This window comes from Allobosea sp. (assembly GCF_035944895.1).
GTDB lineage: Bacteria > Pseudomonadota > Alphaproteobacteria > Rhizobiales > Beijerinckiaceae > Allobosea.
In genome coordinates this window covers 905,171-1,127,767 of record NZ_DASZAT010000005.1, presented here as the reverse complement: position 1 = coordinate 1,127,767, position 222,597 = coordinate 905,171, and the positions used below count along the sequence as shown (strand labels likewise).

The window sequence follows — 222,597 nt, the reverse complement described above, 5'->3', positions numbered from 1 at the left end:
CATCGGCGAGATCGGCACCGCCGGCGGCACCGGCTCGGTGATCGAGTATGCGGGCGAGGCCATTCGCGGCCTCACCATGGAAGGCCGCATGACCGTCTGCAACATGTCGATCGAGGGCGGCGCCCGCGCCGGCATGGTCGCGCCGGACGAGAAGGCCTACGCCTATCTCAAGGACCGCCCGAAGGCGCCGAAGGGTGCCGCCTGGGACGAGGCGCTGCGCTATTGGGAGACGCTGCGCAGCGACGAGGGCGCGCATTTCGACCGCATCGTCAGGCTCGACGCCGCCAACCTGCCGCCGATCGTCTCCTGGGGCACCAGCCCCGAGGACGTGATCTCGGTCACCGGCGCGGTGCCTGATCCCGAGCAGATCGAGGACGAGGTCAAGCGCGCCTCGAAGAAGCGGGCGCTCGAATACATGGGCCTGACCGCCGGCACCAAGATGACAGAGATCCCGCTCGACGTGATCTGGATCGGCTCCTGCACCAATGGCCGCATCGAGGACCTGCGCACCGTCGCCAAGATCGTCGAGGGCAAGAAGATCCATGAGAGCCTGGACTACGCCATGATCGTCCCTGGCTCCGGCCTGGTGAAGCAGCAGGCGGAGGCCGAGGGGCTCGACAAGATCTTCCTCGCCGCCGGCTTCGAATGGCGCGAGCCGGGCTGCTCGATGTGCCTCGGCATGAACCCCGACCAGCTCAAGCCGGGTCAGCGCGCCGCCTCGACCTCGAACCGCAACTTCGAGGGTCGCCAGGGCTATCGCGGCCGCACCCACCTCGTCTCGCCGGCGATGGCGGCGGCGGCGTCCCTGATCGGCCACTTCGTCGACGTGCGCACGCTGGGCTGAGGCGGGTCGGGTTCGCGGGAGGATGTCATGAGCACCGATCCCCGCGAAGCTGCTCGCGCCAAGGAGGCCAAGGAAGCGCTCGATCGCGTCAAGCGCGATGATGAGAGCTTCCTTGGCTCGTCCATGGGGCGCGCGGCCGACCACTTCTCCGGCAAGGACGCGCCGGAAGGCGACAACATCGAGCTCTGGGGCCGCAGGATCGGCCGCGGACTCTCGCTGATCGCCTTCGTCGGCCTGTCCTGGTGGCTCGGGCATCAACTGAAGATCTGGTGATGGGCTCCGTTCCCTCGATCAAGACAGGCGCTTCGGCGCCGCCCTCGCAGGGTCTCGACTGGGACGGCGTGCGCGCGCCCTCGGGCGCCGAGTTCGAGATCCTGGCGCAGGCGGCCTATGACCGTCTGCCCGAGGATTTCCGCAAGCTCTGCGCCGATCTCGTCATCAACGTCACCGAGTTCCCCGAGGACGACGTGCTGAAGGAGCTCGAGGCCGAGAGCCCCTTCGATCTGCTCGGCCTGTTCTCGGGAATCGGCCTGCCGCAGCAGGGCTATGCCCCGCAGACCGGGCAGATGCCCAACACCATCCATCTCTATCGCCGGCCGATCCTCGACTACTGGGCCGAGCACGACGAGAGCCTGGGCGCCATCGTCACCCATGTGCTCGTCCACGAGATCGGCCACCATTTCGGCTTCGACGACGACGACATGGACGCGATCGAGAAGGCGGCGGGATAAAAACGATGCTCGATGATCTGATCCGCCACCTGCCGGACCTGGCCCTGGTCTTCTCGGCCTTCTTCATCGCCGTCGCCAGCCCTGGACCGAGCAATCTCCAGGTGATGGCGACCTCGATGGAGCATGGCCGCAAGGCCGGGATGACGCTGGCGCTCGGCGTCACCACGGGATCGCTGACCTGGGGCATCCTCGCCGCCGTCGGCGTCACCGCGCTGATCGTTGCCCATCCCGGCGCGCTCTACGCCATCAAGATCGTCGGCGGACTCTATCTGCTGTTCCTGGCCTGGCGCTCGGCCCGCTCGGCCATGCAGGCGGAGATGCCGCCGCCGAAGGCCAGCGGCTCGGGCCGCCGCCTCTATCTGCGCGGCTACCTGATGCACCTCACCAACCCGAAGGCGATCCTGAGCTGGACGGCGATCATCGCGCTCGGCCTCAGGCCCGAGACGCCGGCGGTGGTGCTCTATGCCATCATCCTCGGCTGCCTGACGATCTCGCTCGCGATCAACCAGACCTATGCCTACCTGTTCTCGACCGCCTCGATGGTGGCGGGCTACCGCAGGATCCGCCGCCGGGCGGAAGCCTGCCTCGCCGCCTTCTTCACCTTCGCCAGCTTCAAGCTCCTGACGGCGCAGCTCTGACTTCGCCGTCGCTCCAACCTTAACAGACAAGACCTGCCGGAGTACCCGCCATGCAGCCCTTCACCACCCTGACCTCGACCCCCGCCCCGCTGAAGGTGATCAATGTCGACACCGACATGATCATTCCCAAGCAGTATCTGAAGACGATCAAGCGCACCGGGCTCGGCACCGCGCTGTTCTCGGAGATGCGCTACAAGGAGGACGGCTCGGAGAACCCGGACTTCGTCCTCAACCAGCCGGCCTATCGCAAGTCGGAGATCCTGGTCGCCGGCGACAATTTCGGCTGCGGCTCGTCGCGCGAGCACGCGCCCTGGGCCCTGCTCGACTTCGGCATCCGCTGCGTGATCTCCACCAGCTTCGCCGACATCTTCTACAATAATTGCTTCAAGAACGGCATCCTGCCGATCGTGGTCAGCCAGGAAGACCTGGAAAAGCTGTTCGACGACGCCGATCGCGGCTCGAACGCGACGCTGACCGTCGATCTCGTCAACCAGAGCATCAAGGGCCCGGATGGCGGCGAGGTCCGCTTCGAGATCGATCCGTTCCGCAAGCACTGCCTGCTCAACGGCCTCGACGACATCGGCCTCACCATGGAGAAGTCGACCAAGATCGACGCCTATGAGGAGAAGCTGAAGGGCCGCGCCTGGGCTTGAGCCCTACGTCGTCCTTCTCCCCTCGGGGGAGAAGGTGGCAGCGCGTAGCGCTGACGGATGAGGGAAGGGCTGCGAGAGCGGCCCTTTTCTTGTCTCACCCAGTCGGACCGCCCTCATCCCCTGCCGGACCTTCTCCCCCGAGGGGAGAAGGAGGCTAAACGACCAACCCCTGCATCGGCGCCAACCCGCCGGTGCCGGGGAACACCTTCTCCGCCAGCACCGGCCCGGACAGCCCGAAGAGATCCGCGACGACGCCCTTGGCAACCGCACGGATGTCGGTCGTCGGCTTCAGGTCGCGCTGCTCGTGGAGTTGTTCCGGCTTCAGCCCGGGCCAATCGACGATCATCCGCTTGCCCCTGACCGCGCCGCCGACGAGGAAGGCAACCGTGCCGGTGCCGTGATCGGTGCCAACCGTGCCGTTGACGCGGGCGGTGCGGCCGAACTCGGTGACGACCATCACCACCGTATCCTTCCAGACGGGTTTCAGCCCATTCTCGAAGGTCGCGAGCGCGCCGTCGAGGCCGCCGAGCAGCGTCGCGAGCCGGCCCTTGGCGCCGCCCTCGTTGGCATGCGTGTCCCAGCCCTCGAAGGCGAGCGCAGCGATGCGCGGGCCATCCTCGGCGCCGACCAGTCTTGCCGCGCCCTCGGCGATGCGCTTCATGCCCTCGGCGCTATCGGGCCCGCCGCCACCCCGCGGCTGCTCGGCACCCTGCCTGGACGCGATCAGCTCGGTCTCGATCGCCCGCTTCAGCACCAGCGCCAGGGCGGGATCGCGCTCGCCATAGAGATCGCCGAGGCGCTGGACGAGATCGGCGCCGGCCCGCGCCATGCGCGGCGGCGCCCAGCCGAGCACCGGCGCCGCGCCGCGCACCACCAGAGGCGGGACGACACCGACACCGAGCGCGCCATGGCGTGAGACCGCCTCGCCCGCCGGCAGGCTGGCGATCAGCCGGTTGAGCCAGCCGCTCTCGGTCTTGCCCGGGCCGCCCTGCCCGCTCTCGAGCACGTCCTGCCCGTCGAAATGCGAGCGCTCGCGATAGCCGGTGGCGCTGGCATGGACGATCGCCGCCTGCCCGCCGGCATAAAGCCGCGCCAGGTTCGGCATCGCCGGATGCAGGTAGAAGAAGCCGTCGAGCGGCAACGCCGCCTCCGGCCCGTCCTTAGCCAGTGCGATGCCTTCGCGCAGATCGGCATAACCGGGATCGCCGAGCGGTGGCACGGCGGAAAGTCCGTCGAGCGCGCCGCGCAGCACCACCAGCAGGAAGCGGGAATCGCGCGAACCGGCCGCCGCATGGGCGAATTTCGGCATATAGGACCAGGCGAAGAGTGCGCTGGCCGCCCCGAGCACGGCCCGGCGCGAGGGCGTCATCCGTTCGCAATCGTCGTCGTCGGCGGCCATGCTCACCTCCGCTGGAATTCGGGCGACATCAGCAGCAGCGCCAGCGCCTGCGGCTTGCTCTCGGCCCGCGCCACGGCCTGCCGGGTCTGAGCCGAGGCGAGCGGGCCGAGCACCTCTTCGACCAAAGCGCGCGGATCGGCGACCGCGCCTGCCGCCTGGCGGCCGAGCTGGGCGGCGACGTCGATGCGGGTCTTGATGCCCTCCGGCGTCGCCCAGGCTGCGTTCGTATCGGGATAGCCGTCCGGGCCGGAAGGCTGCCAGAGCGGCTGGCCCATCACGCCGAGCGGCCCGGCGACCTGGCCGAAATCCGGCTTGCGGCCGAGCGCCCGGAACGAGGCGACCAGGAACTCCTGCGGCGTGCGCAGCTTGGTCGCGGGTGCGGTCGCGGCAAGCTCCGAGGTCACCAGCGTTCGCGACAGCGCGGCAAGATCGCCCCCGGTCTCGCGGAAGCTGCGGGCGAGCTCGGCGGCCAGCGCCTGCGGCGGATCGTCGGCGACGAAGTGGCGGGCGAGCTTGCGGGCGATGAAGCTCGCCGTGCTCGGATGGCGGGCGAGATCGGCGAGCGCCGCCATGCCCATCTCCTTGCCCTCCTGCCGGTAGACCTTGCCGAGCAGTCTCTGGCCGCCGGGATCGTGCAGGCCAGGGTTGAAGGCGAAGGAGCCGGGGAAGCCGAGGCGGGCATCGCGCCCGACCACCGTCCAGCCGGTGATGATCCGCGCCAGCGAAGTGACGTCGGCCTGCGTATAGCCGCCGGAGACGCCGAGCGTATGCAGCTCCATGATCTCGCGGGCGAGGTTCTCGTTGAGACCGCGGCCACGGCGCTTGCCGGCGCGCGAATCCGGGCCGATCGAGAGCTGGTTGTCGAGGAAGTTGAGCATGGCCGGATGGCTCTCGACCGCGATCAGCAGGTCCTCGAAGCGGCCGAAGATGTTGGGGCGGATCGCCTCGCGCTCGAAGGCGCCGGCCATGGCGCGGACGAAATTGCCCTTGGCGACCGAGACGCAGAAGTGGTTCGACCAGAACTGCACCAGCCGCTCGGCGAAACCGGTCTCAGCCTCGAGCGCGCCTTGGACGCGGGCGACCGCTTCCTCGCGATAGACCTTGGCCGGAAAGGGCGGCTCCGGCGCGGGCTGTTTCGCCATCGGGCCTTGCGGCTGCCCGGGCATGGGCGATGCGGCCGCGACCTGCACGCCTTGCCCCATGGCTTGCCGCCCACCACCCTGCTGGGTGGCGACGCGCTTTGCCTCGCGCGCGGCGCGCTCCCCATCCTCGAAGGCATAGAGCGCCCGGCCGATCGGCGCCGCGCCGGAAAAGCTGACACGCGGCTGGGCAGCGCCATCAGAGCGAATCTCCCCGAGCAAGCGCTCGCGGACATCTGCAATCGCTCCGCCCTGCCCCGGCTTCAGGCCGAGGCCGAAGCGTTGCAGGGCCAGCATCTTCAAGCGCGGGTCTGACCAATCCGCCATGCCCTCGCCTCCGCCATCTGCGTCGCCAGCTGCAGACTCCACTGCAACTATGGCGAAAGCCCGGCCATCTCCGCAACGCGAAAGGCCGCCGCTCCCTGGGGAATGGCGACCTCCCGTAGGTCGAAGGATGCGTTCGGGTCACATCGCCGGCAGCGCCGCGACATCGCGCACCGGCGCGGCGAGCCCGCCGATCTTGCCGACCATCGCGGCCTTGCCGGTGGCGATGTCCAGCTTGTAGAGGCCGCCATCGGCGACCAGCCAGCCGGTGTTGCTGCCGTCGGCTGCCGTCTCGATGTCGAAGGCGATCGCCTTGGGCGTGATGCCGAGCTTGCCGATGGCGCCGAGCACGCCGTCATTCGGCGGCGCCTGCTTCAGCAGCCCTCCGATCTTGCCATCGATGTCGTAGAGCGCCGTCTCCTTGGTGCCCTTGACCGAGTTGCTGTAGGCGCCGGCGACGACCATCGGCGTCTCGCCCTTGTGCATATCGGTTTCGGCGAATTTCAGCTTGCCGTCGACCGTGGTCTTGCCGTCGTCGACATTGACGCGAAGGTTGGTGCCGTCAGCGCCGATGACACGTAAACGGTCCGCAGCCGGGTTGAAGTCGACAGTCGCCATGGTGCTGGCCGAGAGCACCGTGTCCATCTTCGACTTCATCGTCGCCTTGCCGGCCTTGTCGACCGTGTAGATCGTGCCGTCGACACCAAGCGCATAGAGCATGCCGTCAGCGGGGCGGACGTCTATGCCGGCGATCTTGCCGTTGATGCCGCTGACCTTCATCGACTTGCCGGCCTTCTGGGTGGCGGTGTCGACCATGGTCAGCGTATCGTCGCCGGTCAGCACCGCGAGCGTGCCGGCCTGGGCAGCGCTGGTAGCAAGGGCTGCGCCGAGAATGGTGGAAGCGAGAAGCAGGTTGCGAGCCTTGGTCATGTGATGTCCTCCGGTTCGTGTCGCGATCTCAATCTCAAAGGGGCTGGCCGACGCCTCCTGCGGCGCGGCACCCATGGCGGATAGCGGCGAGTTTCCGGGGCGGATGCGGATGAAAAAATAAATGCCGTGGTCTGCATCCGAGGGCGCTGGGGCCGCGTAAGAATGGGCTTGCCTCGCCTTGGGAGGCTGCCGACCGGAGCGAGGGATGGCGACGTACGCAACGCAACCGCGGCACGCAGGCGAGATCGAGACCGCGCTGCTCGCCTGCGCCGCCGGCGACAAAACCGCGCTCCGGCGCATCTACGAAGCGGAGTCGCCGCGTATGCTCGGTGTGGCGCAGCGTTTGCTGAAGCGCCGGGCCTTGGCGGAGGAAGCAGTGCAGGACGCGTTCGTGCTGATCTTCCGGCATGCCGGCCGCTTCGACCCGGAGCGCGGCGCCGGCCTGACCTGGATCTACGCGATCCTGCGCAACCGCGCCCTCTCGATCCTGCGCGACGAGAAGCGCACCGAGACGAGCGACACGCCGATCGCCGAGGAGACGGCGAGCGAGGAGGACGATCCGGAGACCGTGATGGCGAAGCTGTCGGACGCCTCGGCGCTGCGCGCCTGCCTGGAGCTGCTGCCACCGCAGCGGCGCGGCCTCGTGCTGCTCGCCTTCGTCCAGGGGCTGACGCATGGCGAGATCGCCGGGCGGATGAAGCTACCGCTCGGGACCGTCAAATCCTGGATCCGCCGTTCGCTGCTCTCTTTGAAGGAGTGCCTCGGATGAGCGCTCTGCACGATGCCTCCCTGACACCGCCCGAGCGTGACGCGCTCGCTGGCGAATATGTCCTCGGACTGCTCGACGGTGCGGATTGCGAGGCCGCCGGACACCGTCTCGACACGGACTGCGATTTCGCCGCTTCGGTCGAGCGCTGGCGCCGGCACTTCTTTGCGCTCGACGCGGCAGCGACGCCGATCGTCCCCTCGGCGAGCCTGTGGAGCCAGATCGAGGCGAGCCTGACGAGCGCGGCCGCACCGGCCAGAACCGTTCCGTCATCCGCTGCCACGGCCAGCCGCCTCGCCGAGTGGTGGAACAGCCTGTTCGTTTGGCGCGGCGCGGCCTTCGCCGGCGCGCTGGCGACCATATTGCTGGCGGCCGGGCTTTTCGGCGCGCTCGATCGCGCCGGGCGCCAGCCGTTGATGGTCGCGGTGCTGCTGACCGAGGGCAACGCTGCCGCCGCCGTGGTCAACACCTTCGCCGACGGGCGCGTCGAGATGCTGCCTTTGCAGAGCATCGACGTGCCGGCCGGCAAGGCGCTGGAGATCTGGACCTTGTGGGACCGCGCCGTCGGCCCGCGTTCGGTCGGCCTGATCGACCGCGCCCGCTCGACGCCCTTGCGGCTCGACAACCTGCCGCTCGGCAATGGCCAGCTCTTCGAGATCACGCTGGAGCCGGCGAGCGGCTCGCCGACCGGCCGCCCGACCGGCCCGATCATCGCCAAGGGCACGACCTCGCAGCGGCTGTGATGGACCGATCCGGTGCTGACGCGATAGGACGTCGCGAATGGCAGGTTCCGCGGATCTGCAGGGCTGACGGCGAGAGGCGATGACTGATCTGAACGGACAAACGGCTCTGGTCACCGGGGCCGGCAAGGGCCTCGGCCTCGCGATCGCCAAGGGGCTCGCCGCGCGCGGCGCCCATGTAGCGATCCACGGCCGCAGCCAGGACGTGCTCGACATTGCCGCGGCCGAATTGGCGGCGAAAGGCCTCGCGGTCTCGACCTTTGCGGCAGACCTCGCCGATGAGGATGCGACTGCGCAGGCGCTCGATGCGCTCGTCATGCGCCATCCCCGCATCGACATCCTCGTCAACAATGCCGGTCTGCGCGATCGCCGGCCGCTCGACGCGCTCGACCGTACCGCCTTCCGCGCGCTGCTGGAGGTCAATCTCGTCGCGCCGTTCGATCTGGTGCGGCGGCTCGCCCGGCACATCCCGGATGGCGGGCGCATCGTCAACATCACCTCGATCGCCGGCTCGATCGCGCGTGCCGGCGACCCCGGCTACATCGCGACCAAGGGCGGGCTGGAAGCGCTCACCCGCGCGCTTGCGGCCGAGCTCGGCCCGCGCGGCATCACGGTCAACGCCGTAGCCCCCGGCTTCTTCGCCACCGAGGCCAATGCCGGCCTGGTCGCCGACCCCGGCATCGCCGGCATGCTGGCGCAGCGCACCTCGATCGGGCGCTGGGGCGTTCCCAACGAGCTGGTCGGCGCCGTCGCCTTCCTGTGCTCGCCCGAAGCGGCCTATGTCACCGGCGTGACGCTACCGGTCGACGGCGGCTATCTCGCGCATTTCTGAGTCGAAGCCGCCTTTACTGCAGATCGGCGAAGGCCTGCTTCAGGCGCTCGGTTGCCTCGACCACGACAGCGCGTGGGGTCGCGAGGTTGAAGCGCAGGAAATTGTCGCCGCCGGCGCCGAAGCTGTTGCCATGATTCACCGCGATCTTCGCCTGCTTCTCGACGCGGGCGATGAAGTCCTTCGGCTCCATGCCGGTGCCTGAGAAATCGACCCAGGCGAGGTAGGTCGCCTCCAGCGGCATCGAACGCAGGCCGGGGATGGCATTGATGGCCACGTCGAAGACCCGGCGATTGCCGTCGAGATAGGCAGTGAGCGCATCGACCCAGGCGGCGCCCTCCTTGCTGTAGGCCGCCGTCGACATCTCCATGCCGAAGGAGTTCGGGGAGATGCCCAGCGCGTTCATCCGGGCGCGGAACGGCGCGCGCAGCTTCTCGTCGGGGATGATGACGTTGCCGACATGGGCGCCGGCGATGTTGAAGGTCTTGGTCGTCGCCGTCATCATCACCAGGCGATCGATGATCTCCGGCGCAGCCAGCGGCATGACCATGTGCTTATAGCCGGGCATGACGAGGTCGTGATGAATCTCGTCCGAGACCAGGATCAGGTCGTGGCGGACGCAGAAATCGGCGATCTGCTTGAGTTCGCCCTGGCTCCAGACCCGCCCGCCCGGATTATGCGGCGAGCACAGGACCAGCATCTTCTCCTTGCCGGTCATCTGCGCATCCCAGCCGGGGATGTCGAGGACGTAGCGGCCATCCTCCTGCGCCAGCCGGCACTCGACGACCTCGCGGCCGGCGGCCTTAATGACGCGGGCGAAGGCGTGATAGACAGGCGTCATCAGCACGACGCCATCGCCCGGCCTGGTATAGGCGTCGACGCAGAGCGCGGTGCCGTTCACCAGACCATGGGTGGTGAAGATCGCGTCCGGCGCGACCTCCCAGCCATGGCGCTCCTGCATCCACCAGCGGATGGCATCGCTGTTCGTCTTCTCGTGGCCGAAATAGCCGTAGATGCCATGGGCGGCCATCGCCTCGACCGCGGCCTGGACGCAGGCCGGCGGCCGGAAATCCATGTCGGCGACCCACATGGCGATGCCATCGGAGGCAGGCACGCCGTAGATGGCCTCCATCTTGTCCCATTTGGCGCAATTGCTGCCGCGGCGGTCGATGTGCAAGTCAAAGGTCGAAGCTGCGATCATCTCGGATTCCGATGCGTTGCCGGGCCAGCACGAGACCATCGCATACCAAGAAAATTCTTCTCCGCCAGCAGCGTTTCGCGCAATTCCAATCTACCGTGACGGTCTGGCACGGGCTCGCCGCAGAACCCCAAGGGCTGCTATAGGCCGCTCATGACCCTGCCTGCGCCCCTGATCGAGACCCTCGGTTCCGTCGCAGCGATCATGGCGGCGGCGCGCGATCCCTGGTGGATCATCGCCAGCGCTGCCGCGGCCCTGCATGGCGCGAGGCCGATCACCGTCGCCGATGTCGATGTCCTGCTCGGTGTCGAGGATATCGGCCGCATCCTGCCGCTCATCGGCGTCGAACCCCATCCGGCGCCGCCCAACCCGCTGTTCAGGTCGAAGGTCCTGGCCAAATGGCCGGCCCTGCCCGTCCCGGTCGATCTGATGGCCGGCTTCGAGCATCGCGTCGGTGACGCCTGGCATCCGGTCCAGCCGGCGACGCGCCAGGCAATCAGCATCGGCGCGGCAACAGTCTATGTCCCTGAGCGGGATGAGCTCGGGCACATCATCGCAGGCTTCGGGCGCCCCAAGGACCTCGAACGCGCCCGCTTGCTGGCAGCGCTCACATCACTACCGTGATCGTCTCCGCCGCACGGGTCAGGCCGGTATAGAGCCAGCGCGCCCGGTGCTCGCGGAAGGCGAAGGCCTCGTCGAACATGACGATGTTGTCCCATTGCGAGCCCTGCGCCTTGTGCACCGTCAGCGCGTAGCCGAAGGTGAATTCGTCGGTGTGGCGGCGCAGTTCCCAGGGCACCTCGTCCTCGGTGCCGTCGAAGAAATTGGGCATGACCGAGACCTTGACCGGCTTGCCGCCGGTATCGTCCTCCGGCGTCACCCGCATGGTGACCAGCCCCTTCTTCGAGGTCTTCAGCTCCTGCACGATCCAGGCGCCGCCATTGAGCAGGCCCTTGCTCTTGTCGTTGCGCAGGCAGACCAGCTTCTCGCCGACCGCCGGGACGTTGGCGGTATGGCCCATGAGCTGGCGCATGCGGGCATTGTATTGTCGGCGCGTCTTGTTGAGGCCGACCAACACCTGGTCGGCCGAGAGCACGATTTCCGGCGTGATCTCGGCGCGCCTGATGATCCGGCTCGCGCCATAGTCACCGATTTCGAGCCGCCCGCCCTCGCGCACGATCATCGACATGCGCACGATCGGGTTGTCGGCCGCCTGGCGATGGACCTCGGTCAGCATCACGTCGGGCTCGGCCTCGGTGAAGAAACCGCCGCCCTTGACCGGCGGCAATTGCGCGGGATCGCCGAGCACCAGCACCGGCGTGCCGAAGGAGAGCAGGTCGCGCCCGAGTTCCTCGTCGACCATCGAGCACTCGTCGATGATGATCAGCTTGGCCTTGGCGGCGGTGCTCTCGCGATTGAGCACGAAGGTCGGGCTCTCCTCGTCGACGCCGCGCGAGCGGTAGATCAAGGAATGGATGGTCTGCGCGCCCTCGCAGCCCTTGTTGCGCAGGACCAACGCCGCCTTGCCGGTGAAGGCGGCGAAGACGACGGTGCCGTCGACGCCCTCGGCGATATGACGGGCGAGCGTGGTCTTGCCCGTGCCGGCATAGCCGAACAGGCGGAAGAGCTGCGGCGAGCCGACCTTCAGCCAATCGGCCACGGCGGCGAGCGCCGCGTCCTGCTGCGGCGACCAGCTCATAGGTGAATGCGGATGCTGTTGGGCATGGCGCACAAGGCCGCGAGTCGGGCGGCCAAGGCAAGCCGGTTCAGGCGGCGCGCAAGCGCCGGGCGAATTCGTCGGCCTCCGCCTGCAAGGCCGAGATGCGTTCGTCGAGCTGGCGAGCGCCGCTCGCTCCCTGCTCGGCATGGGCTGTGGTCTGGACACCGGCACCGGCGATCGTCGTCACGGCGCTGGCTGCCTGTCCGGTGACCACCGAGATGCGCGCGATGGTCTCGCCAAGCCCCTGCAGCAGGCCGGTATGCGAGGCGACCATGGTCGAGATCTCGGTGCTCGCCTGCTCAACCGCACCGGCGCGGCTGGCGATGCCGGTGATCGCCTGCGCCGCCTGCGACAGCGCCGTGTCCACGGTCGCGATCCGGGCCGAGATCTGCGCCGTGGCGTCAGCGGTCTGGGTCGCGAGCGCCTTCACCTCGCTGGCGACAATGGCGAAGCCGCGGCCATGCGTGCCGGCGCGGGCAGCCTCGATCGTGGCGTTGAGCGCGAGCAGATTGGTCTGGCGGGCGATCGCCTCGATCAGCTGGACGACATCGCGGATCTTGCCGGCGTTCTCGGTCAGGCGGCCGACGAGCCCGACCGTTCCCGCGGCGTCGCGGGTCGCGAGGCTCGCAGTCTCGGAGACGCGCCTGACCTCGCGATTGATCTGCTCGACCACCTCTTCCAGCCGCAAAGCGGCATCAGCGATGCTTATCGCCTCCTCACCGGCTCCGGCGACGGCCTGGGCGGCTGCGTTGCCGCTATGCGAAATCTGGCCGGCACGGAGGGCGGATGCAGCGAGCGCCGCGCGAAGGCCTTCGCTCAGCCGGCCGATATCGGCGAGCAGACGGCCGATGCGCGCCTCGAACTCCTGGGCGATGCGATGCAGCTCCCCGGTCCGGCGCTGCTGGTGCTGCTGCGCCAGATCGGCCTCGGCATCGCGAGTGACGAGCGTGGCGCGAACCTCGCTCAGCGCACGCACCGTGCGGGCGAGCTGGCCGATCTCGTCGCGCCGCTTGCCATAGGGCACATCGACGACCCGGTTTGAGGACGTCACGCTCGCGATGGTCTCCATCAGCACGCGCAGGGGCCGGGTCAGATAGGTCCGCAACAGCAGGATCGCGATCAGGCCGCCCGCCAGCGGCAAACCGGCAGCGATCAGGATGACGCGCAGCCGGACCTCTTGCGCCAGGTCGCCGGCGCGGCTGGCCGCGTGTCCGGCCTGACGGTCGAGATCGTCGCGCAGCCGCGCCGTCGCGGCGATGATCTGGCGGACGTTCTCGCGCGCCTCGATTGCCGAGGCTTCGATCAACGCGGCCTTGGGCGAAACGCGTCGGCCTATATCGACGATGTCGCGCTGGAAGGCGATGAAGGTCTTGATGCGCGGGTCGAGCGCAGCATTGGCCTGCTGCAATCCGGCGGGCAGCGACGACATCAGATTGGCGCGCGCCGAATCGACCAGTTCGACCGCCTCGTCGAGCTGATCGAGCGCGGTGGCGACCGCCCCCGGCTCCGTCGCATCGTCGAAGCGGCTGAGGAGCGAAGCTTGCGCGACCCGGCTCGACAGCAGCGCCGCCTTGTTGGCCAGCTGCTGTCCGGCGAAGGCCTCGCGATCGATCCCATGGACAGAATCGAGACCGCTGACCGCGCTGGTGAGGCCGAGCGCAGCGGCGATCCCGAAGACCGCAAACAGGACTGTGATCTTGGCTGTAAGCCCGAACGGCCGCATCGTCTTCACCGCCTCGTCAGCGGGCAGACCTTTCGCAAATGCGAGACGAACAGATCCTTAACGGAGCCAGCTAAGCATCTAAAATAATTGAAATATTCCGCTTGACAGCGCTTCACGCATGAATCTGCGCTCAGAACGCGAACCGCATCAGCGGGCGGCCAGGCTTCCGTGTGGCGACCACGGCAAAGCCGGCACGCTGGAAGACGCTCTCGGGACCGACATAGAGTCCGTCGGCGCTGCGCCTGGCCTCATTGTCCATCGGCGCGGCCTCGACCAGGCGCGCGCCGCTTTCCCAAGCGAAGTCGAGCCCGCCAGCCAGCAGCGCCGCCGCGACGCCCTGGCCGCGAAAGCCCTTGCGGACGAAGAAGCAGGAGGCCGCCCAGTTGCGCTCATCCTCGGCGGGTGCATCCGGCAGCGCCGTCGAGGCACGGCGCGGATTGTTCCACTCGGGCACATGGGCGCGGGGCCCGATCTGCAGCCAACCGACCGGGAGATCGCCGGCGAAGGCGAGCACGCCCGGCGGCGGCCCCCTCTTCACCCGCTCCTCGAAGAGTTGCCGCGCCCCCTCGCCGAGCAGCGGCTTGCGCAGCTTCGGCGGCATGCGGAAATGATTGCACCAGCAGCCATAGCAGGGCCCTTGCGGGCCAAAGAGATCCTCCAGCGCCGGCCAATGCTCCGGCGTCAGTGGGATGACCTGAAAACCAGCCTTCGTCACGTCCGTCCCCCCTCTCGACAGACCCCAGCAAACAGGAGAGGAATGACGCGCCGTCTTCAAGGCGGCCGCCAAGCCCGCCGGGAGGCTCCCTCCATGTCACTCGAACTCTTCGCCGCCTATCTCGTCGCCTGCCTGGTCATCATCATCGTGCCCGGGCCGACGGTAACGCTGATCATCGCCAACAGCCTGAAGCATGGTAGCCGCGCCGGGCTCCTCAACATGGCGGGAACGCAAGCGGGGCTCGCGATCATGATCGCGATCGTCGGCATCGGCCTGAGCTCGGTGATCGCCGCGATGGGGCACTGGTTCGACTGGGTCAGGCTCGCAGGCGCGGCCTATCTGATCTGGCTGGGCTGGAAGATGTATCGCAGCGCCGGGGCAGCCGCCGAGGGCGAGAGCGAAGCACGCCCGCCGCGCGGCGGCTTCTTCCTGCAAGGGCTGCTGGTGGCGCTGAGCAATCCGAAGACACTGGTCTTCTTCGGCGCCTTCTTCCCGCAATTCCTCGACCCGACGCGCGACTACGCCACGCAGATCATGATCATGGGCGCGACAACGATGCTGTTCGCCGCGCTCAGCGACGGTGCCTATGCGATCCTTTCCGGCCGGGCCGGCCGCTTCCTGTCGCAGCGGCGCGTGCGGCTGATGTCAAAGGTCAGCGGCGGTTTCCTGATCGGCGGCGGGCTCTGGCTCGCCTCAACCCGCGGCAGCTGATCCCCTACCAGGGGATCTCCTCGCCCTTCCAATTGCGGAAGCTGTTGGTCTCGCGCATGCCGGAGGCGTCGATCGTTGCGATCAGCCCGGCGGCGCTTTCCGTCGGCGGGATATCGGCGCCGCCGCCGCCCATGTCGGTGCGAACCCAGCCGGGATGGAAGAGCAGCACCGCCACCTCGCTGTCCCGCACCGCATTGCCGAAGCCGACCATCGCCATGTTCACCGCCGCCTTCGAGGAGCGATAGGCGATGGCGCCGGACGGGTTGGAGCCGATCGAGCCCATGCGGCTGCTGATGGTGACGATCTTGCGGCCGGTGCCCGCCTCGACATTGGGCAGGAAGGCCTGCGCCACCCGCAAGGGGGCGTAGACGTTGACCTCGAAGACCTCGCGCCAGGCCTTGAAATCCATGTCGAGCGCCGACTGGCGATCACGCGGGCCGTAGACACCGGCATTGTTGACGAGCACGTCGATCGGCCGGCCGTCGAAGGCCCGCTTGGCGGCGGCGACGCTCTGGTCGGAGGTGACGTCGAGCTCGAGCGGGGTCAACTGCCCGACATGGACGCCGGCGAGCTCCGCCAGCGCCCCGCCCCAGGGATCACGCGCCGCGGCGACGACATGGTCGCCCCGCCGCAGCAATTCCATCGTCAAAGCCAGGCCGATGCCGCGATTGGCACCGGTGATCATCCAGGTCTGGGGCATGGTCGGTCTCCGTCTTGAAGACCAGACCTAAGCCTCAGCCCTTCGGCTTTCCATAGCCGCCAGCGGTCGGCGTGATCACGGTGACCGCCTCGCCGGCCTGGAGCAGGGTCTGATCGCTCGGCTTGAGCTCCTCGACTGCACCTGAAAGCCGCCGCACCAGCGTCCGGCCGAGCTCGCCAGGCTCGCCGCCCTTCATGCCGAAGGGACGGACCTTGCGGTGCGAGGCGAGGATGGCGCAGTCCATCGTCTTGAGGAAACGGATGGTACGGCTGGTGCCGTCGCCGGCATTCCACTCGCCCTTGCCGCCGGAGCCGGCGCGGATGTGGAAATCCTCCAGCACGACCGGGAAGCGCGTCTCCAGGATCTCCGGATCGGTCAGGCGCGAATTGGTCATGTGGACGTGGACGCCCGAGGTGCCGTTGAAGCCCGGCCCCGCCGGCGAGCCCGAGCAGATCGTCTCGTAGTACTGGTACTGGTCGTTGCCGAAGGTCAGGTTGTTCATCGTACCCTGCGAGGACGACATCGCCTCCAGCGCGCCGAACAGCGTGTTGGTGACCGCCTGCGAGACCTCGACATTGCCGGCGACGACGGCGGCCGGATAGCGCGGCGCCAGCATCGAGCCCTCCGGCACGATCACCTTGATCGGCCGCAGGCACCCGGCATTCATCGGAATCGCATCGTCGACCATGACGCGGAAGACATAGAGCACGGCGGCACGGGTGACGGGCGCCGGCGCGTTGAAATTGTCGGGCCGCTGCGGCGAGGTGCCGGTGAAGTCGACCGTCGCCTCGCGCCTGTCGCGATCGATGGTGATCTTCACCTTGATCGCGCAGCCCTGGTCCATCGGATAGGTGAATTCCGAGTCGTGCAGGCGGGTCAGCAGGCGCGCGACGCTCTCGGCAGCGTTGTCCTGGACATGGCCCATATAGGCCTGGACGACGTCGAGGCCGAAGGAGCGGATCATCTTGCGCAGCTCGGCCACGCCCTTCTCATTGGCGGCGATCTGCGCCTTCAGGTCGTTGACGTTCTGGACGACATTGCGGACCGGATAGCGCGCGCCGGTGAGGAGCTTGACCAGCTCCTCCTCGCAGAAGCGGCCCTGATCGACGATCTTGAAGTTGTCGATATAGACGCCCTCTTCCTCGATATTGGTCGCGAGCGGCGACATCGAGCCCGGCGCGGTGCCGCCGACATCGGCATGGTGGCCGCGGCTCGCCACCCAGAACAGGATGTTCTTGTCCTCATTGTCGAAGACCGGGGTGCAGACCGTGATGTCGGGCAGGTGCGTGCCGCCGTTATAGGGCGCGTTCAGGCAATAGACGTCGCCCGGGCGGATCACCGGGTTGTTCGAGATCACCGTCTCGACCGAGCGGTCCATCGAGCCGAGATGCACCGGCATGTGCGGGGCGTTCGCCACCAGCGCGCCGGTCTGGTCGAAGACGGCGCAGGAGAAATCGAGCCGCTCCTTGATGTTCACGGAATAGGCAGTGTTCTGCAGCGTCACGCCCATCTGCTCGGCGATCGACATGAACAGGTTGTTGAAGATCTCGAGCATGACCGGATCAGCCCTGGTGCCGATCGCCGCCTGCTGCACCAGCGCCTTGCTGCGGGTGAGGACGAGATGGTCCTTGGCGGTCAGCCTGGCGGTCCAGCCATCCTCGACCACGACGGTCTGGTTCGGCTCGATCACGATCGCCGGGCCGGCGATGCCCTGCCCGCGCGCCATCGCCTCGCGCCGGACGATCGCCGCCTCGTGCCACTGGCCCTTCGAGAAGAAGCGGGTGCGCTCGGCGACCTCTGGCTCGCCGGCGTTCTCGGCAGCCGCGGCCTCCTCGAAGCGGGCGCCGCCGCCGACGGCCTCGACCTCTACGGCCTCGACGACCAGCGCCTTGGTCTCGTCCATGAAGCCGAAGCGGGCCTTGTGCGCCGCCTGGAAGGCGTCCTGCATCTCGGCGCGGCTGCCGAAGGGCGTCGCGATCGCGGTGTCGGTGCCGGCATAGCGGATATGGGCGCGCACATGGATGGCGATGTCGCCCTCGGCAACGCCCTGCCCGGCGACTTCGCCCTTCGCCTCGGCGCCCAGCCTGTCGGCAAGCGTGCCGATCGCGGCCTTGGCCTCGGCATCCAGCGGCACGTCGAGCGCCGCGGTGCGGGTGGCGCGGATCTCGGCGAGGCCCATGCCATAGGCCGAGAGCAGGCCGGAGAACGGATGCAGCAGCACGGTCTTGATGCCGAGTGCGTCGGCGACGAGGCAGGCATGCTGGCCGCCCGCGCCGCCGAAGGAATTCAGCGCATAGCGGGTGATGTCGTAACCGCGCTGGACCGAGATCTTCTTGATCGCCTCGGCCATGTTGGCGACGGCGATCTGGACGAAGCCATCGGCGACCTCCTCGGGTGAGCGGCCATCGCCGACCTCACTGGCGAGCGCCGCGAACTTCTCGCGCACCGTCCCGACATCGAGCGGCTGGTCCTGCCCGGGGCCGAAGATCGCCGGGAAATAGGATGGGATCAGCTTGCCGACCATGACGTTCGCGTCGGTCACGGCGAGCGGCCCGCCACGGCGATAGGCGGCCGGGCCAGGATTGGCGCCAGCAGAATCGGGGCCGACGCGGAAGCGCGAGCCGTCGAAGTGGAGGATCGAGCCGCCGCCAGCCGCGACCGTATGGATCAGCATCATTGGCGCACGCATGCGCACGCCGGCGACCTCGGTCTCGAAGGCGCGCTCATACTCGCCGTCGAAATGGGCGACGTCGGTCGAGGTGCCGCCCATATCGAAGCCGATGACCTTGTCGAAGCCGGCCGAGCGGCCGGTCTCGGCGAGGCCGACGACACCACCGGCCGGGCCCGACAGGATCGCGTCCTTGCCCTGGAAGAGTTCGGCGGCGGTGAGACCGCCCGAAGACATCATGAACATCAGCCGCGCGCCGGTGCGGGCGATGTCGAGCTCTTCCGAGACCTGCGCGACATAGCGAGCGAGGATCGGCGAGAGATAGGCGTCGACCACGGCGGTATCGCCGCGCCCGACCAGTTTGATCAGCGGCGACACCTCATGGCTGACCGAGACCTGCGGGAAGCCGATTTCGCGAGCCACCTTCGCTGCGAGTTGCTCATGCGCCGGATAGCGGTAGCCGTGCATGAAGGCGATCGCGACGGCGCGGAAACCGGCTTCGTACTGCGCCTGCAAGGCGGCGCGGATCGCGGCCTCGTCGGCGGCCTTCTCGACCGAGCCGTCGGCGAGCACGCGCTCCTCGACCTCGACCACGGCGTCGTAGAGCTGCTCCGGCTTGATGATCTCCTTGGCGAAGATGTCGGGCCGGGCCTGGTAGCCGATGCGCAGCGCGTCCCGGAAACCCTTGGTGGTGACGAGCAGGGTCCGGTCGCCCTTGCGCTCGAGCAGCGCATTGGTCGCGACCGTCGTGCCCATGCGGACCTCGCCGACCGTGCCGGCCGGGATCGGCTCGCCGCTCTTCAGGCTCAGATGATCGCGGATGCCCTGGACGGCGGCGTCGCGATAGGCGCCGGGATTCTCGGAGAGCAGCTTGCGGGCATGAAGCTTGCCTGCAGGATCACGGCCGATCACGTCGGTGAAGGTGCCGCCACGGTCGATCCAGAAGTCCCAACGGCCGCTCATCTGATCCCCCTGATTATTGGCCAACAAGGCTCTTTGACGTTTCATCGATAAATCGTCGATGAAACGTTGACAAGCTCATTTCGCCGACTAGGATCGACATCAGCGATCGGGACATGGCTGAGGGGCCGGACCGATCTTTAGGGGAGGCTTTCATGACAGGACCGGTCCTGGCAACCGCCGCTTCGCGCATGGCCGAGCGGCCCTGCACGGCGACGCAGCGTCACGAGGCGCGCGCATGATCCGCCGTTTCCTCGACACGCTCTATCTGGTTTCCGGCTGGCTCTCCGGTATCAGCCTGGTCGCGATCTTCCTGCTGATGATGTTCATGTCGATCGGCCGCGAGATCAATTTCAACATCCCCTCCGGCGACGATTTCGCCTCCTGGGCCTTGGTTGGAATGGCCTTTTTCGGCCTCGCCCACACTTTCAAGCGCGGCGAGATGATCCGCGTCGGGCTGCTGATCGAGCGGCTGCACGGCAGGAGCCGGCAGGTCGCCGAACTGGTCTCGCTGACAGTCGCATCGGCCTTCATCGGCTATTTCACCTGGCAGACCGGGCGTCTCGCCTATGATTCCTGGCGCTTCGACGACATGTCGACCGGCGTCGTCTCGGTTCCGCTCTGGCTCCCACAGCTCGCCATGGTGATCGGGCTCGGCATCCTGCTGGTCGCGCTGCTCGACGAGTTCATCATCGTCGCCCGCGGCGGACGGCCGACCTACCAGCCCGAGCCGCCGAAATCCGTCGAGGAACTGGTCGAGCGCGTCGCGCAGGGTGGAGGCGTCTGATGTCCCTGCCCGAACTCTCGCTCGTCCTGCTGCTTTTCCTCGTCGGCATCCTGGCGAGCGGCGTCTGGATCTCCGTCGGCCTCGGCCTGGTCGGCCTCCTGGCGATGAACCTCGTCACCAACGTCCCGATCGGCCAGGTGCTGGCGACCACCGTCTGGAGCGCGACCGCGTCCTGGACGCTCGCCGCCCTGCCGCTGTTCATCTGGATGGGCGAGATCCTGTTCCGGACGAGGCTGTCCGAGCAGATGTTCCAGGGCCTGTCGCCCTGGCTGCAATGGCTGCCCGGCCGTTTGATCCACACCAACATCGTCGGCTGCGGCATCTTTGCGGCGGTCTCCGGCTCCTCCGCCGCGACGGTCGCCACCATCGGCAAGATCGCCCTGCCCGAGCTGGCGAAGCGCGGCTATGACGAGCGCCTGAGCCTCGGCACGCTCGCCGGTTCCGGCACGCTCGGCCTGCTGATCCCGCCATCGATTCCGATGGTGGTCTACGCGGTCACCGCCAATGTCTCGGTGCTGCAAGTCTTCCTCGGCGGCTTCCTGCCCGGCCTGCTCGTGATGGCGCTCTATATGGGCTATGTCATCATCTGGTCCTGGCTCAACCCGGGCAAGACGCCTCCGCGCGACCCTTCCATGCCGTTCCGCGAGAAGCTGCGGCAATCGGCCAAGCTCGCGCCCTGCCTCCTGCTGATCGCCGCCGTCTTCCTTTCGCTGATCCTCGGCTTCGCGACCGCGACCGAATGCGCCGCCTTCGGCGTCACCGGCGCGCTCTTCCTCGCCTGGTGGAGCGGCACGCTGACCTGGGCGGCGCTGCTCGAAAGCATCATGAGTGCGACCCGCCTCACCTGCATGATCATGCTGATCCTGGCGGGCGCGGCCTTCTGCACGGCGGCGATGGGCTTCACCGGCATCCCGGCGGCGCTGGCCGAGTGGGTCAAGGGCCAGCAGCTCTCGCCGCACATGCTCGTGCTGGCGCTGACCTGCATGTACATCATCCTGGGCTGCCTGATCGACGGCATCTCGATGATCGTCCTGACGGCGGTGATCGTGCTGCCGATGGTGAAGGAAGCCGGCTTCGACCTGGTCTGGTTCGGCGTCTACCTCGTCATCCATGTCGAGATGGCGCAGATCACCCCGCCGGTCGGCTTCAACCTGTTCGTGCTGCAGAACATGAGCGGCAAGGACACCTGGACGGTTGCTAAAGCCGCTTTTCCATTCTTCATTCTGCTCAACGTCGCAGTGGTGATCATCACGACCTTCCCGCAGATCGTGCTCTACTTGCCCAAGCTCGCTTTCCCGGACTGAGTTCAAGACCAAGCAAAAGAGAGGGACAACGCATGCTCAACCGCAGAACCGTCATCGCCGCCTTCGCTCTGGGCTGCAGCGCCTTCGCGCTCGCCGCCCCGGCCTCCGCGCAGACCAAGTGGAACCTGCCGGCGGCTTACCCGTCCGACAATCCGCATTCGGAAAACCTCGTCCTCTTCGCCAAGGACGTCGAGACCGCAACCGGCGGCAAGTTGCAGATCACCGTCCATCCCGGCGCGGCGCTGTTCAAGGCGCCGGAGATCAAGCGCGCCGTCGCCAGCGGCCAGGCCCAGATGGGCGAGGTGCTGATCTCGCTGCATGAGAACGAAGACCCGGTCTTCGGCATCGACGTCGTGCCGTTCCTGGCGACCTCGTTCGCCGACTCGATGAAGCTCTACAAGGCTTCGAAGGCGGCGGTCGAGAAGAAGCTCGAGAGCCAGGGCGTCAAGCTGCTGTTCATGGTCCCCTGGGCGCCGCAGGGCGTCTACACCAAGAAGGAGCTCAACACGATCGAGGACATGAAGGGCCTGAAATGGCGCGCCTATAATGTCGGCACCGCCCGTCTCGGCGAGCTCCTCGGCATGCAGTCGGTGACGATCCAGGCGGCGGAGCTGCCGCAGGCGCTGGCGACCGGCGTGGTCAACTCCTTCATGTCGTCGGGCGGCACCGGCTACGATTCCAAGGCCTGGGAGACGCTGACCCACTTCTACGACGTCCAGGCCTGGATCCCGAAGGACGCGACCTTCGTCAACAAGGCTGCCTTCGACGCGCTCGACAAGTCGACCCAGGAGGCGATCCTGAAGGCCGCCGCCACCGCCGAGGCCCGCGGCTGGAAGATGTGGGAAGAGAAGACCAACTGGTATCTCGACCAGCTCAAGGCCAAGGGCATGAAGGTGCAGGCCCCGTCGGCCGCGCTCGCCGCCGGCTTCAAGAAGGCTGGCGAGACGCTCACCGCCGACTGGCTGAAGAAGGCCGGCGCCGACGGCCAGGCGATCGTCGACGCCTACAAGAAGATGTGAGGCGTCACGCTTTCCTTCTCCCTCCAGGGGAGAAGGTGGCAGCGCGAAGCGCTGACGGATGAGGAAGGACAGGCTAAACCTGTCTCGCCCTCATCCGGTCGCGCCGCCCTCATCCGTCTGCTTTGCAGACACCTTCTCCCCCGAGGGGAGAAGGATTGCCTTCCCCGTCGCGCCTCTTTCGGCAAGAGACAGCATGCACCCCTCCGACGACCTCGGCCCGATCGTCTCCTCCGGCCATCTCGCCTCCGGCGCGATGCCGGCGCTGTCGGAATTCGAGTTCGCGCTGACGATGACGGTGCATGCCTTCCAGCGCTGGATGCTGCGCTGCATGACGGCGGCGGGGGTGCCGGAGCTGACGCCGATGGACGTGCTCGTCCTGCACAACGTCAATCATCGCGGCAAGGCCAAGCGCCTCGCCGACATCTGCCTCGTCCTCAACATCGAGGACACGCATCTGGTCAATTATTCGCTGAAGAAGCTCGAGCGCCTGAAGCTCCTGAAGAGCGGACGCAAGGGCAAGGAAAAGACCGTCGCCATTACCCCGGCCGGCGAGGACGCCTGCAAGCGCTACGCCCAGATCCGCGAGCAGCTCCTGGTCAAATCCGTGCTGGCGACGGGCATCGACCCGGCTCGCCTCTCGGAGATCGCCGCCGCGATGCGCTCGCTGTCTGGCCAGTACGACCAGGCGGCGCGGGCGGCAGCGAGCCTCTAGAAACGCGAGGGCCACGGCATGTTGCGGAGGACACTGACTTACGCGTCGGCGTCCGGCGATATCGCCATTCCCATCACCATCGACAACCCGCGCCAGGGCGAGCGCGATTGGTCCTGTGCCTACGAGATCGGCTGGCCGGACGGCCCGCGTCGCGGCTTCGGCTACGGCATCGATGCGACACAAGCAATGCTACTGGCGTTGAAAGCGGTCGGGACAGACCTCTACACCAGCGATCATCACCGCTCCGGCCGACTCAGATGGGTCGAACCGGGCGACGGTTACGGCTATCCGGTGCCGAAGGTCATCCGGGACCTTCTTATCGGCAACGACGCCGAGTACGACAGCTAGACTTCCCTCACCCCTCCACCAACCTCCGCGCGATCACCTGCGCCTGGATCTCGGCAGCACCCTCGAAAATGTTGAGGATGCGGGCGTCGCAGAGCACGCGGCTGACCGGATATTCCAGCGCAAAGCCGTTGCCGCCATGGATCTGTAGCGCGTTGTCGGCCGCCGCCCAGGCAACACGGGCGCCCAAGAGCTTGGCCATGCCCGCTTCCAGATCGCAGCGCCGGTCGGCATCCTTCTCGCGAGCGGCGAAATAGGTCAGCTGGCGGGCGATGACGAGTTCGGCCGCCATCATGGCGAGCTTGTCGGCGACACGCGGGAAGGCGATCAACGGCTTGCCAAACTGGATGCGCTCCTGAGCATAGCGCAGGCCGAGATCGAAGGCCGATTGTGCGACGCCGAGCGCGCGCGCCGCGGTCTGGATGCGGGCCGCCTCGAAGGTCTGCATCAGCTGCTTGAAGCCCTGGCCCTCGACGCCGCCGAGCAGGTTCTCCCCCTTCACCTCGAAGCCGTCGAAGGCGAGCTCGTATTCTTTCATGCCGCGATAGCCGAGCACCTCGATCTCGCCGCCGGTCAGGCCCTCGACCGGGAACGGCTCGGCATCGGTGCCGCGCGGCTTCTCGGCGATCAGCATGGAGAGGCCGCGATATCCCGGCGCATCCGAATCGGTGCGGACGAGCAGCGTCATGATGTCGGCGCGGACAGGATGGGTGATCCAGGTCTTGTTGCCATAGACCTTCCAGACGTCACCATCCTTCACCGCCTTGGTGCGCAGCGAGGCGAGGTCGGAGCCGGTGTTCGGCTCGGTGAAGACCGCGGTCGGCAGGATCTCGCCCGAGGCGATCTTCGGCAGCCAATAAGCCTTCTGCTCGTCGGTGCCGCCGTTCAGGATCAGCTCGGCAGCGATCTCGGAGCGGGTTCCGAGCGAGCCGACGCCGATATAGCCGCGCGAGAGCTCCTCCGAGACGACGCACATCGAGACCTTCGACAGGCCCATGCCGCCGAACTCCTCGGGGATGGTCAGGCCGAAGACGCCGAGCTCGGCCATCTGCTCGACCACCGGCAGCGGGATGTATTCGTTCTGCAGGTGCCATTCATGCGCATGCGGCGTCACCTGCGCCTCGCAGAAGCGGCGCATCTCCGTGCGGATCGCTTCCAACGTCTCGTCGAGGCCGGGATCGCCAACGCTGGCGAGCCCCTGGCTCTGGCTGAACAGCGCGACGAAACGGGCGCGGTTCTCTGGCGTATTGCCCTCGGCGATCAGTTGCTCGGCGGCATCAGAGCAAGCGGCGGCGACCGCCTTGACGGAGAGACCGAGCGCCGGCAGGCGGACGATCTCGCCCTGACTCATCGGGATGCCGCCGAAGATCTGGGCGGCATATTCGCCGGCGCCGATCCGGATCGCGTAGTCCTCGATCGCGCCGTAGCGATCCTCGGCCTGCAGGCGCTCGCCATAGGCCTTGAGCTCGCGCAGCGCCATCACATAGGTGGCGAGCCAGGAGAGACCGTGGGCTGCGTGCTGCTCCTGCTCCAGCTTCGCCGAGGAAATCCGGCCGTCGACCAGCACCTTCTGCCTGACGGCGGCCACCGCCTCCTCCAGCAAGGTCTCGAAACCCGGCAAGGCGGCAGCGATCAACGCGACGGCATTGGCCTCGGAATCGGCCTTGAGGGCGGTGGCATTCATGTCTCTCTCCCTTTGTTGCGGCGCAGCATAAGGGAAGAATCGCCGATCGCGAAAGCCGTCTTTTGGCGGAGAGCTTGGCGTGCCGAGCCGGTGGCCGTTAACCCCCCTTCAACCCTGACAAGGGATTATCCAACTGTCGCGAATTTGCATCATCGGATTCGCGGCCACTCGTCTTTCGTCTTCTCCATGCGAGGGCTTTCGTCAGTTGCGTCTGCGTCGGCGATCGAAGCGAATGGGCTGGCAGAAGCTGCGCTGGGCGCTGGCGACGGTCGCTCCCTGGGCGCTCTCGGCCGGCATGCTGGTCTCCTTCACCGCCTCGGCCGGGCAGAAGCCCGATGTCCTCGGCCCTCCGGGCTCGCTGATCCCCCGCACCGCGCCCGGCGCGCTCTCCGACCTCGCGGAAGGCCCGTCCCTGCTCGTCGCGGCCAGCGCCTTCCATATGCCGGAGCGCGCCTATGCCCGCCTGATCCAGCCGGCGCGCCTCTCCTTCGAGACACCCGAGCGGACCTTCGCAGTCGATCCACGCCGGCCGCGCGAGGATATGAAGCGCACCGCCAGCGCCTTCCCGCAGGTCGACCGCAGCAGCAAGGGCGATCCGATCGTGTCCCTGCGCCCGACGCTGACCCGAAACGGCCCGCCCGGCGAGCTGGAGCAGGTCGTTTTCGGCGACACCCAGCCCGGGCTGATCTCGGGCGGTTTCTCCCTGGAAGCGCAGGAAAGCCCGGAGGAGCCACCGCTCGGCTTCGAGCCCTTCCTGCGCGACGAGGGCGTGACCGACCCGGCCTTGTCCGATTCCTCGCCGACGGCGGTTCCGAAGAGCATCGGCTCGCCGCGCCATGGCGAACTCTCCCCGGACAACCTCGATGGCTCGACGCCATCAGTCCCGGCCGCGCTCGGCCAGTCATCCGGCACGCCGACGGCCACGGGCATCGCCGGAGGCGCTTCCGCCACGCCGATGCAGATGGCGCCCGTCGCGGCCGAGCCGAAATCGCGCAGCCGGATCGCCAAGTCGGAACGCGGGGCGACCACGGACCTGCGCACCGTCGATCCCAGCGAAAAGCAGATCTACACCAGCCTGATCGCGCCCGAGAACATGGCCAAGGAGCAGCGCTGCCTGGCCGAAGCCGTCTATTTCGAGGCGCGTTCGGAGGGCGAGCAGGGCCGCGCCGCGGTGGCGCAGGTGGTGCTCAACCGCGTCAAGAGCGGGCTCTATCCGAATACCGTCTGCGGCGCAGTCTACCAGAACGCCAGCCGCCACCTCGCCTGCCAATTCACCTTCGCCTGCGAGGGCAAGTCGCTGCGCATCACCGAGCCCGGCCCCTGGCGTGACGCTGTCCGCATCGCCCGCGAGGTCTATGACGGCACGACCTATCTGGCTGAGGTCGGCGCCTCCACCCACTACCACGCCGACTATGTCCGGCCGTACTGGGCGCGGAAGCTGAAGAAGATGGACACGATCGGCCGGCACGTCTTCTACAAGCTGCGGCCGGGTCAGACATAGCTGACAGCTTGTCTAACCGCCCGGCCCGGCAATAATCGACTGTTGCCCCGGCCGGCAATTGCACTCATTGATCTACACATCGATGATATCGATGCGACAGATGTGAATTCCGTCTCATCAAGCAACCACTCGCCAATCCTTGCAGGCCGATTCATAACTATCTGTAGGTCATACCTGATTTTGGTAAGAAACATGCTTAATGTGCAAGACGGCCATTGCTGGAACTTCGCTATTAACGCTGCCAGCAACATGCAGTGGTGCTTTGTCAACCAAGTAGTAAAGTGAGATCAAAGGCAACAAGCAGCCGCGCCACGGCAGTTCGACACTTCCGATTTCGGTCTGTGCATCCAAAAGCCCGCTTGGACAGTAATTTGTTCCAAGCCGCTCAGGCGCGCGTGATCACTTCCGCGATCGGAGCGTTTTCGGCCCTGACGGGCGCAAGTTGCATGGTGAACTGGTGTGGGAGCGTCGCCATGGACTACGACAGAGTTCGGCAGGCTCAGGCCCTGCGCGTGAAGGCGTTGATGTGCCGCCGCTGGGCCGATACGGCCCGTGACAGCGAGGGCGCGGCCCGCCTGACCGAGATGGCGAGCGACTATGACGGCCAGGCGGCAGTTCTCGAACAGGACGCCGCGACGCCCTGCTGCGCGCAGCAGGGGCGATAAGCGCCCAGCCTCTACCCTGCGCGCCTACTCGCCGTAGAGCGCCGAATGCCGCGCTGCCGCAAGGCGATCGACCTCGTCCCTAGCGACCATATCGGGATTGTAGAGCCAGCAGATCGACTCGCCCTCGTTCATCATCCGGCCTTGGGCCAGCTCCGCGCCGGCATAGCCGGCTTCGCGCAGGTCGCGCTTCAGCCGGCGGGCGTCCCATCTGATCGCGGCATAGCCGAAGGCGTCATTGTCGAGGACGAAGCCATCCTCCTTGATCCTCAGGAGGGCGTTCGTGATGTCTTGCGCTGAGTATGTCATGGCCTGTTCTGGGCTGTGATGGTCCTCCCTAGCCTGCCGCCCCTTGGCCGACTGATACGGATTTTGCTCGCATTTTAGCGGCTTGCCGATTTTCGCGACATCGGGACGATTCCGCCCCAAAATGCGCGAGGCCGGAACCGATCCCGGCCTCGCTCATCATCCAGAGATAACGGCCTCTAGTCCTGGAAGGCCCAAGCGGCCGGCAGCCAGCGATACTGACCCTGCTCGGCAACGACGCGGCCGAGGCCCGGGAACGGCATATGGGTCGCGGCGATCAGGGCGCCCTCCGCGGCCGCGTGCTGGAAGAAGCGGGCACGCATCGCCTGCGCGGCCGGGCGGTCCTGCTCGAACAGGAAGTTCACATCGAGACCCGCCGGGTGGACCACCGGGAAGAGCATGTCGCCGGCCATGATCAGGCTCTGGCCGGCATCGGCGATGCGAATGCCGACATGGCCGGGGGTGTGACCCGAGAGGTCGACGATCGAGACGCCAGGGACGATCTCGCGTTCGCCGTCGATGGCCTGCAGCTTGGGATAGAGCCGCGACACCTCGCCAGCGAGCTTGATACCGTTCTGAAGATAGGCCGGAGAACCCGAACGGATCGCCGGGTTGGTCCAGTGCGCGAGTTCGCGGCGGTCGACATAAATCTCGGCCTTGGCGAAGTTGGCCTGCTCACCGGCGACGAGGCCGCCGATATGGTCCTGGTGCATATGGGTGACGATCACGGCGTCGATCCTGCCACGGTCGAGGCCGAGCGCGTTTAAGCCTGCCAGCAGCTTCCCGGACTGACCGATCGTGCCGCCGGGGCCGGCATCGATCAGGATGCGCTGGCTACCGTCCTCGATCAGGTACTGGTTGAACATCATCCTGATGCCGCCGAGCCGCGCCGAAAACTGCGCCTTGGCCAGCGCCTCGACCTCGGCGGCGGAGCGGCCGGGGAAATATTCATAGGGCATGTCCACATAGCCATCGCTCAGCGCCGTCACCTTGAAGCGGCCGATCCTGAGCTGCGCCACCGGCGGCGGGGCACGCTCGGCGGTAGCCGGCGCCTGCGCCAGGCTGGCCAAGGACAGACCGGCACCTGCCGCCGCCAGGGCCGGGAGGCCGAGTGAAAATCCCCTGCGTGAAAGACCGGTCATTGTGAACTCCTGGGCTCATCCGAGCGCGGGGCGCCAAGAGCGGCGCCTCAGTAAGGATCGACGTAGTCCTCTCGATCACCGGGTGCTATGGACAGATCGTGGAGATACCCTCTCGAATTACGGAAGGCTGATGGATCGTCTCGATGCCATGGCGGTGCTACTCTCGGTCGTGGAGGCCGGGAGCCTGTCGGCGGCGGCGCGCAAGCTGCGCATGCCGCTCGCGACCGTCAGCCGCAAGATCGCCGATCTCGAAACGCATCTGCGGGCAAAGCTGATGCTGCGCACGCGGCGCGGGACCGAGCTGACCGAGGCCGGCTTGGCCTATCTCGAAGCCAGCAAGCGCATCCTCGAACAGGTCGAGGAGGCTGAGCGCATCGCCGCCGGCGAATACAGCGCGCCCCGGGGGGAACTGCGCCTCACCGCGCCGACATTGTTCGGCCAGCGCCATGTCATGCCGGTCACCCTCGCCTTCCTGGAGCAAAATCCGGAGATCTCGCTCAAGCTCCATCTCGAAGACCGGCAGATAAACCTCGCCGACGAGCATATCGACGTCGCCGTGCGGATCGGCCATCTCGACTCCGGGGAGCTGATTGCGGTGAAGGTCGGAGAGGTCAGGCGCGTCATCTGCGCCAGCCCGGCCTATCTCGACCGCCGCGGCAGGCCGCGGACTCCGGGCGACCTCAGCGACCATGACGGCATCTCGTTCCGCGGCTTTTCAGTCACGCCGGAATGGCGCTATCGCGGCGACAACCCTGCCCTCGGCGACGAGCCCAAGGCGCGGCTCTCGGTGAACTCGACGATCGCAGCCATAGATGCGGCGCTTGCCGGCTTCGGCCTGGTGCGCGTGCTGTCCTACCAGGTCGAGGACGAACTGCGGCAAGGCACCCTCGAAGCCGTGCTGGAGGAGTTCGCCCCGGCGCGGCTGCCGGTCAGTCTCGCCTATGCCGAGGGAGGCTTGCGCAGCCTGAAGGTCCGCGCCTTCCTGGACTGGGCGACGCCACGCCTGCGCGCGCGTCTCGCAGGGCGTGCGCAGAGCCATTCCTAGGCGAGAGGGTCAGTTTTCACAGAGAAAACGAGTCTTTGCGCCGAACAATCGCACCGCCCGCGCGTTCCTTCAGCATACCCATCACGAACACGAGGAGCGTCCAATGGACTGGAACCGCGTCGAAGGAAACTGGAAGCAGCTCAAGGGCAAGGTCAAGGAGCAGTGGGGCAAGCTGACCGATGACGATCTCGACGTCATCGCCGGCAAGCGCGACCAGCTCGAAGGCAAGATCCAGGAACGTTACGGGATCGAGAAGGACAAGGTCCGGACCGATGTCGACGATTGGTACGGCCGCCAGACCTGGCATTAACGCGCCGCTGGCGATCCGTTACTCCATCTGGCCCGCCGGCTTGCGCCGGCGGGCCTTGCCTATGGGGCCGGAAGACGACGCTCAGCTTCCGTTCATCGCCGTCCTCTATCCTTCCCTGACGATCCCGCCCTTGGCTTTGGCCTCGCGCAGAACAGGAGTACAGGCACGATGTTCAAGACGCTCGCCATCGTGGCCCTCATCGGAGCGGCCATCTCGTCCGCGACCAGCGCGAACGCCCAGTATTACGACCCCTACCGGCCGCCGCCGCCGCGCTACGATTACGATCGGCCGCCGCCGCCCTATGGCTACGACCGCCCGCGCCATGGCTATGAGCGGCCCTATCGCCAGCGTTTCGGCGATACCTGCATAACCTCGCGCGGCTCCTGCGCAGCCAGGCCGGCGCCAGCCAATTCGTCCTGCAGCTGCTATATCGAAGGCTTCGGCATGAAGCGCGGCGCCATCGACTGAGGGCCGAACGCAAAGCTGCTTCCAGACGGGCCAGTGGCACTGGCCGGCTCCTGCGCCGGCCAGTGCTGAAACCCTTGAATACTGGGTAGCGTACCGGACGCGACAGTCATGACGGGGCTGTTTCCGTTCCGGTAGAATTGGTTAATTTTACCTTGTTTTGCAGTTAACCTTGTCTTCATAGATCGTCTCAGGCTTTCTTACCTCAACGACGCAGCCGGAGCGCTGCGCAACGCAGGGTTGGGGTCAGCTATGACGTTCAGGCTTCTTTCGCTTTCGGCTCTCGCCACCACGGCGCTGATGAGCCTCGCCGCTCCGGCGCTCGCCGGCGGTTGCAGCAGCTCCTCCTGCTACCGGGCGCCGGTCAGCAATTGCGGCGGCGGCTCCTGCTACAAGCTGGTCTCGACCCCTCCGGTCTACGGCACCGTCGACGAGAGCTATGTCGTGCGGCCCGAGCGCACCTTCTCGCGGGTCGTCCCGGCTCAGTACGACACCGTCACCGAGCAGGTGGTGATCCAGCCGGAGCGCCGCGTCGCCCGCCATATCCCGGCCCAGTACAAGACCGTCTCCGAGAAAGTCCTGATCTCGCCGGCGACCAAGCGCTGGGAAGTCACCCGCGACGCCTATGGCCAGACCACCGGCTGCTGGGTCCATGTCCCCGCACAGTACGGCTATCAGCAGCGCACCGTCGAAGTCTCGCCGGCCTCGGTCGACTACGACGTCATTCCGGCCGTGTACGGCCAGCGCAGCCGCCGCGTCATGGTCAGCGCCTCGCGGGTCGAGCACCAGACCGTGCCGGCCGAATATGCGACGCGGCAGCGCCAGGTTCTGGTCAGCCCCGGCTCGCAGTACTGGGCCAAGAGCGGCTACTGAGTTTTCGCGTTTTCTTCGTAGTACCTGTCACCACGTAACAAGCACCTCACGCCCCGGCTTCGGCCGGGGCTTTTTTCTTGCTTGGGATCAACATTGGAGCGGCGCGCGAGCCGCCCTCACCCGTCATGGTCGGGCTTGTCCCGACCATCCGTGCCTTCCTTCATCGAAGGTGGTGTTCAAGGCGTGGATGCTCGCCACAAGGGCGAGCATGACGTTGATGGATCAACGTCGCGCTTGAAAGGTCACTGTCGGTTCAGGCCAAGCCGCCGGTCAGCAGGATCAGCACGCCGACGCCGAGCGCGAAGGCGAGGATGCGGGCGGGCATCGAGAACAGGGTGCCTGGCGGCTGCTTCGTCGCGAAGCCGGCGACGACCTCGACCAGCGCGAGCGCCAGCAGCACGTAGACGAAAGGCGGGAAGGTGCCGCCTCTTGCGATCCAGCCATTGTTGACCGCGAGCGAGGCGAGCGCGCCTAGCCCGACGCCGGCAGCGACAAAGAATTGCTCGGGCCGGCTGAAGCGCATCGCAGGCTCAGCGCCGGCGGAAGTTCTGCGGCCGCGGCGGCATCGGGCCGGGGCTGGCGGTCTTCTGGCGGAAGTTGATCCGGCCCCGGTCGAGGTCGTAAGGCGACATCTCCACGACCACGCGGTCGCCGGCGATGGTGCGGATGCGGTTCTTCTTCATCTTACCGGCGGCATAGGCCAGGATGACGTGGTCATTGTCGAGCTTGACCCGGTAGTTGCCGTCCGGGAGCACCTCGACCACGGTGCCGTCGAATTCGAGCAGTTCTTCTTTCGCCATTCGCTGATCCTTCGTCTTGTCCTCGGCGCGGGGCCAGGCCTCATGAGCCTGGCCCCAGCGATTACGGCGCCTGTCAGTTCGGGCGCCGCCCGCCGCCGCCGGTGCGTCGTTGTCCCGTTCTTTGCTGCAAGAACGCGACGCCGCCAAGCCCTTCCTTGCCGGAAACCGCTTCTTTTCGTGTACCGCCGGTGTCCTGGCGCTGGGCCGGACGCTCATGGCGCTGCTGCTCCGGACGCGCCTGGTGCTGGCGCGGCTGGCTCGGGCGGGACTGCTCGCGATGCGGCTGCCCCTGGCGCTCGCCCTGCTCAGGACGCTGGCCGCCGCGGCCATGGGACGGAGCGCCCCGGCCGTCGCGACGCTGCCCCTGCCCGGGCTGCTGCCCGTTCTGCGGACGGCCCTGGCCACGGCCGCCACGGTTCTGCGGCGGCTTCTTCGGGGTGCGGCCATCCCAATACGGCACGTCGCCGACCGGGGTGAGCGCGACCTTGGTCAGCTTCTCGATCGCGGCGAGATCGCCGCGCTCTTCCGGCGTGCAGAAAGCGATGGCAAGGCCTGACGCCCCGGCGCGCGCGGTGCGGCCGATGCGATGGACATAGGTCTCCGGCACGTTCGGCAGGTCGAAATTGACGACATGGCTGATGCCGTCGACATCGATGCCGCGCGCAGCGATGTCGGTCGCGACCAGGATGCGCAATTCGCCGTCACGGAAGGCGCCAAGGGCACGCTCGCGCTGGCCCTGGCTCTTGTTGCCATGGATCGCGGCAGACTTGATGCCGGCCTGCTCGAGCTGACGAACGACCTTGTCGGCGCCGTGCTTGGTGCGGGTGAAGACGATGGCGCGCTCCATTTCCGGAACGCTCAAAGTCTTCGCCAGCAGGGCCGGCTTCTGGCCAGCTTCCGTGAAGATGACGCGCTGGTCGATCTTCTCGGCGGTAGTGGCGACGGGCGCGACCGCGACCTCGACCGGGTCGGTCAGATAGGCCTGGGCGATCTCGCGGATCGCCTTCGGCATGGTCGCCGAGAACAGCAGGGTCTGGCGCTGCTTCGGGATCAGCGTCGCGATCTTGCGCAGCGCATGGATGAAGCCGAGGTCGAGCATCTGGTCGGCTTCGTCCAGCACCAGGAACTCGATCTCGCGCAGCGAGACAGCGCGCTGGTCGACGAGGTCGAGCAGACGGCCCGGGGTCGCGACGAGGATATCGACATGCTGGCCGAGCGCACGGATCTGCTTGCCGACCGGAACGCCGCCGAAGATCACCGTCGACTTCAGCGAGGTGAACTGGGCGTAGGTGCGGATGCTGGCCTCGATCTGGGCCGAGAGCTCGCGCGTCGGTGACAGAATGAGCGCGCGCACCGAGCGCGGCTGCATGCGCCGCGGCTGGTTCAGCAGCCGGTGCAGCATGGGCAGCGAGAACGCAGCCGTCTTGCCGGTGCCGGTCTGGGCGGCTCCGAGCAGGTCACGGCCATCGCGAATCGAAGGGATCGCCTGCGCCTGGATCGGCGTCGGCGTCTCATAACCTTCGGCGGCGAGCGCTTTGAGAAGCGGCTCGGCCAGGCCGAGGTCGGTAAATTTAGTCAAATCAGGTCTTTCTGAGCCGAACGACATGGGGCGCACGTGGTGAACGGAAGCGCCTCGACATGCCGTCTCGGTCTACGCATGGTCTCTTTCCGCCCGGCGAACCGCTAGCCACTGCGCCGGGGGATGTCGTGTATCGCAGGCTATGGCCTGCGTCTGGAAACGGGCGGACACTGATGTCCGCCCGAAAAATGCCTTCAGTTGGCGACGAGGTTGCCAGCCGAGGACTTGCCGGTCTTGCGATCGGCGATCAGCTCGTAGGAGACGACCTGACCTTCGCGCAGCTCGCGCAGGCCAGCGCGCTCGACGGCGCTGATGTGGACGAAAACGTCCGGGCCGCCGGCCTCAGGGGTGATGAAGCCGTAGCCCTTGGTGGCGTTGAACCACTTGACGGTGCCCTTGTTCATAGCGGGACTAATCCTTGCACTTCAGATCCGCGTATTCATGGAACCCAGGTCCGGCGCGCGGACGCCCGCCCTGGTCTTGTATCGACGTGTGGTGGATCTGAAGTGGCCCGCCGGTCGGAATACCCGCGCGGAGGATTGGCCAGAACCGGCCGCATCTCGTCTTACATCGGGGGACCTAGCATAAATTGCAAGCTCGGTCCAGCAAGGCCCATTGCTGGAACTCGAAGGCTTGCACTAGGGGGTCAAGATAGTGGTCGGCGCATTGACCCAGCCGTACTGGTGCATGCACCCGTTATACAAGCCCCGCTCGGCCACTTGATCTGCGCAAAGTGTCTGGGCCTCAGCCAATGGCTTGGGTGTCTGGGGGCCGAGCCCGATGTTTCCCTGTTGCCACTCCCGGCCGCAGCTCGCCAGCAACAGGACGACAGCGCAGCTCCAGACTACGCGCTTAGGTCGCTTCATCGGATACCCACTTCGCATAGCGGCCGCGAGTCCACGCATGGCCAATTGCCCAGCTTCGCACAAGCGGCCGGCGCGCCGTCAATCGAGCGCGATATCGAACGTCACCGGGTAATGGTCCGAGCCGTGACTGTCGGCGCCGTAGCGTACACTGACCGCCCTGACCTCGGGACTGGCCAGCAGATTATCGAGCAAGACGACAGGCATGAAACGGACGGCAGGCCACGAGGCGCCCAATGTCGCGTGGCGACGCAGGTTCGCCTTGAATGCCAGTGAGTTGAGCTTGAGAGAAAAAGGGGTGAGGTTGAAATCGCCGACCAGCATCTGTGTGTCTTGCGCCTTTCGCAGGCGATCGGCGAGCCAATCGATGTGGTCGACCTGCATCTCCGGTTGAAACGGGTAGGCCAGATGCAGGCCCGTGATCACATAGGGCTTGCCGCTTCCAGCAAAGCGCGCCCACACCACTGGCGGGCTGGCATGCGTTCGATCCGAAAAACCGGCATCGAGCCACGCCGTCTTCGACAGCAGGACGAGTCCGCAATTGCGCCGGGCGCAAGACATGACATGCGGATACTTGTCCTTGAGCGGCGGAACGATCTCCTGTTCTAGCCTGCTGCCGACCTCCTGCAGGACGACGACGTCGGCATCTTCCTCGCGCAGGAAGTTGACGACAGCTTGCGGCTCACGATTGCCGATCCAGACATTGAACGTCGTCACGCGCAGCGTCGGTCGCGCAGCCGACGAAGCCTGCGACATCAGCGGCACGGCCGCCAGCAGCGCATTGACGGCCAGCACCACGATGCCGAGGCGGACAAGCACCCGTCCGCCGGCCCAGAACGCCGCCAATGCCACGATGGCCGAGCCGCCGAGCAGCACCCATCTGAAGTGATTGATCAGTTCCAGATACGGGAAAAGCCCGGCCATCGCGCCGAGCGCGGTAGCAAGCAGGGCGGCGGCCACGGCAAGTGCAGCGACGTATCCAGCAACGCGACGGAGCGTCATCGCATCAAGCGTCGATGTCGCGGAGCACCGCCGCCAACCCTGCGAGATCGGGCAGTGCCCGATAGCGCTCGTGCCCGGTCGGCTCCTCGGCATGCTCCAGAGCCCAGGTCAACGCGTGCGGCACGTGCACAGCCCAGGCGCCGGCGGCGAGCGCCGGGACGATGTCGGATTTCAGCGAGTTGCCGACCATCATGGCTCGCCCCGGCCCGTCGCCATGGCGGGCGAAGAGCTTCTCATAGGTCGCGGCGCTCTTGTCGCTGACGATCTCGACCGCGTCGAAGAAATCGCCGAGCCCTGACTGGGCCAGCTTGCGCTCCTGGTCGAAGAGATCGCCCTTGGTGATCAGCACCAGCCGGTAGCGGCCGGCGAGCGCCGCGAGCGCATCCTGTGCATGCGGCAGCGTCTCGACCGGATGGCGGAGCATCTCGCGGCCGGCGGCGAGAATCTCGCCGATCACCGCCGGCGGCACCTGCCCGCGCGTGACCTCCAGCGCGGTCTCGATCATCGAGAGGGTGAAGCCCTTGATGCCGAAACCGTAGAAGGCAAGGTTGCGCTTCTCGGCCTCGAGCAGCTTGCCGGAGATCTCGGCCGCCTCGCCATGCTCGCCGAGCAACGCGACGAAGCGGTCTTCCGTCAACCGGAAGAACTGCTCATTCTGCCAGAGCGTGTCGTCGGCATCGAAGCCGATGGTGGTGAGGGCACGTGCCGCCATGATGGATCGCGCCCTCCCCGACTTCTCAGGCGTCCTTGGCCTTGATCGCTCCCAGAGCCGCCTGCGCAGCAGCGAGGCGCGCGATCGGCACGCGGAAGGGCGAGCAGGAGACGTAATCCAGGCCGACACTCTCGCAGAAGCCGATCGAGGCGGGATCGCCGCCATGCTCGCCGCAGATGCCGAGCTTGATGTTCGGCCGCGCCTTGCGGCCGCGCTCGACGGCGATCCTGACCAGTTCACCGACGCCGTCCTGGTCGATCGTCACGAAGGGATCGGATTCGAGCAGGCCGCGCGCCGTATAGGAGCCGAGGAAGGAGCCAGCGTCGTCACGGCTGATGCCGAGCGTGGTCTGCGTCAGGTCGTTGGTGCCGAAGGAGAAGAACTCGGCACTCCCCGCGATCTCCTCCGCCCGCAGCGCAGCGCGCGGCAGTTCGATCATGGTACCGACCTGATAGGTGAACTGCGTGCCGCTCTCCGTCTTCACGGCGTCCGCCATCGCGTCGATCCGGCCCTTGACCAGGTCGAGCTCGGGCGAGCCCATGACGAGCGGCACCATCACCTCCGGCATGACCGGGTGGCCGGTCTCCTTGGCGGCGATCACCGCCGCCTCGAAGATCGCGCGCGCCTGCATCTCGGCGATCTCGGGATAGGCGACGGCGAGGCGCACGCCGCGGAAGCCGAGCATCGGGTTGAATTCGTGCAGCTCGGTGGCGCGACGCTTCAGCTTGTCAGTGGTCGTGCCCATCGCCGCCGCGACCTCGGCGATCTCCTCGTCCGTGTGCGGCAGGAACTCGTGCAGCGGCGGATCGAGCAGGCGGATCGTGACCGGCAGGCCCTGCATGATGGTGAAGAGCTCGACGAAGTCCTGACGCTGCATCGGCAGGAGCTTGGCGAGCGCGGCCCGCCGGCCCTTCTCCTCATCGGCCAGGATCATCTCGCGCACGGCGAGGATGCGGCCGGCATCGAAGAACATGTGCTCGGTGCGGCAGAGGCCGATGCCCTCGGCGCCGAATTCGCGGGCCGCCTTGGCGTCGCGTGGCGTCTCGGCATTGGCGCGGATCTTGAGACGGCGAACCTTGTCGGCCCAACCCATCAGCGTCCGGAAGTCGCCGGAGAGCTCGGGCTGCTGCATCTTGACCTCGCCGAGCAGCACCTGGCCGTTGCTGCCGTCGATGGTGACGAAGTCGCCGGCCTTCAGCGTGGTTGCGCCCACGGTCATCGTGCCCTTGGCGTAATCGACCCGAATCTGGCCAGCACCGGAGACGCAGGGCTTGCCCATGCCGCGCGCCACGACCGCCGCATGCGAGGTCATGCCGCCGCGCGTGGTCAGGATGCCCTCGGCGGCGTGCATGCCGTGAATGTCCTCAGGCGAGGTCTCGACGCGGACGAGAATGACCTTCCTGCCCGCCTTCTTGCCGGCCTCGGCGGCCTCGGAGGTGAAGACGATCTCGCCGGCTGCGGCGCCGGGTGAGGCCGGCAGGCCGGCGGTCAGCACGCGGCGCTCGGCCTTGGTGTCGATGGTCGGATGCAGGAGCTGGTCGAGCGCGCCGGGCTCGACGCGACCGACCGCTTCGGTCTCGGTGATCAGGCCTTCGCGGGCGAGCTCGACCGCGATCCTGAGCGCCGCCTTGGCGGTGCGCTTGCCGGAACGGGTCTGCAGCATCCAGAGCTTGCCCTCCTGGATGGTGAACTCCATGTCCTGCATATCGCGGTAATGCTTCTCGAGGATGCCGTAGATGCGGCAGAGCTCGGCATAGGCCTCCGGCATCGCCTTCTCCATCGAAGGCTTGTCGGATTTGGCGGCGGCCTTGGCCGCCTCGGTAATGTCCTGCGGCGTGCGGATGCCGGCGACGACGTCCTCGCCCTGGGCGTTGATCAGGAACTCGCCATAGAGCGCGTTCTCGCCGGTCGAGGGATTGCGGGTGAAGGCGACGCCGGTCGCCGAGGTCTCGCCCATATTGCCGAAGACCATCGACTGGACGTTGACCGCCGTGCCCCAGGAAGCCGGGATACTGTTGAGCTCGCGGTACTTGATGGCGCGGGCATTCATCCAGGACGAGAAGACGGCGCCGACCGCGCCCCAGAGCTGCTGCTGCGGGTCCTGCGGGAAGTCGGAGCCGAGCTCCTTCCTGACGATGTCCTTGTACTTGCCAACCAGAATCTTCCAGTCATCGGCCGAGAGGTCGGTGTCGAGATGGAGACCTTTGCGCTCCTTGTAGTCCTCGAGCGCCTCCTCGAAATGGCCGTGATCGATGTCGAGCACGACGTTCGAGTACATGGTGATGAAGCGGCGATAGCTGTCATAGGCGAAACGGGCATCGCCCGAGGCCTTGGCGACCGCCTCGACGGTGACGTCGTTGAGGCCGAGATTGAGGACGGTGTCCATCATGCCCGGCATCGAGGCGCGAGCACCGGAGCGGACCGAGACCAGCAGCGGATTGGCCGGGTCGCCGAAGGTCTTGCCGGTGAGCTTCGCCATGCCGGCGAGCGCATCCTTGACCTCACCATCGAGTTCGGCCGGGAAGCTCTTGCCGTTGTCGTAATACCAGGTGCAGACCTGCGTGGTGATGGTAAAGCCCGGAGGCACCGGAAGCCCCAGATTGCTCATCTCGGCCAGGTTCGCGCCCTTGCCGCCGAGCAGGTTCTTCATGCCCGCCTCGCCTTCGGCCTTGCCGTCGCCGAAGGTGTAGACCCACTTCTGCCCTGCCATAGCCTGCCTTTCCCAACGTTGTCGCCGACATCAACGCCGGCGGGTCCGCCTGGTTTCGCATTTGCGGCGCCCGCTTGTTGCAGCGCACCGGGTGCGGCGTGGTCATGCCGAAAACCGGATGAACAATCAATGATCATGCGACGGAGCCAGCCACTGCCCGGCAATCCCGAGCCGCGCACAGTGCCGCGCAATATGGCCAAGGCCGGCGCTGCGCGATAGAGTGCCGCTCCCGCCTCCGGACAGCAACGACGGCAGCCGATCCAATGGTCGCCGGCACATGCTCGCCTTGCCAGAACGACGCCGAAGCAAACGATGCGCCTGAACGACTGCCACAACTTCCACGACTTCCGCACTCTCGCCAGGAAGCGGCTGCCGGGCCCGATCTTCAACTACATCGATGGCGGCGCCGATGACGAGGTCACCCTCCGGCGCAATTCCGAGAGCTTCGAGCGCTGCGACCTCGTTCCGAGCGTCCTGCGCGGCGTCAGCAGCCTCGACACCTCCGTCACGGTGATGGGTCAGAAGCTCGCCGTGCCGTTCTACTGCTCGCCGACGGCCTTGCAGCGGCTCTTCCATCATCAGGGCGAGCGAGCGGTCGCAGCGGCCGCGGCGCGCTATGGCACCATGTTCGGCGTGTCCTCGCTCGGCACGATCAGCCTCGAGGAATTGCGCAAGGCCCATAGCGGGCCGCAGGTCTACCAGTTCTACTTCCACAAGGATCGCGGCCTGAACCGGGCGATGATGGAGCGCGCCAAGAGCGCCGGCGTCAACGTCATGATGCTGACCGTCGACAGCATCACCGGCGGCAATCGCGAGCGCGACCTGCGCACCGGCTTCTCGATCCCGTTCCGGCTCAACCTCGCCGGCATCACCCAGTTCGCGATCAAGCCGCAATGGGCGCTGAACTACCTCACCCATGAGAAATTCAGCCTGCCGCAGCTCGACAGCCATGTCGACATGGGCAGCGGCGTGATGTCGATCAGCCGCTATTTCACTGAGATGCTCGACCCGTCGATGACCTGGGACGACGTCGCCGAGATGGTCAAACTCTGGTCCGGGCAGTTCTGCCTCAAGGGGATCATGTCGGTCGCCGACGCGAAGCGCGCCGCCGAGATCGGCTGCACCGGCATCATCCTCTCCAACCATGGCGGCCGGCAGCTCGACGGCTCGCGCGCCGCCTTCGACCAGCTCGCCGAGATCGTCGATGCGGTCGGCGACAAGATCGACGTGATCATGGACGGCGGCATCCAGCGCGGCACGCATGTGCTGAAGGCCCTGTCGCTCGGGGCCAAGGCCGTCGGCATCGGGCGCTACTATCTCTATCCGCTCGCGGCGGCTGGGCAGCCCGGCGTCGAACGCGCCCTCGGCCAGCTCAAGACGGAAGTCGAGCGCAGCATGAAGCTGATGGGCGTCACCAGTCTCGACCAGCTGTCGCGCGAGAATCTGCGGTTCAGATAGAGTCGGCCCAAGTTCCAAGGCTTCAGATTTGATCTGTTGCGTCCGGAGCGATCAGCGGCAAGCCGGGGAAATATGTCCGATAGCGGGACGCATCGCGCGTGATCAGCGTGTAGCCGGCGACCGCTGCATGTGCGCCGATGAAGAAATCGGGGAGCGGTGATTGCTTCACACCGCCTCGACTCTTGTAGGCAAGGAAGCACTTGCCGGCCAGGAATGCAGCTGCGAATGGAACCGGCTCCCGCTCCAGCATCGTCGTCGGGAGGGCCGCATCCAAATCCTCGACCCGTGAATAATGGGTCGAGATTTCGGCATAGACTATCGCGTTGATCACAAGCCGCTGCCGATCAGCGGCCTCGGATAGGGCTCGCGCCGACCAGGCACACCAGCGGGCGTCCTGCGTCAGAATGTCGAGCAGGACATTGCTGTCGACGAGGACTGCGCTCATTCGGGCTCGCGCGTCAGCGCCATGATCTCATCGGTCGTCATGGCGATATCGCCCTTGCTCCGACGCAGATGCGCGACGAGCCTGTCGCCGCGTCCCATCTTACGGCGCGCCACGGCTGGCACAATCCGCACGACCTTGCCGTCGAACTCGAAATCCACCTCGGTCTCGGGCAGGAGCCCGGCCCGTTCGCGAATATCGGCGGGAATAGTCACCTGGCCCTTGGACGTGATCCGCATCGGCACCTCCTTACTCTTACCTGTAAGAGTAAGACTTTGGCCGTGGCGCTACAAGTTGCCCTGACGCGCACCTAGCGCTGTGGCCCTCGCGCCGCCTTCGGCCAGCGCAGCGGCCAGGCGACGATGCGCTCGACGATCTCCTCCTCGGCGACCTCGTCCTCGTTCGCGTGGACCTTGCCCCGGACAGACACGCCCGCGGCGATGACAGTCTGAGGATCGCCGGAAACCAAAGGATGCCACCAGGGCAGGTCCCGGCCCTCCCCGATCAGCCGATAGGCGCAGGTCGGCGGCAGCCAAGGCAGGGTGCGCACCGCCTCCGGCGTCAGCGTGACGCAGTCGGGCACCGTCTTCGAGCGATTGGCGTAGTCATGGCAACGGCAGGTCGCCGCGTCGAACAGGCGGCAACCGATGTCGGTGGCGTGAATGCGCCCGCTATCCTCGTCCTCGAGCTTGACCAGGCAGCAGCGGCCGCAGCCGTCGCAGAGCGATTCCCACTCCGCCTCGGTCATCTCCTCGAGCGTCTTGCTGCGCCAGAAAGGCGTGCTGTCGGTTATCGCATCGGCCATGGCCGCTTATGCCCCGACTAAGCCGTGGAGGGAAGCGCGCGAGCGGCGCAGCGAGGCGCCATTCGACCCCGTATCTTACATTCATTCTAATCTTTGTTTAGAGGGATTATAATCTATGAAAATTGACCCAATACTCGGATCGGCCTAACGGGAGAAAGAATTCCCTCGCATATGAGCTTTCCGATGCTGACCCGTCGCCACCTGCTGCGCGCCCTTGCCGTCACTGCAGGCCTCGCCACCACGGCCCTGCCCGCACTGGCCGACAAGGTCACGGTCACCGACATCGTCGGCCGCAAGGTCGAGGTCGAGGCGCCGGTGAAGCGGATCATCCTCGGCGAAGGCCGGCAGATGTATTTCGTCGGCGCGCTCGACAAGGACGAGCCGTTCAAGCGTGTCGTGGGCTGGCGCGACGATCTCGGCAAGGCCGATCCCGAGACCTTCCGCGCCTATGAGAAGCGCTATCCCGGAATCGCCAAGCTGCCGACTTTCGGCGGCATGAAGGAAGGCGCCTTCGACGTCGAACAAGCGATCGCGCTGAAGCCCGACGTGCTCTTCCTCAACATCGAGGCCAAGATCGCCAGCGACGAGGCCAAGCTGGTCGAGAAGCTCGCCTCGGTCGGCATCCCCGTCGTCTATGTCGACTTCCGCGAGAAGCCGTTCGAGCACACCGAGCCGTCGATGCGCCTGATCGGCAAGCTTTTCGGCAAGGAGCAGGTCGCCGAGGACTTCATCAAGTTCCGCGCCGAGCAAATCAAGGTCGTGACCGACCGTCTCGCCGGCGCCAAGGACCTGAAGCGTCCCCTCGTCATGGTCGAGCGCGCCGGCGGCTATTCCGATGATTGCTGCATGTCCTTCGGTAACGAGAACTTCGGCAAGATGGTCGACTTCGCCGGCGGCCGGAACCTGGCGACGCCGCTGATCCCCGGCACCTTCGGCACGGTCAATGCCGAGCAGATCGTCGCCTCCAATCCCGATGTCGTGATCGTCACCGGCAGCAACTGGGACGGCTATGTGCCCGGCGGCAACTGGGTCGGCCTCGGCTACGGCGCCGACATGACCGAGGCCCGCCGCAAGCTGACCAATCTGATGAAGCGCCCGGCCTTCACCCAGACCGCCGCCGTCAAGAACGGCCGTGTCCACGGCATCTGGCACCAGTTCTACAACAGCCCCTACCAGTTCGTGGCGATCCAGGAGATCGCGAAGTGGTTGCATCCGGAGCTGTTCAAGGATGTCGACCCGGGCGCGACCATGAAGGTGCTGCACGAGCGCTTCCTGCCGCTGCCCTATGAGCCCGGCCTTTGGGTCTCGCTCGAGGCGGGCAAGTGAGTCTTGCCCCCGCCAGCGCGGACGAGGTCGTGACCCAGCAAGCGGAGGCTCCGCGCAGTGCCCAGGGCCGCGACGCCTACCGGGCGCTGGCGCTGCGCCGCAAGCTGATCCTCGCCGGCTTCGCCGCCGTGCTGCTGGTCTGCCTGATCGTCGACCTGATGCTCGGGCCGGCCCGCTACAGCGTGACCGAGGTGGTCAATGCGCTGATCTCGCCTTCGACCGCACCGGCCGCCGTCCGGGTGGTGATCTGGGACATCCGCCTGCCGGTCGCGCTGATGGCGGTCGTCACCGGCGCCGCGCTCGCCATCGCCGGCGCGCAGATGCAGACCGTGCTGAACAACCCGCTCGCCAGCCCGTTCACGCTCGGCATCTCGGCGGCGGCGAGCTTCGGGGCGGCGCTGGCGCTGGTCTTCGGCGTCTCGATCGTACCGCTCGCCATCGACTATGTCGTGCCGCTCAACGCCTTCGTGATGGCGATGGGCGCCTCGCTGCTGATCCACCTGCTCAGCCAACGCCGTGGCGTCACCACCGAGACGGTGGTGCTGCTCGGCATCGCGCTGGTCTTCACCTTCAACGCCCTGCTGGCGCTGCTGCAATTCTTCGCCTCGGAACAGGCGCTGGGCGCGGTCGTGTTCTGGATGATGGGCTCGCTGACCAAGGCGAACTGGCACAAGCTCGCCATCACCTCGGCCGTGCTGCTCATCTGCATCCCGCTGTTCGCACGCCAGGCCTGGGCGCTGACGACGCTGCGGCTCGGTGACGAGAAGGCGGCGAGCTTCGGCATCAACGTCAGGCACCTGCGGCTCGAGACCATGCTGCTCGTCGCCCTGCTCGCATCGGTCCCCGTCGCCTTCGTCGGCACGATCGGCTTCATCGGCCTGGTCGGCCCGCACATCGCCCGCATGGTGATCGGCGAGGACCAGCGCTTCTTCATGCCGGCCTCGGCGCTCGCCGGAGCCGCCGTGCTCTCGGCCTCCTCGGTGGTCAGCAAGTCGCTGATCCCCGGGCTGATCTTCCCGATCAGCATCGTCACCGCACTGGTCGGCGTGCCGTTCTTCTTCAGCCTGATCCTGACCAGCCGGAAACGCTCATGGTGAAGCGCCTTGCACTCAGCGATGTCGGCGTCGCCTATGGCAAGCGCCAGATCCTTTCGGGGATCACGACGCCGACCATGACCGGCGGCGAGGTCGTCGCCGTGATCGGCCCCAACGCCGCCGGCAAGTCGAGCCTGTTCCGCCGCATCGCCGGGCTGATCCCGGGCGCTGGTTCCGTCCAGGTCGAGAGCACCACCGGCAAGACGCCCTGCTACCTGCCGCAGGATACCGCGGTCAACGCAGTGCTGACCGTCTACGAATCGATCCTGCTCGCCCGCAAGCAGGGCGGCTCCTGGGGCGTCGGCGACGACGAGCTCGCCGCGATCGACGAGGCCCTACATGCGCTCGACATCGCCGACCTCGCCTTCCGCGGCCTCGGCGAGCTCTCGGGTGGCCAGCGCCAGCTCGTCTCGATCGCCCAGACGCTGGTGCGCCGGCCCGAGATCATGCTGCTCGACGAGCCGACCAGCGCGCTCGACCTGCACCGCCAGTTCGAGGTGCTCAGCCTCGTCGGCCGGCTGGCGCGCGAGCGGCAGATCTGCGTGCTGATCGCGATCCACGATCTCAACCAGGCGCTGCGCATTGCCGACAAGGTGATGGTGCTGTCGCAAGGGCGGCTCGCCGCCTTCGGCGCTCCGCGCGAGATCATCACGCCGGCTTTGCTGGAAGAGGTCTACGGCGTCGTCGCGCGGGTCGAGGCGAACGAGGGCGAGACGCCCTTTATCGTCGTCCACGGCTCGGCCCGCAGGCGCAGCCGCGGCGATGCCGGGCTTGCGCACGCCCGGGCAGCGGAATAACACCCTCGCAAGTTTAGCCTGGCGAACCGCCGATGTCAGACAGCAGCCTTCCTAGCGGCCTTTCCGCCCCCGGTGCCAACTACTCCCTCAAGGAGGAGATCCGGACCTATTGGTCCGGCCGGGCCGCCAGCTTCGACAGCCAAGTCGGCCACGCCATCAAGTCGGACGCCGAACTCGCCGCCTTCCAGTCGCTGCTGCGGCAATCCTTCGGCGCGGAGCCGCGCGAGGTGCTCGACCTCGCCTGCGGCACTGGCGAGATCACCCGCGCTTTGCTCTCGCTGGGCCACAAGGTCACGGCGCTCGACTTCTCCGAGGAGATGCTGGTCCGCGCCCGTGCCAAGCACGGCAGCAAGGCCCGTATCCTCGCTGGTGATGCCGAGCGCCTGCTCGACGACGACGGGACCTATGATGCGCTGGTGACCCGCCATCTGGTCTGGACCCTGACCGATCCGGAAGCGGCCTTCGCCGAATGGTTCCGGGTGCTCAAGCCCGGCGGCAAGCTGCTCGTCATCGATGGCGACTGGATCAACCGCTCCTGGCTGCAGGGCCTGATCAACCGCGCCGCGACCTTCCTGCGCGAGCGCTCCGGCGCCGCCCCGCACGCCGCCGACCGCGACGCCTTCGACTCGATCACCAAGCGCTTCTTCTTCCGCGATGGGCTGAGCTTCGAGCGGCTGGGCACGATGCTGCGCCAGGCCGGTTTCGCTCGAATCGAGGCGGCCGACTATGCGCAGGTGGTCAGGGCCCAGCAGCGCAACGCCGCCCTGCACGACGCGCTTCGCCTCGCCTCCTCCACGCGCTTCGCGGTGCTGGCGACCAAGGGCTGATTGCTGGGCAATCCGACCATTTTGTCGGGTAACCACACCTTCGCATACTTCCGTTCCGAGCCGCGAGCCCTTACCTTCTGAGATCGGACCCGGCCTTCGCCGGCAGGTCCGGGACACCGCGGACGCGCACCCGCGGCAGGCTCAGGATGCCGCACAACCGTGATCGAGTTCCGGAAAGCGAGCTGGACGACCCGCCTGAAGCGCCTCGCGCTGAGCGCCGACTCGTGGATCGACGCCTCGCTCTACGCGGCCGGCCATCGCGCCGGCGAGATCTATGAGCGCATTCGCAGCGCGACCGATCGGCTGACAGTCAGCGGCCCGAAACGGCTCGCCGCCGAGTTCGCCAGTGAGGGGCTGAATGTCGGCATCGCCGGTGCGATCGTGATGCTGATGCTGGCGATCCCCGCTTTTCGTGAGGGGCGTGAGGAAGCGCTGAAGAACCAGGTCTTCGCCGTCACCTTCCTCGACCGCTACGGCTCCGAGATCGGCCATCGCGGCGCCCGCCATGACGACTCGCTGAAGCTCGAGGAATTCCCCGACCATCTGCTCAAGGCCGTGCTGGCGACCGAAGACCGGCGCTTCTACGACCATTTCGGCATCGATGTGATCGGCACCTTCCGAGCGATCACCGTCAACGCCCGCGCCTCGGGCGTGGTCCAGGGCGGCTCGTCGCTGACCCAGCAATTGGCCAAGAACCTCTTCCTCAACAATGAGCGCTCGCTCGACCGCAAGATCAAGGAGGCCTTCCTCTCGCTCTGGCTGGAATACCGGCTGACCAAGAACGAAATCCTGAAGCTCTACCTCGACCGCGCCTATATGGGCGGCGGCACCTTCGGCGTCGCGGCGGCGGCCGAATACTATTTCGGCAAGTCGGTGAAGAACGTCACGCTGGCGGAGGCGGCGATGCTCGCCGGCCTGTTCAAGGCACCGACCAAGTTCGCGCCGCACGTCAACCTGCCGGCCGCGCGAGCGCGCGCCAACGATGTGCTGAACGCCATGGTCGATGCCGGCTTCATGACCGCCGGCCAGGTCGACTCCGCCAAGCGCAATCCGGCGACGCCGATCGATCGCAAGCGCGAATCCAGCCCGGACTATTATCTCGACTGGGCCTTCGACGAGATCCGCAAGCTCGCAGATGACGGCAAGCTCGGTCCGGAGCGGGTGCTCACGGTCAAGACCCCGCATGACCCGGCGATCCAGAAGCGCGCCGACGAGGCCGTCGAGTCGATCCTGCGCCAGCACGGGCCAGCCTATCGCGCCAGGCAGGCGGCGGCGGTGATCATGGATCCGGACGGAGCGGTGCGCGCCATCGTCGGCGGGCGCGACTACGGCGCGAGCCAGTTCAACCGGGCGACATCGAGCCTGCGCCAGCCCGGCTCCTCCTTCAAACCATACGTCTATGCGGCTGCGATGAGCGCCGGGCTCTACAAGCCGACCACGATCGTCACCGATCGGCCGGTCTGCATCGGCAACTGGTGCCCGAACAATTACGGGCGCTCCTATGCCGGCTCGATGCCGCTGACGGTGGCACTGGCGAAGTCGATCAACACGATCCCCGTGCAGATGTCGATCGCGATCGGCAAGGCCACCGGCGAGACGCATGAAGCCCGCGCCGCCCGCATCGGCCGGATGAAGATCGTCGAGACCTGCCGCGCCATGGGCCTGACCACGCCGCTGACCGACACGGTCTCGTTGCCGATCGGCGCCGGCGAGGTCACCGTGATCGAGCAGGCTGCCGGCTACGCCGTCTTCGCCAGTGGCGGCAAGCGAGCCAAGCCCTATGCCGCCTTCGACATCCGCAACTCGGCCGGCGAGGAGATCTATCGCCACGACCGCGACGAGCCGGCGCCTGCGCAGGTGCTGAGCACGCAGGTCGCCTTCGAGATGAACCAGATGCTCTCGACCGTGCCGACCGCCGGCACCGGCCGGCGCGCCGCGCTCGACGGCGTCGTCAGTGCCGGCAAGACCGGCACGACCAATGGCTACAAGGACGCCTGGTATGTCGGCTACACTGGCAACCTCGTCGGCGCGATCTGGTTCGGCAACGACGATTCCTCCGAGACCAACAACATGACCGGCGGCTCGCTGCCGGCGATGACCTGGAAGGAGATCATGGCCTTCGCGCATCAGGGCATCGAGCTGAAGCCGATCCCGGGCGTGACGCCGCAGCCGGGCGACGCCAAGGCGGCGGTGGCAAAGGCCACCGACCCTGCGGCACGCGCCAGCGCCGGCCATATGCCACGCAAATCCTTCGAGGTCCTCTCCTCGGTCGGCGCGATGTTCAAGGCTGTCGAGATGCCGCGGACGGCCCGGGCTTCCGTCCAGGTCGGAGCTCGCGAGGCCGCGTCCGGCCTCACCGCGATACGCTAGCATGCCACCCATGCGGAGCCGGACCGTTCCATGCGTGTCCTTCCACTGGCCTATGTGATCGCACTCGGAGCCGGCCTCGGCCTGACCTCCGCCCGCTATGCGGTGGCGGAGCGGCCCTGGTTCGGCCGTGCCCAGGTCGGCGCCTGGACCAGCTGGCCGAACAGCGGCGCGCGCGACATCGATCCCTATATGCGGGCCTATCTGGCGCGCGGCGTGCACCTGCCGCTCGGCGCCGGCGAGGGGCTGGAGCTGATCGCTGGGGCAGATGACGCCGGCCAGGCGCTGGATGCGCGCTGCCGCTATCTCGTCAGCGGGGCGACACCGCCGGCGCGCGGCTGGTCGCTCGGCATTGCCGATCCGAGAGGCCGGCCCCTGCAACTGCCCATCGAGCGCGAAAGCTTCACCGATGCCGAGATCGTCCGCGGCGAGCGCGGCGGCATGCGCATCGTGCTGGCGACGACGCCCGAGACCGGCAATTGGCTGCCGCTGCCGGCAGGAGGGCGCTTCCAGCTGCGCCTGCGCCTCTACGACACGCCGATCTCGAGCCATGCCGGTGAGCTCAGGCCCGACACCCTGCCCCGCATCACCAGGGTCGATTGCCGGTGAGCGCGATCGACGACGGCCAGGCCGTGCCGGCCGCGAAGCACCCGTCGGCCAGCCACGCGGATGCGCCGCACCGTTTTCTGGCGCGCCTGGGCAGCGGCCTGCTGCGCTTCGTGCTGCTGACCCTGGCCGGCCTGCTGCTCGCCGGCATCGTCCACATCGTCACCGTGCTGCGCATCCCCACCCTTGCCACGCATGATGCCGCTACCGTCTATGCCGCGCTGGGCGCGAACGGCCGCGCCGAGCTGGTGACGCCGCCACCTGCGGGCCTGCCGGCGATCCTCGACGGCGATCCCAACAGCGTCGCGGCAGTGTGCAGCTACGATCTTGCGGCCGGGCCGCTGCGGGTCGTGGCGCGCACCGGCTCGCTGCCGCTCGGCCTGACCGTCCATCGCCGCGGCGGCGGCGTCGCCTATGCGATCACCGACCGGGCCGCGATCCGCGGCGTGCTCGAATTCGTGGTGATGACGCAGGAACAGCTCGACGAGCGGCTGGCCAATGACGAGGAAGGCGAGACGTCGCGGGAGCTGCGGGTGGTCTCGCCATCGCTGCAGGGGCTCGTCGTCGCCAGGGTGGTGGTCCGCCGCGCCTTCGACCGCAGCGAGGCGGAGGCGCAGGCGACCGGGGTCGCCTGCGGGTTGGCGGACTAGTCTTCAGCTTCATGCAATTCCGGACGCAGAACCGCTGCGCCCTTTTGCTCGAATTGCTCAGTCCGGCTTCGCGCTCAGCGTACCGAAGATGGACTCGAGCTGCGCGCTCATCGGCAGGCGCAGGCGCTCTCCGCCCGGCAGCTTGTGCATGAACCAGCGATTATAGCTGTGCTCGAGCTCACGGCTTTCGGCGATGGTGCGGAACATCTTGTCGACCAGGACAGCCATCGCCGGATCGTCGCGCCGGAACATGATGCCGTAAGGATCGTAGGAGAGAAAATCGCCGACCACCATCACCTTGTCCTCGGCCTTGGCGCGCGCGATCATGCCGTAGAGCAGGATGTCGTCGCCGGCATAGGCATCGGCCTTGCCGGCCATGAACTGCGCGAAGGACTGGTCATGGTCCGGCGTGGTGACGATGGTGGCGCCGGTCTTGAAGCGCGCCTGCAGGTCGTTCATCGCCTTCTCGTTGGTGGTGCCGGCGGTCACGACCACGGTCTTCCCATTCAGGTCGCGGAAGGAGCGGATGCCGGCATCCTTGCGGACCATGAGCTTGGTGCCAGCGACGAAGGTCACCGGCGAGAAGGCGGCGACCGCCTGCCGCTCGCGATTCTGAGTGGTCGAGCCGCATTCGAGATCGATCTCGCCCTTGGTGAGCGCGTCGAAGCGCGAGGCCGACGTCACCGGAACCCATTTGAGCTGAAGTTCGCGGCCGAGCTCGTCGCTCATGGCATCGACGATCAATCGGCAGAGGTCGATCGAATAGCCGATCGGCTCGCGCCTGGCGTCGAGATAGGAAAAGGGGAACGAGGCCTCGCGATAGCCGATGGTCACAGCCCCGGCATCGCGCGCCTTCTTCAGCGTACCGGTGAGCGCATTCGACTGGGTCTGCGCCGAGGCTGCAGCCCCAATGAGGCACCCGAATACGGCGATCAGGCCGACAAAGAGCCGTCGCATCGTCGCTCCTTTCGGGCGGCCACGGCGGCCGCCCCGTGATCCCAGGATGAGCGGCGGCCGGATCAGGCGGCCTGCCCCGCGAGAGCGTCCGAAGTGCCGGCGGCAGCCGGATCGTCGACCGGCTCGCCGAGCTGCCCCTCCCATTTGGCGACACTCGCCACCGCGATCGAATTACCGACAGCGTTGGTGGCGGAGCGGCCCATGTCGAGGAACTGGTCGACGCCCATGATCAGCAGCAACCCGGCCTCGGGGATGTTGTACTGGTTCAGGGTCGCGGCGATGACGACCAGCGAGGCACGCGGCACACCGGCCATGCCCTTCGAGGTCAGCATGAGCAGCAGCATCATCGATATCTGCGTGCCCCAGGACAATTCGATCCCGTAGGCCTGGGCGATGAACAGCACCGCGAAGGTGCAGTACATCATGCTGCCGTCGAGATTGAAGGAATAGCCCATCGGCAGCATGAAGCTGGAGATCTTGCGGCTGACGCCGAAGCGGTCGAGTGCCTCCAGCATCTTCGGATAGGCCGCCTCGGAGCTTGCCGTGGAGAAGGAGATCAGGAACGGCTCCTTGACCAGGCTGACGAGCCTGGCAACGCTCGGCCCCAGGATCAGGAAACCGACGAGGATCATCAGCCCCCAGAGCAGGAACAGGCCGAGATAGAACGAGCCCATGAACTTGGCGAAGGTGACGAGGATGCCGAGCCCCTGGGTGGTGATGGTCGAGGCCACGGCGGCGAACACCGCGATCGGCGCGAAATACATCACCATGCCGGTGATCTTCAGCATCAGATGGGCCATCTGATCGATCATCTCGGTCAGAGCCTTGCCGGTCTCGCCCATCGAGGCGAGCGCGATGCCGGCGAAGAGCGAGAACACCACGATCTGCAGGATCTCGTTGGTGGCGAGCGCCTCGGCCACCGATTTCGGCACGAGGTGGGTGATGAAGTCCTTCAGCGTGAAGGAGGAGGTCTTGAGATTGGTCGCGGCACCGACATCGGGCAGCGGCAGGCCGATATTGTGACCGGGCTGGAGGATGTTCGCCAGGATCAGCCCGAGCGCCAGCGAAATCAGCGAGGCGACCATGAACCAGCCCAGCGCCTTGATGCCGACACGGCCGATCGATGAGGTGTCACCCATATGAGCGATGCCGACGATCAGGGTCGTGAGCACCAGCGGGCCGATGATCATCTTGATCAGCCGCAGGAACACCGTGGTGATGATGTTGATGTTGTCGGCGATCTGCCCGGCGACCTTCGGATCCGGGTAGTTGGTGTTGCACATATAGCCGACGATGACGCCGAGGATCATGCCGATCAGCACATACATGGTGATCGGTGGTCGTTTCTTGGTTTCCGCCGCGGCCGCCATTGTCTCGCTCCCTCATGCTCAAGGTCAACAATGCAGTGCCCGCCGGCGCGCCTATCGGCGTGGCCGGCCGATCACAACCAGAAGGTTCAACTTGCCGTATCCGATGTCAATGACGCGCATCTCGGCGCGTCGTCCGGCCGGGCCATCGAAAGGGCGCGATATCGCCGCCATCAGAGCCAGCCATTGCGCTTGAAGCGCCAGAAGAGCGTCAGGCAGGCGGTGACGATGAAGCCGAGGACGATGTAGTAGCCGTAATGCATCTCCAGTTCCGGCATGTTCTTGAAGTTCATGCCGTAGATGCCGGCGACCGCCGTCGGCACCGCGAGAATGGCCGCCCAGGAAGCAAGCCGCTTGGTGATGGAATTCTCCTGGCTCTGGCCGACGAGCAGGCTCGCCTCGAAGGCGAAGGCGAGCACCTCACGCAGGCTGTCGATCTTCTCCTGCACGGTGCGGATATGGTCGGTCACGTCGCGGAACATCGGCGCCAACGTCGGGCGGACCTGCGATACGCTGCCATTGGTCAGGCGCTGGCAGACGTCGACCAGCGGACCGGCTGCATTGCGCAGGCGCAAGAGGTCGCGTCGGAGCATGTAGAGGCGCTCGATGTCGGCACGCGTCATCGGCCTGGCGAGAACCTTGTCCTCGATCTCCTCGACCTCGTCATGGATCGCCTCGAGCACCGGCATGTAATTGTCCACGATGAAATCGAGGATGGCGTAGAGGATGAAGTCCTCGCCCTTGGCCAGCGAGGTCGGGCAGGTCTCCCAATGCTGCCGGACCGATGTGTACGAGGTCGAGGCGCCGTGCCGGACACTGACGATATAGCCGCGGCCGATGAAGATGTGCGTCTCGCCAAAGGCGATGCGCTTGTCGACCATCTGGGCGGTGCGGGCGACGACGAAGAGCGCGTCGCCATATTGCTCGAGCTTCGGCCGCTGGTGGGCGTTGGTCGCGTCCTCGACGGCGAGCGGATGCAGGTTGAACTGCTGCTGCACGCATTTGAGCAGCGCGGCCTCCGGCTCGAACAGCCCGATCCAGACGACATGGCCGTCCTTGCGGGACCATTCTCCGGCTTCCTCGACCGGGATGTCGGCGACGCGCACGCCATGGGCATAGACGCTCGACGCGATGACCCCGGCCTCATGGCGATGACCATGATCGACGGGCGGATCGGAAGGCGCTTCCGCGGCGGCCGAAGCTGCGAACCTGATTTGCGTCACTGACATGCGATCACCCCACCGATCGCCGGCTCATGATCGGCAGGCTAGACCCAATCCGGGGGAGATGGGAACCGTTTTTCGCAACGCGGGACGACGAGGCCTTCGACCTATCGAAGGGCAGGCCTCCGGCGACCGGCCACTAGCCCTTGTAGACGACGGGTGGGCGCGGCGGCGCCTCCCCGCCCTTGCCCCCGAAGACGCCGATCAGCGGCAGATTGCAGGCCGTGCCGAGCTCGCTCTCCAGCCCCATGATGGCGCGTTCGGCCTTGACCGCCTCGCGCGAAGGCATCTCGACGACCAGATTGTCGAGCGAGAAGCGATAGCTCTTCAGCCTGAAACGGGCCCGCTCGCAGACCCAGAGGATCAGCCCCTCATTCTCGGCGACGCGCTGGGTGGCCGGGTCGCGCTGCTCGGGCGGTACCTGCTGCGAGGCATCGAGCACCCGCAGTCGCGCGCGATCGGCATTGATCACCCGCAAGGCATTGGCGCGGAACTGGCCGAGCAGCAGCCGGTCGCCATTGGCATCCTCGCTGAGCCGGTTGTAGCGCGAGGCCTGCGAGGCGAAGGAGCCGGAGGTCAAAGCGCGATGATAGGCCAAGACATCGTTCGACTGGGCCTCGACCGGCAGGATGCGGACATAAGCCAGCTTGGAGACCTCGCGATCAAAATCACTGCGCTCATGCGCCGGGAGGACGATACGCCAGGCGCGGGCCCGCAACTGCTCCTCGTCGTCGGTCAGATGGAACCAGGAAGAGGCTTCGCCGCGAAAGCGCGCGCTCCAGTCGCCGATGGCCGGCGCAATCTTGTCGGCGATGATGTTGGGGCGGGGCCGGCCAAGATCTCCGGTGGTCTGGCAGCCGGCGAGCGGAAGGCAGGACAGCGCCGCTATAGCGACGACAACTCTCACCCCGGACGCCTGCGCCGGGTCTCGCGCTCGCCACGGCCGGCGGGACGTGGGCGCCGAGGCGGCTTGCTCGTGGCTGGCTCGTGCTGGCGCTCGTAGCGCACGCCCGTGAAAAACAGGATCTGGCCGAACGGGCCCGCCGCTGCGGTCCCCTGGCTGGCTGAGCGCCTGCGCGGCGCAAAAGGAATGACGTCTGCCATGATGCGCCTCCCTTGCTGGCGCCTGCGCCCAATTCGCTGACAACTCGGAAGCCGGATAGCCGCTCGCACAAATCACGCCAGCGATTCTCAAGACCATCAAGCGCCATCATGGTTAACGCCGTGCTAACGCATCGCGGATAAGTTTCACAAAAGTGCAGTTCGCCGACGAGATTCGCCCATGCCGTCCCGCATCGCTACAGACCTTGCCGAACTCGCCAGGCTGGCCAGCGATGGCGGCCTCGACCTGCGCCAGGTCGCATTGCGGGTGAAGACCGACCTGCTCCTGGCGACGCCGCGCCCCTCACAGGAGGACATGGAGGCCTTCCGCGCCATGGCGGAGGCCTTGATCCCGGTGGTCGACGAGGCCACGGCGACGATCCTCGCCCGGAAGCTCGCGAGCTGGCCGCATGCACCGCGCGAGGTGCTCGCCGCCTTGCGCGACCGCGGCGGCGAGGTGCTGGCCGCGCTGATCGAGCATGACATGCCGCTCAGCGCGACCGAGATCGAGGAGATCGCGGACGAGGGCGATGACGAGGCCAGAGCCGCCCTCGCCGGCCGGCAAGACCTGACCAGCAGCGCCAGCATCGCACTCGCCGGCTGCGGGAGCGCGAAGATCGATGCGGCACTGGTCGCGAATGGAGCTGCATCGCTGCCTCATGCCGCGCTCGACCTGTTGCTGCCGCGCGCCGTCGGCACGCCGGCTCTCGGCGCCGCCTTGCTGGCACGGGCCGACCTGCCCGCCTCCGAGCTGACGCCTCTCTTCCTGCAGGCGAGCCTGGAAAGGCGCCTCGCCATGATCGACGCCGCCGCGGCCCGCGAGGCGCTGGCGCCCTCGCCACGCCCGGCGACTCTTCCCGGCGAGCGGCTCTCCGGCTTGATCGCGACAGCGCTGTCCGACCGCAACGGCGCCTTCGCCGCACTGGCGGATGCCTTCGGTGGCGATGCCCGCTTCGCTGCGGCGATGGCGAACGATGCATCCCGTCAGCTGGCGGCCTTGGCGCTGATCGGCTGCGGAGCGACCCCCGAAGATGCGACGCGCTTCCTGATCGGGCTCGGCGACGATGCGGCCCGCTCGGTCGAGCGCATCTTCGGGCTGGTCGAGCTGATGCGGGCACTGCAGCCGGCGGTGGCGCGCCGGCTCGCCCAGCAGATCGGCGGGATCGCGCCACGCAGTGCCCGCCCCGGCGCCTTGCAGCCCACCATGGATCCGAGCGGAACGCCGGCACGCCCCGGCGCGGAGCGGACGCCGTCCCGCGGCATCGTTCAGGAGGTCAGGCGCAGGCTCGGCGGTGGAAGCAGCGACTGAACGCTAGCTCTCGACGACGTCCAGCCTCGCATCGCCGGCGCGGTTCTCGATCTCGACCAGCCAGAGATCGCTGTCGAAACGCACCTCACGCGCGACCCGGTCCTCGACGGCGAGCGGGTCGGCATCGAGGATGAGCTGGAAGCGCCGTTCGCCCGTCTCGTCCGCCAGCGCCTGCGGCGCCGGGCCATAGAGCGCCGCGGTACCATTCAATCGGTCAAGCTTGACGAAGATCGCACCGGCCTCGCGTGCGCCACGCCGGCGGAGCACCGCGACGAGCCCATCAAACGCGGCCTGGCGCAAATAAGCCGAAACCCAGAAATCGCTGGTCAGCCGTGGCAAGGCCAACCCTCGCCCCTCAACGCCGCGGCCCGCGGATATCGGCCGGCGGGCGGATGTCGGAGCCGTTGATCAGGTCTGCGATCGGATCGCGAGCCGCCGGCTGGGCGGCGGGGGCCTGGCGAGCCGGTGCCGCCTGGGCCTGGCGCTGCTGGGCGGGCGCAACCGGTGCCGGCGGGCGCGGCGCCGCATCGCGAGCGGCCGGTGCCAGGGTGCCGGGCCGTGCCGGCGGCATCACCGCCTGCGGGGCGGGCGCGGGCTCGGCGACCACCGGCGCCTCGACGCGGCGCTGTTCGGCCGGCCGCGCCGCGGACTGCGAAGGCGGCGACAGCATCGGGGCGGGATGGCGGCCCTTCTGGAACAGCACCGCGTTCAGGACGATCAGCACCGACACCGCCGCGAACAGCAGCACGATGAGGCCGCGGCCCGGGCGGCGGGCGAACCAGCGCAGCAGCCGCGCCGGCAACGACGGCGCGGCACGGCGACCAGCCGGGCGGCGAACAGGCATCGACAGCGTCGCATCGGAACGGGCACGGGCGGCAAGCGTGGCTGACATGGGTCTTGAACTCTCGGGTCAGGCGGTCAGGCGAACGGGTTGCTTGGTTTCGAGGCCGCGGCGCGGGGCGCGGGCGAAGGTCGCGATACGGGCCGGCTCACTCGTGGCGGCGACGCCGCCGATCGGCAGGCGCACGCCAACGCGGGTGCCGATGCCCGGCGCGCTCTCGATGGTGAGCGTACCGCCATGCAGGCCGACCAGGCCACGCACCACCGACAGGCCGAGGCCGGTGCCGTCATGAGCGCGGTCGTAAGAAGACTTGGCCTGGAAGAAGGGATCACCCAGCCGCGGCAGATCGGCGGCGGCGATGCCGATGCCGGTATCGGAGACCGAGAGGTCGATCATCCCGCCATCGCGCACCAGGGCAAGCGTGACGCGCCCGCCGGGCGGCGTGAACTTGATCGCGTTCGAGAGCAGGTTGAGCATCACCTGCTTGAGGGCGCGCCGGTCGCCGAGCAGCTGCGGCAGGTCCGGACCGATGACGCGTTCGAGCGCGACCGTGCCGCTGCCAGCCTTGAGCGCGACGACATTGCAGCAATCGGCGGCGAGCTCGGCCATGTCGAGCGAGTCCTGCTCGACCGTCATCGCCCCACTCTCGATCTTCGAGACGTCGAGCAGCGTATTGACGACGTCGAGCAGATGCTGCCCGGAATCATGGATGATCCTGGCGTATTCCTGGCGCTGCGCCGGGCTGAAGGAAGCTCCGAGCTCGCCACCCAGCATTTCCGAGAAGCCGATGATGGCGTTGAGCGGCGTGCGCAGCTCATGGCTGACCGTCGCCAGGAACTGGCCCTTGACGTCGCTCGCCTTGACCGCCTCAGCGTGATCGCGCGCGCGCTCCTCGTCGATCGCGCGCCGGTCTGTGACGTCGCGGCTGACGCAGACGACGGCGACGGTGCCATGCGGACCTGACTGCTCGATGCGCCGGGCGCTGAGGTCGAGCCAGCGGACGACCGGGCTGGCATTGGCGCGCCCATCGGCTCCCGCCGGGACGAACAGGACGCGAAAGCAGGCGCTGGCCCGGCCGCTGCCATGAGCGGCATCGTTCAGCGCCTTCAGGAAGAGCGGCCTGTCGGCGATGTGGACGCGCTCGAACAGGCCGCGGCCGAAGAGCCCCGCAGGCTCGGCTCCGGTCAGGTTGCGCGCGGCCTCGTTGGCGAAGACGACGGCGCCAGCCGCATCATGCCAGGTGACGAGATCACCGACATGCTCGAGCATCAATTGAGCCCGCGCATCGGAGGCCCGGTGCTCACGCAATTCGTCGTCGCGGCGATAGAGGAAACCGACCGTGATCAGTGCGGCGTGCAGGATCGCGACGGCCGCGAAGGCGGGCATCGCCTGCCAGGTCCAGGATGCCGGCTCCGCGATCATCCCGGTTCCCTGCAGGGCGACGACGGCACCGAGGCCGATCACCGCGAGCGCGCTGGCGCGGGCCACATAAGGCCGCGAGCCGAAGAACATCGCCTCGGCCGGCACGGCGGCGAGCCAGAGCAGCAGCGGGGAAGCAGCCCCACCGGTCAGGCAGGCGAGCGTGGTGACCAGCAAGGTCAGGGCGGCGCCGGACAGGCAATGTGCGAGATCGAGCCGCCCGGTGCGCGAGAGCAGGAATACGGCGAGCAACGGCAGCGCCATGGCAACGAGCACGAGCAGCTCGAGCGCACCAATGCGACCGCGCCAGGCGATATAGGCCGGCATCAGGCTGAGTGCCGCGACCGAAGCGGCCAGCCTGCTCAGCATGAAGCGCTCATGACGCATGCGCTCGAGCGAATCAGCCAGCGCCGATGGATGGACCATCGCCGCGACCTGCGCCCTCACCGCCGTCATTAAACTGAAAAACCGCAAACGCGCACCTCTGCCGGCCGTCGGCGCTTTCGCCTCGCCTTGTTGAGCCGATCCTCGCGGCTGCCGTTTAAGCGGGGCTTAAAGCGCCAGCGCCCGAAACCGGGCGCTTCTGTGGCAAACTCAGAAATAGCTTTTTGTTTTCAATGAATTGAACAACCCGCCACGTGCTTCGGTCGACCCGGTTGTTGTTCGCGGCAAGGTGAACGGAAGCTGAAGACAGTGCTCCGTCTTTGATTCAAATCGATGCTGTCGCCGACACCTGATCTTTCGAAGGAGGCGCTATGGTTCACTCATCCGCGGGCTGGGGAGCCTGGAACCGGATGGGGACCAAGATGGCTTATCTTCTGCGCAGCCTGGCGATCGTCGGCGTGATCGCGCTGAACTCGCCCGTGTACGGCACGAAGAGCGAGCCCGATGCGCTCATGGTCGATGCGAAGGCGGCGATCGCCATCCTCGCCAAGATCGATCCCAAGGCAGCGCTGCAAGGCGCTGCCAGCATACGCGAAGCCGCGGAAGTCCTGGCGGGACTCGAGCCGGAGACCCGCGCCCGGGTGCTCGCTTTGGCGGCAAACGCCGCGACCCGCAGCAACGAGACGCCGCCGCGACACCGCTGAGGCTTGACCTCGCCACGCGACAGGCCGAAGAGCTTCGCCGTCATCGCCCCAGAACCGGTGGGGTGAGCCGGAGGCCGACAGCGGAATTCATGAGCGAGAGCCTCGACGAGATCGTCGCCAATTTCGAGCTGCTCGACGAGTGGGATGATCGCTATCGCTACCTGATCGAGCTCGGGCGCACGCTCGCGCCACTGCCTGAAGACGCGCACAACGATGCCAACAAGGTGCGCGGCTGCGCCAGCCAGGTCTGGCTAGAGACCAAGAGCGAGGGCGGCCCCGGCGAGGCGACGCGCCTCTCCTTCCGGGGCGACAGCGACGCCCATATCGTGCGGGGGCTGGTCGCGCTCGCCATCGCCATCCATTCCGGCCATACGGCGCAGGAGATCCTGGCGACCGACGCCTTCGCGATCTATGAGCGCCTCGGCCTCGCCGCCCATTTGACGCCGCAGCGCTCGAACGGCGTGCGCGCCATGATGGAGCGGATCAAGAACGACGCCCGCGCGGCGCTCGCTTAGCCGCAACTCTCCGGCGGAGCCTGGATCGTCGGGCGCGCACCCTGCGTGCGCCAGGCATGGCTCACCGCTCGTTCCTGTTTTGCGCCGAGCCCGTAGTGCTCGACCAGCGCCGACAATGCCAGCCGGAGCACGACCTTGGCCGAGCGCGCCGGCCATTTGCGCTCGCGCTCGACCTGGTCGAGCCCCTTGAGGAAACCGCAGACATCGATCGCCAGGCCCGACAATTCGGGGCCGAGCCGCTTGCAGGCGAGGCGCACGCGCTGACGCGCCGCAAGGCTGGAATCGGAGGCTTCTGCCGGCCCACGCGCCGGGGCGTGGGTGCCGGCAGCAAGGGCCGCATCCCAGTTGACCGTCACTCGCGGCAGCATCTGCGCCAGGGTCAGATCGGCACGGAGGCGCTCGCCGGCCGCAAATTCCGCAGCCGAGATTTGCGGCGCCCCATCCTTGCCGGGACGGCGATGGAGCCAGAGCAGCGGGCTCTCGCGCTCGTCCAGCACGACCTGCTGCGCTTCCCCGTCCACCATCACCGTCAGGGTCGCGCGCGGCCTGTCAGGCTCCGCACCGACAAGGCGCAACCGCCGCTTGCCCGCCTCCGTGATCCAGCCGGCGAAACCGGCCGCAACAAGAGCCTCCGCCTCGGTGGCCTCGACATAGCCGGCCCCGAGCGTCGCTCCGCCGGAGCCGCGACGGTAGAGCGCGATCCGGCCACAGCCGAGCGGGGAGTCGATGCCATAGGCGCCCGGCTCGCTCAGATGCCGCAGCAGGCGGGACGGTGACTGATCGCGATCGTCAGCGCTCATCATGCGGCCTCCTGGACGAAACCCAGCCGCAGGCCGAAGGCGAGGTGCGCCAGGCCGGTCTCGAGCGCTGATACGGCGAGGTCGAAGGCCGGCTGATCACGCCGGTCCTCCACCAGGGCGCAGGCATGGCGCACGGTGGTACGGTCGCGCTCGAAGCAGGCGCCGACCTCGGTCAAGGTCAGGCCGAAGCCGACATGCGTCAGATACATCGCGAGCTGGCGGGCGAAAGCGATCCGGCGCTGACCGCGCCCGGTCCGCAATGCCCCGGCGGGCAGGCTCATCGCGCCGCAGACGGCGGCTTCGACCAACCTCGCCGGCGCGCTGCACCGCATCATGCCTGGCCGCTTGGCAATCATAATGTTCATGATATGTTCCATTGCGGGCATCGCCTCCCCGAATTCAATCGCGACGACTTCAGGTATATATTCCTAAAATCTTTCACCACAAGCACGAAGTCGGCCATGCCGACAGGCTCCTGACAATTCTGGGCTTGCGACGATCGCCCTGGAACCGCAGCAAGCGGGAGAAGCTTGGGGAGCCCCTCTTCTGGGAAGAGGGGTAGAGGTGAAGATTTCGGGCTGAAAAGCTGGCCTGAACCCGACCGTGCGGTAAGCGTCGGCGGAACTGGTCAAGCCGCCCATACTCACCCTGCCGTCTCACTGATCTCGGGCTTGCCCGGGATCAGCGCTCAAAGTCTCGAGGTCGGGTTACCCGGCTGCGATGCAGGAGAGGGTTGCCCGCGCATGACAAGCTTCTTGCAATCTATCGGGGCTTTCAGCGCATCGTTCCGACCGAACCATCTACCGCGCCGCCAAATGCTCGTGAGGGGAGATGCCCAAAAGAAAAAGCCGCCGGGCAATCCGGCGGCTTCACTGCATAGGCGATGATACAGTTTGGTCTGCTGTGACTTAGCGGCGCTTGCGGCGCTGCTGGCCCAGACCCATCTTCTTCGCAAGCTGCGAGCGCGCCTCGGCATAGTTCGGCGCGACCATCGGATAATCGGGCGGCAAGCCCCACTTCTCGCGATACTGCTCAGGCGACATGTTGTACTGCGTGCGCAGGTGCCGCTTCAGCGACTTGAACTTCTTTCCGTCCTCCAGGCAGATCAGATAGTCGGCCGTGATCGACTTCTTCACCGCGATGGCAGGCTTCGGCGCCTCGACCGGAGCAATCGGGGCGGCACCGCCGACAACACGATTGAGGGCGGCGTGCACGTCGCTGATCAGCGACGGCAAGTCCGATGCCGGGACAGAATTGTTCGACACGTAGGCGGAAACGATATCTGCCGTGAGCTCGATGAAATCGGAACCGTCTTGGTCAGCCATGATGGCGTTGCTCCATTGTTATATTGACCGGTCATAGCGTTGACTGCGCCCAGCTCTGTTTCCAGGCGCAAGCGCCCTCTCTGATCGCCGCCGACGAACGGTCGAATTTCCGCCGGAATAGAATCATGCAAAAACGAACCAGCCGGCACTCGTCTAAGCCATGCAGTTCAATATCGCAAGTGGCCTGACAAGGATTCGAATACATTCATTGAGACATATTATTGCTTATTTCGTAAGCGCAGATCGTAACCAGGACGCTTTGCGTTGCAGCATTTGCGCCAAAAGGTTGTCCTTGTCAGTGTCCACCCCTACCTCTACCTGTCGTCACCGCAAAGATGGAACGATCCCTATCCGGATCGCCTTCTTGAAAATGATCAAACCGAGCCCGGAGACCAAGCATGACTAGCCAAGGCAAGGTCGCCTCACCGCCGGTTGCCGCAGCCCGCCCCCAGAGCCGCTCCGTCCATGGCGTCACCTTGAACGACGATTATGCCTGGTTGCGCGCCAAGAACTGGCGCGACGTGCTGCGCGACCCTGATGCCCTGCCGGCCGAGATCCGCAAGCATATCGAAGCAGAGAACGCCTGGTGCGATACACTGATGGCGCCGACGAAGGCGCTCCAGCGCGAATTGATCAAGGAAATGCGCGGACGCATCAAGGAAGACGACAGCGAGCCGCCGCAGCCGGACGGGCCGTTCCTCTATTACAGCCGCTATCGGCGTGGCGGCGAACATCCGCTGATCTGCCGCAAGCCGCACGCGAACGAAGGCGGCAAGCCCGGCCGCGAACAGGTCATGCTCGACACTGACGCGCTGGCCGAGGGCAAGGAGTTCTTCGATCTCGGCGACGCCGAACACAGCCCCGACCATCGCCTGCTGGCCTGGAGCGCCGACGAAGCCGGTTCGGAGCTGTTCCTGATCCGGGTTCGCGATCTCGCTACCGGCAAGGACCTGCCTGACGCGATCGCCGATACCTCCGGCGAGATGATCTGGGCGGCCGATTCCAGCGCTTTCGTCTATGTCGCGCTCGATGACGACCACCGCCCGACGCGTGTGCTGCGCCATCGGCTTGGCACGCCGCAGAGCCAGGACGAACTGCTCTATGAGGAGACAGATCCCGGCCTGTTCGCCGATATCGACCAGACCCAGTCGCGGCGCTTCCTGCTGATCTCCAGCAGCGACCACGAAACCTCGGAGGTGCGCCTGGTCGATCTCGCCGACAAGGCGGGCAAGCCCAGGCTGATCGCGCCGCGACTGGCGGGGCGCCAGTATAGCGTCGAGCATCACGGCGACGCGTTGCTGATCCTGACCAATGCCGACGGTGCCGAAGACTTCAAGATCGTGCGTGCGCCGCTCAGCGATCCCTCGCCGTCCAACTGGGTCGATCTCGTGCCGCACAAGCGCGGCCGGCTCATCCTCAGCCATATCTGCCTCGCCGGCCGGCTGGTCCGCCTGGAGCGCGAAGAGGGGCTGCCCCGCATCGTCATTCGCGACCTCGAGAGCGGGACGGAAAGCAGCATCGCCTTCGACGAAGAGGCCTATGGGCTCGGCGTCGACGCCGGCTACGAGTTCGAGACCGACCGTTTGCGCTTCATCTACGCCTCGATGGCGCGGCCGGCCGAGACCTATGACTACGACCTGACAACCGGCGAGCGCACTCTGGTGAAGCGCCAGGAGGTGCCGTCCGGCCACGATTCCGAAGCCTATGTCGTGCGCCGCATCTTCGCGACGGCCAAGGACGGCGCCAGGGTGCCGGTCTCGCTGCTGCATCGGCGCGACCTGAAGCTCGACGGCTCTGCGCCCTGCCTGCTCTACGGCTACGGCTCCTATGGCGCGGCGATGTCGGCCTCGTTCCGGACGCGTCCGCTCAGCCTGGTCGATCGCGGCTTCGTCTACGCCATCGCCCATATCCGCGGCGGCACCGACAAGGGCTGGGGCTGGTATCTCGACGGCAAGCGCCAGAACAAGCCCAACAGCTTCAGCGACTTCATCGCTGCCGGCGAGATGCTGGCGGCCGAGGGCTTCACCAGCCGCGGCCGCATCGTCGCCGAAGGCGGCAGCGCCGGTGGCATGCTGATGGGTGCGGTCGCCAATCTCGCGCCGGAGCTGTTCGCCGGCATCATCGCCGAGGTGCCCTTCGTCGACGTGCTCAACACCATCCTCGACGAGAGCCTGCCGCTGACGCCGATGGAATGGCCGGAATGGGGCGACCCGATCAGGGACGTCGCCGCCTTCCGGACGATCCTCAGCTATTCGCCCTATGACAACGTCAAGGCGCAGGCCTATCCGCCGATCCTGGCGACGGGCGGCCTCGCCGACCCGCGCGTGACCTATTGGGAGCCGGCGAAATGGGTGGCGCGCCTGCGCGCGACCATGACCGGCGGCGGCCCGATCATGCTGCACACCAATATGGACGCCGGCCATGCCGGCGCTGCCGGACGCTTCGACTCGTTGAAGGAGACCGCCCTCGCCTATGCCTTCGCCATCACGGCGGCGGGCGAAGGCTGGGGCGAGGCCGGCGAGGCGGCAAGCTCGACCTAGGCGCCGAGCTTGTCCTTCTCGCTGGCGAGATAAGCCTTCAGCTCATCCATCGAGGCGAAGACGTAGTCGCCATCCGGCGTGCGGGCATGGATCGAGCCGTCGGCGAACATGGTGAACTGCGTCTCGCCGACCTGATAGGCGCCGATCACGCCCTCCTCGGACGCCGCGGGCTCTTCGTCTGCCTTGGCTTCGGCCGACTTGGCCTCGGCTGCTAACGGCTCGGCCTTCTCGGCAGGCGACGCATCTTCCGCTGCGAGAGCAGGCTCGGCGGCCGGCTCCAGCTCGGGTAGCGAAGGCTCGTCCACCAGCGGAGCAGGCTCGACCTTCGCCTCCTCGGGCGCCCCCTTGTCCGCGGCCTCGGCCTCGACCTCGCTCAGGGCACCAGGGTCGCGTGGCTGCGTCACCGGCGGCCAGGGCCGCGGCGCTACCCAGCTCTCGGTTGTATCGAAGTTATCACGGTCGCGCCGCTGCGGCTCGACTTCAGGCGCATTGACGACACCGGCGAGCTGATCGCGCAGCGCGTTGAACTCGTCATCGACCGACGAAGACGATGCCGACGGCGCCGGCCGATCGATGCGCGGCCACCACAGCCGGTCCTCGGCGTTCGTCGCAGGCGCGGCCTCCGGCTCGGAGCTATCGTCGCGCTCGTCCTCGTCCTGCCCGGCTTCGGGCTCGTCCACCGCGGCATCAGGTTCGGCTGCGTCAGTTTCGGCGGTATCATCGACCGCCTTGTCGGTCGGATGCGAGGCCTCGTCGCTATCGTCGGAGGCCAGATGACCCGGCTTGTCCTGCGTGTCCTCGGCCTTCTCCTTCGCCCCGCTGTCCCCGTCTCGCTCGTCCGGGCGAACATCCGCGGGAGCGACATCGAGCACCGGCGAGACCGGAGGCAGCAGCCAATCATCGATGTCGCCGGCCGTGGCGATGGGCGCTTGCGACGGCTCGGCGACGATAGCCTCGGGTAGCTCGGAGCGAACATTGTCGCCCTTGTCCGCCTTGTCGTCTGCATCCGTGTCGCCGGCGGTCTTTTCGTCAGGCTTGTCCCCGGTCTTCGCCAGGCCGGTGAGCACGCCAGCCACGGCAGTTGCGCCTGCGCCGACGGCCAATGTGGTCGCGATGTCGACAGGCTTCGCTTCGGGCTCAGGTGCCTTTTCAACCGACGGCTCCGGGCGCGCGGGCACCTCGCTCGGCACCGGACGCTCGGCGACACGTGGCTCGGCCAGAGCCACCGCCGCCATGGCGCCGCTGACCAGCCCCTTGAGGCGGCGAACTTCCGCGAGCACCGCCGCGAGAGAAAGCAGGATCAAGCCGGCGACCAGCGACAGTCCTCCGAGGATGACTTCAGTGAAGCCCCGCTCCAGGACACGATATGGCCAGCCATCGACGATGGCATAGGCGCCGCCCGCCAGCAGGGCGAACCCGAGAACCACGAAAAGCCTGACCAACGCTTGCTCCTTTGGGGCGAGACGAGCTGCGACAGCTTGCCGCCTCGCCGGTTAACCTATCGATACCATCCGGTATTGCCAACCAAACGGCCGGCGCCGGCCCTTCCAACGGAACGCAGGTCGGCCGTGCCGGAATTCTCGGTCAACGGCGGTTGCCGCTGCCGGCCTGGGGGCTTAACTAACAGGCGAATGGCGGGTGTTCCGCCGGGCAATCATTGCCCAAGCGTTGCGTCATTGCAGCCATTCTCACGTCGCGATTTCGACAGCCCAAGGAGAGGCCCCATGTCCTTTACCCTGCCCGATCTTCCCTATGCGCATGACGCCCTCCAGCCCTTTATGTCGAAGGAGACGCTGGAGTACCACCACGACAAGCACCACCTCGCCTATGTCAACAACGGCAACAACGCGATCAAGGGCACGGAATTCGAGGGCAAGTCGCTCGAGGAGATCGTCAAGGGCTCCTATGGCAAGAACCCGGCCGTGTTCAACAATGCCGGCCAGCACTACAACCACCTCCACTTCTGGAAGTGGATGAAGCCGAATGGCGGCGGCAAGCTGCCGGGCGCGCTGGAGAAGGCGATCGTCGATTCCTTCGGCTCGGTCGACAAGTTCAAGGAAGACTTCGTCGCCGCAGGCGTCGGCCAGTTCGGTTCCGGCTGGGCCTGGCTCGAGGTCAAGGGCGGCAAGCTCGCCGTCAGCAAGACCCCGAACGGCGAGAGCCCGCTGGTCCATGGCGGCACGCCGATCCTCGGCGTCGACGTCTGGGAACACTCCTACTACATCGACTACCGCAATCGCCGCCCGGACTATCTCAAGGCTTTCCTCGACAGCCTGGTGAACTGGGACTACGTCGCCGAGCTCTATGACGGCGCCAAGGCCTGATCGTCACAGTCGATCAATCAAGACGGACGGGGCCCTGCGGGGCCCCGTTTCGTTTGGCCAACGCTCAGGCCGCGACGCGCTTGAGGAACTGGTCGACGGTCGAATCGAGCCGCATCGCCTGGGCCGAGACCTCGCCGGCGGCCTGGCGGACCTGCTCGGCAGAACGGCCGGTCTCCTCGACGCTGTCGGCCAGCACGCTGAGATCACTCGACACGGAGAGGGCCGAGGTGCTCGCCATCGCGACGCCGCTAGCGATCTCGCCGGTGGCGATCGCCTGCTGCTCGATCGAGGTCGCAACCGAATTGGCAAAGCTCTCGATTGCGCCCATGCGGGTGGCGATGTTCTGGATCGCGTCGACGACCTCGGTGGTCGCGCCCTGGATCGCCCCGACCTGGCTGACGATCCGGTCGGTGGCATCAGCGGTCTGGGAAGCCAGGCTCTTCACCTCCGCCGCGACCACCGCGAAGCCGCGACCTGCCTCGCCGGCGCGCGCCGCCTCGATCGTCGCGTTGAGCGCCAGGAGATTGGTCTGGGCCGCGATGTCGCGGATGAGGTTGACGACTTCGCCGATCGCCCGCGCCGTCTCGTCCAGCGCCTGGACCGAGCCCGCGGTGTCGCGTGAGGCGGAGGCCGCCTCGACGATCTCGGTGCGGACGCGGCGGATCTGGAACTCGACCTCGCGGATCGCCGCGCCCATCTCCTCGGCCGCCTGGGCGGCGTTCTCGACATTGGCCGACGCGCCATGCGAGTTCTGGGCGGCGCGAGCAGCGCGTTCCGACGACTCCGCCGCGACCCGCGCCAGACCGTCCGATGCCTCGCCCATCCGGTCGGCATTGCTCTTGAAGGCCTCGAGCGCGACGCCGACCTCGCCGCGGAACAGCGCGATCGCCTCCTCGACATGCTTCTGGTGGCGATGGCGGTCCGCCTCGGTCGTCAATTGCTGCTGCTGCAGGCTCGCCCGCTCGGCGAGGCGCAGCTTGAGCACGCCGAGCGCCCTGGCGATCGCCCCGATCTCGTCCTGGCGACCGGCCGCGTCGATCGGCGTGTCGAGCTTGCCGTCGGAGATGCCGACGATCGCGCGGGTCATGCTCTTCAGCGGCCGCATGGTCCGCGACAGCGAGATCCAGAGCAGGGGCCCGAGCACGACGAGCAGGGCGATGCCGATCCCGATGGTCAGGAACTGCTCCCATGTCGAGCGGGCAATGAGCCGGGTCTTGTCGAAGCGCAGGGCGACATAGCCGATCTGCTTCTTGAAGCCGCCGACCTTCACCGAGAGCAATTGCGTCACGTAGGTCTTGTCCTCGAGCCGCAGCGTGTCCTGCTCGCCGAGGAGATCCCAGGCCTCCCGCCCGAGTTGCCGGCCGAGCTTGTTCGGGGTCAGCGACAGCCGAGCCTCGTCAGTGCGGCCAGCCGAAGCAAGCGCGACGAGGTCATCGGCGACGAAACCCGCGTCAAAATCGGGATCGCGCTTCAGCGATTCCAGGATGTAGCTCAAGGTGACGGTGTCGCGCGCCAGGATCAGCGGCGGAGAGGCATGGACGATCATCGCTGTCAGCGACATCATCTTCTGCTCGAGATCGCCGCGTGTCTTGGCTTCGTTGTAGCGGGCGGCGGCGATGACGACGAAGACGATCGCGACGGCGACGATGGCGACCGCAGCCCCCGCGATCTGGCTGCTGAGCGAGCGCATCACCCTCTCGACCTGGCCGAGCTGCGGCGCGGCCACATGCGATCGCGGCGCCCGCGACTGAAACCAGGCCATCACGCTCATCTTCCGCGGACTCCAGACAGCGACATCCCAGAGCTGTCGGGACTGCCACTGCGCAGGGTGAGCGAACGGCGTAAATTTTCGATTGCACTCGACGCATCCTGCACGCGCGGCGACTGGAGCTGAGATCAAGCGGCGGCGGCGAAACGGCCGATCCGCAGACCCGGAGGCGCGAACGTCATCAGCGCCGCATGTTCGAGCGGACGCGTCGCGACGACCGGATCGAGCGCGACGAGCTCGTCGTCGACATGGCCGGGATGGCACATCACCAGATGCGCCGGCCCCGGCCGGATGAGAAAACGCGCGAGGTCGGTCGCGAAATCGCGCTGGGGGTCGAAGGGCGAGAAGCCCGAGAAGCCGCGATTGGTCGGGATGCCGCGCCGGAGAGCGGCGCCGCGCAGGCCCATGGCGAGCCCGGCGACCGTCAGTGCCTTGCCGACAGCGACGCCGCGCGCCCGGATCGCCGCGATCGAGTCGCTGGGGTCGCGCAGATAGACCGAGCCAGCCGGATAGCGGGCCGCCACCGCATCGAGCACCTGATGGCGGATGCCGGGCAGGACATGAACATGCTGGTGGCCGTCGACGAAATCGGGCGCCCGGCCGAGATGCTGCTCGAAGGCGTCGAGCTGGCGAGCGATCTCGGCGGCGATCTCGGTGCGCGCCGCGGGGGAGCGCAGCGCCAGCGGCGCGAGCTCGCCGAGCTTCGGCAACGCGCCCGATGGCGCGACGGTCGGCATGGCCGAGAGCGGGGCGGCGCAAGTCAGGTTGAGGTGGAGGCCGAGATCGGCCCGGCCGGAGAAGGCCGCGAGCTCACCGGCCAGGCGCGGCCAATGCGGCCGGTTGGTCATCGCCCCGGTGGCCGAGAGCCTGCCGGCCGCCAGCAGTTCCAGGATCGAGCGGCTGACGCCCTCGGTCATGGCGAAATCATCGGCGCAAAGCACGAAGCTGCGGGTCATGCCGGCTGTTACCCCCTATTCATCAGCGCTGGTGTATGGAGCCTGCGGCTGGTTCCATGCATTCAGCCCTAGCCGAGCAATGAAGGTCCTGAAAGCCTTGTCCGCGATTGCGCCCAGCTCCGCCTCCAACGCGATGCCGACCCCGGCTCCGCGACCGGAACTCTCGATCGTGGTGCCGGTCTACAACGAGGCCGAGAATCTCGCGCCGCTGATCGCCCGGCTCGAGCCGATCCTCGATGCCCACGCCGCTTCCTGGGAGATCGTCTGCGTCGATGACGGCAGCCGCGACGGGACGCTGGCGGCGCTGCGTGCCCTCAATGCGCAGGACAGCCGGATCCACGCCATTTCCTTCAGCCGCAATTTCGGCAAGGAAGTCGCGATCGCCGCCGGGCTCGACCATGCCAGTGGCAATGCTGTGGTGATCATGGATGCCGACCTGCAGCATCCGCCGGAGGTGATCCCCGCCTTCCTGGCGAAATGGCGCGAGGGCTTCCTCAACGTCTACGGCCAGCGCACCGACCGCGAAGGCGAAAGCCCGCTGAAGCGCAATTTCGCCAAGGCCTTCTACAAGCTCTTCGCCAGCTTCGGCGAGACCGAGCTGCCGGAGGGCGCCGGCGATTTCCGCCTGCTCGACCGACGCGTGGTCGAGGCGCTGCGGGCCCTGCCCGAACGGGCGCGCTTCTCGAAAGGCCTCTATGCCTGGGTCGGCTTCCGAGCGACGGGTGTGCCCTTCGCAGTTGCCGACCGCGCTCATGGCGAGAGCAAGTTCCGCTTCCGCAAGCTGTTCAGCTTCGCTTTCGATGGAATTTCCTCCTTCTCGACCGTGCCGCTGAAGATTGCGACCTGGCTCGGCGTGCTGATCGCGATCGTGGCCACCCTGACCGGCCTGTATTTCATGGTCCGGACGCTGCTCTTCGGCACCGACCTGCCCGGCTTTCCCTCGCTGATCGTCTCGATCATGTTCTTCTCCGGCATCCAGCTGATCTCGCTTGGGATGATCGGCGAATATGTCGGGCGCATCTTCGCCGAGGTGAAGCGCCGGCCGCTTTACCTGGTCGGCGAGCGGGTCGGATTCGACAAGCAAGACAACGCCCATCCGCGCGGCAATGTGCTGCCGCCGGGGATCGGCTAGGCGCGACAGCGAGCCCGGTGCTGGACCATCTCCCGCGACGCAGCTATGCGGCTACCTGCAAAGGGGACTGCCGACCGTGGCGGGCCCGAGTGGCGCGATGCTGAGAAAAATCCTCTCCGTCAGCGGCTTCACGCTGCTCTCGCGGTTGTCCGGCTTCCTCCGCGACACCGTGCTGGCGGCAACGCTCGGCGTGAGCGGGCTGATGGACGCCTTCTCGGTCGCCCTGCGCCTGCCCAATCATTTCCGCGCGATCTTCGGCGAAGGCGCCTTCAACCAGGCCTATATCCCGGCCTATAGCCGCATCCGCGAGCAATCGGGCGAGGCCGCTGCGGCACAGTTCTCGAACCGCGTCTTCTCGCTCAACCTCCTCGTCCAGATTGTCCTGGCCGGGCTCGCCATCCCGTTCATGCCGGAGCTGGTGCGGCTGCTGGCGCCCGGCTTCGCTGGCGATCCCGTGCGCTTCGATCTCGCGGTGACGCTGACGCGGATCACCTTCCCCTATCTGCTCTTCGTCACGCTGGTGACGCTGCTCTCGGCCAACCTCAATGCCGTCGACCGCTTTGCGGCGGCAGCCGCCGCGCCGATCCTGCTGAATGTCTGCCTGATCGGGGCACTCTTCGTCGCCTTCCTGTTCCCGAGCGCGGCCCATGCCGCCGCCTGGGGCGTGGCCATAGCCGGCGTGCTGGAATGGCTGCTGCTCTGGATCGCGGCGCGGCAGGCAGGCGTCTCGGCGGCGCTGACCCGGCCGCGCCTCGATGGCGAGGTCAGGGGTTTCTTCAAGGCCTTCGGGCCGGCAGTGATCGGCTCGGCCGGCGTGCAGATCGCGCTCTTCGCCGACACGATCATCGCTTCGCTGCTGCCGGCCGGTGCCTATTCGGCGCTGTATTACGCCGAGCGCCTCTACCAGCTGCCGCTCGGTGTGATCGCGATCGGCGTCGGCACCGTGCTGCTGCCGACGATGAGCCGCGCCATCGCCAACGGCAACGAAGCCAAGGCGGAAGCGGCGCAGAACCGCGCGATCGCGCTGACCCTCGTCGCCGCTGCGCCCTTCGCCGCCGCCTTCCTCGCCATTCCCGAGCTGATCGTCGCGGCGCTGTTCGAGCGCGGCCGCTTCGACGATGCGGCGACACAGGCTGCCGGCGCCGTGTTGTTCGCCTATGCGATCGGCCTGCCGGCGATCGTGCTGATCCGCGCCCAGGTCTCGAGCTTCCAGGCGCGCGGCGACACGACCACGCCGATGCTGGTCTCGCTCGCCGCCATCGCCGCCAATGTCGGGCTGAAGCTCTTGCTCTGGCGCAGCCATGGTGCGCCGGGTCTCGCCTTCGCCACCGCTTGCGGCGCCTGGATCAATCTCGGCGCGCTCTACGGGCTGGCGCTGAAGCGCGGCTGGACCAATCCCGATCGCGCCCTGCCGCTGCTGATCGTGATCGTCGGCGTCGCTGCCGGTTTCGCCGCGCTCGTCGCGCGGCTGCTGGCCGAGCCGCTCTATGGATTGCTGATCAGGTTCCCCTACGAGCCGCGCCTGATCGCGCTCGCCATCCTCAGCCTCGCCGCCGCCGGCATCTATGGCGTGATCGCGCTTGGGGGATTGAGATCGGCAGGGCTCTGGCGGCTACTGCGCTAGCTCAGCCAGCGATCAGCCGGGCGCCAGACTTCAAGCGCTCAGCTGCCTCATCCACCATGCGCGCCACGATCTCGCCGGCGGCAGGAACGTCCGAGATCAGGCCCGCAGCCTCGCCGAAGACCACCGCCGCCTTATCGGGATCGCCGGCCATGAAAGCCTCGCGATAAGCCGGCGCCTCCGCTTCGATTGCGGCACGGAGCTCGGCCTCGCGGCCGCGCCACTTGGCGATGAAGGCGTTGTCGCTGACGCGGATGTCGAAGGGTTTCGGCCAGTCGAGCCGGCGGGCGATGTCGGGAAGCGCCGAGCGCACCGTCTGGTCGCCGCTCGCCGCCACCGCGACGGCATGATGGTTCGGATGGACCAGCGCCTCGCGGCTCGCCCAGAAGCGCGTGCCGACCAGGACGCCATCCGCTCCCAGCATCAGCGCCGCGGCGAGGCCACGTCCGTCGGCGATGCCACCGGCGGCGAGCAGAAGCGTGTCCGGGCTTTCACGCGCCAGCAGATCAGCAACCTCCGGCACGAGCGGGAGAGTGCCTCGGCTATGGCCATGGCCGCCGGCCTCGGCGCCCTGCGCCACGATGATCTCAGCGCCCGCCTCAAGCGCAGTCCGGACATGGGTAAGGTTCTGGCATTGGCAGATCAGCGGCACGCCGGCCGCGGCGATCTCGCCGGCGAAAGGCATGGGATCGCCGAAGGAAAGCATCAGCGCCGCCGGCCGATGCGCCAGCACCTCGCCGAGCAGATGCGGCTGCTTCGCCAGCGACCAGGTGATGAAGCCGCAGCCGGTGCGGGTATTGCCGGCAGCGGCATATTGCGTGGCGAGCCAGCCGCCATCGCCATAACCGCCCCCGATCAGGCCGAGGCCGCCGGCGCGCGTCACGGCGGCAGCAAGCGCCCCGCCGCCCGCCAGGGCCATCGGCGCCGAGAGGATCGGATGCTCGATCCCCAGGCGTTCGGTCAGCCGGGTGGCGAGCCGGGCCATCTGGCCTCAGGCGCCCTTGCTGTGGGCGAAGTCCATGTAGAGCTCGCGCGCCTTGCGGAACATCGGACCGGGCTGCAGCTCGCGATCATCGATCTTGTAGATCGGGATCACCTTCGAGTAGTTGCCGGTCGAGAAGATCTCGTCGGACTGCTCGAAGTCCTCATAGCGCAGGGTCGTCTCCTCGACGGTGACGCCAGCCTGGCGCAACAGGCCGATGGTGCGCTGGCGGGTGATGCCGTTCAGGAAGGTGCCGTTCGGGGCCGGCGTCTTCACCACGCCGTCCTTGGCGAGGAAGATGTTGGAGGTGCCGGTCTCCGCGACATTGCCGAGCATGTCGAGCACCAGCGCGTTGTCGAAGCCCCTGCCCTTCGCCTCGCGCAGGACGCGGGCATTGTTGGGATAGAGGCAGCCGGCCTTGGCGTCAGTCGGCGCGTTCTCGAGAGACGGGCGGCGGAAAGCGCCCTTGGTCACCGAGAAACCCTTGCCGGGGTCGCCCATCGCCGCCTCGAACAGGCAGAGCGCGAACTGGGTCGACTCGGGGTCACCGATGATGGTCGAGGGGCCATCGGCCTCGGCCCAGTACATCGGCTTGATGTACAGCGCGGCGCCGCCCGTGAATTTCTTCACGCCCTCGGCTGCCTTGGCGACGATTTCCTCGGCCGACATGGTCGGCTTCAGGCCGAGCGCCAGAGCGGAGCGGTTCACACGGGCGGCATGCCGGTCGAGATCCGGCGAAACGCCGTCGAAATGGCGGGCGCCGTCGAAGACCTGGGAGGCCTGCCAGGCGGCATGGGTGCGCGGCCCCATGATACCGGGATTGCCCTCGCGCCACTCGCCGTCGAACCAGGTCCATGTCTGCGAATACCAGGCCATCATGCGCTCCAATCGCCAGTGTTTCTGGCCGGCACCGTCTGCCGCAGGCAGGACGACGTCAACATGCCGGCCACATGCCGACGAACGATTGCTGTGATGGATGCGATCGTAGCCGGTGATGGATCGCGGCGGCAGGCGCAGCTTCGCTCACAGGCCTGCGCGATCGCGCCCAGGCCTCAAAAGCCCGCTGCCCGCATTAGCGAGACCACGACCATGCCGGTCACGAGCGCCAGCAGCTCGCTGCGCCTGATCACCATGCTCGCGATCGCCGCAAGCAAGGCGAGACCGGCAGCGAGGCCAAGCCGCTCGATCAGCGGCAGCACGGTCGCGACCACGATCGAGCCCGGCAAGGCCGCAAGCCCACGCCGCACGCGCGGCGTCAGCGGGATGAAGCTCATCAGCACGACGCCGGAGATGCGGCAGAGATAGGTCGCCAGCGCCATGCCGAGGATGGCGAGATAGGGGCCCCAGCTTCCGGGTTCAGGAGGGGTCATCGAGCAAGGCTCCCGCCACGGCGCCGGAGAGCGCGCCGACGATGATGAAGGCATAGCCGTCGACCAGCCGCGCGGTGATAAGCGCGACGATCCCGGCGATGATCCAGGGCAGCGCCGCGCGCTTGCCGCGCCAGAGGGGCACGATCATCGCCGCGAAGAAGATCGGCATGACCATGTCGATGCCGTATCTGCGGGGGTCGGCGACGAGGGTGCCGAGCAGGTAGCCCGGGATCGTCATGGCGACCCAGAGGACCCAGAGCGCGAGGCCCGCACCGAGCACGACACCGACGTCACGTCCGCCCTCGCCATGATAGCGCGTGCCGACCAGCCAGTTGGCATCGGTGAAGAAGGAGAGCTGGAAGGCGGTCACGAACCAGGGATAGCGCGAGAACCAGGGCTGGAGCGACGCAGCCTGCAGGATCGTGCGGGCATTGACCGTCGCCGTCACGAAGGCGAGTGCGACGATCGCGCCCCAGGTCCATTCCGGCCGCCAGAGCTCCATGGCGACGAGCTGCGAGACGCCGGCATAGACCAGCGCGCTCATCAGCACCGCCTCGAACAGGCTGAGGCCCTTGGCCGAGGCGGCGGCGCCGAAGGCGACGGCGAAGACGATCACGCCCGGCATCAGCACGGAAACGCGGCGCAGGCCGAGCCGCATGCCGGCAAGAGTGAGCTGGGCCGCGGGGTGTGGTTCGGATTTTGTTTCGGAAGGCATGTGTCCTCGAACCGGTTTCCCCATGTTGCGTCAACGCCTTGCAAGCTCCGGGCCTCCATGAGCGTGGCGCAGGGCTGGCCGGGCCGTCCGCTTCCGTGCTGGCGCGCGCTGCACTAGAACCGCGACATGCTCTGGCTCTCCTGCGTCGACGAGACCGCCCCTGCCCTGCCGGCCGCATGGCTGATCGCGACCGACGCGCAGCCCGCGAACCTGCCGGAGCGCTCGGCCTTGCGACGCTCTTTGGCGTGCAAGGTGCTGGCGCGGCAGTTCGGCCTGCCGGACGCTGCCGTCGAGATCGGGCATGAGCCGGCAGGCAGGCCGCTGATCCTCGCCCCGCAGGGCTCCGGCCTGCATCTGTCGCTGGCGACACGCTCGGGCCTCGTCGCGATCGCGCTGGCGCCTCGGCCTGTTGGTGTCGATGTCGAGCAGGTCGCCCCCGCCAGCGAGCCGCCGCTGGCCATGCTGCATCCCGAAGAGCGGCGCTGGCTGGCGAGCCTGCCCGCCTCGGCCCGCCCCGAGACCTTTGCCCAGCTCTGGAGCGCCAAGGAAGCCTATGTGAAGGCGCTCGGCATCGGCTTCGCCCGCGCGCCCGAGAGCTTCGCAGTCCGCCTCGATGGCGCCGGGCGTTTCGTTGTCGACGGCGCGCGAAACGGAGGCCCCGCGAGCGGTTTCGTCCGGCTCACGAAAAACGGCGGCCATGAGAGCATGGCCGCCGCATTCATTGTTCTCGATCAGGCCTGAGATATCAGCCCGGCTGGTCGACGGGCTTCTTCTTCAGGAGGTAGCCGACGACGACCACCACCAGCGCACCGAGCGTCGCCGCCGTATAGAACGGCACCTTGGCCGGCAGGAGGCCGATCGGGTTGACGTCCGAGACCGGCGTGCTCACCACCCAGTTCGGCATGTTCGCCTGCAGCCACTGCAGCACTGCCAGATCACCAAGCAGCATCTCGCCGGCGATCCAGCCGAGCAGCGCAGCGCCGAGCCAGATCAGGATCGGGAAGCGCTCGAGAACCGTGGAGAGCAGGCGGGCGCCGTAGACGATCAGCGGGATGGTCAGCAGCAGGCCGAAGATGAAGAGCTCGAAATGCCCCCGCGCTGCCGCAGCGATGGCGAGCACGTTGTCGAGGCTCATCACCGCATCGGCGATGGCGATGGTGCGGACCGCTTTCCAGAGATTGTCGCTGGCCGCGATGTCGCCATGCGCCTCCTCCTCGCCCTTGGCGAGCTTGATCGCGATCCAGAACAGCAGCAGCGCGCCGACGACCTTCAGGAAGGGCACGGCGAGCAGGTAGGTCACGACCACCGCGAAGATGATGCGCAGGCCGACGGCTGCGCCGGCGCCAAGCAGAATGCCGACCTTGCGCTGCTTCTCCGGCAGCGAGCGCACCGCCAGCGCGATGACGACCGCGTTGTCTCCGGAGAGCAGGAGGTCGATCCAGATGATCTGGAGCAACGATGTCCAGAAGGCGGAAGATGCGAAATCCATAGGTCGGTCGGCCCCTTGTTCTTAATGCGCCGGGTCTGGCCGGCGCTGCTTGAGGAAATAGCCGAGACCAAGCACCAGAAGGGCGCCCAGGATCGCGGCCGGATATTCGAGCTGATGGGTGAGCGTCTCGCCGAGTTTGCCGATCAGCCAGGGATCGGTCTCGAACATCTCGCCCGCGACCCAGCCGAGCAGGCCGGCGCCGGCCCAGACCAGGATCGGGAAGCGGGTCAGCAGCGAGGTGATCAGCGAAGCTCCGAGCACGATCAGCGGAATCGAGATGATCAGGCCGCCGACCAGCAGCGGGATCGAATCCTTGGCCACGGCCGCGATGGCGAGCACGTTGTCGAGGCTCATGACGATGTCGGCGATGGCGACGGTCTGCACCGCCTTCCAGAGCTTGCTGCTGGCGGCGACCGCATTCTCGTCGCTCTCGCCGTCTTCGATGATCAGCTTGACCGCGATCCAGACCAGCAGGATCGCGCCGACGATGTGCAGGAACGGCATGTTGAGGAGGGAGGCGATCAGCACGGTGAAGACGACGCGCAACAGCACGGCGACGCCCGCGCCGAGCGCGATGCCCTTGGCGCGCTGCTCGGGGGCCAGCGCCCGGCAGGCGAGCGCGATCACCACCGCATTGTCACCCGACAGCACGATGTTGAGCGCGATGATCTCGAAGAGCTTGCCCCAGAGTGTCGGGTCGAGCAGCGAAAACGTCAGATCGGGCACCTTGTTCCTCCTCCTTTAGTCTTACGTCTTTTCGGCGCCGACCACTGCTTGTGGTCAGCGCCAGCGTTATCGTCAAGCCAGCGCCTGCTCGATCGCCTTGCCGGCAGCCTCAGTCTTTAGGCTACCGCCGAGATCGCGCGTGCGGGTGCGTGCATCGCCGAGCGTGCGCTCGATCGCGGCTTCGATCGCCTTGGCGGCCTCATGCTCGCCGAGGTGATCCAGCATCATCGCCCCCGACCAGATTTGGCCGACCGGATTGGCGATGCCCTGCCCGGCGATGTCCGGGGCCGAGCCGTGCACCGGCTCGAACAGGGACGGGAATTCGCCGGTCGGGTTGATGTTGCCGGATGGCGCGATGCCGATCGTGCCGGTGCAGGCCGGGCCGAGGTCCGAGAGGATGTCGCCGAACAGGTTGGAGGCGACGACCACGTCGAAACGGTCGGGGTTGAGCACGAAATGCGCGGTCAGGATGTCGATATGGTACTGGTCGACCGCGACGTCGGGATAGTTCTTGGCCATCTCCTTCACCCGTTCGTCCCAGTACGGCATGGTGATCGAGATGCCGTTCGACTTGGTCGCCGAGGTCAGCTTCTTGCGCGGCCGGCGCTGGGCCAGCTCGAAGGCGTATTTGAGCACGCGATCGACGCCGACGCGGCTCATCACCGTCTCCTGGATGACGATCTCGCGCTCGGTGCCGCCATACATGCGCCCGCCGACCGAGGAGTACTCGCCCTCGGTGTTCTCACGCACGACGAAGAAGTCGATATCGCCGGGCTTGCGGCCGACCAGCGGGCCGGGCACGCCCGGCATCAGCCTGACGGGGCGCAGGTTGACGTACTGGTCGAACTCGCGCCGGAACAGCAGCAGCGAGCCCCAGAGCGAGATATGGTCAGGCACCTGGGCGGGCATGCCGACGGCGCCGAAGAAGATGGCGTCATGGCCGCCGATCTTCTCCTTCCAGTCGTCCGGCAGCATCTTGCCATGCTTGGCGTAGTAGTCGCAGGAGGAGAAATCGAACTCGTCGAGCTGGAGTTCGAAGCCGTACTTCTTCGCGGCAGCCTCGAGCACGCGCAGGCCCTCGGGCATGACTTCCTTGCCGATGCCGTCACCGGCGATGGCGGCGATGCGGTAGACGCGATTGGTGCGGCTCATGTGTTCTCTCCGAAGAAGGCCGAGAATTCGGCGGTGACGAGATCGGGGATCTCTTCCGCCAGATAATGCCCGCCCGGCAGGGCCCGGCCTTGGACGTTTTCCGCGCGCTCGCGCCAGAGCGCCAGCACATCGAAGCATTTTCCCACGGCGCCGCGATCGCCCCACAGCACCAGCAACGGGCAGGCGAGCTTCCTGCCGGCATCGGCATCGTCATGGGCGATATCGATCGTCGCGGCAGCGCGATAATCCTCGCAACTGGCATGAATCATCGCCGGATCGCGGAAACAACGTAGATATTCGTTCAGCGCCGCCGGCTCGAACAGCCGCATGTCGGAGGCGCGCCGGCTGGTCCAGTAGAACTCCGGATCGGCGCCGATCATCCGCTCGGGCATCGGCGCCGGCTGGATCAGGAAGAACCAGTGCCAATAAGCGCGGGCGAAGATGTCGCCGGTGTCGCGATACATCTCGCGCGTCGGCGCGATGTCGAGCGTCGCCAGTTTCAGCACGCGCTCGCTGTGGTCCAGTGCCAGCCGGTGCCCGACGCGGGCACCGCGATCATGCGAACCGACGAAGAAGCGCTCATGGCCGAGCGCGCTCATGACCTCGGCCATGTCCTGCGCCATGGCGCGCTTGGAGTAAGGTGCATGATCGGCCGTGCTCGCCGGCTTCCCGGAATCGCCGTAGCCGCGCAGGTCCGGGCAGACCAAAGTGAAGCGCTGCGCCAGCTGCGGCGCGACCCGCCGCCACATGATGTGGGTCTGGGGATAACCGTGCAGCAGGAGGAGCGGAGGGCCCTCCCCGCCGGTGCGGACGCGAATGCGCGCCCCTGACGTGGTGACGTCGAGCAGCCGGAAACCGGGAAACAGATCGTCCGCGACAGGGAGCTCGGTCAGCGACATCAGGCCTCTCGGATTGCAACAATCAGAGCCGATACCCGGATTTTCAAACGATTTCGTGCGCCGATTATTTCATAATTCTGGTCAATAACGGGAGCGAGGCTGAGCCCACTCAGCCGTCATTCTCAGGCGGAGCGAAGCGCAGACCCGAGAATCTCATAACAAAAAAGGCGCCGGTTGGCGCCTTTTCCGGCCTGAGATGGTCGGCTCAAGGCCGACCATGACGCCAAGTCCTACCCGCGCAGCACGGCGCCGTAGCGCTTGGCCATCTCGGCGACGATCTTTGCGGCAACGGCCTCGATCTCGGCGTCGGTCAGCGTCTTCTGCGTCGGCTGCAAGGTCACCGCCAGCGCGACCGACTTCTTGCCCGGCTCGACGCCCGTGCCCTCGTAGAGGTCGAAGACCCCGACATCGGACACCAATGCACGGTCGGCATTCTGGGCGCTCTTGGCCATCTCGCCGGCCGCCACCGCCTTGTCGACGATGAAGGCGAAGTCGCGCGTCACCGGCTGGAAGTCGGAGAGCGCCAGCTTCGGCTTGACCTTGGTCGGCTTGTATTTCGGCAGCGGCAGCGCATCGAGATGGATCTCGAAGGCGACCAGCGGACCCTTGACGTCGAGCGCTTTCAGCACGCGCGGATGCACTTCACCAAAGGCGCCGATCACGCCCTTGGGGCCGAATTGCAGCGTTGCCGAGCGGCCGGGATGGGCCCAGGCCGGACCGCCGGCGACGATCTGCAGGCCCCCCACGGGAACGCCGAGCCCGGAGAGCAGGCCGAGCACGTCGGCCTTGGCGTCGAAGGCATCGACGCTCTTGAGAGCGCCATCCCAGTGACGGCCAGCGCCTTCAAGCTTCGCCGTGCCGCGGCGCAGGCCGGCGGCGGCGATGAGCTGGCCTTCCGGCTCGTCGCTCTGGAAGATTTGTCCGACCTCGAACAGGGCGGCATCGCCGAACCCGCGATCGGCATTGGCCTGGCCCGCGCGGATCAGCCCCGGCAGCAAGGACGGCCGCATGTCGGAGAGATCCGCCGCAATCGGATTGGCGAGCACGAGCTTGCTCGAGCCGCCGCCGAAGAGCTTGGCCTGATCATGCGAGATGAACGACCAGGTCACCGCCTCGGTGAGCCCGCGGCTGGCGAGCAGGCGCTTGGCCGCGCGGGTGCGCTTCTGCAGCACGGTCAGGACCGGCTTGATCACCTCGCCCTTGATCCGCGGCAGCGGCGCCGGGGCAACGCGATCGAGCCCGGCGATGCGCAGGATCTCCTCGACCAGATCGGCCTTGCCTTCGACATCGGCGCGCCAGGACGGCGGCGCGACCTTGACGCGGTCGCCGGCGCCGGAGACGTGGAAGCCGAGCGAGGTCAGCGCCAGCTTCATCTCGACTTGAGGCAGATCGAGCCCCGTCAAGCGCTTGACCTCGGACCAGGGGAAGTCGATGGCGCGCGGGCTCTCGGGCAACTCGCCGGCAAAGACGACCTCGGACGGTTCGCCGCCGCAGAGCGAGATGACCATCTGCGTCGCCATGTCGAGGCCGGGCCGAGTGAAGTCCGGATCGATGCCGCGCTCGTTGCGATAGCGCGCGTCGGAGCTGATGCCGAGCGCACGGCCGGTGCGGGCGATGTTGAGCGTGTTCCAGACCGCGCTCTCGATCAGCACGTCGGTGGTGCTCTCGTCGCAGCCGGAATGCTCGCCGCCCATCACGCCGGCGATCGATTCGACGCCGTTATCGTCACAGATCGCAACCATCTCGGAGGTCAGCGCATAGGTCCGCCCGTCGAGCGCCAGCACCTCCTCGCCGTCCTTGGCGCGGCGCACGACGAGATCGCCCTTGACCTTGGCGGCATCGAAGACGTGCAGCGGCCGGTTGCGGTCGAAGGTCATGAAGTTGGTGATGTCGACCAGCGCGTTGATGGGGCGCAGGCCGATGGCGCGCAGGCGCGCCTGCAGCCATTCCGGCGACGGGCCGTTCTTGACGCCGCGCACCAGCCTGAGCGCGAAGACCGGGCAGAGATTGCGGTCTTCCTCGGCGAAATCGAGCTTGAGCGCGACCGGGCACGGGAAGGCGCCGCGCACCGGCTGGACCGGCGCGGTCTTGATCGTGCCGAGGCCGGCGGCGGCAAGGTCGCGGGCGATACCGGACACACCGAGCGCATCAGCGCGGTTCGGCGTCACCGCGATCTCGATCACGGCGTCGTCGAGGCCGGCATAGGTCGCGTAGGGCTGGCCGATCGGAGCATCCTGCGGCAGGTCGATGATGCCGTCATGATCCTCGGAGATCTGCAGCTCGGCAGCCGAGCAGAGCATGCCGTTCGACTCGACGCCGCGGATCACCCCCTTGCCGAGGGTGATGTCCTTGCCCGGGATATAGGTGCCCGGCGGCGAGAAGACGCTCTTCATGCCGGTACGGGCATTGGGCGCGCCGCAGACGACCTGGACCGGATCGCCCGAACCAGTGTCGACCATGCAGACGCGCAGCCGGTCGGCGTTCGGGTGCTGCTTCGCCTCGATGACATAGGCGATGGTGAAGGCGGCGAGCGCCTTGGCCTTGTCCTCGACGCCTTCGACCTCAAGACCGACACGCGTGAGCGTCTCGGTGATGGTGTCGAGCGTGTCGGTGGTGTCGAGATGCTCTTTGAGCCAGGAGAGGGTGAACTTCATGGTCTTCCGTCGCTACGCATATTGACCGCCGAGAGCGCCGGGACGGCTTGATTGAGCTCGTCCTCGCCATCGGCCTTGATCTTCATGGCATTGCCGCGCCAGCTGACTTCGCGCGCGACGAAGGCATAGGCCCAGATGCCGGGGAAAGCGAGATCGCGCGCCAGATAGGCCAGCGGCGTCCGCCAGTTGACGAACCAGCCGACGCTCTTGGCCAGCACGATCTCGCCGGCATACCAGAGCGCCAGCACGGCGAGCACGCCCTGCCAAGCGGACAAGCCGAAGGCCGGCGCACCGAAGGCGGCGAGCACGGCCGGTACCAGCGGCCCGACCAGGATCTCGGGCGCGAAGAAGGGCAGGAAGGTGACGCGGCGCAGGCGCGCCCAGCGGAACTGGCGCTGCACGACATCGCGCAGATTGCGCGGTCCGAGCGGCTGCTCGAAGGGCTGGCCGACGAGATGGACGTGGCAGCCGGCCTTGCGCACGAGCTTGGTCGCCGCCGCATCCTCGGCGATCTCGGCGGCGAGCGCGGCGATGCCGCCATTGGCGTCGAGAAAGGGCTTGTTCCAGAGCATCGACTTGCCCTGGGCGAAGCCGAAGCCAAGCGCCTCGCCGGCATATTGCCAGCGCGCCTGGAAGGTATTGAGGAAGGCGCACTCGACCTCGGCGCCGAAGCAGCCTGGCCGCGAGCCGGCCGGGGTCGAGCAGACGAGGCCGGTGTCTTCGCGCCAGGAGGCCATCAGCCGCTGAACATAGTCCTTCGGCATCAGGACGTTGGAATCGGCGAGGATCACCCAGTCATGGCGCGCCGCCTCCCAGCCCTTGACGCAGTTGTTGAGCTTGGGATTGGCGCTGACGGCGACGTCTCCGACGATCAGGCGGACGCGCTCGGCGCCATAGACCCCGATCAGTTCCTCGATCAGCGGCACGATCGGATCATGGCCGTTGGCGACGCAGAAGATCGTCTCGTACTGGGGATAGTCGAGTTCCAGCCCCGAGGTCAGCGTCTCCCGGCTGAAGGTCTCGATGCCGCAAACCGGACGCACGATCGTCACCGGCGGCGCCAGCTTCTGCAGCCGCGATGGCGCCTGCTTGCGGCGCAAGCGCACGAAGGCGACGGCCAAGCACAGCAGATTGGCGGCGACCATCAGCGCCGCGATCAGCCCAGCCCATTGCGCGCCGTTCATGCGTCTCCCCTTGCGGTGAGGTTTAAGAAGTCAGACCGCCGGTCAGGGTCGGCAGGTCGAGTGGGCGGAAGCCGTAATGCGACAGCCAGCGGATATCCGCCTCGAAGAACGGGCGCAGGTCCGGCATGCCGTATTTCAGCATGGCGATGCGGTCGATGCCCATGCCCCAGGCAAAGCCCTGGTAGACATCGGGGTCGAGCCCGCAGTTCCTGAGCACGTTCGGATGGACCATGCCGCAGCCGAGGATTTCGAGCCAATCCTCGCCCTCGCCGAAGCGGATCTCGCCGTCCTTGCGCGAGCACTGGATGTCGACCTCGGCCGACGGCTCGGTGAACGGGAAGAAGGACGGGCGGAAGCGCATCTTGACGCCGTCGACCTCGAAGAACGCCTTGCAGAACTCCTCCAGCACCCATTTCATGTGGCCGAAATGGGTCTTCTTGTCGATGACGAGGCCCTCGACCTGATGGAACATCGGCGTGTGGGTCTGGTCGGAGTCCATGCGATAGGTCCGGCCCGGGCAGATCACCCGGATCGGCGGCTCCTGCGACATCATCGTGCGCACCTGGACCGGCGAGGTATGGGTGCGCAGCAGCTTGCGCTCGCCATTGGCATCCGGCGCAAAGAAGAAGGTGTCGTGCATCTCGCGGGCGGGGTGACCGACCGGGAAGTTCAGCTTGGTGAAATTGAGGTCGTCGGTCTCGACGTCCGGGCCTTCGGCGACCGAGAAACCCATGTCGCCGAAGATCGCGGTGATCTCGTCGATGACCTGGCTGATCGGGTGAATGCGCCCGCGCGCTTCCGGCCCCTCGCGCACCGGCAGCGAGATGTCGAGCCGCTCGCTCGCCAGCCGCGCTTCCAGCGCCGCCTCGCCGAGCGCGTCCTTGCGGGCGGAGAGCGCCTGCTGGACGATGTCGCGCAGGCCGTTGATGCGCGGCCCCTGCTCCTTGCGCTCCTCCGGCGTCATCGTGCCGAGAGTCTTGAGCAGGCCCGAGACCGAGCCGGCCTTGCCGAGCGCCGCGATGCGCAGCTGTTCAAGCGCTGCCTCGTCGCCGGCCGCCTCGATCTCCCCGACCAGGGAATCGCGAAGGGTGTTGATGTCGTTCATGCCAATTCAGCCTGTTTGCGAGCCACCTTCTAGGGGGTCAGGCAAGCGGATGCCAGTCCAATCACGCTGGCAAAGCATCCCGTTCACGCAGTTCTCGACGCTGTCGCCACTCTAGCCACGGCTTCATGACAATCCCGTCGCAATCGTCCTTACCTTGGACGCGAGGGGCGACAGGAGTGGCTCGGCGCAGCTATGCAGTGCCGATGACGGAGACGACGAGCATGCCCGACAATACCGCCCAGAAGAATTCGCCCTCCTACCGGATCGCCGCACTCGACCAGGACTTCCTTCTCGGCGATTCGACACGCGGCGCGCGCTTCATGCTCGAATACCAGAAGGCCGAGGATGCCTTGCGCGCCCGCGGCATCGTCTCGACCATCGTCGTCTTCGGCTCGGCACGGGTGCGCGAGGGCAATCCCTGGTACGAGGCCGCGCGGCAGTTCGGCAGGATCGCCTCCGAGCGCGGCGGCGCGCTAGACGGCAAGGACGGCGGCAAGCGCCATGTCATCGCCACCGGCGGCGGGCCCGGCATCATGGAGGCGGCCAATCGCGGCGCCACCGAGGCCGGTGCGGTCTCGATCGGCCTCAACATCACCCTGCCGCACGAGCAGGAGCCGAACGCCTGGTCGACGCCGGACCTGACCTTCCGCTTCCACTATTTCGCGATGCGCAAGATGCACCTCGCCATGCGGGCGGCGGCGCTGGTGGTGTTTCCCGGCGGCTTCGGCACGCTCGACGAGCTCTTCGAGATCATGACGCTGGTGCAGACCGGCAAGATGCCGCCGGTGCCGATCGTGCTCTATGACAGCGCCTATTGGCAGGGGCTGATCAATCTCGAGCGGATGCGCGATGCCGGCTTCATCCGCCCGGAGGATCTCAAGCTGTTCTGCTATGCCGACAGCCCGGAAGAGGCCTATCAGCGCATCCTCGACGGCGCTGGCGAGAGCTGGACGCCGAAGGCGGTGGACAAGGTACAGACGTAGGCGGCCTCGCCCCTCCGCGTCATGGTCGGGCTTGTCCCGACCATCCACGCCTTTGCTTCATTGATAGAACGCGGTGTTCAAGACGTGGATGCTCGGCACAAGGCCGAGCATGACGGTGAGCCAAACAAAAAGGCCGGCGTTTCCGCCGGCCTTTCGTATTCCGATCGGGCAAGTCCGCTCAGGCGGCCTTGGCTTCCGCGCCCAGCGCGCCCTTGACCGTGTCGACCACCGCGGCGAAGGCAGCGGCGTCGTCGATGGCCATCGCCGACAGGGTCTTGCGGTCGAGCTCGAGGCCCGCCTTGACGAGACCGCCGATGAAGACCGAATAGGTCAGGCCGTGCTCGCGCACAGCAGCGTTCAGGCGCTGGATCCAGAGCGCACGGAAGGTGCGCTTCTTGTTCTTGCGGTCGCGATAGGCGTACTGCATCGACCGATCGACGGCCGCCTTGGCGGCGCGGATCGTGTTCTTGCGGCGGCCATAAAAGCCCTTCGCAGCCTTGAATGTCTTCTTGTGCTTGGCGTGGGACGTAACGCCCCGTTTCACGCGAGCCATGTTTGATCTCCGGGAAAGTTAGGGGACGTCAGCCGTTGGGGAGGAAGTACTTCTTCACGTTGGCGGCATCGCCTTCGAAAAGAACGTTCGTCCCACGGTGATTGCGGAGCTGCTTGTTGGTCCGCTTGATCATCCCGTGACGCTTGCCGGCCTGGGCGTAGAGCACCTTGCCGGTTCCGGTGACCTTGAACCGCTTCTTGGCGGCCGATTTAGTCTTCATCTTGGGCATTTCAGCTCCTCATAGGTCGCGAGCGCGAACAATGCGCCGCTTCGATTTTGCTTTGGGAAGCAAAGTACGACCGCCACGGCAGCCCTTATCAGCCGGGCGATCGAAGGTGGGGCCTATGACAGAAAAGCCTGTAGCTGGCAAGAGCCTGCAGTTCCGGGAAAAGCCGCCCTGGATGAGTGAACCCGGCGCCGGCCGCCTTCGCAGCCATTTGAAATTCGTCATATAACTGTAACGGTTTCCAACCATCGCAGCCGCATTCCCGCCGGAGACAATCACCGTGAAGACACCCCTCCTCAGCCTGGCTGCGGGCCTTGCGCTCGTGGCCGCCTCCGCCGTCTCCGCCTTCGCCCAGGGCGGCAGCCAGTCGACCCTCGACCGGATCAAGGCACGCGGCCATATCGTCTGCGGAACCAGCGAAGGCGTGCCGGGCTTCTCGCTGCAGGACAACAAGGGCGTCTGGAACGGCTTCGACACCGATGTCTGCCGCGCGCTCGCGGCCGCGATCTTCAACGACCAGGACAAGGCGCAATATCTGTCGCTGTCGAGCAAGAACCGCCTGGTTTCCTTGCAATCGGGCGAGATCGACGTGCTGGCGCGCACCACGACCTGGACGCTGAGCCGCGACATCGGCCAGGGCCTCAGCTTCACGGCGGTGAACTATTACGACGGCCAGGGCTTCATCCTGCGCAAGAAGCTCGGCGTGAACACGGTCAGGGAGCTGAACGGCGCCTCGGTCTGCGTCGCCCAGGGCACCACCACCGAGCTCAACCTCGCCGACTACGGCCGCACCAACAACATCAAGTTCGAGACCGTCGCCTTCGCCACATTGGAAGAGACGGTCGCCGCCTATGAAGCCGGGCGCTGCGATGCCTACACCACCGACCTCTCCTCGCTCGCCGGCACGCGCAACAAGCTGCAGAAGCCGGACGAGCACATCCTGCTGCAGGAGGTGATCTCCAAGGAGCCGCTCGGTCCCTGGGTCCGCAAGAACGACCAGGCCTGGTTCGACATCGTGCGCTGGACCGTGTTCGCGCTGATCAATGCCGAGGAGCTCGGCGTCACCCAGGCCAATGTCGAGGAGCTGGCGAAGACCTCGCAGAACCCGGAAGTGCGCCGCATGCTCGGCGCCGAGAGCAAGTTCGGCGAGTCGCTCGGCCTGACCAATGACTGGGTGGTGCGGATCGTCAAGGCAGTCGGCAATTACGGCGAGAGCTTCGAGCGGCATTTCGGCGCCCAGAGCCGCAACCCGCTGCCGCGCGGCGTCAACAAGCTCTGGTCGCAGGGCGGGCTGCAATACGCGCCGCCGATCCGCTGAGCCACCCTTAAACAGATCGGGCGGCCTCCTCCGGGAGGCCGCCCTTTTTCATGGGCCGGGGCTTCAGGCGCAGTTCGCCTTCAGCCCGCCCATCTCTTCACCGACAGCCCGGCGCGGCTCGGTGAGCAGGCAGTACCCGGCTGCGACGATCGCCAGCGCCGAGAAGCCGCCGGCGACCGAGACATAGAAGCCGCTGCGCGCGCCGTAGACGTCGATCAGCCAGCCCGACAAGGCCGAACCCAGCGCCATGCCGACGCCCATACCGGTCATCACCCAGGTGATGCCCTCGGTCAGCTTCGAGGGCGGCGCGTGCCGCTCGACCAGCGCCATCGCGACGATCACGGTCGGCGAGATCGAGGCACCGGCGATGAAGAGCACGACGCCCAGCATCCAGAGCGAGGACACGATCAGCAACGGCAGCGTCGTCGCCGCGGCAAGCACGATCGCGAGCAGCAACTGCGTCGTCAGAGGCAGGCGCAGGCGCAGCGCACCGAAGACGAGGCCGGTGATGAAGGAGCCGGCGGCATAGGCCGCGAGCGCGAGACTCGCCGCCGCCTTGTTGCCCTGCGCCTCGGCGAAGGCGACCGCCGTGACCTCGGCCGTGCCGAAGACCGCGCCGAGCGCGACCATCAGCAGCGCGATGATCTGCACCGGGACGAGCCGGATCGCCGAGCCACCGCTGTCGGCGCCCTGTGGATGCACCGGCGGCTCGGTTGCACGCTGCGCCACGAACAGGGCCATGCCGACGGCGAGCAGGATCGTCGCCGCGAGCGGCCCCGCTTCCGGGAACCAGACCACGCTGAGGCCGATCGCCAGCACCGGGCCGACCATGAAGACCATCTCGTCGACGACCGATTCGAAGGCGAAGGCGGTGCGCAGATGCGGCGTGTCGCGATAGATTTCGGTCCAGCGGGCACGCACCATCGCCATCATGCTCGGCTCCAGCCCGGCAAGGCCGGCGAATAGGAAGAGCACCCAGATCGGCGCCTCGAAGCGGGTCGCCAACATCAGGCCGATCAACGCGACGATGGTCGCGAGCGTTGCGGGGATCAGCACCCTGCTCTGGCCATGACGATCGACCAGCCGCGAGATCTGCGGCGCGATCAGCGCATTGGACAGCGCGAAGGTCGCGGCGACACCGCCGGCGAGCCAGTATTCGCCACGCGCCTGGGACAGCATGGTGACGATGCCGATAGTGACCATCGACAGCGGCAGACGGGCGACGAAGCCGGCCGCCGAGAAGCCGATCGTGCCGGGGGCCCGGAAAATCTCGCGATAGGGGTTAGGCATGGACGTCTCCGTCACATCGAATGCGTAATTGACATACGTTGCGTATGTGACATGAGTAATTACATACGAACCGTATGTCAATTCACATACGCACCGTATGCGAAAGGGATATGGACGATGCGCAAACCGCGCAGCCAGATGATCGCCGAGACGCGGACCAAGCTGATCGCCGCGGCGCGCGCCGCTTTCGGCACGGTCGGCTATGCGCAGACCTCGATGGATGATCTCACCGCTTCGGCCGGACTGACCCGCGGGGCGCTCTACCATCATTTCGGTGACAAGAAGGGCCTGCTGGTCGCGGTTATCGCTGAGATCGATGGCGAGATGAACGCGCATATGCAGGCGGTCTCGGCGAAGGCGTCCGATCCCTGGATCGGATTTCGCGACGAATGCACCGCCTATATCGAACTGGCGCTCGACCCCGAAATCCAGCGCATCATGCTGCGCGACGGCCCGGCCGTTCTCGGCGATCCCTGGGACTGGCCGACGCTGAGCGAGTGCATTCGCTCGATGACCGAGAGCCTGACGAAGCTGGCCGAGAGTGGTGTGATCACCGCTATCGACCCCGAAGCGGCTGCACGACTGATCGCGGGGGCGACGCAATATGCGGCGCAGTGGATCGCGAACGCGCCAGAGCCGGAAACGACCTCGCGCAAGGCGATCGACGCCTTCAACCTGATGCTGAACGGGCTGCTCGTGCGGAGCTGAACAAGGCTCGGCAGCGGATTTCGAATTACGCACCAATCTGAAACAAATGTTTCATATCTAATCAAACAAGGAATCTGTTTCATATCCTATCTCACGCTGCTAAGGTCCGGCGCATGGACAAGCCCGGCCTGACGGCAAGCCTCACCGAGAGCTTCGAGCAGTTGCCGCAGCAATTGCAGGCGGCGGCGCGCTGGGTGCTCGACCATCCGGCCGATGTCGCGCTGCTGACGACGCGCGAGCAGGCCAAGCGCGCCGGCCTGTCGCCGGCCACCCTCACCCGCCTTGCGCAGCGCTTCGGTCTCAAGGGCTATGACGAGTTGCGCGCCGTTCATGCAGCAGCCTTGCGGCGGCGGCCGGAAGGCTTTGCCGGCCGCGCCGGCGAGTTGATGCAGCGCCATGGCGAGGAGGGTCCGGGCGCGATCGCGCAGGACATGTTCGCGGCGCTCGCCGAGCATCTGAAAGCGCTGCGCGAGCCGCAAGCCCTCGCCTGCCTCGAACAGGCGGCCGACCTGCTGAGCGAGGCGCAGACCGTATTCTGCTTCGGCCTGCGCTCGGCCTTCCCGGCCGCCTTCATGCTCGACTATATCCGCGACTTGATCGGCGCGAGCTCCGTGCTGGCCGATGGCGCCGGCGGGCGCGGCATCGATGCGCTGCGCCGGATCGGCTCGAGCGATGCGCTCTTCGCCGTCTCGGTCGCCCCCTATACGCGCCTGACCGTGGAGGCAGCCGAGATCGCCAGGGAGCGCGGCGCAAAGGTCGTGGCACTGACCGACAGCGCGCTCTCCCCTCTTGCCGCCGTTGCCGATGTGGCGCTCCTGGTCCGGACCGAGACGCCGTCTTTCTTCCATACGATGACGCCGGCCTTCGCCGCGGTCGAATGCCTGGCGGCGCTGATGACCGCGCGCAAGGGCCAGGCAGCGCTCGACGCGATCGCCCGCCACGAGGCCGCGCTCGATGCGGCCGGCACCTTCCTCACCCCCAAATCCCTCAGGCGAGGCCATCGATGAGCCACATCCTGCATCGCATGCTGAACAAGACCTATCCGGCCGCGACCGGCGGCGAGGGGATGGTGCTACGCGATCGCGACGGGCGCGAGCATATCGACGCCTCCGGTGGCGCCGCGGTTTCCTGCCTTGGCCATGGCCATCCCGACGTGCTGGCGGCGATGCATGCCCAGATCGACAAGCTCGCCTATGCCCATACCAGCTTCTTCACCACCGACGCGGCCGAAGAACTCGCCGACCATCTGATCGCACGGGCGCCCGCTGGCATGGAGAGTGTCTACTTCTGCAGCTCGGGCTCGGAGGCGATCGAGGCCTGCCTGAAGATGGCCCGGCACTATTTCGTCGAGAAGGGCGAGAGACGCCGAGTCAACTTCATCTCGCGGCAGCAGAGTTATCACGGCATCACGCTGGGCGCGCTCTCGGTCGGCGGGCGCATGAAGGACCGCGCGCCCTTCGCTGAGATGCTGATGCAGGGCCACCATATCTCGCCCTGCTATGAGTATCGCGGCCGCCGGGCCGACGAGACCAGTGAGGAATACGGCTTGCGCGTCGCCGACGAGCTCGAGGCGAAGATCCTCGAGCTCGGACCGGAGACCGTCTGCGCCTTCGTCGCCGAGACGGTGGTCGGTGCGACGCTCGGCGCCGTGCCGGCCGCACCCGGCTATTTCAAGCGCATCCGCGAGATCTGCGACCGCCATGGCGTGCTCCTGATCCTCGACGAAGTCATGAGCGGCATGGGCCGCACCGGCACGCTGCATGCCTGCGAGCAGGAAGGCATCGCGCCCGACCTGATGGCGATCGCCAAGGGGCTCGGCGGCGGCTATGCCCCGATCGGCGCGATGCTGGCCTCGAAGCGGGTCGTCGAAGCCGTCAGGCAGGGCTCGGGCATCTTCCCGCACAGCCAGACCTATGTGGGCCATCCCCTCGCCTGCGCCACCGCGCTCGCGGTGCAGAAGGTGATCGAGCGCGACGACCTCATCGCCAATGTCCGCAAGCAGGGCGCGCGGCTGGAGCAGCGCCTGCGCGAGCGCTTCGGCAACCATCACCATGTCGGCGACATCCGCGGGCGCGGCCATTTCTGGGGCGTCGAGATCGTCGCCGACCGCTCGACCAAGGCGCCCTTCGACCCGGCGCTCAAGCTCAACGCCAAAATCAAGCAGGCGGCGCAGGAGCGCGGCCTCTTGATCTACCCGATGGGCGGAACCGCCGACGGCACCGCCGGCGACCATGTCCTGCTGGCGCCGCCCTTCATCATCGACGCCGCGACGGTCGACACCATCGTCGAGCGGCTGGGCGATGCGCTCGACGCAAGCTTGGCCTCGGTCCGACCGGCCTGAGGCCCAACCACGATCCGGGCCGGCAAGAGCCCGGTGCTTCCACAACAGGGGAACGATCATGAAACGACTGAAACATGTGGCTTTGGCCGGGCTCGCCGCCCTCGGCCTCACCAACGCAGCCAACGCCCAGACCGGCACGCTCGACCGGGTCAAGGCGCGCGGCGAACTGATCTGTGGCAACCATATCGCTTTGCCCGGCTTCGGCATCCAGGGACCGGATGGGCGCTGGGACGGGCTCGACATCGACCTCTGCCGCGCCGTCGCCGCAGCGATCTTCAACGACCCGAACAAGGTCAAGTTCGTGCCGACGACGCCGCAGATGCGCTTCGTCGTGGTGCAATCGGGCGAGGTCGACATGCTCGCCCGCAACGCGACCTATACGATGTCGCGCGACACCTCGGCCGGCATGTCCTGGCCGATCATCAACTATTTCGACGGCCAGGGCTTCATGGTGCGCAAGTCGCTCGGGGTCACCGAGGCCAAGGGGCTGGAAGGCGCCTCGATCTGCGTGACGCAAGGCACGACGACCGAGCTCAACCTCGCTGACTTCTTCCGCGCCAACAAGCTGAAATACGAGATCATCGGCTTCGCCACCAATGAAGAGGGCGTGAAGGCGCTGGAGGCCGGGCGCTGCGACGCTTTCACCACCGACACCTCCGGCCTCGCCGCCGAGCGGCTGAAGTTCTCCAAGCCCGACGACTTCGTCGTCCTGCCGACTCTGATCTCGCGCGAGCCGCTCGGCCCGGCGGTGAAGCGCGGCGACGAGAGCTGGGTCGCGCTGGTGAAATGGGTGCACTACGCCATGCTCAACGCCGAAGAGTTCGGTGTCACCAAGGCCAATGTCGACGAGCAGCTGAAGTCGGGCAATCCCGAGATCAAGCGGCTGCTCGGCGTCGAGGGCAAATTCGGCGAGGGCCTCGGCCTGAGCAATGACTGGGCCTATCGCGTGATCAAGCATATCGGCAATTACGGCGAGAGCTTCGAGCGCAATGTCGGCGCTGGATCGAAGCTGCAATTGAAGCGCGGGCTGAACGACCTCGCCTCGCGTGGCGGCCTGCAATATCCGCATCCCATTCGCTGATGCGGATCGCTCTGATCCATGCGCTGCGCCATTCGCCGCCTCCGATAGAGGCGGCGTTCGCACGGCTGTGGCCTGAGGCCACGCTGATGAACCTGCTCGACGACAGCCTCTCGGCCGATCTCTCCCGCGACGGGCGGATCACCGAGGCGATGACCGGGCGCTTCCTCGGCCTCGCCAGCTATGCGCGGGCCACCGGCGCCGACGGCATCCTCTTCACCTGCTCGGCCTTCGGCCCCTGCATCGAAGCAGTGCAGCGTGCGCTGTCTCCCCTGCCCGTGCTGAAGCCGAACGAGGCGATGATCGAGGAAGCCATGGCGATCGGCGGCCGGATCGGCCTGCTCGCCAGTTTCGGCCCGACGCTGCAGTCGATGCCGCCGGAGTTTCCGGGCTCGCTCGCGGTCACGCCGAAGCTGGCGGAAGGCGCGCTCGCCGCGCTCGACCGCGGCGACGGATCCGAGCATGACCGGCTGGCGGCGCTAGCAGCGCGCGATCTGGCCGAGTGCGACGCGATCGCGCTGGCGCAGTTCAGCCTGGCACGAGCCGCATCGGCCATTGCCGTGGCAACGGGCAAGCCGGTGCTGACGACACCGGACAGCGCGGTGCGCAAGCTCAAGCGCCTGCTCGGCTGAACGAAAAAGGGCGCGCCAGCGGCGCGCCCTTTTTCACGTCTTCGTGACACTCGCGCCTTATCGGGGCGCGAGCACCATGACCATCTGGCGGCCTTCGAGCTGCCAGTCGCTCTCGACCTTGGCGACGTCGACGGTATCGACCTTGACGCGCTCCAGCACCTTCACGCCGAGGTCCTGGTGCGCCATCTCGCGGCCACGGAAGCGCAGGGTGACCTTCACCTTGTCGCCTTCCTCGAAGAAGCCGTGCATCGCCTTCATCTTCACGTCGTAGTCGTGCTTGTCGATGCCGGGGCGAAGCTTGATTTCCTTGATTTCGATGGTGCGCTGCTTCTTGCGCGCCTCGGACGCTTTCTTCTGCTCGAGAAAGCGGAAGCGGCCGTAATCGAGGATCTTGCAGACCGGAGGCACAGAATTGGGGGCGATCTCGACCAGATCGAGACCGGCGTCCTCGGCAATCTTGAGCGCCTCGAAGAACGAGACCACGCCACGGTTGGCGCCGGTATCGTCGATGAGCTGGACGTCGCGGACGCCACGAATGTCACGGTTGGCGCGGGGACCGTCCTTGACGGGGGCTGGTGCGGCACGGAAGGGACGACGAATGGCTGTATTCTCCTGTGAATGGCGCGCATCGCGCCGTTGGTGAGACACATTGCACAACGCGAAGCGTTGTCAATGGATCAGGCTGTTTCAGCGCCCGAGCAGGGCGCAATAGACATCGAGTGTGTCATTGACCATCGAGGCCAATGAGAAGTGGCGCTCGACATGCAACCGGGCGCGGCGCGCCAGCGCATCGCGGGCTGAGGGGCGCAGCGTCAGCGCTTCGCGCAGCGCCTCAGCCAGTGCCGCCGCGTCATCGGGCGGAACATGCCAGCCGGAGCGCTCCTGTGGCGCGACCTGCGGCGGCGCCAGCACCGTTTCCGGCACGGCACCGAGATTGGAGACGACGACCGGCGTGCCCATGGCCTGCGCCTCCACAGCGACACGGCCGAAGGCTTCCGGCTCCGTCGAGGGCACCGCCACGACCGCCGCCGCCAGGAAGGCCGCCGGCATGTCCGAGCAATGGCCGACACGGCGGACCCGGCCTTCGAGGCCCGCCCTGGCAATGGCGTCGTCGAGCTCGCGGACATAACCGTCGCGGCCCTGAGCGTCGCCGGCGAGGATGAAAGCAGTGTCCTCGTCGCCGCCATCGCGCAATCGGCGCGCCGCCTCGATCAGCACCTTCTGGCCTTTCCAGCCGGTGAGACGGCCTGGCAGCAGCACGATGCGCTGATGCGGCTCGACGCCCCAGGCGCTGCGCAGGGCGCTGATCCGCTCCGGACTGACCGCCGACGGCGCGAAAGCCGAGAAATCGGTGCCGCGATGGACGACGCGGATGCGGTCGCGGGCGAAGGGATGGCGGGCGCGGATCAGGTCGGCGGTGTAGCCGGAATTGGCGATGACGACGTCGCTGCGCGCCATCACCGAATTGTACAGGTTCTTCACCGTCGAGCGGGCGTTGTAGGAGCCGTGATAGGTGGTGACGAAGGGCAGCTTCAGCGCCCGCGTCGCCGCCAGCGCGACCCAGGCCGGCGCCCGCGAGCGGGCGTGGACAAGCTCGACCCGCTCGCGCTTGCAGAGCAGCGCGAAGGTGCGGACGTTGAGCAGCATCGAGACCGGGTTCTTGGCCGCCGCCGGGAACGGCAGCCAGATGCCGCCCTTGGCCTGCAGTTCGGCGACGAGCCGCCCGCCCTCCGTCGCGACCAGCGCCCGCGCGCCGACCTCGGTCAACCCGGCGGCGATGTCGACCGCGGTGCGCTCGGCCCCGCCGGCCTCCAGCTCCGGGATGATCTGCAGCACGGTGCGCCCGGCCAGCGGATGCGTCTCGGTCGACGGCAGGGAGAGTTGCGCGCCGGAACGCAGGGAGGTGTTCACTGCTCGAAAGGGCCTTCTGCTTGGCGACTCGCCGATGCTATCGGGTTCTGATGATCACAAAATCGGGCGGGAATGCAGCACGCAATGGCTGCTTTCGCCCGGTTCATCACAGGAGAGAATAGGGTGATGAAGCCTGAGCCGCAATTTCTGAGCGTCGGCACCGGTGCAGAACGCCGCGAGATCGCGGTGCTGGCGCAGGCCGGCAAGGGCCCGCCAGTGGTCTGGCTCGGCGGCCTGCGTTCGGACATGCGCGCCACCAAGGCCGAGGCGCTCGCCGCCTGGGCGGAGCGTTCGGGCCGGGCTTTCATCCGCTTCGACTATGCCGGCCATGGCGAATCGAGCGGCGACTTCGCTCAGTGGACGATGTCGCACTGGATCGAGGACGCGCAGGCGGTCCTCGCCGCCCATACGCAAGGTCCCGCCGTCCTGGTCGGCTCGTCCATGGGCGGCTGGGTCGCGCTGCTGACGACGCTGAAGCTGCGCAAGGTCGCGCCGCAGTTGCAACCCGCCGGCCTCGTGCTGATCGCTCCGGCGGTCGATTTCACCGAAGAGCTGATGTGGGCGCAGATGCCGGAGGCCATTCGCGAGACGATCATCAGGGACGGCGTCTGGCAGCGGCCTTCGGAATACTCGCCGGAACCGATGCCCATCACCCGGGCGCTGATCGAGGACGGCAGGCGCCATCTCCTGTTCGGGCAATCGCTGGAGACCGGTTGCCCCGTCCACATCCTGCAGGGAATGAAGGATCCCGACGTGCCCTATGGCCAGGCATTGAAGCTGGTCGAGCACCTGCCGCACGATCCGGTCGTGCTGACCCTGATCAAGGACGGCGACCATCGCCTGTCGACGCCGGACGACATCGCGCGCCTGGTCGCCGCCGTCGAGGGCATCGCGCCCACGACGGCATAGACAGTTCGGGTCAGTGCAGGCTGACCATCCGCAGATCGTGCTCCCAGGCGTTGGCCGTCGCGGCCTCCAGGGAATCGGTCACCAGGATCGGCGCGCCATCGGCCGCGAGCAGCGCGAAGAGCTGCAGGCCGGGCTCGATCTCGGGCGCCTGCGGAAAGATGCGGGCCAACTCATCCGACATGATCGGCTTGAGATAGGCGACCTGGCCGTTGCCGAGTGCGGCGAATTCAGCCGTGGTCAGAGGGTTGTTTCTGGTCTCAGTCATCGCGCCCTCCTTCAGAGCAGTGCGAGGCGGTTTGATTGTGCATCCTTGATCATGAACGGAAGGCAAACCGCATGCCTTTCTCGTAAAGACCTTCTGTAGCCCTCAGGGGCCTAGTCGCGGCTCATGATATCGATACGCCGGATGAGCCGTTCCGGTTCCGGACGGGCCAGATCGATCGCGAGCAGCCCGTTCGAGAGATCAGCCCCCAGGACCTGCATGCCGTCGGCGAGCAGGAAGGAGCGCTGGAACTGCCGCGCGGCGATGCCGCGATGCAGGAAATGCCGCGTCTTGTCGTCGACCTGCCGGCCGCGGATGGTCAGCTGGTTTTCTTCCAGCGTGATCTCGAGCTGGTCGCGCGAGAATCCGGCCACCGCGAGCGTGATCCTGAGCTTGTCGGGCTCGTCCTCCGTGCGCGGCATGCGCTCGATATTGTAGGGCGGATAGCCATCGCCGGCGCCTTTGGCGACACGGTCGAGTGCCCGCTCGATATCGTCGAAGCCGAGCAGGAAGGGATGCGACAGGCTAGGCGGACGCGTCATCACGAAGCCCTTGAAAAGGCGCCTCTGGAACTATCGGAGCCCGCTTGCGCAGCGCCCCGCACGCGAAAGGCGAACCCAACCGCGTGACTAAGATATGGCGAGCGGCGCGCCCTGCCGCAAGTCCTGCGGACGACGCCTCAATCCAGCGCCGCGATCGCCTCGATCTCGATCAGCAGGCGCGGATCGACGAGCGCGGTGACGCCGACCATGGTGCTTGCGGGATAAGGGCCATCGCCGAGATACTTCATCCGCACCTTGCGCACGGCGACCGCCTTCTCGAGGGAGAGGTCGACGACATAGGTCACCAGCTTGAACACTTTCGTGAAGTCGGTGCCGGCAGCGGCCAATGCCGCAGCGAGGTTGGCGTAGACCTGTTCGGCCTGGGCGGCGATATCGCCCTCCCCCACCACCTTGCCCATCGGGTCGTAAGCGACCTGACCGGAGACGTGAACCTGCCGCTCCGCCTTGACGATGGCGAGGTGCGAGTAGCCGGTCGGCGGAGAGAGCGAGGCGGGATTGAGGAGATCGATCTTGCTGGGCATGGCGGACTCCGAGGCTGGCGGCTCGAGGCCGCGTGGCGCGGCAAGCTAGGCCAGCACGGAGCTCACGCGCAATCTCGGGAAGAACCGAAATGGAGGGGGAAGATGGTACAGCCACCCCGGCTTGAACGGGGGACCTCTAGATCCACAATCTAGCGCTCTAACCAACTGAGCTATGGCTGCACGGCTTGCGCCTGATGTCGCGGCGCTCGGAAGCGGTCCGGCGACGGCGCGGAACCTAGTGCCACGCCTCGCCGAATGCAACGGCAAATGCATGCCGGCGCGTGGAAAACCGCGCCGGCTTTCGAAATCAGCGGCGCGGCAGTTCCTGGCGAGCCGTCGCGGCGAGATCTCCGAGATGGGCCGCGAAGGATTCGTAGCTGCGGCGGAAGGCCTTGGCCTGGAGCGCGACTGCGTCCGCAGTGCTCTGCGTGCGCGCCAGCGTCTCGACCTCGCCCAGCGTCGCCTTCAGCTCGGCGCAGGCATGATCGAGCACCTTGGCCTGGACGGCGCCGAAGGCTCGTGTCAGCGCCAGGGTCGGCTGGAGCCAGGCGATGGCCGGGAATGCCGGGACCGCGACCGGCTTCGCGGTGACGGGCGCAACGATGGCAGGGGTAGCAACCGGCTTGACGGCCTCGACCACCTTGGCCGGAGCGGGAGCGGGCTTTGCCGCGACAGGAGCCGCCGGCTTCACCGCAACAGGCTCGACCTTCGCAGGAGCGGGCTGCGCCTTGACCGGAGCCGGAGCGGCGACCGGCTTGGCGGAGACAGGCTTGGCGGAGACAGGCTTCACAGCTGCTGCCTTAACGGCCTCAACCTTCGCGACCGGAGCGGCGGCCACCTTGGCGGCCGGCTTCGCAATCCTGGTTTTCTGCGGGGCGACGCGCTTGGCGGGCTCGACAGCGACCTTTGCGACAGGCTTCGCCGCCGGCGCGGCGACAGCGACCACGGCGGGCTTCGCCACGGGCTGGACGACGGGTTGCGGGACAGCGAGCTTGAGAGCAGCGGCAGCGGGCTTGGCCTCGACCCTGGCGATAGGCGCCTCGACCTTGGGAGCCGGCGCAACAGCAACCGGAGCGGCGGCGGGCTTCACCTCGACCACGGGCTTGGCTTCTAGCGGCTTGGCCTCCACGGGCTTGGCCTCCGGAGCCTTGACAGGCACAGCCGGCACGACCGGTGCGACCAGCTTCGCCTCGCTCAGCGCCTTGACCGGCGCGAGGCTGACCGGCGCCTTGCCGGGGGTAGTCTGCTTAGCCATCGGATCTCTCCTTCACGGTTTCGGCAGGCCATGCCTGCGCGATAGACGCAACCGGGCACGAGCGAACTCCGGCGAGGCGAGTCTCACCCCATCAAAGAGCCACGCATCGGCCCGGCCGCTTGGTCGTGAAAGCCTGCTCCGCGCCCGCGGCGCTCAAGGCTTCACTTCAGCTTGGTCGCCTTGGCGGCGGTCTCGGCCGTCTTCTTGGCTGCGTCCTGCACGCTCGCGCCGACTTCCTTGAGCTGCGCCTGCAGCGCGGCGACCTGCGCCTTCAGGAATTCGGACTGGTGCTGGAGCACCTCGTTCATGTCCTTGGACTTGACCAGCTTGTCGGCGAGGTCGAACGCCGCGGCGATGTTGTTCTCGGCGTAGGACATCGCCTTCTTGGTCATGTCCTGGACGTTGACGCGAGCCGACTCGGCCGAGCCATGAGCGCTGTCGACAGCCTTCTGGGCGGCGCCGATGAAGCCGTCGAAGGCCTTGCGAGCCTGGTCGACGCTCTTTTCGGCGAAATCGCGCATCTCGGTGGGAACTTCGTAGGGAAGCTTGCCGTCCATGGTAGGTCCTCCTGCGACCGAGCCAAGCGTCCGCGCCGTCTGTAGCGCCGCGCCTCTATTGTGCACTGCAATATCATTATTGCAGTGCAATGACAATGCCGCCACCGAGACGGCGGCGGGGGCATATTAACGCTGTTTTGAAACGTCAGGGGAGAGGCCGGGTTCCCGCATGGATTCACCCCGCTCGCGCGGTTATTAAAGATTTGTTAGGCATATTCGCGCGGGCTGGAGTCGCCAGCAGGCAGAGCGGAGCAGGATGAGCGAATCCGGACAGGATTGGAACGGTGCAACCGGCGCGCTCGCGCAGGACCCCGCGCTCGCGGGCTTTGCCCGTGACGGCGCGCTGCTGCTCTGGCCAGCCGGCGGCGACGCCCCGGCCTTCGCCAATGCCGGCGGCCGGGCGCTGCTCGACGCATTCGGTGGAGCCGTCAAGCTTCCCGCTGCAACGCGCGAGCGTTTGCGGCTGCTTGCCGGCGGGCTTGCCTCGCCGACGGCGCTGCGACTCGAAAGATTGCGGCTCGGCGCCTCTCTCACGGGGCTCGTGACCTGCGGCTGCAAGCGCATCGAGACCGGCTCCGGCCCGGCGCTGGCCATCGGCGTCACCGCCACCGAATTGCGCCGCCTCGGCATCACCGTGCCGAAGGACGAGCCGGCGGCGGTTGCCGCGCCGCCCCCGGCCGCGCCCCCAACGACAGCTGTCATGGCGGACAGCGCCACCGAATCACCCGAGCAGCCACGCCGCGCCAATCTGCGCTTCCTCTGGGAAAGCGGCCTCGACGGGACGCTGGTCAGTCTGTCGCAGGACTTCGCCGCGCTGGTCGGCCAGAAGGTCGCGAGCGCGACGCAGGGACGTAACTGGTCCGCGCTGCTCGCCAGCGACATCGTCGATCTCGAGGGCGACCTGGCGGCACGCCTCGCGACGTCCTCGACCTGGAGCGGCCGGGCCGTGCTCTGGCGTGTGTCGCCGGGCGAAGGCGCGCGCGTCGAGCTGTCCGGCTTTCCGCTGTTTGACGGCGAGCGCAATCCCGCCGGCTTCCGCGGCTTTGGCCTCGCCCGCTCACCGGTCAACGAGACTTTTCCGGAGCGGGAAGCGCCTGAAGAGGATGTCGCCTCCGTAGCTCCGGAAGCTGATATCCTGGCGGCAGAACCGCCGGTCGCGGCTCTCGGGGAAGACACCACGCCCGCAGCTCCCTCGACCGAAACTGCCGAGGCGCTGCCGCTTGAGCCGGCGCGAGCAGAAGCCGGCGAGGACGAGACTGACGGCGCGCCGATTGATCCAGACGCGCCCGCTGAAGCGTCCTCCGAGCCGGAAGAAGCCGTAGAAGCGCAAGACGCGCCGGCCGAGCCCAGGGCTTCGGATGACGATGCCACGACGGAGGCAGCCGAAGGCAGCGACGATCCGGCGGAAGCCCGCGAACCGCCGCAGCCAGCCTCCGAAGCGCCGCCGGCGAATGTCGTGCCGCTGCGCAACGGCCATCTTGCGGCCGTCCGCCCGGTGCTCGAACCGTCCAAGGCCCTGCTCTCCTCGGCCGAACGCAACGCCTTCCGCGAAATCGCCAAGGCGCTCGGCGCCCGCATCGCCGGCGAGGAGGACGAGCCAGGGGGACCGCGCCTGCCGGCAGCCACCCCGTTGCGCGTGCGCGAGAAGGAACTGGGCAACGCCAAGGACGAGCCTGCCGTCGCAACACCTGCGACGCCGGCTTCTCCACCCGCTCCCGAGCAGCGCCCACGCGTCGCCAATGCCCATGCCGAGATCCTCGACCGGCTGCCGATCGCTGTGCTGGTCAATCGCGACGAAACGGCGCTCTACGCCAACCGCACTCTGCTCGACCTGCTTGATTATGCCGACCTCGACGATCTCACTGCGGCCGGCGGCGTCAGCAAGCTGATCAGGGGGCTGAATCACAACAGCGACGGCGCGATGATCCTGGTCGACCGCAAGGGCGGGCTGATCAGCGTCGACGGCCGGCTCTCCAGCGTGAGCTGGCAGGGCGAAGCGGCGACGCTGATGGCCTTCCGCAACAGCGTGCCGGGCGGCGACCTCAAGATGCTGACGCCCGAGGAGGCCGAAGAGCAGGAGCTCGCGGCCGAGTTCGAAGCGGAAGAGGAAGAGGCCGCCTCCCGCGTCCAGCAGCTGCGACTGGAGGGGCAGGCCAACGACGCCCGCGTCTCCGAGCTGTCTGCGATGCTCGACACCGCGACCGACGGCGTCGTCACCGTCGACGGGCGCGGGCGCATCCTGTCGCTCAACAAGAGCGCCGAGGCGCTGTTCGGCTACGACCAGCGCGAGGTCGCCGGCGAGCTCTTCACACTGCTCTTTGCCCCCGAAAGCCATTCGCCGGCGCTCGACTATCTCGACGGGCTGATCGGCGGCGGCGTCGCATCGCTGATGAACGATGGCCGCGAGGTCATCGGCCGCGTGCGCCAGGGCGGGCGCATCCCGCTGTTCATGACCATGGGCCGCATCGCCGAAGGGCCGGACAGCAAGTTCTGCGCGGTGTTGCGCGACATCACCGCCTGGAAGAAGACCGAGGGCGAGCTGGTCGAGGCGCGCAAGAGCGCCGAGAAGGCGAGCGCGCAGAAATCGGACGTGCTCGCCAAGATCAGCCACGAGATCCGCACGCCGCTCAACGCGATCATCGGCTTCGCCGAGGTGATGGCGGAGGAGCGCTTCGGCCCGATCGAGAACGAGCGCTACAAGGAATATCTGCGCGACATCCACCAGTCGGGCGGCTACGTCATCAGCCTGGTCAACGACCTGCTCGACCTCGCCAAGATCGAGGCCGGCAAGCTCGACCTCGACTTCGGCAGCGTCAACCTCAACGACATCGCGCTGTCCGCCGTGAACCTGCTGCAGCCGGAAGCACAGCGCGGCCGCGTCGTCCTGCGCTCCGGTCTCGCGCCGAAGCTCCCGCCGGTCGTCGCCGACGAGCGCTCGCTGCGCCAGATCGTGATCAACCTGCTCTCCAATGCGGTGAAGTTCACCGATGCTGGCGGGCAGGTGATCGTCTCGACCGCGCTCGGCGACCAGGGCGAGGCGATCCTGCGGGTCCGCGACACCGGCATCGGCATGGACGACGACGAGATCAAGCTGGCACTGGAGCCGTTCCGCCAGGTGCCGACGACGCGCAAAGCGGGCGGCACCGGCCTCGGCCTGCCCCTGACCAAGGCGCTGGTCGAAGCCAACCGGGCGGCGCTCTCGATCACCAGCGTCAAGAAGGAAGGCACGCTGGTCGAGGTCACCTTCCCGCCACAGCGGGTGCTGGCGAGCTGAGGCTTGCTGCGCCGATAACGCCTCAATGCGCACGCCGAGGAAAGCGAGGCCGCACATTGGCGGACGCAGCGGCCCGCTCTAGAGTTGCCGTCCGGCCCCCGATCGGCGAGCATCCGCATGCAATTCGCATTCAGCGAAGAAGAAGAACTCATCCGCGAAAGCGCGCGCAAGCTCGCTGCGGACCGGCTGGCGCCATTGGCCGAGCGGCTCGACCGTGGCGAAGGCCGGCAGGAGTTCCTCGCCAACCTCAAGCTGCTCGCCGAAAACGGCTTCATGGCGCTCAACGTCAAGGGGTTGTTCGGCGGAACCGAAGCCGGCACCGTCGCCTTCGCCCTGGCGCTGGAGGAGCTCGCCGCCGCCTGCGCCTCGACGGCGGTCACGACCTCGGTGACCAACATGGTCGGCGAAGTCATCCAGGCCGTCGGCAACGAGGCGCAGAAATCGACCTATCTGCCGAAACTGGCGGACGGGAGCTATCCCGCCGGCGCCTTCTGCCTGACCGAAGCCGGGGCGGGCTCCGACCCTGCCGGCATGAAGCTGCGCGCCCGGCGCGACGGCGACGCCTACGTTCTCGACGGCCAGAAGATCTTCATCACCTCCGGCGAGTATGCCGGGCTCTTCGTCGTCTGGGGCGTGACCAATCCCGACGCGCCGAAGGGCAAGGGCATCTCGGTCTTCCTGGTGCCCGCCGATACGCCCGGCGTCAGCATCGGCAAGGCCGAAACCAAGATGGGTCAGACCGGCTCGGCGACGAACACCATCCATTTCGACGGCGCGCGCGTTCCTGCCGCCAGTCTGATGGGCAAGGAGAATGACGGCTTCCGCGTCGCGGTCGGCGAGCTCGCCGGCGGGCGCATCGGCGTCGCCTCGGTCTCGCTCGGCATCGCCCGCGCCGCGATGGACGCCGCGAAATCCTATGCCCGCGAGCGCAAGCAGTTCGGCCAGGCGATCTCCGAGTTCCAGGGCCTGCAATGGATGATCGCCGATCGCGAGCTTGACCTGCACGCGGCGCGCCTGCTGATCCTCAATGCCGCCGCGAAGAAGGATCGCGGCGAGCCCTTCGCCAAGGAAGCCTCGATGGCCAAGCTCTTCGCCTCGGAGGCCGCACACCGCTGCACAGATACGGCGATCCAGATCCATGGCGGCGCCGGCTATTGCCGCGATTTCCCGGTCGAGCGCTATGCGCGCGACGCCCGCATCACCCGAATCTACGAGGGTACCTCCGAGATCCAGCGGCTGATCATCGCACGCGAGACCTTGCGCCAGCTCGGCTGAGCTTCCCAGATCATCGCGCATCCAAGCGGATGTGGTCACGATCATCTAGCACATTGTTATCGCATCGGATTTGTCCGAAAAGCAGATTCCACTTTTCGGTCCGATGCTATAGAATTTTCTTCTCCGCATCCGCCGGATTCGGAGCCCCCTTCCCGCTCGCCGGAATCCTGCTGATGTCCCTGACCATCTATGGCTGCTATCGCTCGCGCGCGACGCGCAATGTCTGGCTCGCAAACGAGCTCGGCATCACCTTCAAGCATGTGCCGGTGATCCAGGTCTATCGCGTGCCTGACCCGAACGCGCCGGGCGCACCGATCCATACGCGCAGCGCCGAGTTCATGGCGGTCAACCCGAACGGCCATGTTCCCTCGATCGACGATGACGGCTTCGTGCTGCACGAGTCGCTGGCGATCAATCTCTACCTCGCCCGCAAGCATGGCGGGCCGGTCGCACCGAAGGACGTGCAGGAGGAAGGGCTCGCCGCGATGTGGGCGCTCTGGGCCGCGACCGAATGCGAGACGAACGCGCTCAACCTGACCTACCATCTCGCCGCCTATCCGCCCGAGAAGCGCGACCCCGCCCTCGTCAGCAAGGCGCTCGAGGCGCTTGCCGCACCGTTCGCCGTGCTCGACAAGGCGCTGGCCGATGGTGGCGGCTACGTCATGGGCGGGCGCTTCACCGTCGCCGACATCAACGTCGCCGAGGTCATCCGCTACGCCAAGCCGGCGTCGCAGCTCTTCGACGCCGCCCCGAACGTCAAGGCCTGGCTCGACAAGCTGCACCAGCGCCCCGCTTTCAAGGCGATGTGGGCCGCACGCGAGGCGGAGCCGGCCTGAGCAGCATCACGGAAATCGGGTGGCCGGGTTCGGCCCGGCCACCTACTGACGCAGGATGACCCGCCTTGCGAGGACAGATTGCGTCATGACACAGCCAACTCCCGCTTCCTCGCTTCGCATGGGCCCCACCGAGTGGCTCCTGCTGATCGCCCTCTCGATCCTGTGGGGCGGCTCGTTCTTCTTCAACAAGATCACCGTGGCGGAATGGCCGCCCTTCGCCGTCGTGCAGGTGCGCGTCGGGTTGGCGGCGCTGGCGCTGCTGCTGGTGGTGCGGATCACCGGGCACTCGATGGCGGTCGGCCGCAGCGTCTGGCTGGCTTTCTTCGGCATGGGCATCCTCAACAACCTGATCCCGTTCAGCCTGTTCCTCTGGGGCCAGCAGCAGATCGCCAGCGGCCTCGCCTCGATCCTGAACGCGACCACGCCGGTCTTTGCCGTGCTGGTGATGCATTGCTTCGCCAATGAGAAGGCGACCGGGTTGAAGCTCGGCGGCGTACTCGCCGGCCTGATCGGCGTCGGCATCCTGATGGGCCCGGATGTGCTCGGCGGCCTCGGCTCCAACCTCGCGGCGCAGCTCGCCTGCATCCTCGCCGCGGTCTCCTATGCCTTCTCCGGCCTGTTCGGGCGGCGCTTCCGCGGCATGCCGCCGCTCGTCGCGGCGACGGGACAGCTCACGGCCTCGACGGTGATGATCGTCCCGATCGTCTTTTTCCTGCATCCCCCCTGGACGCTGCCGGTCCCCTCGCAGCAGGCGATCCTCGCCGCGGTTGGCCTGGCGCTGATCTCGACGGCGCTGGCCTACATCATCTTCTTCCGGATCATGCGCGCCGCCGGGCCGAGCAACGTCATGCTGGTGACCTTCCTGATCCCGGTCAGCGCCATCTTGCTCGGCTCCGGGCTGTTGGGCGAGGAGCTGCTGCCGCGCCATTTCGCCGGCATGGCCGCGATCTTCGTCGGGCTCGCGCTGATCGACGGCCGCGTCGCGGGGCTGTGGAATGCAAGGCGAGCAGACGTGCCAACAGCCTGACGAGGTCGCGGCCGGGCGCGCACAAAGCGCCGAGCCATCAAGCCATTATTGCATCATCAGGCCGGGAGCGGCGTTCACCTCTGTGGACGCCGCTCTTTCAGCAGTGAGCTTTGTTGCCAAAAAATTATGAATTGCTCTAGGGTCGCAAAACTGGCGGACGGCGCTAAAGGGCATAACCGAAACAACTGGCAGATATCACAAAAAGCGATACGCCAGAGGGGAGCGCAACAACCATGGACCTGCGGCAGCTGCGATGTTTCATCGCGGTGGCGGAAGAGCTGCACTTCGGCCGGGCGGCCGAGCGGCTCGGCCTCGCACCACCAGCCCTTTCACGCCAGATCAGCGCGCTCGAGGACGAGCTCGGCGTCAGCCTGCTGACGCGCACCACCCGGCAGGTCGCGCTCACGCGTGCCGGGCTGATCATGCTGGAAGAGGCCAAGGCCATCCTCGTCCGGATGGAGCGCGCCTCGCGCTCGGTGCGCGAGGCCTCGCTGGCCTCGAGCAAGGTCTTGCGGGTCGGCGCGATCGACGCGGCCTCGTCGAGCTTCGTACCGGAGGCGCTGGTGACGTTCCGCTCGCGCCATCCCGGCATCGAGATCAAGTTCGTCGAGGCGATGACGGCGCCGCTGGTGCAGATGCTGGAGGCCGGCAAGCTCGACCTCGCTTTGCTGCGCCCGCCGCGCAAGCCGACCGACTGCGCTTTCGAGATCCTGCGCGTCGAGCGGCCGATCGTGGTGCTGAGCGAGAGCCACCCGCTCGCGGCGCGTGAATTCCTGACCATGCAGGACCTGGTCGGCGAGCCCTTCGTCGTGCCGTCGAAGCGGATCCGCCCCTTCGCCTACGACCTCGTCATGGCCTATTTCGAGAGCGTCGGGGCGGTGCCCAACGTCACCATCGAGGCGACCGAGAAGCCGGCGATGATGTCCGCTGTCGCGGCCGGCCTCGGCATGGCGCTGGCGCCGGACTGGGTCTCGCGGCTGAGCTTCCCCGGGGTCACCATGCGGCGCCTGCGCGGCGCGCTGCTCGACCCGCCGCCGCCCGGGGCGCTCGTCGGCGTCGCCTGGCGGCCGCACCAGAAGCTCGCCGCCCGCGACGACTTCCTCGCCATCCTGCGCGAGAGCGTGACCCTGATCGACGAGGGCCACGTCCTGCCGTTCAGCGTCAACGGGCGTGGCAGGAAACCTGCCATCCGCACAGCAACCACCCGAGCCGGAGGACATTGATGAGTCTGAACAAGATCGAGGCCGCGCGAGGTTGGCGCGTCCGTTCGACACAGGACCTGGCCGCCGGCCTGTTCATGATCGCGCTCGCTGGGCTGGCGCTGTTCCTGTCGAGCGACCTTCCGACCGGGACGCTGCGCCAGATCGGCCCGGGCATGCTGCCCAAGGCCTTCGCCTGGATCTGCGCCGCGCTCGGCGCAATGCTCGCCTTCAACTCGCTGCGCTACAATGGCGAGAAGCTTTCCGGCTGGTCCTGGCGCGGCGTCATCTTCGTGCTCGGCGCGGCAGTCGTCTTCGGCCTGACCATCCGCGGCTTCGAGATCGGCCCGCTCAAGGTGCCGCAGCTCGGCATGCTCGTCTCCGGCCCGCTGGTCGTGATCATCTCCGGCCTCGCGGCAACCGACGTGAAGATCAAGGAACTCCTGATCTTCGCCGTGGCCATGACGATCGGCTGCGCGCTCCTGTTCAAATACGCACTCAGCCTGCCGATCCCATTGGCGCCCTGGCTGCTGGGGATCTGAACCATGAATGAAATGCTTTCCCATCTGGGCCTCGGCTTCTCGACCGTCTGGAAAATCGTCTGGTGGTCCCCCGCCTTCCTTCAGGGTGCCATCACCGTCCCCGTGCCGATCAACATCGCGCTCTGCTTCGTCGGCTGCTTGGTCGGCACGCTGATCGGCGTGCTGCCCGGCGTCGGACCGGTCGCCACCATCGCTATGCTGCTGCCGATCACTTTCGGTCTCGATCCTGTCGGCGCGCTGATCATGCTCGCCGGCATCTATTACGGTGCGCAATATGGCGGCTCGACCACCGCGATCCTGGTCAACATCCCCGGCGAGGCGACTGCCGTCGTCACCACCCTCGACGGCCACCAGATGGCCAAGCAGGGCCGCGCCGGCGTCGCGCTCGGCACCGCCGCGATCGGCTCCTTCGTCGCCGGCTGCGTCGCGACCGTGATCATCGCCGCGCTCGGTGCGCCGCTGACCCGGCTCGCCTTGCTCTTCGGCCCGGCCGAGTACTTCTCGCTGATGGTGATGGGCCTGTGCTTCGCGGTCGTGCTGGCGCGCGGCTCGATCCTCAAGGCCTTCTGCATGATCATGCTCGGCCTCCTGCTCTCGACCGTCGGAACCGACCTTGAGACCGGCCAGGAGCGCATGACCTTCGGCTTCCCGCCGCTGTCTGATGGCATCGACTTCGCCGTGCTGGCGATGGGCGTGTTCGGCTTCGCCGAGGTGCTGCGCAACCTGGAGAATCCGGAGGCGCGCGATGTCGTTCGTGCCAAGATCGGCCGCCTGCTGCCGAGCTGGGAGGACATCAAGCAATCGACGGCGCCCTGCCTGCGCGGCACCTTCATCGGTGGCATCCTCGGCATCCTGCCCGGCAACGGCGCGGTTCTCGGCCCGTTCGCCAGCTACACGCTGGAGAAGAAGATCGCCAAGGACCCGTCGCGCTTCGGCAAGGGCGCGATCGAGGGCGTCGCAGGCCCGGAATCGGCCAACAATGCCGGCGCGCAGACCGCCTTCATCCCGCTGCTCACCCTCGGCATCCCGCCGAATGCGGTGATGGCGCTGATGGTCGGCGCGATGACGATCCACGGCATCATCCCCGGCCCGCAGGTCATGACCAAGAACCCCGATTTGTTCTGGGGCATGATCGCCTCGATGTGGATCGGCAACCTGATGCTGCTGATCATCAACCTGCCGCTGGTCGGCGTCTGGGTGAAGCTGCTGCAGGTGCCCTACCGCCTGATGTTCCCGGCGATCCTGATCTTCTGCTCGATCGGCATCTATTCGGTGAACAACCAGCCGGTCGACGTCGCCTTCACCGCGCTGTTCGGCCTGTTCGGCTACCTGCTGATCAAGCTCGGCTTCGAGCCAGCCCCGATGCTGCTCGGCTTCGTGCTCGGCAAGCTGATGGAGGAGAAGCTCCGGCAGGCGCTGATCATCTCGCGCGGCTCGTTCATGACCTTCCTCGAGCGGCCGATCTCGGCCGGCCTGCTGCTGGTCGCCGTCGTGATCCTCGTGATCGCGCTCCTGCCGTCGATGTCGAAGAAGCGCGACGAGGTCTTCACCGAATGACGGGGTTGCCTGCCGGCCCCGTCAAGGCATCCTCGCCATATCATTTCAAGGGAGAGAGATTGATCATGAAGAAGCTCGTACTCGGTCTTGCTGCAGCGCTCGCCTTCACGCTGCCGGCGCAGGCCCAGTCCAAATATCCGGAGCGGCCGATCACCATGATCGTGCCCTTCGCCGCCGGCGGGCCGACCGACATCATCGCCCGCATCGTCAGCGAGAACATGTCGAAGACGCTCGGCCAGCAGATCGTGGTCGAGAACGTCGCCGGCGCCGGTGGCACCACCGGCATCACCCGCGCGGTCACCGCGGCGCCGGACGGCTACACCATCGCGATGGGGCATCTGGGCACCTTCTCGGCTGCGCCTGCGACCTATCCTGGCCTGAAATACGACCCGATCAACGGCATGCAGACGATCGGCCTCGCCGGCGGCACGCCGATCCTGATCGTCGCCAAGAAGGCCTTCGCACCGAAGGACCTCAAGGAGTTCGTCTCCTATGTGAAGGCGAACACCGACAAGGTGAACGAGGCGCATGCCGGCGTCGGCTCGGTGTCGTGGACGACCTGCACCCTGCTCAAGGGCCAGCTCGGCGTGCCCAAGCTGAACTCGGTCGCCTATCGCGGCACCGGCCCGGCGCTGAACGACCTGGTCTCCGGCCAGGTCGACTTCATGTGCGACCAGATCGTCAGCGTCGCCGAGCAGATCAAGGCCGGCACGATCAAGGCTTATGCGATCGCCTCGGCCGAACGCTCGCCCGCCCTGCCGGACATCCCGACCACCAAGGAAGCCGGGCTGCCCGAATACCAGATCGAGGCCTGGAACGGGATCGCTGGACCGAAGGGCATGCCGAAGGAGGCCGTCGACAAGCTGGTCGACGCACTCGACAAGGCGCTGAACGACGAGGCCGTCAAGAAGCGCCTGCTCGACCTCGGTACCGTGCTGCCGACGAAGGAAGAGCGTACGCCTGCCGGCTTCGCCGCGCTCATCAAGCGCGACGCCGACAAGCTCTCGCCGGTGCTCGCCGCCGCGCCGAAGCAGTAAGCGCCAAACGCATATGACTATGGACGGCGGGCTTCAGGCCCGCCGTTTTCTTTTGGCGACGACACACTACGATGCGGACATGCGCCGCATCACCTTGCCTGTCTCGCCGATCTCGCCCGAAGCCTTCGCGCCCTATGGCCGCGTACTCCGAGCCGCAGGCAAACGCGATGCCGGCCGCGAAGGCTACGACATCTGGATCCAGCCTTTCGCCGCCGAGAGCCGGCCGCGGCTGCAGATCGTGCGCTACCATGCGCGGCCGTTCACCGTCGTGCTGATCGAGCGGCACCTGCACGTCACCGAGGCACGCCAGCCGCTCGGTGGCCCACCGGCCATCATCGTGGTCGCCGAGCCCTCCGACACCCCGCCGACGCCCGAAGCGCTGCGCGCCTTCCGGCTCGATGGCGAAGGCGTGCTGTTCCATCGCGGCACTTGGCACGCGATCGACGCCTATCCCGAGCACGGCAGCCACGCCGACTTCCTGTTCCTGTCGGAGGAAGCAACCGTAAACGAGCTGTTCGACAATCCCGGCCGTGCGCCCCAGCGCACCCAGGTTCACGATTTCCATGCCGCCGGGATCGAGCTCGTGATCGATTCCAACGCCTTGTTTGAAAAGCCGAATCCGTAACCCCCGTTCACGATCGTTCACAGCTTGTGACCGATTTGGCGGAACCGGGCCCGACACTTGCCCGTTTCCTTTCCCGAGGTTCCCACTCTGGAAGGAGAACGGACATGTTCAAGAAGCTTGCTCTCGTCACCGCCCTCGCCATCGTCCCGGCGGCGGCCTTCGCCCAGAATCCTGACGGCGCCCAGGGCGGCGCGGCCAGCGGCATCGTCGGCGGCGCGACCGCGGGTGCTGTCGGTGGCGCCGTGGTCGGCGGCCCGGTCGGTGCGGTCGTCGGCGGCGTCGGTGGCGCTGTAGTCGGCGGCTTCACCGGCGCGGTGATCGGCGACAATGCCCCGCGCTTCCGCACCTATGTGGTCGAGCAGCGCGTGCCGTCCTACGCCTATGCCGAGCCGGTAGCGGTCGGCACAGTTCTGCCGCAGCAGGGCGTGGTCTATCGCGAGGTGCCCGCCGAGTTCGGCGAGCGCGCCAGCGGCTATCGCTATACGGTGGTGAACAATCGCGCCGTTCTGGTCGAGCCGCAGACCCGCCGCGTGGTGCAGATCATCGAATGACCCAGGCAGATCCGCTGGTCGCTCGCGTCATCACGACCTGAATGACCATCCGGATCGCAAGGCCCGCCCCGGGAACGGGGCGGGCCTTTTTGTCATGTCAGCTCGTCAGCGGCAGCCATAGCCGCCGGTCGAAAGAGAAGGGCTGCCGCGAGACGATACTGATTGTGGCAGCGCCGAGGTGGGCGGGATTGACGAGGTAGTTGAAGCTCTGTGGCGCGATGAAGGACGGAACCTTCAGGACCGCTTCCTCGGCCCGGATAAGCCAGGCATCGCCGAAAGCGGCGGGGTCAGCGGGCGCCTGCTCAACTGCAGCGGCCGGCGCGTCGCCAAACTCCATCTCGATCAGCACATAATCGTCGGGGACGAGATCTGGCTCGAGGTCGAGATGGACGCGGACCTCGAGGATCGCGAGTGCCGGGTTCTCGGCCGTGTAGACCATCGCCCGGCCCGGCAAGTTCCAGCGCCCGCCATAGAGGCGAGCGCCCTCGCCGGTCAGATCGGCAAAGGGCGCGCGCGCAACGCGCCAAGCGCGCATCAGACGGCGATGCCGTGCGCGATCCTGCCGAGCAGCGCCTCGACCGCATTTGCGCCCTCGCCGGTGTCGAGCAAGGCCAGCGGCTTCTGCCCGTCGAGCACGCTGGTCGGGCGGCGCAGCCAGCGGCCGGCCTTTTCCTGTGAGCCGAAGGTTTCCTCGGCCTCGGCGATGACGCGGGCGGCACGGACCAGCCGATCGGACTGCTCGCTGGTCAGCGTCCCGATCTTGCGGCGATGGCTCAAGGTCTTGCGCGGCAGCACGACCTCATCGATCTCGGCCAGGGTCATCCGGCCGGTGGCGATGACATGCTCGACCGTCCCGACCGGAAAACCGCGGCGCACGGCCGCGATCAGCTCGAGACTGGTGTCGACGGGAGCGCCGATCACCTTGGTACCGCCGACGACCTCGATGGCGCGCAGCGCAGTCATGACACCCTCCTGGCGATATGCCCCTAAGATAGGCGCATATCGCCAGAACTTCAATGGAGTGCGTCAGCGCGTGCCGAACATCCGGTCGCCGGCATCGCCGAGGCCAGGCACGATATAGCCGTGATCGTTGAGCCGCTCGTCGATCGCCGCCGTCCAGATGCGGACGTCCGGATGGGAATCGCGCATGCGGGCGATGCCCTCGGGCGCGGCCAGCAGGCAGACGAAGCGAAGGTCCTTGGCGCCGCGTTCCTTCAGCCGGTCGACCGCCGCGACCGCCGAGTTCGCCGTCGCCAGCATCGGGTCCATCACCACGATCATGCGGTCGGCGATGTCGGACGGCGCCTTGAAATAGTATTCCACCGCCTGCAGCGTCTGCGGATCGCGGTAGAGGCCGATATGGGCGACGCGGGCGGCCGGCACGAGTTCCAGCATGCCGTCGAGGAAGCCGACGCCGGCGCGCAGGATCGGCGCGAAGACGAGCTTCTTGCCGGAGATCACCGGCTGCATCGATTTTTGCAGCGGCGTCTCGATCTCTATCATCTCGGTCGGAAGGTCGCGCGTGACCTCATAGCAGAGCAACATGCCGATCTCGTTCAGCAGCTGACGGAAGCTCTTGGTCGAGCGGTCCTTCTCGCGCATCAGCGTCAGCTTGTGCTGCACCAGCGGGTGGTCGACGACGGTGACGCCGTTAGCGCTCGTGGCCATGCAATCCTGATCCCCTTCGTCTTGTCGTTATCGTCTAGAATACCGTGCCGTCGCTGACGATGGTCAAGGGCGGCCCGCCACCATCGCGCTTCTCACGGGCGATGCGGCGGCCGGCGGCCCAGGTCCCGCCCTCCAGCACCTTGGCGAGCGGCAACTGCTCGGCGCTCAGGCCGAGCTCGGCGCGGACCAGTTCGCCGATCCGATCGAGCAGCGCAACCGTCAGCGCCCGCCACTCCACGACCAGTTGCGAGCCGACCTCATGGCCGCGCACGGCATCAGCCGGATCCTTCAGCGCGAGCACGCCGAGATCGAGCAGGAGCCCGCCATTGCGGTATTCGGGCAGGCCGGTGAGATCGTCGATGCCGACGACCTGGATGCCGGCCCATTGCAGCGGCTCGATCAGCGAATAGCTCAGCCATTGCGAGAGCTTGTGGAAGGGCACGATGCCAGCCGTCGCCTCGCCAGGTGCGATCAGTGGATGCTTCCAGCTGTCGCCGAGCGCGATGCCGGCATAGTTCAGGCGCGAGGGCCAGATGCCGCCGAGCACCTCCAGCACCTGCGACAGGATATAGGCGGCGCGGATCGAGCGGCCCTCGGCCGCCTCGACCAGACGGTCGAACAGGTCACCCGGCCGAGCGAGCCCGTGTTTCTCCAGCTCCTCGCCGAGGCGGTTCAGCAAGGCCGCGCGGCCTTCGAGACCGACCAGAGGGTTGTCCGGAGAGACCTGGAAGCCGGCCGCCAGCGCCTCGGCGTCGAGATGCTCAAGCGCAGAGACGTCCACCCGCAGCGGCTCGGCGGGATCGCTGGAGAAGGCGCCGGCGGCGAACATGTCGAGCGAGGCCAGGGCCAGCCCTTCCGAGCGGCCGATGCTCTGGCCGGAGACCGCGTCGCGATAGCGCCAGTCGGCGCCGGCGCCGGCATCGAGCAGGACGCTGACGACGGCGAGGTCGTAGGCGGCGCGGCCTCTCGCCCGGGCGTCGGCGAAATGCGCCTTGGCGTCGAGAACCTGCCAGCGATCCATGCCGGCGATGACGAAATGGCGCCAGCGGGCATGGAAGGGGATGTCGAGCGCCGGATAGTTCTGGCGGATCGTCTCCAGCACATAGGCCGCGCAGGCCGGCAGCCGCTCAGGATGGACGCTGAAATGCGCCAGCCGGCCCTCGAGGCCGAGCCGCAGCATCTCCTGGGCGCGCTCGCGGACGGCAGCCGGCTTGAGCAGCTGGCGGACGGCTTCGGGATTGGTGTCGGGCATAGGCGGATCAGAACTTCTCGAGGTCGCGGCCGACGGTGGACTTCAGCGCGTTATCGCCGGGCGGGCCGTCAGGCGAATAATAGCCAGCCGCCTTCTTGGCCTCGATCTCGACCGAGGCGTCCGGCGGGACCAGTTCAGGCGGGATGGCGACGCGCTCGCCGATCTCGATGCCGCTCTCGACCATGGCGTCGTATTTCATGTTCGACATCGACATCAGCCGGTCGATCCGCTTCACGCCGAGCCAGTGCAGCACGTCCGGCATCAATTGCTGGAAGCGGGCATCCTGCACGCCCGCGACACATTCGGTGCGTTCGAAATAGGTCGCGGCGGAATCGCCGCCCTCCTGGCGCTTGCGGGCGTTGTAAACGAGGAACTTGGTGACCTCGCCCAGCGCCCTGCCCTCCTTGCGGTTGTAGACGATCAGGCCGACGCCGCCATTCTGCGCCTCCTTCACCGCTTCCTCGATGCCGTGCACGAGATAGGGCCGGCAAGTGCAGATGTCGGAGCCGAACACGTCGGAGCCGTTGCACTCGTCATGGACGCGGCAGGCCAGCGTCTTCCTGGGGTCGGCAATCGCCGAGACCTCACCGATGACATAAGCCGTAATCGAGCCGATCGGCGGCAGGAAGACCTTGAGGTCAGGCCGCGTCACCAGCTCCGGATACATGCCGCCGGTCTGTTCGAACAAGGTGCGGCGCAGTTCGTTCTCGCTGGTGCCGAAACGGTCGGCGATGCCCGGCAGGTGCCAGACCGGATCGACCGCGATCTTGGTGACGCTGATGTCGCCGGAGCCGTGCAGGATGGCGCCATCGGCTGCGAGGCGATGGCCGGCCATGGCGGCGAGGATCTCGGGCAGGTTGAGCCGTGCCTTGGTGACCGCGATGGTCGGGCGGATGTCGATGCCCTCGCCGATCCACTTGCCGAAATCCTGGGCGACGCGATGGCCGAACGGATCGAGCGAGACGATCCTGCCCGGCTCGAACCATTGCGCCTGCGGCAGGATGTCGGAGGTCGGATGGGTGTTGGTCAGGTCCGGGCGCTGCGACGGGTTCATGGCGCGAGCGGAAATCGCGAGCGCGCGATAGACCGAATACGAGCCGCCATGGGCGCCGATGACGTTGCGGTCGGCAGGGTTGGTGGTCGAGGCGATGACCGGCCCTCGCTCCTGCGGTGTGCCGGCGCCCCATTGGATCGGGAAGCGGGCGGCGGCGCTGCCGGGCTCGGGATGCGAGGTCAGGCGGATATGGCTGGTACGGTTCTGCGAAGTCATCGCGGCGATCGCTCGGTCTCGAACGGGAAAGGGCCCCGGGACGGGTCGCGTCCGGGGCCCTCTGGACCGCTGAGATTCTGGATCAGCGCGGCATTTTCGTCAATTGCCGGTTGAAAACGCCACCACCGCCATGGCCGGGCCTTGTCCCGACCATCCATGTGCTCGCCGGTCACGGGCGATGTTCGCATGGACACCCGCCACGGGGCGGGCATGACGGCGGCCCCTTTGGCTAGAAGACCGCCAAATAACGCAGCAGCGAGATGATGCCGATGATGATGACAATGATCTGGATGATGTTCTTGACGTTGCCATCGACCGGCAGCATCCGCACCAGATAAAGCACGAGAACGATCACCAGGACGGTAATCAAAAGCGAAATCAGAATGCCCATGGCTCAAATCCTCTTGTCGCGGCCGAAAGCCGGCCCCCCGAGGCGCTGGCTGCGACGCGTTCGCAGAGAGCTGTCTCGGGCAAGAGAACGTGGAGCCCTGGGAAAAGGTTCCGGAAGGGTAGCTGGCTGAGGACGAGCCAACCTTGCGAACGAGGGGCGCGGGGAACCCTTCTCCCGAGTGGGAGAAAGGCAGGGATGAGGGCCTGCCCTCACCGATTGAGGTACAACGGTGCCGGAGCGCCCTTACAATCAGCGGCGGTCCCTCACCCCTGCCCCTCTCCCATCCGAGAGAGGGGTTCTGCGTCGAGCGTCAGCCCGCGATCCGCCCGAAATCCGCCACCGCGCGCGTCGCCTCGCGCAACTGGTTGAGCAGCTTGAGCCGATTGGCGCGCAGGGCGGGATCGGGATCGTTGACCGTGACCTTGTCGAAGAAGGCGTCGACCGCCGGCCGGAGCTCGGCGAGCGCTGCCATCGCGCCCTCATAGTCCTCGGCGGTGATGGCGGCCTCCGCCTTTGGCGTTGCCTGGGCGAGTGCGACCGCGAGCGCCTTCTCCTCGATCAGCCCGGCATCGGCGATGAGCTGGAGATCGGCCTTGCCGGCGAAAGCGCCCTCGCCGTCCTTCTTCTCCTCGGCCTTGAGGATGTTGGCGGCGCGGCGATAGCCGGCGAGCAGGTTCTTGCCGTCCTCGGTGTCGAGGAAGCGGCCGAGCGCGGCGACGCGGCGGGTGATCAGCAGGAGGTCGTCATTGGCGGACGCGCCCTCGCCCAGCACCGCATCGACCAGATCATGCCGCGCGCCCTGGTCGCGCAGCATGACCTTCAGGCGGTCGTGGAAGAAGGAAAGGAGGTCGCTGTCCTTCGCGAGCCTGGAGAGCCCCAGCCGCACCCCGTTCTCGACCACCAGTCGGATCACGCCCAGCGCCGCACGGCGCAGCGCGTAGGGGTCCTTGCTGCCGGTCGGCTTCTCGTCGATCGCCCAGAAGCCGACCAGCGTGTCGAGCTTGTCGGCGAGCGCCACCGCCACCGAGACCGGATCGGCCGGGACGCGGTCGGAGGGGCCGAGCGGCTTGTAATGCTCCTCGATCGCGGCGGCGACGCTCGGGTTCTCACCCTGCAACTCCGCGTATTTGCGGCCCATCAGCCCCTGCAGCTCAGGGAACTCGCCGACCATCTCGGTCGGCAGGTCGGCCTTGGCGAGGCTGGCGGCGCGCTCGGCCAGAGCCGGATCGGCGCCGACGATCGGCGCCAGCTCCTTCGCCAGCGCGGCGATGCGCTGGACGCGCTCGCCTTGCGTGCCGAGCTTGGCGTGGAAGACGACGCCGAGCCTGTCGAGCTTGGCCATGCGCTGGTCGAGCGGCTTGGCGAGGTCGAGCCCAAGCTTCTTGGCACTGTCCTCAAACGTATCGAGATCGGGCAGCGGGCTGCGATCGGTCTGCCAGAAGTAAGCTGCGTCGGAGAGGCGCGCCCGCACCACGCGGCCATTGCCGGCGGTGATCGCCAGGCCGCCATCGCTCGCCATCAGGTTCGAGACCGGGATGAAGCGGTTGGCGAGCTCGCCCGTCGCGGGGTCGCGCAGGACGAAGCATTTCTGGTTGGCGCGGATGGTGGCGCGGATCGCCTCGCCGGGGATGTCGAGGAAGCGCTCCTCGAAATCGCCCATCAGCACGACCGGCCATTCGACGAGGCCGGCGACCTCCTCGAGCAACCCCTCGTCCTCGACCAGCTCCAGCCCAGCAGCGAAGGCAAGATTCCTGGCGTCGGCCAGAATGATCTCCTTGCGGCGATCGGCGTCGAGCACGACCTTGGCCCGCTCCAGGCTGGGGACGTAATCGTCGAAGCGCTTCACCGTGATCGGGCCAGGCGCATGGAAGCGATGGCCATAGGTGACGTTGCCCGACTTGATGCCGTCGACCTCGAAGGGCACGACCTCCGGGTCCTCGGTCTCGGCGCCGAAGGTGCAGAGGATCGAGTGCAGCGGGCGGACCCAGCGCAGCGAGCCGCTCTCGGCGGAAGCCTTGCCCCAGCGCATCGATTTCGGCCAGGGGAAGGCGCGGATGACGGCCGGCACGATCTCGGCGATGGCCGCAACCGTCTCCTGGCCGGGCTTCTCGATCACTGCGATGTAGGAATCGCCCTTCTTGGGATCGCTGACGATGGTCGCCTGGTCGAGCGAAGTCAGCCCGGCAGCCTTGAGGAAGCCTTGCACGGCCGCATCGGGCGCGCCGACGCGCGGCCCCTTGCGCTCCTCGCGGACATCGCGGCCGCGCACCGGCAGGCCGGCAATGGTGAGCGCAAGGCGGCGCGGCGTGGCAAAGGCCTTGGCGCCCTCATAGGTCAGGCCGCGTTCGACCAGCGCATCGGTGACGAGCTTCTTCAGGTCCTCCGCCGCCTTGCGCTGCATGCGGGCGGGAATCTCTTCCGAGAAGAGTTCGAGCAGGAGATCAGGCATCAGTTCGCTCCCCCGCCGGCGGTCTTCAGCCAGGCGGCGCCGCAGGCCTTGGCGAGCTCGCGCACCCGCAGGATGTAGCTCTGGCGCTCGGTGACCGAGATCACGCCGCGCGCATCGAGCAGGTTGAAGACATGGCTCGCCTTGATGCACTGGTCATAGGCCGGCAGGGCAAGCTTGTGGCTAGGATCATTGCTGGCGGCATCGGCCTCGCCAGCCGCAAGCAGCGCCTTGCACTCGGCCTCGGCGTCGTCGAAATGGCGAAAGAGCGTCTGCGTATTGGCGTGCTCGAAATTATGCCGCGAGAACTCCTGCTCGGCCTGCAGGAAGACGTCGCCATAGGAAATGCGATCCTCGCCTTCGAGGCCATTGAAGTTGAGGTCGTAGACGTTCTCGACGCCTTGGACATACATGGCGAGGCGCTCGAGCCCATAGGTGAGCTCGCCTGCCACGGGCGCGCATTCGACGCCGGCGACCTGCTGGAAATAGGTGAACTGGCTGACCTCCATGCCGTCGCACCAGCATTCCCAGCCAAGGCCCCAGGCGCCGAGCGTCGGGCTCTCCCAGTCGTCCTCGACGAAGCGGACATCGTGCAGGGCCAGGTCGACGCCGATCGCCTTGAGCGAGTCGAGATAGAGCTGCTGCAGATCCGGCGGCGACGGCTTCAGGATCACCTGGAACTGGTAATAATGCTGCAGCCGGTTCGGGTTCTCGCCATAGCGGCCGTCCTTGGGCCGGCGCGAAGGCTGGACATAGGCCGCCTTCCAGGGCTTGGGCCCCAGCGCACGCAGGGTCGTCGCCGGATGAAAGGTGCCGGCGCCGACCTCCATGTCGTAGGGCTGGAGGATGACGCAGCCGCGCTCGGCCCAGAAGCGCTGCAAGGTCAGCAGCAACCCCTGGAAGGAGCGGGTCGGGTTCATGGGATCGGAGGACGCGGCCAAGGGCATCAGCCTTTTAAACTGCCAGAAAACGTGCGGCGTGATTAGGGGCTGGCAGTGCTCATGGTCAAGCGTCGGGCCATGAACGATGCATGAACCCTTCGGCAAGCATCGCGTTCATATAGAGGCGGCTATTGTCGCCCTATCGAACGGACCGCGGTGCTCGGGGCGAGCACTTGAGCCGGGCCGACGCGACAAGCAGGAGTACAAGATGCTGTCGAATCGTATTGCCGCCGCCCTGTTCGGTGCCGGCGCCCTCCTCTTCACCGGCCTCGCCATTGCCCCGGCCAATGCCGCGCCGATCGCGGCAGGCAGCGTCCCGGCCGCCACCGGCCAGATCGAGCAGGTCCAGTATTACGGCCGGCCCCATTATGGCCCGCGCCGTTACTATGGCCGCCCGGTCTATCGCCCGCGCTGCTATTTCGTCGATCGCCGTGTCTGGAACGGCTGGCGCTGGGTGATCCGCCCGGTCCGTGTCTGCCGCTGACGCAGCCCCACCTCGAAGGGCCTGGCGGCACGCTCCGTCAGGCTCCGAGGCCAGCCGGCAGCCATAATGACGCCCGATCGCCACGGCACAGGCCGGCACCGTTGATGAAGAAGGATACGACATGTTCCGCAAGCTTTTCCTCGGCCTCTCGGCCGCTGCTGCCCTCGGCGTTGCCTCGCTCGGCATGAGCGCCATCACGGCGGCCCCCGCCGACGCCCAGGCCCTGAGCGGCGGCTACGGCTATCCCGGCAGCGGCAGCCGGCATCCGTCGGCGCCGCGCTACAGCAATCCCGGCTGGGGCGGCGGTCCGCACGTCCGCCCGGGATACGGCCATGGCCGCCCGCATTACGGATCGCGCTGCCGCATCGTCGACCAGCGCGTCTGGAACGGCCGGCGCTGGGTGATCCGTTCGACGCGCGTCTGCCGCTGACGGGCGCCTGAGCTGATGAAGAGAGGCTGAACGGCGCGGCCACGCTCCGTTCAGCCCCGCGACCGCAAGCTGGCCGCCACGATGACGCCCGATTGCCTCGGCACAGGCCGAGGATATCAGCGAAGGAGGTAACCATGCTTCGCAAACTCGTTCTTGGACTTTCCGCCGCTGCCGCGCTCGGCGTGGCCGGCCTCGGCATGGGCGCGATCACCGCGACCCCGGCCGAGGCGCAGGCGCTGAGCGGCGGCTACGGCTATCCCGGTGGCGGCAGCCGCCATCCCTACGCGCCGCGCTACAGCAATCCAGGCTGGGGCGGTGGCGGCTACTATGGACGCCCTCGCTACGGCTATGGCGGACCTCGCTATGGCTATGGCGGGCCACGCTACGGCTGGGGCGGCGGTTATTACGGCCCGCGCTGCTATAGCCGGCCAGTCCGCTATTGGGATGGCTGGGGCTGGGTGGTGCGCGAGCGTCGCATCTGCCGCTGAGGCACGGCTCTAGGCGAGCACAGCCTCGCCGCGATGGAGTGCTTCGCTGAAAGCGGTGAAGCGTCCATCCGCACCGTTGAGAATCAGAGCCGGCAGCAGCGCTGCCGGCTTTTTGCTGCCGAGACGGGCCGAGACGATCACCCGGATCGCTGCCCGCTCCGCCTGACTATAGACAGGACGGATCTCGATCGCGCCGAAGCCCGTCTCCAGCCCAGCGAGGATCGCCCCCAATGCCTCGGCGCGGTGGATGATACTGACACCACCGCCCGGCTTCAGCGCATGGCGCGCCGTCTTCAGCCAGTCGTCCAGGGATTGTCCGGCGACATGCGCCGCACGGCGATTGGCCACGGGCGAGGCGCGCACCTCTCCAGCTTCAAAAAAAGGTGGGTTCATTGCGACCCAGGCCATGGATGCCGCCGCCAATCCTCCGCGAGCAAGATCGCCACTGCGCTCACCGATCATCCCGACCACCGCGCGCACGCGCGCTTCGAGGCCGTTGAGCCCGGCATTGCGGGCCGCGAGGGTCGCGAGTTCCGGATCGCGCTCGACCAGAACGACCTCCAGCGCCGACTGGCGCAGCGCGACGGCGAGCCCGATCGTACCGACTCCGGCGCCGAAATCGGCGAGCGGCCCGTTGCCGAGCTCGGGAATCGCCGCTGCCAGCAGGATCGCGTCGGAGCCGGCGCGATGACCTTTCACCGGCTGCAGCAGGCGCAGGCGCCCGCCGAGCAGCCGATCCTCGCCGATCTCACCGAGACCGGGGGCCTCAGCGTTGTTCATGGCGCAGTTCGCCGCCATAGCCGGCCTCGACCAGCAAGGCGCGGGCGCGCTTGCTGTCCTGCTCGCGCACCAGCAGGCGCCGCGGAAAGGCACCGATCATGCCTTCGAGCGAGCTGATGTGCTGGTCGGCGATCAGGCAATCGAGATTGGCCGAGGCCAGCAACGCCTCGATGGCGCCGAGCAGGACGAGATCATTGGAGCGAACCAGTTCGTGCATGCGCTCATGGAGCCCGCCAGGCCGGCCTTGCGCAAGCGCAAAGATCGCCGGCGGGGACCGGCAGGCTCGCAGTGCAGCGTCAAACTGCTGCGTCGCGAAAGGATTGCCGGGGCTGGCCACGCATGCGACGTTTGTGGCAAGGGCATGGGCGCGCGGATGCGCGAGAATGAGGCCGGAGTTTGCGCGTGGGCGTCGTCGTAGCTTTCGAAGACAAGGACACCAGCCAGGGCGGCATCGAGCCACTGGTCGGGCTGACGCGCGCCGACATGGAGCGCGTCAATGCGATGATCCTGTCGCGCACCGGCTCCGAGGTCACGATGATCCCGGAAGTCGCGAACCATCTGATCTCCTCCGGCGGCAAGCGCCTGCGGCCGATGCTGACGCTGGCGACAGCGGCGCTCTGCGGCTATCGCGGCGAGGGCCATGTCAAGCTCGCGGCCAGCGTCGAGTTCATGCACACGGCGACGCTGCTGCACGACGACGTCGTCGACGAGAGCGACATGCGCCGCGGCAAGGCGGCCGCCCGCATGCTCTGGGGTAATGAGGCCAGCGTGCTGGTCGGCGACTTCCTGCTCGGCCAGGCCTTCAAGATGATGGTCGAGGTCGGCTCGCTGCGCGCGCTCGACATCCTCTCGACGGCAGCGGCCGTCATCGCCGAGGGTGAGGTGATGCAGCTCGCCGCCGCCAAGAACACCGAGACGACCGAGGACGAGTACCTCGCCGTGATCCGCGGCAAGACCGCCGAGCTCTTCGCCGCGGCCTGCGAGGTCGGGCCGGTGATCGCCAGCTCGTCCAAGGGCGAAGCCGCCGCCTGCCGCAGCTACGGGCTCAATCTCGGCATCGCCTTCCAGCTCGTCGACGACGCGCTCGACTATGGCGGCTCCGCCGGCCAGCTCGGCAAGAATGTCGGCGACGACTTCCGCGAGGGCAAGATCACGCTGCCGGTGGTGCTCTCCTTCCGCCGCGGCAACGAGGAGGAGCGTGCCTTCTGGCGCCGGACCCTGCAGGAGGGCGAGGTGCGCGAGGGCGATCTCGCCGAGGCGCAGGCGCTGATGCGCAAGCACGGCGCCTTGGCCGACACGATCGAGCGTGCCCGCCACTACGCCAAGATGGCGAAGGACGCGCTCGGCCTCTTCCCGTCATCGCCGATGAAGCAGGCGCTCAACGACGCCGTCGACTTCTGCGTGGCGCGGGCGCACTGAGGCAAGAGTCACCGCAACACGGTCGGCTTCATCCACCAGCCGGGCTGCTGACGCGAAAGCCGCCTTGCCGCCGCGACGCTGGCGCGACAGTCGTCGAACAAGGCGAAGCAGGTCGCGCCCGAGCCGGACATCCGTGCCAGCCGGCAGCCGGGCAAGGCCGATAGCGCCGACAGCACCTCCCCGATCACCGGAGCTACCGCACGAGCCGGCGCTTCGAGATCGTTGCCGGTAAGAGCCAGGGCGGCGACCAGCGCCGCCGCTGTCTCCGGCAAAGGCTCTTCCGCGCTGAAAGCCTGCACGCCGCTCGCATGCCCCTGCCCTGCCTGAAGGCCGAGCGCACGAAACACCGGCGCCGTCTCGACAGCCTCCCCCGGATTGACCAGCAGCGCGAACAACTGCGGCAGCCGCAGCACCGGGCCGAGCCGCTCGCCGATGCCGCGCATCACGCGGGCGCGCGGTTCGAGGCAGACCGGGACATCGGCGCCGATCCGGCCGGCGGCAGCGAGCAATGCCGGGTGTGAAAGCGGCAGGCCGTTGATTCGCGCCAGCAGGCGCAGTGCCGCAGCAGCATCGGCCGAGCCGCCGCCGATGCCCGAGGCAACCGGCAAGCGCTTGACGAGATGGAAGCGGCCGGAGCGCAGCCCGGCGATCTCCTCGCGGAACACGCGCTCGGCCTTGAGGACGAGATTATCGGCGCCCGTCGACAGCCCGGCCGAGAACGGGCCGGAGATTTGCAGCTCTCCGGCTTCGCCCGGGGCCAGGCTCAGCTCGTCGCCGACTCCGGCAAAGGCGACGAGGCTGTCGAGTTCATGATAGCCATCGGCGCGGCGGCCGAGGACGCGTAAGGAGAGGTTGACCTTGGCCGGGGCGCGGGTCGCCGATCTGGCAAACAAGGATCAGCCGCCATCCTTCTTCGGCTCGGCCGCATTGGCCGAGGGCGCGGGATCCTCGAGGCCCTTGTCGATCTTGCGCAGGATCCGGGTCAGGTCCTCCGGCTCCGGCCCGAGGTCGCGGGCATAGTTCCACTGGTAGCGCGCCTCGAGATAGCGCCCGGTCTTCCAGTAGACGTCACCGAGATGGTCGTTGATCACCGGGTCCGAGGGACGCAGCTCCATCGCCTTCTCCAGCTCGGTCACCGCCTCTTCATAGCGGCCGAGCCGGTAATGCGCCCAGCCGAGCGAGTCGATGATGTAGCCGTCGCGCGGCCGAAGCTCCACGGCCCGGCGCAGCATGCCGAGCGCCTCTTCGAGCTTGAGGTTCTGGTCGACCAGCGAATAGCCGAGATAGTTGAGGACCAGAGCGCGCTCGCGGCCGAGCGCCTCCGGCATCAGCTCCAGCGACTTGCGCAGATCGGCCTCGGCCTGCGGCCATTTCTTGATGCGCTCATAGGCGATGCCGCGCGAATAGAAGATGTCCCAGTTGGCGCGGCTCGGCGTGCCGAGCTTGGCGACCGCCTTGTCATAGGTCGCGGCCGCCTCGTCGAAGCGCTTGCGCGAACGGTAGATGTTGCCGAGCGCGGAGATCGCCTCGATATCGTCGGGGCGAGCCGTAATGATGCTTTCGAGATGCTTGGTCGCCTCGTCGGTCTTGCCGAGCTGCTCAAGGCCGAGCCCGATCTGGATGTCGGCGACCGGGCGCAGCGGCGAGTTCTCCGGCATGCGCCGATAGACCTGCACCGCGTCTTCGGTCTGCTTGGCCCGTTCCAGAATGTCGGCCAGCGTCAGCACGGCGAGGTCGTGGCCGGGATCGAGATAGACGGCGAAGCGCAGGTAGAGCAGCGCGGTCGCCTCGTCGCCCTGAAGAATGCCCGCGCTGGCGAGGCCGTAGAGCACTTCGGCGGCGCCCTGCTGGGTGTTGCCGACGATGCGCTGCAGCGGCTCCTTGCTGCCGATCTTGGCGATGGCGTCACGCACCACCGGATGGTTCGGGCGGACGCTCCGCTCGAAATCGTTCAGCGTCGCCAGCGCCGCCTCGCTGTCGCCGGCGCGCGCCTGCTGACGCGCCCAGAGGTCGACGAGGCGCAGATTGGTCTTCTCGGCGTCATAGGCCGCCTTGAGCCGGCGATTCGCCTCGTTGCGGCGTCCGGCGATGTCGAGGATCAGGCCGGCATGGAAATCGCGGAAGCGATCGAAGGTCGATTCGCCCTTGAGACGCTCCAGGGTGTCGATGGCGCGGTTCGTCTCGCCCGAGCCCGAGTAAGCCCAGGCGGCAAGCAGGGTCGCGGTAATGTCGGCCGAGCGGCCGCGACCGCCGCGTTGCAGCTGGGCGCGGGCGGCGCCATAGTTCTTCTGCTTCAGCGCACGCACGCCAAGCGCGAGCTGGGCGAGGCCGTTGGTAGCGTCGCGCTGGATCAGCTTCTCGGCGGCGCGGAAGGTCTCGTTCATCGCGCCGTCGGCGAGGAAGGCGACAAAGCCGCGCTCGAGCAGCTCGCTGTTCTGCGGATCGTTCCGAATCGCCTCGCGCAGATAGATCGAGGCAGCGCCAAGATCACGGGCCGAGCCAGCCACGACGGCCGCCAGGTAATTGCCTTCGAGGCTCTCGGCCGGCTCGAACTTCTCGACCGGCCGCGCCTGCGCGAGCGCCGGCATGCCGACATGCAAACCTGCGACAAATGCCAGCGCTAAAGCGGCGCTACGGCCGTTGATCTGAAACGTCACGTTCGACATTCTCCCTCGGTCCGCCCCGGCCGCCGGGGACTGGTCCGTGGACGGGACCGTGACCTGAACGATTAGGCCGCCAACATGGCCGTTTCCGGGCCTGCCGACAAGTGCAGCATCGCCACAGCGCCTGCGGCGTCACGCTGACGTGAAAAGCCGATCCGCGGTCCCGGAAGCCGTTGAAACATTAGCTTTCCGCAAAGCAAATCGGCATAGAATCCAACCGTCGCGGATATTCGCGACGATTCGTTTAGGACACTTCAAATGAAGAAGGTCTCACTCGCCCTCGCTGCGGTCCTGACGCTCGCCGGCATTGCCGGTGGTTGCGCCACCAAGGAGCCAGAGAAGCCTGCTCCGATCGTCCGCAAGGGCTGATTCGTCGCCTTATCCGGCACCAAGACAAAGGCCGCGCCGGACAGATCGGCGCGGCCTTTATTATTCGCCGTTGCTACCAAACACTGTCACATGTTCGAGTAATTCGGGCCGCCCGCCCCTTCCGGCACCGTCCAGGTGATGTTCTGGGCGGGGTCCTTGATGTCGCAGGTCTTGCAGTGCACGCAGTTCTGCGCGTTGATCACGAAGCGCGGCAGCGACTGCTTCTCCGGATCGGCATAGACCACCTCGTAGACGCCGGCCGGGCAATAGAGCCGCGCCGGCTCGCCATAGATCGGCAGGTTCTGCAGCACCGGCACGTTCGGGTCGGTCAGCTTCAGATGCGCCGGCTGATCCTCCTCATGATTGGTCGCCGAGAGGAAGACCGAGGAGAGCTTGTCGAACGAGATCTTGCCGTCGGGCCTGGGATAGACGATCGGCTTGACCATGCCGATCGGCTTCAGCGTCGCATGGTCGGGCTTGCCGTGCTTCAGCGTGCCGAAGGGCGACCAGCCGAAGAGCTGGTTCAGCCACATGTCGATGCCGCCGAGCATGACGCCGCCGATCGTGCCGAGCTTCGACCAGAGCGGCTTGACGTTGCGCACCAGCTTCAAGTCGCGGCCGATCTCGGAAGCGCGCCAGCTCTCCTCGATGCCATCGACCATGTCATGGGAGCGGCCGGCCGCGAGCGCCGGCACGAGATGCTCGGCCGCCAGCATGCCTGACAGGATGGCGTTGTGGCTGCCCTTGATGCGCGGCACGTTGACGAAACCGGCCGAGCAGCCGATCAGCGCTCCGCCCGGGAAAGTCAGCTTCGGCACCGACTGCCAGCCGCCCTCGGTGATGGCGCGCGAGCCGTAGGAGAGGCGCTTGGCGCCCTCGAAGACGTCGCGGATCATCGGATGGGTCTTGAAGCGCTGGAACTCGTCGAAGGGCGAGAGCGTCGGGTTCGTATAGTTGAGGTGGACGACGAAGCCGACCGAGACCAGGTTGTCGTCGAAATGGTAGAGGAAGGAGCCGCCGCCGGTCGACATGTCGAGCGGCCAGCCGAAGGAGTGCTGGACCAGCCCCTTCCTGAACTTCTCCGGCTTGACCTGCCAGATCTCCTTGAGGCCGATGCCGTATTTCTGCGGCTCGCGGCCTTCATCCAGGGCAAAGCGCCTGATCGCGATCTTGGAGAGCGAGCCGCGAGCGCCCTCACCCAGAAGCGTGTAGCGGCCGCGCAGCTCCATGCCGCGGGTGAAGCGGTCGGAGACGGTGCCGTCCTTGGCGATGCCCATGTCGCCGGTGGCGATGCCGGCAACCGAGCCATCTTCGTTATAGAGCAGTTCGGCGGCGGCGAAGCCCGGGTAGATCTCGACGCCGAGCGCCTCGGCCCGCGCCGCAAGGTATTTTGCGACAAGGCCGAGCGAGCCGACGAAGTTGCCGTGATTGTTCATCAGCTTCGGCATGGCGAAGTTGGGCAGGCGCGCCCCGCCGGCCGGGCCGAGGAAATAGAAGACGTCCTCGCTCACCTGTGTATGCAGCGGGCGGGCCTCGTCCTCGCGCCAGTCGGGCAGAAGCCTGTCGAGACCGATCGGATCGATGACCGCGCCGGAGAGAATATGCGCGCCGACCTCGGAACCCTTCTCGACCACGACGACCGAGATGGCTTCGTCGAGCTGCTTCAGCCGGATCGCGGCGGAAAGCCCGGCGGGACCGGCACCGACGATGACGACGTCATAGTCCATGCTCTCGCGCGGCGTGCTCTGCGCTTCCTTCAGGTCCATGCTGCCCTCCACCCCGCGTCGGCTATGTCTCGTTAGATAGTTTATATATGAACTATCTTGATCAACCCGCCAAGCGCTGCCGCTGGGCTGATTGGAATTCCTCTATCCGGGGCTCCCGTTCATTTTGCAACAGCGAAGGGGCTCGCTTCGTTCCGAACGCCGCTCTATTCTCCGGCTCATGTCGCTCGACGCCGTCTCCGCAGCCGAATTGATCGCCTGGTACGCCGAAATGGGCGTGACCGAGGCGCTCGACGAGACACCGCACGACCATTTCGCAGCCGCACCCGAGCCGGCGCGACAGCCTGTCGCACGCCCCGTCGCCGCTGCGCAGCCAGCGGCGAGGCGCCCAACGGCGGTGGCAGCCGCGACCCCGCCCGACGAGGCGGCGCTGTCGGCCCGCGCGCTGGCGCGCGAGGCGACGACGCTGGATGAGCTCAAGACAGCACTTGCCGGCTTCGAGGGCTGCCCGCTGAAGGCGACCGCGAAGAACCTCGTCTTCGCCGACGGCAATCCGGCCGGGAAAGTCATGGTCGTCGGCGAGGCACCCGGCGCCGATGAGGACCGCGCCGGCCTGCCCTTCGTCGGGCGTTCGGGGCAATTGCTCGACCGGATGCTCGGCGCGATCGGCCTCACCCGTCAGGACCATGTCTACATCGCCAACACCGTGCCCTGGCGGCCGCCCGGCAACCGCACGCCGACGCCGCAGGAGGTCGCGATCTGCCTGCCCTTCATCCAGCGCCAGATCGAACTGGTCGACCCCGACATCCTGGTCTGCATCGGCGCCCCTTCGGCACAGGCGCTGCTCGGCGTCACCGGCATCCTGGCCTCGCGCGGGCGCTGGATGGAATACGACACCGGCAGGCGGATGATCCGGGCTATCGCGACGCTGCACCCGGCCTATCTCCTGCGCCAGCCCTTGCAGAAGCGCCTGGCCTGGCGCGACCTGCGCGCGCTCAAGGCCGCCCTCGCCGCGCATTGACGCAGCGGCGCGATGCCACTGCGGCATCGACACCGGCTGCCCAGTCGCATCGCCTTGATTATTCCGAGTGCAAAGTAGACGCTGCAACCAGCAGGGTCATTCGGCCATGAGCTTCGTGGCCGGCACGCCGGAGCGATGCGATGGAAATCGACGCCTTTCTGCTGTCACGCATCCAGTTCGCGTTCACGATCTCCTTCCACATCGTCTTCCCGGCCTTCACGATCGGGCTCTCTGCCTATATCGCAACGCTGCTCGGCCTCTGGCTGAAGACCGGCGACCAGAAGTTCCATCTGCTCGCGCGGTTCTGGACCAAGATCTTCGCCGTTTCCTTCGCGATGGGCGTCGTCTCCGGCATCGTGCTGTCCTATCAGATCGGCACCAACTGGAGCCGCTTCTCGGCCGTGACCGGCAATGTCGTCGGCCCGCTGATCGGCTACGAAGTGCTCAGCGCCTTCTTCCTCGAAGCATCCTTCCTCGGTGTGCTGCTGTTCGGCTGGAAGCGGGTGCCGCCCTGGCTGCACTTCCTCTCGGCGGTGATCGTCGCCGGCGGCACCGCGCTCTCCGGCTTCTGGATCCTCTCGGCCAATAGCTGGATGCAGTACCCGGCCGGGCATGAGGTCCGCGACGGCATCGCCTATCCCGTCGACTGGTTGAAGATCGTCTTCAACCCGACCTTCCCGCTGCGCTACGCGCATATGATGACGGCGGCCTATCTCACCACCGCCTTCGTCGTGCTGGCGACCGGTGCGCGCCACCTTCTCGCCGGGCACCGCACCGAATCGGCCAGGACGATGGTGCGCATGGCGATCCTGATGATCGCGCTGACCGCCCCGTTGCAGGCTGTCATCGGCGACTTCCACGGCAAGCAGACGGCGATCTACCAGCCAGCCAAGCTCGCCGCGATCGAGGCGCACTGGGATTCCTCCAAGCCCGGCGCACTGGTCCTGTTCGCCTGGCCGGACGAGAAGGCCGAGCTCAACCGCTTCGAGATCGCGATCCCCGGCGTCGCCAGCCTGCTCACCCATGGCAGCATGGATGCGTTGTTCCCGAGCCTGAAGGACTTCGCCGTGCGGGATCGCCCGCCGGTCCTCATCCCGTTCTTCGGCTTCCGGCTGATGGTCGGCCTCGGCACGCTGATGATCGTCTTCGGTTGGGTCGGGGCCTGGCTCTGGTGGCGCGGCCGCATCTTCGAGTCGAAAGGATGGCTCTGGATCGCCCAGTACACCTGGCCCGCCGGCTTCGTCGCGATTCTCGCTGGCTGGTTCGTCACCGAGGTCGGGCGCCAGCCCTGGCTCGCCACCGGCATCCTGCGCTCGAAGGATGCGGTCTCGCCGATCACCACCGCGGAGGTCGCGATCTCGCTGGCGCTGTTCGTCTTCGTCTACTGCGTCGTCTTCGCCGCCGGCATCACGCTGATCAACCGCCTGGTCGCCAAGGGGCCGGACGAGATCAGCCATGAGGACCCGCCCGAACAGCCGTCGAAGCGGCCGCTCAAGGCGGTGCAGGCGCCGGCCTCCGCCATCTTCGGCGACGGCCATCCCGGCGACGACAAGATCCAGCCGGCAAGCTGAGGAGACCCAGGATGGAATGGTATCTCCCCGTGATCTGGGCCGGGCTGATCGGCACCGCCGTGATCTTCTATGTCGTGCTCGACGGGTTCGACCTCGGCATCGCCATCCTGTTCCCGACGACGGGAGACGAAAGCGAGCGCGACCAGATGATGAACTCGGTCGCGCCGTTCTGGGACGGCAACGAGACCTGGCTGGTGCTCGGCGGCGCCGGCCTGCTGGTTGCCTTCCCGGTCGCCTATGCGGTGATCATGCCGGCCCTGTACCTGCCGGTGACGCTGATGCTGCTGTCGCTGATCTTCCGCGGCGTCGCCTTCGAGTTCCGCTGGGTGGCGAAGCCGAAGCACCGCATCTGGGACCTGGCCTTCTGGCTCGGCTCGACCTGCGCAGCCTTCTCGCAGGGCGTCATCCTCGGTGGGCTGCTGCAGGGCATCAAGGTCGTCGACAAGCAGTTCGCCGGCGGTCCCTTCGACTGGCTGACCCCGTTCACGCTGATGTGCGGCGTCGGCGTCGTCATCGGCTACGCCACGCTGGGGGCGACCTGGCTGGTCTACAAGACCGAAGGGCCAGTGGCCGAGCGCGCCCGCCGGCAGGCGAAGACCCTGCTTATCGGCCTGCTCGCCTTCGCCGTGCTGGTCTCGCTGTGGACGCCCTATGCGCATCCGCGCATCGCCGAGCGCTGGTTCACCCCGTCCAACCTGATGCTGCTCTGGCCATTCCCGCTGCTGACCGCCTTCTGCGGCTATAAGGCCTGGAAGCGGCTCAACGGCGCGCATGAGTTCACGCCCTTCGCCTTCACCATCGCGATCTTCGTGCTCTGCTTCCTCGGCCTCGCGATCTCGAACTATCCCTATCTCGTGCCGCCCGGCCTGACGATCTGGGATACGGCAGCAGCACCGAGCTCGCACATCTTCGTGCTGATCGGGGTCAGCTTCCTCCTGCCGATGATCCTGTTCTACACAGCCTTCGTGTACTGGACCTTCCGCGGCAAGGTGAAAGCCGATAGCGGCTATCATTGAGGCCATGCGCGACGGGGCTTGAGTTCCAGCGCCGCCTCGCGGACATTGGCGGCGCTGCAACAAGGGTTCGCACATGCGTTGGGAAGATTACCGCCAGTCCGAAAACGTCGAGGATCGGCGCGGCGGCGGTGGTGGCGAATATGCCGGCCTTCCCGGCGGGCGTGGCGGCATCGGCATCGGCACCATGGTCGTGCTCGGCCTGCTCGGCTGGGCGCTCGGCATCGATCCGCGCCTTCTGATCGGCGGCGCCGAGATGATCGGCGGCATCGGCGGCCGCAGCGCCCCGACGCAGGAGCAGCGCAAATCGGCCGGCCCGCCTCAGGACGAGATGGGCAAGTTCATCGCGGCCGTGCTGGCGCAGAACGAGGACATCTGGACGAAGGTGCTGCCGCAGCAGGCCAACCGGAAATACGTACCGCCCAAGCTGGTGCTGTTCAGCGGCGTCGACCGCTCGGGCTGCGGCACGGCCCAGTCGGCGATGGGGCCGTTCTATTGCCCCAACGACCAGCGGGTCTATCTCGACCTCTCCTTCTTCCAGGAGATGCAGCGCAAGCTCGGCGGCGGCGGCGACTTCGCCTATGCCTATGTCGTCGGCCACGAGATCGGCCATCACATCCAGAACCTGCTCGGCATCCTGCCCAAGGTGAACGAGCTGCGCCAACGAATCTCCGAGCGCGAATCGAATGCGCTGTCGGTGCGCGTCGAATTGCAGGCCGACTGCTTCGCCGGCGTCTGGGCCTACAATCTCCAGGCGATGGACCGGATCGAGTCGGGCGACATCGACGAGGCGATGCGGACAGCTTCGGCGATCGGCGACGACAAGCTGCAGCAGCAGGGCCGCGGCGTGGTCGTGCCGGACTCCTTCACACACGGATCGTCGGCGCAACGTACCCGCTGGTTCAACACCGGCTTCAAATCGGGCTCCATGCAGAGCTGCGACACCTTCCGCACCAATCAGCTCTGAATCTCAGAGCTCGGCGCGCTCGCGGCGGACCGTCAGCCGGCGCGGCGCGCGCGCCAGCCGGCCGGAGAGGATTTGCTTCTTCGGCGCGAGTAGCCCCGCCCTGACGCCGCGCGAGCGCAGCGAGACCGCGCCCCATTCGCGCAGCGCCGCAGCCATGCCACGCAGCGGCATCAGCGCCGGCCGGGCTGCTGCGGTCAGCAGATGCCGCTCGATGCTGGGCGTCCATTGCGGCTCCGGCAGGTCGCCGGCCTCGAGCAGGATCACCCAGTCGCCGCGCGCCTGCGCGACTCCCGACGACCAGGCCTCGCCGGCCTTGGCCTTGACGTAGCTCGCCCCCGTCTCGTCGGCGAGCCGCGCGATCGCGGCATCGTCGCCATCGTCGCCATCGTCGACCACCACGGCATGGCCGATCACGCCCTTGGCGACCGCTGGAATCAGCACGGACAAGGTCGCGGCGAGCGCCTCGGCGTCACGATTGGCCCAGATGACAGCAGTGATCATGAGCGATCAGTTTATGACGCAGTGCAACATGTCGCAATCCTGTCACTTGCCTTTTGTTCTCGATATGTTCACATTCCTTGGTCTCGGATCGCCCGATTCCGCCGAGGAGACGAAGCCATGCTGCAGGCCAGACCCTCAGCCAGAACGCAACCGCTCAAGCGCCGCGACAGCGAGCCAGGCACGGTCTCGGCACCTGCTGATCCCCTTGCCTATGTCGGCAGCCAGATCGACCCGGAACGGCGGCGCGGACGCGGCGCGACGATCAATCCCGGCGGCCGCTACGAGGCCGAGCAACGCATCAGCGAGGATGACGGCTGGGGCTCGCTCGGCGAATTGCCGGCGTTCAAGACCGAGATCTCGGTCGAGAAGCCGCGCACGATCATTACACGCAACGACTCCCCGGATATTTCGTTCGACCGTTCGATCAACCCTTATCGCGGCTGCGAGCATGGCTGCGTCTACTGCTTCGCGCGGCCGAGCCATGCCTATCTCGGTCTGTCGCCCGGGCTCGACTTCGAGAGCAAGCTGACCGCCAAGCCCGACGCTGCGCTGCTCCTGGAGAAGGAACTGTCCTCGCCGAGCTACCAGCCGCGCACGATCGCGATCGGCACCAATACCGACGCCTACCAGCCGATCGAAAAGAAACTCCGGATCATGCGCGGGATCCTCGAAGTGCTGGCGAAGTTCAACCACCCGGTCGGCATCGTCACCAAATCGGCGCTGGTGCAGCGCGACATCGACATCCTCGCGCCGATGGCGGCGAGGGGTCTGGTCAAGGTCGCGCTCTCGGTGACGACGCTCGATCCCAAGCTTGCCCGCAACATGGAGCCGCGCGCCGCCGCTCCCGCCAAGCGCATCGAGACGATCCGCAAGCTCTCGGAAGCCGGCATTCCGGTGACGGTGCTGGTCGCGCCGATCGTGCCGGCGATCAACGAGCACGAGATCGAGCGCATCCTGGATGCAGCGAAAGCGGCGGGCGCGCGCGAGGCCGGCTATGTGCTGCTGCGCCTGCCGCTCGAGGTGAAGGACATCGTGCAGGACTGGCTGGTGACGCATCATCCCGACAAGATGCGCCATGTCGTCTCGCTGATCCGCTCGACCCGCGGCGGCAAGGACTATGACGCCGCCTGGGGCCAGCGCCAGGTCGGCTCCGGCCCCTATGCCTGGATGATCGGCCGGCGCTTCGAGATGGCGGCCGAGCGGCTCGGCTTCAACAGCGCCCGGCTCAGGCTGCGAACCGACCTCTTCGTCAAGCCGGAGAAGGAGAAGGCGCAATTGAGCTTGTTCTGAGAGGCATGCGACCTCCATTCAGGTCGTCTCGGTCAAGCTGCATCAGCGGAGCCGCCTCGGGACGACAAGTCGAGGTGGGAGCTGGCAAGTGGACAAGATTCAATTCCCGCAGACCTTCGCATCACGATCTGGCATAGCGGGGCCATGACCGCCGATTTCAGCCGCGAGCAGGCCGCGATGATTGCCGGGCGCGCCCGCGTCGCCGGCGTGGACGAGGTCGGGCGCGGCCCGCTCGCCGGACCGGTCGTCGCGGCCGCCGTCATCCTCGATCCCCTGGCGATTCCGGACGGACTAGCCGATTCGAAGGAGCTCAGCGCCCGGCGTCGCGAGGAGCTCTGCGTCCTGATCCTCGCCAGCGCGCTGGCCGTCGGTGTCGGCAGCGCCTCGGCGCCCGAGATCGACAGGATCAACATCCGGCAGGCGACGCTGCTGTCCATGCGGCGCGCGGTCGGCGCACTACGGCTCTCGCCCGATCTCGTCCTGGTCGATGGCAATGATCCGCCGGCGCTGGCCTGCGGCTGCGAGGCGATCATCGGCGGCGACGGGCTGATCGCCTCGATCGCAGCGGCCTCGATCATCGCCAAGGTGATGCGGGACCGGATGATGGCGCGGCTTTCGCTGACCTATCCGGCCTATGGCTTCGCCGGCCATGCCGGCTACGGAACTGCGGCGCATCGCGCGGCGATCAAGGAGCACGGCCCCTGCCCCGCGCATCGCTATTCCTTCGCTCCGATCAAGGGCGTCTGGGCGCGGATGAGCTGACGAGCTCTCGGCTGTCATTCCGGGGCGGCCCAGAGGGCCGAGCCCGGAATCCAGAACCGATGCCGTTTCCAGATGGCCTCTCGATTGTCGTGCCCACGTAATCAAGCGCATCGGTTCTGGGTTCCGGCCCACCGCTGCGCGGCGACCTGGAATGACGGCCAAAGCTGCCCCAACGGCAGGTTCCAGCCGCTTACCCTTCCTTAACTTCCGTTACGAATTTCCAAACATATTCAATAGGCTAGGCAAAATCTGCAGCCCCAGAATGGGACGCATTTTTTTCAAGCTGGAAACCCGACCTTTACCCTGACCGGCCAGGATCGCGAGCGTCGAAGTTGCGTAACGGTCTTGGCGTCATGAGTACCTCGCGTACCGGGACCGCCAGCGCTCCCGTCCGGATTCAGGTTTCGCGTACCGGACGGCCCGCGCTGGGGGCCCGGATGAAGGCCAAGAGCCTTCTTCCCACTCAGATCCTCCCACCTCGCGAGCTTCCGCTCGACCAGGTGATCGTCGGCGATTGCGTCGCCGCGATCGAGGCGCTGCCGCCGGGCAGCGTCGACATGGTCTTCGCTGACCCGCCCTATAATCTCCAGCTCGGCGGCGACCTGCGCCGGCCCGACGACAGCCTCGTCGACGCCGTCGACGACGACTGGGACAAGTTCGCCTCCTTCGCCGATTACGATGCCTTCACCCGCGCCTGGCTCACCGCCTGCCGCCGGGCGCTGAAGCCGGACGGCGCGCTCTGGGTGATCGGCTCCTATCACAACATCTTCCGCGTCGGTTCGATCCTGCAGGATCTCGGCTTCTGGATGCTGAACGACATCGTCTGGCGCAAGGCCAACCCGATGCCGAACTTCCGCGGCCGGCGCTTCACCAATGCGCATGAGACGCTGATCTGGGCGGCGCGCGGCGAGCAGTCGAAATACACTTTCCATTACGAGGCGTTGAAGGGCGGCAATGACGACCTGCAGATGCGCTCGGACTGGTACCTGCCGCTGTGCACCGGCGACGAACGCCTGAAGGACGAGAAGGGCGCCAAGGTCCACCCGACCCAGAAGCCCGAGTCACTGCTCGCCCGTGTGCTGCTCTCGGCCAGCAATCCCGGCGACGTCGTGCTCGACCCCTTCTTCGGCACCGGCACGACCGGCGCAGTCGCAAAGGCGCTCGGCCGCCATTTCATCGGCGTCGAGCGCGAAGAGACCTACGCCAAGGCGGCGCGCGAGCGCATCGCCGCGGTGCAGCCGCTGCCGCCGGAAGCCTTCTCGACCGCGCCCTCGAAGCGCAGCGAGCCACGCGTGCCCTTCCTCAGCCTGGTCGAGGCCGGACTGGTCAAGGCCGGCGAGCGCGTCTTCGACGAGAAGCGCCGCCACAGCGCCACCATCCGTGCCGACGGCACGCTGGTGCTCGGCCCCGCTGTCGGCTCGATCCACAAGGTCGGCGCATTGGCGCAGGGGCTGCCGGCCTGCAATGGCTGGACCTTCTGGCATGTCGAGCGCGAGGGCAAAGCCATGCTGCTCGATGTCCTGCGCGGCGAGATCAGGGCGCAGCTGGCGGCGGCCTAAAGCCGCTGCAGCTCCTCAAGCCCGGCTTCGAGCGCCTTCAGGAAGACGTTCGGAAAAGCCTCTTCCTTCAGCCGGTTGAACGGCGTGAAGCGCATGCCCTCCGGCGCCTGCGTCTCCAGCGGCACGCGCCCGGCGAAGACCGTCAGCTCCAGCGGAAAATGCGTGAAGACATGGCGGACCGGCAGCATCAGCCGGCGCCAGCGCGCCGACACAGGCTGATCGCGCAGGGCATCGCCCAGTTCATAGTCCGCCCGCCAATCGCTGCCGGGCACCTCGACCATGCCCCCGAGCAAGCCCTTGGCCGGCCGGGTGCGGACCAGCACGGCGCCATCCTCGCGCATCGCGACGAAGGCCACGCCATAGCGGGTCTTGCCGGCCTTCTTGGCAGCCTTGCGCGGAAAGCTCTCCTGCGTGCCGTCGATGCGGGCCTGGCAAGGCTCGCGCCAGGGGCAGAGGCCGCAAGCCGGCGAGCGTGGCGTGCAGATCGTCGCGCCGAGATCCATCAGCGCCTGCGCGAAATCGCCGGGCCGGCCATGCGACAGCAACGCCAGCACCCGCTCGCGGATCAGCGGCTTGGCGCCGGGCATCTCGTCCTCGATGGCAAAGAGCCGGGTGATCACCCGCTCGACATTGCCGTCGACCGCGACGGCCGGCCGGTCGAAGGCGATCGCGGCGACGGCGCCCGACGTATAGGCGCCGATGCCCGGCAGCGCCCGCAACCCCTCCTCGGTGTCGGGAAAGCGGCCGCCATGCTGATCCGCAACAGCCTTGGCACAGGCGTGGAGATTGCGGGCGCGCGAATAATAGCCAAGCCCGGCCCAGGCCTGCATCACGCTCTCCGACGGCGCGGCGGCAAGCGCCTCCACGCTCGGGAAACGCGCCATGAAGCGCTCGAAATAGGGTTTCACCGCCGCGATCGTGGTCTGCTGCAGCATGATCTCGGAGACCCAGACGCGATAGGGATCGGCCCGCTCGCCCGGCAGCGCCCGCCAGGGCAGGACCCGGCGATGGCGGTCATACCAGGCGAGGAGATCGGTGGCGCGGGGCTGGGAAGCAGAGGCGTCCATGACCTCCGATGTAACGCGGCAGCCAAGCTAAGCAAGCACCCCGTTCGCCGGCGCAAACGGCTGTTTGTCGGGAGGAGCTGCCGCTATAGGATGCCCGCATGGCCGCCAAACCTCTCGCCGAGCTGATCGACGACTGCCTCGCGCCCGCGCTCGCCGCGCAGGGCTTTGCGGGGCGCTCGGTCGTCGCCTTCTGGCCGGAGATCGTCGGCGAGCGCCTTGCGCAGCGCACGCGGCCGCTCAAGATCGACTGGCCGCGGCGCCGCGGCGCGCCCGGAGAACTCTCGGACCCGGCGACGCTGGTGGTGCGGGTCGAGGGCGCCTTCGCCCTGGAGATGCAGCAGCTTGGCCCGCTGGTGCTGGAACGCGTCAACAGCCATCTCGGCTGGCGCGCCGTCGGCAAGCTGGTGCTGAAGCAGGGGCCGGTCGCATTGCCCGCCGCACCCAAGCCGGCCCCGCCGCCGGATCCAGCCGCGCTGGCGCGGATCGAGGCGCAGGTCGCAGGCGTCGAGAATACCGAGTTGCGTGAAGCTTTGGCGCGGCTAGGACGCGGCATCGCGCAGCGGCGCCAGGTCGCGGGCGACGACACGGCTTCGTGAGCGGGACACAACGAACCGATCTTGCCACAATCCTGCTGGTGACTATGGTCCGCAGCGACCAACTCGCCATAGGATTTTTCGCATGACCAGCCGCCGCCAGGTGTTGATCGGCTCCGCCGCCTTGGCCCTCTCGCCGCTTCTCGCCAGCCAGGGCGCCTCGGCCCAGACGCTTCCGGGCGTCGCCAACCCGCTCGGCGACGTCTGGCTCGGCAACGCCGACGCCAAGGTCTCGATCATCGAGTACGCCTCGCTGACCTGCAGCCACTGCGCCAACTTCCACAAGGACACCTGGCCGGCCCTGAAGGCGAAGTACATCGACACCGGCAAGGTGCGCTTCGTGCTGCGCGAATTCCCGCTCGATCCGCTGGCCACGGCGGGCTTCATGCTGGCGCGCTGCAACGGCACCGACAAATACTATCCGCTGACCGACCTGCTGTTCGCGCAGCAGCGCAACTGGGCTTTCACCGAGAAACCGGTCGATGCGCTCTCGAACCTGGTCAAGCAGGCCGGTTTCACACAGGAATCTTTCGAGGCCTGCCTGAAACGTCAGGACATTTACGACGCTGTCACGCAGGTTAAGGAAGGTGGGTCCAAGGCTGGCGTGGACTCCACCCCGACCTTCTTCATCAACGGGCAGAAGCGCTCCGGTGCACTCAGCCTCGCCGAATTCGACAAGATCCTCGAGCCGCTGCTCGGCAGCTGAGCGGCGCGATAGCCTGATGGCGCGTCGATGCATCTGACGCGCCTCAAGCTCGCCGGCTTCAAGACCTTCGTCGAGCCGACCGAGTTCCAGATCGAGCCGGGGCTGACCGGCGTCGTCGGCCCCAATGGTTGCGGCAAGTCCAATCTCGTCGAAGCCCTGCGCTGGGTGATGGGCGAAAGCTCGTTCAAGAACATGCGCGGCTCGGGGATGGACGACGTCATCTTCGGCGGCTCGTCCGAGCGCCCGGCCCGCAACATGGCCGAGGTCGCCCTCACCCTCGACAACAGCGACCGAAAGGCCCCCGCTGCCTTCAACGAGGCCGAGGTGCTCGAGGTCACGCGCCGGATCGAGCGCGAGGAAGGCTCGACCTACCGGATCAACGGCAAGGAGGTGCGCGCCCGCGACGTGCAGCTCCTTTTCGCCGACGCGGCCACCGGCGCGCGCTCGCCGGCTCTGGTGCGCCAGGGCCAGATCAGCGAGATCATCTCGGCCAAGCCGCAATCGCGCCGGCGCATCCTGGAGGACGCCGCCGGCATCGCCGGGCTTCATAGCCGCCGGCACGAGGCGGAGCTGCGTCTCAAGGGCGCGGAGGACAATCTCAATCGGCTCGAAGACGTGCTCGCCGAGATCGACGGGCAGGTCGAGGCCTTGCAGCGCCAGGCGCGCCAGGCGACGCGCTATCGCAACCTCGCCAGCGACATCCGCAAGGCCGAGGCCGTGCTGGCGCTGATCGCCCATCACGAGGCGCGCATGCAGGAAGCGGCAGCCGAACGCGCCCTCGAAGCGGCCGTGCGCGAAGTCGCCGACAAGACCGGCATGCAAGCGGAAGCGGCGCGACTGCAGGCGATCGCGGCGCATGCGCTGCCGGCACTACGCGAAAGCGAGGCCGCCGCGGCGGCCGCACTCGTGCGCTTGAAGCGCGGCCTCGACGAGATCGAGGCCGAGAACCGGCGCGCCAAACAGCGCACAGAAGAATTGGCGAAGCGGCTCGCCGAACTGCAAGGCGATCTCGCCCGGCAGAACAGCCTCGGCAAAGATGCGAGCGACAGCCTGTCGCGCCTGAGCGCCGAGGATGAGAGCCTGCGGCTGGAGGCCGAGGCGGCGGCCGACGGCAGCAAGGCCGCGGCGAGCGAACTCGCCGACGCAGAGAAGGCGCTGGCAGCGGCGGAAGCCGAACATGCCGCCGTGCAGGCAAGGCTGTCCGAATTGACCGCTCGACGCGGTGCGCTCGAACGGGCCCTGCACGAGGCGAAAGAGCGTGAAGCTCGCCACGCCAGCGAGCGCGAGCGCCTGCAACGCGACCAGGCGGCGCTCGATGCCGACGGGACCGCCGCCTCGCTCGACGGATTGCGCGCGACGGTCGCGACTGCGGAAGCGGCGATGCGAAATGCGGACGCTGCCGCCGGCGCGGCGCGCAGCGCGCTCGCCGCAAGCCGCGAGGACGAGGCACGGCTGCGTGGGCCGGTCGCGGAAGCCGACCGCAAGGCGCAGCGTCTCGAAACAGAAGTCCGCACCTTGCAGAAGCTGCTTGCTCCGGCGACCGGCGGGCGCTGGCCGGCGATCCTCGATTCGATTGCGGCGGCCAAGGGCTATGAAACGGCGCTCGGAGCGGCGCTGGGCGACGATCTCGATGCCTCGGCCGATCCGGCCGCGCCGGCGCACTGGTCAGAGAGTGGTAGTGGCGAGAGCGACCCTGCCCTTCCCGATGGCGCCGAGCCGCTCGCCAGGCATGTGCGCGGGCCGGAGGCGCTCGCCCGGCGCCTGCGCCAGATCGGTGTCGTCGCCCGAGCCGAAGGCGCCGGATTGCGGCCGAAGCTGCTGCCGGGCCAACGGCTGGTCTCGCGCGAAGGCGATATCTGGCGCTGGGACGGCTTCACCAGCGCAGCCGAAGCGCCCTCGCCTGCCGCCCGCCGGCTCGCCGAGAAGAACCGGCTCGGCGATCTCGAACGCGAGGCGCAGGCAGCGCGCGAAGCCTCCGAAGCCGCGCGCGACGGGCTCGACCAGGCGAGCGAGCGAACGAAATCTGCGACTCAGACCGAGGCGAAGGCGCTGGAGGCAGTCCGCGAGACGCGCCGCAATCTCGATCAGGCACGCGAACGATTGGCTCAGGCCGAGCGCAAGGCCGGCGAGACGGCGGCGCGCCGCTCGGCCCTGACCGAGGCGATCGGCCGGCTCGGTCAGAACATCGCCGATGCGCAGGCGCAAGCCGAGGCCACGAATCAGGATCTGGGGGGCCTCGCCCCGGCGCCCGAACTGGAAAGCGCCCTGCTCGCCGCGCGGGCCGAACTGGGCGAGCGGCGCGCCTCGGCATCAGAGGCGCGGGCGCGGGTGCAGACGCAAGGACGCGAGGCCGAACTGCGCAGCCGCCGGCGCGAGGCGATCGCAGGGGATCTGCGCGCCTGGCGCGAGCGGGCTGCCACCAGCGAGCAGAGCGCGACCGATACGCGCAAGCGAATCGAGACGACGGCGGCCGAGCACAAGGCGCTGCTGGAGGCGCCGGACACCTTCCTGGTCGAGCGTCGTCGGCTGCTGGCCGAGATCGAGACGGCCGAAGGCGCTCGCCGCGAAGCAGCCGACAAGCTCGCCGCCGGCGAAGTCGCGCAGGCAGAGGCCGATCGGCAGGCCCGCGCGGCGCTGGAAGCGCTGTCGGCGACTCGCGAGGCTCGGGCGAGCGCCGAGGCCCGGCTGGAAGCGGCGCGGCAACGCCTCGCCGATGTCGTGCGCCAGATCGTCGACGGGCTGGAGACCGAAGTCGCAAGCCTGCATCAACTCGCCGGGCTGAAGGTCGGTGACACCCCGCCGGATGCAGAGGATGTCGAGCGCCGCCTCGGCGGGCTCAAGGCCGAGCGCGAGCGGCTGGGCGCGGTCAACCTGCGCGCCGACGACGAACTGACCGAGGTCCAGGGCAAGCGCAGCGGCCTTGCGACCGAGCGCGACGACCTGACCGAAGCGATCCGGCGCCTGCGCCAGGCGATCGGTGCGCTCAACCGTGAAGGCAGGGAGCGGCTTCTTGCCGCATTCGAGATCGTCAACGGCCATTTCCAGCACCTGTTCGGGGTGCTGTTCGGTGGCGGCACGGCCGATCTCACGCTGGTCGATTCGGAAGACCCGCTCGAAGCCGGGCTCGAGATCATCGCGCGCCCCCCGGGCAAAAAGCCGCAGGTGATGACGCTGCTCTCCGGCGGCGAACAGGCGTTGACCGCGACGGCGCTGATCTTCGCGGTGTTCCTGACCAACCCCTCGCCGATCTGCGTGCTCGACGAGGTCGACGCTCCGCTCGATGACTCCAATGTCGAGCGCTATTGCGACCTGCTCGAGGAGATGGCGCGCAACACCTCGACGCGCTTCATCCTGATCACCCACAACCCGATCACCATGGCGCGCATGGACCGCCTCTTCGGCGTCACCATGGCCGAGCGCGGGGTCAGCCAGATGGTCTCGGTCGACCTCGCCACGGCCGAGCGCATCCGCGAGGCGGTCTGACATTATTGCCGCGACGCACAAGAATCGTCCCCAACGCCCTACGGCAGTCTAAAATCATTTTATTTTTCAATGCATTAATGACCTCTCACTCGGCTTGACACCATATGACCCCGTCAATATGGTGCGCCCGATTTTTCCGGGTGGCGGGGCTTTTTTCATCGCCCGGAACGATCGGCAATCCGATGAGCGCACACCACGACGATCCGGATCCGGATCGGCTGGTCAGGCAGCGCAAATCAGCGACAATTCCGGTATTGTCCGGTTCTTGCGGGGACCGAGCACGGAGGGGTCGTGTCATGACGGCGGTCGAGCGGCAATGACGGGCCAGGACGGAAAGAGTTCGGGCCCGGGGCGGCCTGCGGATGAGGATACGAGCCTGGAAAGCCGGCTCAAATCCCTCGATGCGGGCCTGAAGCGTGCGACCAACCAGACGGAAGCCGAAATCCGGCGCGAGAGCACATCCGCCGATTCCAGCGGAATCGGGCAGGCGATGCGGCTTTCCACGGAATTCGTTGCCGGCATCATCGTCGGCGGCGGGCTCGGCTGGGCCGTCGACAAGTGGCTGGGGACGGCGCCCTTCGGGATGATCGTCCTGTTGATGCTCGGCTTCGGCGCTGGCGTGATGAACGTCGTGCGCGCAGCGGGCTTGATGAAATCGCGCACTGACGATAAGTCGGGCGCGCAGAACTGAGGCGCGGCTCCGAAAGGGGCCGTCTTATGGCAGGAACAAGGGCGACAGATGGCTGGTCCGATCGAACAATTCGAGATCAAGACGATCGTCCCGCTCGGCAAGATCGGCGGGAGCGAGATCGCTTTCACCAATTCCGCCCTGTTCATGGTCGCCGCCGTCGCCATCATCGTGCTGCTTTTCGTCTACGGCACGCGCAACCGCTCGCTGGTTCCAGGCCGGCTGCAATCGCTGGCGGAGATGGGCTACGAGTTTGTCGCCAACACAGTGAAAGACTCGGCCGGCCATGACGGCATGAAGTTCATGCCGCTGGTGTTCTCGCTCTTCATGTTCGTGCTGGTCTGCAACATGCTCGGCATGATCCCGGGCTCGTTCACCGTCACCAGCCACCTGATCGTCACCGCCGCGCTCGCCGCGCTCGTGATCCTCACCGTCATCATCTATGGCATCGCCAAGCACGGCTCGCATTTCTTCGGCCTGTTCGTGCCCAAAGGCGTGCATCCGCTGATGCTGATCATCCTGGTGCCGATCGAGGTGATCTCCTTCGTCTCGCGCCCGATCAGCCTGTCGGTCCGCCTCTTCGCCAACATGCTGGCCGGCCACATCGCGCTGAAGATCTTCGCCGGCTTCGTGGCGACGCTGCTCTTCGCCGGCGGCTGGGCCATCCTTTCGCCGCTGCCGCTCGTGCTGACCATCGCGCTGATCGCGCTGGAATTCCTGGTCGCCGGACTGCAGGCCTATGTCTTCGCCGTGCTGACCTGCATCTACCTGCACGACGCCCTGCATCCGGGCCACTGATCGGCCCTGATCCGCAAGTTCACCCCTCGATTGTCACAACTATCCCCCTAAGGAGCATTTCCATGGATCCCGTCGCAGCCAAGTACATCGGCGCTGGTCTCGCTTGCCTCGGCATGGCCGGCGCGGGCATCGGCCTCGGCAACCTCTTCGGCCAGTTCCTCTCGGGCGCCCTGCGCAACCCGTCGGCGGCCGATGGCCAGCGCGGCACCCTGCTGCTCGGCTTCGCGCTGACCGAAGCGCTCGGCATCTTCTCGCTGCTGATCGCGCTGCTGCTGCTCTTCGCGGTCTGATCGCGAACGCTACCCGAGCCTGCCGCAGGCGGCGCCTCTCATAGGGCGTCATGCGGCGGGCTCTCGCCTCCCTTCCCATATCGCCGTGCGAACCGTCCGGGCTCGCGCGGCCGGATGAGGTTCAGTGATGGCAGCGCCAGCCACGACCACCGGAACGACCGCCCATGGCGGCGCGGCTCCCGCCCATGGCGGCGGCTTCCCGCCTTTCCAGGGCGAAACCTTCGCCTCGCAGCTGCTCTGGCTGGCGATTACCTTCGGCTTCCTCTACTGGCTCGCCGCTAAGGTCATCGTGCCGCGTCTCGGCGGCATCCTCGAGGACCGCGCCAACAAGATCGGCAACGATCTCGACGAAGCGGCCGCGATGAAGGCCAAGGCCGAAGAGGCCGGCCAAGCCTATGAGAAGTCCCTTGCCGAAGCCCGCGCCAAGTCGCAGGCCATCGCGCAGGAGACGCGTGAGAAGGTCAACGCCGACAGCGCCACGCGGCGCAAGGGCGTCGAGGCCGATCTCGCCGCCAAGCTCGCCGAGGCCGAGGCCAAGATCGTCGCCACCAAGACCGAGGCGATGAGCCATGTCGATGCGATCGCCGCCGACGCGGCCGGCGCCATCGTCAGCCACCTGACCGGAACGGCACCGGCTCCGGCCGACGCCGCCAAGGCGGTCAAGACCGCGCTGGGAGGCTGAGCACCATGTTGAGCAATCCGACCTTCTGGGTCCTCGTCTCGACCGTCATCTTCCTCGCCATGGCGGTGAAGATGGGCGCTCTCAAGAGCCTCACCGGCGCGCTCGACGCCCGCGGCGAGCTCGTCGCCCGCGAACTCGCCGAGGCCCGCCGCCTGCGTCATGAGGCCGAGCTGCTGCTCGCCGAGTTCGAAGGCAAGCGCAAGGCCGCCGAGGCCGAGGCCGAGGCGATCGTCGCCAACGCCAAGGACGAGGCCCAGCGCCTCGCCAAGGACGCCGAGGAGAAGCTGGCGGAGTTCGTCACCCGGCGGACCAAGTCGGCCGAGGACAAGATCGCCCAGGCCGAGACGCAGGCCACCGCCGAAGTCCGCGCCGCCGCCGCCGAGGCTGCGACCCGCGCCGCCGAGGTCATCCTGCGCGGCCAGGTCGCCGGCAAGGCCGGTGCAGACCTGATCGCCGCCGGTCTCAAGGATGTTCGCGCCAAGCTCAACTGAGCCGACAGCGCCATCACGAGAAACGAAAACGCCGCGGTCTTCGGACCGCGGCGTTTTTCATTTGATCTCCCGGAACGGAAAAGGCTGCGCACGACCCTACTGGATGGCGACGGCCGTCGAAGGCGCCGGACGCGGCGCGACGAGGGGAGCCGCAGCAGCTTTCGGCGCAGCCGGCCGGACGACGGGCTGAGGCAGCTTCGCCGTCGCCGGAGCCGCCGTCGGCACGGCAGCCGGCTTTGGCTTGGGCCGGCGCGGCTGGATCGTCGAGGTGACGATGCCCTGCGGCGTGTCGAGCCCATAGATGTCGTCGCGGAACTGCACGAGACCCTCGGCATCCTGCCAGCCGGTCATGTAGACCCAAGCGACCGGCACTGCCTTTTTCAGCGTGATGTTCTTGCGCTCGCCCTTGGCGATCTCGGCCTCGATCGCGGCTTCTGTCCATTCTGTGCCTTCGAGCAGCCAGGCGGCGAGGTCGCGCACGCCCTCGATGCGGGCGCAGCCCGAGGAGTTGAAGCGGACGTCGTTGCGGAACAGCGACTTCTTCGGCGTGTCGTGCATGTAGACCGCCTCGCTGTTCGGCATGTCGATCTTGAGCTGGCCGAGCGAGTTGGTCGGACCCGGCTCCTGCCGGACGTAGAAATAGGGGTTGCTCAGGCTCGCCCAGTTGACGCTGGCCGGATCGATCTCACGGTTCTCGGCGCCGAGCAGCTTCATGTTGGACTTGGCGATGAAGCCGGGATCCTTGCGCATATGCGGGATGATGTCGGCCTTCACGATCGACATCGGCACCGTCCAGTACGGATTGAGGTTGACCGAGCTGATATTGGCCTGGAGCACCGGCGAGGGGCGGTCTGGCCGACCGACGATGGCAAGATGGCGACGCTGCACCACGCCGCCTTCCACCGCCTCGGCGCTGGCGCCGGGGATGTTCACCACGACATAACGGCCGGTGAAGCTGAAGCCGTTGCCCTTGAGCCGTTCCAGCGTCGCGGTCAGTTGGTTGAGGCGGGTCTCGACGGGTACGTTCAGCGCCTTCAGCGTGAGGCGACCGACCGTGCCGAGATCGGACAGGCCATGGCGGCGCTGGAAGCGCTTCACCGCGCTGACGACGGCCACGTCATAGACGTCGCCCGGCAGAGCATCGGGCGGCAGGTCGCCGCTCAGCATCAGGCGCTGCTTCAGCAGCGCGACATCCGGCCCTTGCGAATCGGGCTTGAGCGCGCTCGCTGAACTGGGAATCTTCGGCCAGCCGCCGCGGCCCGCGATGTCCTCATGCGTGATCAACGCCTCGAGGGTGCGGTCATAGGTCTTGGGGCCATAGCCCGGCTCCTCGGCGCGGGAGGCCGAGAGCATCGCCGCGAAGGAGACCGCGGCGGTGAGCACATGGCGAAGGCGAACGCGATACATGGGCCAGCTTCCAAGGCGCGAACATACACGCCGTCGGAAGCATCCCTCGCATATGGTCAAGGAAGCCTTAAGGCAGCCGGCTCAGGTGACGAAAGGGCAGGAGCTACCGCCCCTGCCCCGTCGAGAAGCGCTACTCCGCCGCGTCCTTCACCGGCGCGGGCTTTTCCCATTTCAGCACCGGCTGGCGCGCGGCCCTCGTTTCGTCGAGGCGGCGCATCGGGGCATGGTGCGGAGCTGCGGTGAAGCGGCTCTTGTCGTTGCCCTTGGCGGCGATGGCGAGGTCGCGCAGCGTCGCGATGAACAGGTCGAGCGAGGCCTTCGATTCGGACTCGGTCGGCTCGATCAGCATGGCGCCGTGGACGACGAGCGGGAAGTAGACCGTCATCGGGTGGTAGCCCTCGTCGATCATCGCCTTAGCGAAGTCGAGCGTGGTGACGCCGGTGCCCTTCAGCCATTCATCGTCGAACAGCGCCTCGTGCATCGAGGGGTGGTCGGGGAAGGGCAGCGACATCAGGTCGGCGAGGCCGGCACGGATGTAGTTGGCATTGAGCACCGCGTCTTCCGAAGCCTGCTTCATGCCGTCGGCGCCGTGGCTGAGCATGTAGGCGAGCGCCCGGACATACATACCCATCTGGCCATGGAAGGCGGTCATGCGGCCGAAGGGATCATTGCCCGCCGGCGCATCGGCCTTGTGCTCGACGAGGTGCGTCTTGCCCCCCTCGACATGGATGAACGGCACCGGCGCGTAAGGCGCCAGCCGCTCCGACAGCACGACCGGGCCAGCGCCCGGACCGCCACCGCCATGCGGGGTCGAGAAGGTCTTGTGCAGGTTGATGTGCATGGCGTCGACGCCGAGATCGCCCGGACGCGCCTTGCCGACGATCGCGTTGAAGTTGGCGCCGTCGCAGTAGAAATAGGCGCCCGCCTCGTGCATCGCCGCGGCGATCTCGACGATCTGAGGCTCGAAGATGCCGCAGGTGTTCGGGTTGGTCAGCATGATCGCGGCGACCTCGGGGCCCAGCAGCGCCTTGACGTCCTCGACCGCGACGGTGCCATCCGGACGGGCCGGGACCGCCTTCACCGAGAAGCCGATCAGGGCGGCCGTCGCCGGGTTGGTGCCGTGAGCCGATTCAGGGACCAGCACGACATTGCGGGTCGCGCCCTCGCCCTTGGCGGCGATCGCAGCCTTGATCGCCATCATGCCACAGGCCTCGCCATGGGCGCCGGCCTTGGGCGAGAGCGCCACCGCCGGCATGCCGGTCAGTGTCATCAGATAGCGGGCGAGTTCCAGCATGACGTCGAGCGCACCCGGCACGGACGAGACCGGCTGCAGCGGGTGGACATCGGAGAAGCCGGGCAGGCGCGCCACCTTCTCGTTGAGGCGGGCATTGTGCTTCATCGTGCAGGAGCCGAGCGGGAAGAGCCCGGTGTCGATGCCGTAGTTCTTCTGGCTGAGGCGCACATAATGGCGCATCGCCTCCGGCTCGGAGAGGCCGGGCAACCCGATCTCGCCCTGGCGGGCATGCTTGCCGAGGCGGCTCTTGAACGGCGCCGGCTTGTCGATGTCGACGCCGGTCGTCTCATGATGGCCGATCTCGAAGATCAGCGGCTCGATCTGCTGGAGAGCACGGTTGCCGGTGAAGGTCTCATGGCGCTCGCTCGCGCCTTCGCCAGCCTGGCTGGGACGTCCCTGACGGTTCAGCATCACAGCACCTCCGCGAGCGCCGCCACGAAGGCCGCCCGATCGTCATCCGTGTTCACTTCGGTATTGGCGACGATCAGGAGATCGTCGAGCCCGGCGCCCGGCAACAGGCGCGAGGCCGGCACGCCGGCGAGGATCCCCTTGGCGGCAAGCGCTTCGACCACCTCGGCAGCCGGCTTGGACAGCTTCAGGGTGAACTCGTTGAAGAAGCTCTCGTTGAGGACTTCCGCGCCCTTCACGCCGGCGAGCGCGTCGGCGAGCTTCACCGCATTGGCGTGGTTGACCTCGGCGAGCCGGGTCAGGCCGGCCTGGCCGAGCAGCGTCATATGGATGGTAAAGGCCAGCACGCAGAGGCCGGAATTGGTGCAGATGTTCGAGGTCGCCTTGTCGCGGCGGATGTGCTGCTCGCGGGTCGAGAGCGTCAGCACGAAGCCACGGCGGCCATCGGCGTCGACCGTCTCGCCGCAGAGCCGGCCCGGCATCTGGCGGATATATTTCGACTTGGCGGCAAAGAGGCCGACATAGGGGCCCCCGAAGTTCAGCGCATTGCCGATCGACTGGCCCTCGCCGACGACGATGTCGGCGTCCTGCGCACCCGGCGGCGTCACCGCGCCGAGCGAGACGACTTCGGTGAAGACCGCGATCAGCAGCGCGCCATGGGCGTGTGCCTTCTCGGCGATCGGCTTCAGATCACGCAGATTGCCGAAGACGTCGGGCGACTGCACGACGACGCAGGAGACGCTGTCGTCGATCGCAGCGAGAATGTCCTCGGTGGCGCGGACGTCGGCTTTAAGCGCCACGACCTCGTCATTGGCCATCTCGGAGAGGGTCTCGACGACCTGGGTGTAATGCGGGTGCAGGCCGCCGGAGAGAACCGCCTTGCGCCGGCGGGTGACGCGGTGAGCCATCAGCACCGCCTCGGCCGTACCGGTCGAGCCGTCATACATCGAGGCGTTGGCGACCTCCATGCCGGTCAGGGCCGCGACCTGCGTCTGGAACTCGAACAGGTATTGCAGCGTGCCCTGGGCGATCTCGGGCTGGTAGGGTGTGTAGCTGGTCAGGAATTCCGAGCGCTGGATCAGATGATCGACCGTCGCGGGAACATGGTGCTTGTAGGCCCCTGCCCCGACGAAGAACGGCACCGAGCCGGCCGCCGTGTTCTTCGCCGACATCCTGCCGAGGATACGCTCGACCTCGAGCTCGCCCTTGGCGCGCGGCAGATCGAGCGGCTGCTTCAGCAGCTTGCCGTTCGGTACGTCGGAGAAGAGTGCATCGACATCGGCGACGCCGATGCGCGCGAGCATGTCCTCGCGATCGGTCTCGGTCAGGGGGAGATAGCGCATGGAGGTTCCTTGAATGGCGTCATGCCCGGGCCTGACCCGAGCATCTCTTCGACCAATGCCCTCGGTCCGGAGATTTGGGTCTCCGGACCAGAGTGATGGCGTCAGAGCGACTTGACGTAGTCCTGGTACTCGGCCTCGCTCAGCAGGCCGTCGAGTTCGCCGGCGTTCGCCAGCTTGATCTTGACGAACCAGCCCTTGCCGGCCGGATCCTCGTTGACCGTGCCAGGGGCAGCCTCGAGCTCGCTGTTGACGGCGACGACCTCGCCGGAAACCGGCGCGTAGACTTCCGAGGCTGCCTTGACGCTCTCGACGACGGCGGCTTCGCCGCCCTTGGCGAGCGCCTTGCCGATGGTCGGCAGCTCGACGAAGACGACGTCGCCGAGCTGGCCCTGGGCGTAGTCGGTGATGCCGACCGTGCCGGTGTCGCCCTCGATGCGGATGTATTCGTGGTCCTTGGTGTAGCGGGTCTCGGCCATGGTTTCCTCCGGCAAAATGGGTAAAGCTCAGCGCTTGTAGCGGTTAGGGACGAAAGGCATCGCGGCGACGGTCGCAGGCAGCGGCTTGCCGCGCACGATCAGGTCGAGCTTCGTGCCGGGAGCCGAATGCTCCCTGGCGACATAGCCCATGGCGCAGGGACCGTTCAGCGTCGGGCCGAAGCCACCCGAGGTGACCTTGCCGACGATGGTGCCGTCGGCCGTCGCGATATCGGCGCCCTCGCGCGCCGGAGCCCGGCCTTCCGGCAGCAGGCCGACGCGGATGCGGGCCGGCTTCTCGGCGAATTCGCGCTGGATGCGGGCCGCGCCCGGAAAGCCGCCCTCCTCGCGCCGACGCTTCTGGATCGACCAATTGAGCGCCGCCTCGACCGGCGAGGTCGTGGTGTCGATGTCATGGCCGTAGAGGCACAGGCCCGCTTCGAGACGCAGCGAATCGCGGGCGCCAAGCCCGATCGGCTTGACACGTGCGTCGAGCAGGAGCGCATCCCAGATCTCGCCGATGCGGTCGGCCGCGGCGGAGATCTCGTAGCCGTCCTCGCCGGTATAGCCGGAGCGGCTGACATTGGCCTTGACGCCGCCGAGCTTCAGCGTGCGCAAGGTCATGAAGCCCATCTCGGCGGCCTCGGGATTGAGCGCAGCCAGCGCCTCCTCCGCCTTCGGCCCCTGCAGGGCGATCAGGCCGCGATGCTCGGCCTTGACCAGCTTCACATTGGCCGGCAGCCGTGCCTCGATATGGGCGTAGTCCTCAGTCTTGCAGGCGGCGTTGACGACGAGCAGCAGCGCCCCGTCCTCATCCGGATCGGCCGAGCGCGTCACCATCAGATCGTCGAGGATGCCGCCCTCCTCGTTCAGCAGCTGCGAATAGCGCTGCTTGCCCGGCGGCAGGTTGACGATGTCGGCCGGGATCAGCGCTTCGAGGGCGCGGGCCGTGGTCTCGTGGTCGGGACCGACGAGAAAGGCCTGGCCCATATGCGAGACATCGAACAGACCGGCGCTCTCGCGCGTCCAGTTGTGCTCGGCCATGATCCCGGCGGGATACTGCACCGGCATGTCATAGCCGGCGAACGGCACCATGCGCGCGCCGAGCGTGACGTGGCGGGCGTGCAGCGGCGTCTTGAGCAGCGGCTCGGTGCTTGCAGTCTCGGCTTCGGCAGCCATGGCATCCCCTCAACAGAATCGAGCGCGAGCCCCGGACGGATTCGTCCGGAGCGCGCCCCCTCTGTCTCGGGACCTGAGAGATTTCCCCGCCGGGCCGAAGCCTGAGGCGGGTTACCCCCGTCGGTGGGCGAGCTTCAAAAGCCCGCCGCTTTCCAGAGCGCCAATTCCCACGCGGTCCGTTTGCCTGAGCGTTTCCGGGGCGGTTGCGCCTTCGGCGCCGGGTCCGGACAAGTCCGGCCCCGGTCTCTCCCGCGGGGATGATGCGGCTGAGCCAGCAATAGACGAGCGGGGAGCCGAGTCAATCGGCCCACCCGCGTGAATTTACGGCAGTATGCCGCTTACCTGCGTCGACGCCGCGCCGGCTCGCCGCCGCCACCCGGATTAAGGCCGACGACGATCTCGACCTCGCCGGCCCCTGCGGGAACCGAGATGTTGCTCTCGACATGCGAGAAGTCGGCGCCGGTCTGGCCGCTGGGGATGGCACCGCCGACGCGGGACGCGCGGCGCGCGATCACCTGATTGTTGCGCATCACCTGCGTGTACAGCGTCGCGCCATAGTTGCCGGGGCTGCCGGCGGGCCCGATCAGGATACGCCCTTCGACACCGACCTTGAGGGTGAAGGCGCCGTCCTTGCCGGTCGGCGTGCATTCGCGCGCGACGGTGTTGATCGAGACCTGGCTGCGCAGGCTGCCGCTGTCCTGACCCGACTGGGCGCGGATCGCCGCGCCGCCATCGGAGATGATCACCTGCGGGCAGATGAAGTTCGCCTCGTCGTCCTGGGGCAGCTGATCGACCGGCGGCGGCGTGGTCGACTGGAACATCAGGATATTGCCGAGCTTCTGCGTGGCGCTGGGCTCACCCGTGCCCGACGAGCCGGAGGAACCGCAGCCGGCGAGCGCCAGCGCCAGAGCGGCAGGCAGAGCGAACCGGCCGAAGCGGCCAGCAAAGCGATCAATCACGGCAAAGCCTCCACACCAGGGCCGAATCCGTTGAGCGAAACCGGAATTCCGACCCCCTCCTCCGGCGTCTGAAACACGATGAATGTGGCGCTCTTACCAGTCTTGAGCTGGCCGAGCAGCGTATCGTCCATCACCACCTCGGCGACGCAGCCCGTGGTCAGGCAGCGCACGAAGCCGGCGCGGCCGATATCCTTGTCGTCGATCTTGAGGCCGAGGCCGGAGGGGAGCAGCACGCCGAGCGGGGCGACAACGCGCAGCAGGCGGCTCTTCTGGTCGGCCGTCTTCAGCACGATGACGAGCAGCGTCAGATTCGGCCGGTCCTCGGCGGCGACGTTCTGCACGAGCGCGCATTGCTCGGCCTTGGCACCCGGCGGCGTCTCGCAGCGCATCTGCCAATCGCCATGGGTGGAACGTACCGCGCCTTGCGCATGGGCTGGCGTGGCCGAGAGCCAGCCGCAGCCGATGACGGCAAGCGCCGCGGCCACGGGACCGATCAATGAGCGCATCCCTGTCATCCTCTCCTTACAAGTGTGGGAATGTGCGCACACCCACACGTAAACGGCGCCCCCGCCACGCGAGAATGCGTTCCGACCATGCGTCCCGATTCCTGTCAAGGCGAAGGATCACGCGCGTCCGCGCGGCAGACTCGCGGCAGACTCCCTGCAAACGGCGCAGATCGGCCGCCCGGCGCCCATGCGCTCGTCGCGTACTTATGCCGCACGGGCTGCGTCACAGCCTGTCATTGCCCCACTGGCGCAAGCGTGATCTTTGATTTATCGCAATGCCGAAGAACCGGGCCGGTCAGACGTGACCTCCCCGGCGCGCGCCTGTCTTAAGCTGACGAAGGCGGATCGCGCGGCATCAAAGGAGCTATGTCGGACCGATGCGATTTGTGACCACTCCTCTCAGGAACGCGCTGGCGGCCCTTGCTGCTGCCCTGGTAGCGTTTTCGCCGGCCGTCGCATCGGCCCAGAACGGCATGCCGCAGCCTTGGGAGATCAATCTCCAGCCGGCCAATTCCGAGGTCATGACGTTCATCCACTGGTTCCATGACTGGGTGAACGTCCTGATCTTCATCATCACGCTCTTCGTGCTGGGGCTGCTGATCTATGTCGCCTGGCGCTTCAACGAGAAGCGCAACCCGGTCGCCTCGAAGACGACGCACCACGCCTTGCTCGAGGTCGCCTGGACGATCGTCCCGGTCCTGATCCTGGTCGTGATCGCCATTCCCTCGTTCCGCCTGCTCAAGCTGCAGCTCGAAATTCCGCAGGCCGACATGACCGTGAAGGTCACCGGCAAGCAGTGGTACTGGTCCTATGAGTACCCGCAGGAAGGCGGCAGCTTCGGCTTCGATTCGCTGATGCTCGACGAGAAGCAGCGCGCCGAGGCGATCTCGTCGAAGAAGATCGCCGAGGCCGAGGCGCCGCGCCTGCTCGCAGTCGACAACGAGGCGGTCGTGCCGGTCGGCAAGATCGTCCGCCTGCAGATCACCGGCGCCGACGTCATCCACAAGTTCGCGCTGCCGGCCTTCGGCGTGAAGATCGACGCCATCCCCGGCCGCCTGAACGAAACCTGGTTCAAGGCCGATCGCGAAGGCATCTTCTACGGCCAGTGCTCGTTCATCTGCGGCCAGAACCACGCCTTCATGCCGATCGCCATCCGCGTCGTCAGCCAGGAGCGCTACACGGCCTGGCTCGCGGAAGCGAAGCAGAAGTTCGCCAATGCCGCCGACGCCACCAGCAAGGTCGCCGAAGCGGCCCGCTGAACCCGACATCTTGAAAGAACTCACGCGAACCGCATTCGCAGGAGGAGACGAATTCCATGGCTACCGCGGCTCCCCACGCCCACGGGCATGACGACGCCCACGCCCACGAGCACCACACCCCGACGGGCTGGCGCCGCTGGCTGCTCTCGACCAACCATAAAGACATCGGCACGCTCTATCTGATCTTCTCGATCATCGCAGGCCTGATCGGCGGCTTCCTGTCGATCATGATGCGCATCGAGCTGCAGCAGCCGGGCCTGCAGATCTTCGCCAACGGCCAGAGCTACAACGTCTTCGTCACCGGTCACGGCCTGATCATGATCTTCTTCATGGTCATGCCCGCCGTCATCGGCGGCTTCGGCAACTGGTTCGTGCCGCTGATGATCGGCGCGCCGGACATGGCCTTCCCGCGCATGAACAACATCTCGTTCTGGCTGACGGTCGCGGGTCTGATCCTGCTGCTGATCTCGATGTTCGTCGAAGGCGCCCCCGGCGCGCACGGCGTCGGCACCGGCTGGACGATCTATCCGCCGTTCTCCTCGACAGGCCATCCCGGCCCGTCGGTCGATTTCGGCATCCTGTCGCTGCACGTTGCCGGTGCGGCCTCGATCCTGGGTGCGATCAACTTCATCACGACCATCCTGAACATGCGCGCGCCTGGTATGACCATGCACAAGATGCCGCTGTTCGCCTGGGGCGTGCTGGTCACCGCCTTCCTGCTGCTGCTGGCGCTCCCGGTCCTCGCCGGCGCGATCACCATGCTGCTGACCGACCGCAACTTCGGCACGACCTTCTATGACCCGGCCGGCGGCGGTGACCCGGTGCTCTACCAGCACCTGTTCTGGTTCTTCGGCCACCCCGAAGTGTACATCATGATCCTGCCGGCCTTCGGCATCGTCAGCCACATCATCTCGACCTTCTCGAAGAAGCCGATCTTCGGCTATCTCGGCATGGCCTACGCCATGGTCGCGATCGGCGTGGTCGGCTTCATCGTCTGGGCCCACCACATGTACACGGTCGGCCTGTCGCTCAACACGCAGCGCTATTTCGTCTTCGCGACGATGGTGATCGCGGTTCCGACGGGCGTGAAGATCTTCTCCTGGATCGCGACGATGTGGGGCGGCTCGCTCCGCTTCACCGCGCCGATGGTCTGGGCGATCGGCTTCATCTTCCTGTTCACCGTCGGCGGCGTCACCGGCGTGGTGCTGGCCAATGCCGGCCTCGACCGCTCGCTGCACGCGACCTACTACGTGGTGGCGCACTTCCACTACGTGCTGTCGCTCGGCGCGGTGTTCGGCATCTTCGCGGGCTTCTACTACTGGTTCCCGAAGATGAGCGGCTACATCATCCCGGACTGGATCGGCCGCCTGCACTTCTGGGTCGCCTTCATCGGCGCGAACCTGCTGTTCTTCCCGCAGCACTTCCTCGGCCTGTCCGGCATGCCGCGGCACTATGTCGACTATCCCGACGCCTTCGCCCACTGGCATTTCTGGTCGTCGATCGGTTCGTACATCTTCGCGGCCGGCCTGCTGGTGTGGCTCTACGGCATCGTCGTCGCCTTCACCCGGAAGGAACTCGCCGGCAACAATCCGTGGGGCGAAGGCGCGACCACGCTGGAATGGACCCTGTCCTCGCCGCCGCCCTTCCACCAGTTCGAGACGCTGCCGCGCATCACCGGCTCGGACCACTGAACACACCGGCGGCGGGCCAAAAGCCCGCCGCCGCCCCTCCCCCGAGCGCCTGATCCAAGGCGTTCCGGAGACGGGCGAATCCCGCAAGCGACACCCGATTGAGGTGTCTTCGAACGTTGAAGTGAACGAGTTTCGATGTCTGCTGCCTTCGATCAGATCACCCAGGCTGACGACGGCGTCTCGCTGAGTTCCCCCGGCGAGGCGCAGGACTTCTTCGCGCTGCTCAAGCCGCGGGTGATGTTCCTCGTGATCGTGACGGCGCTCGGCGGCATGGTCGCAGCGCCGGGAGCGGTCAATCCGGTCATCGGCTTCGCCGCGCTGCTGGCGATCTCGGTTGGCGCCGGCGCCTCGGGCTGCCTCAACATGTGGTGGGACGCCGACATCGACGCGGTGATGGCGCGCACCGCCAACCGGCCGATCCCCGCCGGCCGCATCCTGCCCTCCGAGGCCCTCGCCTTCGGCCTGACGCTCTCGATCGGCTCCGTGCTGGTGCTCGGCCTCATCGCCAACCTGCTCTCGGCGGCGATGCTGGCCTTCACGATCTTCTTCTACGCCGTCGTCTACTCGATGTGGCTGAAGCGGGCGACGCCGCAGAACATCGTCATCGGCGGCGCTGCCGGCGCCTTCCCGCCGATGATCGGCGAAGCCGTGGTCACCGGCGATTTCGGCCTGACCTCGATCGTCCTGTTCGCCATCATCTTCCTGTGGACGCCGCCGCATTTCTGGGCGCTCGCTCTGGTGAAATCCGGCGACTACGCCCGCGCCGGCATCCCGATGCTGCCGAACGTCGCCGGCCCGGCCGCGACTCGTCGCCAGATCGTCGCCTATACGCTGGTGCTGGCTCCGGTCGCGGTGCTGCCGGCCCTGATGGGCTTCGGCGGCCTCATCTACCTGGTCGTCTCGGTCGTCACCGGCCTCGCCATGATCGGCCTGTCGCTGCGCGTGCTGAAGGTCACCGAAGGCGAGGCGGCCAACAAGGCGGCCTATGCCCTGTTCGGCTTCTCGATCCTCTATCTCTTCCTGCTCTTCGCCGTGCTGCTGGCAGAGAATGGCCTCGGCCTGATGTGGGCCCTGCCCAAGGTGCTGGGATGAGCCAGGACCCGCAGAACCGCAAACAGCCCCCGGCGGCGTTCTCGCCGGAGGACATGGCCAGGCGCAATCGCCGCTCGATCGCGCTCGCGCTCGTCCTCGGCGGCCTGGTGGTCTTCTTCTTCATCGTGACGCTGGCCAAGACCGGGCCGGCGATTCTCAACCGGCCGCTGTGACGCGATGAGCGCTGCTTCCCGCAACCGTCGCACCGTCCTCGCCTGCAGCGCCGCCGTGCTCGCCATGACCGGGCTCTCCTTCGCCGCCGTGCCGCTCTACAACCTGTTCTGCAAGGTCACGGGCTTCGCCGGTACGCCGATGGTCGGCACCGCGGCCACCGGCAAGACCAGCGAGCGGATCGTCCAGGTCTCGTTCGACGCCAATGTCGCTCCAGCGCTGGGCTGGCGCTTCGAGGCGGAGAAGACGGAGATCAGGGCGCAGGTCGGCGTGACGCAGACGGTGTTCTACAAGATCACCAACACGTCCTCGCGGCCGATGACCGGGATCGCGACCTACAACGTCCAGCCGAACCAGTCGGGCGCCTATTTCGTCAAGATCCAGTGCTTCTGCTTCACCGAGACGACGCTGCAGCCCGGCGAGACCCTGGAAGCGCCCGTGGTGTTCTACATCGATCCCGAGATCGAGTTGAACCGCGAGCTCGCCAGCCTGAAATCGATCACCCTGTCCTACACCTACTTCCCGTCGAAGAACGGGCAGCCGGTGGCGGAAAGCAAGGGTGACGGCAACCAATCGAAACTATAAAGCTGCGCGAGAAGCGCTGCACTTGATACGGACGCGGAGACTTAAGCACGATGGCCGGGGCTCATACCAAGAACCACGACTACCACCTCGTCGATCCGAGCCCGTGGCCGATCGTCGGCGCCGCCAGCGCGACCATCATGGCCATCGGCGCGGTGATGTGGATGAAGGCGCTGCCGATCGCCGGCATGACCGTCGGCCCGCTGGTCTTCGGCGTCGGCCTGCTCGGCGTGCTCTACACCATGCTCGCCTGGTGGATGGACGTGACCCGTGAAGCCGAGCGCGAGGGGCATCACACCCGCGTGGTGCAGCTGCACCATCGCTACGGCATGATGATGTTCATCGCCTCCGAGGTGATGTTCTTCGTCGCCTGGTTCTGGGCTTATTTCGATGCGAGCCTGTTCACCGGCGAGCACATCCAGTTCGCCCGCGCCGAATTCACCGGCGGGCACTGGCCGCCGAAGGGCATCGAGACCTTCGACCCCTGGCACCTGCCGCTGCTCAACACGCTGATCCTGCTGACCTCCGGCACGACCGTGACCTGGGCGCATTACGCGCTGATCCAGGGCGACCGGAAGAGCCTGAAGCAGGCCCTGTGGCTCACCGTGATCCTCGGCATCCTGTTCACGCTGTGCCAGGCCTACGAGTACTCGCACGCCGCGTTCGCCTTCAAAGGCAACATCTACGGCGCGACGTTCTTCATGGCGACCGGCTTCCACGGCTTCCACGTCATCATCGGCACGATCTTCCTGGCGATCTGCCTGTGGCGCGTCTATCTCGGCCACTTCAAGCCGGACCAGCATCTCGGCTTCGAGTTCGCCGCCTGGTACTGGCACTTCGTCGACGTGGTCTGGCTGTTCCTCTTCGCCTCGATCTATGTCTGGGGCGCCGGAGCGCCGGCAGCACACTGAGTTTCAGGCCGGAAGCGGCCGCGAACCTTCAAAGGGGCGGCCGCGAGGCCGCCCTTTCCATTTGAGGAGCCCGCCATGGCGCAGCCGCAGATCACCCCGCCCTCGCCCTATTCGACGGGCTTGACCGGCCGCTGCCCGCGCTGCGGCGAGGGCAAGCTGTTCGACGGCTATCTCAAGCTGAAGCCGCGCTGCGCCGCCTGCGGGCTGGACTTCGCCTTCGCCGATTCGGCCGACGGGCCGGCGGTGTTCATCATGCTGATCGCCGGCTTCTTCGTGCTCGGCCTCGCGCTCTATGTCGAGATCGCCTACACCCCGCCGATCTGGCTGCATCTCCTGCTCTGGCTGCCGCTGGCGCTGATCACCTGCCTCGGGCTGCTCAGGCCGATGAAGGGGCTCGCCGTCGCCTTGCAATATGCCCACAAGGCCGAGGAAGGCAGGTTGAAGAAGTGAGCGGACAGCCTTCCCCTGTCTCCCGGCCGAACCTCCTGCTGCCGGCCGTGCTGACCGTCATCGGTGTCGGCGTGCTCTTCACACTCGGCGCCTGGCAATGGCATCGCATGGACGAGAAGCGCGCCTTCATCACGCGGCTGGAAACGCAGGCGCAGGGCCCTGCTGCGCCACTACCGCCAGCTGGCGACTGGCAAAAGCTCGATCCGGCAGCGTTGGACCTGACGCGGTCGACCGCCACCGGAACCTATCTCGACGGCATCGCCGGTGTGCGCACCACCATCGCCGCCGGACCGCCCGGCTCGCGCCAGCTCTCCGGCTTCGGCCGCTGGGTCTTCCAGGGACTTCGGCTGGCGGACGGCGCGACGATCCTGGTCAATCGCGGCTTCGTGCCGGAAAGCCGCTTCGCGGCGATCACGCCAGCCTCTGGTCAGGCGACGGTGACAGGCTTCCTGCGCGCGCCGGAGGCCCGCAACAGCTTCACCCCGGCCGATCTGCCACAGCAGCGCGAGTTCTATACGCGCGATCCCGCCGGCATCGCCGCAGCACTGGGCATCGGGGCAGCCGCTCCCTTCTATCTCGAGGCCGAGCGCCAGGGTGACGGGTTGACGCCGCCGGCCGGCGTCGACGCCAAGGAACTGATCGCCCGCATCCCGGACAACCATCTGCAATATGCCCTGACCTGGTGGGGGCTCGCACTGACGCTGATCGGCGTGTTTGCGGCCTATGCCTGGCAGGCGCGCAAGAGATCTGATCCGGAAAGCTGAGGCGCACCGATTTGCGCCCGAGCATCGAGGAAACCTGCAAGGCAAGGCAGGTTTGCGCAGCCGGACTTTGCCCTCCCCCGCCAACGGGCCTATAGGATCAGCACGACATCAGAGATCATCACCGTGCTGCATATTTCGACCCGCGGCGAAGCGCCGTCGCTCTCCTTTGCCGATGCACTGCTCGCCGGACTCGCCCGTGACGGCGGCCTCTATCTGCCGCAGGCCCTGCCGCGCTTCAGTGCGCAGGAGATCGCCGGCTTCGCCGGCAAACCCTATGCCCAAGTCGCCGAGCGCGTCCTCGGTGCGCTGGCCGATGGCGACATCGCCGCTGATGCGCTGAAGGCCATGATCGGCGAGGCCTATGGCACCTTCCGCCATCCGGCCGTCTGCCCGCTCGTCCAGCTCGGCGACAACCTGTTCTCGCTCGAGCTCTTCCACGGTCCGACGCTCGCCTTCAAGGACGTGGCGATGCAGCTGCTCGGCCGGCTGATGGACCATGTCCTGGCCCAGCGCGGCGAGCGCGCCACCATCGTCGGTGCGACCTCGGGCGACACCGGCGGCGCCGCCATCGACGCCTTCAAGGGGCTGGAACGCGTCGACGTCTTCATCCTCTACCCGCATGGCCGCGTCTCCGACGTGCAGCGCCGGCAGATGACCACGGTCGAGGCTGACAACGTCCATGCCATCGCGGTCGAGGGCACCTTCGACGACTGCCAGAACCTGGTGAAGGCGCTGTTCAACCACCACGCCTTCCGCGACGAATTGCGCCTCTCCGGCGTCAACTCGATCAACTGGGCAAGGATCGCGGCGCAGGTCGTCTACTACTTCACCGCGGCGGTCGCGCTCGGCTCGCCGCACCGGCCGGTCTCCTTCGCGGTCCCGACCGGCAATTTCGGCGACATCCTCGCCGGCTGGATCGCCAAGCAGATGGGGCTGCCGATCGGCCGCCTGATGGTCGGCACCAACAGCAACGACATCCTCGCCCGCACGCTGGAGACCGGCGTCTACGAGATGCGCGGCGTCGCGGCGACGACCTCGCCGTCGATGGACATCCAGATCTCCTCGAATTTCGAGCGGCTGCTGTTCGAGGCACATGGCCGCGACGGCGCCGCCGTGCGCCGGCTGATGCAGTCGCTGGCGCAGTCCGGCCGCTTCGAGATCGCGCCTGAGCCGCTCGCCCGCATCCGCGCCGATTTCGATGCAGTCTCGCAGGACGAGGCCGTGATCGCGGCCGAGATCGGCACGACCTGGCGCGAGGCCGGCTACCTGCTCGACCCGCATAGCGCCATCGGCGTCGCCGCCGCCCGCAAGCTGCTCGCGGCCGATCCAGCCACGCCGGTCGTTGCGCTCGGCACCGCCCATCCCGCCAAGTTCCCGGCGGCCGTCGCAGCGGCGAGCGGCGTCACGCCCGCCCTGCCCGCGCATCTTTCCGACCTGATGGAGCGCAAGGAGCGCTTCAGCCTGCTGCCGAACGACCAAGGCAAGCTCGAACGCTTCATCGCCGAGCGGGCCCGGGCGGTCAGGAGTGCCGCGGCATGACGGCAGGCAAGACACTCAAGGCCAAGATCGAGAAGCCGGTGAAGCCGGGCGAAGCCGGCCATGACCCGGCCGTCAGCCTGACGACGCTGCCGTCGGGCCTGCGCATCGTCTCCGAGCGCATGGCCCATGCCTCGACCGTCTCGCTCGGCATCTGGATCGGCGCCGGCGCGCGCGACGAGCTGCCGCACGAGCACGGCCTCGCCCATCTGCTCGAGCACATGGCGTTCAAGGGCACGGCGCGGCGCACCGCCTTGCAGATCGCCGAGGAGATCGAGAGTGTCGGCGGCGACCTCAATGCCGCGACATCGGTCGAATACACCTGCTACACCGCCCGCGTGCTCGGCCAGGACCTGCCGCTGGCAGTCGACATCCTCGCCGACATCCTGACCGCCCCCGCCCTCAGCGCGGAGGAACTGGCGCGCGAGAAGGGCGTGATCCTGCAGGAGATCGGCGCCGTGCAGGATACGCCGGACGATCTGGTCTATGACCGCTTCCTGCAGGCAGCCTTCCCGGAGCAGCCGCTCGGCCGGCCGATCCTCGGCACGGCGGAAACCGTGAAGAGCTTCACGCCGGAGGCGATCCGCGCCTATCTCGGCCGGCATTACCACGCCGGCAACATGGTGCTGGCCGCCGCCGGCGCCGTCGACCATGACGAATTGGTCGCCCTGGCGGAACAGGCGCTCGCAGCGCTGCCGGCACGGCCCGCCGCCACGCCCGCGCCGCGCATGCCGGCCGCCTATCAAGGTGGCGAAGCGCGCATCGACGGCGACGAGGAACAGGTCCATATCGTCCTCGGCTTCCCCGGCAAGCCGTTCACCAACGGCGTCCACTATCCGCTGCAGATCTTCTCGGCCGTGCTCGGTGGCGGCCTGTCGTCGCGCCTGTTCCAGGAGGTGCGCGAGCGCCGCGGCCTCGCCTATGCGGTCGACGCCTTCCACTGGCCCTTCTCCGATTGCGGCGTCTTCGGCATCAGCGCCGGCACCGCGCCGGACGATGTCGGCGAACTGGTCGAGGTCGCGCTCGACTGCCTGAGCCAGGCCGCTCGCGATGTCAGCGAAGCCGAGGTCGCCCGGGCAAGGGCGCAGATGAAGGTCGGCCTGCTGGCCTCGCTCGAAAGCCCTGGCGGCAAGCTCGAGCAGATGGCGCGGCAGGTGCTGGTCTTCGGCCGGGCGATCCCGCGCGAGGAGCTGGCGCGCCGGCTGGACGCGGTCAGCCTCGCCGATGTGCGGGCTGCCGGTGAAGGCCTGCTCGGCGGCGTGGTCACGGTCGCGGCTGTCGGCCCGCTCGACGGCCTTGCTCCGGCGACGGCCGTGCGCGCGCTGCTGGCGCGAGCCGCCTGACGGCCATGGCTCTCTTCCGCTTCGCCACCGATCCGCCGGCGCGGCCGCTGATCAGGACGCAGAACCTGATCCTGCGTGCCCCGCTCGCCGGCGACTATTCGGCCTGGGCGAATCTGCGGATGGAGAGCCGCGACTTCCTCACCCCCTGGGAGCCGGTCTGGACCGAGGATGATCTGTCCCGCGCCTCGTTCCGCCTGCGGGTGAAGCGCGCGGCCCGCGAGATCGCGACCGACGAAGCCTATTCCCTGTTCGTCCTCGACGCCCGCTCGGAGACGCTGCTCGGCGGACTGACGCTGGGCCTCGTCAGGCGCGGCGTCGCCCAGGCCTGCACGCTCGGCTACTGGATGGGCCAGCGCCATGCCGGCAAGGGCCACATGACCGAAGCGGTGCGCGGCGCGCTCGTCTTCGCCTTCTCCGAACTCGCTCTTCACCGCGTCGAAGCCGCCTGCCTGCCGCATAACGAGCCCTCGCGCCGACTGCTGGAGCGCATCGGCTTTGCCCGCGAGGGCGAGGCGCGCGGCTATCTGCGCATCAACGGCGTCTGGGCCGACCATCTGCTCTACGGCATCCTCGCCTCCGAGCTGCGCCGCCCCGCCGAAACCGATCGCAAGCTGTGAACAGGCCGGCATTGCCTTGCCCTCGCCACTCCGCGCCGATACCACTGACCGTCACGCCTGAAGAGTTTCCCGCAGAGCCCATCTTGTCAGCGACACCACGTTTCCTCCGGTCCGGCATCGCCGTCCTCGGCCTCCTGATGCTGGCGCTGCTTTCACTGCTGCGACCGGCACTGGCCGTCGAGGCTCAGCGCGTGCCGCTCGACGTGCCCGTGCTCGACCTCACCGACGTGGTCGAACGCAACAAGGCCGATGGCGACGTCATCCAGATCTCGACCGCGCCGGGTACCGACGGCATCGTCCGGCGCATCGCTGTCCGGGCGCGCGAATCCGGAGCGAGGCCGGACTGGATCGTCTTTGCGCTGACCAATGATTCCGACGAGCAGATCGACCGGCTGCTGGTCGCGCCCTTCCATCGCCTGATCGGCTCGGGTGTGGTCTGGCCCGATCTCGGCGACCGCCGCATCGAGGCCATCACCGCGAGCCAGGGCCTGCGGCCCGAGCGCGAGGAAGCGCCCGACGCCGACATCTTCCAGATCACGCTCGACCCCGGCACCACCGTCACCTTCGTGGCCGAGCTGAAATCGCCGAACCTGCCGCAGCTTTATCTGTTCGAGCCGGAGGCCTATCGCCAGAAGACCAACGGGCTGACGCTCTACAAGGGCATCATCATCGGCATTGCCGGCCTGCTGGCGCTGTTCCTGACCATCATCTTCGTGGTCAAGGGCGCGGTGATCTTCCCCGCCGCAGCGGCACTGGCCTGGGCGGTGCTGGCCTATGCGGGCCTGGATTTCGGCTTCTTCCAGCGCATCTTCCCACTGACGCCGGCAATCGAGCGAATCTACCGCGCCGGCGCCGAGGTGGTGCTGGCGGCGACGCTGGTCGTCTTCCTCTTCGCCTATCTCAACCTGTCGCGCTGGCATGTGCGCTACAGCCATATCACCATCATCTGGATCCTCGGCCTTGCCGGGCTTGTCGGACTTGCGGTGTTCGATGCGCCGATGGCGGCCGGCATCGCCCGCATCTCGATCGCGGCCGTCGCGACGATCGGCTTCGTGCTGATCCTGCACCTCGCCACCCATGGCTATGAACGGGCGGTGATGCTGATCCCGACCTGGTTCCTGCTGCTGGTCTGGGTGACGGCGGCCGGTTTCACCGTGATCGGCCAGGTCACCCGCGACCTCGTGCCGCCCGCCCTGATCGGCGGCCTGGTGCTGATCGTGCTGCTGATCGGCTTCACCGTGGTGCAGCACGCCTTCGCCGGCGGCGCGCTGGCGCAGGGGCTGGTCTCCGATACCGAACGGCGCGCGCTCGCGCTCTCCGGCTCGGGCGACCTCGTCTTCGACTGGGACGTCTCGGCCGACAAGATCTTCGTCTCGCCGCAGGCCGAGATCCTGCTCGGCCTGTCCAAGGGCGCGCTCGAAGGCTCGGCCGCGCGCTGGCTCGAACACATGCACGTCGCCGACCGCGACCGCTACCGGGTCTCGCTCGACGCGGTGATCGAGCAGCGCCGCGGCAAGCTGCAGCTCGATTTCCGCCTGCGCGCCGCCAACGGCGCCTATCATTGGTTCAGCCTGAAGGCCCGGCCGGTGATCGGCTCCGACGGCGAGGTCATCCGCGTCATCGGCACGCTCGCCGATGTCACCGAGCAGCGTACCGCCCAGGAGCGCATGCTGCACGATGCCGTGCACGACAACCTGACCGGCCTGCCCAATCGCGAGCTCTTCCAGGACCGGCTCACCGCCGTGTTCGGCTTCAGCCGCGCCGATGACGCCATCCGCCCGACCGTCATCGTCATCGATATCGACCGCTTCAAGCAGGTCAACGAATCGGTCGGCTTCTCGGCCGGCGATTCGATCCTGCTGACGCTGGCGCGCCGGCTCGGCCGGCTGCTGCGGACACAGGACACGCTGGCGCGAATCGGCGGCGACATCTTCGCGATGATCATCGTCTCGGAGAGCGATCCCGAGCGCATCCTGGCGCTGGCCGAGCTGATCCGCCGCGCCGTCTCCACGCCGATCACCTTCGCCGAGCGTGAAATCGTATTGACGCCCTCGATCGGGCTCACCCTCTTCGACGGCACGCCGACGGCACGCAAGGACGACGCGCTGAAGAATGCCGAGCTCGCCATGGCACATGCCAAGAACCAGGGCGGCAATCTCGTCGAGGTCTTCGTCCCGGCGATGCGCAGCGACCGCAACGACCGGCTCGCGCTCGAAAGCGACTTGCGCCGGGCGATCGAGCGCGGCGAGATCCAGGTGATGTACCAGCCGATCGTCAGGCTGGAGGACCGGACCATTGCCGGCTTCGAGGCGCTGATGCGCTGGGACCATCCGCGCGAGGGCCGGCTCTTGCCGCAGGACTTCCTCGCGATCGCCGAGGAGAGCGGACTGATCGTCGATCTCGGCGTCTATGTGATGGACCGCACCGCGCGCGAGCTCGCCGCCTGGCAGGCGGCGCTCGAAGTCGAGCCGCCGATCTTCGCCAGCGTCAACGTCTCCAGCCGCCAGCTTCTGCGCCACGACCTGCTGAAGGACGTCAAGGCCGTGCTGGCGCGCCGGCGCGTACTGCCGGGCACGCTCAAGCTCGAGATCACCGAAAGCCTGGTGATGGAGAACCCGGAATATGCGGCGCAGATGCTCAGCCGCATCCGCGACCTCGGCGCCGGCCTGTCGCTCGACGATTTCGGAACGGGGTATTCCTCGCTGTCCTATCTGCAGCGCTTCCCGTTCGACACGATCAAGATCGACCAGAGCTTCGTGCGCCAGATGGGCAACGGCAAGCCGCCGGTGATCCTGCGCTCGATCGTCCAGCTCGCGGCCGACCTGCAGATGGATGTGGTCGCGGAAGGCGCCGAGACCGAATCGGACGCGATCGAGCTCTACCAGCTCGGCTGCCAGTACGCGCAGGGCTACACCTTCGGCCAGCCGATGACGGCGGCGGAAGCGCGCCGGCTGGTGGGAGCGTCGAGCTCGTCCTTCGAGGCGGCGTAAACGTCGCGCGTCATTCTCGGGCGAAGCGAAGCGCAGACCCGATAATCTCCTGACGAGGACGTTCTATCGGCGCCTTCCACGGCCTGAGATGCTCGGGTCCAGCCCGAGCATGACGCATGTCAGGCGTGCCCGGCATCCTTCGACAGGAAAGCCTGATCGATGCCGAGCTTGCCGAGCGCGCGGGCATATTTGGTGTCGAGCGCGTCGTCGAAGAGCAGCGCCTCATCGGCGGCGCAATGCAGCCAGCCATTGGACTGGATCTCGGATTCGAGCTGCCCCGCTCCCCAGCCGGCATAGCCGAGCGCCAGCACCGCATTCTCCGGCCCGGTGCCGACGGCGATGGCGCGCAGGATATCGAGCGTCGCGGTCAGGCAGATGCCGTCATCGATCGGCAGCGTCGCGGATTCCAGGAAGAAATCGGCGCTGTGCAGGACGAAACCACGCTTGGTCTCGACCGGCCCGCCGCGCAGCACCTTCATCCTCTCGGCCTGGCTCGGCAGACGGATCGCCTGGTCGGACGGGATGACGTCGAGCTGGACGAGCAGTTCCGGAAAGCGCGTATCGGCGGCAGGCTTATTGACGATGATGCCCATCGCGCCGTCTTCGGAATGGGCGCAGAGATAGACGACGCTGCGGACGAAGCGCTGGTCGCTCATGCCCGGCATGGCGATCAGGCACTGCCCGTCGAGATAGCTGCGGCCGCTGATGCGCTGGTTCGATCCGAGATTCATGGTGCCCATGCTACGGCATGTTCGGCCGGTGTGGGAACATTTTTGGCTCGCCGGCAAGCCGAGGATATTCAGGCTTAGCCGGATGGCTCTCCGGGATGCTTCTCCGCCCCCGCCGCAATGCTGGCGCAAAGCTGGCCATGCTTGGCTGCAATGCCGATCCCGGATCACAGCGCCGGTACCGGCCTCGCAAAACGCGGCTGGATCACCTAAATCAGACCACGTGAAAACGGTCACGACCCTCTCCTTCCTCGCCGCGCTGGCGCTCGGCACCCCGGCTTCCGCCCAGGACGCCGCGGTTTCGCCGTGGTCGAAAGCCGCATACTCGTCGATGCGCCTGATCGCGGGCGCGACTGCGCCTTCGGGCAAGCAGCGCGTCGGCGTCGAGATCACGATGTCGCAAGGCTTCAAGACCTATTGGCGCAGTCCCGGCGATGCCGGCGTGCCCCCGGTCTTCGACTGGAGCGGCTCGGAGAATGTCGGCGGGCTCGATGTGCGCTGGCCGACCCCGGAGCGCTTCGAGGACGGCGCCGGCTCCGGCATCGGCTATGTCGGCGAGGTGGTGGTGCCGGTCTCGGTCCAGCCGATCGATCCGGCGCGGCCGGTTACCGTGGTGCTGAAGCTCGACTACGCGGTCTGCGACAAGATCTGCGTTCCCGCCAAGGGCGAGGCGCGGCTGTGGCTGGAACCGGGCGTCACCTCGGTGACCTCGCCGCGGCTGGAGCAGTTCGAGGCGCGGATTCCGCACGCGGTCAAGCTGGGCGCGACGGATGACCGCCTATCGATCCTGGAGGTCACCCATAGCGACGCCGCGGTGAAGCTGCTGCTGAAGGCCCCCGATGGCGGTTCGGTCGACGACGTCTTCGTCGAGGGCGCCGGCATGTGGTCCTTCGGCCGGCCGATGCTCACGCCGCAGCCGGACGGGACCGTCGCCGCGAAGCTCAAGATCGTCGAACGCCCCAAGGGCGCGACCGGTCCCACCCCCCTGATCATCACCGTGCGCGGCAAGCCGCAGGCGGTCGAGACGCGGCTCGAACTCGACATCGGCAGCGCGAAGCCGTAACCCTGCCCGTCGAAGCGGCACGACGCCGCGCTCGTATTGGCGCGAATTCTGATCGTTCGACCATTCTGGCCGAACGGAAAGCGCGCAGGAGACATGGCGATGGCGATCAAGGTCGGTGACAAGCTTCCGCAGGCGACGTTTCGCGTGATGACGGCCGACGGGCCAGCAGCCAAGACCACGGACGACCTGTTCAAGGGCCGCAAGATCGTGCTCTTCGCCGTGCCGGGCGCCTTCACCCCGACCTGCCACAAGAACCATCTGCCGGGCTATGTGAACAAGGCGGCCGAGATCAAGGCCAAGGGCGTCGAGGAGATCTTCGTCACCGGCGTCAACGACGTCTTCGTCATGGACGCCTGGTCGAAGGCGACCGGCGGGGCCGGCGTCATCACCTTCCTCTCCGATGGCAATGCCGACTTCGCCAAGGAGATCGGCCTGTCGATGGACGGCTCGGGCTTCGGCCTCGGCACCCGCTCGCAGCGCTATTCGATGGTGGTCGAGGACGGCGTCGTCACCGCGCTGAACGTCGAGGATGCGCCGGGTAAGGCCGATCTCTCCGGAGCCGAGGCGATGCTGAACCAGCTCTGAGCTGCTTCGGCACACGGTCTTCGAGCCCGCGCCTCCGGCGCGGGCTTTTTCATGTCCAGCACCAAATCCGATCGATCCGATCTGCGCTTGTCATGAGACAGCGCCCAAAGCCGCCGCTAGCCTCCCGAGAAAATCGAGGAGACACCGCGCCATGTCAGAGATCAGCATCCGCCCGCTCACGGCCAATGATCGCGCCGCCTGGGAGCCGCTCTGGCAGGGCTATCTCACCTTCTACAAGGCCTCGCTGACGCCGGAGACGAGCGACACGACCTTCGCGCGCCTGACCGGCGGGCAGGAGCCGATGGGCGGCTTCATCGCCGAGCGCGACGGCAAGGCGCTCGGCATCGTCAACTACGTGCTGCACCGCACGACCTGGAGCCAGAAGGAGATCTGCTATCTGCAGGATCTCTTCACCAGCGAGGAGGCGCGCGGGCATGGCGTCGGCCGCAAGCTGATCGAGGCCGTCCGGCAGATGGCGGAAACGAAGGGCCTGTTCCGCGTCTACTGGCAGACGCATGAGAGCAACCTGCAGGCGCAGGAACTCTACGACAAGGTCGCGCAGAAATCCGGCTTCATCGTCTACCGCCAGCCGCTGGGCTGAGCGACGGGGCCGCCCTGCTCTCGATCCGCTCGAACAGTCGCCTTGTCGCGAATCCACGGCAAATCCGCCACACTCGATCGATTTGCCGGGTTGTGAACGGCTGTTCATTGCCTTGCCGGTGCCCTGGCGTAAGCCTTCCGCAGCGGCCGGGGGACAAGACGTGGCTCTACCGATTTTCGACGGACGATGGGGCGGCCTGGCCCTGCGGCTGGCGCTGCTCGCCGGCACGGCGCTCGTCGCGCCTGCCCACGCTCAGAATGCGACCTGGCACACGGCGCCGATCTCGACCAATTTCAATGCCGGCCTAAACTGGGACACCGGATTTCGGCCGACCGGCACGGCCTTCTTCGGCACGTCGACGATTACGAACCTGTCGTTCGCGAACGATGTGACCATCGGCGAATGGACGTTCAACGCCAATGCCGCGAACTACAGCTTCAACAACAACCGGGCGCTCGAGTTCACCGGAGCGGGTATCGTCGTCAACGGCGGCAGCGCGACCATCAGCAACAGCGGAGACCTCTATTTTCGGAACGCCAGCTCTGCGGGCAGCGCCTCGATCACGAACAGCTTCTTCACGGAGTTCCACGACACCAGCACGGCCGGCAACGCCACCATCACCAACATGGCTTACCTGCTGTTCTATGACGACAGCACAGCCGGCAGCGCGACAATCGTCAACACTGGTGCCGGCCTGCTCAACTTCCACACGTCGAGCACGGCTGGAAACGCGTCCATCACCAACAATGGCAGCCTGAGCTTCTACGACACGAGCAGCGCCGGCAGCGCCACCATCACCAACAAGAACAGCCTGATCTTCTATGACAGCAGCTCGGCCGACAGCGCGACCATCGTCAATGAGAGCAGCCTGATCTTTCGCGGCTTCAGCACGGCTGGCACGGCGACGATCACCACGGCTGCCGGGGCGACGACCCAGTTCATCGCCGCCGGCAGCAGCGCCGGGGCGCGCTTCATCACCCAGGCCGGCGGCACGGTCGATATCTCGGATCCCGCCGGATTGGCCGCGATGACGGCAGGCTCGATCGAGGGCGCCGGCAACTACGTGATTGGCGCCAAGCAGTTCACGGTCGGCTCGAACAATCTCTCGACCGAGGTGAGCGGCGTCATCTCCGGCAGCGGCTCCTTGGTCAAGACGGGCACGGGCACGCTGACCTTATCGGGGGTCAGCACCTATAGCGGCGCGACCACGGTGAGCGGCGGAACGCTCCTGATTACCGGAAGCATTGCATCGGGCACGGTCACCAACGCGGCTACGCTGTACTACGCAGACCACGCCAGCGCCGGCAGCGCCACCATCATTAACAGCTATGTCCTTAGCTTCATCAACGACAGTACGGCCGGCAGCGCCACCATCACCAACAACAGCATCACCGGCTTCAGCGACGCCGCCACGGCCGGCAGCGCCATTATCACCAACAACGACCGCCTTCAGTTCTCCTTCAGCAGCACGGCCGGAAACTCCACCATTACCAACGCCGGCTCCCTAATTTTCTACAGCATGAGCACGGCCGGGAGCGCCAACATTACGAACAACAACAATTTCTGGATCTTGTTTCGCGACTTCAGCACGGCGGGGAACGCCACCATTACCAACAACAGCGGTGGGGATCTGATTTTCGACCACGCCAGCACGGCAGGCGATGCCGCCGTCACCAACAGCGGCAATCTGCGATTCTACGGCACCAGCACGGCGAGCAGCGCGACCATCACCAATAATCGGGTTGTGGGCTTCTACGATACCAGCACGGCGGGCAATGCCACCATCACCAACAGCAACCACCTGAGCTTCGACAACGCCAGCACAGCTGGCAGCGCCACCATCACCGGCAGCGGCGGAATGGCATTCTTAGGCAGCAGCACAGCCGGCAGCGCCATCATCACCACCAGCGGCGGAATGGCATTCTTAGGCAGCAGCACAGCCGGCAGCGCCACCATCACCAGCAACTACAGCCTTATTTTCTTCAACGTCAGTACGGCGGGCGGCGCCACCATCACCAACAACAGCGATCTGTATTTCTACGATACCAGCACGGCGGGCAACGCCGCGATCACCAACAATGCCGGTAGAACGGTCGATTTCTCGGGCAGCACCGGCCCGAACGGCGACCGCAAGCTGAGCGCGGGGTCGATCGCAGGCGCCGGCAATTACGTCCTCGGCGCCAATGAGCTGACGATCGGCTCGAACAATCTCTCGACCGAGGTGAGCGGCGACATCTCCGGCGCCGGCGGCTCGCTGGTCAAGACCGGCACGGGCACGCTGATCCTGACCGGAGCCAAGACCTATACCGGCGGCACGACGATCTCGGCCGGCACGCTCCAGTTCGGCAACGGCGTGTCGAGCGGCAGCATCAATCTGGCCGGCAGCGTCAACGTCACCGGCGGCACGCTGGCGATCCAGGCGCCGACGACCCTGAGCGTCGCCCAGACCGTGACGTTCGGCGATAGCACCACGCTGTCCATCGCCGCCGGCACGGGCAGCCCCGCGCTCTCCGCCAACAGCATGACGATCGGCAACGGCGTCACCTTCAACCTCGGCGGCATCAGCGATGCGAGTCAGCTCGACATGGTGCTGATCGACACCGCATCCGGCATCAGCGGCGACTTTGCCAGCATCAGCGTCGGCGGCTTCAGCGGCACGGTGGACTACCTCACCCTCTCCACCCGCAAATCCGATAACGGCCTGCAATATCTCGCCAGCTATGGCCTGGCCTGGAGCGCCCACAACAATCTCGCTCACGGCACCTTCACGCTGACCAACGCCACCGACAGTTTCACGGTCGGGGCGGTGCTGGCCGATCAGGCGGCGAACCCTGCGACCGGCTGGAACGGCACCTCGCTGACCAAGGCCGGCGCCGGCACGCTGATCCTGACCGGAACCAATACCTATACCGGCGGAACGACGATCGCGGGCGGCACGCTCCAGATCGGCAATGGCGGCACGACCGGCTCGATCCTCGGCGACGTCGTCAACAATGGCCAGCTCGTCTTCAATCGCAGCGGCTCGCTCGGCTTCAGCGGCGCCATCAGTGGCACGGGCGGGCTGACCAAGACCGGGACCGGCACGCTGACCCTGTCCGGCACCAACACCTATTCCGGCGCGACCTCGATCGAGGCCGGCGCGCTCTTCATCGACGCTGCACGGGCGATGTCAGCGGCGTCGGACTACGCGGTGGCCTCCGGCGCGACGCTGCAGATCAGCGATGGGCTGGGTAGCGTGACCGCCGCATCGATCGCTGGCGCGGGCAATATCCAGATCGGTACCGGCACGACATTGAAGGCCGGCGGCAGCAACGCCTCGACGACCTTCTCCGGGTCAATCAGCGGCAATGGCGGGCTCGACAAGACCGGCACCGGCACGCTGACGCTGACCGGAACCAACACCTATACCGGCAGCACGAAGGTCTCCGGCGGCAAGCTGGTGGTGAACGGCTCGATCGCGAGCTCGGTGACACTGGACGGCGGCACACTCGGCGGCTCCGGCACCATTGGCGGCGTGAGCGTCGGCAGCGGCGGCACGATTTCGCCCGGCAACTCGATCGGGTCGCTGACCATCTCCGGCAATGTCGCCTTCGCCTCGGGCTCGACCTATCAGGTCGAGGTCAACGCCGCCGGCCAGAGCGACAGGATCGTGGCCTCCGGCTCGGCGAGCATTACTGGCGGCACGGTGCAGGTGCTGGCCGAGAACGGCAATTACGCGGCCGCGACCAGCTACACCATCCTGACCGCCTCGGGCGGGGTCAGCGGAACCTTCACCAGCGTCACCTCGAATCTCGCCTTCCTGACGCCGTCGCTGGCTTACGACAGCCAGAACGTGACGCTGACCATGACCCGCAACGGCAACTCCTTCGGCCCCGACAATGGCGGCGGCACAGCGGGCAACGCGGTCGCCGCCACCCGCAACCAGGGCTTCATCGCGATCGCGGCGGAGCGGCTGGGCGTGGGCAACCCGGTCTATGATGCGCTGATCTCGGCGACGGCGGCAGAAGCCCGCGCCGGCTTCGACCTGCTTTCGGGCGAGGCGCATGCGCAGGCGGTCGCGGTGATGATCGATGAGAGCCGGCTAGTGCGCGACACCATCCTCGGCCATCTGCGCGGGCCGCTGCTGACCGCGCCGGGTCAGCAGGTCGCGGGCGCCTTCACTGCCGACCTGCCGGGCCGCAAGGGCGGGGTCGTGATGCCCACCCCGGTGCCGCAGCCGCGCTATGCACTCTGGGGCACGGCCTTCGGCAGCACCGGCAACACCGACGCCGACGGCAATGCCGCCAGCATGAGCCGCCGCAGCGGCGGTGCGCTGCTCGGCGCCGATGTCATGGTCTACGACGCACCGGGCTCGTCGCTGAAGCTCGGCGTCGCCGGCGGCTACAGCCAGTCGCGCTTCGATCTCGATGCAAGGTTCTCCACCGGCAAGCTCGAGAGCGGCCACGCCGCGCTCTATGCCGGTGCCCGCTTCGGCAACCTGCGCTTCGACGCCGGCGCCGCCTACACCTGGTCCGAGAGCGACATCCGCCGCCAGGTCCAGATCCGCGGCTTCGGCGATCTGCTGCGGCTGCAGCGCCCGGGTTCGGTGACGCAAGGCTTTGCCGAGCTCGGCTATGCCTTCGCTTTCAGCGGCGTTGCGCTCGAACCCTTCGCGCAATTGGCGCTGATCCGGGTCAGCACGGACTCCGGCAGCGAGCGAGGCGGGGCTGCGGCCTTGCGCGTCCTCTCCAGCGACCAGACGCTCGGCTTCACCACACTGGGCCTGCGGGCCGAGGCGCAGCTCGGGGCGATGCCGCTGTTCGCGCGGGCCATGCTCGGCTGGCGCCACGGTTTTGGCGATCTCACGCCGCAGGCCCGCACCGCCTTCGTTGCCGGCACGACCCCGGCCCAGGTCTTCGCTGCCAAAATCGACCGCGAGGCCCTCGTCGCCGAAGCCGGGCTCGACTGGCGCATCTCGCAGGCCACCGCCCTCGGCCTGACCTACTCGGCCGCCATCGGCGAACGCTCCCGCGACCATGCCCTCAAGGGCAGGGTCGAAATGCAGTTCTAAAACGGCGGGTGGAGGAGTCATCGCTGGGCTGCCGCTGGTCATGCAAGCGGATGACCCAACGGTTGCGACCAGGATTGCATTGCGGCATTGGCTCCTGTGCACGGACGCCGCGGCAACCCGACGAATCCTCCCTATATGGTGACGAAGCACGCCCGGCGGCGATGGCCGCTCGGGCGTTTTCCTGTCGCGGATAGGCTCCGCGCTCTCGGTGGTTCACAGGCGTCATGCGATGAAAAAGATCGGCTTCCTGTCCTTCGGACACTGGACTCCCTCGCCGCAATCCCAGACCCGCTCGGCGGGCGATACGCTGCTGCAGTCGATCGATCTCGCCGTTGCCGCTGAAGAGTTGGGCGCGGACGGCGCCTATTTCCGGGTGCATCATTTCGCCCGCCAGCTCGCCTCGCCCTTCCCGCTGCTGGCCGCCATCGGCGCAAGGACCAGGCGCATTGAGATCGGCACCGCCGTCATCGACATGCGCTACGAGAACCCGCTCTACATGGCTGAGGATGCGGGGTCGGCCGACCTGATCGCCGGCGGGCGGCTGCAGCTCGGCATCAGCCGCGGCTCGCCCGAACAGGTCATCGATGGCTGGCGCCATTTCGGCTACCAGCCGGCCGAGGGGCAGAGCGACGCCGACATGGCGCGCCGCCACACCGAGGTCTTCCTCGACGTGCTACGCGGCGAGGGTTTTGCGCAGCCCAATCCGCGCCCGATGTTCCCCAATCCGCCCGGCCTGCTGCGACTGGAGCCCCATTCCGAGGGCCTGCGCGAGCGCATCTGGTGGGGCGCCTCCTCCGACGCCACCGCCGTCTGGGCGGCGAAAGCTGGCATGAACCTGCAGAGTTCGACGCTGAAGACCGACGAGAGCGGCGAGCCCTTCCACATCCAGCAGGCCAAGCAGATCCGCGGCTACAGGCAGGCCTGGAAAGAGGCCGGTCACACGCGCGAGCCGCGCGTCTCGGTCAGCCGCAGCATCTTCGCCTTGGTCGACGACCGCGACCGCGCCTATTTCGGCCGCGGCAATGAGAGTGACGACTCGATCGGCTACATCGACGACAGCACGCGCGCGATCTTCGGGCGCAGCTATGCGGCCGAACCCGACAAGCTGATCGACGAGCTGAAGCGGGACGAGGCGATCGCCGAGGCGGACACGCTGCTATTGACGGTGCCGAACCAGCTCGGCGTCGCCTACAACGCCCATGTCATCGAGGCGATCCTGAAGCACGTCGCGCCAGGGCTCGGCTGGCGCTGAGCGTGCGCCTCACCGCCCCGGCTTGAACGGCGCCATCCCTGCCCGCGCCAGCGCGTCGGCGCGCTCGTTCATCTCGTCGCCGGCGTGGCCCTTGACCCATTTCCACTCGATCTTGTGCTGCTTCAGCGCGGCATCGAGGCGCTTCCAGAGCTCCTCGTTCTTGACCGGCTTGCGATCGGCGGTCTTCCAGCCGTTCTTCTTCCAGCCATGGATCCAGCTGGTGATGCCCTGGCGCAGATACTGGCTGTCGGTGTGGAGCGCGACGGTGCAGGGCCGGGTCAGCGTCTCCAGCGCCGAGATCGCACCCATCAGCTCCATGCGGTTGTTGGTGGTCAGCGCCTCGCCGCCGGAAAGCTCACGCTCCTTGCCCTTGTAGGACAGGATCGCGCCCCAGCCGCCGGGGCCCGGATTGCCCGAGCAGGCGCCGTCAGTCCAGACTTCAACTGGATCAGTCATCGGCGCAGCCCATATTCTCTGGTGTCGCTCACGCGCTGGTGGAAGACGAGCTTGCGGTCGTATTCGAGCGGATCATGCGGCTTGACCAGCGCGCCTGGCGGCACGTTGAGCCAGTCGACCAGCCGGGTCAGCAGGAAGCGCAGCGCCGAGCCGCGGCAGAGCGCCGGCAGGGCCGCGACCTCGGCTTCATTCAGCGGGCGAACGCTCTCATAGCCGGCCAGCATCGCCTGGCCCTTGGTCAGGTTGAACGAGGAATCGGTCTCGAAGCACCAGGAATTCAGGCAGATGGCGAGGTCGTAGGCATAGGCGTCAGTGCAGGCGAAATAGAAGTCGATGACGCCCGACAGCTTCTCGCCGATGAAGAACACGTTGTTCGGGAAGAGATCGGCATGGATAACCCCGCCGGGCAGGTCCTTCGGCCAACCGGCCTCATGCACCGCGATCTCGGCCATGACCCGCCGCGCCAGCCCGGGCGAAACCTTGTCGGCATCGGCCCCGGCCTGCTCGGCGAGCGGACGCCAGCCCGGCACCGAGAGCGCGTTGACGCGCTTCATCGAAAAATCTTCGCCGGCGCGGTGCAGCAAAGCGAGCGCGCGCCCGACCTCGCCGCAATGGCCGGCGCCGGGGCGGCGCACCGAGAGGCCGTCGAGGAAGCTGACGATCGCGGCCGGGCGGCCAGCGAGCGTGCCGAGCGCCTGGCCCGAGGCGTCGAGCACCGGCACCGGGCAATTGAGCCCGCGCCCGGCGAGGTGCTGCATCAGCTCGATGAAGAACGGCAGGTCGGCCGGTTTCACCCGCTTCTCGTAGAGGGTGAGGATGTAGAAGCCCCGCGTCGTGTGGACGAGGTAGTTCGAGTTCTCGACCCCCTCGGCGATGCCCTTGGCGGAGAGGAGGTCGCCGATGCCGTAGCGCGCCACGAAGGCGGCCATCTCGTCATCGGGCACTTCGGTATAGACGGCCACGCTGGATACTCAGCTCACTCGGCTGCGTTGGGGGCAGGCTCGCGCAGTTCGCGCGGCAGCGGGAAGAAGACGCTCTCGTCGGCGGTCGAGACCGTCTCGACCGTGACCTCGTAGCGCTCGGCGAAGGCGTCGATGATCTCCTCGACCAGCACCTCCGGCGCACTGGCGCCGGCGGTGATGCCGAGGCGGCGGATGTCGCCGAAGAGCGACCAGTCGATCTCGTTGGTACGCAGCACGAGGCGCGAAACCGGGCAACCGGCACGCTCGGCGACCTCGCGCAGGCGCTGCGAGTTGGAGGAATTCGGCGAGCCGACCACGATCAGCCCGTCGACCAGCGGCGCGACGCGCTTGACCGCCTCCTGGCGGTTGGTGGTGGCGTAGCAGATGTCTTCCTTGTGCGGGGCGATCAAGGCTGGGAAACGCGCCTGCAGCGCCTGCACGATCTCGCGGGTATCGTCGACCGAGAGCGTTGTCTGCGTGACATAGGCGAGGTCCCTGCCCTCGGGCGGGGTCAGTCTCGCGACATCGTCGAGCGTCTCGATCAGCGTGATCGCGCCTTCGGGCAGCTGCCCCATCGTGCCGATCACCTCGGGATGGCCGGCGTGGCCGACCAGGAGGATGTGCCGGCCGCGCTTGTGATGGACCTCGGCCTCGCGATGCACCTTGGTGACCAGCGGACAGGTCGCGTCGATGTGAAAGAGATTGCGGGCCTGTGCCTGCGCCGGCACCGATTTCGGCACGCCATGGGCGGAGAAGATCACCGGCCGGGTCGCATCCGGCACCTCGGAAAGTTCGGCGACGAAGACCGCGCCCTTCCGCTTCAGCGACTCGACCACGTATTTGTTGTGCACGATCTCGTGGCGCACGAAGACCGGCGCGCCATGCAGGGCCAGCGCCTTCTCGACGGCGTCGATCGCCCTGACCACGCCGGCGCAGAAGCCGCGCGGGGCGCAGAGCAGGATGTCGAGCGGCGGCTTGGCGGTCACTGGGGCGCTGGTTCCAAAGGGATCGCGCCTTCTTTTCTGTCTGGCGCCGGCGATGTCAAGGAAGCCTGGCGACGCACAGCCTTGTGCCATGCGCGGCAGCCCCTCGCAGGATACGAGGATAAGCCCTACATTGCTCGCATCCGGCCACCTGCCTCCGCACGGCCCCTTCATTTCAGCACGAGTTCCTGCATGGCCGATGCCGCCTCGCATGCCAGCTATCTGCCCTCAATCCTGACCTTCTGCGCGGGTGCAGTGGTAGCGGTGCCGCTGTTCCGGCGCTTCGGCCTATCGGCCGTGCTCGGCTATCTCGCCGCCGGCGTCGTGATCGGCCCCTCGGTACTGGCGGTGATCAAGGACCCCGACACGATCCGCAGCACCGCCGAGATCGGCGTCGTGCTGCTACTCTTCCTGGTCGGGCTCGAATTGCAGCCGGCGCGGCTCTATTCGATGCGCAAGGACATCCTGGGCGCCGGCTTCGCGCAGATGCTGCTGAGTGCGGTGGTGATCGGCGTCGTCGCCTGGAAGCTCGGGCTCAGTCCCGGCGGGGCTCTGGCGGTCGGGCTGGCACTTGCGCTCTCCGCCACTTCGATCGCGCTGCAACTGCTCGAGGAACGCGGCGACGGCACCGAGCCCTATGGCCGGCGCTGCTTCTCCGTCCTGCTGTTCCAGGACATCTCGATCGCGCCGATGCTGGCCTTGCTGCCGCTGCTGGCGACGACGGAGGCCGCCCATGGAGGCGGCTCGACCAAGGCACTGACGGGCCTGGGGCTCGCCTTGCTTGCCGTCGCCGCGGTCGTGCTCGCCGGCCGCTATGCGCTCAACCCCTTCTTCCGGCTGCTCGCCAAGGCCGGCGCCAAGGAGGTGATGACGGCCGCCGCGCTGCTGGTCGTGCTCGGCGCGGCCCTGCTGATGGAGCAGGTCGGGCTCTCCATGGCGATGGGCGCCTTCCTCGCCGGCGTCCTGCTGGCGGATTCGCATTTCCGGCACGAGCTCGAAGCCGATGTCGAGCCGTTCCGCGGCGTGCTGCTCGGCCTGTTCTTCATGGCGGTCGGCATGTCCATCGACCTGAAGCTGGTTGCCGAGAACGCGCTGCTGCTGGCGCTGGCGGCCCCGCTGCTGGTGCTGTTCAAGATCGCGGCGGCAGCAGCGATCCTGCGGGCGTCCTGCTCCTCGACCACCGAGGCGATCCGCGCCGGCGCCCTGCTCTCCCCTGCCGGCGAATTCGCCTTCGTGCTGCTGCCGCTCGCCGCCTCGCTCGGCCTGCTCGACGAGAAGCAGGGCGCGCTGGCGACGGCGATCGCCGCGCTCAGCATGCTGATCGGCCCGATCGCCGCCAAGCTGATCGACCTCTGGCTCGCCGCTCATGCACCGCCGCCCGAGGAGATCGAGGAGATTTTCGACGGTGCGGCCCCCTCGGTGCTGGTGATCGGCTTCGGCCGCTTTGGACAGGTGGTGACGCAGGCGCTGCTGCTGCAGCATCTCGACGTCACCATCATCGATTCCGACATCGAGCGGATCCGCTCCGCCGCCAAGTTCGGCTTCAAGATCTATTACGGCGACGGCACGCGGCTGGACGTGCTGCGGGCTGCCGGCGCCGGCAAGGCCAAGGTGCTCTGCGTCTGCATCGACGACCGGCAGGCAGTGTTGCGCATTGCCGAGATGGCCAAGGTCGAATTCCCCGCCGTGCGCATCCATGCCCGTGCCTATGATCGCGTCCACGCGATGGACCTGATGCGCGCCGACGTCGACTACCAGATGCGCGAGACCTTCGAATCGGCGCTCGGCTTCGGCCGGGTGACGCTGGAGGCGCTCGGTCTGAGCTATGAGGAAGCGGGTTTCGTGATCGAGCATGTGCGCGATCGCGACGCCCAGCGCATGGAGATCCAGTTCAGCGAAGGCATCGCCGCCGGCCTCGACAAGGTGCCGCGCGTCACGCCGGAGCCGCTGGTCGCGCCCAAGGGCAAGTCGAAGGCGCTCACCAAGGAGACGCAGGACGTCATCGAGGACGGCGGCGCCGAAGTCTCCGTCGGCGGGGTCGGGGAGCCGGCCGAGTGAACGCACCGGCCAAGCCACATCAGGCCGTCTTCGTCAGCGGCTCGACACTACGCCATGTCGCGGTAATGACCTCGACCGCCTCGGTCGGCCTGATCGCGATCTTCGTCGTCGACTTCCTGTCGCTGCTCTATGTCTCGCGCCTCGGCCGGCCCGAAGCGACGGCGGGCGTCGGCTACGCCACGATCGTGCTCTACCTGATGGTCTCCATCAATGTCGGGCTGATGATCGCCGTCGCAGCGCTGACGGCGCGAGCGCTCGGCGCCGGCGACCGCGAGGGCGCGCGCCGCATGGCCGGCTCGACGCTGACGGCCATGACGATCTGCGGCCTGGCCGTCAGCCTGCTGATACTGCCGTTCTTGCCCTGGCTGCTGCCGAAGCTCGGCGCGCACGGCGAATCGCTGGCCGTCGCGACCTCCTTCCTGTGGATCACCCTGCCCTCGAATGCGCTGATGGCGCTCGGCATGGGGCTCTCCGGCATCCTGCGCGCGGTCGGCGACGCCAAGCGGGCGATGTACGTCACCCTGGCCGGCGGCATCGTTACCGCCGGGCTCGACCCGCTGCTGATCTTCGGCCTCGGTCTCGGTCCCGACGGCGCCGCCTGGGCGACCGTGTTCTCGCGCATCGTCTTCCTCGTCATCGGCTTCCAGGGCGTGCTCGGCGTGCACAGGATGATCGCGCGACCGAGTTTCGCGGCGCTGCGCCGTGACGTCGGGCCGACCTTTGCGATCGCAGCACCGGCGATCCTGACCAATCTCGCCAACCCGATCGCCAATGCCTGCTTCTTCGGCATCGTCGCCCGCTTCGGCGACCAGGTGATCGCGGCGAGCGCGATCATCGACAGGCTGGTGCCGGTCGCTTTCGGCGTGCTGTTCGCGCTTTCGGGAGCGATCGGGCCGATCCTGGCGCAGAACTGGGGCGCGCAACGCTATGACCGGATGCGCCGCGCCCTGACCGATGCGGTCGGCTTCGCCGCGGCCTATGTCGCGGTCGCCGCCCTGCTGCTGGCGCTGCTGCGCCACCAGATCGCCGCGCTGTTCGGTACCGGCGGCGAGACCGCCGAGCTCGTCACCTTCTTCTGCCTGATCGCCGGACCGATGTGGCTCTTCGTCGGCGCGCTCTTCGTCGCCAATGCCGCCTTCAACAATCTCGGCATGCCGTTCTACTCGACGCTGTTCAGCTGGGGCCGGGCCACGCTCGGCACGGTGCCGCTCGCTTGGCTGGGCGCGCAGTATGCAGGGCCCAAGGGCGCGCTCGCCGGCGCGGCGCTGGGCGCGGTGCTGTTCGGCATCGTCGCGCTCGTTGCCGCCTATCGCGGCATCGACCGGCTCGAAAGCGCGGCGCAAGCCGCTGCAAGGTCGTCGCTTGCCTGACGAGAACCTGCTGCTATCGTCGATGTCGTGAGTTAGCGGGCTCGTCCCGCGGGGAGCGCGCCATGATGAACCTGTTCGAGATGATGCAGTCGGCCCAGAACGGCCAGGCCATGCAGAACCTGGCGCGGCAATACGGGCTCTCGATGCAGCAGACGCAGGCGGCACTCGACGCGCTGCTGCCGGCCTTCTCGATGGGACTGCAGCGCCAGACCCAGAACCCCTACGCCTTCGGCAACCTCGCCCAGATGATGACGGCGACGCCCTTCGGCCAGATGTATGACAGCGACGGCGATGGCATCCCCGACCGGGCGATGCCGATGGGCCAGGACGTGATGAGCCAGCTCTTCGGCTCGAAGGAGGTCGCCAATGCCGTCGCGGCGCAGGCGGCCGCGACCAGCGGCGTCGGCCAGGCGATCCTGAAGCAGATGCTGCCGGTGATCGCCTCGATCCTGATGGGCGGGCTGTTCAAATCGGTGAACAATCAGGGGCTTGGCGGCATTCTCGGTCAGTTCGCCGAGATGATGCGCGGCCAGATGCCGGGCATGCAGCCCCAGGCGCAGCAGCCGAACGCGGCGAATCCTTGGGGACAGATCCTCGGCGGTCTCTTCGGCGGACAGAACCCCCAGGCCGGCCAGGCGCAAGGCGGCGGCCCCTTCGGCGGCGGAATGCCCGGCATGCCCGCCGACATGGGCAACATCTTCGGCCAGATCCTCGGCGGCATGTTCGGCGGACAGGGACAGGCCCCGCAGGCCAGCCCGCAGCCGGCGCCGCGATCGCGCCGTCCGGCGCCAGAGCCGGAGCCGGAACAGGCTCCCCAGCCGACGGGCGAGGCCAGCCCCGGCTCGATCGGCCTCGATGCGCTCAACCAGATGTTCGAGCACGGCCGCCAGGTCCAGGCGAGCCAGCAGGACGCGCTGCGCTCGATCTTCGAGACCATGCTCGGCGGCGGTCAGCGCAAGGCCTGAGCCGGCAATCGTGTTCACGATTTCAATCGAACCGTCATTCCGGACAAGCGGAGAAGCCGCGCAACTCCGGAATGGCGGCGCAAGGTGATCGTACGGGGCTCAGAAGACTGCTGCCGATCAATTTTCGTGATGCTGCGCTTTCTTCCGCGAGCGCCGCTATCGCGCGGGGTCGCATGCCCCGGCACAAAAAAGGGCGGTAGCCGAAGCCACCGCCCGCAGGGACGCGTCACGCCAAGGGGTCAGGCGTTGCACGCGATCTTGATCTCCTTCGCGCCCGGCCGCACCGCGGACTGGATCACCACGGGCCGTCGAAGCCCGGCCTCTCGCCGGCTCGCGGCAGCCGACTGCTGCTGGTTCGAGCGGGCCTGCAGCACGCTCGACGGGTCGCTCAGCCAGGAGACCGCAAGCGCGCCGTCGATATCGGAACGAACGAGGCCAATATCCTTCAGCCCACGCTCGTCGAGCTCGCTGAGGCGCATCACTTCGCGACGGTGCAGGAAGGCGCGCACCAGGTTTTTCGTGCCCGTGACCGAATGAGCGGCAGCACGCGCCGCGCCGCCGGAAACGGCAGACAAGGTCTTCGTGACGAAGGTCATGACCAGCATGACGGCCTCCTCGGGGTTGGACATGAAAACTCGGCTCCCGCCCGAACCGGCGGCTGGCCGGCATCAGCGGGAGAGTGCCCAAACGATAACTCCGCGCTGGCCATCAGCCAAACGAATGGTTATGATGCTAAACACAACCGATCTTGATGAACCTCTGGAAGGAGCCGGCCATGGCCCATGTGCTCGACGCCGATCAGCTCAAGACCTTCGTCGCCATCGCCGACACCGGTTCCTTCACCCGCGCCGCCGAGATCGTCTTCAAGACTCAATCGGCCGTTTCGATGCAGATGAAGCGGCTGGAGGAGCGCGTCGGCCGCCCGCTCTTCGGCCGCGACGGACGCCATGCCAAGCTGACCGAGGATGGCGAGCGCCTGCTCGACTATGCCCGCCGCATCGTCCGCCTGAACCTCGAATGCGTCGCGAGCTTCACCGAGGCAGACCTGAAGGGCCGCATCCGGCTCGGCGTACCCGACGACTATGCCGACCGCTATCTGCCGGAGATCCTGGCGCGCTTCGCCCGCTCCAACCCGCGCACCGAAGTCACCGTCGTCTGCGAGCCGACGCCGATGCTGGCGGAACGGATCGGTGGCGGCGACATCGACCTTGCGATCATCACCCATGTCGAAGGCCGCGGCCAGGGCGAGATCATCCGGATCGAGCCGCTGCTCTGGGTGACTTCGGCCCGCCATTGCGTACACGAGGAAGACCCGCTGCCGCTGGCGCTGGGCCGCCCGACCTGCAATTGGCGCCAGGCGGCTGTCGAGGCGCTGGAAAGCAAGGGCAGGCGCTTCCGCGTGCTCTATGCCAGCTGGAACTCGACCGCGGTCGGCGCAGCGGTGGTAGCGGGGCTTGCCGTCTCGGTGCTGCCGGAGAGCGCGGTCCGACCCGGCATGCGCATCCTGGGGCCGGCGGAAGGCTTCTCCACCCTGCCCTCCTGCAAGATCGGCCTGCTGCGCACGCGGCACGATCCCTCGATCCTGTCGAACGCGCTCGCCGAGCACATCATCCAGAGCCTGGACAATCTGCAGAGCTTCAAGGTGGCGGCGGAATAAGCGATGGCCTGGGGGCTGACGTTTAGGGGCGAGCGGCGAGAACGATACTCCTGGCGGTGAAATTCTTGGTGGTGAAGCCCCAGTCATTGGCGAGACCGAGGATGATCGGCTGGTGAGTATAGGTCACGAGCACCGCCACTCCCTTGTCACCGTTCGCCATCATCGCCAATGCTTGGGTTTTCATGTCGGCCGGTAGATAGGTCATCGTGCCGATGATGTTCTCGATATTGGTGCTGGTCCGATCGAAATTCGCGATGCCAAGCTGCATCGCCCCGAGCTTGGGCGCGATGCTGGCCTGCCGGGCCCGGATCGTCTCCATGGCCGTGCCGAAACAGCTCGCGCCCCCCTTGCAAGCGCTGGCAAGCGCCTGCGCGACCTCCGCCGCGAAGCGGTTCAAGTCACGCTGAATGGTGATCGCCTGGGTGACGTCGACGGCGCCCGAAAGCAAGGCGAACATGACGGTGCTGATCAGGGCGAATTCGATCGCCGCGACGCCGCGCTGATCGCGGAGCAGTCCGCGCCGCTGCGATAGCCTGAACAGTCCGAAGGAGCGTCTCATTACGGCCTCGTGTAGAGTGCGGCTCCGGTGACGTGCAACGTCGGCAGCCCCGGCACGAAGGTGATCACCGGCGCCTTTGCCCGGATCAGCATCATCGTCCCGGATGTGCCGGCGACGAAGGTCGCGCCGGTGACCGGTTGCGACCCAGCTGCATAATTCGCCAGCGGCTGCGTTTCGACCAGAATATTGCCGGCGCAATTATCGATCGCGATCATCCGCCCGCAGATCTGCGTCTTCACCTGCGTTTGATTTCCCGCATAAGTGCCGGCGGTCCGGCCGGTTGCCGCGTCGGATACCGCGTCATGGATGTACATCTGCGCTATGAAGGCGAGTGCGAACTGGAGGATGCCGAGCAGCAGGACGACGAACGCCATCCCGATGAAGGCAAACTCGATCGCCGTCGAGCCTGCGACATCGCGACGGAATGCGCGGAAGCGCGCCTTGCCGAGCAGTGGAGTATCACCGCTGATATGGTCAGGCACTCTCACGGGCAGCTACCGCTGCAGAAGCGGATGTAATCGATCAGGCCGCCATAGGTATCCTCGCGACCTGCCGCCTGGAAGAAGATGCGATAAGTACCCTTTGTCGTGACCTTCAGTGGAATCTTGCGCTCGGTCCATTTGTCGGTATGCACACAGACATCAACCAGATCTGCCGCGTTATTATTATTGATCGCAGGCGTGGTGTATGCGCCTGATTTCTTTTGCTGAAAAAACACTTCAATTCGATTGGTATAACCTTCCCAATTCGCATTGACCAAATCGTCCCACTTTGCCTTGGGATCGGTCTTGAGGGCACAAAGGGTCTTGCCGGCATAAGCCGCGTTGCGGACACGAGAAATGTACCAGTAGCTCAGCTCATAGTCGCCGGGCTCAAGTTGCGGGCTCGTCCCGAATTCGCGCCACATGCTCGAATTGGTCTTGCAGCCTGAGGTGTAGCAGTGTGAGTCCAGCTCGGCGAAGAAGTTGCCGAAGCGGATGGTGTTGGCCGCGAGTTCCGGGATGCCGTTGATCTCGATGCCACCCTGGCTGCTCTGGGTTGTCCAGCCGTTCCAGTTCTTCAGAACGGTCCAGCTGTTCGACGCGACATTGTGCCCGGTCTCGAAGGATTCAACGAACAGGACCTTGCCCGTGGCCGTCGGCGTCCCGGGCGTACCCACTACATAGTTGCAGTTCCGTTCGACGCGGAGCGCTACCGTGTCGTAGCCCAGTATGCCGCCGAAGGCGTTGGCACTGGCGGCCGTCGCGACGGCCGTGATGATGTTGTTGGCGAGCGTGGCGGTCACAGTGAGACCCGTCACGCCAGGCTGAGACAACCCGTTAACACTGTCCTGAATCTTCGCATTCGCGACCGAAGTATAGTCCTTCTTCGGGTCAGCCCCCGTCTGCCGCGACTGGAAATTGATCTCCAGGGAAGCCGCCCGGCAACCGATCTCCATGGCGCTGGCGATACGCTGACGCCGCGCCGCAGCCTGGCTGAAATCGATGCCTCCGCCGACCGCAAGCGCGATCGCGGGCGCGGCCAGGCCGAATATCAACGCGCTGACGCCGCGAGCATCCTTCAGGAACGATCGGAACAGGCCGGACATCGGAGGGCCTCGCAAACGGGACAGGCGTGCAACAGGATGATTGCCTGAACGTTAGGTGCGGGGCGATTGAGAAAACCTTTCCGGAACTCGTGAATGTCGCTGGTATCGCTGGGAAAACCCGCCTGATCACATGATCTTCCGGCGACATGGTAAAATACGCTTAAAACTGAATGGAGAGTCACGGTGCAGGCGCGCGAGATCCCCGCGCCGCGAGCGGCGAGCGCAAGACTATCTTACTGGAGACCTGGCAGAATGCTGGCGTATTTCGCGTTCACCAGCGGGCCGATCTGCCGGATCGTCGCGATCGCCGCGATCGAGACGAAGAACGCGACAAGGCCGTATTCGAGCGCAGTCGCGCCGCGGCGGTCGCGCAGGAATTCCAGAGCCAGGGCGGAAATGCGTTCCATGCGCCCCAGATTAGCGCAAAACTCCGGACGATTGGTTAATCCGAAGCGCAAAACACCCGATCACCGGCGAATGTCTCGTTCGACATCAGCACCTATAGCGCGAGTTCCGGGAAGACCGGTTCGACCTTACCACTCCAGGCCCCCTGCTCACGCACCGCCAGACGTTCGGCGAGCGTGCGGCCGCTCTGGGCGATGGCGACGATCGGCTCGAGATAGATCGTCTCGTCGCGGCCCTTGTCATCGAGCCGAGCCCGGCGGGCGAGACCGGCGCGCGACAGCTCGATCACCTCGCGGCCGAGATCGCGCAGCGGACGGTTCGCGATCCTGGTGTTGAGCCCGGCCTTCGGCACGGTGTCGCGCAGCTGCTGGCGTTCCTCGGCGCTCCAGCCCTTGACGAGGTCCCAGGCGGCAGCGAGCACGGCGTCGTCATAGAGCAGGCCGACCCAGAAGGCCGGCAGCGCGTTCAGCATCTCGACAGGGCCGGCATCGGCGCCGCGCATCTCGATATAGCGCTTCAGCCGCACCTCCGGGAACAGGGTCCCGAGATGGTTGACCCAGTCCGACATGGTGGCACGCTCGCCCGGCAATTGCGGCAGCTTGCCGGCGAGCAGGTCGCGGAAAGAGGCGCCGGCGACGTCGTGATAGGTGTCGCCACGCTTGACGAAGTACATGGGAACGTCGAGCGCCCAGTCGACATAGGCCTCGTAGGACATGCCTTCGTCGAAGGCGAAAGGCAGCATGCCGGAGCGGGCATTGTCGGTGTCGCGCCAGATCTCGGAACGCATCGACTGGAAGCCGTTGAGCTTGCCTTCGCTGAAGGGCGAGGCGGCGAAGAGCGCCGCGGCCAGTGGCTGCAAGGCGAGCGAGACGCGCAACTTGCGCACCATGTCGGCTTCATCCGCGAAATCGAGGTTCACCTGCACCGTGCAGGTCCGGAACATCATGTCGAGGCCGCGCGTGCCGACCTTCGGCATGTAGTTCTTCATGATCTGATAGCGCCGCTTCGGCATCATCGGCGTCTGCTCGCGCGTCCAGAGCGGCGAATGCCCGAGCGGCAGAAAACCGATGCCGTGCGGCTCCGCCACCGCCTTCAGATCGGCGAGGTGCTGGTCCAGCTCGCGCGCGGTCTCATGCACATTTGCAAGCGGCGCGCCGGAAAGCTCGAACTGGCCGCCGGGCTCCAGCGAGATCGCACCGCCGCCATCGGGGCCGGCCAGGCCGATGATGTGGCCGGCATCGAGGATCGGTTCCCAGCCAACACGGTCCTGCATGCCTTCGAGCAGCTGCCGGATGCCGCCGCTACGGCCGACCACAGCGCCTTCATAGGGAACCGGGCTGAGATCGTCGCGATAGAACGGGAACTTCTCGTGCTCGGTGCCGAGCCTGAATTCGGAAGCCGGTTTTTCACCCTGCGCGATCCAGCCGACGAGTTCGGCCTTCGAGCTGATCGGAGTCGAATCGGATACGTCGCGGGCCATGGGCGCTCCGGCATGCATGCACCGGCGCGTCGCCTGCCTTGTCAGGCAGTCGAACAGCACGCCGGATCGAACGGTGCGACACGCCGGGCAGAGCGAATGCTCCGCCACGTCATGCGCTGAGGAGCGCCAGCAATAGGCGAGCGGCGACCATACGACAACGACCGCAAACGCGTGCGAGCGCGCACCGACCTTGCATCAATGCATGATCACGAAGCGGTCAGGCAGCGCCGCGCAGCAGATTTGCACCCCTCGGCACGAACCGGTCGTCATCGGCATCGTCGGCGCGCGTTTGCGCCGCGATCCAGTCGGTGACCGCGACGAGCCCGGCGCTCTGGCCGCCTGTCCCGGCACGCGCCTCTTCGAAGATCGCAAGCTGCATGTCGGCGCTGGTCCCGCCGGCGACGATGGTGCGGCAATGAGCGAGATCGAGACCGCAGCCGAGCGCGACGGCGTCCTCGTCCAGGATATCCAACACCTCGTCGAGCACCTGCCCGACCGGCAGCATGGCGCTGCGCTTCTCGCAGACGAAGCCCCCATGAACGCCATAGCGCTGGGCGCGCCAGATGTTCTCGCCGGCGAGCGCGCGCGAGGCGGCGGTGAGGTCGGCGTTGAGCCCGGGCTTGCGCGCGAGATGGCGCACCAGGCAGCGATAGAGCGCGGTGATGGCAAGCGTGTCGTCGAGCCGCGTGCAACTGTCGGCGACGCGCAGCTCCAGCGTCGGATGCTGATGCGATGGCCGGATCGCCCACCAGACGAAGCTGGAATCGCGCATCGCGCCGGCGGCGACCATGGTGTCGACATAGGCGCGATAATCCGCGGCACTGGCGAAGAGCTCCGGCAGGCCGGTACGCGGCAACTCGGCATAGGCGCAGAGCCGGTAGCCCATCAGCCCGGTCCGTCGCCCCTGCCAGAACGGCGAAGAGGTCGAGAGCGCCAGCAGCAGCGGCAGAAAAGGCAGCATCCGGACCATGATCGAGATGCGCTGGTCTTCGTCCGGCACCTCGACATGGACATGCAGGCCGCAGAGCTGGTTGCGGCTGCCCAGCATCTGCAGGTCGCGCATGATGCCGTCATAGCGCTTGGCCTCAGTGGCGCGCTGGCGAGCCCAGACCGCGCTCGGATGGGTACCGCAGGCGAGCAGCAGCATGTCGTGCTCGCGCGCGATCCTGGCCAGCCCCGAGCGGAGCCGCCGCAGCGAATGGCGGGCCTGGGTCATGCTCTCGCAGACCGGAGTCGCCACCTCGATCTGCGACTGCAGCATCTCGCGCTGCAGCTCGTCCGGGAAGGCGACCTGCGCCGCCTCGATGAAACGCGGTGCGATCTTGCGCACGGCGCCGCGGCTTTCGGCATCGGACAGGAAATATTCTTCCTCGATGCCGAAGCGGTAGGCGCTGCTCACCATGATGTCTCTCCCCCGTGGCGGGCCGCTCCAGAGCGAAGCAGCGGCGCCAGACTGCCCGTCAATGAGTCGGAACTGCGACCGGCCGCGCAGTATCCACGCCTAAACGCGGAACCGGTCGTCACGTTCCAACCGGCAACGAGGGAGCCGGTTCCATCCAAATTGCGGAGCTAATGGGCGGACCAGTCGCCCAAGGTCGCCTGCACGACGGCAAGCGCCGCGACCGCCGCGGTGTCGGCCCGCAGGATGCGCGGGCCGAGCGACAGGCGCAGCACCCGCCCGCGCTGGAGGATCAGGGCGCGCTCCGATTCGTCGAAGCCGCCTTCGGGGCCGATCAGCACGGCCAGCGGCCCGCGCGGCACCCCTTGCAAGGCCGCGATCGGACTTTCGGGCTCCTGAGCCTCGTCACAGAAGACCAGCAGCCGCTCCGGCTCGAGCGCGGCGAGCGCCGCCGCAAGCGACTGTTCCGTTCTGATCTCCGGCAGAGCGAGGATGCCGCATTGCTCGGCCGCCTCGACTGCATTGGCGGCGAGCCGGTCGAGATTGAGCCGCGAGACCTGGGTGAAGCGGGTCAGCACCGGCTGAAGCACGCCTGCTCCCATCTCGACCGCCTTCTGCGCCATATAGTCGAGCCGCGCATGCTTCAGCGGCGCGAAGAGATAGAGAAGATCGGGCGCCGGTGGTTGCGGGCGGGTCAGCTCCAGCGCCTCCAGGCTCGCCTGCTTGCGTCCTTCCGCCCGGATCGCGCAGAGCCATTCGCCGTCGCGGCCGTTGAAGGCGAGGATGGTGTCGCCGCTGCGCAACCGCAGCACGTTGAGCAGGTAATTGGCCTGGTCACGCGCGAGTTCCAGTACCGCCCCCGCCACCAACGGCGCCTCGCTGTACAGCCGATGCTTGGTGAAATCCCGCATGCTCTTCGAATCCGATCCCGTCATAATGGCGCGAAAGTCGCCACAATCCCACGCTATCAGCAAGCAATCTCGGTGAATTGCGAGCCGGCGCTTGTTGGCGCACGGCTCTGGCTGTTATGGAAAGGCCCGCGACGCCGGGACGGGCGTGGGTAACGGGACAAGAGCGGAGCGGATGATGCGGCGATACGCGACCCTGAAGCTGGCAGTAGCGCTGGCTGGGCTGGGCCTGGCCGAGCCGGCATTGGCGCAGGTGCCATCGGGCTGCGAGAACATCCAGAAACTCATGCAGGAGCGCCAATCGATCATCGGGCAGCTCAATGCGAATGCGAAGGCCAAGCGCAAGATGACGCCGCAGCAGGCCTGCGGCGTCCTCGGCCGTCTGGTCGGCAACGGCAATGCCTTGATCAAGTTCGCCTCCGCCAACCAGGACTGGTGCCAGATTCCGGCGAGCTTCGTCGACGGCATGAAGACCGACAATGAGAAGGCCGGTACCATCCGCGGCCAGGCCTGCAACGCCGTGAAGCAGCAGGCGCAGATGCAGCGGCGCGCCCAGCAGCAGGCGCAGCAGCAACAAGGCGCCAACCCGTTCGGCGGCGCCGATTCCATCACCGGCGGCCCGATGCGCGTGCCGCAAGGCGCTCTCTGATACGACAGGTGCCGACATGGCGCCCTCGCCTCCGCTCGCCGACGCGCCACTTCCCGACGCCCTGAAAGGGCATTGGGTCGACACGAAGGCGCCTCCGGGACTACGGCCCTACCTCAAGCTCGCCCGGATCGAGCGCCCGATCGGTTGGCAGCTTCTGCTGCTGCCATGCTGGTGGGCGGCCGGACTCGCGGCCATCGCGGCCGAGCTGCCTTTCCCGAACCTCTGGCATTGCCTGCTCTTCCTGGTCGGCGCGATCGTGATGCGCGGCGCCGGCTCGACCTTCAACGACATCGTCGACCGCAAGCTCGACGCGCAGGTGGCGCGCACCCGTGGCCGGCCTTTGCCCTCCGGCCAGGTCAGCGCAAAGCAGGCGGCCATCTTCATGGTCGGGCTGTCGCTGGTCGGCCTCGTCATCCTGCTGCAGTTCAACCGTTTCACGGTGCTCGCCGGCATCGCCTCGCTGGCGATCGTCGCGATCTATCCGTTCATGAAGCGGATCACCAACATGCCGCAATTCGTGCTCGGACTCGCCTTCTCCTGGGGCGGGCTCGTCGGCTGGAGCGCGGTGTTCGGCCAGCTCGATACGCCGGCCTATCTGATCTATGCAGCCGCAGTGTTCTGGACGATCGGCTACGACACGATCTACGCGATGCAGGACATCGAGGACGACGTCATCGCCGGGATCAAGTCGAGCGCGCGCTATTTCGGCGCCTTCACCCAGCAGGCGGTCGGACTCTGCTACGGCATGACGATCGCACTTGCCGGCGTCGCAGCCTGGTTCTCGGGAGCGGGACCGGTCGCCTTCATCGGTCTGGCGCTGTTCGCGCTGCACCTTGGCTGGCAGGTCCACAGCATCGCCGGCGCCGACGGACCGACGGCGTTGAAGCTGTTCCGGTCCAACTGGCATGCCGGCCTCCTGCTGGCGGCCGGCTTCGCGCTCGATGCCCTGGTGAAATTCGCCTTCTAGGACAGGGTTTCGCCGCGGATCACCACCGGGCGCTCCGGCAGGCGGCCGGTCTTGCGCCGCGTCAGGAAGCGCGGGCGGCGGCCGGCGAGCAAAGCATGCCGGCGGCGGATGCGGATCGCGCCGAGCGCGACCCGGCCGAGCTGCGGATAGGGTTCGGTGATCGCACCGTCACTGGTTTCGAGCAGCAACGGCAGGCCACTGGTGCGGCCGGCATCGCGCCAGACGGCGATGGCATCGTCCTGGTCGAGCACGGCAACCACGACCGAACGGCCATCGCCCGCGGTCAAAGCAAGCTGGAAACGATCATCGTCAGCGATCGCGGCGCCGGCCAGGCGCAAGGCGATGCCACGCCAACCGGCACCGCCGCGCAGGATGCGCACCGGCCCGACGCGCTCGATGCGTGGAGCAATTTGCTGCTGCGGCGCTTGCGCCGGCTGCGAGGGCTGTCCGCTCTGGTTATGTGCGCTGCCGAGGAAAACGGGCACAAGCCCGGCCTCCCCGGCAGCCGGCGTGACGCTGGCCATCGGTTTTAACGCCTCTCTTCTAATCCCTGCTGCCCGGAACCCTCTGTCGATGCGGGGTTCTCGTGCTCTGCAGGGAGGAGATTGGCCGGAAGGATTGTCCGAGCGCTTAAGCCGGAGGGTTAAACAAAGGTGATGAGGCAGTTTTCCGCCCTCTTCCGGTCGGTTTCCCGGTTGATGCTTGACGGAATCTTTCTCCCGATGGTGGCTTTTTCCTTGTTCAGCCGCCCTGCAAGGCCGTAACGAAGCGCGATGACATCGACATCTCTACCAATCTCCGGGGATCTGTTGCCCGCCGTCGAGGCTGCTTGCCACGAGGCCGGCCGGCTCGCGCTCGACCTCTTCCGTCCCGGGGCGCAGACCGCCGCCAAGACCTGGTCGAAGGCCGGCGGCTCGCCGGTGACCGAAGCCGATATCGGCGTCGACACCTTCCTGCATGTGCGCCTCGCGGCGTTGCTGCCGGAGGCCGCCTGGCTTTCGGAGGAAACCGCCGACGACACGATCCGCCTGTCGCGCCGCTTCGTCTGGGTCGTCGACCCGATCGACGGCACCCGCGCCTACATGGCGGGCTCGCCCGATTGGGCGGTCTGCGTCGCCCTGCTCGACGAAGGACGCCCCGTCCTCGGCGTGGTGCACGCGCCGGCGGGGGCGACGACTTATACGGCGATCAGCGGCGCTGGAGCGGAGAGCAACGGCAAGCCGATCCGGACGACCGGGCGCACGACGCTCGCCGGCGCCCGCATCGCCGGGCCGAAACCGATGCTCGACGCCCTCGCCCGCCAGGAGAAGTTCGTCGCCGCGGACAAGATTCCGTCGCTGGCGCTGCGGCTGACCCGTATCGCCGACGGCACGATCGATGCCGGGCTGGTCTCGCCGGATGCGCGCGACTGGGATCTCGCCGCCGCCGATCTCGTGCTCAGGGAAGCTGGCGGGCAGGTCACGACATCCGATGGCGCGGCCCTCAGCTATAACCGCGAGATACCGGTCCATGGCATGCTGATGGCGTCGGGAACCGGCCTCGCAACACCACTCGCGCAGGCGCTGCACCGGCTGCGAGAGAGCCAGCCGCAGCGGAGCTGAAGCGCGGCGCGACGCCGCTGCCGCAGCGGCAGAGCGAAAGCTGCCGGAAATAACCGCAATTTGTTGACAATCGGCCCTCGCGCGCGCGCGGCTGATGGCTTATCTGATCGCACGGCAAAAGCGCAGGCGAGGCAGGTCGGAGCGAGTCCGACGGTATTCCAGCTTGCTTTCAACGCAGACCTCAGGACACCGGTCGGAGACGAACGATGAGCACGAGCCAGGACAACAAGCAGCTGCTGCACCTCGTGATCGGCGGCGAGTTGAGCTCGCTCGACGGGGTCGAGTTCAAGGATCTTTCCAAGCTCGACATCGTCGGCGTGTACCCGAACTACGCCGCCGCCCATACCGCCTGGAAGGCGAAGGCGCAGCAGACCGTCGACCAGGCGCAGACCCGCTATTTCGTCGTCCATCTGCATCGCCTGCTCGATCCCTCGACGGCTCAGAACTGATCTGAAAGACGTCGCAGTCCGGTTCCATGGGATTTTCGCTGCTCAAGACGAAGTTCGCGCAGGAGGCGCTCGGGCGCAGCCTCGCCTATTATCTGCGCCTGGTCCGGCGCACGAACCGTTTCGTCGTCGAGCCGGCAGATGTTTATGAACGCGTGCGCGGCGAGCTGCCGCTGATCATCGCGATGTGGCATGGCCAGCACGTCATGATCCCGTTCGCCCGGCCGGAGTGGATGCCGTCCTGCTCGCTGGTCTCGCGCCATGGCGACGGCGGTTTCAACGCGGTGGCGCTGCGCGAGCTCGGCATCGGTGCGATCCGCGGCTCGGGCGCCTCGGGCAAGAAGGTCCGCGAGAAGGGCGGCGCGCCGGCCTTCCTCGCCATGGTCCGCAGGCTCGCCGCCGGCGACACCATGGTGCTGACCGCCGACATCCCCAAGCGCGCCCGCATCTGCGGCCCCGGCATCGTCCAATTGGCACGCGCATCGGGCCGACCGATCCATCCGATCGCGGTGGTGACCAGCCGGCGCATCGACTTCAACAGCTGGGACCGCGCCTCGATCGGCCTGCCCTTCGGGCGGGGGGCCATCGTCGTCGGCGATCCCGTCTGGGTTGCGCGCGAGGCGGACGAGGCGACCTGCGAGGCGGCGCGGCTGGCCGTCCAGGCCGGGCTCGACGCCGTGCATGAGCGCGCCTATGCGCTGATCGGCGCGCGCGATCCCGGCGCCGACCTGCGTGAAATCCAGGCCGCCAAGGCTGCTGCCAAGGCCAGCGCCGCATGATCGGCCGCAGCTTCATCATCCAGGCCTATCGGACGCTCACCGCCCTGCTCGAGCCGGCGGCCGCCGGCCTGCTGCTCTGGCGACGCCGGCGCGGCAAGGAGGATCCGGCACGCCTGTCCGAACGGCGCGGCCATCCGAGCGTCGAGCGGCCGGCGAAGACGCTGGTCTGGCTGCACGGCGCCAGTGTCGGCGAGACAGTGACGCTGCTGCCCCTGATCGAGCGGCTGCAGCGGCGTGGGCTTGCGGTGCTGGTGACCTCGGGAACCGTGACCTCGGCGCGGCTCCTGGCGCAGCGTTTGCCGGCCGGGGCGATCCATCAGTTCCTGCCGCTCGACGTTCCCCGCTATATGCGCCGTTTCCTCGAGCATTGGCGCCCTGATCTCGGCCTGATCTGCGAGTCCGAAATCTGGCCGAACCTGATGATCGAGTCCGGCAAGCGTGGCGTACCGCTCGTCCTCGTCAATGCGCGCATGTCGGAGCGCTCCTTCCGGCGCTGGTACAAGTTCCCGCAGACCTCGCGCTATCTGCTCTCCGGCTTCGATCGCTGCCTGGCGCAGTCGCAGGAGGACGGGCAGCGCCTCGCCCAGCTCGGCGCGCCGCGCGTCAGCATCGCCGGCAACCTGAAATTCGACGTCCCCGCCCCACCGGCCGATCCCAATACGCTGGCCCTGCTCGATGGCCTCGCCGCCGGCCGGCCGGTCTGGGTCGCCGCCTCGACCCATCCGGGTGAGGAGGAGGACGTGCTCGCCGCCCATCTCGGCGTCCGGGCCCATCTGCCCAAGCTCCTCACCATCGTCGTGCCCCGCCATCCCGATCGCGGCGGCGAGGTCGAGGCCCTGGCGCAGGCCAATGACGTCGCCAGCGCCCGCCGCTCGCTCGGCCGCCTGCCCGAGCGCGACATCGACTTCTACATCGCCGACACGCTCGGCGATCTCGGCCTGTTCTACCGGCTGGCGCCTGTCGCCTTCATCGGCGGCTCGCTCGCCCCCATCGGCGGCCACAACCCGATCGAGCCGGCCAAGCTCGGCTGCGCCCTGCTGCACGGCCCGCTCGTGCATAAATCCGCCGAGCTCTTCGCCGCCTTCGACGCCGGCGGTGGCGCAATCCAGGTCGCCGACCGGCAGGAGCTGGCCCAGGCAGTGCATCGCTGGCTCAGCGACCCCGCCGCGGCGCGCCAGGCCGCGCGGGCCGCCGCCCGCACCAGCACGGAGCTCAGCGGCGCGCTCGACCGCACGGTCCAGGCGATCGAGCCGCTGCTGCTGCGCGCCACGATCGGCCAGCGCGAGAGCGTGGACTGATGCGCGCCCCGGGGTTCTGGTGGCGCGCGCCGCCATCCGCCCTTGCCCGGCTGCTGCAACCGCTCGGGATGCTCTATGGCGCGATCACGCTGAAGCGCATGCGCCGTCCGGGTGCCGAAGCCGGCATACCGGTGATCTGCGTCGGCAATTTCGTCGCCGGCGGCGCGGGGAAGACGCCCACAACATTGGCGCTCGCAGAGCGGCTGGCCGCGATGGCCGAGACGCCCTTCGCCCTGACGCGCGGCTACGGCGGCAAGCTCTCCGGCCCGCTGCGCGTCGATCCGACCCGGCATGATGCGGCGGATGTCGGCGACGAGCCGCTGCTGCTGGCCGCCCGCCTGCCGACTGTCGTGGCGCGAGAACGGCCGGCCGGAGCAGCGCTGGCGCGCGAGGCCGGCGCCAGCCTCGTCCTGATGGATGACGGATTGCAGAATCCCTCGCTGCACAAGGACCTGCGATTGGCGGTCGTCGATGGTGCCGTCGGCGTCGGCAACGGGCTTTGCCTGCCGGCCGGGCCACTGCGCGCACCGCTCGCAGGGCAGCTCGGGCAGGTCGATGCCCTCGTCATCATCGGAGAGGGAGCGGCCGGCGACCATGTCGCCACGCAGGCGCTGAGCGTCGGCAAGCGCGTTCTGCGGGCCAGGCTCGTGCCGCCGGTCGACATTCAGGCGGAGCTCGCCGGCCTGCCGGTGCTGGCGGTCTCGGGGATCGGCCGGCCGGGGAAATTCGCAGCAACACTGCGCGCCGCCGGTGCGAGGCTTGGCGGCGAGCACGCTTATGGCGACCACCATGCCTATTCGGATGCTGACGTCGCGGCGCTGATCGCCGACGCCAAGGCGAAGGCCTGCCGCATCGCCGTCACCGAGAAGGACATGGTCAAGCTCGCGCCACTCTGGCCGGCAGCCGAGCGCTCGCTCCTTCTCTGCGTGCCGGTCACGCTCGTCTTCGAGGATGAAGCAGCGCTCGACGCGCTGCTGCGTAATGCCGTCGTAAGGGCCCGCTCAGGCGCGGCCGGCGCGGCGCACGCGCAATAGCACCGCCTCGGGCGAGGCATAGGCCTCCTGCCAGTCGACCGACCAGTAGCGCAGATCCTCGAGCCGGATCGCGGCGCCAGTGACGGCGCAGCGGACGAAGGCGCCGGGGCGCACGACCCGGAACTCGCCATGGCCGTAATCGACCAGCGCTTCGGATCCGGAAGGGGGCAGACGTTCGTTGATGTTCATCACGGGGCCGGGCGATCGAGCGGCGGAGAGCTAGCGCAAGGGTTGCAGTAGGACGCAACCATCTCTGAATCAACGCATTGTTCCAGCATGGTCTTTCTGTGATAGCGTCAGTTGCGATGATGTCCAGCCTGACCCGCGCCACTTTGCTGGCGATTGGTCTTGTTTCCCTGCTCGCGGTGCCCGCGATGGCGGGCGGCTATGAACGCGTCCGTATCCCGCATGACGATTACCAGCTCGACGCGGTGATGTTCCGCCCGACGGGCCCGGGGCCGTTTCCGGCCGTGGTCGCGCTGCACGGTTGCGGCGGCCTCTGGCGCGAACCCGAAAAGCTCTCGATGCGGCACAGCGACTGGGGCGAGCGCCTGGCCGAAGCCGGTCTCATCGTGCTGATGCCGGACAGCTACGGCTCGCGCGGGCTCGGCTCGCAATGCGGCGTCAAGGACGGCACCATCCGCGCCAGCCGCGAACGCGTCGGCGACGCGATGGCGGCGCGGCGCTGGCTGCAGGACCGCTCCGATGTCCGCCGCGATGCGATCGCGCTGCTCGGCTGGTCCGGTGGCGGCTCCACCGTCCTGGCTGCAATCCGAAGGGATCGCCGGCCGGCCGACCGCCAGCCGGACTTCGCCCGCGCCGTGGCATTCTATCCCGGTTGTCGCGCCCAGTCGGAATCGGGCAGCTTCGAAGCCCGTCTGCCGACCCTGATCCTGATGGGCGACGCCGACGACTGGACGCCGCCCGCCCCGTGCGACTTCCTTGCCAAGGCCGCCCGTGCCCGTGGCGAGCCGGTCGAGCTCGTGCTCTATCCCGGAGCGGTGCATGATTTCGACCATCCGCGCCTCGACCGGCGCGAGAAGAATGGCGTCGCCTATTCGGCCTCCGGAACCGGCAGGGTCACGGTCGGTACCGACCCGGCGGCGCGCGACGACGCGATCAAGCGGGTCAAGGCCTTCCTGATGGGCAAATGAAAGCGGCGGCGAAGCAGCGGCCTGTCCAGCCGTCAGCGCGCCGAAGCCGCGAGCGTCACCGCCGGCTTGTCGCCGAGGAGCGAGCGGGCGATGTCCTGGGCCAGGCAGCCATAGCCTGCATCGCTCATATGGAAACGGTCGCCGGCGAGCGCAGCCATGAAGCCCTCCGCGTCGCGCTGATACCAGCTCAGCATCGCCTGGTAGCGCGACAGCACCGGAACGGCCCGTGCCTTGGCCACTTCGGCGATAGCGTCGACATAAGCGCGATAGCGCGCCGTCTCCTTGATCCCGGGATAGAACTGCGGATCGAGGATGACGAGCCGGGTGCGGGCCTGCTTGCCGGCGGCGATCCCGTCGGCGACGAGATTGCGGAAGGTGCCGAGATCGCCGCCGGTCACGGCGTCGTTGGTGCCGACCTGCCAGATCACCAGATCGTAGCGGCCTTCCGACAACGCGGCCTTCAGGCGCGACAAAGTCTGCGGCGCAGTCTCACCGCCGATGCCGGCATTGACCATCTCGATGGAACGGCCCGCAAGGCCCGCGCGCAGCAGAGCGCCGAGCCGGGCTGGATAGGTCTTGTCCTTGCCGCTGGCGCCGATCCCCTCGGTCGATGACGAGCCGATGGCAAGAATGCGCAAGGGTGCGTTGCCCTTGCTCCAGGTCGAAGCGAGATCGGCAGCATCGTGGGTGAGCGTCGACGGCTTGCAGACGAACTCGGTCGCATTCGCCTGCTGAACTTGCAGGGCCAGAGGCGCAAGCATGGCAAAGGCACAAGCAAGGCCTGTCCGGAAACCGGCGAGCATCTAGGAGCATCCCCCAACCGCTATCAGGCAGCGATTAGCCAGCGCTAGCTGAACGCTATCTGAACGGGAGCCAGCTCATCCAGATTGGTGGTGAATGACCGGTTTTCGGAATGTCAGAACAGATCGCCCTGCCCGCCTCCGCCAGCCGGCTTGCGCGAGGCTTGTCGCGGTGCCTGGGGCGGCGAGGCGCCACCGCCCGGAACCACGGCCCCGAAGCTGCCGTCGGCGAGGGTAACCTGGAGAGCCAATCCCGGCCGCGCCGCCGCAGCGCTGCGCAGCAGATTGCCATCGCCGTCGCGTACCAGCGCATAGCCGCGCGCCAGCACCGCTTGCGGCCCGAGCGAGGCGGCGAGCGTCCAGACGCTGTCGAGCCGATCGCGGCGGCGCTGGATCTGGCGGCTGAAGGCTGGCAGCACCCTCGCGTGGACAGAATGCAGATTATCTCGGGCTCTGGCGATCCTGTTACGTTCGATCAGAAATATCTTGCTGCGCGCGGCGGCGAGCAGCTTGGCGAGGCCCTCAAGCTTCGCAGCATGGGTCTTGAGCTTTGCCGCTGGCGATTCTGCATGCAGTCGCCGGTCGAGCTGGGCGAGGCGCTGCTCATAGGCGCGGGCATTGCGCGCCAAAGCCGGGCCGAGTTTGGCTGCCGCGAGATCGAGCCGCTGGCGCGGCGCCGCCAGCAGGGTCTCGGGCGTCGGCAAAGCGCGGGCGAGCGCGCGCAGATCGTTGCGGCGGCGCTCGGACAGGCGCAGCGTCGCACCTGAAAGCCGGCGCGACAGGTCGGTTACCTGCGCCAGCAATTCGGCCCGTACCGGCACCACCTTTTCGGCCGCGCCTGTCGGCGTAGGGCTGCGCAGATCGGCGGCATGGTCGATCAGCGTCACGTCCGTCTCGTGGCCGACCGCCGAAACCAGCGGGATCAGCGAGGCGGCGGCGGCACGGACCACCACTTCCTCGTTGAAGCCCATCAGGTCTTCCAGCGAGCCGCCGCCGCGCGCGACGATGATCACGTCCGGACGCGGGATGCGACCGCCTTCGGGCAGCGCGTTGAAGCCAGCGATCGCATTGGCGACCTCGGCCGCGCTGCTCTCGCCCTGGACGCGCACCGGCCAGACCAGGACATGGCGCGGAAAACGCTCCTCCAGCCGGTGCAGGATGTCACGGATGACCGCGCCGGTCGGTGACGTCACGACGCCGACGACTCGGGGCAGGAACGGGATCAGCTGCTTGCGGCCGGCATCGAACAGGCCCTCGGCGGCGAGCTTCTTGCGGCGCTCCTCCAGCAGCGCCATCAGCGCGCCGATGCCGGCCGGCTCCAGCGAATCGATGATGATCTGGTAGCTCGACTTGCCGGCGAAAGTGGTGATCTTGCCAGTCGCGATCACCTCGAGCCCTTCCTGGGGCTTGGTCTTCAGGCGGCCGAAGACACCTTTCCAGATCACCGCATCGATCTTGGCGTTGGCGTCCTTCAGCGAGAAATAGACATGGCCGGAGCCGACCGGGCCGCGATAGCCGGAAATTTCGCCCCGGACGCGCACGAAGCCGAAGGCGTCTTCCAGCGTGCGCTTGAGCGCGCCGGAGAGGTCGGAGACCGACCATTCGGGGGCATTGCCGGCGGGCGGAGGCGATTCGCTGTCCATGGATGGTATTTAACGACACGAGGACGCGAGCAGAAGCGTTGCTCCGTCAGCCCGCGGCAGCTATTGCGCCCTGAGCAAGCGGAGAGATGCGATGAACATTCTTCTGATCGGGTCCGGCGGGCGCGAGCATGCCTTGGCCTGGGCGATCTCGGCCTCCCCGCTCTGCGACAAGCTCTTCATCGCCCCCGGCAATCCCGGCACCGCCCAATGCGGCGACAATGTCGTGCTCGACATTGCCGACCACCGCGCCGTCGCCGATTTCTGCAAACTGCAGGGCGTTGGCCTCGTCGTGGTCGGGCCGGAAGGCCCGCTGGTCGACGGTATCATCGATGACCTCGAAGCTGCGGGTATCAAGACCTTCGGCCCGTCGAAGGCCGCGGCGCAGCTCGAAGGCTCGAAGGCCTTCACCAAGGAGCTCTGCGCCGAATTCGGCATCCCGACTGCGGGTTTCGCCCGCTTCACCGACGAAGCCGCAGCCAGGGCCTATGTCGCCAAGACCGGTGCGCCGCTGGTGATCAAGGCCGACGGGCTCGCCGCCGGCAAGGGCGTCGTCATGGCCGAGACGATCGAACAGGCCAATGATGCCCTGGCGATGATGTTCTCCGGTGGGCTCGGCGCAGCCGGCGCCGAGGTCGTGATCGAGGAATGGATGATCGGCGAGGAGGCCAGCTTCTTCGCTCTCTGCGACGGCACACATGCCCTGCCGCTCGCCTCGGCCCAAGACCATAAGCGCGTCGGCGATGGCGATACCGGCCCGAACACCGGTGGCATGGGCGCCTATTCGCCGGCCCCGGTCATGACGAAGGCCCTGGAAGCGCAGGTCATGGCTGAGATCATCCAGCCCACGCTGGCGGGCATGAACCAGCGCGGCGCACCGTTCAAGGGTATCCTCTATGCCGGGCTGATGATCACGGCCGATGGCCCCAAGCTGATCGAGTACAACACCCGCTTCGGCGATCCCGAATGCGAGGTGCTGATGCCGCGGCTGAAGAGCGATATCGTCCCGGCCCTGCTGGCAGCCCGCGACGGCGTGCTGAATGCGGTCGATCTGCGCTGGTCCGACGATGTCGCGCTGACCGTGGTGATGGCCGCGAAGGGCTACCCCGGCACGCCGGAGAAAGGCAGCGTCATCAAGGGCATCGAGAGGGCTGCGGCCGAGAAGGACGTGCTGGTCTTCCATGCCGGCACGCAGACGAAGGATGGCGAGATCGTCGCGAGCGGCGGGCGCGTGCTCAACGTCGTAGCGCTCGGCAAGAGCGTCAGCGAGGCGCAGGCCAAGGCCTATGCCGCCGTCGATCTGATCGACTGGCCGGGCGGGTTCTGCCGCCGCGATATCGGCTGGCAGGCGGTGAAGCGCGAGCGCGAAGGCTGACAGGATCAGGCAGCCTGCCTAGATAGTGTGGCCGACGCGAAAACAGCGGAGAGCCACATCATGACCAATATCGACAGCCTCTTCCCCGGTTTCGAAGCGCGCTGGATCGACGGGCCTATCGGCAAGATCTTCGCGCGCGTCGGCGGCGAGGGGCCGCCGGTGGTGCTGATTCACGGCTTCCCCCAGACCCATGCCGAATGGCACGAGATGGTGGGGGAGCTCGCCAGGACGCACACTGTCGTCTGCCCGGACCTCCGCGGCTATGGTTGGTCGGCCGCCCCGCATGGCGACGGCGGCAAGGCGCTCTACAGCAAGCGCGGCATGGGCGAGGACATCGTCGCCGCGATGAGCGCACTCGGCTTCAACCGCTTCGCGGTGATCGGCCATGACCGCGGCGCCCGCGTCGCCTATCGCCTCGCGCTCGACCATCCCGGCCGGGTCGAGCGGCTCGTCCTGCTCGACATCCTGCCGACCGTGTCGATGTGGGAAGGCATGAACGCAGCGCGCGCCATGCAGGTCTATCACTGGACCTTCCTGGCCCAGCCCGAGCCGGTGCCGGAGAAGTTGATCCAGGCCGACCCGGCCGGCTGGCTCGATCATACGATCGCAAGCTGGACGCGGGCCAAGAAGATCGAGGCCTTCCACCCGCTTGCGCTGGCCGCCTACGCCGAATCCTTCAACGATCCCTCGCGCATCCATGCCGCCTGCGAGGACTATCGGGCGGGGGCCACGACCGATCTCGACCACGACAAGGCCGATCTCGGGGCTGGCAAAAAGATTCTCTGCCCGGTGCTGGTGCTCTGGGGCGAGGCCGGCATCCCGGCCAAGGGCGCAAGCCCGCTCGAGATCTGGCGCGAGACTTTCGCGCCGCAGGCGGAGGGACAGGCGATCGCCAGCGGCCATTTCCTGCCGGAGGAGAATCCGCAGGACACGCTCGCGGCAGTGAAACCTTTCCTTGCAAGGGAGGTTGCCTGAGCGGCTCCCGCACCGCAACATCAGGCCATGACCAGCGCCTCCAGCCCTCTCGCCCGCCTGCCCAACCCGTCCGGGCCCGAGCTCGTCCTCGTGCTCGGCTCGGGTGGCGCGCGCGGGCTCAGCCATATCCCGGTGCTGGAGGCGCTCGACGAGCTCGGCCTGAAGCCGGCGCTGATCGCGGGATCGTCGATGGGGGCGATCGTCGGCGCGGCCTATGCCGCCGGCCTCTCCGGCCGCGACCTGCGCGCCCATGTCGAAGCGAGCTTCCGCGATCGGGCCCGGGTGATCGCCAGGCTGCTCGAAGCGCGCATCGGCAAGATCGCCGATCTCTGGCGTGGTGGGCTCGGCAATCCCGTGCTGATCGACGGTGAGCGCCTGCTTGACCTGTTCTGGCCGCAGGCGGTGCCCGATCGCTTCGAGGAGCTCGGCATCCCCTTCCTCTCGGTCGCGACCGACTACCACCTGCATGACGAGGTCATCCTCGGCAGCGGCCCGCTGACGCCGGCGGTCGCCGCCTCGCTGGCGATCCCCGGCCTGATCAAGCCGGTGACGATCGGTGGGCGCGTGCTGATCGACGGCGGCGCGATCAATCCCCTGCCCTATGACCGCCTGCTCGGACCAGGGCGCCTCGTGCTCGCAGTCGACACCAGTGCGCCGGCAACGGTCAGCGACAGCCGCGTGCCGGAGCCGTTGGAGGCGATGGTCGGCGTCTCGCAGATCCTGACGCGGGCGCTGGTCCAGCGCATGATCGAGCGCCAGCCGCCGGACATCCTGATCCGCGCCGGCGGCGAGGGCTTCGGCGGGCTCGACTTCTTCCGCTGGCAGGCGATCCTCGAGGCTGCCGAGCCGGCGAAGGAAGAGGTCAAGCGGAGGCTGTCAGAGGCGCTCGAACGGGCGGCGTAAGCGCCTCCGGCTCGTCGCAGCGGAAGCCCGGCAGGCCGGCCTCCAGCGCCGCACGCCCCTTCTCCGTCAGGACCACCGCGCGACTGTCCTTGATCCGCGTCACCCAGCCGGCCTCGAAGCAGCGGCAGGCCAATGCCGCCGCGAGCGAACCGGCGAGATGCGGCCGACGTTCGCTCCAGTCGAGGCAGGGCCGCAGCGCAGCGCGCTTGTCCTTGCTTGCAGCAGCGGGGTCGATCCCAAGCTCGGCGAACAGCGCGACGCCGGAACGAGTCAGCCCATAGCCACCATCGGCGACGGTGAGATGCCCGCCGGCGACGAGCGCGTCATGGATGGCTATGCCGAGACGGCCGGCGAAATGGTCATAGCAGGTGCGGGCGCGGGCAAGGTCGGCACCGACGCGCGGCGGCAGGCGCCGCCCGTTCGTCTGCCCCCCGGAGAGCACCATCAACCCCTCCAGCGCGGCAGCAACCTCCGGACCGGCGAGTCGATAGTAGCGATGACGGCCTTGCACGGCGACGCCGAGCAAACCGCCCTGCATCAGCTTGGCGAGATGGCCGCTCGCGGTCTGCGGCGCGACGCCAGCCAGGAAGGCGAGCTCCTTCGCCGTCAGGGCGCGGCCATCCATCAGCGCGTGCAGCATGTTGGCGCGGGCGGGGTCACCCATCAGATGGGCGATCTCGGCGAGATAGGGTCCATGCATGGCCATGGCTCGACGCCTCCATTGTGGCTGCCATGATGACGTCCCAGCCAATCCAGGCAAGCGAGGACGCTACGGCGGGGACCGTAGTATCGAAGAGCGACAGCGCTGGTCAGGACTGTCAGAAGTCGCGACATCGCAAATCGGGATCGGCAGGGCCATGGACCAGACGACACTCCTCACCTTCATCGCCGCGACCTTCGTGCTTGCCGGCTTCGTCAAGGGCGTGATCGGGCTCGGCCTGCCGACGATCGCGGTCGGCGTGCTCGGCGTGGTGATGGCGCCGGCGCAGGCGGCGGCGCTGCTCGTCATCCCCAACCTCGTCACCAATAGCTGGCAACTGACCGGCCCGAAGCTCAAGGCGATCGCGATCCGACTCTGGCCGATGCTGGCCGGGACTTGCGTCGGCACCTGGGCCGGCGCCGGACTGCTGGAAAAAGCCAAGGACGGTTCGGCGACGCTTTGGCTCGGTATCGCGCTGGTGCTCTATGCGCTGGTCGGGCTGAAGGCGGCCAAGCTGCGCGTGCCGGAAAAGGCCGAGATCTGGCTCGGCCCGCTGGTCGGCGTCATCACCGGCGCCGCCACCGCGGCGACCGGCGTCTTCGTGCTGCCGGCGGTGCCCTATCTGCAGGCACTCGGCTTCGACAAGGACGAATTGGTGCAGGCGCTCGGCCTCTCCTTCATCGTCTCGACGATCGCCCTGTCCTTCGGGCTGGTCGGCGCCGGCGCGCTCGATCTCAAGGTCGCCGGAGCGTCATTGCTAGCGCTGCTGCCGGCGCTGGCCGGGATGTGGTTCGGCCAGGCGATCCGCCAGCGCATCTCGGCTGCGACGTTCAAGCTCTGCTTCTTCGCCGGATTGCTGGCGCTGGGCGGCTATCTCGTCGCCCGGACCTTGCTCTGAACTGAGCTGAGCTCAGCGGCCACGCCCCGCATAAGCCAGCCGGCGGCTACGCTTGTAACCGTACCAGGCGATCTCGCGGTCGCCGACATCGACATGGACGAGGCCGTTCGAATAGGATCCGACACCGCCGACGCTCTGGATTTTCTTGGCAACGGCTGCGGCGTTCCGCGGCGAGGTGGCGAGCGGACGGAAGTCGATGGCGTTGCCGCGATAGTGCTGGGAGTTGCGTGCGTGGCGACCGCCGCAGGTCGAGGTGATCTGGATCGGACCGATCTTCGCGGTGAGTTCCTTGATCATGCCGAGGGTTTCCGGCTTCAGGCAGTTCAGCCCCTTCACCTGCGGCTGGAACGAGATCTTCGCGAGATGGGTATCGGCGGCGAAGGAGGGGGACACAGACCAACAGGCCGCGGACAGCGCAGCCAACGCAACTTTACGCATAATGAAGATTTACCGACTTTGGGGAATGGAAGGCTCAAGCCACCATTCCTTGGTCTGGCTGAGCAGTGCAGCGGCGACCTACGGGCGATAAAAGGCAAAAACAAGGCAGTTTACGACAGGATTTCGGAAACCGATCAGCTCGGGATTTTCCTTACATCACCTGGACTAAGTCGATCGAACTAACTGAACGGCTAAATACTTGGCTGCACATCTATCAGATAATTCACTCTATACGATCTGAAATTGAATTATTACCTACAAGTGCAGTTTTGGCCGAATCCCCTCAAGCATTCGCCCAGCCGGCCGGGCATTCGCCTCGACCGCGCAGCCCTCGGATCGTCTTTCGCGGCTACAGCCCGAATGCGGAGGGGTAGCTGACCGAGCCCCGCTGTCCCGCCAATGCTCCCGGCACGAGCTCCAGCGCCATGAAGGCTTCGCCGGAGAAGGGTGAGGCCAGGGGCCGCGCCAGCGCCGCCGAGAAGCCGAAGCGCGGATAATAATCGGGATGGCCGAGCACGATCACGGCCTCCGCTCCTACAGCCCGCGCCTCACCGAGCGCCGCCGCGATCAGCCGGCCGCCGATGCCCTGCTTCTGCAGCCCCGGCCGCACCGCCATCGGCGCCAGTGCCAGAGCCTTCACGCTGCGGCCGTCGAGCATCGTCGGCAGCCAGCTCAGCAGGATATGGCCCCTGATCGTGCCCTCCCGTTCCGCTACAAGCTCGACTGCCACGAGGCCATCGCGGCGCAGGCGCTCGACAATATCGACTTCCTCCTCGCCGCCGAAGGCTGCACGGTTGAGCGCAGCGATGGCTTCCGCATCGGCCGGCTGCGCGGCTCGGATCGTCTCCGCCATCAGCGCCGCTCCCGGAAGAAATCGCGCAGCAGCTCGGCCGCCTCGCGCTCGCTCAGACCGCCATAGACCTCCGGCGCATGATGGCAGCTCGGGCTGCCATAGAGCCTGACGCCATTCTCGACCGCCCCGCCCTTCGGATCGGAGGCAGCGAAGTAGAGCCGCCTGATCCGGGCGAAGGAGATCGCCGCGGCGCACATCGGGCAGGGCTCGAGCGTGACATAGAGATCGCAATCGATCAGCCGCTCCGACTGGATGGCTTCGCAGGCGATCCGGATCGCCAGCGTCTCAGCATGGGCGGTCGGATCCTTCAGCTCGAGCGTGCGATTGCCGGCGCTGGCCAGCACCTGCCCGTCACGGACGATCACCGCCCCGACCGGCACCTCGCCGCGCTCCGCCGCGGCGCGCGCCTCTGCCAACGCCAGCGCCATCGGCGCCACCTCGACCTGCTTTGCGTCGATCGATCCCATCAAACCTTCATCTTTGACGTCGCAGCGCACGAAAACGCCTGCTACAAGCGCCGGCTAATACCAGATTCAAGAGCCGCTGCCGTCCCGGATCGCTTCGCAACCCGGTCCGCAATGATCCGGCTTCAGGAGCCACCATGAGCGACGACAACAACCAGAAAAGCCGCGGCCCGCGCAAGGGCGGCGGAACCGGCGGCCGCGGCGGCGGGCGCGACGGCGGCCCGGGACGCGGAGGCCCCGGCGGCCGGCCGCCCGGACGTGGCGGCAAGCCGCCCTTCCGCTCGCGCGATGGCGAGGAGCGGCCCCGGCGCGCACCGACCGAGGGTGCCGAACGCCGCAGCGAGGGCGAGCGCCCGGCGCGGCGCTTCGAGAAGAAGCCGTTCGGCGATCGGCCGCCACGCGAGGGCGGTGAACGGCCATTCCGTGACCGTGGCGGTGACGAACGCCGGACCAGCCGGCCGCCACGCGATGGCGACAGGCCAAGCCGCGAGAGGACTGGCGGCGATAGGCCCGGCGGCTTCGGGCGTCCTTCTCGCGACGGTGCACCGTCCCGTCCACCCCGCGATGGAGACCGTCCCCTCCGTGGGCGTGGTGACGACGAGCGTCGTGCGGCGCGCCCCGCCCGCGAAGGCGGCGAACGTCCCTTCCGCTCGCGTGACGGTGAAGAGCGCCGGCCGCCGCGGGACCGCGGCGATCAACCGGGCCGCAGCGAGCGCCCCTTCCGCGAGCGCAGCGGCAGCGGCGAGCGCCCTGCCCGGCCGCCACGCCGCGACGACCGCGGTGAGGGCCGCAGCTTCGGCGGCGGCAAGCGCTTCGACGCGCCGCACGGCAGCAATCCGACGCGCAGCCGGCCCGATCGGGCGCATCGCAACGCCGCCGAGATCGCCGAGGCCGTCTCGGTCCCGGCCGCGCCGCAGGAACCCGAGCGCATCGCCAAGGTAATGGCTCGCGCCGGCGTCGCCTCGCGCCGCGACAGCGAGGCGCTGATCGCGGAAGGCCGCGTCAGCGTCAACGGCAAGGTGATCGAGAGCCCGGCGCTCGATGTCGGCCCGAACGATGTCGTGCTGGTCGATGGCGAGCCCTTGCCGGCGCGCGAGCGCACAAGGCTGTGGTTCTACCACAAGCCGCGTGGCCTTGTGACGACCAACCATGATCCGGAAGGCCGCCCGACCGTGTTCGACGCGCTGCCGGAAGACCTGCCGCGCGTGCTCTCGGTCGGCCGGCTCGACATCAACACCGAAGGCCTGCTGCTGCTGACCAATGACGGCGGGCTGGCGCGGATGCTGGAGCTGCCAGAGACCGGCTGGCTTCGGCGCTATCGCGTGCGCGCCTTCGGCCAGGTCAACCAGGCGCAGCTCGACACGCTCCGGGGCGGCGTCACCATCGACGGCGTGCAGTACGGTCCGGTCATCGCCCAGTTCGAGCGCGAGCAGGGTTCGAACACCTGGCTGACCGTCGACCTGCGCGAGGGCAAGAACCGCGAGGTCAAGACGGTGCTGGAGCACCTCGGCCTGCAGGTGAACCGGCTGATCCGGGTCTCCTTCGGCCCGTTCCAGCTCGGCGACTTGCCGGAGGGCGAGGCCGAGGAGGTGCGCTCGCGCGTGCTGAAGGACCAGCTCGGCGCCGAATTGATGGCCAAGGCCGGCGTCGATTTCGACTCGCCGCGCCGCGACGAGATCCGATCGGACGAACGGCCCGCACGCGGCAGGCCCGCGCCCGCCGGCGACGACCGGCCGCGCCGGCGCCCGCGCGAGGAGCAGGCCGAGGAGGCTCGCCCTCTGCGCGGCGACAAGCCGTGGACGCGCGGCGTCTGGCGCGATGTCGAGGCCGAGCCGCAGCGCGAGCGCAAGGCGCCGCCGCGCCGCGGTGCCGACCCGAAGGAGGAACGGCAGGCGCGCGAGGCGACCGGCGCCGTCACGCGCGTGCGCGACAAGGCGATCGCCGATCCCAAGGGCCGGCGCGTCAAGGTCGAGCGCATCAGTGCCAAGCCGAAAGACGAGCCGCGCGAGGACAGGCCGGCACGGGCTCCCCGCGGCGAGCGCCCGGCGCGGACGCCCCGCGAGGAAAGCTTCGGTCGCGATCGCGGCGGTGAATCACCTTGGCGCGGCAGCGGCGACTGGGCCGACAAGCCGCCGCGCGGCAAGCGCCCGCCTAGTGGCGGTCCTGGCACTGACGAGCGCCCTGCCCGCCCGTTCCGCGGCAAGCCGTCCGGCGACCGGCCGGGTGGCGATCGCCCCGGCGGGCGCGGTCCGCGTCCCGGTGGCGGACGACCGCCGCGCTCCGGCCCGCCGCGTTCGGGCGGTGGGCGCGACCGTCGCGGCTGAGGCCTGAGCCATGCGCATCGTCGGGGGCCGCTTCGGCGGCCGGCCCCTCGCCAGCCCGAAGCCGGGAATCGGCGCGATCCGGCCGACCTCGGATCGCCTGCGGGAATCGCTGTTCAACGTGCTGGCGCATGGCCATGGCGATGCGGCCGACGGCGCGCGCGTGCTCGATCTCTTCGCCGGCACCGGCGCGATGGCGTTCGAGGCGCTCTCGCGCGGCGCCGCCTTCGCGCTGCTGGTCGATGACGGGGCCGAGGCACGCGGGCTGATCCGCGAGAACCAGATGGCGCTCGGGCTCGCCGGCTACAGCCGCATCTTCCGACGCGACGCGACCAGGCTCGGCCCGATCACCGGCATGCCTCCGTTCGACCTCGTCTTCTGCGATCCGCCCTATCGCAAGGGCCTGGGCGAGAAGGCCCTCGCCTCGGCCCGCGAAGGCGGCTGGCTGGCGAGCGAGGCGCTGATCGTGTTGGAAGAAGCCGCCGATGCAGAGATCGCGCTGCCGGCCGGGTTCGAGGAGCTCGACCGGCGGGATTATGGCGAGACGCAAGTGCGGTTTCTAAGGGCAGGTTGAAGCGAGGACAGTTCACGCTGCGGAAGCCACTACGCGCCTCAAGACAATTTCGGTTCGACGCAGACGGGGTCGCCGAGCCGAGTGAAGTACGCGTTCAGCGGATACATGCGTCGTGGCAGGAACGTCGCGCCGGTGTGCCCGAGCATCCACAGGACAGCAGCGCTGCCTTGGCTCTGAAGCGTCGCGCCGACCGCATAAGGCTCTGCCTCGGCGATCACCTCGAGCCGGCCGGTAAAGCCGACCATGGGTCCCGTGGCCTCGCGGGCAATGTCGAGACGCAGCGCCGTACGTCCGCATCTTGCGCCCTCGATTACTTCGGTGCCGCACCAACCCTCGCCGCAGCGGACGATATCGAGGGTCAGCTTCGGGCGTGACGCAGACCAGCGGCCGGTCAGGTCGGGCGCATCCGCGGCCCGCACCTCGCTCAACGCCACGCTGGCGACAAGAATCGCGGCCAGCGTACTGGCGCGACGGGAGAAGGCATGGATGCGCGATCGCAGCTTGACCGGGCGGATGCGCCCCAGAGCCATTGTCGCCGGACTGATCATCGCCATCCTCGTCACTCCGACAGCCGGGACCGCGATTGCGGTTGGAAGCGGGTTGCTACCCCTGCCCGACGTCCTGCTACTGGTGCGCCAGAAGCTGCCATTGGCGTTCCCACTCCACATGATCGCGTCGGGGCTGGCGCTGATTTTCATAGCGATCGCGGCGGCCGCGAGGCATCGGCGTGGCGTTCATCGGGCCATAGGCCGCATAGCAACGCTCTGCGTGCTGATTGGTGGATTGACCGCCCTGCCCGTGGCGCTGGCGAGCGAAGCAGGCCCCGTCGCGCGGGCCGGCTTCTTCGTGCAGGGCATCATCTGGCTGGCCCTGCTGATCGCGGCGGTGGTCGCGATCCGGCGCGGCGATACAAAGCGGCATGCGCGGCTGATGATAGCGATGGCGGCGGTGGCGTCCGGTGCGATCTGGCTGCGGCTGGCCCTCTGGCTGGCGATCGCATTGCAGCTCCCGTTCGAGGAGAGTTATGCATTCGCCGCTTGGGCCGCCTGGCTTCTGCCGCTGGGTTTCGTCCTGCTGCTCGGCAGGCCTGGCGTCAGAGAGAGCCGGCTTGAGGGGCACGCGGCGCAGGCACTGCCGCTGCGCACCTGAGCAAGGGGCCTCTACCTTCTCCCGAACAGCTTCTCGATATCGCTGAGCTTCAGCTCGACATAGGTCGGCCGGCCGTGATTGCACTGGCCGGAATTCGGCGTCGCTTCCATCTCGCGCAAGAGCGCGTCCATCTCCTCCGGGCGCAGGCGCCGGCCGGCGCGGACCGAGTTGTGGCAGGCCATCGTCGCCAGGACATGGTCGAGCCGGCGCTCCAGCGAGCCGGCGTCGCCATGCTCGGCGAGCGCGTCGGCGACGTCGCGGACGATGCCTTGCAGGTCGCCGCCGGCGACCGCGGCCGGCGCTTCGCGCACCAGCACGGCGCCGGGACCAAAGCTCTCGATGACGAGGCCGAGCGAGGCGAGATCGGGAGCCGCAGCATTCAGCCGGTCGGCGTCGACGGGATCGAGTTCGACCACCTCGGGCAGGAGCATGGGCTGGCGGGCAATACCGGCCTTGGCCCGCTCGGCCTTGAGGCGCTCATAGACCAGCCGCTCATGCGCGGCGTGCTGATCGACGATGACCATGCCGTCGCGGGTCTGGGCGACGATATAGGTGCCGTGGACCTGGGCGCGGGCCGCGCCGAGCGGCCTGTCGAGCGCGTCCTGCGGCGGTTCGGCGAGATGGGCTCTCGCATCGGCCGAGGGCATGGCGAGATCGGCGAAACCGGCCTGCATCGGCTGGGCTGGGGCTTCGGGAATGCGCCAGTCGGCAACACTGCCGAAATTCGGGCGCTGGATCGTGGCTGGCCCGCCGCCACCAAAGCCGCTGCCTGAGAAGACCGCGCGGAAGGCATCGAGCGTGCGGGCGCCGCCGGTGGTGGTGGCGCGGTGGCCGGCGCCGGCGAGCGCGGCCTTGAGGCTGGAGACGACGAGGCCCCGCACCAAAGCCGGATCGCGGAAGCGGACCTCGCTCTTGGCCGGGTGGACGTTGACGTCGACCACGGCGGGATCGCAGAGCACGTCGAGATAGAGAACCGGATGCCGATCAGAGGGCACAACGTCGGCATAGGCGCCGCGCACCGCCGAGAGCAGCAGCTTGTCGCGCACCGGGCGGCCGTTCACCGCCATGTGGACGCCGGCCAAGGTGCCGCGATGGAAGGTCGGCAGGCCGGCGAAGCCGGAGAGCCGGACGCCCTCGCGCTCGGTCTCGACGGTGAGCGCGTTCTCCGGGAAGTCACGCCCGAGCGCCCGGCCGAGGCGGCGCAGATGGCCGTCGGCGCCGATCGGCTCGGCCGGCCAGTCGAAGGCGCCGGCATGCTCGCCCTCGAGCGAGAAGCGGACCTCGGGATGGGCGATGGCGAGCCGCCGCAGCATGTCGGAGACGGCCTGCGCCTCGGCCCGGTCGCTCTTCAGGAATTTCAGGCGAGCCGGCGTGAAGATGAAGAGATCGCTGACCTCGATGCGGGTGCCGGGCGCCGCGGCCGCCGGCCTGACCGCCCCCTTGGCGCCGGCCTCGACGACGAGGGCACAGCCCTGCGCCGCATCGCGCTGGCGCGTGGTGATCGAGAGCCGCGCGACCGAGCCGATCGAAGGCAGCGCCTCGCCGCGGAAGCCGAGCGAACGGATGGCGAAGAGGTCGCCGTCGGGGAGCTTGGAGGTGGCGTGGCGCTCGACGCTGAGCGCGAGGTCGTCGGGGCTCATGCCGATGCCGTCGTCGACGACGCGGATCAGCTCGCGCCCACCGGCCCGGATGGTAACGGCTATGCTGGTGGCGCCGGCATCGATCGCGTTCTCGACCAGCTCCTTTACCGCCGCTGCCGGCCGCTCGATCACCTCGCCGGCAGCGATGCGATCGACCAGGACGGGATCGAGGCGGCGGATGCTCATGAGAGCTCCTCGGCTGGGAGCGTCAGACCAGACCGACCGGCCGGCCGACGGCCTGGACGAGCAGCTTGCCCTCGCCGAACAGGCGCTGGGCGACGCGGCGGACATCGGCCAGGGTCACCGCGGTGAAGTGCTGGTTGCGGGTCTCGACGAAATCGGGCTGTTCGCCGCGAATTGCGAGGCCAAGCAATTCACCGGCGATCTTCGGCGAGGTGTCGAAACGCAGCGAATAGGAGCCAATGAGGTAGCGCTTGGCCTCCTCGACCTCGTGCTCGCTCGGCCCTTCAGTAACGAGCTTGGCGATCTCCTCGCGGATCACCGCCATGGATTCGGCGACGCGGTCATTGCGGGTCGAGGTGCCGCCGACGAGGAAGCCGCTCTGGCGCAAGGGGATCAGGCTGGAGGAGACGCCATAGGCGAGGCCGCGCTTCTCGCGGACTTCCATGAACAGGCGCGAGGTGAAGGCCGAACCGCCGAGGATATGGTTCAGCACCGTCGCAGCGATGAAGTCGGGATCGCCCCACATCAGGCCGGGGCCGACGAAGCGCAGCACGGTCTGCGGCACGTCGAGATCGACGATACGGGTCTCACCGAGCCCAGCGACCGGCAAAGGCGCGGCGGGCTCGACGCGCGGCGCTCCGGCCGGCAGGGCGCCGAACAGGGCATCCAGCCGCGCGGACAATTCGCTGGCGGTGATGTCGCCGACCGCGACGACCTTGAGACCACCGCGAGTGAAGAGGCCCTGCGTCAGCGCCTTCAGCGCCGCAGGCTCGATGCCACTGACGCTGGCGACGTCACCGCGCTCCGGCCGGCCATAGGGATGGCCGGGAAAGGCGGCGGCGAAGAGCGCGTTGCGGCACATCACGTCCGGATTCTGCGCCTGGCGCTGCAGGCCGGCGATCACCTGTGCCTTGACCCGAGCCACCGCATCGGCGTCGAAGCGTGGCGCGTTGAGGGCGAGGCCGAGCAGTTCGAAGGCGACCTCGCGATGCTGCGACAGGGTCTGGAGCTGGCCGTGGAAATCGTCGCGGCGGGCATCGAAGGAGAGGTTGATGGCGTGGTCGGCAAGCCGCCCCTGGAAGGCCTCGGCGTCGAGATCACCGGCGCCCTCGTCGAGCAGACCGGAGACGAGGTTGGCGCTGCCGGCCGCATTGGCCGGGTCGCGGTTGGCGCCGCCGTCGAAGGCGAAGTCGAGGGCGAGCAGCGGCAGGCTGTGCTCCTCGACCAGCCAGGCCTCGACACCGCAGGTGGCGGTGACGCGCTGGACGGCGAGCGAGGGCCCGGGAGTGGCGGCGGTGGGAGCGAGCGAAACGGTCATCGGCAATCCTCGATGGCAGGCCAAAACCTGCCGGTAATGGCTTTCAGCGCGATATCAGGCGGCGGCCGGCAGGAGCAGGCCGGTGACCGAGCGATCGGGCCTGAGATAGCGCCTGACAGCTTCGGTGACCTGCTCGCGGGTCACCGCCTCGATACGTTGCGGCCAGAACAGCACGTCCTCGACGGTCTCGCCGACAGCAAGGGCCGAGCCGAAGATGCGAGCCAGCGAGGACTGGCTGTCGCGGGCGAAGACCGTCTCGGCGACGAGGCGAGTGCGGGCGCGGGCAAGCTCCAGCTCGGTCGGTCCGTCAGTGATGAAGGCGGCGAGCGCCGCATCGAGCCCGGCTTCGAGCGCCGCCATCGCGACACCCGGACGCGGACTGACCGAGAGCTGGAAAGCTGAACGGTCGACCATCGAGCCCATGAAATAGGCGCCGGCGCCGGCAGCGAGCTCCTGCTCGACGCAGAGCTTGCGATAGAGCCGCGAGGTCGTGCCGCCGCCGAGGATCTCGGCAGCGAGCTCGAGCGCGAAGGCCTCGTCGCGCTGCGGCGAGACATAGGTCGGCGCCAGCCAGGCGCGGCGCAGCGAGGGCTGCTGCACGCGCGGATCGTTGAGGGCCACGCGGCGGGCAGCACGCGGTTCGGGCTCGGCCGGGCGCTTGCGGGCCGGCGCCTCGCCGCGGGCGGGGATCACGCCATAGGTCTCCTGGGCAAGGCGCAGGACCTCTGCCGGCTCGACATCGCCGGCAACGACCAGGATGGCGTTCTCGGGCGTATAGAAGCGCTGGTAATAGGCGAAGGCGTCGTCGCGCGAGAGCCCCTCGATCTCGTGCTCCCAGCCGATGATCGGCGTCCCATAGGGGTGGTGGACATAGAGCGCGCTGGAGAACTCCTCGCCGAGCTGGGCGGCAGGGTCGGCGTCGACGCGCATGCGCCGCTCCTCCAGCACGACGTCGCGCTCCGGCGCAACCACGCTCTCGTCGAAAGCGAGGCCGGTCATCCGGTCGGCCTCGTAGTCCATCATGGCGCGCAGGTGCTCCTTCGGCACGCGCTGGAAATAGGCGGTGTAGTCATAGGAGGTGAAGGCGTTCTCCTGGCCGCCATAGCTCGCGACGATCTTGGAGAACTCACCGGCCGGCCACTTGGCCGTGCCCTTGAACATCAAGTGCTCGAGGAAATGGGCGATGCCCGACTTGGCGGCCGGATCGTCGCCGGAGCCGTTTCGGTACCAGACCATATGGGTGACGACGGGCGCGCGATGGTCGGGCGCGACCACGATCTGGAGCCCGTTGGCGAGCCTGTAGGATTCGATCTGGCTGGCTGTGTTGGCGGGAGCGGTGTGCACCGTCATGACCTTGAAAAGCTCCTGCAGATCGCGAGGTCCAGAAACGAACCGGCCCGGGCCCGGATGGGCCCGAGCCGGGAAAGAGGCTCGTGCTCTAGATAGTCCGGCTACGGCGGAAAACCAACGCAGCGCCCAACAATGGCCGACAGCCTATTGGTTTTCGTAGACCTTCTGGCCGGTCAGGAACTCGCGCTGGCCGACAGCCTGCTTGTCCTCGCGCGGACCGGATACGCCCGGACCGAGCGCGGCGGTCGCAGCCGGGCGACGATAGCCGGTCGGCGGCTCGTGCAGATAGCGGCGGGCCGGCTCGGTGCCGTAGGCGAGGTTCGAGGTATCGGTCTGCGCCTGGCGAGCCGCCATCTCGCGGCCAATTCGGATCGGCTCGATCTGATTGTTGCCGGTGTTGTGGTCGGGAACGATGCCTTCCGGCCCGTTCGCTCGGCCGGCGACGCGGCCGCGGCGCAGTTCCTCCTGCGACATCAGCGGCCTGGTGTTTGCGCGATAGGCCTCGGTGGTCGAGAACAGGACATTGGCGCTGTCGCGCTCGGCCTTGCGGCGGGCGACATCCGGATCATCCGGCCAGGCAGCGCTGCGATTGGCACCAGCCTCCTGCGGCTTCGGCAAGGTGGAGGACGGCGGCACGACCAGCGGCGCGCGCTGCTTGTATTCGATATCCGCCTTGTCACGGCCGAACAGGCCCATGCCATCGACCAGATTCTTGAAGAGCATGCCTTCCTGGGCGAAAGCAGGGGTCGTCGCCAGCAGCAGGCCGCCGGCGAGCAGCATGCGCGAAGCGCGGATCCGATAAGCCATCTCACCTCTCCATACCGATACCTGCCGGCGTCTTGCCTGAGCGACGCGGCGAAAGCATGGCGGGCCTTTTAACCCATATCCGGCGAAATCGGGAGCCCTTTTGCCGGATTGCCGTAAATGAGCTGTGGCCGACCTGTTTGGAAGCGCCTCGGATACGCGCTCAGGCTGCCCTGGAACGGCCCGCCCCCGGCCTCAGCGACTCCCAGAGCAGACCGAGCACCCCGAAGACGATCGCCGCGTCAGCGATGTTGAAGATGTACCAGCTGAAGCTGCCGACGTGAAAATGCACGAAATCGACGACGGCACCGTAGACCATGCGATCGAGCCCGTTGCCGAGCGCGCCGCCGATGATGAGAGCGAGGCTCACCACCGTCAGCTTGTCGTCGGAGCGCCACATCCAGCGCCAGAGCCAGATCGCCGCAACGATGGAAAGCACGACCAGCGCCCAGCGACCGATATCGGTCGACTGCTGGAACAGGCCGTAGGAGATGCCGCGATTCCAGGCGAGCACGATCTCCAGGAAGGAGGCGAGCTGGAACGGCCCCTCCTCGGCCAGTCTCAGGCCGAAGAGCAGCCAGAGCTTCAGTGCCTGGTCGAGCACGAAGGTCAGCGCGACGATCAGGGTGCCGAGACGGCGCAGTGATGGCGTCTGCGTGCTCACGCAGCGCGCCCGATCTCACGCAGCGCCTTGGCGTCACGCGGCGTCACCTCGGGGAAACCAGGTTCGGCCGTCGCCGGGTCGAAATACTTCCAGGAGCGGGCGCATTTGATGCCCGAGGCGCGCACCGGCACCACGGCGACACCAGGCACATCCGGCAAGCGGAAGGCCTCGGCCAGCCCTTCGCCGTCGGCGATCTTGGCGCCGGAGGTGATGCAGATCTCGGCGAGATCGAGCCCACTCAGCGCCGCGCGCAGATCGGGATCGGCGATGTGGACGATCGGCGCGGCCTCCAGCGAGGAGCCGATACGCTTGGCCGCACGCTCCAGTTCGAGCGCGCCGGTGACGACGCGGCGCACGCGCCGGATCTTGGCCCAGCGCTCGGCCAGCTCGGGATCAAGCCAGGCGCCATCCGCCTTGGCGAAGAGCTCGAGATGGACGGAACCGTCGCCGGCCTTCGCCTGCGGATAACGGTCGAGCCAGGCTTCTTCGGCGGTGAAGACCAGGATCGGCGCGAGCCAGGTCGTCAGGCAGCGGAAGAGATGGTCGACGACGGTGAGCGCGCTCTTGCGGACATGGCTGGAGCGCGGATCGCAATAGAGCGCATCCTTGCGGACGTCGAAATAGAAGGCCGAGAGCTCGGTGTTCATGAACTGCGAGAGCAGGGTCACGACCTTCTTGTAGTCGTAGGTGCGGTAGGCCTCCTCGACCTGCGGACCGAGCTCGGCAAGGCGATGCAGCATCAGCCGCTCCAGCTCCGGCATGGAGGCCGGATCGGCAACGCGGACCGTCTCGTCGAAATGGGCGAGCGTGCCGAGCATCCAGCGCATGGTGTTGCGCAGCTTGCGATAAGTCTCGACGAAGGTCTTGAGGATCTCCTTGCCGATGCGCAGGTCGTCGGAATAATCGGCCGCCGCGACCCAGAGGCGCAGAATGTCGGCGCCGGAATCCTTGATGATGTCCTGCGGGGCGGTGACGTTGCCCTTCGACTTCGACATCTTCTCGCCCTTCTCGTCGAGACAGAAGCCGTGGGTCAGCACCACGTCATAGGGCGCGCGGCCGCGCGTGCCGCAGCTTTCGAGCAGGCTCGAATGGAACCAGCCGCGATGCTGATCCGAGCCTTCGAGATACATCACCTTGTCGCGGCCGCCATCGACGATGCGATGGGTCTTGAGGTCGGCGCGCTTCTCCAGGGTGAAGGCATGGGTCGAGCCTGAATCGAACCAGACGTCGAGCACATCGACGACACGCTCGTATTTGGCGGGGTCGTAGCCATAGGGCTTGAGGAAGCGGGCGCCATCGGTGTCGGTGAACCAGGCGTCGGCGCCCTCCTGCTCGAAAGCCTCGGCGATCGCGGCGTTGACCTTCTCGTCGACCAGGATCTCCTTGCTCTCCTTGTCGACGAAGACAGTGATCGGCACGCCCCAGGCGCGCTGGCGCGAGACCACCCAGTCCGGCCGGTTGGCGATCATGCCGTTGATGCGATTCTCGCCGGCGGCGGGGACCCACTCGGTCTCGCTGATCGCCTTGAGGGCACGGTTGCGCAAGGTATCGGCATTGCCGCCGGCGGTCGGGGCCGGCGCCGCCGGATCGGGCGCGCCGGCATCGCCATAGGGCTTGTCCATGGCGATGAACCATTGCGGCGTGTTGCGGAAGATCACCGGCTTCTTCGAGCGCCAGCTATGCGGATACTGGTGCTTGAGGCGCCCGCGCGAGACGAGGTTGCCGGTCACGGCAAGCGCCTTGATCACGACCTCGTTGGCGTTGCCCTTCTCGCCCTTGTCGGTGATGACCTGCGCACCCTCGAAGCCAGGGGCCTCCCTGGTGAAGCGGCCATCGGCATCGACGGTATAGGGGATACGGGTCTCGATGCCGCGCTCGGCCAGCATGCGGCCATTGGCCATCCAGACGTCGAAGTCCTCGCGGCCATGGCCCGGGGCGGTGTGGACGAAGCCGGTACCGGCATCGTCGGTGACATGGTCGCCGTCGAGCAGCGGCACGTCGAACTCATAGCCCTGGCCACGCAGCGGGTGGGCGGTCGCGAGACCGGCGAGATCGGTGGCGCTGACGTCGCGCTCCAGTTCGTAAGCCTCGACCTTGGCGGTCTTGAACAGCGCTTCGGCGAGGTTCTTGGCCAGCACATAGCGCGCCCCGACCTTGGCCCAGTTGCCGTCCGGGGCCGCTGTGACGCGATAGAGGCCATAGGCGATCTTGTTGTGGAACGAGATGGCGCGGTTGCCCGGAATCGTCCAGGGCGTCGTCGTCCAGATCAGCACCGACGCGCCGGCGAGCGGACCGGAGCCAAGCACCGGGAACGCCGCGAAGATCGTATCGCTGGTGTGCTCCTCGTACTCGACCTCAGCCTCGGCCAGAGCGGTCTTCTCGACCACCGACCACATTACCGGCTTGGAGCCGCGATAGAGCATGCCGTTCTCGGCGAACTTCATGATCTCGCGGGCGATCTGCGCCTCGGCGCCGAAGGCCATGGTCAAATAGGGATCGTCCCAGTCGCCCTCGACACCGAGGCGCTTGAACTCGGTGCGCTGGATATCGACCCATTTCTCGGCGAAGGCGCGGCATTCCTTGCGGAACTCGACGACATCAACGTCGTCCTTGTTCAGCCCCTTGGCGCGGTACTGCTCCTCGATCTTCCACTCGATCGGCAGGCCATGGCAGTCCCAGCCCGGCACATAATTCGAGTCGTAACCGAGCATCTGCTGCGAGCGCGTCACCAGGTCCTTCAGCACCTTGTTGAGCGCGTGGCCGATATGGATGTTGCCGTTGGCATAGGGCGGGCCGTCATGCAGGACGAAGCGGTCGCGGCCCTGCCCGGCCTCGCGCAGCTTGCGGTAGAGGTCCATCCTGGCCCAGCGGGCGAGCAGTTCGGGCTCGCGCTGCGGCAGGCCGGCGCGCATCGGGAACTCCGTCTGCGGCAGGAACAGGGTCTGCGAATAATCGGTGACTTCGGGCTTTTCGGCGGTCTTGTCGGTCATGGTCCGGCTCGGCTGTGCGGATGGCGGCTCGGCATTCGGTGCGGCGCCCATCCTTGAGATGTCACGGGGAAGCGATCGTCGTCCCGGCCTGCGCAAGCGCCCGCGCCATCAGCGCAGGGCGGCAGCCGGGCCGGTAATTCGCCGAAGCGGAACGGAGTGCGGAGCGGGCATGGCCGGCTTCTAGCAAAGCGTCGTCAAGGAAGGAAGGCCGGCGTCGCCGCCAGGATGCCGCGCGCGCTTGCGCTGTCGGCATCCATCTGGGCGATCAGCGCCTCGAGAGAGTCGAATTTCGCCTCGCCGCGCAGGAAAGCGACGAAGGCGACGTCGACCGTCTTGCCATAGAGGTCGCCGGAGAAATCGAAGACGAAGGTCTCGAGTTTTGGCGCGCCGTCGTCGAAGGTCGGCCGGCTGCCGAAGCTGGCGACGCCGTCGTGCCAGACGCCGTCGATCTTCATGCGAACCGCATAGATGCCGAAACGCAGGCGGCAATCATGGCCGAGATGCATGTTCGCGGTGGGGTAGCCGAGATCGCGGCCGCGCTTGTCGCCATGGACAATCTCGCCACGCACGAACCAGGGCCGGCCGAGCAGCGCCGCGGCATGATCGACATCGCCGGCTTCGAGCGCGGTGCGGACCAGCGTCGAGGACACGGGCTCACCGAGGAAGGTAAAGGGCGGCACCACGGCGACGGGAATGCCGGCATGGCCGGCGCGGGCCTGCAGCATCTCGGGCGAGCCGGTGCGGCCCTTGCCGAAATGGAAATCATAGCCGCAGACGAGGCCGGCAGCGCCAAGCTGGCCGAGCAGGAGGTCATCGACGAAGGCCTCGGCGGGAATGCCGGCGACGGCGCGGTCGAACGCTATGACGAAGCTGGGGCTGAGCCCGAGATCGGCGAGAAGCGCGACCTTGATCGACTCGGGCGTCAGCCGGAACACCGGCTGCTCGGGCCGAAAGACGCTGCGCGGATGCGGCTCGAAGGTCAGCGCGGCGGCGCTGGTTCCCTGCTGCGCCGCCATCTCGCCCGCGGCGCGCGCGAGCTCGGCATGGCCACGATGCACGCCGTCGAAATTGCCGAGCGCCAGCACCCGGCCGCGCAGATCGGCCGGCACCGGCTTGCCGGGTTCGAGGACGAAGACGGGCTGCGCGTCGGGCCGCGCCGCCTCGGGGGATGAGGTCATGGAACGCTGGGTCGGCGCCGGGAAGCCCCGGCTAGCCTCGTGTTTGGCCCCAAGCGGCAGGAAGCGTCAAGGCCGGTTCAGCCCTATGCGGCTGCGCGCGGCAGCGCGACCCAGGCCTCGCCTTCCAACACCGCCTTGCCGTCGACCAGGCATTCGCAGAACAACCGGGCGCGGCGGCGCTCCGGCACGAGCTCGGCCACCTCGACACGGGCGGTGACGACGTCGCCGATCTTCACCGGCGCTAGGAAATTGAGGGTCTGCGAGAGATAGACAGCGCCAGGTCCCGGCAGGCGCGTGCCGAGCAGGGCCGAGACCAGGCTCGCCGTCAGCATGCCATGGGCGATGCGCTGGCCGAACTTGGTCGAGGCGGCGTAACGGTCGCAGAGATGGATCGGATTGGCATCGCCCGACAGGTCGGCGAAGAGCGAGATGTCGCGCTCCATCACGGTGCGCATCAGGCTTTCACGCTGGCCGACGACCAGATCCTCGAAGGCATGGACTTGATAGAGCGCGCTCGCCATCATCGGTCAGCTCTCGCAACTGCAGCACGGAAGAAGACCGCCTGCGTCCAGAAACGAGCGAGGAGCGTCCCATAGTTCGCTGCATCGCACCATTGAACTTTGGTGCCTGTTGCCTTGTCTCCCCTTCCTCCCAAAGTCGTATGCCGCTTGGTCACTCGGCGACCGGGTTAACGGCTTTGAAACGCCGAGCACCTATGACAATTGACCCAAGGTCGCTGCTCTGCGAGAGCGGCCACGCGCCGGCGCCGTTGGGCCCTGCTGACTACTTGCTAGGAGCACCGTCATGGCTGTCGACCCGTCAATGCCGATCCTGGTGGTGGACGACTACCAGACGATGGTGCGGATCATCCGCAACCTCCTGAAGCAGCTCGGCTTCGAGAATGTCGACGACGCCTCCGACGGCAATGCCGCGATCGCCAAGATGCGCGACAAGAAATACGGGCTGGTGATCTCGGACTGGAACATGGAGCCGATGACCGGCTACGAATTGCTCCGCCAGGTCCGCAACGAGGACGCCATCGCCGAAACGCCCTTCATCATGGTGACGGCGGAATCGAAGACCGAGAACGTCATCGCCGCCAAGAAGGCCGGCGTGAACAATTACATCGTCAAGCCGTTCAACGCGCAGACGCTGAAATCGAAGATCGAGGCGGCCTGCGCGGCCTGAGTCGCGGGTTACGCAGCTTTCGTTCAGCCCCCCGCCCTTCCGGAACTTCGCGCTGCGAAGGGCCCGGAACCCAGAACCGATGCCGGATCAAGCGACGCGCTGCGATCTCGGCGCCTCGCTTCTACACGCATCGGCTCCGGATTCCGGGCTCGCTGCTACGCAGCGCCCCGGAATGACAGCGTGTTTCCGGCGAGCGCCTTACCAGGCCAGATGCGGCATGGCGTAGTCGGGCCGGTGGCT

The 222,597-nt window shown here is 67.3% G+C and carries 219 protein-coding genes, 1 tRNA gene and 2 riboswitches (2 of these 222 only partly in view); of the genes, 111 read left to right on the top strand and 109 right to left on the bottom strand.

Annotated features, from left to right (window positions below; genetic code table 11):
• The 5 genes in view from leuC to leuD are tightly spaced (at most 50 nt apart) and all read left to right on the top strand, a layout consistent with a single transcriptional unit that may run on beyond the window.
• A protein-coding gene (gene leuC / locus VGV58_RS07655) for a 3-isopropylmalate dehydratase large subunit (protein WP_326873373.1) crosses the window boundary here: on the top strand, window positions 1-844 show its 3' portion. Its footprint begins 575 nt before the window's first position; the window shows 844 of its 1,419 coding nt (coding positions 576-1,419); its start codon lies off the left edge, out of view; the stop codon is at window positions 842-844.
• Window positions 845-871: 27 nt separating this feature from the next.
• The gene (locus VGV58_RS07650) at window positions 872-1,117 is read left to right on the top strand and encodes a hypothetical protein (protein ID WP_326873372.1); all 246 of its coding nucleotides are present in this window, start codon (window positions 872-874) and stop codon (window positions 1,115-1,117) included.
• Complete coding sequence (locus VGV58_RS07645; protein ID WP_326873371.1) at window positions 1,117-1,575, top strand: metallopeptidase family protein; 459 nt, start codon at window positions 1,117-1,119, stop codon at window positions 1,573-1,575. The genes VGV58_RS07650 and VGV58_RS07645 overlap by 1 nt, the downstream gene beginning before the upstream one ends.
• A 5-nt stretch (window positions 1,576-1,580) precedes the next feature.
• Window positions 1,581-2,213, top strand: a complete 633-nt coding sequence (locus VGV58_RS07640; RefSeq protein ID WP_326873370.1) for a LysE family translocator — start codon at window positions 1,581-1,583, stop codon at window positions 2,211-2,213.
• A gap of 50 nt (window positions 2,214-2,263) precedes the next feature.
• Window positions 2,264-2,866 (top strand): 3-isopropylmalate dehydratase small subunit, encoded by a 603-nt coding sequence (leuD, locus tag VGV58_RS07635; protein WP_326873369.1) that lies wholly within the window; start codon window positions 2,264-2,266, stop codon window positions 2,864-2,866.
• Window positions 2,867-3,020: 154 nt separating this feature from the next.
• Here the strand turns inward: leuD and VGV58_RS07630 are convergent, their stop codons facing one another.
• From VGV58_RS07630 to VGV58_RS07620, 3 genes are all read right to left on the bottom strand, one after another.
• The gene (locus tag VGV58_RS07630; RefSeq protein ID WP_326873368.1) at window positions 3,021-4,265 is read right to left on the bottom strand and encodes a DUF1501 domain-containing protein; all 1,245 of its coding nucleotides are present in this window, start codon (window positions 4,263-4,265) and stop codon (window positions 3,021-3,023) included.
• 2 nt (window positions 4,266-4,267) lie between these two features.
• Window positions 4,268-5,731 carry a DUF1800 domain-containing protein gene (locus VGV58_RS07625; protein WP_326873367.1) on the bottom strand — a complete coding sequence of 488 codons (1,464 nt, stop codon included), beginning with the start codon at window positions 5,729-5,731 and terminating at the stop codon, window positions 4,268-4,270.
• Between the two features lie 138 nt (window positions 5,732-5,869).
• Window positions 5,870-6,658: a DUF4394 domain-containing protein gene (locus tag VGV58_RS07620; RefSeq protein ID WP_326873366.1), complete on the bottom strand. Its 789-nt coding sequence runs from the start codon at window positions 6,656-6,658 to the stop codon at window positions 5,870-5,872.
• 205 nt (window positions 6,659-6,863) lie between these two features.
• Here VGV58_RS07620 and VGV58_RS07615 point away from each other — a divergent pair, with 205 nt between their 5' ends.
• The 3 genes from VGV58_RS07615 to VGV58_RS07605 all read left to right on the top strand — a co-directional run bounded on the left by VGV58_RS07615 (window position 6,864) and on the right by VGV58_RS07605 (window position 8,996).
• Window positions 6,864-7,427: a sigma-70 family RNA polymerase sigma factor gene (locus VGV58_RS07615; protein WP_326873365.1), complete on the top strand. Its 564-nt coding sequence runs from the start codon at window positions 6,864-6,866 to the stop codon at window positions 7,425-7,427.
• The gene (locus VGV58_RS07610) at window positions 7,424-8,167 is read left to right on the top strand and encodes an anti-sigma factor (RefSeq protein WP_326873364.1); all 744 of its coding nucleotides are present in this window, start codon (window positions 7,424-7,426) and stop codon (window positions 8,165-8,167) included. Before VGV58_RS07615 ends, VGV58_RS07610 begins: the two co-directional genes overlap by 4 nt.
• A 79-nt stretch (window positions 8,168-8,246) precedes the next feature.
• Window positions 8,247-8,996, top strand: a complete 750-nt coding sequence (locus VGV58_RS07605; protein ID WP_326873363.1) for an SDR family oxidoreductase — start codon at window positions 8,247-8,249, stop codon at window positions 8,994-8,996.
• A gap of 13 nt (window positions 8,997-9,009) precedes the next feature.
• On the opposite strand, the gene VGV58_RS07600 is transcribed toward VGV58_RS07605, so the two are convergent.
• Entirely contained in the window at window positions 9,010-10,194 is a 1,185-nt protein-coding gene (locus VGV58_RS07600; RefSeq protein ID WP_326873362.1) for a MalY/PatB family protein, read from the bottom strand.
• Window positions 10,195-10,344: 150 nt separating this feature from the next.
• Between VGV58_RS07600 and VGV58_RS07595 the strand changes: the two genes are divergently transcribed.
• Window positions 10,345-10,815 carry a hypothetical protein gene (locus VGV58_RS07595; RefSeq protein WP_326873361.1) on the top strand — a complete coding sequence of 157 codons (471 nt, stop codon included), beginning with the start codon at window positions 10,345-10,347 and terminating at the stop codon, window positions 10,813-10,815.
• On the opposite strand, the gene VGV58_RS07590 is transcribed toward VGV58_RS07595, so the two are convergent.
• The 3 genes from VGV58_RS07590 to VGV58_RS07580 all read right to left on the bottom strand — a co-directional run bounded on the left by VGV58_RS07590 (window position 10,799) and on the right by VGV58_RS07580 (window position 14,349).
• On the bottom strand, window positions 10,799-11,890 hold the full coding sequence (locus VGV58_RS07590; RefSeq protein ID WP_326873360.1) for an ATP-dependent DNA helicase: 1,092 nt from the start codon (window positions 11,888-11,890) through the stop codon (window positions 10,799-10,801). The genes VGV58_RS07595 and VGV58_RS07590 overlap by 17 nt on opposite strands.
• 67 nt (window positions 11,891-11,957) lie before the next feature.
• Entirely contained in the window at window positions 11,958-13,634 is a 1,677-nt protein-coding gene (locus VGV58_RS07585) for a methyl-accepting chemotaxis protein (protein ID WP_326873589.1), read from the bottom strand.
• Between the two features lie 130 nt (window positions 13,635-13,764).
• Window positions 13,765-14,349 carry a GNAT family N-acetyltransferase gene (locus VGV58_RS07580; RefSeq protein ID WP_326873359.1) on the bottom strand — a complete coding sequence of 195 codons (585 nt, stop codon included), beginning with the start codon at window positions 14,347-14,349 and terminating at the stop codon, window positions 13,765-13,767.
• Window positions 14,350-14,442: 93 nt separating this feature from the next.
• On the opposite strand from VGV58_RS07580, the gene VGV58_RS07575 reads away from it, so the two are divergent.
• Window positions 14,443-15,060 (top strand): LysE family translocator, encoded by a 618-nt coding sequence (locus VGV58_RS07575; RefSeq protein ID WP_326873358.1) that lies wholly within the window; start codon window positions 14,443-14,445, stop codon window positions 15,058-15,060.
• Window positions 15,061-15,064: 4 nt separating this feature from the next.
• Here the strand turns inward: VGV58_RS07575 and VGV58_RS07570 are convergent, their stop codons facing one another.
• Both VGV58_RS07570 and VGV58_RS07565 read right to left on the bottom strand, forming a co-directional pair.
• Window positions 15,065-15,760, bottom strand: coding sequence for an SDR family oxidoreductase (locus VGV58_RS07570; protein ID WP_326873357.1), 696 nt, complete (start codon window positions 15,758-15,760; stop codon window positions 15,065-15,067).
• A 34-nt stretch (window positions 15,761-15,794) separates the two neighbouring features.
• The gene (locus VGV58_RS07565) at window positions 15,795-19,391 is read right to left on the bottom strand and encodes a hydantoinase B/oxoprolinase family protein (protein ID WP_326873356.1); all 3,597 of its coding nucleotides are present in this window, start codon (window positions 19,389-19,391) and stop codon (window positions 15,795-15,797) included.
• Between the two features lie 235 nt (window positions 19,392-19,626).
• On the opposite strand from VGV58_RS07565, the gene VGV58_RS07560 reads away from it, so the two are divergent.
• The 5 genes from VGV58_RS07560 (at window position 19,627) to VGV58_RS07540 (ending at window position 23,558) form a co-directional block, all read left to right on the top strand.
• A complete protein-coding gene (locus VGV58_RS07560) occupies window positions 19,627-20,175 on the top strand; it encodes a TRAP transporter small permease (RefSeq protein WP_326873355.1) in 549 nt (182 codons plus the stop codon).
• Window positions 20,175-21,479, top strand: coding sequence for a TRAP transporter large permease (locus VGV58_RS07555; RefSeq protein WP_326873354.1), 1,305 nt, complete (start codon window positions 20,175-20,177; stop codon window positions 21,477-21,479). Before VGV58_RS07560 ends, VGV58_RS07555 begins: the two co-directional genes overlap by 1 nt.
• Before the next feature lie 32 nt (window positions 21,480-21,511).
• Window positions 21,512-22,498, top strand: coding sequence for a TRAP transporter substrate-binding protein (locus VGV58_RS07550; RefSeq protein WP_326873353.1), 987 nt, complete (start codon window positions 21,512-21,514; stop codon window positions 22,496-22,498).
• Window positions 22,499-22,691: 193 nt separating this feature from the next.
• Complete coding sequence (locus tag VGV58_RS07545) at window positions 22,692-23,210, top strand: winged helix DNA-binding protein (protein WP_326873352.1); 519 nt, start codon at window positions 22,692-22,694, stop codon at window positions 23,208-23,210.
• Window positions 23,211-23,228: 18 nt separating this feature from the next.
• Complete coding sequence (locus VGV58_RS07540) at window positions 23,229-23,558, top strand: DUF6968 family protein (protein WP_326873351.1); 330 nt, start codon at window positions 23,229-23,231, stop codon at window positions 23,556-23,558.
• A 7-nt stretch (window positions 23,559-23,565) separates the two neighbouring features.
• Here VGV58_RS07540 and VGV58_RS07535 read toward each other — a convergent pair whose 3' ends face one another.
• Window positions 23,566-25,239: an acyl-CoA dehydrogenase family protein gene (locus tag VGV58_RS07535; protein WP_326873350.1), complete on the bottom strand. Its 1,674-nt coding sequence runs from the start codon at window positions 25,237-25,239 to the stop codon at window positions 23,566-23,568.
• A gap of 232 nt (window positions 25,240-25,471) precedes the next feature.
• Here VGV58_RS07535 and VGV58_RS07530 point away from each other — a divergent pair, with 232 nt between their 5' ends.
• Both VGV58_RS07530 and VGV58_RS07525 read left to right on the top strand, forming a co-directional pair.
• Complete coding sequence (locus VGV58_RS07530) at window positions 25,472-26,740, top strand: cell wall hydrolase (RefSeq protein ID WP_326873349.1); 1,269 nt, start codon at window positions 25,472-25,474, stop codon at window positions 26,738-26,740.
• Window positions 26,741-27,213: 473 nt separating this feature from the next.
• Entirely contained in the window at window positions 27,214-27,405 is a 192-nt protein-coding gene (locus VGV58_RS07525) for a hypothetical protein (RefSeq protein WP_326873348.1), read from the top strand.
• A gap of 24 nt (window positions 27,406-27,429) precedes the next feature.
• Here VGV58_RS07525 and VGV58_RS07520 read toward each other — a convergent pair whose 3' ends face one another.
• Window positions 27,430-27,711, bottom strand: coding sequence for a hypothetical protein (locus tag VGV58_RS07520; RefSeq protein WP_326873347.1), 282 nt, complete (start codon window positions 27,709-27,711; stop codon window positions 27,430-27,432).
• 176 nt (window positions 27,712-27,887) lie between these two features.
• Window positions 27,888-28,850, bottom strand: a complete 963-nt coding sequence (locus VGV58_RS07515; protein ID WP_326873346.1) for an MBL fold metallo-hydrolase — start codon at window positions 28,848-28,850, stop codon at window positions 27,888-27,890.
• A gap of 130 nt (window positions 28,851-28,980) precedes the next feature.
• Between VGV58_RS07515 and VGV58_RS07510 the strand changes: the two genes are divergently transcribed.
• The 4 genes from VGV58_RS07510 to VGV58_RS07495 all read left to right on the top strand — a co-directional run bounded on the left by VGV58_RS07510 (window position 28,981) and on the right by VGV58_RS07495 (window position 31,543).
• Window positions 28,981-29,895 (top strand): LysR family transcriptional regulator, encoded by a 915-nt coding sequence (locus VGV58_RS07510; protein WP_326873345.1) that lies wholly within the window; start codon window positions 28,981-28,983, stop codon window positions 29,893-29,895.
• A 103-nt stretch (window positions 29,896-29,998) separates the two neighbouring features.
• A complete protein-coding gene (locus VGV58_RS07505) occupies window positions 29,999-30,205 on the top strand; it encodes a CsbD family protein (RefSeq protein ID WP_057187726.1) in 207 nt (68 codons plus the stop codon).
• A 168-nt stretch (window positions 30,206-30,373) separates the two neighbouring features.
• Window positions 30,374-30,673, top strand: coding sequence for a hypothetical protein (locus tag VGV58_RS07500; protein ID WP_326873344.1), 300 nt, complete (start codon window positions 30,374-30,376; stop codon window positions 30,671-30,673).
• 249 nt (window positions 30,674-30,922) lie between these two features.
• Window positions 30,923-31,543 carry a hypothetical protein gene (locus tag VGV58_RS07495; protein ID WP_326873343.1) on the top strand — a complete coding sequence of 207 codons (621 nt, stop codon included), beginning with the start codon at window positions 30,923-30,925 and terminating at the stop codon, window positions 31,541-31,543.
• Window positions 31,544-31,796: 253 nt separating this feature from the next.
• Here VGV58_RS07495 and VGV58_RS07490 read toward each other — a convergent pair whose 3' ends face one another.
• The 7 genes from VGV58_RS07490 to ppdK all read right to left on the bottom strand — a co-directional run bounded on the left by VGV58_RS07490 (window position 31,797) and on the right by ppdK (window position 39,209).
• Window positions 31,797-32,066, bottom strand: coding sequence for a hypothetical protein (locus VGV58_RS07490; RefSeq protein ID WP_326873342.1), 270 nt, complete (start codon window positions 32,064-32,066; stop codon window positions 31,797-31,799).
• Between the two features lie 7 nt (window positions 32,067-32,073).
• A complete protein-coding gene (gene infA / locus VGV58_RS07485; RefSeq protein ID WP_057187732.1) occupies window positions 32,074-32,343 on the bottom strand; it encodes a translation initiation factor IF-1 in 270 nt (89 codons plus the stop codon).
• Window positions 32,344-32,416: 73 nt separating this feature from the next.
• Entirely contained in the window at window positions 32,417-33,922 is a 1,506-nt protein-coding gene (locus VGV58_RS07480; protein ID WP_326873341.1) for a DEAD/DEAH box helicase, read from the bottom strand.
• A 194-nt stretch (window positions 33,923-34,116) separates the two neighbouring features.
• Window positions 34,117-34,326, bottom strand: coding sequence for a cold-shock protein (locus VGV58_RS07475; protein ID WP_291675242.1), 210 nt, complete (start codon window positions 34,324-34,326; stop codon window positions 34,117-34,119).
• Window positions 34,327-34,866: 540 nt separating this feature from the next.
• The gene (locus tag VGV58_RS07470; RefSeq protein WP_326873340.1) at window positions 34,867-35,787 is read right to left on the bottom strand and encodes an endonuclease/exonuclease/phosphatase family protein; all 921 of its coding nucleotides are present in this window, start codon (window positions 35,785-35,787) and stop codon (window positions 34,867-34,869) included.
• 4 nt (window positions 35,788-35,791) lie between these two features.
• Window positions 35,792-36,499 (bottom strand): HAD family hydrolase, encoded by a 708-nt coding sequence (locus tag VGV58_RS07465; RefSeq protein ID WP_326873339.1) that lies wholly within the window; start codon window positions 36,497-36,499, stop codon window positions 35,792-35,794.
• Window positions 36,500-36,524: 25 nt separating this feature from the next.
• On the bottom strand, window positions 36,525-39,209 hold the full coding sequence (ppdK, locus tag VGV58_RS07460) for a pyruvate, phosphate dikinase (RefSeq protein ID WP_326873338.1): 2,685 nt from the start codon (window positions 39,207-39,209) through the stop codon (window positions 36,525-36,527).
• Between the two features lie 312 nt (window positions 39,210-39,521).
• On the opposite strand from ppdK, the gene VGV58_RS07455 reads away from it, so the two are divergent.
• Window positions 39,522-40,667 carry an alpha-hydroxy acid oxidase gene (locus VGV58_RS07455; RefSeq protein ID WP_326873337.1) on the top strand — a complete coding sequence of 382 codons (1,146 nt, stop codon included), beginning with the start codon at window positions 39,522-39,524 and terminating at the stop codon, window positions 40,665-40,667.
• 22 nt (window positions 40,668-40,689) lie between these two features.
• Here the strand turns inward: VGV58_RS07455 and VGV58_RS07450 are convergent, their stop codons facing one another.
• The 3 genes from VGV58_RS07450 to VGV58_RS07440 all read right to left on the bottom strand — a co-directional run bounded on the left by VGV58_RS07450 (window position 40,690) and on the right by VGV58_RS07440 (window position 41,914).
• Complete coding sequence (locus VGV58_RS07450) at window positions 40,690-41,112, bottom strand: type II toxin-antitoxin system VapC family toxin (protein WP_326873336.1); 423 nt, start codon at window positions 41,110-41,112, stop codon at window positions 40,690-40,692.
• Window positions 41,109-41,348, bottom strand: coding sequence for an AbrB/MazE/SpoVT family DNA-binding domain-containing protein (locus VGV58_RS07445; protein ID WP_326873335.1), 240 nt, complete (start codon window positions 41,346-41,348; stop codon window positions 41,109-41,111). The genes VGV58_RS07450 and VGV58_RS07445 overlap by 4 nt, the downstream gene beginning before the upstream one ends.
• A 71-nt stretch (window positions 41,349-41,419) precedes the next feature.
• Complete coding sequence (locus VGV58_RS07440; protein ID WP_326873334.1) at window positions 41,420-41,914, bottom strand: YcgN family cysteine cluster protein; 495 nt, start codon at window positions 41,912-41,914, stop codon at window positions 41,420-41,422.
• A gap of 204 nt (window positions 41,915-42,118) precedes the next feature.
• Between VGV58_RS07440 and VGV58_RS07435 the strand changes: the two genes are divergently transcribed.
• The 7 genes from VGV58_RS07435 to VGV58_RS07405 all read left to right on the top strand — a co-directional run bounded on the left by VGV58_RS07435 (window position 42,119) and on the right by VGV58_RS07405 (window position 49,581).
• Complete coding sequence (locus tag VGV58_RS07435; protein ID WP_414643916.1) at window positions 42,119-43,240, top strand: ABC transporter substrate-binding protein; 1,122 nt, start codon at window positions 42,119-42,121, stop codon at window positions 43,238-43,240.
• Between the two features lie 29 nt (window positions 43,241-43,269).
• Window positions 43,270-44,337 carry a FecCD family ABC transporter permease gene (locus VGV58_RS07430; protein ID WP_326873332.1) on the top strand — a complete coding sequence of 356 codons (1,068 nt, stop codon included), beginning with the start codon at window positions 43,270-43,272 and terminating at the stop codon, window positions 44,335-44,337.
• Window positions 44,334-45,131, top strand: coding sequence for an ABC transporter ATP-binding protein (locus VGV58_RS07425; protein ID WP_414643915.1), 798 nt, complete (start codon window positions 44,334-44,336; stop codon window positions 45,129-45,131). Before VGV58_RS07430 ends, VGV58_RS07425 begins: the two co-directional genes overlap by 4 nt.
• Before the next feature lie 32 nt (window positions 45,132-45,163).
• Window positions 45,164-45,958, top strand: coding sequence for a class I SAM-dependent methyltransferase (locus VGV58_RS07420; protein ID WP_326873330.1), 795 nt, complete (start codon window positions 45,164-45,166; stop codon window positions 45,956-45,958).
• Between the two features lie 159 nt (window positions 45,959-46,117).
• Window positions 46,118-48,328, top strand: coding sequence for a transglycosylase domain-containing protein (locus VGV58_RS07415; RefSeq protein ID WP_326873329.1), 2,211 nt, complete (start codon window positions 46,118-46,120; stop codon window positions 48,326-48,328).
• 30 nt (window positions 48,329-48,358) lie between these two features.
• Window positions 48,359-48,934: a DUF1214 domain-containing protein gene (locus VGV58_RS07410; RefSeq protein ID WP_326873328.1), complete on the top strand. Its 576-nt coding sequence runs from the start codon at window positions 48,359-48,361 to the stop codon at window positions 48,932-48,934.
• The gene (locus tag VGV58_RS07405) at window positions 48,931-49,581 is read left to right on the top strand and encodes a hypothetical protein (protein ID WP_326873327.1); all 651 of its coding nucleotides are present in this window, start codon (window positions 48,931-48,933) and stop codon (window positions 49,579-49,581) included. The genes VGV58_RS07410 and VGV58_RS07405 overlap by 4 nt, the downstream gene beginning before the upstream one ends.
• A gap of 57 nt (window positions 49,582-49,638) precedes the next feature.
• Here the strand turns inward: VGV58_RS07405 and VGV58_RS07400 are convergent, their stop codons facing one another.
• The 4 genes from VGV58_RS07400 to VGV58_RS07385 all read right to left on the bottom strand — a co-directional run bounded on the left by VGV58_RS07400 (window position 49,639) and on the right by VGV58_RS07385 (window position 54,035).
• Window positions 49,639-50,538, bottom strand: a complete 900-nt coding sequence (locus tag VGV58_RS07400; protein WP_326873326.1) for an amino acid ABC transporter substrate-binding protein — start codon at window positions 50,536-50,538, stop codon at window positions 49,639-49,641.
• 62 nt (window positions 50,539-50,600) lie between these two features.
• Window positions 50,601-51,908, bottom strand: coding sequence for a dicarboxylate/amino acid:cation symporter (locus tag VGV58_RS07395; RefSeq protein ID WP_326873325.1), 1,308 nt, complete (start codon window positions 51,906-51,908; stop codon window positions 50,601-50,603).
• A gap of 170 nt (window positions 51,909-52,078) precedes the next feature.
• Window positions 52,079-53,134 carry a magnesium/cobalt transporter CorA gene (corA, locus tag VGV58_RS07390; protein ID WP_326873324.1) on the bottom strand — a complete coding sequence of 352 codons (1,056 nt, stop codon included), beginning with the start codon at window positions 53,132-53,134 and terminating at the stop codon, window positions 52,079-52,081.
• 133 nt (window positions 53,135-53,267) lie between these two features.
• Complete coding sequence (locus VGV58_RS07385) at window positions 53,268-54,035, bottom strand: hypothetical protein (RefSeq protein WP_326873323.1); 768 nt, start codon at window positions 54,033-54,035, stop codon at window positions 53,268-53,270.
• Between the two features lie 375 nt (window positions 54,036-54,410).
• Between VGV58_RS07385 and VGV58_RS07380 the strand changes: the two genes are divergently transcribed.
• A complete protein-coding gene (locus tag VGV58_RS07380) occupies window positions 54,411-55,538 on the top strand; it encodes a DUF2336 domain-containing protein (protein ID WP_326873322.1) in 1,128 nt (375 codons plus the stop codon).
• 3 nt (window positions 55,539-55,541) lie between these two features.
• Here the strand turns inward: VGV58_RS07380 and VGV58_RS07375 are convergent, their stop codons facing one another.
• The 3 genes from VGV58_RS07375 to VGV58_RS07365 are packed head-to-tail and all read right to left on the bottom strand — an operon-like array spanning window position 55,542 to window position 58,167.
• The gene (locus VGV58_RS07375) at window positions 55,542-55,877 is read right to left on the bottom strand and encodes a DUF1491 family protein (RefSeq protein WP_326873321.1); all 336 of its coding nucleotides are present in this window, start codon (window positions 55,875-55,877) and stop codon (window positions 55,542-55,544) included.
• A 16-nt stretch (window positions 55,878-55,893) separates the two neighbouring features.
• Entirely contained in the window at window positions 55,894-56,430 is a 537-nt protein-coding gene (locus VGV58_RS07370) for a hypothetical protein (RefSeq protein ID WP_326873320.1), read from the bottom strand.
• 18 nt (window positions 56,431-56,448) lie between these two features.
• Window positions 56,449-58,167, bottom strand: coding sequence for a sensor histidine kinase (locus VGV58_RS07365; RefSeq protein ID WP_326873319.1), 1,719 nt, complete (start codon window positions 58,165-58,167; stop codon window positions 56,449-56,451).
• A gap of 437 nt (window positions 58,168-58,604) precedes the next feature.
• On the opposite strand from VGV58_RS07365, the gene VGV58_RS07360 reads away from it, so the two are divergent.
• On the top strand, window positions 58,605-58,886 hold the full coding sequence (locus VGV58_RS07360) for a hypothetical protein (RefSeq protein ID WP_326873318.1): 282 nt from the start codon (window positions 58,605-58,607) through the stop codon (window positions 58,884-58,886).
• An 89-nt stretch (window positions 58,887-58,975) separates the two neighbouring features.
• Window positions 58,976-59,401 (top strand): SufE family protein, encoded by a 426-nt coding sequence (locus tag VGV58_RS07355; protein ID WP_326873317.1) that lies wholly within the window; start codon window positions 58,976-58,978, stop codon window positions 59,399-59,401.
• Here the strand turns inward: VGV58_RS07355 and VGV58_RS07350 are convergent.
• From VGV58_RS07350 to VGV58_RS07340, 3 genes are all read right to left on the bottom strand, one after another.
• Window positions 59,398-60,201, bottom strand: a complete 804-nt coding sequence (locus VGV58_RS07350) for a DUF6456 domain-containing protein (protein WP_326873316.1) — start codon at window positions 60,199-60,201, stop codon at window positions 59,398-59,400. The genes VGV58_RS07355 and VGV58_RS07350 overlap by 4 nt on opposite strands.
• Window positions 60,201-60,566, bottom strand: a complete 366-nt coding sequence (locus VGV58_RS07345) for a helix-turn-helix domain-containing protein (RefSeq protein ID WP_326873315.1) — start codon at window positions 60,564-60,566, stop codon at window positions 60,201-60,203. Before VGV58_RS07345 ends, VGV58_RS07350 begins: the two co-directional genes overlap by 1 nt.
• Before the next feature lie 543 nt (window positions 60,567-61,109).
• A complete protein-coding gene (locus tag VGV58_RS07340; protein WP_326873314.1) occupies window positions 61,110-61,526 on the bottom strand; it encodes a Ros/MucR family transcriptional regulator in 417 nt (138 codons plus the stop codon).
• Between the two features lie 398 nt (window positions 61,527-61,924).
• Between VGV58_RS07340 and VGV58_RS07335 the strand changes: the two genes are divergently transcribed.
• Entirely contained in the window at window positions 61,925-64,066 is a 2,142-nt protein-coding gene (locus VGV58_RS07335; RefSeq protein ID WP_326873313.1) for a S9 family peptidase, read from the top strand.
• Here the strand turns inward: VGV58_RS07335 and VGV58_RS07330 are convergent.
• Window positions 64,063-65,508 carry a hypothetical protein gene (locus VGV58_RS07330; RefSeq protein WP_326873312.1) on the bottom strand — a complete coding sequence of 482 codons (1,446 nt, stop codon included), beginning with the start codon at window positions 65,506-65,508 and terminating at the stop codon, window positions 64,063-64,065. The two genes, VGV58_RS07335 and VGV58_RS07330, sit on opposite strands and share 4 nt — an antisense overlap.
• Window positions 65,509-65,790: 282 nt before the next feature.
• Between VGV58_RS07330 and VGV58_RS07325 the strand changes: the two genes are divergently transcribed.
• Entirely contained in the window at window positions 65,791-66,390 is a 600-nt protein-coding gene (locus VGV58_RS07325) for a superoxide dismutase (protein ID WP_326873311.1), read from the top strand.
• 64 nt (window positions 66,391-66,454) lie between these two features.
• Here VGV58_RS07325 and VGV58_RS07320 read toward each other — a convergent pair whose 3' ends face one another.
• Both VGV58_RS07320 and VGV58_RS07315 read right to left on the bottom strand, forming a co-directional pair.
• Complete coding sequence (locus VGV58_RS07320) at window positions 66,455-68,161, bottom strand: methyl-accepting chemotaxis protein (protein WP_326873310.1); 1,707 nt, start codon at window positions 68,159-68,161, stop codon at window positions 66,455-66,457.
• Between the two features lie 125 nt (window positions 68,162-68,286).
• Entirely contained in the window at window positions 68,287-69,114 is an 828-nt protein-coding gene (locus VGV58_RS07315; protein WP_326873309.1) for a ChbG/HpnK family deacetylase, read from the bottom strand.
• 133 nt (window positions 69,115-69,247) lie between these two features.
• Between VGV58_RS07315 and VGV58_RS07310 the strand changes: the two genes are divergently transcribed.
• Window positions 69,248-70,246 carry a glycosyltransferase family 2 protein gene (locus VGV58_RS07310; protein ID WP_326873588.1) on the top strand — a complete coding sequence of 333 codons (999 nt, stop codon included), beginning with the start codon at window positions 69,248-69,250 and terminating at the stop codon, window positions 70,244-70,246.
• 97 nt (window positions 70,247-70,343) lie between these two features.
• A complete protein-coding gene (murJ, locus tag VGV58_RS07305; protein ID WP_326873308.1) occupies window positions 70,344-71,870 on the top strand; it encodes a murein biosynthesis integral membrane protein MurJ in 1,527 nt (508 codons plus the stop codon).
• Window position 71,871: 1 nt separating this feature from the next.
• Here murJ and VGV58_RS07300 read toward each other — a convergent pair whose 3' ends face one another.
• The 4 genes from VGV58_RS07300 to VGV58_RS07285 form a co-directional block, all read right to left on the bottom strand.
• Window positions 71,872-72,852: an NAD(P)H-dependent flavin oxidoreductase gene (locus VGV58_RS07300; protein ID WP_326873307.1), complete on the bottom strand. Its 981-nt coding sequence runs from the start codon at window positions 72,850-72,852 to the stop codon at window positions 71,872-71,874.
• Window positions 72,853-72,858: 6 nt separating this feature from the next.
• On the bottom strand, window positions 72,859-73,725 hold the full coding sequence (locus VGV58_RS07295; protein WP_326873306.1) for a branched-chain amino acid aminotransferase: 867 nt from the start codon (window positions 73,723-73,725) through the stop codon (window positions 72,859-72,861).
• 176 nt (window positions 73,726-73,901) lie between these two features.
• A complete protein-coding gene (locus tag VGV58_RS07290; RefSeq protein ID WP_326873305.1) occupies window positions 73,902-74,219 on the bottom strand; it encodes an AzlD family protein in 318 nt (105 codons plus the stop codon).
• Window positions 74,206-74,934 (bottom strand): AzlC family ABC transporter permease, encoded by a 729-nt coding sequence (locus tag VGV58_RS07285; protein ID WP_326873304.1) that lies wholly within the window; start codon window positions 74,932-74,934, stop codon window positions 74,206-74,208. Before VGV58_RS07285 ends, VGV58_RS07290 begins: the two co-directional genes overlap by 14 nt.
• Window positions 74,935-75,060: 126 nt before the next feature.
• Here VGV58_RS07285 and VGV58_RS07280 point away from each other — a divergent pair, with 126 nt between their 5' ends.
• On the top strand, window positions 75,061-75,675 hold the full coding sequence (locus VGV58_RS07280) for a 4'-phosphopantetheinyl transferase superfamily protein (RefSeq protein WP_326873303.1): 615 nt from the start codon (window positions 75,061-75,063) through the stop codon (window positions 75,673-75,675).
• Window positions 75,676-75,679: 4 nt separating this feature from the next.
• On the opposite strand, the gene VGV58_RS07275 is transcribed toward VGV58_RS07280, so the two are convergent.
• The 7 genes from VGV58_RS07275 to pheS all read right to left on the bottom strand — a co-directional run bounded on the left by VGV58_RS07275 (window position 75,680) and on the right by pheS (window position 84,143).
• Window positions 75,680-76,423 (bottom strand): TerC family protein, encoded by a 744-nt coding sequence (locus tag VGV58_RS07275; RefSeq protein ID WP_326873301.1) that lies wholly within the window; start codon window positions 76,421-76,423, stop codon window positions 75,680-75,682.
• A 21-nt stretch (window positions 76,424-76,444) separates the two neighbouring features.
• A complete protein-coding gene (locus VGV58_RS07270; RefSeq protein ID WP_326873300.1) occupies window positions 76,445-77,149 on the bottom strand; it encodes a TerC family protein in 705 nt (234 codons plus the stop codon).
• Window positions 77,150-77,221: 72 nt separating this feature from the next.
• Complete coding sequence (locus VGV58_RS07265) at window positions 77,222-78,301, bottom strand: tartrate dehydrogenase (protein WP_326873299.1); 1,080 nt, start codon at window positions 78,299-78,301, stop codon at window positions 77,222-77,224.
• Window positions 78,298-79,200: an alpha/beta fold hydrolase gene (locus VGV58_RS07260; RefSeq protein WP_326873298.1), complete on the bottom strand. Its 903-nt coding sequence runs from the start codon at window positions 79,198-79,200 to the stop codon at window positions 78,298-78,300. Before VGV58_RS07260 ends, VGV58_RS07265 begins: the two co-directional genes overlap by 4 nt.
• Before the next feature lie 230 nt (window positions 79,201-79,430).
• The gene (gene pheT / locus VGV58_RS07255; RefSeq protein ID WP_326873297.1) at window positions 79,431-81,854 is read right to left on the bottom strand and encodes a phenylalanine--tRNA ligase subunit beta; all 2,424 of its coding nucleotides are present in this window, start codon (window positions 81,852-81,854) and stop codon (window positions 79,431-79,433) included.
• On the bottom strand, window positions 81,851-83,038 hold the full coding sequence (locus VGV58_RS07250) for a glycosyltransferase (RefSeq protein ID WP_326873296.1): 1,188 nt from the start codon (window positions 83,036-83,038) through the stop codon (window positions 81,851-81,853). The genes pheT and VGV58_RS07250 overlap by 4 nt, the downstream gene beginning before the upstream one ends.
• A gap of 22 nt (window positions 83,039-83,060) precedes the next feature.
• Window positions 83,061-84,143, bottom strand: coding sequence for a phenylalanine--tRNA ligase subunit alpha (gene pheS / locus VGV58_RS07245; RefSeq protein ID WP_326873295.1), 1,083 nt, complete (start codon window positions 84,141-84,143; stop codon window positions 83,061-83,063).
• Window positions 84,144-84,364: 221 nt separating this feature from the next.
• Here pheS and VGV58_RS07240 point away from each other — a divergent pair, with 221 nt between their 5' ends.
• On the top strand, window positions 84,365-85,126 hold the full coding sequence (locus tag VGV58_RS07240) for an LOG family protein (protein WP_326873294.1): 762 nt from the start codon (window positions 84,365-84,367) through the stop codon (window positions 85,124-85,126).
• 178 nt (window positions 85,127-85,304) lie between these two features.
• On the opposite strand, the gene rplT is transcribed toward VGV58_RS07240, so the two are convergent.
• The gene (gene rplT, locus VGV58_RS07235) at window positions 85,305-85,679 is read right to left on the bottom strand and encodes a 50S ribosomal protein L20 (RefSeq protein WP_326873293.1); all 375 of its coding nucleotides are present in this window, start codon (window positions 85,677-85,679) and stop codon (window positions 85,305-85,307) included.
• Window positions 85,680-85,707: 28 nt separating this feature from the next.
• Entirely contained in the window at window positions 85,708-85,908 is a 201-nt protein-coding gene (gene rpmI, locus VGV58_RS07230) for a 50S ribosomal protein L35 (RefSeq protein WP_091831700.1), read from the bottom strand.
• A gap of 277 nt (window positions 85,909-86,185) precedes the next feature.
• Here rpmI and VGV58_RS07225 point away from each other — a divergent pair, with 277 nt between their 5' ends.
• Window positions 86,186-87,223 carry an amino acid ABC transporter substrate-binding protein gene (locus VGV58_RS07225; RefSeq protein ID WP_414643895.1) on the top strand — a complete coding sequence of 346 codons (1,038 nt, stop codon included), beginning with the start codon at window positions 86,186-86,188 and terminating at the stop codon, window positions 87,221-87,223.
• Window positions 87,224-87,286: 63 nt separating this feature from the next.
• Here VGV58_RS07225 and VGV58_RS07220 read toward each other — a convergent pair whose 3' ends face one another.
• On the bottom strand, window positions 87,287-88,513 hold the full coding sequence (locus VGV58_RS07220) for an MFS transporter (protein ID WP_326873291.1): 1,227 nt from the start codon (window positions 88,511-88,513) through the stop codon (window positions 87,287-87,289).
• Between the two features lie 117 nt (window positions 88,514-88,630).
• On the opposite strand from VGV58_RS07220, the gene VGV58_RS07215 reads away from it, so the two are divergent.
• From VGV58_RS07215 to VGV58_RS07195, 5 genes are all read left to right on the top strand, one after another.
• On the top strand, window positions 88,631-89,221 hold the full coding sequence (locus tag VGV58_RS07215) for a TetR/AcrR family transcriptional regulator (protein ID WP_326873290.1): 591 nt from the start codon (window positions 88,631-88,633) through the stop codon (window positions 89,219-89,221).
• 113 nt (window positions 89,222-89,334) lie between these two features.
• Complete coding sequence (locus VGV58_RS07210; protein WP_326873289.1) at window positions 89,335-90,228, top strand: MurR/RpiR family transcriptional regulator; 894 nt, start codon at window positions 89,335-89,337, stop codon at window positions 90,226-90,228.
• Window positions 90,225-91,562 carry an aspartate aminotransferase family protein gene (locus tag VGV58_RS07205; RefSeq protein ID WP_326873288.1) on the top strand — a complete coding sequence of 446 codons (1,338 nt, stop codon included), beginning with the start codon at window positions 90,225-90,227 and terminating at the stop codon, window positions 91,560-91,562. Before VGV58_RS07210 ends, VGV58_RS07205 begins: the two co-directional genes overlap by 4 nt.
• A 58-nt stretch (window positions 91,563-91,620) precedes the next feature.
• Window positions 91,621-92,643 (top strand): amino acid ABC transporter substrate-binding protein, encoded by a 1,023-nt coding sequence (locus VGV58_RS07200; protein WP_326873287.1) that lies wholly within the window; start codon window positions 91,621-91,623, stop codon window positions 92,641-92,643.
• On the top strand, window positions 92,643-93,272 hold the full coding sequence (locus VGV58_RS07195) for an aspartate/glutamate racemase family protein (RefSeq protein WP_326873286.1): 630 nt from the start codon (window positions 92,643-92,645) through the stop codon (window positions 93,270-93,272). Before VGV58_RS07200 ends, VGV58_RS07195 begins: the two co-directional genes overlap by 1 nt.
• Window positions 93,273-93,329: 57 nt before the next feature.
• On the opposite strand, the gene infC is transcribed toward VGV58_RS07195, so the two are convergent.
• Window positions 93,330-93,872 carry a translation initiation factor IF-3 gene (gene infC, locus VGV58_RS07190; RefSeq protein WP_091832415.1) on the bottom strand — a complete coding sequence of 181 codons (543 nt, stop codon included), beginning with the start codon at window positions 93,870-93,872 and terminating at the stop codon, window positions 93,330-93,332.
• Window positions 93,873-93,959: 87 nt separating this feature from the next.
• Window positions 93,960-95,183, bottom strand: a complete 1,224-nt coding sequence (locus tag VGV58_RS07185) for a glycosyltransferase family 4 protein (RefSeq protein ID WP_326873285.1) — start codon at window positions 95,181-95,183, stop codon at window positions 93,960-93,962.
• Window positions 95,184-95,309: 126 nt separating this feature from the next.
• On the opposite strand from VGV58_RS07185, the gene VGV58_RS07180 reads away from it, so the two are divergent.
• Entirely contained in the window at window positions 95,310-96,092 is a 783-nt protein-coding gene (locus VGV58_RS07180; protein ID WP_326873586.1) for an alpha/beta hydrolase, read from the top strand.
• Between the two features lie 10 nt (window positions 96,093-96,102).
• On the opposite strand, the gene VGV58_RS07175 is transcribed toward VGV58_RS07180, so the two are convergent.
• The 6 genes from VGV58_RS07175 to VGV58_RS07150 form a co-directional block, all read right to left on the bottom strand.
• Window positions 96,103-96,357, bottom strand: coding sequence for a BQ00720 family protein (locus tag VGV58_RS07175; RefSeq protein WP_326873284.1), 255 nt, complete (start codon window positions 96,355-96,357; stop codon window positions 96,103-96,105).
• A gap of 110 nt (window positions 96,358-96,467) precedes the next feature.
• On the bottom strand, window positions 96,468-96,896 hold the full coding sequence (locus VGV58_RS07170; RefSeq protein WP_291675106.1) for an Hsp20 family protein: 429 nt from the start codon (window positions 96,894-96,896) through the stop codon (window positions 96,468-96,470).
• A gap of 137 nt (window positions 96,897-97,033) precedes the next feature.
• A complete protein-coding gene (locus tag VGV58_RS07165) occupies window positions 97,034-97,438 on the bottom strand; it encodes a RidA family protein (protein WP_326873281.1) in 405 nt (134 codons plus the stop codon).
• 103 nt (window positions 97,439-97,541) lie between these two features.
• Window positions 97,542-97,618, bottom strand: a tRNA-His gene (locus VGV58_RS07160).
• A 127-nt stretch (window positions 97,619-97,745) separates the two neighbouring features.
• Complete coding sequence (locus VGV58_RS07155; RefSeq protein ID WP_326873280.1) at window positions 97,746-98,693, bottom strand: hypothetical protein; 948 nt, start codon at window positions 98,691-98,693, stop codon at window positions 97,746-97,748.
• 161 nt (window positions 98,694-98,854) lie between these two features.
• Entirely contained in the window at window positions 98,855-99,250 is a 396-nt protein-coding gene (locus VGV58_RS07150) for a phasin (RefSeq protein WP_091831724.1), read from the bottom strand.
• 256 nt (window positions 99,251-99,506) lie between these two features.
• Between VGV58_RS07150 and VGV58_RS07145 the strand changes: the two genes are divergently transcribed.
• The 10 genes from VGV58_RS07145 (at window position 99,507) to VGV58_RS07100 (ending at window position 111,173) form a co-directional block, all read left to right on the top strand.
• On the top strand, window positions 99,507-102,524 hold the full coding sequence (locus VGV58_RS07145) for an ATP-binding protein (protein WP_326873279.1): 3,018 nt from the start codon (window positions 99,507-99,509) through the stop codon (window positions 102,522-102,524).
• A gap of 117 nt (window positions 102,525-102,641) precedes the next feature.
• Window positions 102,642-103,799: an acyl-CoA dehydrogenase family protein gene (locus tag VGV58_RS07140; RefSeq protein ID WP_326873278.1), complete on the top strand. Its 1,158-nt coding sequence runs from the start codon at window positions 102,642-102,644 to the stop codon at window positions 103,797-103,799.
• 173 nt (window positions 103,800-103,972) lie between these two features.
• Window positions 103,973-104,635 carry a glutathione S-transferase family protein gene (locus VGV58_RS07135; protein ID WP_326873277.1) on the top strand — a complete coding sequence of 221 codons (663 nt, stop codon included), beginning with the start codon at window positions 103,973-103,975 and terminating at the stop codon, window positions 104,633-104,635.
• 85 nt (window positions 104,636-104,720) lie between these two features.
• Window positions 104,721-105,662 carry a DMT family transporter gene (locus VGV58_RS07130; RefSeq protein WP_326873276.1) on the top strand — a complete coding sequence of 314 codons (942 nt, stop codon included), beginning with the start codon at window positions 104,721-104,723 and terminating at the stop codon, window positions 105,660-105,662.
• 233 nt (window positions 105,663-105,895) lie between these two features.
• Window positions 105,896-106,885 carry a LysR family transcriptional regulator gene (locus VGV58_RS07125; protein ID WP_326873275.1) on the top strand — a complete coding sequence of 330 codons (990 nt, stop codon included), beginning with the start codon at window positions 105,896-105,898 and terminating at the stop codon, window positions 106,883-106,885.
• Window positions 106,885-107,403: a tripartite tricarboxylate transporter TctB family protein gene (locus tag VGV58_RS07120; RefSeq protein ID WP_326873274.1), complete on the top strand. Its 519-nt coding sequence runs from the start codon at window positions 106,885-106,887 to the stop codon at window positions 107,401-107,403. The genes VGV58_RS07125 and VGV58_RS07120 overlap by 1 nt, the downstream gene beginning before the upstream one ends.
• Window positions 107,404-107,406: 3 nt before the next feature.
• On the top strand, window positions 107,407-108,960 hold the full coding sequence (locus VGV58_RS07115; protein ID WP_326873273.1) for a tripartite tricarboxylate transporter permease: 1,554 nt from the start codon (window positions 107,407-107,409) through the stop codon (window positions 108,958-108,960).
• A gap of 65 nt (window positions 108,961-109,025) precedes the next feature.
• Window positions 109,026-109,997: a tripartite tricarboxylate transporter substrate-binding protein gene (locus VGV58_RS07110; protein ID WP_326873272.1), complete on the top strand. Its 972-nt coding sequence runs from the start codon at window positions 109,026-109,028 to the stop codon at window positions 109,995-109,997.
• A 79-nt stretch (window positions 109,998-110,076) separates the two neighbouring features.
• The gene (locus tag VGV58_RS07105) at window positions 110,077-110,622 is read left to right on the top strand and encodes an ureidoglycolate lyase (protein WP_326873271.1); all 546 of its coding nucleotides are present in this window, start codon (window positions 110,077-110,079) and stop codon (window positions 110,620-110,622) included.
• Window positions 110,623-110,726: 104 nt separating this feature from the next.
• Entirely contained in the window at window positions 110,727-111,173 is a 447-nt protein-coding gene (locus VGV58_RS07100) for a DUF1236 domain-containing protein (protein ID WP_152016925.1), read from the top strand.
• Window positions 111,174-111,270: 97 nt separating this feature from the next.
• Here VGV58_RS07100 and VGV58_RS07095 read toward each other — a convergent pair whose 3' ends face one another.
• The 8 genes from VGV58_RS07095 to VGV58_RS07060 all read right to left on the bottom strand — a co-directional run bounded on the left by VGV58_RS07095 (window position 111,271) and on the right by VGV58_RS07060 (window position 119,120).
• The gene (locus VGV58_RS07095; RefSeq protein WP_326873270.1) at window positions 111,271-111,708 is read right to left on the bottom strand and encodes an RES family NAD+ phosphorylase; all 438 of its coding nucleotides are present in this window, start codon (window positions 111,706-111,708) and stop codon (window positions 111,271-111,273) included.
• Window positions 111,708-112,136, bottom strand: coding sequence for a type II RES/Xre toxin-antitoxin system antitoxin (parS, locus tag VGV58_RS07090; RefSeq protein ID WP_326873269.1), 429 nt, complete (start codon window positions 112,134-112,136; stop codon window positions 111,708-111,710). Before parS ends, VGV58_RS07095 begins: the two co-directional genes overlap by 1 nt.
• A 63-nt stretch (window positions 112,137-112,199) precedes the next feature.
• On the bottom strand, window positions 112,200-112,841 hold the full coding sequence (upp, locus tag VGV58_RS07085) for a uracil phosphoribosyltransferase (protein ID WP_100959125.1): 642 nt from the start codon (window positions 112,839-112,841) through the stop codon (window positions 112,200-112,202).
• Window positions 112,842-112,875: 34 nt separating this feature from the next.
• Complete coding sequence (locus tag VGV58_RS07080; RefSeq protein WP_326873266.1) at window positions 112,876-114,093, bottom strand: URC4/urg3 family protein; 1,218 nt, start codon at window positions 114,091-114,093, stop codon at window positions 112,876-112,878.
• Between the two features lie 7 nt (window positions 114,094-114,100).
• Window positions 114,101-115,363, bottom strand: a complete 1,263-nt coding sequence (locus tag VGV58_RS07075) for a GTP cyclohydrolase II (protein WP_326873264.1) — start codon at window positions 115,361-115,363, stop codon at window positions 114,101-114,103.
• A gap of 229 nt (window positions 115,364-115,592) precedes the next feature.
• Entirely contained in the window at window positions 115,593-115,754 is a 162-nt protein-coding gene (locus VGV58_RS07070; protein WP_326873263.1) for a Thivi_2564 family membrane protein, read from the bottom strand.
• Between the two features lie 310 nt (window positions 115,755-116,064).
• A complete protein-coding gene (gene glyS / locus VGV58_RS07065) occupies window positions 116,065-118,203 on the bottom strand; it encodes a glycine--tRNA ligase subunit beta (RefSeq protein ID WP_326873262.1) in 2,139 nt (712 codons plus the stop codon).
• Entirely contained in the window at window positions 118,203-119,120 is a 918-nt protein-coding gene (locus VGV58_RS07060) for a glycine--tRNA ligase subunit alpha (RefSeq protein WP_326873585.1), read from the bottom strand. The genes glyS and VGV58_RS07060 overlap by 1 nt, the downstream gene beginning before the upstream one ends.
• 229 nt (window positions 119,121-119,349) lie before the next feature.
• Between VGV58_RS07060 and VGV58_RS07055 the strand changes: the two genes are divergently transcribed.
• The 3 genes from VGV58_RS07055 to VGV58_RS07045 all read left to right on the top strand — a co-directional run bounded on the left by VGV58_RS07055 (window position 119,350) and on the right by VGV58_RS07045 (window position 120,543).
• A complete protein-coding gene (locus VGV58_RS07055; protein WP_326873261.1) occupies window positions 119,350-119,625 on the top strand; it encodes a hypothetical protein in 276 nt (91 codons plus the stop codon).
• Between the two features lie 121 nt (window positions 119,626-119,746).
• Window positions 119,747-120,055, top strand: a complete 309-nt coding sequence (locus tag VGV58_RS07050) for a hypothetical protein (protein WP_326873260.1) — start codon at window positions 119,747-119,749, stop codon at window positions 120,053-120,055.
• Window positions 120,056-120,189: 134 nt separating this feature from the next.
• On the top strand, window positions 120,190-120,543 hold the full coding sequence (locus tag VGV58_RS07045) for a hypothetical protein (RefSeq protein ID WP_326873259.1): 354 nt from the start codon (window positions 120,190-120,192) through the stop codon (window positions 120,541-120,543).
• Between the two features lie 9 nt (window positions 120,544-120,552).
• Here the strand turns inward: VGV58_RS07045 and VGV58_RS07040 are convergent, their stop codons facing one another.
• Window positions 120,553-121,323: a tRNA1(Val) (adenine(37)-N6)-methyltransferase gene (locus tag VGV58_RS07040; RefSeq protein ID WP_326873258.1), complete on the bottom strand. Its 771-nt coding sequence runs from the start codon at window positions 121,321-121,323 to the stop codon at window positions 120,553-120,555.
• Entirely contained in the window at window positions 121,310-121,540 is a 231-nt protein-coding gene (locus tag VGV58_RS07035) for a putative signal transducing protein (protein ID WP_326873257.1), read from the bottom strand. The genes VGV58_RS07040 and VGV58_RS07035 overlap by 14 nt, the downstream gene beginning before the upstream one ends.
• A 185-nt stretch (window positions 121,541-121,725) precedes the next feature.
• Between VGV58_RS07035 and VGV58_RS07030 the strand changes: the two genes are divergently transcribed.
• Window positions 121,726-122,742, top strand: coding sequence for a polyprenyl synthetase family protein (locus tag VGV58_RS07030; RefSeq protein ID WP_414643892.1), 1,017 nt, complete (start codon window positions 121,726-121,728; stop codon window positions 122,740-122,742).
• Between the two features lie 8 nt (window positions 122,743-122,750).
• Here VGV58_RS07030 and VGV58_RS07025 read toward each other — a convergent pair whose 3' ends face one another.
• The 3 genes from VGV58_RS07025 to VGV58_RS07015 all read right to left on the bottom strand — a co-directional run bounded on the left by VGV58_RS07025 (window position 122,751) and on the right by VGV58_RS07015 (window position 127,540).
• On the bottom strand, window positions 122,751-123,635 hold the full coding sequence (locus VGV58_RS07025; protein WP_326873256.1) for a 4-(cytidine 5'-diphospho)-2-C-methyl-D-erythritol kinase: 885 nt from the start codon (window positions 123,633-123,635) through the stop codon (window positions 122,751-122,753).
• A 3-nt stretch (window positions 123,636-123,638) separates the two neighbouring features.
• On the bottom strand, window positions 123,639-125,408 hold the full coding sequence (locus VGV58_RS07020) for a tetratricopeptide repeat protein (protein ID WP_414643891.1): 1,770 nt from the start codon (window positions 125,406-125,408) through the stop codon (window positions 123,639-123,641).
• A gap of 452 nt (window positions 125,409-125,860) precedes the next feature.
• Complete coding sequence (locus tag VGV58_RS07015) at window positions 125,861-127,540, bottom strand: electron transfer flavoprotein-ubiquinone oxidoreductase (protein WP_326873254.1); 1,680 nt, start codon at window positions 127,538-127,540, stop codon at window positions 125,861-125,863.
• Window positions 127,541-127,718: 178 nt separating this feature from the next.
• Here VGV58_RS07015 and VGV58_RS07010 point away from each other — a divergent pair, with 178 nt between their 5' ends.
• The 4 genes from VGV58_RS07010 (at window position 127,719) to ypfJ (ending at window position 132,070) form a co-directional block, all read left to right on the top strand.
• Entirely contained in the window at window positions 127,719-128,519 is an 801-nt protein-coding gene (locus tag VGV58_RS07010) for a uracil-DNA glycosylase (protein WP_326873253.1), read from the top strand.
• A 140-nt stretch (window positions 128,520-128,659) separates the two neighbouring features.
• Window positions 128,660-130,090 carry a cytochrome ubiquinol oxidase subunit I gene (locus VGV58_RS07005; RefSeq protein WP_326873252.1) on the top strand — a complete coding sequence of 477 codons (1,431 nt, stop codon included), beginning with the start codon at window positions 128,660-128,662 and terminating at the stop codon, window positions 130,088-130,090.
• A gap of 11 nt (window positions 130,091-130,101) precedes the next feature.
• On the top strand, window positions 130,102-131,106 hold the full coding sequence (gene cydB, locus VGV58_RS07000; protein WP_326873251.1) for a cytochrome d ubiquinol oxidase subunit II: 1,005 nt from the start codon (window positions 130,102-130,104) through the stop codon (window positions 131,104-131,106).
• A gap of 73 nt (window positions 131,107-131,179) precedes the next feature.
• Window positions 131,180-132,070 carry a KPN_02809 family neutral zinc metallopeptidase gene (ypfJ, locus tag VGV58_RS06995; RefSeq protein WP_326873250.1) on the top strand — a complete coding sequence of 297 codons (891 nt, stop codon included), beginning with the start codon at window positions 131,180-131,182 and terminating at the stop codon, window positions 132,068-132,070.
• Window positions 132,071-132,073: 3 nt separating this feature from the next.
• Here ypfJ and VGV58_RS06990 read toward each other — a convergent pair whose 3' ends face one another.
• Complete coding sequence (locus tag VGV58_RS06990) at window positions 132,074-132,571, bottom strand: hypothetical protein (RefSeq protein WP_326873249.1); 498 nt, start codon at window positions 132,569-132,571, stop codon at window positions 132,074-132,076.
• Between the two features lie 117 nt (window positions 132,572-132,688).
• Between VGV58_RS06990 and VGV58_RS06985 the strand changes: the two genes are divergently transcribed.
• The 3 genes from VGV58_RS06985 to VGV58_RS06975 all read left to right on the top strand — a co-directional run bounded on the left by VGV58_RS06985 (window position 132,689) and on the right by VGV58_RS06975 (window position 136,182).
• Entirely contained in the window at window positions 132,689-133,861 is a 1,173-nt protein-coding gene (locus VGV58_RS06985) for a PA0069 family radical SAM protein (protein ID WP_326873248.1), read from the top strand.
• 144 nt (window positions 133,862-134,005) lie between these two features.
• Complete coding sequence (locus tag VGV58_RS06980; RefSeq protein WP_326873247.1) at window positions 134,006-134,623, top strand: ribonuclease HII; 618 nt, start codon at window positions 134,006-134,008, stop codon at window positions 134,621-134,623.
• Window positions 134,624-134,976: 353 nt separating this feature from the next.
• On the top strand, window positions 134,977-136,182 hold the full coding sequence (locus VGV58_RS06975) for a site-specific DNA-methyltransferase (RefSeq protein WP_326873246.1): 1,206 nt from the start codon (window positions 134,977-134,979) through the stop codon (window positions 136,180-136,182).
• Here VGV58_RS06975 and mutY read toward each other — a convergent pair.
• On the bottom strand, window positions 136,179-137,249 hold the full coding sequence (mutY, locus tag VGV58_RS06970; RefSeq protein WP_326873245.1) for an A/G-specific adenine glycosylase: 1,071 nt from the start codon (window positions 137,247-137,249) through the stop codon (window positions 136,179-136,181). The genes VGV58_RS06975 and mutY overlap by 4 nt on opposite strands.
• A 98-nt stretch (window positions 137,250-137,347) precedes the next feature.
• On the opposite strand from mutY, the gene VGV58_RS06965 reads away from it, so the two are divergent.
• From VGV58_RS06965 to VGV58_RS06930, 8 genes are all read left to right on the top strand, one after another.
• Window positions 137,348-137,845: a DUF721 domain-containing protein gene (locus tag VGV58_RS06965; protein WP_326873244.1), complete on the top strand. Its 498-nt coding sequence runs from the start codon at window positions 137,348-137,350 to the stop codon at window positions 137,843-137,845.
• A gap of 82 nt (window positions 137,846-137,927) precedes the next feature.
• Window positions 137,928-138,548 carry a DsbA family protein gene (locus VGV58_RS06960; RefSeq protein ID WP_326873242.1) on the top strand — a complete coding sequence of 207 codons (621 nt, stop codon included), beginning with the start codon at window positions 137,928-137,930 and terminating at the stop codon, window positions 138,546-138,548.
• Window positions 138,549-138,575: 27 nt separating this feature from the next.
• On the top strand, window positions 138,576-142,031 hold the full coding sequence (locus VGV58_RS06955) for a chromosome segregation SMC family protein (protein ID WP_326873241.1): 3,456 nt from the start codon (window positions 138,576-138,578) through the stop codon (window positions 142,029-142,031).
• A 316-nt stretch (window positions 142,032-142,347) separates the two neighbouring features.
• Window positions 142,348-142,722 carry an AtpZ/AtpI family protein gene (locus VGV58_RS06950; RefSeq protein WP_326873240.1) on the top strand — a complete coding sequence of 125 codons (375 nt, stop codon included), beginning with the start codon at window positions 142,348-142,350 and terminating at the stop codon, window positions 142,720-142,722.
• 48 nt (window positions 142,723-142,770) lie between these two features.
• Entirely contained in the window at window positions 142,771-143,517 is a 747-nt protein-coding gene (locus tag VGV58_RS06945; protein WP_326873239.1) for a F0F1 ATP synthase subunit A, read from the top strand.
• 62 nt (window positions 143,518-143,579) lie between these two features.
• On the top strand, window positions 143,580-143,807 hold the full coding sequence (locus tag VGV58_RS06940; RefSeq protein WP_091831801.1) for a F0F1 ATP synthase subunit C: 228 nt from the start codon (window positions 143,580-143,582) through the stop codon (window positions 143,805-143,807).
• 127 nt (window positions 143,808-143,934) lie between these two features.
• Entirely contained in the window at window positions 143,935-144,489 is a 555-nt protein-coding gene (locus VGV58_RS06935; RefSeq protein WP_326873235.1) for a F0F1 ATP synthase subunit B, read from the top strand.
• Window positions 144,490-144,497: 8 nt separating this feature from the next.
• Window positions 144,498-144,980 carry a F0F1 ATP synthase subunit B family protein gene (locus VGV58_RS06930; protein WP_414643914.1) on the top strand — a complete coding sequence of 161 codons (483 nt, stop codon included), beginning with the start codon at window positions 144,498-144,500 and terminating at the stop codon, window positions 144,978-144,980.
• Window positions 144,981-145,076: 96 nt separating this feature from the next.
• Here the strand turns inward: VGV58_RS06930 and VGV58_RS06925 are convergent, their stop codons facing one another.
• The 7 genes from VGV58_RS06925 to VGV58_RS06895 all read right to left on the bottom strand — a co-directional run bounded on the left by VGV58_RS06925 (window position 145,077) and on the right by VGV58_RS06895 (window position 152,558).
• Window positions 145,077-146,387 (bottom strand): L,D-transpeptidase family protein, encoded by a 1,311-nt coding sequence (locus VGV58_RS06925; RefSeq protein ID WP_326873233.1) that lies wholly within the window; start codon window positions 146,385-146,387, stop codon window positions 145,077-145,079.
• A 130-nt stretch (window positions 146,388-146,517) separates the two neighbouring features.
• Window positions 146,518-148,092 (bottom strand): aminomethyl-transferring glycine dehydrogenase subunit GcvPB, encoded by a 1,575-nt coding sequence (gene gcvPB / locus VGV58_RS06920; protein WP_326873232.1) that lies wholly within the window; start codon window positions 148,090-148,092, stop codon window positions 146,518-146,520.
• Entirely contained in the window at window positions 148,092-149,432 is a 1,341-nt protein-coding gene (gcvPA, locus tag VGV58_RS06915) for an aminomethyl-transferring glycine dehydrogenase subunit GcvPA (RefSeq protein WP_326873231.1), read from the bottom strand. Before gcvPA ends, gcvPB begins: the two co-directional genes overlap by 1 nt.
• A 101-nt stretch (window positions 149,433-149,533) precedes the next feature.
• Window positions 149,534-149,908, bottom strand: a complete 375-nt coding sequence (gcvH, locus tag VGV58_RS06910; protein ID WP_326873230.1) for a glycine cleavage system protein GcvH — start codon at window positions 149,906-149,908, stop codon at window positions 149,534-149,536.
• Window positions 149,909-149,935: 27 nt separating this feature from the next.
• The gene (gene gcvT / locus VGV58_RS06905) at window positions 149,936-151,084 is read right to left on the bottom strand and encodes a glycine cleavage system aminomethyltransferase GcvT (protein WP_326873229.1); all 1,149 of its coding nucleotides are present in this window, start codon (window positions 151,082-151,084) and stop codon (window positions 149,936-149,938) included.
• 59 nt (window positions 151,085-151,143) lie between these two features.
• Window positions 151,144-151,242: riboswitch (glycine riboswitch) on the bottom strand.
• A 4-nt stretch (window positions 151,243-151,246) separates the two neighbouring features.
• Window positions 151,247-151,346: riboswitch (glycine riboswitch) on the bottom strand.
• A 76-nt stretch (window positions 151,347-151,422) separates the two neighbouring features.
• Entirely contained in the window at window positions 151,423-152,043 is a 621-nt protein-coding gene (locus tag VGV58_RS06900; protein WP_326873228.1) for a hypothetical protein, read from the bottom strand.
• Window positions 152,040-152,558: an invasion associated locus B family protein gene (locus tag VGV58_RS06895; protein WP_152016886.1), complete on the bottom strand. Its 519-nt coding sequence runs from the start codon at window positions 152,556-152,558 to the stop codon at window positions 152,040-152,042. The genes VGV58_RS06900 and VGV58_RS06895 overlap by 4 nt, the downstream gene beginning before the upstream one ends.
• Window positions 152,559-152,926: 368 nt before the next feature.
• Between VGV58_RS06895 and coxB the strand changes: the two genes are divergently transcribed.
• The 12 genes from coxB (at window position 152,927) to VGV58_RS06835 (ending at window position 165,955) form a co-directional block, all read left to right on the top strand.
• Window positions 152,927-153,808, top strand: a complete 882-nt coding sequence (coxB, locus tag VGV58_RS06890; protein ID WP_414643888.1) for a cytochrome c oxidase subunit II — start codon at window positions 152,927-152,929, stop codon at window positions 153,806-153,808.
• A gap of 56 nt (window positions 153,809-153,864) precedes the next feature.
• Window positions 153,865-155,499: a cytochrome c oxidase subunit I gene (gene ctaD / locus VGV58_RS06885; protein WP_326873227.1), complete on the top strand. Its 1,635-nt coding sequence runs from the start codon at window positions 153,865-153,867 to the stop codon at window positions 155,497-155,499.
• A gap of 135 nt (window positions 155,500-155,634) precedes the next feature.
• A complete protein-coding gene (locus tag VGV58_RS06880; protein ID WP_326873226.1) occupies window positions 155,635-156,591 on the top strand; it encodes a heme o synthase in 957 nt (318 codons plus the stop codon).
• Complete coding sequence (locus tag VGV58_RS06875) at window positions 156,588-156,764, top strand: hypothetical protein (protein WP_326873225.1); 177 nt, start codon at window positions 156,588-156,590, stop codon at window positions 156,762-156,764. The genes VGV58_RS06880 and VGV58_RS06875 overlap by 4 nt, the downstream gene beginning before the upstream one ends.
• A 4-nt stretch (window positions 156,765-156,768) precedes the next feature.
• Window positions 156,769-157,347, top strand: a complete 579-nt coding sequence (locus VGV58_RS06870; RefSeq protein ID WP_326873224.1) for a cytochrome c oxidase assembly protein — start codon at window positions 156,769-156,771, stop codon at window positions 157,345-157,347.
• Between the two features lie 50 nt (window positions 157,348-157,397).
• On the top strand, window positions 157,398-158,255 hold the full coding sequence (locus VGV58_RS06865; RefSeq protein WP_326873223.1) for a cytochrome c oxidase subunit 3: 858 nt from the start codon (window positions 157,398-157,400) through the stop codon (window positions 158,253-158,255).
• Between the two features lie 75 nt (window positions 158,256-158,330).
• A complete protein-coding gene (locus tag VGV58_RS06860; protein WP_326873222.1) occupies window positions 158,331-158,705 on the top strand; it encodes a DUF983 domain-containing protein in 375 nt (124 codons plus the stop codon).
• Window positions 158,702-159,469, top strand: coding sequence for an SURF1 family protein (locus VGV58_RS06855; protein WP_326873221.1), 768 nt, complete (start codon window positions 158,702-158,704; stop codon window positions 159,467-159,469). Before VGV58_RS06860 ends, VGV58_RS06855 begins: the two co-directional genes overlap by 4 nt.
• Window positions 159,470-159,592: 123 nt before the next feature.
• Window positions 159,593-161,008: a threonine synthase gene (gene thrC, locus VGV58_RS06850; protein WP_326873220.1), complete on the top strand. Its 1,416-nt coding sequence runs from the start codon at window positions 159,593-159,595 to the stop codon at window positions 161,006-161,008.
• Complete coding sequence (locus VGV58_RS06845) at window positions 161,005-162,348, top strand: M16 family metallopeptidase (protein WP_326873219.1); 1,344 nt, start codon at window positions 161,005-161,007, stop codon at window positions 162,346-162,348. The genes thrC and VGV58_RS06845 overlap by 4 nt, the downstream gene beginning before the upstream one ends.
• Before the next feature lie 5 nt (window positions 162,349-162,353).
• Complete coding sequence (locus VGV58_RS06840; protein ID WP_326873218.1) at window positions 162,354-162,965, top strand: GNAT family N-acetyltransferase; 612 nt, start codon at window positions 162,354-162,356, stop codon at window positions 162,963-162,965.
• Window positions 162,966-163,102: 137 nt separating this feature from the next.
• Window positions 163,103-165,955: an EAL domain-containing protein gene (locus VGV58_RS06835; RefSeq protein ID WP_326873582.1), complete on the top strand. Its 2,853-nt coding sequence runs from the start codon at window positions 163,103-163,105 to the stop codon at window positions 165,953-165,955.
• 119 nt (window positions 165,956-166,074) lie between these two features.
• Here VGV58_RS06835 and VGV58_RS06830 read toward each other — a convergent pair whose 3' ends face one another.
• Complete coding sequence (locus tag VGV58_RS06830) at window positions 166,075-166,695, bottom strand: YqgE/AlgH family protein (RefSeq protein ID WP_326873217.1); 621 nt, start codon at window positions 166,693-166,695, stop codon at window positions 166,075-166,077.
• Between the two features lie 211 nt (window positions 166,696-166,906).
• Between VGV58_RS06830 and VGV58_RS06825 the strand changes: the two genes are divergently transcribed.
• The 5 genes from VGV58_RS06825 (at window position 166,907) to VGV58_RS06805 (ending at window position 175,234) form a co-directional block, all read left to right on the top strand.
• Window positions 166,907-167,746 carry a protein-disulfide reductase DsbD domain-containing protein gene (locus VGV58_RS06825; protein ID WP_326873216.1) on the top strand — a complete coding sequence of 280 codons (840 nt, stop codon included), beginning with the start codon at window positions 166,907-166,909 and terminating at the stop codon, window positions 167,744-167,746.
• Window positions 167,747-167,845: 99 nt separating this feature from the next.
• Window positions 167,846-168,331 carry a peroxiredoxin gene (locus VGV58_RS06820; RefSeq protein ID WP_326873215.1) on the top strand — a complete coding sequence of 162 codons (486 nt, stop codon included), beginning with the start codon at window positions 167,846-167,848 and terminating at the stop codon, window positions 168,329-168,331.
• Window positions 168,332-168,482: 151 nt separating this feature from the next.
• Window positions 168,483-168,932: a GNAT family N-acetyltransferase gene (locus VGV58_RS06815; RefSeq protein WP_326873214.1), complete on the top strand. Its 450-nt coding sequence runs from the start codon at window positions 168,483-168,485 to the stop codon at window positions 168,930-168,932.
• A 160-nt stretch (window positions 168,933-169,092) separates the two neighbouring features.
• Window positions 169,093-173,982, top strand: coding sequence for an autotransporter domain-containing protein (locus VGV58_RS06810; protein WP_326873213.1), 4,890 nt, complete (start codon window positions 169,093-169,095; stop codon window positions 173,980-173,982).
• Window positions 173,983-174,211: 229 nt separating this feature from the next.
• The gene (locus VGV58_RS06805; RefSeq protein WP_326873212.1) at window positions 174,212-175,234 is read left to right on the top strand and encodes an LLM class flavin-dependent oxidoreductase; all 1,023 of its coding nucleotides are present in this window, start codon (window positions 174,212-174,214) and stop codon (window positions 175,232-175,234) included.
• 9 nt (window positions 175,235-175,243) lie between these two features.
• Here the strand turns inward: VGV58_RS06805 and rnhA are convergent, their stop codons facing one another.
• From rnhA to ispH, 3 genes are read right to left on the bottom strand one after another with little or no spacing between them, the layout of a single operon-like run.
• On the bottom strand, window positions 175,244-175,690 hold the full coding sequence (gene rnhA, locus VGV58_RS06800) for a ribonuclease HI (protein WP_152016869.1): 447 nt from the start codon (window positions 175,688-175,690) through the stop codon (window positions 175,244-175,246).
• On the bottom strand, window positions 175,687-176,652 hold the full coding sequence (locus tag VGV58_RS06795; protein ID WP_326873211.1) for a homoserine kinase: 966 nt from the start codon (window positions 176,650-176,652) through the stop codon (window positions 175,687-175,689). Before VGV58_RS06795 ends, rnhA begins: the two co-directional genes overlap by 4 nt.
• 14 nt (window positions 176,653-176,666) lie before the next feature.
• Entirely contained in the window at window positions 176,667-177,638 is a 972-nt protein-coding gene (gene ispH, locus VGV58_RS06790; protein WP_326873210.1) for a 4-hydroxy-3-methylbut-2-enyl diphosphate reductase, read from the bottom strand.
• Window positions 177,639-177,827: 189 nt separating this feature from the next.
• Here ispH and VGV58_RS06785 point away from each other — a divergent pair, with 189 nt between their 5' ends.
• The 3 genes from VGV58_RS06785 to VGV58_RS06775 all read left to right on the top strand — a co-directional run bounded on the left by VGV58_RS06785 (window position 177,828) and on the right by VGV58_RS06775 (window position 182,028).
• Window positions 177,828-179,693 carry a monovalent cation:proton antiporter-2 (CPA2) family protein gene (locus tag VGV58_RS06785; protein ID WP_326873209.1) on the top strand — a complete coding sequence of 622 codons (1,866 nt, stop codon included), beginning with the start codon at window positions 177,828-177,830 and terminating at the stop codon, window positions 179,691-179,693.
• Window positions 179,690-181,063, top strand: coding sequence for an MATE family efflux transporter (locus VGV58_RS06780; RefSeq protein ID WP_326873208.1), 1,374 nt, complete (start codon window positions 179,690-179,692; stop codon window positions 181,061-181,063). Before VGV58_RS06785 ends, VGV58_RS06780 begins: the two co-directional genes overlap by 4 nt.
• A gap of 62 nt (window positions 181,064-181,125) precedes the next feature.
• Window positions 181,126-182,028, top strand: coding sequence for a DUF937 domain-containing protein (locus VGV58_RS06775; protein WP_326873207.1), 903 nt, complete (start codon window positions 181,126-181,128; stop codon window positions 182,026-182,028).
• A 239-nt stretch (window positions 182,029-182,267) separates the two neighbouring features.
• On the opposite strand, the gene VGV58_RS06770 is transcribed toward VGV58_RS06775, so the two are convergent.
• Window positions 182,268-182,657, bottom strand: coding sequence for a DUF1127 domain-containing protein (locus VGV58_RS06770; RefSeq protein WP_326873206.1), 390 nt, complete (start codon window positions 182,655-182,657; stop codon window positions 182,268-182,270).
• 146 nt (window positions 182,658-182,803) lie between these two features.
• On the opposite strand from VGV58_RS06770, the gene VGV58_RS06765 reads away from it, so the two are divergent.
• The gene (locus tag VGV58_RS06765; protein WP_091832439.1) at window positions 182,804-183,685 is read left to right on the top strand and encodes a LysR substrate-binding domain-containing protein; all 882 of its coding nucleotides are present in this window, start codon (window positions 182,804-182,806) and stop codon (window positions 183,683-183,685) included.
• A gap of 22 nt (window positions 183,686-183,707) precedes the next feature.
• Here VGV58_RS06765 and VGV58_RS06760 read toward each other — a convergent pair whose 3' ends face one another.
• From VGV58_RS06760 to VGV58_RS06730, 7 genes are all read right to left on the bottom strand, one after another.
• A complete protein-coding gene (locus VGV58_RS06760; protein ID WP_326873205.1) occupies window positions 183,708-184,244 on the bottom strand; it encodes a TadE/TadG family type IV pilus assembly protein in 537 nt (178 codons plus the stop codon).
• On the bottom strand, window positions 184,244-184,732 hold the full coding sequence (locus VGV58_RS06755; RefSeq protein WP_326873204.1) for a TadE/TadG family type IV pilus assembly protein: 489 nt from the start codon (window positions 184,730-184,732) through the stop codon (window positions 184,244-184,246). Before VGV58_RS06755 ends, VGV58_RS06760 begins: the two co-directional genes overlap by 1 nt.
• Entirely contained in the window at window positions 184,729-185,832 is a 1,104-nt protein-coding gene (locus VGV58_RS06750) for a TadE/TadG family type IV pilus assembly protein (protein ID WP_326873203.1), read from the bottom strand. The genes VGV58_RS06755 and VGV58_RS06750 overlap by 4 nt, the downstream gene beginning before the upstream one ends.
• A gap of 233 nt (window positions 185,833-186,065) precedes the next feature.
• Window positions 186,066-186,239: a Flp family type IVb pilin gene (locus tag VGV58_RS06745; RefSeq protein ID WP_326873201.1), complete on the bottom strand. Its 174-nt coding sequence runs from the start codon at window positions 186,237-186,239 to the stop codon at window positions 186,066-186,068.
• Window positions 186,240-186,331: 92 nt separating this feature from the next.
• Window positions 186,332-187,717 carry a glutamate--cysteine ligase gene (locus VGV58_RS06740; protein WP_326873199.1) on the bottom strand — a complete coding sequence of 462 codons (1,386 nt, stop codon included), beginning with the start codon at window positions 187,715-187,717 and terminating at the stop codon, window positions 186,332-186,334.
• 217 nt (window positions 187,718-187,934) lie between these two features.
• Window positions 187,935-189,119 (bottom strand): carboxylate-amine ligase, encoded by a 1,185-nt coding sequence (locus tag VGV58_RS06735; protein ID WP_326873198.1) that lies wholly within the window; start codon window positions 189,117-189,119, stop codon window positions 187,935-187,937.
• 167 nt (window positions 189,120-189,286) lie between these two features.
• Window positions 189,287-190,027 (bottom strand): 16S rRNA (uracil(1498)-N(3))-methyltransferase, encoded by a 741-nt coding sequence (locus tag VGV58_RS06730; RefSeq protein ID WP_326873197.1) that lies wholly within the window; start codon window positions 190,025-190,027, stop codon window positions 189,287-189,289.
• 172 nt (window positions 190,028-190,199) lie between these two features.
• Between VGV58_RS06730 and VGV58_RS06725 the strand changes: the two genes are divergently transcribed.
• Together VGV58_RS06725 and ubiA are read left to right on the top strand one after the other, a co-directional pair.
• A complete protein-coding gene (locus VGV58_RS06725; protein WP_326873196.1) occupies window positions 190,200-190,673 on the top strand; it encodes a hypothetical protein in 474 nt (157 codons plus the stop codon).
• A 16-nt stretch (window positions 190,674-190,689) separates the two neighbouring features.
• Window positions 190,690-191,640, top strand: a complete 951-nt coding sequence (gene ubiA, locus VGV58_RS06720; RefSeq protein WP_326873195.1) for a 4-hydroxybenzoate octaprenyltransferase — start codon at window positions 190,690-190,692, stop codon at window positions 191,638-191,640.
• On the opposite strand, the gene VGV58_RS06715 is transcribed toward ubiA, so the two are convergent.
• The gene (locus tag VGV58_RS06715) at window positions 191,637-192,164 is read right to left on the bottom strand and encodes a DUF6101 family protein (RefSeq protein ID WP_326873194.1); all 528 of its coding nucleotides are present in this window, start codon (window positions 192,162-192,164) and stop codon (window positions 191,637-191,639) included. The two genes, ubiA and VGV58_RS06715, sit on opposite strands and share 4 nt — an antisense overlap.
• Window positions 192,165-192,413: 249 nt before the next feature.
• Between VGV58_RS06715 and VGV58_RS06710 the strand changes: the two genes are divergently transcribed.
• The 5 genes from VGV58_RS06710 to lpxK all read left to right on the top strand — a co-directional run bounded on the left by VGV58_RS06710 (window position 192,414) and on the right by lpxK (window position 196,798).
• Window positions 192,414-193,241, top strand: a complete 828-nt coding sequence (locus VGV58_RS06710; protein ID WP_326873193.1) for a 3'(2'),5'-bisphosphate nucleotidase CysQ — start codon at window positions 192,414-192,416, stop codon at window positions 193,239-193,241.
• 206 nt (window positions 193,242-193,447) lie between these two features.
• A complete protein-coding gene (locus VGV58_RS06705) occupies window positions 193,448-193,690 on the top strand; it encodes a DUF4170 domain-containing protein (protein ID WP_326873192.1) in 243 nt (80 codons plus the stop codon).
• Window positions 193,691-193,716: 26 nt separating this feature from the next.
• Window positions 193,717-194,466 carry a lysophospholipid acyltransferase family protein gene (locus VGV58_RS06700; protein WP_326873191.1) on the top strand — a complete coding sequence of 250 codons (750 nt, stop codon included), beginning with the start codon at window positions 193,717-193,719 and terminating at the stop codon, window positions 194,464-194,466.
• Window positions 194,463-195,764, top strand: coding sequence for a 3-deoxy-D-manno-octulosonic acid transferase (locus tag VGV58_RS06695; protein ID WP_326873190.1), 1,302 nt, complete (start codon window positions 194,463-194,465; stop codon window positions 195,762-195,764). Before VGV58_RS06700 ends, VGV58_RS06695 begins: the two co-directional genes overlap by 4 nt.
• A complete protein-coding gene (gene lpxK, locus VGV58_RS06690; protein ID WP_326873189.1) occupies window positions 195,764-196,798 on the top strand; it encodes a tetraacyldisaccharide 4'-kinase in 1,035 nt (344 codons plus the stop codon). Before VGV58_RS06695 ends, lpxK begins: the two co-directional genes overlap by 1 nt.
• On the opposite strand, the gene VGV58_RS06685 is transcribed toward lpxK, so the two are convergent.
• The gene (locus VGV58_RS06685) at window positions 196,766-196,987 is read right to left on the bottom strand and encodes a DUF2093 domain-containing protein (RefSeq protein WP_326873187.1); all 222 of its coding nucleotides are present in this window, start codon (window positions 196,985-196,987) and stop codon (window positions 196,766-196,768) included. The two genes, lpxK and VGV58_RS06685, sit on opposite strands and share 33 nt — an antisense overlap.
• Before the next feature lie 116 nt (window positions 196,988-197,103).
• Between VGV58_RS06685 and VGV58_RS06680 the strand changes: the two genes are divergently transcribed.
• Window positions 197,104-197,952 carry a dienelactone hydrolase family protein gene (locus tag VGV58_RS06680; RefSeq protein WP_326873185.1) on the top strand — a complete coding sequence of 283 codons (849 nt, stop codon included), beginning with the start codon at window positions 197,104-197,106 and terminating at the stop codon, window positions 197,950-197,952.
• 32 nt (window positions 197,953-197,984) lie between these two features.
• Here the strand turns inward: VGV58_RS06680 and VGV58_RS06675 are convergent, their stop codons facing one another.
• Together VGV58_RS06675 and xseA are read right to left on the bottom strand one after the other, a co-directional pair.
• On the bottom strand, window positions 197,985-198,713 hold the full coding sequence (locus VGV58_RS06675; RefSeq protein ID WP_326873184.1) for an SGNH/GDSL hydrolase family protein: 729 nt from the start codon (window positions 198,711-198,713) through the stop codon (window positions 197,985-197,987).
• Window positions 198,714-198,868: 155 nt separating this feature from the next.
• Window positions 198,869-200,395 carry an exodeoxyribonuclease VII large subunit gene (xseA, locus tag VGV58_RS06670; RefSeq protein WP_326873183.1) on the bottom strand — a complete coding sequence of 509 codons (1,527 nt, stop codon included), beginning with the start codon at window positions 200,393-200,395 and terminating at the stop codon, window positions 198,869-198,871.
• 91 nt (window positions 200,396-200,486) lie between these two features.
• On the opposite strand from xseA, the gene purD reads away from it, so the two are divergent.
• Genes purD through VGV58_RS06655 form a run of 3 tightly spaced genes read left to right on the top strand, consistent with a single transcriptional unit; the run spans window position 200,487 to window position 203,645 of the window.
• A complete protein-coding gene (gene purD / locus VGV58_RS06665) occupies window positions 200,487-201,767 on the top strand; it encodes a phosphoribosylamine--glycine ligase (protein ID WP_326873182.1) in 1,281 nt (426 codons plus the stop codon).
• Window positions 201,768-201,827: 60 nt separating this feature from the next.
• Window positions 201,828-202,742 carry an alpha/beta fold hydrolase gene (locus VGV58_RS06660; RefSeq protein WP_326873181.1) on the top strand — a complete coding sequence of 305 codons (915 nt, stop codon included), beginning with the start codon at window positions 201,828-201,830 and terminating at the stop codon, window positions 202,740-202,742.
• A gap of 27 nt (window positions 202,743-202,769) precedes the next feature.
• The gene (locus tag VGV58_RS06655) at window positions 202,770-203,645 is read left to right on the top strand and encodes a patatin-like phospholipase family protein (protein WP_326873180.1); all 876 of its coding nucleotides are present in this window, start codon (window positions 202,770-202,772) and stop codon (window positions 203,643-203,645) included.
• On the opposite strand, the gene VGV58_RS06650 is transcribed toward VGV58_RS06655, so the two are convergent.
• A complete protein-coding gene (locus tag VGV58_RS06650) occupies window positions 203,605-204,351 on the bottom strand; it encodes an ArsR/SmtB family transcription factor (RefSeq protein WP_326873179.1) in 747 nt (248 codons plus the stop codon). The two genes, VGV58_RS06655 and VGV58_RS06650, sit on opposite strands and share 41 nt — an antisense overlap.
• A 151-nt stretch (window positions 204,352-204,502) precedes the next feature.
• Here VGV58_RS06650 and VGV58_RS06645 point away from each other — a divergent pair, with 151 nt between their 5' ends.
• Window positions 204,503-205,243 carry a sulfite exporter TauE/SafE family protein gene (locus VGV58_RS06645; protein ID WP_326873178.1) on the top strand — a complete coding sequence of 247 codons (741 nt, stop codon included), beginning with the start codon at window positions 204,503-204,505 and terminating at the stop codon, window positions 205,241-205,243.
• 12 nt (window positions 205,244-205,255) lie between these two features.
• On the opposite strand, the gene VGV58_RS06640 is transcribed toward VGV58_RS06645, so the two are convergent.
• From VGV58_RS06640 to VGV58_RS06630, 3 genes are all read right to left on the bottom strand, one after another.
• Window positions 205,256-205,636, bottom strand: a complete 381-nt coding sequence (locus tag VGV58_RS06640) for a peptidoglycan L,D-endopeptidase MepK (protein ID WP_326873177.1) — start codon at window positions 205,634-205,636, stop codon at window positions 205,256-205,258.
• 394 nt (window positions 205,637-206,030) lie between these two features.
• Complete coding sequence (locus tag VGV58_RS06635; protein WP_326873176.1) at window positions 206,031-206,534, bottom strand: GNAT family N-acetyltransferase; 504 nt, start codon at window positions 206,532-206,534, stop codon at window positions 206,031-206,033.
• The gene (locus tag VGV58_RS06630; RefSeq protein ID WP_326873581.1) at window positions 206,534-206,962 is read right to left on the bottom strand and encodes a nucleoside deaminase; all 429 of its coding nucleotides are present in this window, start codon (window positions 206,960-206,962) and stop codon (window positions 206,534-206,536) included. The genes VGV58_RS06635 and VGV58_RS06630 overlap by 1 nt, the downstream gene beginning before the upstream one ends.
• Window positions 206,963-207,135: 173 nt before the next feature.
• Here VGV58_RS06630 and VGV58_RS06625 point away from each other — a divergent pair, with 173 nt between their 5' ends.
• Both VGV58_RS06625 and rsmD read left to right on the top strand, forming a co-directional pair.
• Entirely contained in the window at window positions 207,136-209,322 is a 2,187-nt protein-coding gene (locus tag VGV58_RS06625; RefSeq protein ID WP_326873175.1) for a pseudouridine synthase, read from the top strand.
• A 10-nt stretch (window positions 209,323-209,332) separates the two neighbouring features.
• On the top strand, window positions 209,333-209,893 hold the full coding sequence (rsmD, locus tag VGV58_RS06620) for a 16S rRNA (guanine(966)-N(2))-methyltransferase RsmD (protein WP_326873174.1): 561 nt from the start codon (window positions 209,333-209,335) through the stop codon (window positions 209,891-209,893).
• A 38-nt stretch (window positions 209,894-209,931) separates the two neighbouring features.
• Here the strand turns inward: rsmD and VGV58_RS06615 are convergent, their stop codons facing one another.
• On the bottom strand, window positions 209,932-210,447 hold the full coding sequence (locus tag VGV58_RS06615; protein ID WP_326873173.1) for a hypothetical protein: 516 nt from the start codon (window positions 210,445-210,447) through the stop codon (window positions 209,932-209,934).
• A gap of 76 nt (window positions 210,448-210,523) precedes the next feature.
• Here VGV58_RS06615 and VGV58_RS06610 point away from each other — a divergent pair, with 76 nt between their 5' ends.
• The gene (locus tag VGV58_RS06610; RefSeq protein ID WP_326873172.1) at window positions 210,524-211,042 is read left to right on the top strand and encodes a DUF2306 domain-containing protein; all 519 of its coding nucleotides are present in this window, start codon (window positions 210,524-210,526) and stop codon (window positions 211,040-211,042) included.
• An 11-nt stretch (window positions 211,043-211,053) separates the two neighbouring features.
• On the opposite strand, the gene mutL is transcribed toward VGV58_RS06610, so the two are convergent.
• From mutL to VGV58_RS06570, 8 genes are all read right to left on the bottom strand, one after another.
• Window positions 211,054-212,868, bottom strand: coding sequence for a DNA mismatch repair endonuclease MutL (gene mutL / locus VGV58_RS06605; protein WP_326873171.1), 1,815 nt, complete (start codon window positions 212,866-212,868; stop codon window positions 211,054-211,056).
• 22 nt (window positions 212,869-212,890) lie between these two features.
• A complete protein-coding gene (locus tag VGV58_RS06600; protein WP_326873170.1) occupies window positions 212,891-214,183 on the bottom strand; it encodes a M16 family metallopeptidase in 1,293 nt (430 codons plus the stop codon).
• Between the two features lie 54 nt (window positions 214,184-214,237).
• The gene (locus VGV58_RS06595) at window positions 214,238-215,533 is read right to left on the bottom strand and encodes a M16 family metallopeptidase (protein ID WP_326873169.1); all 1,296 of its coding nucleotides are present in this window, start codon (window positions 215,531-215,533) and stop codon (window positions 214,238-214,240) included.
• 144 nt (window positions 215,534-215,677) lie between these two features.
• On the bottom strand, window positions 215,678-216,340 hold the full coding sequence (locus VGV58_RS06590) for a hypothetical protein (RefSeq protein ID WP_326873168.1): 663 nt from the start codon (window positions 216,338-216,340) through the stop codon (window positions 215,678-215,680).
• Between the two features lie 160 nt (window positions 216,341-216,500).
• Window positions 216,501-217,001, bottom strand: coding sequence for a signal peptidase II (gene lspA, locus VGV58_RS06585; RefSeq protein ID WP_414643884.1), 501 nt, complete (start codon window positions 216,999-217,001; stop codon window positions 216,501-216,503).
• Entirely contained in the window at window positions 216,998-219,991 is a 2,994-nt protein-coding gene (ileS, locus tag VGV58_RS06580; RefSeq protein ID WP_326873167.1) for an isoleucine--tRNA ligase, read from the bottom strand. Before ileS ends, lspA begins: the two co-directional genes overlap by 4 nt.
• A gap of 194 nt (window positions 219,992-220,185) precedes the next feature.
• Window positions 220,186-221,169: a bifunctional riboflavin kinase/FAD synthetase gene (locus VGV58_RS06575; protein WP_326873166.1), complete on the bottom strand. Its 984-nt coding sequence runs from the start codon at window positions 221,167-221,169 to the stop codon at window positions 220,186-220,188.
• 83 nt (window positions 221,170-221,252) lie between these two features.
• Entirely contained in the window at window positions 221,253-221,693 is a 441-nt protein-coding gene (locus tag VGV58_RS06570; protein ID WP_414643883.1) for a MaoC family dehydratase, read from the bottom strand.
• A 280-nt stretch (window positions 221,694-221,973) separates the two neighbouring features.
• Here VGV58_RS06570 and VGV58_RS06565 point away from each other — a divergent pair, with 280 nt between their 5' ends.
• On the top strand, window positions 221,974-222,357 hold the full coding sequence (locus tag VGV58_RS06565) for a response regulator (RefSeq protein ID WP_326873165.1): 384 nt from the start codon (window positions 221,974-221,976) through the stop codon (window positions 222,355-222,357).
• Between the two features lie 198 nt (window positions 222,358-222,555).
• Here VGV58_RS06565 and VGV58_RS06560 read toward each other — a convergent pair whose 3' ends face one another.
• Window positions 222,556-222,597, bottom strand: partial view of a TIGR01459 family HAD-type hydrolase gene (locus VGV58_RS06560; protein WP_326873164.1) — the final stretch only. It continues 816 nt past the right edge of the window; only the last 42 of its 858 coding nucleotides appear in the window; its start codon lies off the right edge, out of view; the stop codon is at window positions 222,556-222,558.

Bases quoted from the DNA above. Each gene is read 5' to 3' on its own strand.
- VGV58_RS07105 (WP_326873271.1), top strand. From the start codon at position 110,077: ATGCGCCGCATCACCTTGCCTGTCTCGCCGATCTCGCCCGAAGCCTTC.
- VGV58_RS07450 (WP_326873336.1), bottom strand. From the start codon at position 41,112: ATGAGCGCAGTCCTCGTCGACAGCAATGTCCTGCTCGACATTCTGACG.
- VGV58_RS07325 (WP_326873311.1), top strand. From the start codon at position 65,791: ATGTCCTTTACCCTGCCCGATCTTCCCTATGCGCATGACGCCCTCCAG.
- VGV58_RS07110 (WP_326873272.1), top strand. From the start codon at position 109,026: ATGAAGAAGCTCGTACTCGGTCTTGCTGCAGCGCTCGCCTTCACGCTG.
- ppdK (WP_326873338.1), bottom strand. From the start codon at position 39,209: ATGGCAGGGCAGAAGTGGGTCTACACCTTCGGCGACGGCAAGGCCGAA.
- VGV58_RS07370 (WP_326873320.1), bottom strand. From the start codon at position 56,430: ATGTCAGCCACGCTTGCCGCCCGTGCCCGTTCCGATGCGACGCTGTCG.
- VGV58_RS07040 (WP_326873258.1), bottom strand. From the start codon at position 121,323: ATGAACAACGCTGAGGCCCCCGGTCTCGGTGAGATCGGCGAGGATCGG.
- VGV58_RS06975 (WP_326873246.1), top strand. From the start codon at position 134,977: ATGAGTACCTCGCGTACCGGGACCGCCAGCGCTCCCGTCCGGATTCAG.
- VGV58_RS07205 (WP_326873288.1), top strand. From the start codon at position 90,225: ATGAGCCACATCCTGCATCGCATGCTGAACAAGACCTATCCGGCCGCG.
- VGV58_RS06570 (WP_414643883.1), bottom strand. From the start codon at position 221,693: ATGATGGCGAGCGCGCTCTATCAAGTCCATGCCTTCGAGGATCTGGTC.
- coxB (WP_414643888.1), top strand. From the start codon at position 152,927: ATGCGATTTGTGACCACTCCTCTCAGGAACGCGCTGGCGGCCCTTGCT.
- xseA (WP_326873183.1), bottom strand. From the start codon at position 200,395: ATGGACAGCGAATCGCCTCCGCCCGCCGGCAATGCCCCCGAATGGTCG.
- VGV58_RS06875 (WP_326873225.1), top strand. From the start codon at position 156,588: ATGAGCCAGGACCCGCAGAACCGCAAACAGCCCCCGGCGGCGTTCTCG.
- VGV58_RS07545 (WP_326873352.1), top strand. From the start codon at position 22,692: ATGCACCCCTCCGACGACCTCGGCCCGATCGTCTCCTCCGGCCATCTC.
- VGV58_RS07610 (WP_326873364.1), top strand. From the start codon at position 7,424: ATGAGCGCTCTGCACGATGCCTCCCTGACACCGCCCGAGCGTGACGCG.
- VGV58_RS07555 (WP_326873354.1), top strand. From the start codon at position 20,175: ATGTCCCTGCCCGAACTCTCGCTCGTCCTGCTGCTTTTCCTCGTCGGC.
- VGV58_RS07180 (WP_326873586.1), top strand. From the start codon at position 95,310: ATGAAGCCTGAGCCGCAATTTCTGAGCGTCGGCACCGGTGCAGAACGC.
- VGV58_RS06860 (WP_326873222.1), top strand. From the start codon at position 158,331: ATGGCGCAGCCGCAGATCACCCCGCCCTCGCCCTATTCGACGGGCTTG.
- VGV58_RS06960 (WP_326873242.1), top strand. From the start codon at position 137,928: ATGACCAGCCGCCGCCAGGTGTTGATCGGCTCCGCCGCCTTGGCCCTC.
- VGV58_RS07630 (WP_326873368.1), bottom strand. From the start codon at position 4,265: ATGGCCGCCGACGACGACGATTGCGAACGGATGACGCCCTCGCGCCGG.
- VGV58_RS07115 (WP_326873273.1), top strand. From the start codon at position 107,407: ATGAATGAAATGCTTTCCCATCTGGGCCTCGGCTTCTCGACCGTCTGG.
- VGV58_RS07050 (WP_326873260.1), top strand. From the start codon at position 119,747: ATGTTCCGCAAGCTTTTCCTCGGCCTCTCGGCCGCTGCTGCCCTCGGC.
- VGV58_RS06565 (WP_326873165.1), top strand. From the start codon at position 221,974: ATGGCTGTCGACCCGTCAATGCCGATCCTGGTGGTGGACGACTACCAG.
- VGV58_RS07500 (WP_326873344.1), top strand. From the start codon at position 30,374: ATGTTCAAGACGCTCGCCATCGTGGCCCTCATCGGAGCGGCCATCTCG.
- VGV58_RS06710 (WP_326873193.1), top strand. From the start codon at position 192,414: ATGACATCGACATCTCTACCAATCTCCGGGGATCTGTTGCCCGCCGTC.
- VGV58_RS06700 (WP_326873191.1), top strand. From the start codon at position 193,717: ATGGGATTTTCGCTGCTCAAGACGAAGTTCGCGCAGGAGGCGCTCGGG.
- VGV58_RS06760 (WP_326873205.1), bottom strand. From the start codon at position 184,244: ATGAGACGCTCCTTCGGACTGTTCAGGCTATCGCAGCGGCGCGGACTG.
- upp (WP_100959125.1), bottom strand. From the start codon at position 112,841: ATGGCCACGAGCGCTAACGGCGTCACCGTCGTCGACCACCCGCTGGTG.
- VGV58_RS07535 (WP_326873350.1), bottom strand. From the start codon at position 25,239: ATGAATGCCACCGCCCTCAAGGCCGATTCCGAGGCCAATGCCGTCGCG.
- VGV58_RS06965 (WP_326873244.1), top strand. From the start codon at position 137,348: ATGGCCGCCAAACCTCTCGCCGAGCTGATCGACGACTGCCTCGCGCCC.
- VGV58_RS07440 (WP_326873334.1), bottom strand. From the start codon at position 41,914: ATGGCCGATGCGATAACCGACAGCACGCCTTTCTGGCGCAGCAAGACG.
- gcvT (WP_326873229.1), bottom strand. From the start codon at position 151,084: ATGGCTGCCGAAGCCGAGACTGCAAGCACCGAGCCGCTGCTCAAGACG.
- rpmI (WP_091831700.1), bottom strand. From the start codon at position 85,908: ATGCCCAAGATGAAGACTAAATCGGCCGCCAAGAAGCGGTTCAAGGTC.
- VGV58_RS06715 (WP_326873194.1), bottom strand. From the start codon at position 192,164: ATGGCCAGCGTCACGCCGGCTGCCGGGGAGGCCGGGCTTGTGCCCGTT.
- infA (WP_057187732.1), bottom strand. From the start codon at position 32,343: ATGGCGAAAGAAGAACTGCTCGAATTCGACGGCACCGTGGTCGAGGTG.
- VGV58_RS07135 (WP_326873277.1), top strand. From the start codon at position 103,973: ATGTCCCTGACCATCTATGGCTGCTATCGCTCGCGCGCGACGCGCAAT.
- VGV58_RS07510 (WP_326873345.1), top strand. From the start codon at position 28,981: ATGGATCGTCTCGATGCCATGGCGGTGCTACTCTCGGTCGTGGAGGCC.
- VGV58_RS07420 (WP_326873330.1), top strand. From the start codon at position 45,164: ATGTCAGACAGCAGCCTTCCTAGCGGCCTTTCCGCCCCCGGTGCCAAC.
- VGV58_RS06845 (WP_326873219.1), top strand. From the start codon at position 161,005: ATGACGGCAGGCAAGACACTCAAGGCCAAGATCGAGAAGCCGGTGAAG.
- gcvH (WP_326873230.1), bottom strand. From the start codon at position 149,908: ATGGCCGAGACCCGCTACACCAAGGACCACGAATACATCCGCATCGAG.
- VGV58_RS07005 (WP_326873252.1), top strand. From the start codon at position 128,660: ATGGAAATCGACGCCTTTCTGCTGTCACGCATCCAGTTCGCGTTCACG.
- VGV58_RS06880 (WP_326873226.1), top strand. From the start codon at position 155,635: ATGTCTGCTGCCTTCGATCAGATCACCCAGGCTGACGACGGCGTCTCG.
- VGV58_RS07165 (WP_326873281.1), bottom strand. From the start codon at position 97,438: ATGCCCAGCAAGATCGATCTCCTCAATCCCGCCTCGCTCTCTCCGCCG.
- VGV58_RS06985 (WP_326873248.1), top strand. From the start codon at position 132,689: ATGCTGCAGGCCAGACCCTCAGCCAGAACGCAACCGCTCAAGCGCCGC.
- VGV58_RS07300 (WP_326873307.1), bottom strand. From the start codon at position 72,852: ATGGCCCGGCTCGCCACCCGGCTGACCGAACGCCTGGGGATCGAGCAT.
- VGV58_RS06675 (WP_326873184.1), bottom strand. From the start codon at position 198,713: ATGCTTGCGCCTCTGGCCCTGCAAGTTCAGCAGGCGAATGCGACCGAG.
- gcvPA (WP_326873231.1), bottom strand. From the start codon at position 149,432: ATGCGCTATCTCCCCCTGACCGAGACCGATCGCGAGGACATGCTCGCG.
- VGV58_RS07495 (WP_326873343.1), top strand. From the start codon at position 30,923: ATGACGTTCAGGCTTCTTTCGCTTTCGGCTCTCGCCACCACGGCGCTG.
- VGV58_RS07315 (WP_326873309.1), bottom strand. From the start codon at position 69,114: ATGACCCGCAGCTTCGTGCTTTGCGCCGATGATTTCGCCATGACCGAG.
- mutY (WP_326873245.1), bottom strand. From the start codon at position 137,249: ATGGACGCCTCTGCTTCCCAGCCCCGCGCCACCGATCTCCTCGCCTGG.
- VGV58_RS06865 (WP_326873223.1), top strand. From the start codon at position 157,398: ATGGCCGGGGCTCATACCAAGAACCACGACTACCACCTCGTCGATCCG.
- VGV58_RS06820 (WP_326873215.1), top strand. From the start codon at position 167,846: ATGGCGATCAAGGTCGGTGACAAGCTTCCGCAGGCGACGTTTCGCGTG.
- VGV58_RS06705 (WP_326873192.1), top strand. From the start codon at position 193,448: ATGAGCACGAGCCAGGACAACAAGCAGCTGCTGCACCTCGTGATCGGC.
- VGV58_RS06635 (WP_326873176.1), bottom strand. From the start codon at position 206,534: ATGGCGGAGACGATCCGAGCCGCGCAGCCGGCCGATGCGGAAGCCATC.
- ileS (WP_326873167.1), bottom strand. From the start codon at position 219,991: ATGACCGACAAGACCGCCGAAAAGCCCGAAGTCACCGATTATTCGCAG.
- VGV58_RS06725 (WP_326873196.1), top strand. From the start codon at position 190,200: ATGATGCGGCGATACGCGACCCTGAAGCTGGCAGTAGCGCTGGCTGGG.
- VGV58_RS07175 (WP_326873284.1), bottom strand. From the start codon at position 96,357: ATGACTGAGACCAGAAACAACCCTCTGACCACGGCTGAATTCGCCGCA.
- VGV58_RS06805 (WP_326873212.1), top strand. From the start codon at position 174,212: ATGAAAAAGATCGGCTTCCTGTCCTTCGGACACTGGACTCCCTCGCCG.
- VGV58_RS06830 (WP_326873217.1), bottom strand. From the start codon at position 166,695: ATGGGCACCATGAATCTCGGATCGAACCAGCGCATCAGCGGCCGCAGC.
- VGV58_RS07605 (WP_326873363.1), top strand. From the start codon at position 8,247: ATGACTGATCTGAACGGACAAACGGCTCTGGTCACCGGGGCCGGCAAG.
- VGV58_RS07540 (WP_326873351.1), top strand. From the start codon at position 23,229: ATGTTGCGGAGGACACTGACTTACGCGTCGGCGTCCGGCGATATCGCC.
- VGV58_RS07035 (WP_326873257.1), bottom strand. From the start codon at position 121,540: ATGCACGAACTGGTTCGCTCCAATGATCTCGTCCTGCTCGGCGCCATC.
- VGV58_RS06745 (WP_326873201.1), bottom strand. From the start codon at position 186,239: ATGGAACGCATTTCCGCCCTGGCTCTGGAATTCCTGCGCGACCGCCGC.
- VGV58_RS07120 (WP_326873274.1), top strand. From the start codon at position 106,885: ATGAGTCTGAACAAGATCGAGGCCGCGCGAGGTTGGCGCGTCCGTTCG.
- VGV58_RS07570 (WP_326873357.1), bottom strand. From the start codon at position 15,760: ATGCCCCAGACCTGGATGATCACCGGTGCCAATCGCGGCATCGGCCTG.
- VGV58_RS07310 (WP_326873588.1), top strand. From the start codon at position 69,248: ATGCCGACCCCGGCTCCGCGACCGGAACTCTCGATCGTGGTGCCGGTC.
- VGV58_RS06775 (WP_326873207.1), top strand. From the start codon at position 181,126: ATGATGAACCTGTTCGAGATGATGCAGTCGGCCCAGAACGGCCAGGCC.
- gcvPB (WP_326873232.1), bottom strand. From the start codon at position 148,092: ATGCTGAACCGTCAGGGACGTCCCAGCCAGGCTGGCGAAGGCGCGAGC.
- VGV58_RS06590 (WP_326873168.1), bottom strand. From the start codon at position 216,340: ATGGCTTATCGGATCCGCGCTTCGCGCATGCTGCTCGCCGGCGGCCTG.
- purD (WP_326873182.1), top strand. From the start codon at position 200,487: ATGAACATTCTTCTGATCGGGTCCGGCGGGCGCGAGCATGCCTTGGCC.
- VGV58_RS07250 (WP_326873296.1), bottom strand. From the start codon at position 83,038: ATGAACGGCGCGCAATGGGCTGGGCTGATCGCGGCGCTGATGGTCGCC.
- lpxK (WP_326873189.1), top strand. From the start codon at position 195,764: ATGCGCGCCCCGGGGTTCTGGTGGCGCGCGCCGCCATCCGCCCTTGCC.
- VGV58_RS06990 (WP_326873249.1), bottom strand. From the start codon at position 132,571: ATGATCACTGCTGTCATCTGGGCCAATCGTGACGCCGAGGCGCTCGCC.
- VGV58_RS06595 (WP_326873169.1), bottom strand. From the start codon at position 215,533: ATGACGGTGCACACCGCTCCCGCCAACACAGCCAGCCAGATCGAATCC.
- VGV58_RS06815 (WP_326873214.1), top strand. From the start codon at position 168,483: ATGTCAGAGATCAGCATCCGCCCGCTCACGGCCAATGATCGCGCCGCC.
- VGV58_RS06645 (WP_326873178.1), top strand. From the start codon at position 204,503: ATGGACCAGACGACACTCCTCACCTTCATCGCCGCGACCTTCGTGCTT.
- pheT (WP_326873297.1), bottom strand. From the start codon at position 81,854: ATGAAGTTCACCCTCTCCTGGCTCAAAGAGCATCTCGACACCACCGAC.
- VGV58_RS07445 (WP_326873335.1), bottom strand. From the start codon at position 41,348: ATGCGGATCACGTCCAAGGGCCAGGTGACTATTCCCGCCGATATTCGC.
- ubiA (WP_326873195.1), top strand. From the start codon at position 190,690: ATGGCGCCCTCGCCTCCGCTCGCCGACGCGCCACTTCCCGACGCCCTG.
- VGV58_RS07060 (WP_326873585.1), bottom strand. From the start codon at position 119,120: ATGAACCCGACCCGCTCCTTCCAGGGGTTGCTGCTGACCTTGCAGCGC.
- rplT (WP_326873293.1), bottom strand. From the start codon at position 85,679: ATGGCTCGCGTGAAACGGGGCGTTACGTCCCACGCCAAGCACAAGAAG.
- murJ (WP_326873308.1), top strand. From the start codon at position 70,344: ATGCTGAGAAAAATCCTCTCCGTCAGCGGCTTCACGCTGCTCTCGCGG.
- VGV58_RS07150 (WP_091831724.1), bottom strand. From the start codon at position 99,250: ATGGACGGCAAGCTTCCCTACGAAGTTCCCACCGAGATGCGCGATTTC.
- VGV58_RS06895 (WP_152016886.1), bottom strand. From the start codon at position 152,558: ATGACAGGGATGCGCTCATTGATCGGTCCCGTGGCCGCGGCGCTTGCC.
- VGV58_RS06630 (WP_326873581.1), bottom strand. From the start codon at position 206,962: ATGGCGCTGGCGTTGGCAGAGGCGCGCGCCGCGGCGGAGCGCGGCGAG.
- VGV58_RS07505 (WP_057187726.1), top strand. From the start codon at position 29,999: ATGGACTGGAACCGCGTCGAAGGAAACTGGAAGCAGCTCAAGGGCAAG.
- VGV58_RS07410 (WP_326873328.1), top strand. From the start codon at position 48,359: ATGCGTGTCCTTCCACTGGCCTATGTGATCGCACTCGGAGCCGGCCTC.
- VGV58_RS07045 (WP_326873259.1), top strand. From the start codon at position 120,190: ATGCTTCGCAAACTCGTTCTTGGACTTTCCGCCGCTGCCGCGCTCGGC.
- VGV58_RS07320 (WP_326873310.1), bottom strand. From the start codon at position 68,161: ATGAGCGTGATGGCCTGGTTTCAGTCGCGGGCGCCGCGATCGCATGTG.
- leuD (WP_326873369.1), top strand. From the start codon at position 2,264: ATGCAGCCCTTCACCACCCTGACCTCGACCCCCGCCCCGCTGAAGGTG.
- VGV58_RS06730 (WP_326873197.1), bottom strand. From the start codon at position 190,027: ATGCGGGATTTCACCAAGCATCGGCTGTACAGCGAGGCGCCGTTGGTG.
- VGV58_RS07260 (WP_326873298.1), bottom strand. From the start codon at position 79,200: ATGTCGCTGACCGAGCTCCCTGTCGCGGACGATCTGTTTCCCGGTTTC.
- VGV58_RS07170 (WP_291675106.1), bottom strand. From the start codon at position 96,896: ATGACGCGTCCGCCTAGCCTGTCGCATCCCTTCCTGCTCGGCTTCGAC.
- VGV58_RS07515 (WP_326873346.1), bottom strand. From the start codon at position 28,850: ATGACCGGTCTTTCACGCAGGGGATTTTCACTCGGCCTCCCGGCCCTG.
- VGV58_RS06935 (WP_326873235.1), top strand. From the start codon at position 143,935: ATGGCAGCGCCAGCCACGACCACCGGAACGACCGCCCATGGCGGCGCG.
- VGV58_RS07095 (WP_326873270.1), bottom strand. From the start codon at position 111,708: ATGCGCGCTTGGCGCGTTGCGCGCGCGCCCTTTGCCGATCTGACCGGC.
- VGV58_RS07295 (WP_326873306.1), bottom strand. From the start codon at position 73,725: ATGGCCTGGTATTCGCAGACATGGACCTGGTTCGACGGCGAGTGGCGC.
- VGV58_RS07220 (WP_326873291.1), bottom strand. From the start codon at position 88,513: ATGCCTAACCCCTATCGCGAGATTTTCCGGGCCCCCGGCACGATCGGC.
- VGV58_RS07070 (WP_326873263.1), bottom strand. From the start codon at position 115,754: ATGGGCATTCTGATTTCGCTTTTGATTACCGTCCTGGTGATCGTTCTC.
- VGV58_RS07585 (WP_326873589.1), bottom strand. From the start codon at position 13,634: ATGCGGCCGTTCGGGCTTACAGCCAAGATCACAGTCCTGTTTGCGGTC.
- pheS (WP_326873295.1), bottom strand. From the start codon at position 84,143: ATGAACGACATCAACACCCTTCGCGATTCCCTGGTCGGGGAGATCGAG.
- VGV58_RS07365 (WP_326873319.1), bottom strand. From the start codon at position 58,167: ATGCTGAGCAGGCTGGCCGCTTCGGTCGCGGCACTCAGCCTGATGCCG.
- VGV58_RS06940 (WP_091831801.1), top strand. From the start codon at position 143,580: ATGGATCCCGTCGCAGCCAAGTACATCGGCGCTGGTCTCGCTTGCCTC.
- VGV58_RS07055 (WP_326873261.1), top strand. From the start codon at position 119,350: ATGCTGTCGAATCGTATTGCCGCCGCCCTGTTCGGTGCCGGCGCCCTC.
- glyS (WP_326873262.1), bottom strand. From the start codon at position 118,203: ATGCCTGATCTCCTGCTCGAACTCTTCTCGGAAGAGATTCCCGCCCGC.
- VGV58_RS06650 (WP_326873179.1), bottom strand. From the start codon at position 204,351: ATGGCCATGCATGGACCCTATCTCGCCGAGATCGCCCATCTGATGGGT.
- VGV58_RS07395 (WP_326873325.1), bottom strand. From the start codon at position 51,908: ATGGCGGCCGCGGCGGAAACCAAGAAACGACCACCGATCACCATGTAT.
- VGV58_RS07645 (WP_326873371.1), top strand. From the start codon at position 1,117: ATGGGCTCCGTTCCCTCGATCAAGACAGGCGCTTCGGCGCCGCCCTCG.
- VGV58_RS06685 (WP_326873187.1), bottom strand. From the start codon at position 196,987: ATGAACATCAACGAACGTCTGCCCCCTTCCGGATCCGAAGCGCTGGTC.
- VGV58_RS07455 (WP_326873337.1), top strand. From the start codon at position 39,522: ATGCGCCTGAACGACTGCCACAACTTCCACGACTTCCGCACTCTCGCC.
- VGV58_RS07600 (WP_326873362.1), bottom strand. From the start codon at position 10,194: ATGATCGCAGCTTCGACCTTTGACTTGCACATCGACCGCCGCGGCAGC.
- VGV58_RS07265 (WP_326873299.1), bottom strand. From the start codon at position 78,301: ATGAGCCGCACCAATCGCGTCTACCGCATCGCCGCCATCGCCGGTGAC.
- VGV58_RS06770 (WP_326873206.1), bottom strand. From the start codon at position 182,657: ATGTCCAACCCCGAGGAGGCCGTCATGCTGGTCATGACCTTCGTCACG.
- VGV58_RS06750 (WP_326873203.1), bottom strand. From the start codon at position 185,832: ATGTCCGGCCTGTTCCGATCGTTCCTGAAGGATGCTCGCGGCGTCAGC.
- VGV58_RS07360 (WP_326873318.1), top strand. From the start codon at position 58,605: ATGGCTTATCTTCTGCGCAGCCTGGCGATCGTCGGCGTGATCGCGCTG.
- VGV58_RS07470 (WP_326873340.1), bottom strand. From the start codon at position 35,787: ATGACGCTCCGTCGCGTTGCTGGATACGTCGCTGCACTTGCCGTGGCC.
- VGV58_RS07590 (WP_326873360.1), bottom strand. From the start codon at position 11,890: ATGAGCTGGTCGCCGCAGCAGGACGCGGCGCTCGCCGCCGTGGCCGAT.
- VGV58_RS06955 (WP_326873241.1), top strand. From the start codon at position 138,576: ATGCATCTGACGCGCCTCAAGCTCGCCGGCTTCAAGACCTTCGTCGAG.
- VGV58_RS07490 (WP_326873342.1), bottom strand. From the start codon at position 32,066: ATGCGCTTCAGCCGGCCCGAGCAATTCTTTGTCGCTGCCGGCGTCGGG.
- VGV58_RS07550 (WP_326873353.1), top strand. From the start codon at position 21,512: ATGCTCAACCGCAGAACCGTCATCGCCGCCTTCGCTCTGGGCTGCAGC.
- VGV58_RS07400 (WP_326873326.1), bottom strand. From the start codon at position 50,538: ATGCGACGGCTCTTTGTCGGCCTGATCGCCGTATTCGGGTGCCTCATT.
- VGV58_RS07145 (WP_326873279.1), top strand. From the start codon at position 99,507: ATGAGCGAATCCGGACAGGATTGGAACGGTGCAACCGGCGCGCTCGCG.
- VGV58_RS06600 (WP_326873170.1), bottom strand. From the start codon at position 214,183: ATGACCGTTTCGCTCGCTCCCACCGCCGCCACTCCCGGGCCCTCGCTC.
- VGV58_RS06765 (WP_091832439.1), top strand. From the start codon at position 182,804: ATGGCCCATGTGCTCGACGCCGATCAGCTCAAGACCTTCGTCGCCATC.
- VGV58_RS06660 (WP_326873181.1), top strand. From the start codon at position 201,828: ATGACCAATATCGACAGCCTCTTCCCCGGTTTCGAAGCGCGCTGGATC.
- VGV58_RS06945 (WP_326873239.1), top strand. From the start codon at position 142,771: ATGGCTGGTCCGATCGAACAATTCGAGATCAAGACGATCGTCCCGCTC.
- VGV58_RS06740 (WP_326873199.1), bottom strand. From the start codon at position 187,717: ATGGCCCGCGACGTATCCGATTCGACTCCGATCAGCTCGAAGGCCGAA.
- VGV58_RS07275 (WP_326873301.1), bottom strand. From the start codon at position 76,423: ATGGATTTCGCATCTTCCGCCTTCTGGACATCGTTGCTCCAGATCATC.
- VGV58_RS07595 (WP_326873361.1), top strand. From the start codon at position 10,345: ATGACCCTGCCTGCGCCCCTGATCGAGACCCTCGGTTCCGTCGCAGCG.
- VGV58_RS07100 (WP_152016925.1), top strand. From the start codon at position 110,727: ATGTTCAAGAAGCTTGCTCTCGTCACCGCCCTCGCCATCGTCCCGGCG.
- rnhA (WP_152016869.1), bottom strand. From the start codon at position 175,690: ATGACTGATCCAGTTGAAGTCTGGACTGACGGCGCCTGCTCGGGCAAT.
- VGV58_RS07530 (WP_326873349.1), top strand. From the start codon at position 25,472: ATGGGCTGGCAGAAGCTGCGCTGGGCGCTGGCGACGGTCGCTCCCTGG.
- VGV58_RS07075 (WP_326873264.1), bottom strand. From the start codon at position 115,363: ATGACTTCGCAGAACCGTACCAGCCATATCCGCCTGACCTCGCATCCC.
- VGV58_RS07465 (WP_326873339.1), bottom strand. From the start codon at position 36,499: ATGGCGGCACGTGCCCTCACCACCATCGGCTTCGATGCCGACGACACG.
- VGV58_RS07140 (WP_326873278.1), top strand. From the start codon at position 102,642: ATGCAATTCGCATTCAGCGAAGAAGAAGAACTCATCCGCGAAAGCGCG.
- VGV58_RS07015 (WP_326873254.1), bottom strand. From the start codon at position 127,540: ATGGACCTGAAGGAAGCGCAGAGCACGCCGCGCGAGAGCATGGACTAT.
- corA (WP_326873324.1), bottom strand. From the start codon at position 53,134: ATGTCAGTGACGCAAATCAGGTTCGCAGCTTCGGCCGCCGCGGAAGCG.
- VGV58_RS07125 (WP_326873275.1), top strand. From the start codon at position 105,896: ATGGACCTGCGGCAGCTGCGATGTTTCATCGCGGTGGCGGAAGAGCTG.
- VGV58_RS07280 (WP_326873303.1), top strand. From the start codon at position 75,061: ATGCTCTGGCTCTCCTGCGTCGACGAGACCGCCCCTGCCCTGCCGGCC.
- VGV58_RS07195 (WP_326873286.1), top strand. From the start codon at position 92,643: ATGCGGATCGCTCTGATCCATGCGCTGCGCCATTCGCCGCCTCCGATA.
- VGV58_RS07200 (WP_326873287.1), top strand. From the start codon at position 91,621: ATGAAACGACTGAAACATGTGGCTTTGGCCGGGCTCGCCGCCCTCGGC.
- VGV58_RS07010 (WP_326873253.1), top strand. From the start codon at position 127,719: ATGTCGCTCGACGCCGTCTCCGCAGCCGAATTGATCGCCTGGTACGCC.
- VGV58_RS07130 (WP_326873276.1), top strand. From the start codon at position 104,721: ATGACACAGCCAACTCCCGCTTCCTCGCTTCGCATGGGCCCCACCGAG.
- VGV58_RS07525 (WP_326873348.1), top strand. From the start codon at position 27,214: ATGGACTACGACAGAGTTCGGCAGGCTCAGGCCCTGCGCGTGAAGGCG.
- VGV58_RS06950 (WP_326873240.1), top strand. From the start codon at position 142,348: ATGACGGGCCAGGACGGAAAGAGTTCGGGCCCGGGGCGGCCTGCGGAT.
- VGV58_RS06575 (WP_326873166.1), bottom strand. From the start codon at position 221,169: ATGACCTCATCCCCCGAGGCGGCGCGGCCCGACGCGCAGCCCGTCTTC.
- ctaD (WP_326873227.1), top strand. From the start codon at position 153,865: ATGGCTACCGCGGCTCCCCACGCCCACGGGCATGACGACGCCCACGCC.
- VGV58_RS06835 (WP_326873582.1), top strand. From the start codon at position 163,103: ATGCTGGCGCTGCTTTCACTGCTGCGACCGGCACTGGCCGTCGAGGCT.
- VGV58_RS07620 (WP_326873366.1), bottom strand. From the start codon at position 6,658: ATGACCAAGGCTCGCAACCTGCTTCTCGCTTCCACCATTCTCGGCGCA.
- VGV58_RS06625 (WP_326873175.1), top strand. From the start codon at position 207,136: ATGAGCGACGACAACAACCAGAAAAGCCGCGGCCCGCGCAAGGGCGGC.
- VGV58_RS06785 (WP_326873209.1), top strand. From the start codon at position 177,828: ATGGCCGATGCCGCCTCGCATGCCAGCTATCTGCCCTCAATCCTGACC.
- VGV58_RS06695 (WP_326873190.1), top strand. From the start codon at position 194,463: ATGATCGGCCGCAGCTTCATCATCCAGGCCTATCGGACGCTCACCGCC.
- VGV58_RS07335 (WP_326873313.1), top strand. From the start codon at position 61,925: ATGACTAGCCAAGGCAAGGTCGCCTCACCGCCGGTTGCCGCAGCCCGC.
- VGV58_RS07520 (WP_326873347.1), bottom strand. From the start codon at position 27,711: ATGACATACTCAGCGCAAGACATCACGAACGCCCTCCTGAGGATCAAG.
- parS (WP_326873269.1), bottom strand. From the start codon at position 112,136: ATGACTGCGCTGCGCGCCATCGAGGTCGTCGGCGGTACCAAGGTGATC.
- cydB (WP_326873251.1), top strand. From the start codon at position 130,102: ATGGAATGGTATCTCCCCGTGATCTGGGCCGGGCTGATCGGCACCGCC.
- VGV58_RS07575 (WP_326873358.1), top strand. From the start codon at position 14,443: ATGTCACTCGAACTCTTCGCCGCCTATCTCGTCGCCTGCCTGGTCATC.
- VGV58_RS06735 (WP_326873198.1), bottom strand. From the start codon at position 189,119: ATGGTGAGCAGCGCCTACCGCTTCGGCATCGAGGAAGAATATTTCCTG.
- VGV58_RS06840 (WP_326873218.1), top strand. From the start codon at position 162,354: ATGGCTCTCTTCCGCTTCGCCACCGATCCGCCGGCGCGGCCGCTGATC.
- VGV58_RS07640 (WP_326873370.1), top strand. From the start codon at position 1,581: ATGCTCGATGATCTGATCCGCCACCTGCCGGACCTGGCCCTGGTCTTC.
- VGV58_RS07560 (WP_326873355.1), top strand. From the start codon at position 19,627: ATGATCCGCCGTTTCCTCGACACGCTCTATCTGGTTTCCGGCTGGCTC.
- VGV58_RS07080 (WP_326873266.1), bottom strand. From the start codon at position 114,093: ATGCCCGACACCAATCCCGAAGCCGTCCGCCAGCTGCTCAAGCCGGCT.
- VGV58_RS07240 (WP_326873294.1), top strand. From the start codon at position 84,365: ATGCCCGACAATACCGCCCAGAAGAATTCGCCCTCCTACCGGATCGCC.
- VGV58_RS07355 (WP_326873317.1), top strand. From the start codon at position 58,976: ATGAGCGAGAGCCTCGACGAGATCGTCGCCAATTTCGAGCTGCTCGAC.
- VGV58_RS07340 (WP_326873314.1), bottom strand. From the start codon at position 61,526: ATGGCTGACCAAGACGGTTCCGATTTCATCGAGCTCACGGCAGATATC.
- VGV58_RS07210 (WP_326873289.1), top strand. From the start codon at position 89,335: ATGGACAAGCCCGGCCTGACGGCAAGCCTCACCGAGAGCTTCGAGCAG.
- VGV58_RS07625 (WP_326873367.1), bottom strand. From the start codon at position 5,731: ATGGCGGATTGGTCAGACCCGCGCTTGAAGATGCTGGCCCTGCAACGC.
- VGV58_RS07020 (WP_414643891.1), bottom strand. From the start codon at position 125,408: ATGTCGAACGTGACGTTTCAGATCAACGGCCGTAGCGCCGCTTTAGCG.
- rsmD (WP_326873174.1), top strand. From the start codon at position 209,333: ATGCGCATCGTCGGGGGCCGCTTCGGCGGCCGGCCCCTCGCCAGCCCG.
- VGV58_RS07290 (WP_326873305.1), bottom strand. From the start codon at position 74,219: ATGACCCCTCCTGAACCCGGAAGCTGGGGCCCCTATCTCGCCATCCTC.
- VGV58_RS06925 (WP_326873233.1), bottom strand. From the start codon at position 146,387: ATGTATCGCGTTCGCCTTCGCCATGTGCTCACCGCCGCGGTCTCCTTC.
- VGV58_RS06615 (WP_326873173.1), bottom strand. From the start codon at position 210,447: ATGGCGATGATCAGTCCGGCGACAATGGCTCTGGGGCGCATCCGCCCG.
- VGV58_RS07350 (WP_326873316.1), bottom strand. From the start codon at position 60,201: ATGAGCGCTGACGATCGCGATCAGTCACCGTCCCGCCTGCTGCGGCAT.
- ypfJ (WP_326873250.1), top strand. From the start codon at position 131,180: ATGCGTTGGGAAGATTACCGCCAGTCCGAAAACGTCGAGGATCGGCGC.
- VGV58_RS07380 (WP_326873322.1), top strand. From the start codon at position 54,411: ATGCCGTCCCGCATCGCTACAGACCTTGCCGAACTCGCCAGGCTGGCC.
- VGV58_RS06980 (WP_326873247.1), top strand. From the start codon at position 134,006: ATGACCGCCGATTTCAGCCGCGAGCAGGCCGCGATGATTGCCGGGCGC.
- VGV58_RS07650 (WP_326873372.1), top strand. From the start codon at position 872: ATGAGCACCGATCCCCGCGAAGCTGCTCGCGCCAAGGAGGCCAAGGAA.
- VGV58_RS07345 (WP_326873315.1), bottom strand. From the start codon at position 60,566: ATGAACATTATGATTGCCAAGCGGCCAGGCATGATGCGGTGCAGCGCG.
- VGV58_RS07215 (WP_326873290.1), top strand. From the start codon at position 88,631: ATGCGCAAACCGCGCAGCCAGATGATCGCCGAGACGCGGACCAAGCTG.
- VGV58_RS07155 (WP_326873280.1), bottom strand. From the start codon at position 98,693: ATGGCTAAGCAGACTACCCCCGGCAAGGCGCCGGTCAGCCTCGCGCCG.
- VGV58_RS07475 (WP_291675242.1), bottom strand. From the start codon at position 34,326: ATGAACAAGGGCACCGTCAAGTGGTTCAACGCCACCAAGGGCTACGGC.
- VGV58_RS07285 (WP_326873304.1), bottom strand. From the start codon at position 74,934: ATGCCTTCCGAAACAAAATCCGAACCACACCCCGCGGCCCAGCTCACT.
- VGV58_RS06870 (WP_326873224.1), top strand. From the start codon at position 156,769: ATGAGCGCTGCTTCCCGCAACCGTCGCACCGTCCTCGCCTGCAGCGCC.
- mutL (WP_326873171.1), bottom strand. From the start codon at position 212,868: ATGAGCATCCGCCGCCTCGATCCCGTCCTGGTCGATCGCATCGCTGCC.
- VGV58_RS07565 (WP_326873356.1), bottom strand. From the start codon at position 19,391: ATGAGCGGCCGTTGGGACTTCTGGATCGACCGTGGCGGCACCTTCACC.
- VGV58_RS07615 (WP_326873365.1), top strand. From the start codon at position 6,864: ATGGCGACGTACGCAACGCAACCGCGGCACGCAGGCGAGATCGAGACC.
- VGV58_RS06680 (WP_326873185.1), top strand. From the start codon at position 197,104: ATGATGTCCAGCCTGACCCGCGCCACTTTGCTGGCGATTGGTCTTGTT.
- VGV58_RS06655 (WP_326873180.1), top strand. From the start codon at position 202,770: ATGACCAGCGCCTCCAGCCCTCTCGCCCGCCTGCCCAACCCGTCCGGG.